General features: G+C 68.0%; 180 protein-coding genes and 3 pseudogenes. 95 read left to right on the top strand and 88 right to left on the bottom strand.

All coding sequences use genetic code 11. The annotated features are described in order from the left end of the window. Positions 1-775: 775 nt before the first annotated feature. Positions 776-1738, bottom strand: a complete 963-nt coding sequence (gene corA, locus C556_RS0102850; RefSeq protein ID WP_018746721.1) for a magnesium/cobalt transporter CorA — start codon at positions 1736-1738, stop codon at positions 776-778. A 301-nt stretch (positions 1739-2039) separates the two neighbouring features. Here corA and mgtE point away from each other — a divergent pair, with 301 nt between their 5' ends. The 3 genes from mgtE (at position 2040) to C556_RS0102835 (ending at position 6541) form a co-directional block, all read left to right on the top strand. Continuing rightward, positions 2040-3473, top strand: a complete 1434-nt coding sequence (mgtE, locus tag C556_RS0102845; RefSeq protein ID WP_018746720.1) for a magnesium transporter — start codon at positions 2040-2042, stop codon at positions 3471-3473. A gap of 683 nt (positions 3474-4156) precedes the next feature. Next, entirely contained in the window at positions 4157-5119 is a 963-nt protein-coding gene (locus C556_RS0102840) for a TauD/TfdA dioxygenase family protein (protein ID WP_018746719.1), read from the top strand. Between the two features lie 330 nt (positions 5120-5449). Next, entirely contained in the window at positions 5450-6541 is a 1092-nt protein-coding gene (locus C556_RS0102835; protein ID WP_018746718.1) for an alpha/beta hydrolase, read from the top strand. A gap of 63 nt (positions 6542-6604) precedes the next feature. Here the strand turns inward: C556_RS0102835 and C556_RS0102830 are convergent, their stop codons facing one another. Beyond that, positions 6605-7510 (bottom strand): LysR family transcriptional regulator, encoded by a 906-nt coding sequence (locus C556_RS0102830; protein ID WP_018746717.1) that lies wholly within the window; start codon positions 7508-7510, stop codon positions 6605-6607. A gap of 214 nt (positions 7511-7724) precedes the next feature. On the opposite strand from C556_RS0102830, the gene C556_RS0102825 reads away from it, so the two are divergent. After that, complete coding sequence (locus tag C556_RS0102825) at positions 7725-8735, top strand: zinc-dependent alcohol dehydrogenase family protein (protein WP_018746716.1); 1011 nt, start codon at positions 7725-7727, stop codon at positions 8733-8735. Between the two features lie 158 nt (positions 8736-8893). Here the strand turns inward: C556_RS0102825 and C556_RS22720 are convergent, their stop codons facing one another. The 7 genes from C556_RS22720 to C556_RS19045 all read right to left on the bottom strand — a co-directional run bounded on the left by C556_RS22720 (position 8894) and on the right by C556_RS19045 (position 26621). Further along, the gene (locus C556_RS22720) at positions 8894-9334 is read right to left on the bottom strand and encodes a pyridoxamine 5'-phosphate oxidase family protein (RefSeq protein ID WP_018746715.1); all 441 of its coding nucleotides are present in this window, start codon (positions 9332-9334) and stop codon (positions 8894-8896) included. Positions 9335-9712: 378 nt separating this feature from the next. Continuing rightward, positions 9713-11815 carry a site-2 protease family protein gene (locus C556_RS0102815; RefSeq protein ID WP_018746714.1) on the bottom strand — a complete coding sequence of 701 codons (2103 nt, stop codon included), beginning with the start codon at positions 11813-11815 and terminating at the stop codon, positions 9713-9715. An 820-nt stretch (positions 11816-12635) separates the two neighbouring features. After that, positions 12636-13985 carry an efflux RND transporter periplasmic adaptor subunit gene (locus C556_RS0102810; RefSeq protein WP_018746713.1) on the bottom strand — a complete coding sequence of 450 codons (1350 nt, stop codon included), beginning with the start codon at positions 13983-13985 and terminating at the stop codon, positions 12636-12638. 195 nt (positions 13986-14180) lie between these two features. Then, the gene (locus C556_RS0102805; protein WP_018746712.1) at positions 14181-14996 is read right to left on the bottom strand and encodes an efflux RND transporter periplasmic adaptor subunit; all 816 of its coding nucleotides are present in this window, start codon (positions 14994-14996) and stop codon (positions 14181-14183) included. Positions 14997-15186: 190 nt separating this feature from the next. Then, complete coding sequence (locus C556_RS0102800; protein WP_018746711.1) at positions 15187-16686, bottom strand: TolC family protein; 1500 nt, start codon at positions 16684-16686, stop codon at positions 15187-15189. 1059 nt (positions 16687-17745) lie between these two features. Continuing rightward, positions 17746-25446, bottom strand: a complete 7701-nt coding sequence (locus C556_RS0102795) for a DUF4347 domain-containing protein (RefSeq protein WP_018746710.1) — start codon at positions 25444-25446, stop codon at positions 17746-17748. Positions 25447-25760: 314 nt separating this feature from the next. Further along, positions 25761-26621, bottom strand: a complete 861-nt coding sequence (locus C556_RS19045) for a sulfotransferase family protein (RefSeq protein WP_051083203.1) — start codon at positions 26619-26621, stop codon at positions 25761-25763. A gap of 209 nt (positions 26622-26830) precedes the next feature. Between C556_RS19045 and C556_RS0102785 the strand changes: the two genes are divergently transcribed. From C556_RS0102785 to C556_RS0102775, 3 genes are all read left to right on the top strand, one after another. After that, the gene (locus C556_RS0102785; RefSeq protein WP_018746708.1) at positions 26831-27427 is read left to right on the top strand and encodes a phage tail protein; all 597 of its coding nucleotides are present in this window, start codon (positions 26831-26833) and stop codon (positions 27425-27427) included. A gap of 83 nt (positions 27428-27510) precedes the next feature. Continuing rightward, the gene (locus C556_RS0102780) at positions 27511-27819 is read left to right on the top strand and encodes a DUF6916 family protein (protein WP_018746707.1); all 309 of its coding nucleotides are present in this window, start codon (positions 27511-27513) and stop codon (positions 27817-27819) included. Positions 27820-27906: 87 nt separating this feature from the next. Continuing rightward, positions 27907-28386, top strand: a complete 480-nt coding sequence (locus tag C556_RS0102775) for a hypothetical protein (RefSeq protein ID WP_018746706.1) — start codon at positions 27907-27909, stop codon at positions 28384-28386. A 7-nt stretch (positions 28387-28393) separates the two neighbouring features. On the opposite strand, the gene C556_RS0102770 is transcribed toward C556_RS0102775, so the two are convergent. From C556_RS0102770 to metK, 3 genes are all read right to left on the bottom strand, one after another. Then, entirely contained in the window at positions 28394-28894 is a 501-nt protein-coding gene (locus C556_RS0102770) for a GNAT family N-acetyltransferase (RefSeq protein WP_018746705.1), read from the bottom strand. A gap of 650 nt (positions 28895-29544) precedes the next feature. Beyond that, a complete protein-coding gene (locus tag C556_RS0102765; RefSeq protein ID WP_026262750.1) occupies positions 29545-29868 on the bottom strand; it encodes a rhodanese-like domain-containing protein in 324 nt (107 codons plus the stop codon). Positions 29869-30039: 171 nt separating this feature from the next. Further along, positions 30040-31206, bottom strand: a complete 1167-nt coding sequence (gene metK, locus C556_RS0102760; protein ID WP_018746703.1) for a methionine adenosyltransferase — start codon at positions 31204-31206, stop codon at positions 30040-30042. 161 nt (positions 31207-31367) lie between these two features. Between metK and C556_RS19040 the strand changes: the two genes are divergently transcribed. The 3 genes from C556_RS19040 to C556_RS0102745 all read left to right on the top strand — a co-directional run bounded on the left by C556_RS19040 (position 31368) and on the right by C556_RS0102745 (position 34400). Beyond that, the gene (locus tag C556_RS19040) at positions 31368-32240 is read left to right on the top strand and encodes a lysophospholipid acyltransferase family protein (protein WP_040430209.1); all 873 of its coding nucleotides are present in this window, start codon (positions 31368-31370) and stop codon (positions 32238-32240) included. Beyond that, on the top strand, positions 32233-33150 hold the full coding sequence (locus C556_RS0102750) for an LpxL/LpxP family acyltransferase (RefSeq protein WP_018746701.1): 918 nt from the start codon (positions 32233-32235) through the stop codon (positions 33148-33150). The genes C556_RS19040 and C556_RS0102750 overlap by 8 nt, the downstream gene beginning before the upstream one ends. Before the next feature lie 134 nt (positions 33151-33284). Beyond that, a complete protein-coding gene (locus tag C556_RS0102745; RefSeq protein WP_018746700.1) occupies positions 33285-34400 on the top strand; it encodes a patatin-like phospholipase family protein in 1116 nt (371 codons plus the stop codon). A gap of 239 nt (positions 34401-34639) precedes the next feature. Here the strand turns inward: C556_RS0102745 and C556_RS0102740 are convergent, their stop codons facing one another. The 9 genes and pseudogenes from C556_RS0102740 to gshA form a co-directional block, all read right to left on the bottom strand. After that, entirely contained in the window at positions 34640-35305 is a 666-nt protein-coding gene (locus C556_RS0102740) for a class I SAM-dependent methyltransferase (protein WP_018746699.1), read from the bottom strand. Beyond that, positions 35302-36396, bottom strand: coding sequence for a tetratricopeptide repeat protein (locus tag C556_RS0102735; protein WP_018746698.1), 1095 nt, complete (start codon positions 36394-36396; stop codon positions 35302-35304). Before C556_RS0102735 ends, C556_RS0102740 begins: the two co-directional genes overlap by 4 nt. Next, the gene (locus C556_RS0102730) at positions 36393-38021 is read right to left on the bottom strand and encodes a GGDEF domain-containing protein (RefSeq protein WP_018746697.1); all 1629 of its coding nucleotides are present in this window, start codon (positions 38019-38021) and stop codon (positions 36393-36395) included. The genes C556_RS0102735 and C556_RS0102730 overlap by 4 nt, the downstream gene beginning before the upstream one ends. A 34-nt stretch (positions 38022-38055) precedes the next feature. Then, positions 38056-39775: pseudogene (gene ptsP / locus C556_RS24240) on the bottom strand (phosphoenolpyruvate--protein phosphotransferase). A gap of 22 nt (positions 39776-39797) precedes the next feature. Continuing rightward, positions 39798-40070 carry an HPr family phosphocarrier protein gene (locus C556_RS0102720; protein WP_018746694.1) on the bottom strand — a complete coding sequence of 91 codons (273 nt, stop codon included), beginning with the start codon at positions 40068-40070 and terminating at the stop codon, positions 39798-39800. A gap of 18 nt (positions 40071-40088) precedes the next feature. Further along, positions 40089-40484: a PTS sugar transporter subunit IIA gene (locus C556_RS0102715; RefSeq protein WP_018746693.1), complete on the bottom strand. Its 396-nt coding sequence runs from the start codon at positions 40482-40484 to the stop codon at positions 40089-40091. A gap of 172 nt (positions 40485-40656) precedes the next feature. Further along, a complete protein-coding gene (locus C556_RS0102710) occupies positions 40657-41589 on the bottom strand; it encodes an FAD:protein FMN transferase (protein ID WP_018746692.1) in 933 nt (310 codons plus the stop codon). A 256-nt stretch (positions 41590-41845) separates the two neighbouring features. After that, on the bottom strand, positions 41846-42823 hold the full coding sequence (gshB, locus tag C556_RS0102705; RefSeq protein ID WP_018746691.1) for a glutathione synthase: 978 nt from the start codon (positions 42821-42823) through the stop codon (positions 41846-41848). A 1-nt stretch (position 42824) separates the two neighbouring features. Beyond that, complete coding sequence (gene gshA, locus C556_RS0102700) at positions 42825-44117, bottom strand: glutamate--cysteine ligase (RefSeq protein WP_018746690.1); 1293 nt, start codon at positions 44115-44117, stop codon at positions 42825-42827. 305 nt (positions 44118-44422) lie between these two features. On the opposite strand from gshA, the gene C556_RS19030 reads away from it, so the two are divergent. Beyond that, positions 44423-44950 (top strand): hemerythrin domain-containing protein, encoded by a 528-nt coding sequence (locus C556_RS19030; protein ID WP_018746689.1) that lies wholly within the window; start codon positions 44423-44425, stop codon positions 44948-44950. A gap of 7 nt (positions 44951-44957) precedes the next feature. Here C556_RS19030 and C556_RS21380 read toward each other — a convergent pair whose 3' ends face one another. Both C556_RS21380 and asd read right to left on the bottom strand, forming a co-directional pair. Next, a complete protein-coding gene (locus C556_RS21380; protein WP_018746688.1) occupies positions 44958-45353 on the bottom strand; it encodes a hypothetical protein in 396 nt (131 codons plus the stop codon). Between the two features lie 115 nt (positions 45354-45468). Continuing rightward, positions 45469-46575, bottom strand: a complete 1107-nt coding sequence (gene asd, locus C556_RS0102685; RefSeq protein ID WP_018746687.1) for an aspartate-semialdehyde dehydrogenase — start codon at positions 46573-46575, stop codon at positions 45469-45471. Between the two features lie 324 nt (positions 46576-46899). On the opposite strand from asd, the gene dtd reads away from it, so the two are divergent. From dtd to C556_RS0102670, 3 genes are all read left to right on the top strand, one after another. Continuing rightward, positions 46900-47352, top strand: coding sequence for a D-aminoacyl-tRNA deacylase (dtd, locus tag C556_RS0102680; RefSeq protein ID WP_018746686.1), 453 nt, complete (start codon positions 46900-46902; stop codon positions 47350-47352). A gap of 345 nt (positions 47353-47697) precedes the next feature. Further along, entirely contained in the window at positions 47698-48015 is a 318-nt protein-coding gene (locus tag C556_RS22715) for a hypothetical protein (protein WP_157235753.1), read from the top strand. After that, positions 47958-49334 (top strand): MATE family efflux transporter, encoded by a 1377-nt coding sequence (locus C556_RS0102670; RefSeq protein ID WP_018746684.1) that lies wholly within the window; start codon positions 47958-47960, stop codon positions 49332-49334. The genes C556_RS22715 and C556_RS0102670 overlap by 58 nt, the downstream gene beginning before the upstream one ends. 169 nt (positions 49335-49503) lie before the next feature. On the opposite strand, the gene C556_RS0102665 is transcribed toward C556_RS0102670, so the two are convergent. The 13 genes from C556_RS0102665 to C556_RS0102605 all read right to left on the bottom strand — a co-directional run bounded on the left by C556_RS0102665 (position 49504) and on the right by C556_RS0102605 (position 58707). Then, positions 49504-50103, bottom strand: coding sequence for a flavin prenyltransferase UbiX (locus C556_RS0102665; protein WP_018746683.1), 600 nt, complete (start codon positions 50101-50103; stop codon positions 49504-49506). Then, positions 50100-50618, bottom strand: coding sequence for a Gx transporter family protein (locus C556_RS0102660; RefSeq protein ID WP_018746682.1), 519 nt, complete (start codon positions 50616-50618; stop codon positions 50100-50102). The genes C556_RS0102665 and C556_RS0102660 overlap by 4 nt, the downstream gene beginning before the upstream one ends. Then, positions 50602-50970 (bottom strand): NusG domain II-containing protein, encoded by a 369-nt coding sequence (locus C556_RS0102655; protein ID WP_018746681.1) that lies wholly within the window; start codon positions 50968-50970, stop codon positions 50602-50604. The genes C556_RS0102660 and C556_RS0102655 overlap by 17 nt, the downstream gene beginning before the upstream one ends. After that, entirely contained in the window at positions 50967-51842 is an 876-nt protein-coding gene (gene rapZ / locus C556_RS0102650; protein WP_018746680.1) for an RNase adapter RapZ, read from the bottom strand. The genes C556_RS0102655 and rapZ overlap by 4 nt, the downstream gene beginning before the upstream one ends. Next, entirely contained in the window at positions 51839-52783 is a 945-nt protein-coding gene (gene hprK / locus C556_RS0102645; protein ID WP_018746679.1) for an HPr(Ser) kinase/phosphatase, read from the bottom strand. Before hprK ends, rapZ begins: the two co-directional genes overlap by 4 nt. A 125-nt stretch (positions 52784-52908) precedes the next feature. After that, complete coding sequence (ptsN, locus tag C556_RS0102640; protein WP_026262747.1) at positions 52909-53376, bottom strand: PTS IIA-like nitrogen regulatory protein PtsN; 468 nt, start codon at positions 53374-53376, stop codon at positions 52909-52911. 102 nt (positions 53377-53478) lie between these two features. Beyond that, positions 53479-53802, bottom strand: a complete 324-nt coding sequence (hpf, locus tag C556_RS0102635) for a ribosome hibernation-promoting factor, HPF/YfiA family (protein WP_018746676.1) — start codon at positions 53800-53802, stop codon at positions 53479-53481. A gap of 63 nt (positions 53803-53865) precedes the next feature. After that, positions 53866-55281, bottom strand: coding sequence for an RNA polymerase factor sigma-54 (locus tag C556_RS0102630; RefSeq protein ID WP_018746675.1), 1416 nt, complete (start codon positions 55279-55281; stop codon positions 53866-53868). 39 nt (positions 55282-55320) lie between these two features. Beyond that, a complete protein-coding gene (gene lptB / locus C556_RS0102625; RefSeq protein ID WP_018746674.1) occupies positions 55321-56052 on the bottom strand; it encodes an LPS export ABC transporter ATP-binding protein in 732 nt (243 codons plus the stop codon). Continuing rightward, entirely contained in the window at positions 56049-56555 is a 507-nt protein-coding gene (lptA, locus tag C556_RS0102620; protein WP_018746673.1) for a lipopolysaccharide transport periplasmic protein LptA, read from the bottom strand. Before lptA ends, lptB begins: the two co-directional genes overlap by 4 nt. Next, positions 56536-57105, bottom strand: coding sequence for an LPS export ABC transporter periplasmic protein LptC (lptC, locus tag C556_RS0102615; RefSeq protein ID WP_018746672.1), 570 nt, complete (start codon positions 57103-57105; stop codon positions 56536-56538). The genes lptA and lptC overlap by 20 nt, the downstream gene beginning before the upstream one ends. Before the next feature lie 9 nt (positions 57106-57114). After that, a complete protein-coding gene (locus tag C556_RS0102610; RefSeq protein WP_018746671.1) occupies positions 57115-57630 on the bottom strand; it encodes a KdsC family phosphatase in 516 nt (171 codons plus the stop codon). Between the two features lie 99 nt (positions 57631-57729). Next, complete coding sequence (locus C556_RS0102605) at positions 57730-58707, bottom strand: KpsF/GutQ family sugar-phosphate isomerase (protein ID WP_026262746.1); 978 nt, start codon at positions 58705-58707, stop codon at positions 57730-57732. A 174-nt stretch (positions 58708-58881) separates the two neighbouring features. Here C556_RS0102605 and C556_RS0102600 point away from each other — a divergent pair, with 174 nt between their 5' ends. Next, a complete protein-coding gene (locus tag C556_RS0102600) occupies positions 58882-60852 on the top strand; it encodes a monovalent cation:proton antiporter family protein (RefSeq protein ID WP_018746669.1) in 1971 nt (656 codons plus the stop codon). Between the two features lie 67 nt (positions 60853-60919). On the opposite strand, the gene C556_RS0102595 is transcribed toward C556_RS0102600, so the two are convergent. After that, positions 60920-62011, bottom strand: a complete 1092-nt coding sequence (locus C556_RS0102595; protein ID WP_245559208.1) for a Do family serine endopeptidase — start codon at positions 62009-62011, stop codon at positions 60920-60922. Positions 62012-62087: 76 nt separating this feature from the next. Here C556_RS0102595 and C556_RS0102590 point away from each other — a divergent pair, with 76 nt between their 5' ends. The 7 genes from C556_RS0102590 (at position 62088) to C556_RS0102560 (ending at position 67712) form a co-directional block, all read left to right on the top strand. Beyond that, a complete protein-coding gene (locus C556_RS0102590) occupies positions 62088-62840 on the top strand; it encodes a Nif3-like dinuclear metal center hexameric protein (RefSeq protein ID WP_040430206.1) in 753 nt (250 codons plus the stop codon). After that, positions 62837-63352 carry a hypothetical protein gene (locus C556_RS0102585; RefSeq protein WP_018746666.1) on the top strand — a complete coding sequence of 172 codons (516 nt, stop codon included), beginning with the start codon at positions 62837-62839 and terminating at the stop codon, positions 63350-63352. Before C556_RS0102590 ends, C556_RS0102585 begins: the two co-directional genes overlap by 4 nt. A 204-nt stretch (positions 63353-63556) precedes the next feature. Continuing rightward, a complete protein-coding gene (gene petA, locus C556_RS0102580) occupies positions 63557-64147 on the top strand; it encodes a ubiquinol-cytochrome c reductase iron-sulfur subunit (protein WP_018746665.1) in 591 nt (196 codons plus the stop codon). Positions 64148-64158: 11 nt separating this feature from the next. Next, the gene (locus tag C556_RS0102575; RefSeq protein ID WP_018746664.1) at positions 64159-65511 is read left to right on the top strand and encodes a cytochrome b; all 1353 of its coding nucleotides are present in this window, start codon (positions 64159-64161) and stop codon (positions 65509-65511) included. A gap of 11 nt (positions 65512-65522) precedes the next feature. After that, on the top strand, positions 65523-66305 hold the full coding sequence (locus C556_RS0102570) for a cytochrome c1 (protein WP_018746663.1): 783 nt from the start codon (positions 65523-65525) through the stop codon (positions 66303-66305). Between the two features lie 176 nt (positions 66306-66481). Then, entirely contained in the window at positions 66482-67087 is a 606-nt protein-coding gene (locus C556_RS0102565; protein ID WP_018746662.1) for a glutathione S-transferase N-terminal domain-containing protein, read from the top strand. A gap of 184 nt (positions 67088-67271) precedes the next feature. Further along, positions 67272-67712, top strand: a complete 441-nt coding sequence (locus tag C556_RS0102560; RefSeq protein ID WP_018746661.1) for a ClpXP protease specificity-enhancing factor — start codon at positions 67272-67274, stop codon at positions 67710-67712. 63 nt (positions 67713-67775) lie between these two features. Here C556_RS0102560 and C556_RS0102555 read toward each other — a convergent pair whose 3' ends face one another. The 4 genes from C556_RS0102555 to purM all read right to left on the bottom strand — a co-directional run bounded on the left by C556_RS0102555 (position 67776) and on the right by purM (position 72049). After that, entirely contained in the window at positions 67776-69038 is a 1263-nt protein-coding gene (locus C556_RS0102555) for an RsmB/NOP family class I SAM-dependent RNA methyltransferase (protein ID WP_018746660.1), read from the bottom strand. A 45-nt stretch (positions 69039-69083) separates the two neighbouring features. Further along, on the bottom strand, positions 69084-70283 hold the full coding sequence (locus C556_RS22710) for a DUF3108 domain-containing protein (RefSeq protein ID WP_018746659.1): 1200 nt from the start codon (positions 70281-70283) through the stop codon (positions 69084-69086). Positions 70284-70291: 8 nt separating this feature from the next. Then, on the bottom strand, positions 70292-70891 hold the full coding sequence (gene purN, locus C556_RS0102545) for a phosphoribosylglycinamide formyltransferase (protein WP_018746658.1): 600 nt from the start codon (positions 70889-70891) through the stop codon (positions 70292-70294). Between the two features lie 120 nt (positions 70892-71011). Continuing rightward, positions 71012-72049 carry a phosphoribosylformylglycinamidine cyclo-ligase gene (gene purM, locus C556_RS0102540; protein WP_018746657.1) on the bottom strand — a complete coding sequence of 346 codons (1038 nt, stop codon included), beginning with the start codon at positions 72047-72049 and terminating at the stop codon, positions 71012-71014. A 197-nt stretch (positions 72050-72246) separates the two neighbouring features. Between purM and hda the strand changes: the two genes are divergently transcribed. Continuing rightward, entirely contained in the window at positions 72247-72963 is a 717-nt protein-coding gene (gene hda / locus C556_RS19020) for a DnaA regulatory inactivator Hda (protein WP_018746656.1), read from the top strand. 126 nt (positions 72964-73089) lie between these two features. On the opposite strand, the gene C556_RS21375 is transcribed toward hda, so the two are convergent. The 9 genes from C556_RS21375 to C556_RS19005 form a co-directional block, all read right to left on the bottom strand. Continuing rightward, positions 73090-73716, bottom strand: a complete 627-nt coding sequence (locus tag C556_RS21375; RefSeq protein WP_018746655.1) for a type II secretion system protein — start codon at positions 73714-73716, stop codon at positions 73090-73092. Between the two features lie 27 nt (positions 73717-73743). Next, the gene (locus C556_RS0102525) at positions 73744-74472 is read right to left on the bottom strand and encodes a type II secretion system protein (RefSeq protein WP_018746654.1); all 729 of its coding nucleotides are present in this window, start codon (positions 74470-74472) and stop codon (positions 73744-73746) included. Beyond that, the gene (locus tag C556_RS23545; protein WP_018746653.1) at positions 74457-75179 is read right to left on the bottom strand and encodes a hypothetical protein; all 723 of its coding nucleotides are present in this window, start codon (positions 75177-75179) and stop codon (positions 74457-74459) included. Before C556_RS23545 ends, C556_RS0102525 begins: the two co-directional genes overlap by 16 nt. Further along, entirely contained in the window at positions 75176-75406 is a 231-nt protein-coding gene (locus C556_RS0102515) for a hypothetical protein (RefSeq protein ID WP_018746652.1), read from the bottom strand. The genes C556_RS23545 and C556_RS0102515 overlap by 4 nt, the downstream gene beginning before the upstream one ends. Continuing rightward, entirely contained in the window at positions 75403-75933 is a 531-nt protein-coding gene (locus C556_RS0102510; RefSeq protein ID WP_018746651.1) for a hypothetical protein, read from the bottom strand. The genes C556_RS0102515 and C556_RS0102510 overlap by 4 nt, the downstream gene beginning before the upstream one ends. Continuing rightward, positions 75930-77252 (bottom strand): hypothetical protein, encoded by a 1323-nt coding sequence (locus C556_RS0102505; protein WP_018746650.1) that lies wholly within the window; start codon positions 77250-77252, stop codon positions 75930-75932. Before C556_RS0102505 ends, C556_RS0102510 begins: the two co-directional genes overlap by 4 nt. Then, on the bottom strand, positions 77249-78436 hold the full coding sequence (locus tag C556_RS0102500) for a type II secretion system F family protein (protein ID WP_018746649.1): 1188 nt from the start codon (positions 78434-78436) through the stop codon (positions 77249-77251). The genes C556_RS0102505 and C556_RS0102500 overlap by 4 nt, the downstream gene beginning before the upstream one ends. Then, positions 78436-80118 (bottom strand): GspE/PulE family protein, encoded by a 1683-nt coding sequence (locus C556_RS0102495; protein ID WP_018746648.1) that lies wholly within the window; start codon positions 80116-80118, stop codon positions 78436-78438. The genes C556_RS0102500 and C556_RS0102495 overlap by 1 nt, the downstream gene beginning before the upstream one ends. Before the next feature lie 424 nt (positions 80119-80542). Beyond that, positions 80543-82222 carry a pilus (MSHA type) biogenesis protein MshL gene (locus C556_RS19005; RefSeq protein WP_169338584.1) on the bottom strand — a complete coding sequence of 560 codons (1680 nt, stop codon included), beginning with the start codon at positions 82220-82222 and terminating at the stop codon, positions 80543-80545. Positions 82223-82443: 221 nt separating this feature from the next. Between C556_RS19005 and C556_RS0102485 the strand changes: the two genes are divergently transcribed. From C556_RS0102485 to hisD, 17 genes are all read left to right on the top strand, one after another. Further along, complete coding sequence (locus C556_RS0102485) at positions 82444-83253, top strand: ABC transporter ATP-binding protein (protein WP_040430203.1); 810 nt, start codon at positions 82444-82446, stop codon at positions 83251-83253. Beyond that, positions 83246-84043 carry a lipid asymmetry maintenance ABC transporter permease subunit MlaE gene (gene mlaE / locus C556_RS0102480; RefSeq protein WP_018746645.1) on the top strand — a complete coding sequence of 266 codons (798 nt, stop codon included), beginning with the start codon at positions 83246-83248 and terminating at the stop codon, positions 84041-84043. The genes C556_RS0102485 and mlaE overlap by 8 nt, the downstream gene beginning before the upstream one ends. A 91-nt stretch (positions 84044-84134) precedes the next feature. After that, entirely contained in the window at positions 84135-84623 is a 489-nt protein-coding gene (gene mlaD / locus C556_RS0102475) for an outer membrane lipid asymmetry maintenance protein MlaD (RefSeq protein WP_026262741.1), read from the top strand. Then, entirely contained in the window at positions 84620-85240 is a 621-nt protein-coding gene (locus C556_RS0102470) for an MlaC/ttg2D family ABC transporter substrate-binding protein (protein WP_018746643.1), read from the top strand. Before mlaD ends, C556_RS0102470 begins: the two co-directional genes overlap by 4 nt. Beyond that, positions 85237-85509, top strand: a complete 273-nt coding sequence (locus C556_RS0102465) for an STAS domain-containing protein (RefSeq protein WP_018746642.1) — start codon at positions 85237-85239, stop codon at positions 85507-85509. Before C556_RS0102470 ends, C556_RS0102465 begins: the two co-directional genes overlap by 4 nt. Further along, positions 85506-86354: an MlaA family lipoprotein gene (locus tag C556_RS19000; RefSeq protein ID WP_018746641.1), complete on the top strand. Its 849-nt coding sequence runs from the start codon at positions 85506-85508 to the stop codon at positions 86352-86354. The genes C556_RS0102465 and C556_RS19000 overlap by 4 nt, the downstream gene beginning before the upstream one ends. Beyond that, complete coding sequence (locus tag C556_RS0102455; RefSeq protein ID WP_018746640.1) at positions 86351-87259, top strand: ABC transporter ATP-binding protein; 909 nt, start codon at positions 86351-86353, stop codon at positions 87257-87259. The genes C556_RS19000 and C556_RS0102455 overlap by 4 nt, the downstream gene beginning before the upstream one ends. Before the next feature lies 1 nt (position 87260). Further along, positions 87261-87719, top strand: a complete 459-nt coding sequence (locus C556_RS18995) for a GNAT family N-acetyltransferase (protein WP_018746639.1) — start codon at positions 87261-87263, stop codon at positions 87717-87719. 41 nt (positions 87720-87760) lie between these two features. Next, positions 87761-88516, top strand: coding sequence for an ABC transporter permease (locus tag C556_RS0102445; RefSeq protein ID WP_018746638.1), 756 nt, complete (start codon positions 87761-87763; stop codon positions 88514-88516). Between the two features lie 6 nt (positions 88517-88522). Beyond that, the gene (locus C556_RS0102440; RefSeq protein WP_018746637.1) at positions 88523-88759 is read left to right on the top strand and encodes a BolA family protein; all 237 of its coding nucleotides are present in this window, start codon (positions 88523-88525) and stop codon (positions 88757-88759) included. Beyond that, positions 88756-88935 carry a hypothetical protein gene (locus C556_RS0102435; RefSeq protein WP_018746636.1) on the top strand — a complete coding sequence of 60 codons (180 nt, stop codon included), beginning with the start codon at positions 88756-88758 and terminating at the stop codon, positions 88933-88935. The genes C556_RS0102440 and C556_RS0102435 overlap by 4 nt, the downstream gene beginning before the upstream one ends. A gap of 252 nt (positions 88936-89187) precedes the next feature. Then, the gene (murA, locus tag C556_RS0102430; RefSeq protein WP_018746635.1) at positions 89188-90438 is read left to right on the top strand and encodes a UDP-N-acetylglucosamine 1-carboxyvinyltransferase; all 1251 of its coding nucleotides are present in this window, start codon (positions 89188-89190) and stop codon (positions 90436-90438) included. A gap of 10 nt (positions 90439-90448) precedes the next feature. Next, positions 90449-90853 carry a DUF4870 domain-containing protein gene (locus C556_RS0102425; protein ID WP_018746634.1) on the top strand — a complete coding sequence of 135 codons (405 nt, stop codon included), beginning with the start codon at positions 90449-90451 and terminating at the stop codon, positions 90851-90853. 4 nt (positions 90854-90857) lie between these two features. Next, a complete protein-coding gene (gene hisG, locus C556_RS0102420; RefSeq protein ID WP_018746633.1) occupies positions 90858-91496 on the top strand; it encodes an ATP phosphoribosyltransferase in 639 nt (212 codons plus the stop codon). Positions 91497-91695: 199 nt separating this feature from the next. After that, positions 91696-92829, top strand: coding sequence for a DUF805 domain-containing protein (locus tag C556_RS0102415; RefSeq protein ID WP_018746632.1), 1134 nt, complete (start codon positions 91696-91698; stop codon positions 92827-92829). A 21-nt stretch (positions 92830-92850) separates the two neighbouring features. Further along, positions 92851-93462, top strand: coding sequence for a LysE family transporter (locus tag C556_RS0102410; RefSeq protein WP_018746631.1), 612 nt, complete (start codon positions 92851-92853; stop codon positions 93460-93462). A 118-nt stretch (positions 93463-93580) separates the two neighbouring features. Continuing rightward, positions 93581-94873, top strand: coding sequence for a histidinol dehydrogenase (gene hisD, locus C556_RS0102405; RefSeq protein ID WP_018746630.1), 1293 nt, complete (start codon positions 93581-93583; stop codon positions 94871-94873). Positions 94874-94925: 52 nt separating this feature from the next. Here hisD and C556_RS0102400 read toward each other — a convergent pair whose 3' ends face one another. After that, a complete protein-coding gene (locus tag C556_RS0102400; protein ID WP_018746629.1) occupies positions 94926-95540 on the bottom strand; it encodes a cysteine hydrolase family protein in 615 nt (204 codons plus the stop codon). Between the two features lie 141 nt (positions 95541-95681). On the opposite strand from C556_RS0102400, the gene C556_RS0102395 reads away from it, so the two are divergent. The 21 genes from C556_RS0102395 (at position 95682) to C556_RS0102295 (ending at position 112977) form a co-directional block, all read left to right on the top strand. Continuing rightward, a complete protein-coding gene (locus C556_RS0102395) occupies positions 95682-96614 on the top strand; it encodes a GlxA family transcriptional regulator (RefSeq protein WP_018746628.1) in 933 nt (310 codons plus the stop codon). Between the two features lie 140 nt (positions 96615-96754). Continuing rightward, positions 96755-97285 (top strand): RDD family protein, encoded by a 531-nt coding sequence (locus C556_RS0102390; protein ID WP_018746627.1) that lies wholly within the window; start codon positions 96755-96757, stop codon positions 97283-97285. After that, positions 97282-97797, top strand: coding sequence for an RDD family protein (locus tag C556_RS21365; protein WP_018746626.1), 516 nt, complete (start codon positions 97282-97284; stop codon positions 97795-97797). The genes C556_RS0102390 and C556_RS21365 overlap by 4 nt, the downstream gene beginning before the upstream one ends. A gap of 149 nt (positions 97798-97946) precedes the next feature. Continuing rightward, complete coding sequence (locus C556_RS0102380) at positions 97947-98636, top strand: RDD family protein (protein WP_018746625.1); 690 nt, start codon at positions 97947-97949, stop codon at positions 98634-98636. Beyond that, positions 98633-99580 (top strand): stage II sporulation protein M, encoded by a 948-nt coding sequence (locus tag C556_RS0102375; protein ID WP_018746624.1) that lies wholly within the window; start codon positions 98633-98635, stop codon positions 99578-99580. The genes C556_RS0102380 and C556_RS0102375 overlap by 4 nt, the downstream gene beginning before the upstream one ends. After that, positions 99570-101135 (top strand): hypothetical protein, encoded by a 1566-nt coding sequence (locus tag C556_RS0102370; protein ID WP_157235738.1) that lies wholly within the window; start codon positions 99570-99572, stop codon positions 101133-101135. Before C556_RS0102375 ends, C556_RS0102370 begins: the two co-directional genes overlap by 11 nt. Next, positions 101132-102316 carry a DUF4350 domain-containing protein gene (locus C556_RS0102365; protein ID WP_018746622.1) on the top strand — a complete coding sequence of 395 codons (1185 nt, stop codon included), beginning with the start codon at positions 101132-101134 and terminating at the stop codon, positions 102314-102316. Before C556_RS0102370 ends, C556_RS0102365 begins: the two co-directional genes overlap by 4 nt. Next, positions 102313-103281: an AAA family ATPase gene (locus C556_RS0102360; RefSeq protein ID WP_018746621.1), complete on the top strand. Its 969-nt coding sequence runs from the start codon at positions 102313-102315 to the stop codon at positions 103279-103281. The genes C556_RS0102365 and C556_RS0102360 overlap by 4 nt, the downstream gene beginning before the upstream one ends. A gap of 2 nt (positions 103282-103283) precedes the next feature. Beyond that, positions 103284-104591 carry a DUF58 domain-containing protein gene (locus C556_RS0102355; RefSeq protein WP_018746620.1) on the top strand — a complete coding sequence of 436 codons (1308 nt, stop codon included), beginning with the start codon at positions 103284-103286 and terminating at the stop codon, positions 104589-104591. Positions 104592-104783: 192 nt separating this feature from the next. Then, the gene (gene hisB, locus C556_RS0102350; protein WP_018746619.1) at positions 104784-105377 is read left to right on the top strand and encodes an imidazoleglycerol-phosphate dehydratase HisB; all 594 of its coding nucleotides are present in this window, start codon (positions 104784-104786) and stop codon (positions 105375-105377) included. Between the two features lies 1 nt (position 105378). Beyond that, the gene (hisH, locus tag C556_RS0102345; RefSeq protein ID WP_018746618.1) at positions 105379-106023 is read left to right on the top strand and encodes an imidazole glycerol phosphate synthase subunit HisH; all 645 of its coding nucleotides are present in this window, start codon (positions 105379-105381) and stop codon (positions 106021-106023) included. A 142-nt stretch (positions 106024-106165) separates the two neighbouring features. After that, positions 106166-106909: a 1-(5-phosphoribosyl)-5-[(5-phosphoribosylamino)methylideneamino]imidazole-4-carboxamide isomerase gene (gene hisA / locus C556_RS0102340; protein WP_018746617.1), complete on the top strand. Its 744-nt coding sequence runs from the start codon at positions 106166-106168 to the stop codon at positions 106907-106909. A 92-nt stretch (positions 106910-107001) separates the two neighbouring features. Further along, positions 107002-107769, top strand: a complete 768-nt coding sequence (gene hisF / locus C556_RS0102335) for an imidazole glycerol phosphate synthase subunit HisF (protein ID WP_018746616.1) — start codon at positions 107002-107004, stop codon at positions 107767-107769. Between the two features lie 169 nt (positions 107770-107938). Beyond that, positions 107939-108280 carry a hypothetical protein gene (locus C556_RS0102330; protein ID WP_018746615.1) on the top strand — a complete coding sequence of 114 codons (342 nt, stop codon included), beginning with the start codon at positions 107939-107941 and terminating at the stop codon, positions 108278-108280. 110 nt (positions 108281-108390) lie between these two features. Beyond that, complete coding sequence (hisI, locus tag C556_RS0102325; protein ID WP_018746614.1) at positions 108391-108777, top strand: phosphoribosyl-AMP cyclohydrolase; 387 nt, start codon at positions 108391-108393, stop codon at positions 108775-108777. A gap of 114 nt (positions 108778-108891) precedes the next feature. Next, positions 108892-109218, top strand: a complete 327-nt coding sequence (locus C556_RS0102320; protein ID WP_018746613.1) for a phosphoribosyl-ATP diphosphatase — start codon at positions 108892-108894, stop codon at positions 109216-109218. Between the two features lie 3 nt (positions 109219-109221). Continuing rightward, entirely contained in the window at positions 109222-109578 is a 357-nt protein-coding gene (locus C556_RS0102315; protein ID WP_018746612.1) for a histidine triad nucleotide-binding protein, read from the top strand. Positions 109579-109599: 21 nt separating this feature from the next. Continuing rightward, a complete protein-coding gene (tatA, locus tag C556_RS0102310; protein WP_018746611.1) occupies positions 109600-109806 on the top strand; it encodes a Sec-independent protein translocase subunit TatA in 207 nt (68 codons plus the stop codon). Between the two features lie 90 nt (positions 109807-109896). Beyond that, a complete protein-coding gene (gene tatB / locus C556_RS21360) occupies positions 109897-110394 on the top strand; it encodes a Sec-independent protein translocase protein TatB (RefSeq protein ID WP_018746610.1) in 498 nt (165 codons plus the stop codon). Continuing rightward, the gene (tatC, locus tag C556_RS0102300) at positions 110391-111125 is read left to right on the top strand and encodes a twin-arginine translocase subunit TatC (protein ID WP_018746609.1); all 735 of its coding nucleotides are present in this window, start codon (positions 110391-110393) and stop codon (positions 111123-111125) included. Before tatB ends, tatC begins: the two co-directional genes overlap by 4 nt. A gap of 112 nt (positions 111126-111237) precedes the next feature. After that, complete coding sequence (locus tag C556_RS0102295; RefSeq protein WP_018746608.1) at positions 111238-112977, top strand: PglL family O-oligosaccharyltransferase; 1740 nt, start codon at positions 111238-111240, stop codon at positions 112975-112977. A 223-nt stretch (positions 112978-113200) separates the two neighbouring features. Here C556_RS0102295 and C556_RS0102290 read toward each other — a convergent pair whose 3' ends face one another. The 13 genes and pseudogenes from C556_RS0102290 to C556_RS0102235 all read right to left on the bottom strand — a co-directional run bounded on the left by C556_RS0102290 (position 113201) and on the right by C556_RS0102235 (position 126328). Then, on the bottom strand, positions 113201-113941 hold the full coding sequence (locus C556_RS0102290; protein ID WP_018746607.1) for a TlyA family RNA methyltransferase: 741 nt from the start codon (positions 113939-113941) through the stop codon (positions 113201-113203). Positions 113942-114039: 98 nt separating this feature from the next. After that, positions 114040-114771, bottom strand: a complete 732-nt coding sequence (locus C556_RS0102285; RefSeq protein ID WP_026262736.1) for a pseudouridine synthase — start codon at positions 114769-114771, stop codon at positions 114040-114042. Between the two features lie 94 nt (positions 114772-114865). Beyond that, complete coding sequence (gene moaC, locus C556_RS23540) at positions 114866-115354, bottom strand: cyclic pyranopterin monophosphate synthase MoaC (RefSeq protein ID WP_026262735.1); 489 nt, start codon at positions 115352-115354, stop codon at positions 114866-114868. Positions 115355-115384: 30 nt separating this feature from the next. Then, a pseudogene (gene mobA / locus C556_RS23720) lies at positions 115385-115942 on the bottom strand (molybdenum cofactor guanylyltransferase MobA); the annotation flags it as partial. A 282-nt stretch (positions 115943-116224) separates the two neighbouring features. Next, entirely contained in the window at positions 116225-117415 is a 1191-nt protein-coding gene (locus C556_RS0102275) for a molybdopterin molybdotransferase MoeA (RefSeq protein WP_018746604.1), read from the bottom strand. A 54-nt stretch (positions 117416-117469) separates the two neighbouring features. Further along, on the bottom strand, positions 117470-118471 hold the full coding sequence (gene moaA / locus C556_RS0102270) for a GTP 3',8-cyclase MoaA (RefSeq protein ID WP_018746603.1): 1002 nt from the start codon (positions 118469-118471) through the stop codon (positions 117470-117472). 210 nt (positions 118472-118681) lie between these two features. After that, positions 118682-119365 (bottom strand): GTP cyclohydrolase II, encoded by a 684-nt coding sequence (ribA, locus tag C556_RS0102265; RefSeq protein WP_018746602.1) that lies wholly within the window; start codon positions 119363-119365, stop codon positions 118682-118684. 187 nt (positions 119366-119552) lie between these two features. After that, entirely contained in the window at positions 119553-120281 is a 729-nt protein-coding gene (locus C556_RS0102260) for a peptidylprolyl isomerase (RefSeq protein WP_018746601.1), read from the bottom strand. 133 nt (positions 120282-120414) lie between these two features. Next, positions 120415-121683, bottom strand: coding sequence for an ABC transporter substrate-binding protein (locus C556_RS0102255; protein ID WP_018746600.1), 1269 nt, complete (start codon positions 121681-121683; stop codon positions 120415-120417). A 240-nt stretch (positions 121684-121923) separates the two neighbouring features. Then, on the bottom strand, positions 121924-123018 hold the full coding sequence (locus tag C556_RS0102250) for an ABC transporter ATP-binding protein (RefSeq protein WP_018746599.1): 1095 nt from the start codon (positions 123016-123018) through the stop codon (positions 121924-121926). A gap of 145 nt (positions 123019-123163) precedes the next feature. After that, the gene (locus tag C556_RS0102245; RefSeq protein ID WP_018746598.1) at positions 123164-123985 is read right to left on the bottom strand and encodes a carbohydrate ABC transporter permease; all 822 of its coding nucleotides are present in this window, start codon (positions 123983-123985) and stop codon (positions 123164-123166) included. 33 nt (positions 123986-124018) lie between these two features. Beyond that, complete coding sequence (locus tag C556_RS0102240) at positions 124019-124897, bottom strand: carbohydrate ABC transporter permease (protein WP_018746597.1); 879 nt, start codon at positions 124895-124897, stop codon at positions 124019-124021. Positions 124898-125068: 171 nt separating this feature from the next. After that, positions 125069-126328: an extracellular solute-binding protein gene (locus C556_RS0102235; RefSeq protein ID WP_018746596.1), complete on the bottom strand. Its 1260-nt coding sequence runs from the start codon at positions 126326-126328 to the stop codon at positions 125069-125071. Positions 126329-126963: 635 nt separating this feature from the next. On the opposite strand from C556_RS0102235, the gene C556_RS18980 reads away from it, so the two are divergent. The 3 genes from C556_RS18980 (at position 126964) to C556_RS0102220 (ending at position 129856) form a co-directional block, all read left to right on the top strand. Further along, a complete protein-coding gene (locus tag C556_RS18980) occupies positions 126964-128019 on the top strand; it encodes a LysR family transcriptional regulator (protein WP_018746595.1) in 1056 nt (351 codons plus the stop codon). A gap of 23 nt (positions 128020-128042) precedes the next feature. Further along, positions 128043-128324 carry a hypothetical protein gene (locus tag C556_RS0102225; protein ID WP_040430200.1) on the top strand — a complete coding sequence of 94 codons (282 nt, stop codon included), beginning with the start codon at positions 128043-128045 and terminating at the stop codon, positions 128322-128324. Positions 128325-128590: 266 nt separating this feature from the next. Continuing rightward, complete coding sequence (locus tag C556_RS0102220) at positions 128591-129856, top strand: EAL and HDOD domain-containing protein (protein WP_018746593.1); 1266 nt, start codon at positions 128591-128593, stop codon at positions 129854-129856. A 60-nt stretch (positions 129857-129916) separates the two neighbouring features. Here C556_RS0102220 and wrbA read toward each other — a convergent pair whose 3' ends face one another. From wrbA to C556_RS0102175, 9 genes are all read right to left on the bottom strand, one after another. Then, positions 129917-130534, bottom strand: a complete 618-nt coding sequence (gene wrbA / locus C556_RS0102215) for an NAD(P)H:quinone oxidoreductase (RefSeq protein WP_018746592.1) — start codon at positions 130532-130534, stop codon at positions 129917-129919. Between the two features lie 165 nt (positions 130535-130699). Further along, positions 130700-131458, bottom strand: a complete 759-nt coding sequence (yaaA, locus tag C556_RS0102210; RefSeq protein WP_018746591.1) for a peroxide stress protein YaaA — start codon at positions 131456-131458, stop codon at positions 130700-130702. A 61-nt stretch (positions 131459-131519) separates the two neighbouring features. After that, positions 131520-131885 (bottom strand): hypothetical protein, encoded by a 366-nt coding sequence (locus tag C556_RS0102205; protein WP_157235735.1) that lies wholly within the window; start codon positions 131883-131885, stop codon positions 131520-131522. A gap of 70 nt (positions 131886-131955) precedes the next feature. Continuing rightward, positions 131956-132573, bottom strand: coding sequence for a response regulator transcription factor (locus tag C556_RS0102200; RefSeq protein ID WP_018746589.1), 618 nt, complete (start codon positions 132571-132573; stop codon positions 131956-131958). Continuing rightward, the gene (locus C556_RS18975) at positions 132563-134797 is read right to left on the bottom strand and encodes a PAS domain-containing sensor histidine kinase (RefSeq protein WP_018746588.1); all 2235 of its coding nucleotides are present in this window, start codon (positions 134795-134797) and stop codon (positions 132563-132565) included. Before C556_RS18975 ends, C556_RS0102200 begins: the two co-directional genes overlap by 11 nt. 148 nt (positions 134798-134945) lie before the next feature. Then, positions 134946-135938 (bottom strand): 2-hydroxyacid dehydrogenase, encoded by a 993-nt coding sequence (locus tag C556_RS0102190; protein WP_018746587.1) that lies wholly within the window; start codon positions 135936-135938, stop codon positions 134946-134948. 182 nt (positions 135939-136120) lie between these two features. Then, entirely contained in the window at positions 136121-136372 is a 252-nt protein-coding gene (locus C556_RS0102185) for an RNA recognition motif domain-containing protein (protein ID WP_018746586.1), read from the bottom strand. Between the two features lie 156 nt (positions 136373-136528). Then, positions 136529-137488 (bottom strand): complex I NDUFA9 subunit family protein, encoded by a 960-nt coding sequence (locus tag C556_RS0102180; RefSeq protein ID WP_018746585.1) that lies wholly within the window; start codon positions 137486-137488, stop codon positions 136529-136531. 123 nt (positions 137489-137611) lie between these two features. Further along, entirely contained in the window at positions 137612-139513 is a 1902-nt protein-coding gene (locus tag C556_RS0102175) for a lytic transglycosylase domain-containing protein (protein WP_018746584.1), read from the bottom strand. Positions 139514-139847: 334 nt separating this feature from the next. Between C556_RS0102175 and glyQ the strand changes: the two genes are divergently transcribed. From glyQ to C556_RS0102135, 8 genes are all read left to right on the top strand, one after another. Further along, a complete protein-coding gene (gene glyQ / locus C556_RS0102170; protein WP_018746583.1) occupies positions 139848-140744 on the top strand; it encodes a glycine--tRNA ligase subunit alpha in 897 nt (298 codons plus the stop codon). A gap of 13 nt (positions 140745-140757) precedes the next feature. Beyond that, positions 140758-141243 carry a surface-adhesin E family protein gene (locus tag C556_RS0102165; RefSeq protein WP_018746582.1) on the top strand — a complete coding sequence of 162 codons (486 nt, stop codon included), beginning with the start codon at positions 140758-140760 and terminating at the stop codon, positions 141241-141243. A gap of 4 nt (positions 141244-141247) precedes the next feature. Next, positions 141248-143308 carry a glycine--tRNA ligase subunit beta gene (gene glyS, locus C556_RS0102160; protein WP_018746581.1) on the top strand — a complete coding sequence of 687 codons (2061 nt, stop codon included), beginning with the start codon at positions 141248-141250 and terminating at the stop codon, positions 143306-143308. Between the two features lie 5 nt (positions 143309-143313). After that, entirely contained in the window at positions 143314-143775 is a 462-nt protein-coding gene (locus C556_RS0102155; protein WP_018746580.1) for a hypothetical protein, read from the top strand. Next, positions 143772-144356: a D-glycero-beta-D-manno-heptose 1,7-bisphosphate 7-phosphatase gene (gene gmhB, locus C556_RS0102150; RefSeq protein WP_018746579.1), complete on the top strand. Its 585-nt coding sequence runs from the start codon at positions 143772-143774 to the stop codon at positions 144354-144356. The genes C556_RS0102155 and gmhB overlap by 4 nt, the downstream gene beginning before the upstream one ends. Positions 144357-144439: 83 nt before the next feature. Next, complete coding sequence (locus C556_RS0102145) at positions 144440-145174, top strand: lysophospholipid acyltransferase family protein (RefSeq protein ID WP_040430197.1); 735 nt, start codon at positions 144440-144442, stop codon at positions 145172-145174. Between the two features lie 17 nt (positions 145175-145191). Then, positions 145192-145884, top strand: a complete 693-nt coding sequence (locus C556_RS18970) for a M48 family metallopeptidase (protein WP_018746577.1) — start codon at positions 145192-145194, stop codon at positions 145882-145884. A 59-nt stretch (positions 145885-145943) separates the two neighbouring features. Further along, on the top strand, positions 145944-146669 hold the full coding sequence (locus tag C556_RS0102135; protein ID WP_018746576.1) for a S4 domain-containing protein: 726 nt from the start codon (positions 145944-145946) through the stop codon (positions 146667-146669). A 3-nt stretch (positions 146670-146672) separates the two neighbouring features. On the opposite strand, the gene C556_RS0102130 is transcribed toward C556_RS0102135, so the two are convergent. Further along, the gene (locus C556_RS0102130) at positions 146673-147026 is read right to left on the bottom strand and encodes a hypothetical protein (RefSeq protein WP_018746575.1); all 354 of its coding nucleotides are present in this window, start codon (positions 147024-147026) and stop codon (positions 146673-146675) included. Positions 147027-147069: 43 nt separating this feature from the next. Next, entirely contained in the window at positions 147070-148392 is a 1323-nt protein-coding gene (locus C556_RS0102125; protein WP_018746574.1) for a deoxyguanosinetriphosphate triphosphohydrolase, read from the bottom strand. 123 nt (positions 148393-148515) lie between these two features. Between C556_RS0102125 and C556_RS0102120 the strand changes: the two genes are divergently transcribed. The 7 genes from C556_RS0102120 (at position 148516) to C556_RS18965 (ending at position 156603) form a co-directional block, all read left to right on the top strand. Further along, on the top strand, positions 148516-149913 hold the full coding sequence (locus C556_RS0102120; RefSeq protein WP_018746573.1) for a hypothetical protein: 1398 nt from the start codon (positions 148516-148518) through the stop codon (positions 149911-149913). 198 nt (positions 149914-150111) lie between these two features. Next, a complete protein-coding gene (locus tag C556_RS0102115) occupies positions 150112-151200 on the top strand; it encodes an ABC transporter ATP-binding protein (protein ID WP_018746572.1) in 1089 nt (362 codons plus the stop codon). 12 nt (positions 151201-151212) lie between these two features. Further along, positions 151213-152136 carry an ABC transporter permease gene (locus C556_RS0102110; protein WP_018746571.1) on the top strand — a complete coding sequence of 308 codons (924 nt, stop codon included), beginning with the start codon at positions 151213-151215 and terminating at the stop codon, positions 152134-152136. Further along, a complete protein-coding gene (locus tag C556_RS0102105; protein ID WP_018746570.1) occupies positions 152133-152912 on the top strand; it encodes an ABC transporter permease in 780 nt (259 codons plus the stop codon). The genes C556_RS0102110 and C556_RS0102105 overlap by 4 nt, the downstream gene beginning before the upstream one ends. 200 nt (positions 152913-153112) lie before the next feature. After that, complete coding sequence (locus C556_RS0102100; protein ID WP_018746569.1) at positions 153113-154171, top strand: polyamine ABC transporter substrate-binding protein; 1059 nt, start codon at positions 153113-153115, stop codon at positions 154169-154171. A gap of 173 nt (positions 154172-154344) precedes the next feature. Further along, positions 154345-155403 carry a polyamine ABC transporter substrate-binding protein gene (locus C556_RS0102095; RefSeq protein ID WP_018746568.1) on the top strand — a complete coding sequence of 353 codons (1059 nt, stop codon included), beginning with the start codon at positions 154345-154347 and terminating at the stop codon, positions 155401-155403. 102 nt (positions 155404-155505) lie between these two features. Beyond that, positions 155506-156603: a VanZ family protein gene (locus C556_RS18965; protein WP_157235732.1), complete on the top strand. Its 1098-nt coding sequence runs from the start codon at positions 155506-155508 to the stop codon at positions 156601-156603. A gap of 80 nt (positions 156604-156683) precedes the next feature. Here the strand turns inward: C556_RS18965 and C556_RS0102085 are convergent, their stop codons facing one another. Continuing rightward, positions 156684-157286, bottom strand: coding sequence for a 6-pyruvoyl trahydropterin synthase family protein (locus tag C556_RS0102085; protein WP_018746566.1), 603 nt, complete (start codon positions 157284-157286; stop codon positions 156684-156686). 636 nt (positions 157287-157922) lie between these two features. On the opposite strand from C556_RS0102085, the pseudogene C556_RS24325 reads away from it, so the two are divergent. The 3 genes and pseudogenes from C556_RS24325 to C556_RS0102070 form a co-directional block, all read left to right on the top strand. Further along, positions 157923-158612, top strand: a pseudogene (locus tag C556_RS24325) (carbohydrate-binding protein); the annotation flags it as partial. Beyond that, positions 158586-160712 carry a chitinase C-terminal domain-containing protein gene (locus tag C556_RS24320; RefSeq protein ID WP_444541999.1) on the top strand — a complete coding sequence of 709 codons (2127 nt, stop codon included), beginning with the start codon at positions 158586-158588 and terminating at the stop codon, positions 160710-160712. The pseudogene C556_RS24325 and the gene C556_RS24320, both read left to right, overlap by 27 nt. A 308-nt stretch (positions 160713-161020) precedes the next feature. Further along, complete coding sequence (locus tag C556_RS0102070) at positions 161021-161527, top strand: carbohydrate-binding protein (RefSeq protein WP_026262731.1); 507 nt, start codon at positions 161021-161023, stop codon at positions 161525-161527. Between the two features lie 67 nt (positions 161528-161594). Here the strand turns inward: C556_RS0102070 and C556_RS0102065 are convergent, their stop codons facing one another. Continuing rightward, entirely contained in the window at positions 161595-164369 is a 2775-nt protein-coding gene (locus C556_RS0102065) for a valine--tRNA ligase (protein ID WP_018746563.1), read from the bottom strand. Between the two features lie 227 nt (positions 164370-164596). Here C556_RS0102065 and C556_RS24165 point away from each other — a divergent pair, with 227 nt between their 5' ends. The 3 genes from C556_RS24165 (at position 164597) to C556_RS0102050 (ending at position 165717) form a co-directional block, all read left to right on the top strand. Beyond that, positions 164597-164908: an ElaB/YgaM/YqjD family protein gene (locus C556_RS24165; protein WP_018746562.1), complete on the top strand. Its 312-nt coding sequence runs from the start codon at positions 164597-164599 to the stop codon at positions 164906-164908. A 126-nt stretch (positions 164909-165034) separates the two neighbouring features. Beyond that, on the top strand, positions 165035-165406 hold the full coding sequence (locus C556_RS0102055) for a phage holin family protein (protein ID WP_083930275.1): 372 nt from the start codon (positions 165035-165037) through the stop codon (positions 165404-165406). Between the two features lie 8 nt (positions 165407-165414). Next, the gene (locus C556_RS0102050) at positions 165415-165717 is read left to right on the top strand and encodes a hypothetical protein (protein ID WP_211214654.1); all 303 of its coding nucleotides are present in this window, start codon (positions 165415-165417) and stop codon (positions 165715-165717) included. Positions 165718-165778: 61 nt separating this feature from the next. On the opposite strand, the gene C556_RS0102045 is transcribed toward C556_RS0102050, so the two are convergent. The 3 genes from C556_RS0102045 to C556_RS0102035 are packed head-to-tail and all read right to left on the bottom strand — an operon-like array spanning position 165779 to position 169025. Further along, positions 165779-167086 (bottom strand): hypothetical protein, encoded by a 1308-nt coding sequence (locus tag C556_RS0102045; protein ID WP_018746559.1) that lies wholly within the window; start codon positions 167084-167086, stop codon positions 165779-165781. Next, a complete protein-coding gene (locus tag C556_RS18955) occupies positions 167083-167529 on the bottom strand; it encodes a DNA polymerase III subunit chi (RefSeq protein ID WP_018746558.1) in 447 nt (148 codons plus the stop codon). The genes C556_RS0102045 and C556_RS18955 overlap by 4 nt, the downstream gene beginning before the upstream one ends. Before the next feature lie 5 nt (positions 167530-167534). Further along, complete coding sequence (locus C556_RS0102035; RefSeq protein ID WP_026262729.1) at positions 167535-169025, bottom strand: leucyl aminopeptidase; 1491 nt, start codon at positions 169023-169025, stop codon at positions 167535-167537. Positions 169026-169291: 266 nt separating this feature from the next. Here C556_RS0102035 and lptF point away from each other — a divergent pair, with 266 nt between their 5' ends. The 9 genes from lptF to C556_RS0101990 all read left to right on the top strand — a co-directional run bounded on the left by lptF (position 169292) and on the right by C556_RS0101990 (position 179870). Then, positions 169292-170356 carry an LPS export ABC transporter permease LptF gene (lptF, locus tag C556_RS18950; RefSeq protein ID WP_040430192.1) on the top strand — a complete coding sequence of 355 codons (1065 nt, stop codon included), beginning with the start codon at positions 169292-169294 and terminating at the stop codon, positions 170354-170356. After that, complete coding sequence (gene lptG / locus C556_RS0102025) at positions 170353-171432, top strand: LPS export ABC transporter permease LptG (RefSeq protein WP_018746555.1); 1080 nt, start codon at positions 170353-170355, stop codon at positions 171430-171432. Before lptF ends, lptG begins: the two co-directional genes overlap by 4 nt. A 66-nt stretch (positions 171433-171498) precedes the next feature. Next, complete coding sequence (gene galE, locus C556_RS0102020; RefSeq protein ID WP_018746554.1) at positions 171499-172518, top strand: UDP-glucose 4-epimerase GalE; 1020 nt, start codon at positions 171499-171501, stop codon at positions 172516-172518. Between the two features lie 124 nt (positions 172519-172642). Next, complete coding sequence (argA, locus tag C556_RS0102015) at positions 172643-173959, top strand: amino-acid N-acetyltransferase (protein ID WP_018746553.1); 1317 nt, start codon at positions 172643-172645, stop codon at positions 173957-173959. A 109-nt stretch (positions 173960-174068) separates the two neighbouring features. Further along, entirely contained in the window at positions 174069-176885 is a 2817-nt protein-coding gene (locus C556_RS18945) for an EAL domain-containing protein (RefSeq protein WP_018746552.1), read from the top strand. Between the two features lies 1 nt (position 176886). Further along, positions 176887-177300 (top strand): CoA-binding protein, encoded by a 414-nt coding sequence (locus tag C556_RS0102005; protein ID WP_018746551.1) that lies wholly within the window; start codon positions 176887-176889, stop codon positions 177298-177300. An 86-nt stretch (positions 177301-177386) separates the two neighbouring features. Then, on the top strand, positions 177387-178217 hold the full coding sequence (gene dapF, locus C556_RS0102000) for a diaminopimelate epimerase (protein ID WP_018746550.1): 831 nt from the start codon (positions 177387-177389) through the stop codon (positions 178215-178217). 49 nt (positions 178218-178266) lie between these two features. Further along, positions 178267-178983 (top strand): DUF484 family protein, encoded by a 717-nt coding sequence (locus tag C556_RS18940; RefSeq protein WP_018746549.1) that lies wholly within the window; start codon positions 178267-178269, stop codon positions 178981-178983. Positions 178984-178985: 2 nt separating this feature from the next. Beyond that, positions 178986-179870: a tyrosine-type recombinase/integrase gene (locus C556_RS0101990; RefSeq protein ID WP_018746548.1), complete on the top strand. Its 885-nt coding sequence runs from the start codon at positions 178986-178988 to the stop codon at positions 179868-179870. Between the two features lie 719 nt (positions 179871-180589). Here the strand turns inward: C556_RS0101990 and C556_RS21355 are convergent. From C556_RS21355 to C556_RS0101950, 8 genes are all read right to left on the bottom strand, one after another. After that, complete coding sequence (locus C556_RS21355) at positions 180590-181153, bottom strand: PAAR domain-containing protein (protein ID WP_018746547.1); 564 nt, start codon at positions 181151-181153, stop codon at positions 180590-180592. Between the two features lie 115 nt (positions 181154-181268). Beyond that, positions 181269-182480 (bottom strand): MFS transporter, encoded by a 1212-nt coding sequence (locus C556_RS0101980; RefSeq protein WP_018746546.1) that lies wholly within the window; start codon positions 182478-182480, stop codon positions 181269-181271. 108 nt (positions 182481-182588) lie between these two features. After that, entirely contained in the window at positions 182589-183653 is a 1065-nt protein-coding gene (gene ada, locus C556_RS0101975) for a bifunctional DNA-binding transcriptional regulator/O6-methylguanine-DNA methyltransferase Ada (RefSeq protein ID WP_018746545.1), read from the bottom strand. A gap of 281 nt (positions 183654-183934) precedes the next feature. After that, positions 183935-184777, bottom strand: a complete 843-nt coding sequence (locus C556_RS0101970; protein ID WP_018746544.1) for a transporter substrate-binding domain-containing protein — start codon at positions 184775-184777, stop codon at positions 183935-183937. A gap of 77 nt (positions 184778-184854) precedes the next feature. Next, positions 184855-185976 (bottom strand): ABC transporter ATP-binding protein, encoded by a 1122-nt coding sequence (locus C556_RS0101965; protein ID WP_018746543.1) that lies wholly within the window; start codon positions 185974-185976, stop codon positions 184855-184857. A gap of 203 nt (positions 185977-186179) precedes the next feature. After that, on the bottom strand, positions 186180-187019 hold the full coding sequence (locus C556_RS0101960; RefSeq protein ID WP_018746542.1) for a carbohydrate ABC transporter permease: 840 nt from the start codon (positions 187017-187019) through the stop codon (positions 186180-186182). Between the two features lie 13 nt (positions 187020-187032). Then, positions 187033-187947 (bottom strand): carbohydrate ABC transporter permease, encoded by a 915-nt coding sequence (locus tag C556_RS0101955; RefSeq protein WP_018746541.1) that lies wholly within the window; start codon positions 187945-187947, stop codon positions 187033-187035. Between the two features lie 443 nt (positions 187948-188390). Then, positions 188391-189635 carry an ABC transporter substrate-binding protein gene (locus tag C556_RS0101950; RefSeq protein ID WP_018746540.1) on the bottom strand — a complete coding sequence of 415 codons (1245 nt, stop codon included), beginning with the start codon at positions 189633-189635 and terminating at the stop codon, positions 188391-188393. Positions 189636-190028: 393 nt separating this feature from the next. On the opposite strand from C556_RS0101950, the gene C556_RS18930 reads away from it, so the two are divergent. After that, on the top strand, positions 190029-191291 hold the full coding sequence (locus C556_RS18930) for an ABC transporter substrate-binding protein (RefSeq protein WP_211214652.1): 1263 nt from the start codon (positions 190029-190031) through the stop codon (positions 191289-191291). Positions 191292-191414: the final 123 nt, after the last annotated feature.

Genomic DNA, 191414 nt, shown 5'->3' with positions numbered 1-191414 from the left:
ACTGCAACTGCAACTGCAACTGCAACTGCAACTGCAACTGCAACTGCAACTGCAACTGCAAAGGCGTTTAACCGCCTAGCGCCTGCGGCGCGGTGATTGACGCCCTCTGCCGCCGTGCGGGCGGGTTCATTTCTTTTGCGCGGCCAAAAGAAACGAACCAAAGAAAAGGCCGCCCCGCATACGCGTCCCGGCGTTGCCGGGATTCCCTCGCGCCGGACAATCGGGTCGGCGGCTGCGAAACTCGCGCGCAAGCGCGCTCAGACAGTCCTCGCCTCCATCCCGTCAAGCCGGGACACCGCGTCGCTAGGCGGCAAGCCGCCAAGCTTTGGCGTTGCCCCGCCCCGCTTGTCCTCTGCTCGGCGCTGCTGAGGGGCCCCGGGCAGACCATCCACTCCCCCGGCCCCTCGCCTTGAAGGCGAGAGGTGACGTGTGCCAGTGCCTGCGGGTGAATCAGCATCCTTTGCTGACCCAAAAGTACAAGCCGGCGTTTGTTTTTTCCCACTTCCCGCCGCACCCAACGGGGGTTCCTCCCGTTACGTGGCGCCGAGGAGTGGAGCGAGACCCTAGGCTCGCGACCGACGTAGGGCACCCCGGAGGGGCGCAGACGCGGGGCTCCTTTTCTTTGGTTCGTTTCTTTTGGAGAAGCAAAAGAAATGAACCGGCCCGCCCGGTCGCGAAGGGCATCAATCAACCGCGCCGCAGGCGCTAGGCGGTTAAAAGCCTTTGCAGTTGCCGTTGCAGTCGCAGCAGTTGCAACCCCAACCACCCACCCCTCCTACAACCACCCCTTCCGCTTGAAGAACCAATAAGGCGCAATCCCCGAAATCACCATCAGCGCAATGGCGAACGGATAACCGATCTGCCATTGCAGCTCCGGCATCACATCGAAGTTCATGCCGTAGATACTGGCGATCATGGTCGGCGGCAGGAACACCACCGACGCGATGGAGAAGATCTTGATGATCTTGTTCTGCGCCAGATTGATCAGACCCATCATCGCGTCCATCAGGAAGTTGATCTTCTCGAACAGGAAGCCGGTGTGGTTGTTCAGCGATTCCAGGTCGCGCAGGATCTCGCGCAGGTCGCTCTCCTGCTCGCGGTTCAGCACCCGGCTGCGCAACAGGAACGACAGCGCGCGGCGGGTATCCATCAGGTCCAGCCGCACCTTGCCGTTCACGTCCTCCTGCTGCGCGATCAAGGCCAGCGTCTCGCCCATCTTCTCGTCGCTGATCTCGTCCGAGCGCTTGAGCACGCCCTGGCTCACGCGCTCCAGCGAGGTGTAGATGCCTTCGAGCACGTCGGCGTCGTATTCCACCGAGATCGCGTAGATCGACAGCAGGATGTCCTCGGCGGTGCTGACGAAACCGTTCTGCACCCGCGCCCGCAGGCGGAACAGCCGGAACACCGCCAGTTCTTCCTGGCGCATGGTCAGCAGGCGGCCGCGGTTGAGGTGGAACGCCACGGTCACGTTGTCGGCGCCGTCGCTGTCCTGGTGCAGGAAGTACGAGTTGAGGTGGACGCCGGCGTGGTCGATGTAGCTGCGCGCGGATTCCTCGATGTCCTCGAGGTCTTCGTCCTCGGGCAGTTCCACCCGGAACACGGCCTGCACGAAGTCGCGCTCGGCGTCGGTGGGATCGACCAGATCCACCCAGACCACTTCGGGTTGCGCGAGGTCGGCGGCCGTTTCCACCTGGATCTGGCGCAGACGGCCATCGGCGAGGACGAAAGCGGAGAGCATGGGGCACCTCGGGCGTCTGGGTTGGGTGGGCGGGCGCGATTATAAGGGAACTCTGGTCCCTTGCCGTGTAAGCGCCTGTCGCGGGACGTTTTTCGCGGTATCCGGTGTGGATTGCGCGGGGCGCATGGTACGCCGATGGCGCGGCGGCGGCGCAACCTGAACGCCTTTTAAGACACGGTTCAGGATGGGTGGCGGTGCAAACCACTGGGTGGCGCCCACAACAAGACACGGTCATCGCCATGCGCTAGGCTGCCAACGCCCACGGGCGCCGTGCCGGCGTCCGTTGTCGAAAGGACATCGCATGACCGTCGTCAGCCGCAAGACCCAGGAGAGTTTCCAGGACACGCTGGTCCAGGTGCAACGCCTGCTGGCGCGCCACAAGCTGGTGGAGGGCATGGTCCACCGCCAGGACATGCCACGCCACGAACTGGTGGAAAAGCTGGTGCACAAGCAGCACCTGGCCGAGTTGTCGGTGAAGCTGGAGCGGCTGCACGCCGCCGACATCGCCAAGATCCTGGAGGCGCTGCCGCAGCCCGAGCGGCTGACGGTGTGGGAGCTGGTGCGCGCCGAGCGCGACGGCGACATCCTGCTCGAAGTGTCCGACGCGGTGCGCGAATCGCTGCTGGAGCACATGGACAGCCACGAGATCGTCGCCGCCGCCGGCCGGCTGGACGCCGACGAGCTGGCCGACCTGGCGCCGGACCTGCCCGAGCACGTGCTGTCCGAGGTGATGAGCGGGCTGGACGAGGACGAGCGCGCTCAGGTGCAGAGCGCGCTGTCGTACCGCGAGCACGAAGTGGGCGCGCTGATGGATTTCGACATGGTCACCATCCGCGACGACGTGACCCTGGCGGCGGTGCTGCGCTATCTGCGGCGCTTCCAGAACCTGCCCAAGAACACCGACAAACTGTTCGTGGTCGATCGGCAACGGGCGCTCAAGGGCGTGCTGTCGCTCAAGCGGCTGATCCTCAGCACGCCGGAAGCGCGGGTGGGCGAGGTGATGGCGCGCGACGTGGTCACCTTCAGCGCCGACGATCACGTGGACGATGCGGCCAACGCCTTCGAGCGCTACGACCTGGTATCGGCGCCGGTGCTCGACAGCAACCACCGGGTGATCGGCCGCCTCACCGTGGACGACATGGTCGACGTGATCCGCGACGAATCGGACGCGCTGACGCTGGCCGGGCTGCGCAAGGGCGAGGATCTGTTCTCCAGCATCTGGAAATCGGCCAAGAACCGCGGCCCGTGGCTGGCGCTGAACATCTGCACCGCCTTTCTCGCCAGCCGGGTGATCGGCGCCTTCGAGGCCACCATCGCCCACCTGGTGGCGCTGGCCACGCTGATGCCCATCGTCTCGGGCATCGGCGGCAATACCGGCACCCAGACCATGACGCTGATCATCCGTGGCATCGCGCTGGGCCAGATCACCGGCGCCAATGCCAAGCGGCTGATTCTCAAAGAGCTGGGCATCGCGCTGCTCAACGGCCTGCTGTGGGGCGCCGTGCTCGGCCTGATCGCCTGGCTGCTGTACAGCCAGCAATCGCTGGGGCTGGTGATGATGGGGGCGATGGTACTCAACCTCCAGGTGGCCGCGCTGGTGGGCATCCTGGTGCCGCTGACCATGCAGAAGCTGGGGCGCGATCCGGCCTATGGCTCGTCGGTGCTGCTGACTGCCTCGACCGACAGCATGGGCTTCTTCATCTTCCTGGGGCTGGCGACGGTTTTCCTCACCTGAGTGCCTTGCGTTCTTGCCGTTTCCGGCATCGACGCCACGGTCTGCAAGCCCCCGGCCAAGCCGGGTGCATACCTTGATCGGTACGCCAGCAACGGCACTTGCTGATCGACTCCACTCCCCCCGCCCTCGCCGCAAGGGCCTTGAGGACTTGCGGGTATCGGCGGGCGTCAATCGATAACATGCTCCCGGCCAAGCCGGGCGCTTCGCGTCGGTGGGACGCGCACATCGGCCCCCTTTGATCGATTCCACTCCCCCCGCCCTCGCCGCAAGGGCCTTGAGGACTTGCGGGTATCGGCGGGCGTCAATCGATAACATGCTCCCGGCCAAGCCGGGCGCTTCGCGTCGGTGGGACGCGCGCATCGGCCCCCTTTGATCGATTCCACTCCCCCCGCCCTCGCCGCCGCGAGGGAGCCGGCGCGAGCGCTGTAGCGCTGGCCGCAGCCATTTCCAGTTCCGCGCGCCAGCCGGTGCTGTTGCGTTCGCAACCAACTGCTGCGCCGCGCTGCTTCGAACCGTGCAATGGCTGCGGGTACAGCACCAATATTCCTGCAAACGCTTAGGTCTTTATCTGGCACGACGGTTGCTTATAAAGCGGCTTGCCCGCCACGGCGGGCCTGTGGCGCGATCGCTCGCGCTGTCCCGCACTCCGCGCCCGCGCGCGGCACCAGACCAGGAGTTCCCAGATGAGCCAGACCGAATCCATCGCGCTGCCCGCCGGCGTCACCATCCATCCCGTCGCCGGGCGCATCGGCGCCGAGATCCGTGGCGTGAAGCTGTCGCACGATCTGCCCGCCGAGGTGCGCGACGCCATCCGCCAGGCGTGGCTGAAGTACAAGGTGATCTTCTTCCGCGGCCAGACCCACCTGGACGACGCCAGCCAGGAGCAACTGGTCACCCTGTTCGGCGAGAAGGCCGTGCAGCACCCCACCGCCCACACCAAGCAGGGCACCAGCTACATCCTGGAACTCGATTCGCAGCTGGGCGGGCGCGCCAACAGCTGGCACACCGACGTGACCTTCGTCGATGCCTATCCGCTGGCGTCGATCCTGCGCGGCGTCACCATTCCCGAGGCCGGCGGCGACACGGTGTGGGCCAACACCCATGCCGCCTACCAGGATCTGTCGCCCGAGCTGCGCGAGCTGGCCGACAAGCTGTGGGCGGTGCACAGCAACGAATACGACTACGCCGCGCGCAAACCGAACGCCTCGGCCGAGGCGCTCAAGCGCTACCACGAGGTGTTCACCTCCACCGTCTACGAGACCGAGCACCCGGTGGTGCACGTGCACCCGGAAACCGGCGAGCGCCACCTGCTGCTGGGCCACTTCGTCAAGCGCATCCTCGGCGTGGGCACCCGCGACAGTCAGCACCTGTTCGACCTGCTGCAAAGCCACGTCACCCGCCTGGAGAACACCGTGCGCTGGCGCTGGCAGCCGGGCGACGTGGCGATCTGGGACAACCGCGCCACCCAGCACTACGCGGTGGACGATTACGGCGACGCGCACCGCGTGGTGCGCCGGGTGACGGTGGACGGCACCGTGCCGGTGGCGGTGGACGGCCGCCGCAGCATCACCCGCAGCAAGGTCGCGCGCCAGGAGCAGGGCGCCGCCAACGAAGCCGCGCCGGCCACCGAGAGCGCCGCGGCCTGAGCGTCGCTTCGCGGTCCGGTCGCAGTCGTGGCCGGCCCGTGAACGGTTCGTGAGCCTCAACCGCCCCGACCGGCTCGCCCGGCGCCGACCAACCCGGCGCCGCCGCGCCCGACGGGCGTTTTTCTCCTCGTTGCACTGTCATGCCGGTGACCGATCCCCGTGGGGGCGGGGTGGTCGCCGGCTTTTTTTTTATTTGCTCGAATTGTCTCGTTGACGCCAAAGGCAAGCCCGGAAAATTTACGATTTATGCCGATTGATTGAGGTCAATAAGGTATTGCACTTAGAAGCCAAAGCTGATCGCACGGGGGAACCGTCTTAAGGAGTCGAGGGATGAAAACGAGCAAATTGGTTTTGGCATTCATGCTGTCGCTGGGGCTGCATGGCACCGCCCAGGCGGCGGAGAGCAAGGCCGCGTCCAAGCCGCGCGTCGCCTACACCGAACTGAAGGTGCCGGCGCCCTCGCTGCGCGGCAACCTGCTGGGCATCGCGGACCAGCAGGGCATCACCGTCTACCTGCCGCCGGGCTACGCCAAGGACACCGCCAAGCGCTACCCGGTGGTGTACTTCCTGCCGGGCTATGGCGACAGCCAGCTGGGTTATGGCATGGCGTTGGCCGACGCCATGGAGGCGTTGCTGGCCGAAGGCAAGACCCAGGAGATGATCGCGGTCAGTCTCGAAGGCAACTACCGCTACGGCGGCTCGTTCTATGTCAATTCGCCGGTCAGCGGCAACTGGCAGGACTTCGTGACCAAGGATGTGGTCGGCTATGTCGACAAGCACTACCGCACCATTCCCCGCGCCTATGCGCGCGGCCTGGGCGGGCACTCGATGGGCGGCTTCGGCGTGTTGCACCTCGGGCTGAACACCAGCGGCGTCTTCGGCGCGCTGTATTCGATGAGCCCCGGCGTCTACAAGCCGGGCGACCTCGACCGCACGCCGCTGTCGTTCTCCACCACCCGCTACGCCGAGGACTTCTACGGCAAGCTCAAGCCCGCCGATTACCTGGAGCGTATCAGCGGCATCTCGTGGCCGGGCAACTTCAGCTACGTCTATGCCTTCGCCTTCGCCTACCGCAACGACGGCAAGCCGCCGTTCTTCCACACCCCCGCCGAGAACAAGGACGGCGAGGTGCGGCGCGACGCCATCTGGCAACGCTACGACGCCGGCTATGGTGGCTGGGAGGCCAAGCTGGATCAGCACGGCGCCAACCTGAAGGCGCTCAAGGGCTTCGTCATCGACTACGGCAATCACGATGAATTCGCCTGGATCGTCGACGGCAGCAAGTACCTGTCGGCCGAACTGAAGCAGCGCGGCATCCGCCACCAGTTGGTGGAGTACGACGGCGATCACCAATCCAAGGTGTACGGCCGACTGAAGAGCGACGTGCTGCCGTTCTTCTCCAGAACGCTCGCCGCCGAGTAACCCACCCATCCCCCGATCAGGCCGGCGGCGGAGTCCGCCGGCTTTTTTCGTGCCGCCGCGCCGTCACTTGCCCAGCTGCGCCGGCAGCCCGGCCGCCAGCGCGTCGATCGCCACGCGGGTGCGTGGCGGCAGGTAGGGCGTGGCCGGCCAGATGGCGTGGATGTCGTGGCCGACCACCCGCTCGGCATCCATCACCAGCACCAGCTCGCCGCGCTGCACGTAGGGCGTGACCAGCCAGCACGGCAGCCAGGCCAGCCCGGCGCCGGCCACCGCGGCGTCGACGATGGCCTGCAGATCGTCCAGCCGCAGCCGGATGTTGCGCTCCACCTCGCGCACCAGGCCGTCGCCGTCGCGAACCCGCCACACGCTGTCGCGCCCGCCGTGGCTGTAGACGATGCCGGCGTGCCCGGCCATCTGCGCCACGCTGGCCGGCGTGCCGCGCTCGGCCAGGTAGGCCGGCGCCGCGCAGATCGCCATGTGCTGGCTGCCCAGCCGCCGCGCCGCCAGGTTGGGGGTATCGGCCAGCGGCCCGATGCGGATCGCCAGATCGAAGCCTTCGGCCACCAGGTCCACCGGCCGGTCGTTGAACGACAGATCGATGCCCAGCCGTGGCCACGCGTGCAGCAGCGGCGTGAGCAACGGCGCCACGCACTGGCGGCCGAACAGCACCGGCGCGCTGACCCGCAGCCGGCCCGACGGCTCGCGCTGGCCGGCGTCCAGCATCGCCGCGCCGGCATCCAGCTCCGCCAGCGCGCGCACGCAGCGCTCGTAGTAGGCGTGGCCGGCGTCGGTCAGGCTTTGCCGGCGCGTGGTGCGCTGGAACAGCCGCACGCCCAGCCGCTGCTCCAGGCGGGCGATGGTCTTGCCCACCGCCGAGCGGGACAGGTGCATGCGCTCGGCCGCCAGCGCGAAGCTGCCGGCCTCCACCGCGTGGACAAAGGTGACCACGCCATTCAGGCGATCGCTCATCGATGGGTGCTCATTGATTGGTGCTTGCGGGGCTACAGATTGACGAAAACATGCCGGCACTGGCGATGTGCCGGAGCCAGTATCGTAACGGTTCCCACTGCGGCGCGACATCCGGGCGCCGGCCGGCGCGCCGCGCGTCGGGCCGGGCGCAGGGCGTCGCCCGCCGCGTCCATACCGGATCGATATCCGTCCGTTCTCGCAAAGGAGTTCCCGCATGCAGGTCTATCGCCTTCAACCCGGCAGCGACATCGCCGGACTTCAACTTCGCGACGAAGCCGCGCCGTCGCTCGCGCCACACCAAGTGCGGGTGCGGGTGCGCGCAGTGTCGCTCAACTTCCGCGACCTGATGGTGGCGCGCGGCACCTATCTGGCATCGGGCGGACAGGCGCTGATTCCCGGCTCCGACGCCGCCGGCGAGGTGGTCGAGATCGGCGCCGCGGTCACCCGCTGGCGCGTCGGCGACCGCGTCGCCAGCACCTTCTTCCCGTACTGGCAGGACGGCGCACCGACGGCGGCCAGAACCCGCGCCGCGCCCGGCGCCGGGGCCGACGGCGTGCTGGCGGAACAGATCGTCTGGGGCGAGGACCAACTGGTCGGCGTGCCCGCGCATCTGGACTGGCACGAGGCCGCCACGCTGACCTGCGCCGGCGTCACCGCGTGGAACGCGCTGTTCGTCGAGGGCCGTCTCAAGCCCGGCGCCAGCGTGCTGCTGCTGGGCACCGGCGGGGTGTCGATCTGGGGGCTGCAACTGGCGCACGCCGCCGGGCTGCGCGCCATCGTCACCTCGTCCAGCGACGCCAAGCTGGAACGCGCGCGGCAACTGGGCGCCAGCGCCACCATCAACTACCGCGCCACGCCGGAATGGCAGGAGGAAGTGCTGCGCCTGACCGACGGCGCCGGGGTGGACGCCGTGCTGGAAGTGGGCGGGCAGGGCACGCTGAAGCGCTCGGTGGCGTCCACCGGCATGGGCGGCACCGTCGCCATCATCGGCGGCGTCAGCGGCTTCGGCGGCGAGCTGGAACCCTTCGCCCTGATCGGCGGCGCGCGGCGCCTGTCGGGCATCTTCGTCGGCTCGCACGCCATGCACCACGATCTGAACCGGCTGGTGACCCAGGCCGCCATCCGCCCGGTGATCGACCGCGTGTTCGCCTTCGACCAGGCCCGCGACGCGTACGAACACCTGGCGTCGGGCGCGCACTTCGGCAAGGTGGTGATTGGGGTGTGAGGAGTGAGGAGTGAGGTGTGAGGTGTGAGGAGTGAGGAGTGAGGGGTAACGTCAAAAGCAACGGCGCCCGGTTTTGACGTTGCCTTTGCACCTCACCCCTCACACCTCACTCCTCACCCGCGAAGCGCCACCTCACGCCTCACTCGCGAAGCGCCTCCTCACACAGAAAAATCCTCGTTCTCCAGGCCCTCGTAGTAGTTTCCGCGCTCGGCGGTGAACTGGACGACGACGTAGTCGGGATCGAGCGGCCCTTGCGGGTAGTAGATCGTCATGAAGTCCTGCCACAGCGAGCGCCGCAGGTCGTCGTCCCACGACAACTCGGCTGTGCCCGACAGCATCACGCCGCGACATACCAGCGGCTGGGCGTCGGGCGCGTACTCGTAGGCGTAGAGACAGGCGCGGTGGTCGTGCTGGAGCGCCTGCGCCCGGCGGGTGGACGTGTTGCTACAGAACCAGAACCGGCGCAGCCCGTCGCCGCGCATCTTGACCATCGCCTTGATCTGCGGCGCGCCGCCGCCATCGACGGTGCCCATCATCATCACGATGGAAGGCTTTTCCACCAGCACCAGCGCCCGTTGTTTCGCTTCGCTGCTTTCCATGACCGATCTCCTTGTTCCAGTACCCGACCAAGCGATGCCCACCCCGCCCGGCGGCGCGATACATCGACTTGTCCTGCCTGGAACCATAGTGCGCCCCTGCCGTGGCGGGGGAAGGAGGGCACCACTTAAGACGTTGAAACCCCAAATCTTTTTAAACCCTACATCTTGAAACACAGAGGGCACAGAGAACACGGAGTTCCACGGAGAAAACCAGAGAAAGAGCGAGAAGGTGGCAGGTCGAGCGGCAGCGGATTCACTCCACCAACGGCGCCTGCTCTTCATGCTGTGCTTTCCTTTCGGTTTTCTCTGTGAATCTCTGTGTTCTCTGTGCCCTCTGTGTTTCAAGATGTGGGGTTTCGCTTTCAGGTTTTCAGGTCTTCACAACCCCCGTTCCCGCTGGAACCACCCCAGCAGGGTGGTCCAGGCGTCGCCGGCCAGGCTGTGGCGCTGGCGTTGCAGCAGCACCACGCCAGGCAGTTCGCTGGTCAGCGGGCGGGCGTCGCATTGCGACAGCCGCACCCGGTAGGTGGTCTCGACGGGGACCAGGTCGTGGCGGGCGGTGCGCAGCACCGGCACCCGGCCGCCGTGCACGCTGGCCAGGGCGGGCTGCTGGTTGAGCGCGGCGATGTTCACTTCGTCGGCCTGGGCGCGGCGGCAGCGCAGCGCGCCGAACTCCGGCTGGTCGGCGACGAACACGCCGCCCTGCACGGCGGCCAGCGCCGCGTGGTCCTTCTCGCCGACGAAGGCTTCGGCCTTCAGCTCGCCGCCGTCGCCCAGCACCTGGTACAGCTTCTCGCCGCGCGCCAGCCAGGCGCCCTCGACCACGAACGGATTGGCCTCGACCACCCGCCCGGCGAACGGCGCGCGCACCTGTAGCCGCTGGATCTGCGCCTGCAACCCCGCCACCTCCTCGCGCGCGGCGGCCCAGCGTCGGCGCAGCACGTCGCCTTCCTCCTGCAACTTGCTGGCGAACGGCTGCTGCTCGACTTCCCAGCGCATCTGCTGCTCGTGCGCCTGGGCGGCGCGCAGGCGGAAATCCAGCTCGGGCGCATCGAGCTGCGCCAGCAGTTCGCCGGCCTGCACCCGCTGGCCTTCGCGCGCGGCGGCGCCGCGCACCCGGGCCGCCTCCACCGCGTACAGCGCCTGGCTCTGCGCCGCGCCCAGCATGGCCGGCGCGCGCACTTCGCCGCGCCACGGCACCAGCAGCACGATCAGCAGCGCCAGCAGCAGCAACGCGCTGCGCCGGGTGGCGCGGTTCCAGCCGATGGCGTGGCGCTGGCGCCACCACGTGGTCAGCTCGCGCAGCACCGGCATCACGATGAACCAGCCGAGTTCGATCGCCATCAGCAGCAGGCCCAGCGCCTTGAAGAACAGGTGGTAGACGGTGAGCGCGATGCCGAAGAACAGCACCAGCCGGTACAACCAGGTGGCGAAGGCGAAGGCGATCAGGAAGCGGCGGCGGCCGGGGGCGAATGGTTCCGGCGGCGGCTCGCCCAGGCCGAACAGCGCCTCGCGCAGCCACCAGCGCCCCTGGGCGAAGGCGCGGTCGTGCAGGTTGGGCAGGTTCAGCCAGTCGGACAACAGGAAGTAGCCGTCGAAGCGCATGAACGGGCTGGCGTTGATCGCCAGCGTCAGCAGCCAGGTGCTGGTGGCCAGCAGGAACACTCCGCCGCGCAGCGGGCCGTCGGGCAGGAAGTTCCACGCCAGCGTGGCGGCGGCGGCCAGCGCCAGCTCGGCCGCCATGCCGGCGGCGCCGATCTTCAGGCGCTGGTCGCGCCGCATCAGCTTCCACGCTTCGTTGGTATCGGTGTACAGCACCGGCCACATCACCAGGAAGGCCACGCCCATGGTCGGCACGCGGCAGCCGTAGCGGTAGGCGGTGAGCGCGTGGCCGAACTCGTGCAGCACCTTGGCGCAACTGAGCGCGATGCCCACGCCCAGCAGCCCTTGCAGTCCGGCGTAGGCGGAGAAGGTGTGGGTGAATTCGTCCCAGCGCCGCGACACCAGGTACAGCCCCAGCAGCGCCACGCCGGCCATGCTCCACCAGAACGCCGGGGTGTACGCCCAGCGGGTGTATGGCGCCAGGCGACGCAGCAGCGGCATCGGCCGCAGCAGCGGCAGGCGGAAGAACAGGTAGTGCTTGAGCAGCCACATGGCCTTGGACATGCGCTGCGCCGCGGCGGCCTGGCCGAGCCGCGCGCTGTCGTCGGCGCGCCAGGCGACCAGCAGGTGGTGGCGGGTCAGCAGCAGGTACAGCGCGTCGAAGTCGTCGGCGCCGACTTGCAGGGTGGTTTCGCGCGCGACGGCGTCGAGAATGGCGTCGCGCTCGCCCAGCCGCCAGCGCGACAGCAGTTCGAACGCCGGCCAGGTCAATTGGTAGAAGCGGTTGGCGGCCGGGTCGTGCAGCGTCCAGGTGGGCGCGCCGGCGTGATCGGCCGGGCCGGGGTGGAGGGTGAGTTCCTGGCGGAGGGGGGGGAGCATCAGGCTTGCTCCTGGGAGGCGGGGTTTTTAGCTGCTGTTGCAGCTGCGACTTTAACTTCAACAGCAACTGCAACGTCTGAAACGCCTGGCGCCTGCGGCGCGGGTTGTTTGATGCCCTCAACGGCCGGGCGGGCCTGTACAACCACCCCATTAAACGCCGAGCGCCTGCGGCGCGGGTTGTTTGATGCCCTTCGCGACCGGGCGGGCCGGTTCATTTCTTTTGCTTCTCCAAAAGAAACGAACCAAAGAAAAGGAGCCCCGCGTCTGCGCCCCTCCGGGGTTCCCTCAGTCGGTCGGGAGCCTAGGGTCTCCCTCCGCTCCCTCGGCGCCACGTAACGGGAGGAACCCCCGTTGGGTGCGGCGGGGAGTTTGGAAAAAACAAACACTGGTTTGCGCTTTTGGGTCAGCAAAAGGCGCGCGCTCGCCTGGTGGCCGTTGCACGCGTCACCCCTTCCCTTCAAGGGGAGGGGCCGGGGAAGAGGATGGTCTACCCGGGGCCCCTCAGCAGCGCCGAGCAGAGGACAAGCGGGGCGGGGTTTCGGCGAGGACTGTCTGAGCGCGCTTGCGCGCGAGTTTCGCAGCCGCCGCCCCGATTGTCCGGCGCGAGGGAACCCGAAGGGCGCGTATGCGGGGCGGCCTTTTCTTTGGTTCGTTTCTTTTGGCCGTGCAAAAGAAATGAACCGGCCCGCCCGGCCGTTGAGGGCGTCAAGTAACCGCGCCGCAGGCGCTAGGCGGTTCAAAGCCGTTGCTGTGGCCGTTGCCGTTGCCGTTGTAGTGGCAGCAGCGGCAGTTGCAACCGCTCTTGCAACCCCAACCACCCTCACCACCCCAACCATTGCCGCGCCAAGGTAAACGGCCGCCGCAGGGCGTAATAGACGAACGGCACCCAGCCGCCGGGCAGGCGGGCGGTGCCGCGCAGGCCGAGGCGGGGGTGTTCGCCGTCCTGGAATTGCGCGCGCACGCGGTAGGCCAGCACGCCTTCGTCGGTCTCGGCGGCGGCGTAGGCCACGCTGACGATGCGCGCGGCGTAGGATTCGGTCGGGCTGGCGTTGGGGTAGAGGGTGATGGTGTCGCCCACCTTCAGGTGGATCTGCTCGGCCACGGGCATCTGCGCCAGCAGTTCCACCTTGGCGGGGTCGGCCAGCAGCATCACCTTCTCGCCGATGGTCACGGCCTTGCCCTGCCAGTCGTTCACGTCGCCGAACACGGCCACGCCGGCGCGCTCGGCCTTTACCTGCACCCGGTCCAGCTGTTCGGCGGTGTATTCCAGTTCCAGCGCGCGCTGGTCCAGCTCGCCGCGGCTTTGCGCCATCTTCAGCCGGCCGTCGTCCTCGGTGACGGCCAGTTGCGCCGACTGGCGGTATTCCTCCAGCGCGGTGTCGTAGGCGCGTTGCGCCACGGCGCGGCGGCTTTGCAAGGTGGTGGTGTCCAGGCTGAACAACGGCGCGCCGGCGGCGACGGGCTGGCTGGGGGCGACGAAGATGCGCTCGATCACGCCGTCCAGCGGCGCGCGTACCAGGAACGGCTCGCGCGGGGCGACCTCGGCCGGCGCCAGTACGGTCAGCCGCACGGGGATCAGGCACACCACGGCCAGCCCGATCAGCAGGCGCTTTTGCAGCTTGCCGGGGCGCAGGGCGCGCTTCAGCTTTTGCAGCGGCGACGCGCCGGGACGGAACGCGGCCAGCGCGTGGCCGTAGGCGTGGGCCAGCTCCAGCAGCACCGCTCGCTCGTGCTCGCTGAACGGGGTGTCGCGGGCGAACAGCAGGCCGCCTTCGGGCTGACCGGCGCGGTCGGTCAGCGGCAGCCACAGCGCCTGCGCCGGCAGCCAGTCGGCCCAGTCCTCGCCCAGGTCGCCGGGGGCGCTGGCGGCCTCCAGCGGCGCGGGCGCGCTGTGCTGCTTTTGCAAGGCGCGGCACAGCGGGGCCAGCCATTGCAGGTAGGGCGCGTTGGGATCGGTCTGCGGCAGGCCCGACACCGCCGCCACGTGGCCCAGCCCGGCGCTGGACCAGTACACGGCCTGGCGATACGGCACCAGCGACAGCGTCTCGTTGACCATGACGAAGCCCAGCGCCTCGGCACTGGCCGCCTCGCGCGCACGGCGCGCCAGTTGCACCAGGGTCAGCAGCGCGCCGACGGCGGGCGCGGGCGGTTGCGGCGGTTGCAGGTTCATGGGAAGGCGAATTGCGGTTGTTCAGCAAGCGTTACAGGAAACCACCCCGAGCGCAGCGAGGCTCCCTCGCGGCGGCGAGGGCGGGGGGAGGAGGAGTGGAACAAGAGTGAGCCCATGTTGGCATGTCCGATACATCGAGCGCCCGGCTTTGCCGGGGGCCCGATGTGGTGCCATGGGCAGCGAGTGTTCATCGTTTCACTGGGCGAACGCCCCCGCCCAACCGCTCATGCCCGGCAACAGATCCGGATGGTTGCCGGTGATGCGCCCGGTGATGGAAATCGTCTGGCTCACCGGGTCGATGCGTGCGCCGATGCGCAGCACCTGCGCCGGATACGACTGGTTCAGCTCGTCCACCTGCACGGTGAACGGGGTGCCCACCTTGATCCGCGCCAGCCACTTGGACGGCACGATCATCTGCAATTCCAGCGCGCCGGTGTCGACGATCTCCAGCAGCGGCTTGCCGGAGGTGACGAACTCGTACGACGACGCCACCCGCTTGGCGACGCGGCCGTTGAACGGCGCGGGAATGGTGCATTTGCCCACCGTGGTGCGCATGTAGGCGGTCTCGGCGGCGGCCTCCTTGACCTTGGCTTCGGCCTGTTCCACCTCCAGCTTGCCCACCGAGTTCAGCTCGGCCAGGCGGCGGTTGGTGTCCAGCAGCTTGCGCGCGGCCTCGTGGGTGGCTTCGGCCTTGCGCAGCTGCGCCTGGAACAGCGAGCAGTCGAAGGTCACCAGCGCCTGCCCGGCGCGGAAGCTGTCGCCTTCCTTCCACGGCAGGCGGGCGATCTTGGCGTTGATCTCGCTGGAGATCACCACCGATTCGCGTGCCACCAACTGGGTGCGGATGCGGCCGTCCTTGTCGGCGCCGGCGAAGTTGCCGGGTGCGGCGGGCGCGACGGTCGGTTTGGCGGCCGGCTTGGCGGGGACGGCGGTGGGGGCGGCCTGCACGGAGGCTGCCAGGATGGCTGCCAGAAGCGCGCCCACCGGGCGCGCGTACAACATGTCGATCATCGATTGATGCCTGCTAAGCGCTTGAAAAAGCTGATCCAACCAACATTACCGAAGTCTCCCCCGAGCACAGCGAGGCTCCCTCGCGGCGGAGAGGGCGGGGGGAGTGGAATGAAGTAAGAGGGAGCCGTTGCCGGCATTCCGCAGCCGGCGCGCGCCCGGCTTTGCCGGGGGCTTGAAACTGATCGGTTGATCACTGAGGCTTCGCTTGAACCACCGGCTCCCGCTCACGCTGGGCAATCGCGCTGCGCAGTGTGGCCAGATCGTGCGCGCGCACTTCCTCGGGCAGCGGGTCGACGCCCAGCGTGGCCAGCATCTGGCCGTAGGCGTTCTGCATCGCGCCGAAGCTCTGGTACAGCCGCAGCTCGGACATCACCGCGCTGGCCTGGGCGCGGATCTCGGACAGCTTGCCCTGGGCGTCGGCGCGCGCGGCGTTGCGGGTGTGGGTGAGGATGCGCTGGTCGACGTCGTTCATCTCGTCGGACAACTCGAACTGGCGCTTGCGGCCCTGGTAGTCGCGGTAGGCGACGTGCACCTGAGTCAGCACGGCCATGTTCAGCGCCAGGTGCTGCTGCCGCGCCACTTCGTATTGCGCCTGGGCGGTGCCGCGGATGTTCTTGTAGTTGAGCAGGTTCATCAGGTTCCAGCTCACGCGCAGGCCCAGGTCGCGCCAGCTCTGGTTCACCAGGTAGCTGTCGCTGTCGTAGTTGCTGCCGAATTCGATGTTCAGGCCCGGCAACAGCTTGGCCATCGCCTTCTTGGTCTCCAGCAGGCCGATGCGCTCGTTGTAGCCGGCCTCGACCAGCTCGGGCCGATGCAGCAGCGCGGTTTCTTCCATCTGCTCGGGCTGCACCGGCAGCACCGGGGTGGCGAAGTCCGACGGCACCGACAGTTGCAACGGCGTGCCCGGCGCCACGTTCATGATCGACGCCAGGCGCGGCTTGGCCTGCGCCAGTTCGTCGCGCACCGATTCCAGCTGGCGCAGGATGTCCAGCAGCTGGCGCTGGTAGTTGAGGGTGTCCAGCGGCGGCTGGAGCTTTTCCTTCTCGATCTTGCGCGAATCGTCCAGCGCCTGCTGCGCCAGCTTGAGGATGGGCTCGACCTTGTTGTCGAGCTGCTGCGCGCCCAGCGCCTGCCAATAGGCCTGGCGCACCTGCTGCATCATCAGGTGCACCACCTTGCGGCGGCGCTCGCCCATCACCAGCACGCGGTCGGCCTGCTGTTGCGCGGTGTAGTAGCTGACGCCGAAGTCCAGCACGTTCCACGACAGGGTGAGGTCGGCGGTGTCGTGGATGCGGTCGGACGAGGTGGACGGCACCAGCGATTGTTCGCCGGTGACGTAGTCCTTGGACGACGACGCCAGTTCGTTGTTGCGCCAGAAGTAGCCGGCGTCGGCGGTCAGCTTGGGCAGCATGTCCCAGCGCGCCAGGTCGAGCTGGCGCTGCGCCAGGGCTTCTTCCATCAGCTTGAGCCGATGGTCGAGGTTGTACTTGAGGGCGCGCGCCATGGCGTCTTCCAGGGTGACTTCGCCCTGGATCGGTTCCTGGTCGGCGAACATGTCGCTGCGCTGGCGGGCGAGGTCGGCCTGGCGTTCTTCCAGCGGGATGGGGGTGGGGCTGACGGCGCAGCCGGCGAGCAGGGCGGCGGATACCAGGGCCGCGAGCGTGACGCGGCGGAAGCGGGGCTGCTGCAAGGTGATGTCCTTTCTGGTGTGGGGTGAGGGGGCGGTGACGCCCCGAGCGTGTTCTTGGTTTTTTTGTTGCTGTTTGTGGTGTTCGTGGTCGATGGCTGTCAGGTGCTGGAGGGCGGGGGTTGGGCTGATATGTTGCTGCCGGCTTCGGACCCAATATCCGGAACACCCAGCGCTTGCGGTGTGGCTTTCTTTATGTTCCTGGCGGCCGGGCGGGCTTTAACCCCAACCTCTAAACGCCGAGCGTCTGCTGCGCGGGTTGTTTGGTGCCCTTCGTGGCTGGGCAGACTGCACGGCAACTTCAACTTCTGAAACGCCGAGCGCCTGCGGCGCGGTTGATTGACGCCCTTCGCGACCGGGCGGGCCTGAACCCCAACCCCTAAACGCCTAGCGCCTGCGGCGCGGTGTTTGACGCCCTCTGCCGCCGTGCGGGCGGGTTCATTTCTTTTGCGCGGCCAAAAGAAACGAACCAAAGAAAAGGCCGCCCCGCATACGCGTCCCGGCGTTGCCGGGATTCCCTCGCGCCGGACAATCGGGTCGGCGGCTGCGAAACTCGGGCGCTGCGCGCCCTCAGACAGTCCTCGCCGAAACCCCGCCCCGCTTGTCCTCTGCTCGGCGCTGCTGAGGGGCCCCGGGCAGACCATCCTCACCCCCGGCCCCTCCCCTTGAAGGGAAGGGGGGACGTGTGCGACGGCCAGCAGACGCGCGCGCGCCTTTTGCCGACCCAAAAGTACAAGCGGGTGTTTGCTTTTTCCAACTTCCCGCCGCACCCAACGGGGGTTCCTCCCGTTACGTAGCGCCGAGGAGTGGAGCGAGACCTTAGGCTCGCGACCGACGCAGGGAACCCCGGAGGGGCGCAGACGCGGGGCTCCTTTTCTTTGGTTCGTTTCTTTTGGAGAAGCAAAAGAAATGAACCCGCCCGCACGGCGGTAGAGGGCGTCAATCAACCGCGCCGCAGGCGCTAGGCGGTTAAAAGCCTTTGCAGTTGCAGTCGCAGTTGCAGTTGCAACCCCAACCCCAACCCCAACCCCAACCAAGCCGCCCAAGGCTTGCCTCCCCCCCTCACGCATCCACCACCTCCCGACTGTGTTGCAGGTGATGCAACAGCGCATCGGCGGCGGCCTGGCGGGCCGGGCGGCCGAACTGGTCGAACTGCTGCGCCAGCGCCTGCTTGCCGGCCGGGGCCTCGCCGCCGGCCAGGGCCGCCCAGTGGGCGGCGTCCACGCTGGCCACCTGCACCGGCGCGTGGCCCGCGTCGGCGCCGCGCTGGGCGTCGCTCTTCACCGTCAGGTCGAGGTGGCTGCTGGCGCGGTTGCCTTTGTTGTCGCGGGCGATCACTTCGATCACCAGTTTCTGGTTCAGGCCCTTGGGCGGCTGGCCGCTCAGGGTGCCGGTCACCGGGTCGAACTTCAGCCAGTTGGGTAGCGGGCGGCCGTCGGCCAGGCGCACTTCGACGCTGATCTCCACGCCCTTTTCGCTGTGGGTGAAGGTCGAGGCCGGCAGGGCGATGCTGACGCGCTCGCCGGCCTGCACCGAGAATTCGCCGATGTCGGGCATGGCTTGCAGGCCGGTGCCGCTGCCACCGCCCAGCTCGATGAAGCCGCTACGCGATTCGCTCGGGGCGAAGGTGGTGTTGCCGCTGCCCAGCGGGTCCACTACGAACGGGTTGCCGGTCAGCGCCACCAGGCTCAGCCCGGCGCCGCCGCCGGTGGGGTTGAGGGTGGGGGCGTCCACCAGCATGCCGCTGCCGTCGATGGGGTTGAGGGTGACCGGCGGGGCGGTGGGGACGAAGTAGGTCGGCACGTAGGGCGCGGGCACCGGGGCCGGGGCCGGCACGGGGGCCGGGGTGGGCACCAGGTTCTGCGTCAACTCGTAGCTGTCGCCCTGGGCGTTGCCGGCGAGGTTGTTGCCGGCGCGGTCGGAGATGCCGCTGCCGCTGGCGTTCAGCGTCAGTCCCAGCTGGCCGGAGCCGCCCAGGTTGCCGATGGTGACGGTCCAGGTGGTGGCGTCCACCTGGGTGACCGATTGCACCTGGCCCTTGGCGCTGCCGGTGGTGGTGACGCTGAAGTCGCCGGCATCCAGGCCGTATACCGACTCGGAGAAGGTGACGGTGTAGTGCACGGTGCTGCCGGTCACCGGCGAGGCGTCCACCCGCACGATGCCGGTGGCGGCGGGCGGGGTGGTGTCGATGACGATGCCGCTAGTATTGCCGACGCCGGACACGGCGGTGTCGAGCGCGTTGCCGGCGGTGTCGTGCAGGCTGCCGCCGTTGGTGTCGAGTGCCACCACGGTGGGACCGTCGGCGTCGTTCTGCCCGGCGCCGACCACGTAGCGGAACAGCAGCGCGGTGCCGCCGCTGCCCGACACGTAGTCGGCGTAGGCGGTCTGGCCGCCCACGTCGAGCACCAGGCGCGGAGTGCCGCCGGCGGTTTCGACCACGGTGGCCTCGGAGACGTTGACAGTGAAGGTGAGCACGTCGCCGGCGTTGTAGGCGCCGTTGTTGGGCACGGTCACGTCGAGGATGGCGGGCGCGGTGCCGTCCACCGCGTAGCGCTGGCCGGTCAGGCCGCCGGCCAGGGCGTTGCCGGCGAGGTCGGCGATGCCGGTGCCGCTGGCCTTGAGGTTCAGGCCGAGCGTGCCGTCGCCGGCGATGCCGTCCACCTGCACCACGTAGGTGTGGGCGTCCAGCTGGGTGACGGCGCCGATGGTGCCGCTGGCGCTGCCGGTGGCGGCCAGCGAGAAGTCGGCCGCGTCCACGCCGCCGACGTCCTCGGAGAAGGTCACGGTGAAGCGCACGCTGCCGTTGCCCACCGGCGACGGGTCGGCGCGCACGATGGCGGTGGCGCCCGGCGCCACGGCGTCGACGCGCACCGCGCTGGTGTTGGGCAGGCCGTTCAGCCCCGGCACGTGGGCATTGCCGGCCAGGTCGCGCACCAGGCCGCCGTTGGCGGTGACGCTGCCGCCCAGCGCCACGCCGTTGGTGTCGGACTGTCCGGCGCCGACCACCAGGCGGAAGGTGAGCGCGCTGGAGCCCGAGCCGGACAGGTATTCGGCGTAGACGGTGCCGCTGTCCAGGGTGATGGCGATGCGCGGGGTGCCGCCGCTGGTGTCGACCACCACCGCTTCGCTGTAATTGACCACGAAGTCCAGCGGCTGGCCGGCGATGTAGGTGCCGGCCGGCGGCGCGGTCACGCTGACCACGGTGGGGGCCACGCCGTCGATCACCAGGGCGGCATTGGCGCCCAGGCTGTCCACCGCGCCGGGCGCCGGCAAGGTGGTGAAGGCGGGGTTGCCCAGGCTGACGCTGGCGATGCTGGCGCCGTTCAGCGACAGCGCGGCGGAGCCGACGTAGTCGAGATCGCTGCTCCGGTCGCCGGCCTGGACCACGTAGGCGAAGGTCAGGGTGTCGGTGCCGCTGCCGCTCACGTAGACCGCGCTGCGGTCGATGGCGCCGGTTTCCAGCAGCAGGGTGGGCACGCCGCCGGATACGGTCACCGCCTGGTCGTAGGTGATGGTGATGTGGACGGTGTCGCCCACCTTGTAGGTGCCGTCCGGGCTGCCGCCGGCCACGCCGGTGATCGACGGGTTGGGCTGGGCGACGTTGATCAGGATGGTGTCGGTATCGGTCTGACCGCCGCCGCTGCCCGATTGGCCGAGGTCGTCGGTGGTGATCTGCACCGAGGCGGGGCCGTAGTAGCCGCCGGTGGGGGCGAACGACAGCCCGGCCAGGGCGTTGTTGATGGCGCTGAGGGTGCCTTCGAACACCATGGTGCCGTCGCCGGTGCCGTTGCCGACCAGGAAGCTCACGCCGCTGAGACTGCCCAGGGTGAGCAGGCCGTTGCTGGCGGTGAGGGTGACGCGCATGGTGCCGCCGCCGACGTCCACGTCGGCGATCGACAGCGCGTTGCCGTTGCCGGTGCTGAACACCAGGGTGCCGTCCTGCAACACGCTCTGGGTGCCCGGCACGCTGTTGACCGGGGCGTCGTTGACGGCGGTGACGGTGAGGGTGACGGTGGTGTGATCGGTCTGGTTGCCGCCGCTGCCGGTATTGCCGCTGTCGTCGATGGTCACGTCGAGCACCACGTTGCCGGTGGCGTTGGCGGCGGTGGTGTAGCTGACGGCGCCGCCGGTGACGAAGGCGTTGATGTCGGACAGCGTGCCGCTGAGGCTGAGCGTGCCGGTGCCCGAGCCGAGCACGGTGACGCCGGACGCGCCGATGGCGCTGAGGGTGCCGCTGCCCGGCGCGACGCTGAACTGCACGCTCACCGTGCCCGGGCCGGCGTCGACGTCGCTGAAGCTGATGCCGCTCAGCGCGGTGGTCACATCCTCGGTGACGGCGATGGACGGGGGCGCGCTGATGTGCGGCGCATCGTTGACCGCGGTGATGGCGATGGTGACGGTGCCGCTGCCGGTCTGCGCCGCGCCGCCGGAGTTGCCGCCGTCGTCGATGCCGGCGGTGAGGGTGACGCTGGCGGTGCTGTTGGCCGCGCCCAGGAACTGCACGGCGCCGCCGGCGATGAAGGTGTTGATGTTGGCGATCGAGCCCGACAGCGTCAGCGCGCTGGCGGTGCCGCCGATGGTGACGCCGCCGCCGCTGGTGGCGGACAGCGTGCCGCTGCCGACCGACAGGGTGACGGTGACGCTGGCGCTGCCGGCGTCCGCGTCGGCGAAGCTGATGCCGGTGATGGCGGTGGCGGTGTCCTCGGCCGCGGTCAGGCTGGCCGGCATCGACACGGTCGGCGCGTCGTTGGTGGCGGCGACGGTGACGGTGCGGTTGGCGCCGCTGCTGTCGCTGTTGCCGTCGTTGACCTTGAAGGTGATGGTGCGGTCGAGGCTGGACGGCGTATCCGAGCTGTTGCTGTAGGTGACGCTGCGCAGCGCGGCCTGCCATTGCGCGGCGGAGGCGCCGGCGGCGGAGGTCAGCGTCAGGATACCGGTGCCGCTGTCGTAGCTGGCGACGATGTCGCCCATGGTGGCCGGATTGTTGGTGAAGGCCAGCACGTCCTGGCTGCCCAGGAAGTTGCCGCTGATCGCCACCGTGGCGCTGGAAAGCAGCGGCGAATCGCTGTCGGTCACGGTGAGGCCGCTGTCGATCACCACCGGGGTCGAGGTGACGTTGTTGCCCTCGACGAAGGCGGCGGCGCCGCCGCTGGCGGTGACCACCGGCGCGTCGTCGATGGCGGTGACGTGCAGGGTGGCGGTATCGCTGGCGGCCGAGAACGGATTGGCGCCGCCGGTGGCGCTGGCGTCGACCTTGGTGCCCTGCTGGCCGGCGGTGGCGCCGCTCTGGTCCCACGCGTGGTAGGTCAGGCTGACGTCGCCGCCGTTGACGCCGTCGGGCACGAAGCGCACCCGGTCGCCGCTGCGCAGCAGCAGTGCCGAGGCGTCGGAGACCGCGCCGACGTTCTGCCAGCTGGCGCCGCCGTTGGTGCTGTATTGCCAGGTGCCGGTGCCGGAGGTCAGGCCAGTGAGGGCGATGCCCTGCACCGCGCCGGTGTCCGCATCGGTGACATGGCCGGTCAGGAAGCTGGACACCGCCACGCCGGGGTTGTTGGTGTCGGAATCGGTCAGGCCGGTCAGCGTCGGGCCGACCGGGGTCAGCACCGGGGCGTCGTTGACGCTGCTGACGGTGAGCGAGGCCTGCGCGGTGCCGGTGGAATACGCGGCGCTGCCGCCGTTGGTGCTGGTGTCGGCGGTATTGCGCGTGCCGTTGGTGGACGCGGTGCCGGCGCTCTGGTCCCAGGCGCGGAAGGTGAGGCCGGCTGCGCTGCCGTTGGCGCCGTCCGGCACGAAGCGCAACTGGGTGGTACTGGACAGCAGCAGCGCGGCGCTGTTGGAGACGGCGCCGACGCCGGTCCAGTTGACGCCGTCGGTGGAGTATTCCCAGGCGCCGCCGCCGCTGCTGCCGGTGATGGCGATGCCGCTGCCGGGGCCGTCCGGGTCGGCGTGGGTGGTGCTGCCCAGCAGGGTGGCGACGGTGACGGCGGACGAGGTGGTGTCTTCGTTGGTGCCGGCCCAGGTGTAGGGGCCGCCGGACAGCGTGGGCGCGTCGTTGACGCCGGTGACGGCCACTTGCGCGGTGACCGCGGTGGAGGTCGCACCGCCGCTGTCGGTGACGGTGAAGTTGATCTGGCGGGTGGTGTCGCTGCCGCCGGCGGTGGGGTCGTCCGAGGTCGAGGAATAGGTGATCGAGCGCAGCGCGGCCTGCAACGCGGCCTGCGAGCCGCCGCCGCTCAGGGTCAGCACGCCGGTGCCGCTGTCGTAGCTGACGGTGAAGCCGTTGGGCGCGCCGACCGACAGCACGTCGCCGGTGCGGAAGTCGCTGACGGTGACGGTGGCGCCCTGGAAGGTGGTGCTGTCCACATCGGCCAGCGTCAGGCTGCCGCTGAGCACGGCGGCGCTGCCGCCCTCGGTGTAGCTGGCGTTGCTGTTGGCCGGGCTGAGCGTGGGCGCGTCGTTCACCGCCACCACGTTGACGGTGACGGTGTTGGTGGTGGTGGTGTAGCTGTCGCCGTCGTAGACGGTGACGCTCAGGGTGCGCGCCGACGCGGTGGGGTTGTCGACGTTGCTGTTGTCGTACACCAGGTTGTGCAGCAGGGCTTCGACCGCGGCCGGCGTAGCCGAAGCGGAGTTGAAGGTGATCACCAGATCGTTGCTGCCGCTGCCGCCGGTGAAGGTGCCGATGGCGACGCCGCCATAGGTGATGGTGCTGCCGCTGACGCCGATCTGCCCGGCGCCGGTGCCCTGGTTGCGGATCGACAGCAGGTCTTCGGCGGTGACGCGGTTGGTGGTGATCGACACCCGCACGCTGCCGCCGTTGAAGTCGGCCGAATCGCCGTCCGACACCGTGGCATTGCTGCCCAGGTCGATCAGCCGGGCGCTGTCGCCCTCGGTGAAGGTGACGCTGTCGCCTTGCAGGCCGCCCAGCACGGGCGGCGCGTTGGGCACGTAGCTGGTGTTGAGCGCGCCGCCGTCGTTGTAGATGCCGGTGACCGCGGCGGGGCTGGGGCCCGGCGAGCCGGTGCCCAGTTCCTGGCCGCCGGCGCCGCTGCCGGCGCCGTTGCCGGTCATGGCCGCGTTGTTGGCGGCGGTGATGTTGAAGGTGCCCTTGTTCCACACCGCGCCGACGCCGCGCCCGCCGGCGCCGCCGTTCTGGTTGCCCAGCGAGCCGCCGGCGCCGCCCCCGCCGCCGCCGCCGCCGGCGCCGAGGTTGTTGCTGATGATCGAGTTGCCGATGACGTTGATGGTGCCGCCGACCGCGTTGTAGATGCCGCCCGCCGCCGAGCCGCCGGCGCCGCCGGTGGCGTCGGTGCCCAGGCCGCCGCCGCCGCCGCCGATGCTGATGCTGCCGTTGGTGGCGGTGCCGCCAGTGCCGCCGGTGGAATAGCCCAGGTAGCTGCCGCCGGCGCCGCCGACGCCGGTACCGCCCTGGCCGCCCATGCCGGGGAAGGCGCTATCGGCGCCGCCACGACCGCCCTGGTTGGCGCTGCCGCTGCCGCCCAGATTGTGGGAGACGCCCGATTCGCCGCCGCGACCGCCGATGCCGCCGCCCAACGCGCCGCCGCCGCCGCCGCCGCCGCCGTCGTAGGCGAAGTTGCCGCCGCCGCCGCCGCCGCCGGCCGCCGCGTTGGCGGTGACCGAGGTGTTGAGCAGGGTGAGCGTGCCGGCGTTCCAGATGCCGCCGCCGAAGGCGCCGGCGGCGGCCAGGCCGTTGCCGGCGTCGCCGCCGTTGCCGGAGACCAGGCCGCGGGTGATCACCAGGCCGTCGAGCATCACGTTGCTGCCGGCCTGTACCTGGAGCACGCGGCTGCGGTAGTTGGCGTCCAGCGTCACGTCGGCGACGCCGTCGTTGTTGATGTCGCCGTCGATGGTCAGGTTCTTGGTGATGACCAGCTCGCCGGTGGTGAGGCTGACCGTCATGCCGCTGCTGAAGGTGATGGTGTCGCCGGTGATGGCGCTAGCAATGGCGTTGCGCAGGGTGCCGACGCCGCTGTCGGCGCTGCTGGTGACGGTGATGGTGGCCAGGTTGTACTGGTAGCCGTGTTCGGCTTGGGCCGACAGCACCGAGGTGCTTTCGATGCTGCCGCGGGTGACTTCCAGCACCCAGTCGCTGCCGGCGCCGGTGCGGTTGCTGGACGCGGCGATGTCGCGCCCGGTGCCGGCGGCCAGCGCATCGACGAAGGCCGATCCGCGCGCGCCGTCGGCGGTGTTGCAGGCGTAGATCAGGATGTCGCCGCCCTGCGCCATGTTCTGGCCGAGCCGCGCCAGGCTGTCGGAATAGGTATTGAGGTTTTCGGCGGAGAGGTAGCTGCTGCCCAGCCACAGGTCGCCGCTGTAGCCGTGGGCCAGGATCTGCACCGACTGGGCGCCGGGATGGCCGGCGAGGTAGGTGTTCATCTGCGTCAGGCCGTCCTGGTCGGCGCGCAGGTAGACCACCTCGGTATTCGGCTTGAGATCGGCCAGCAGCTTGTCCGCGTCCTTGACCCGCGCATCGACGAACAACACGTTGCGCCCGGCCGGCTCGGCCTGCGGCGGCAGCACCGCGGCGGGCGCCACAGCGCTGTGGTCGGCGCCATCGCCGGTGGATGCGGGATCGGAGCGTGTGTCGTGGGTAGGCGCTTCATGCGGCCGGTCGATGGCGGTGGCGACGGCGGCGCCGTCGAACATGATGCGCGGCTCCAGCGCCAGGATCAGCGAGGACCCGGTCGTGGGGCGGCGTTGGCCGGTCGTGTCTTGCGTCGAATTGCGCTTGGTCCACCACATGGCATGCTCCTTGTGCGGCCGTGGGGTGGTGGTTGGGGGTGTCGCTGAACCCCAAATCTTGAACCACAGAGAACACGAAGAACACGGAGGATCACAGAGAAACCCAAATCCCGCGCCAGTCCAACCAGACCCGAGTTGAGTTTTGTTTTTCTCCGTGAATCTCTGTGTTCTCTGTGTTCTCTGTGGTTCAAGATTTGGGGTTTAGCGCTTCCACCCAAACCACCACGCGACAGCCGATCTCCAGTGTTGCCGCCGGATTCGACCCGGGCGGCATGACAGTTCTATTGTTGTGGTCTTGCTGTGTTGCGTTACTGCTACGGTGCCGCCGCCGGTGCTGGCGCCGGCGTGGGTTCCGGCCGCAGGCGGATCACGTTGGCGGCGCTGGCGGCGCCGTCCTCCCAGAACGACAGCCGCGCGTATTGCTCGAACAGATCCGGCGGCAGCACGGTGCGCCGCGCCTGCGGCGCCACGCGCGGCTTCACCCGGTGCAGCCCGCCGACGCCCAGCGCCTGGTCGAATTCGGGCGCGTCGTAGCGCACGTTGTCGAAATCATGGGCAAACCATGGTTCGCCGATGAAGTCGTAGACCAGCCGCAGCACCTGCTCCGGCGCGTGGGTGAGCAGTTCGTAATCCACCAGCAGCAGCGAATCGGCGTGCTCGCCGTAATACGCTTCCTTCAGCGCGGCCCAGGCAAAACCTACCAGCCGGTTGCGCTGCGCCAGGGTATCCACGCGGCTGTAGACGGTGTTGCGCTCGGTATCGTCCACGAACAGCTTGGTGTTCTCGTACGGATTGGCGCGGTACAGCCGCTCGATGCTGTCCATCACCCACGCCACGTTGCGCACGCAGGCGATCACCTTGGCCTGCGGGAACAGGTCGCGCAGCGCAGGCAGGCGGGCGCACCACTGGCGGTTGGTGTCGAACACCACCGGCCGTGGGCAATCGGCGTAGTAGTTGTCGAACAAGCCCTTCAACAGCCGGCGCCGCTGCGCCAGCTCGATCACCGGGCCGAATTCGCTGCCGGCGCTGCATTGCGCCAGCACCGCGCCGAACAACGTGCCGACAGGGCTGGTCATGCCGGCCTGGAAACGCGGGTTCTGCAACAGCAAAGCTGACAGCAATGTGGAGCCGGAGCGCGGTAAACCGGAGATGAAGTGGTAGTGGGCTGTGGACACGCTTACGCTTCGCGGATCAATTAGTGAATACTATTCTATGTCACCGGCTTGCGACATAGGCGGGGCGGATCAACTACGGATCAGTCACCAAAATGACGCTGTCTTTCGTCGGAAAATGCTTTATATCTCGCAAGACGCTGCGTGTACCACCGCCACGGGGGCGGCGGCAGGGCAGCGCGACCCATCAGAAAAATATCTGGAGATGAAAGATGGAAGTTTTCATCGGCACCATTCAGCCGTTTGCTTTCCCTTATGCGCCGTCCGGCTGGGCGCTCTGTAATGGCCAATTGCTGGCGGTTTCGCAGTTCAGCGCGCTGTTCGCGCTGGTCGGCACCACCTACGGCGGCGACGGCGTATCCACCTTCGGCCTGCCCAACCTGCAAGGCCGCATGCCGATGGGCCAGGGCTCCGGCACCGGCCTGAGCAATCGTCCGATCGGTCAGGTGGGCGGCGTGGAAAGCATCACGCTGACCTCCAACAACATGCCGATGCACACCCATGCCATCACCAGCTCGCTGACGGTGGCCACCAACGTGCAACTGGCCGCCGCGGCCAGCAACCCGGTCAACGCGCCGACGGCGACCAACTCCTACATCGGCGCATCGGGCACCGGCCCGGGCAGTGCCACCATCTACTCCGACGCGCTGGGCACCGGGCCGATCACGCTGCAAGGCGTGAGCAGCAACCTGGGCGGCACCGTGGCCGCCGCGGCGGCCGGCGGCAGCCAGCCGTTCGGGCTGATGAACCCGTTCCTGGCGGTGAACTTCAGCGTGGCGCTGAACGGCATCTTTCCGTCGCGCAACTGATCCGCCGCATACGCGGATCGAAGCGACGCTCGCACGTCGCATCGCAGGCCGGGCCCCCGGCCTGCGTTTTCTTTGGAGCACCGATGCTGCACCGGATCGAAGCCAGTCATTTCCAGCCCCTGGTGGGCACCACCTGTACGCTGGCGCTGCCCGACGGCCGCGCGCTGGCGGTGCGGGTCGAGCAGGTGGACCTCAAGCCGCTGTCGCAGATGCCGGGCAGCCGCATGCCGTTCGCGGTGGCGCTGACCGCGCCGGACGGCACCGATTTCGTCCACGGCCCGTGCGCGCTGGACCTGCCGGCGCTGGGGCGGCTGGAAGGCATGTTCGTGTCGCGCGTGCCGGCGCTGGGCCGCGACGAGCGCGCGGCGTATTTCCAGGTGGTGTTCAACTGAGCGCGCCCGCCGCTTGCGCCGACACGCGCAGCGGCCGACACTGCCGTGGTTTCGCCCCGAGCGTGGGGCGCATCACCCGGTGAGACCATGGAACAAGACAACCCCTACGCCGCCCCCGGCGTCGATCTGACCCAGGCCGACACGAGCCCCGGCTCGCCGGTGAAGGCGGTGCTGTATGCCTTTCTGCTGGACTTCGTCGGCTCCAACTTGCTGGCCCTGATACTGGGCATCGCCTACGGTGCCTTGCTGACGCTGGGCGGCATGCCGCCGGATCAGCTCGAAGCGCACATGGGATCGCTGGCATGGTACTCGCCGTACATGCTGATCGTGACGATACTCGGCACGATGATCTCGGTGCTGGCGGGCTTCGTCTGCGCCCGCATCGCCAAGCGCCACGAGTACCGCTGCGCGCTGATCGCGGCCACACTGACCTGCGGTCTGATGGTCTGGATGAGCTGGCCGCGATTCACCACCACGACGCTGTGCCTGACGCTGCTGGGCTACGCCGCTTCGCTGCTCGGCGCCCATTGGGGCCGCAGGGCCAATCGCAAGGCGCGGGCCGGCTGATCGGCGCTCAGGCCGCTGTCGGGTACCACACCAGTCGTTCGGCGGTATCCCCCGCCTCTTCCACCTGGAATCCCAGCGCGATGTAGTGCTGCCGTGCGCGCGGGTTGCTGCGCCATACCACGGCGGCCACCGGGCAGCGCACCTGCCGCGCCGCCTGCTGCACGCCTTGCAGCACGGTACGGCCAAAGCCCAGGCCGCGCGCGTTGGGGATGAATGCCAGGTAGATCACCCGCACTTCGTTGGGCCCGAAATCGACCACCAGCGCGCCGATGTTGGCGGCGGTCTTTTCGATCACGTAGTGCATGGCGTTGGGGTAGGCGGTGCCGGCGCCGGTCTGCAAGGTCTGGTACTGCTGCGCGACCACGCTTTCGATCAGCTCGGGGTCGGCGTCGATCAGTTGCAGGTCGGGCCGGGCGCTCTGGTAGAGCGCGGCCAGGAACGGTTCGTCGCTGGAACGGGCGGGGCGGATGGTCAGGCCATCGGCCAGGGCATTGGCGCTGTCGAGCATGGTGGGTTCTTCACCGATTGTGGATTGAGCCGACCGCCCGACAAGCCGGGATGGGACCACGCGTGCGAGCGAAGCGAGGCCCCCTCGCGGCGGCGAGGGCGGGGGGAGTGGTGTCGAAAAAGGGAGGGTCGGTACTGGCGCCCTCCGAACGATGCGCGCCCGGCTTGGCCGGGGGCTTGCCGCAGATCGAGCGGGACCGGCATGTAGCAAGTACTCCGGCCCTCGCGGCGAGGGCGGGGGGATTGGAATCGAGCAGGAAGCGCGGTTGTTGGCATGCCGCGAACGACGTGCGCCCGGCTTGGCCGGGAGCTTGATGCACTTTCACCATGGCAATCCGCCAGCAGGATGCAACAGCGCGAGCGAAGCGAGGCCCCCTCGCGGCGGAGGGCGGGGGGAGTGGAATCGAGCAGGAAGCGCGGTTGTTGGCATACCGCGAACGGCGTGCGCCCGGCTTGGCCGGGAGCTTGATGCACTTTCACCATGGCAATCCGCCAGCAGGATGCAACAGCGCGAGCGAAGCGAGGCCCCCTCGCGGCGGCGAGGGCGGGGGGAGTCGGAATGGAACAGGTTGGAGCCGCTACTCGCATACCGAGCATGGTGCGCACCCGGCTTGGCCGGGGGCTGGCGTTCCGGTCGCGTACCACTGCCATTCAATAGCGCGGAAAGGCGGAATCCACCTCGTCCGCCCAGCCGGCAACCCCCCCGGTCAGGTTGATCATCTGCTCGAAGCCGTTGCGCTCCAGGAACATCGCCACCTGGAAGCTGCGCATGCCATGGTGGCAGATCACCACCGTCGGTACGTCCGGGTCCAGCTCCTGCTGGCGGGCCGGGATCTCGTTCATGGGGATATGGACGATGCCGGGCAGCGCGCAGTGCGCGACCTCCCAGCCTTCGCGCACGTCGAGCAGCACCGGGCGCGGGCGCTCGGCGTCGGCCAGCCAGTCGGCCAGCGCTTGGGGTTGCAGGTGTTGCATGGTGTCGGTTCCAGGGTTGTCCGCCGCGGGCGGGGCGCCGTGCTCTTTCGGCCCGGTCGCGAAGCGGCGATGTTGCGATGGGGCGCCGGCGTCGTCAATGCCGCGCGCATCGGCGGCGGGCATGAAAAACGGGATGGCTGGGCCATCCCGTTGTCGCGGCGGTGCCTGGGTTTACAGGCCGGCGTCGGCGCGCAGCGCGGCGGCCTTGTCGGTGCGTTCCCAGGTGAAATCCGGCTCTTCGCGGCCGAAGTGGCCGTAGGCGGCGCTGCGGGTGTACACCGGGCGCAGCAGGTCCAGCATCTGCACGATGCCCTTGGGGCGCAGGTCGAAGTGCTTTTCGATCAGCTTGACGATCTCTTCGTTGCTCAGCTTGGAGGTGCCCCAGGTATCGACCATGATCGACACCGGCTTGGAGATGCCGATGGCGTAGCTCACCTGCACCAGGCACTGCTTGGCGATGCCGGCGGCGACGATGTTCTTGGCCACGTAGCGGCCGGCGTAGGCGGCCGAGCGGTCCACCTTGGACGGGTCCTTGCCGGAGAACGCGCCACCGCCGTGCGGCGCGGCGCCGCCGTAGGTGTCGACGATGATCTTGCGGCCGGTCAGGCCGCAGTCGCCCATCGGGCCGCCGATGACGAAACGGCCGGTCGGGTTGACCAGGTACTTGGGGTTCTTCAGCCATTCGGCCGGCAGCACCGGCTTGATGATCTCCTCGATCACTGCCTCGGACAGCTGGGCGTGGCTGATGTCGGGATGGTGCTGGGTGGAGAGCACGATGGTGTCCACTTCCAGCACGCTGCCACTGTCGGCGTCGTAGCGCAGGGTGACCTGGCTCTTGGCGTCCGGGCGCAGCCACGGCAGGCGGCCGTCCTTGCGCAGTTCGGACTGGCGCTGCATCAGGCGGTGCGCGTAGTAGATGGCGGCCGGCATCAGCTGCGGGGTTTCGTCGCAGGCGTAGCCGAACATCAGGCCCTGGTCGCCCGCGCCCTGGTCCAGGTCGAGGCCGGCGCCTTCGTTCACGCCCTGGGCGATGTCGGGGCTCTGCTTGTCGTAGGCCACCAGCACGGCGCAGGTCTTGTAGTCGAAGCCGATGTCGCTGTGGTCGTAGCCGATGCGCTTGATGGTGTCGCGCGCGATCTGGATGTAGTCGATGTTGGCGGCGGTGGTGATCTCGCCGGCCAGCACCACCAGGCCGGTGTTCACCAGCGTTTCGGCGGCGACGCGCGCGTGTTTGTCCTGGGTGAGGATGGCGTCGAGGATGGAGTCGGAGATCTGGTCCGCGACCTTGTCGGGATGGCCTTCCGATACCGATTCGGAGGTAAAGAGGAATTCTTTCATGCGTTGATCGATCCTTCGGCGGGTTCTGGCTGCTTGGTGCCGCCATGCTGCGCGCTGCGGGCCGTTTTCCGGTCCGCCCGGGGCGATGACGGGCGCTTTGGGGGTGTAGGCGGGGGGCAAAGCCGCTAAAATCCGGGACTTCCCCCGCGTATTGCCATTCGATGCTCGTTGCACTGCTCAAACCACTGGCCCGATTGCCGCTCCCGTTCTTTCACGCGGTGGGCTGGCTGCTGGGCTGGCTGACCTGGTGGGGGTCGCCGACCTATCGGCGGCGAATGGCGGACAACCTGCGCCGTTCGGGGCTGGCGGCGAGCGACGCCGATTATAGCCGATTGATCCGGTCAAGTATTGCCGCGCATGGCATGGGCGCGCTGGAGCTGATCCCGGCCTGGCTGCGGCCGCTGCCGAGCGTGGCTGCGCTGGTGGTCGAGCGCGATGGCTGGCAGGCGGTGGACGACGCGGTGGCGCGCCAGGCGCCGATCATCTTCGTCTCGCCGCACCTGGGTTCGATCGAGGTCTGCGGCGCCTATCTGGCGGCCAGCCAGCCGCGCCTGCTGACCGCGCTGTATCGCCCGCCTCGCATCGCGGCGCTGGAGCCGCTGATGCTGGCCTCGCGCACCCGGGGCGGGGCGCAGGCGGCGCCGGCCAATGCCCAGGGGGTGCGCCAGCTGCTGCGCACGCTCAAGCAGGGCCAGTCGGTGTACATGCTGCCGGACCAGGCGCCCGGCGCCGGCGAAGGTGCATGGGCGCCGTTCTTCGGCCGGCCGGCCTACACCATGACGCTGTTGGCGCGGCTGGCGCGCAGCACCGACGCCAGCGTGCTGTTCTGCTTCGCCGAGCGCCTGTCGTGGGGCCGCGGCTTCCGTATCCATGTGCGACCGTTGCAGGGCGCGTTCAGCGGCGACGCGCAGGCCGACGCCGCGCTGGTCAACGCCAACGTCGAGGGGCTGATCCGCATCGCCCCGGCGCAGTACCTGTGGAGCTACAACCGCTACAAGCGCCCGTCGGGCGCGCCGGAGCCGACGCATGGCTGAAGACGGCAACAAGGCGCTCACCTGGGATGACCTGCCCTGGCAGGCTAGGCTGCTGGCCGTGCCGTTCTGGCTGCTGCGCTTTCTGCCGTTCCCGCTGTTGCGCTGGCTGGGTGTGGCGCTGGGCGAGCTGCTGTACCTGGTGCCCAATCGCCGCCGGGTGGGGCTGCGCAACCTGGAGCTGTGCTTCCCCGAGCGCACGCTGGCCGATCGGCGACGCCTGCTGCGCGGGCACTACCACGCGTTCGGCGCCTGCCTGCTCAGCTACGGCATCCTGTGGTTCTCCCGCCCGGCCCGGCTGGAGCGGCTGGTGGTGCGCGAGGGCTACGAGCATTACCTGGCGATCCAGGGGCGGCCGATCATCGCGCTGGCGCCGCACTTCGTGGGGCTGGATTTCGGCGGCATCCGCCACACGCTCGACCACTGGGGCGCCAGCATCTACACCTCCACCCGCGACAACCCGTTCGACCTGTTGCTGCGCTTCGGCCGCAGCCGCTTCGGGCCGCCGCTGCTGTTCCGGCGCACCGACGGCATCCGCCAGGTGGTGCGCGCCATGCGCAAGGGCGCATCGCTGTACTACCTGCCCGACCAGGACCTGGGGCCGTCCGAATCGATCTTCGTGCCGTTCTTCGGGGTGTCGACCGCCACGGTGCCGGCGCTGTCGCGGCTGGCGCAGCTGAGCAACGCGGCGGTGGTGCCGATGGTGACCACGCTGGAGGGCAACCGCTTCGTCACGCGCTTCTACCCGGCGTGGGAGCAGTTCCCCTCGGACGATGCCGAGGCGGACACCCGGCGCATGAATGCCTTCATCGAGGCGCGGGTGCTGGAGTGCACGCCGCAGTATTTCTGGCTGCACCGCCGCTTCAAGACCCGCCCGCCCGGCGAGCCGGATCGCTACGGCCGCAAGGGCTGAGCGTCGTAGCACGGCGAAACGCTCGTTTTTCTCCATAGTTTGCTTTGATTGACCGGACTGCCTTGGCGGCGGTGCCGCGCCTGCCATAATGCCTGGGTGTTCCTATTTCGCTGCATTGCAACAAAGGAGTCCTCATGCCCCAGCCCAAGACGGCGCTGATCGTCGGCGGTGGCGCGCCCAACATGCCGCTGATGGCGGGTGCCTTGTCGGCGATGATCCGCCAGAAAGTGCGCTTCGACGTGATCTCCACCTCGGGCGCGGGCGCGCTGGTGGGCCTGCTGTATGCCGCGCCCAAGTCGGGCAATCCGATCGCCGCGCTGGCGTCGATGGTGCAGATGGGGGTGTCGGATCCGATCTACCGGCTGATGCCGGTGAACTACAAGGTATTCAGCAAGCCGGGGGTGCTGGCCGAGCAGTTCCGTGCCGAGCTGGCGCGCTCGCCGTTCGCGGCGATGGTGGACCAGTTGTCGCAGCAGAGTCCGGCCTGGCGCGCCTGGGCCGACTGGGTACGGCTGATGTGGGCGGTGGCGACGCCGACCGATCTGACGCTGCGCAGCCTGGGCTTGTGCGCCCACGTGCCGTTCATCGAGGAAGTGGTCGATTTCTCGCGGTTGGCCGAGTCGACCACGCCGATCTACCTCAACGCCTACAACCTGAACCGGCACGAGATGGTGCAATGGCGGGGCGGCGAGATCACCGTGGAACGCTTCCGCGCCGCGCTGTCGTTCCCGTTCCTCTATCCGCCCACGGTATTGCCCGGCGCCGACGGCAAGCCGGAGCACTATATCGAGGGCGCGGCGCTGGATACGCTGAACTTCAAGGCGTTGGTGGGCCCGGACGGCGTGCAGCCCGACATCGGCGCGCTGGTGGTGTTCGACGTGCTGGGCGCCGACGCGCTGCTGCGCCCGCCGCGCGATCTGTACGACGCCTGGGTGATGTCGATCATCACGCCGCTGGTGGAGATCGCCAAGGACGACCTGAAGCTGTTCGATCTGGTCTACAACCGCAACCCGGACGGCAGCGCCAAGCGCCAGTTGCTGCGGGTGTCGCTGCTGTCGGACGAATTCCCGGCCGACCGCTGGGCCGAGATGTTCGACTGGTCGTATTCCAACATGCACGACCTGTACCGCGCCGGCTTCGACATCGGACTCGCCTTCTGCCGCGAGCACGCCGCCACCCTGGGCATCACCTACGACGAATCGGTCGCCCCATTGCCCGAGGACTGGGTGCTGGCGGATGCGACGGGGTGAGGTGGGGGAGGGGTTGCTAGACCCCAAATCTTGAACCACAGAGGGCACAGAGAACACGGAGATTCACAGAGAAAGGCGAGAAGAGAATGGGTGTTTCACGCAGGCCGGCGTCGTATCTGAATTCACGACTTCGGCAGGCAGAACCCCACTCCCTTCTAAGGTTTTCCTCTGTGATGCTCTGTGTTCTCTGTGCCCTCTGTGTTTCAAGATTTGGAATTCAACCCAGGCTTCCCCACCAGCTACCGCTTGCGCAGCAGCGTCATGCCGTCGCCCAGCGGCAGCAGGAAGGGTTCGACGCGCTGGTCGTCGAGCAGCGAGGCGTTGAGGGCGCGCACCACGGCGACGCCGGGTGGTTCGTTGTCCTGGCGGGCCAGTACGCGGCCGCCCAGCAGCATGTTGTCGAGTACGATCAGCCCGCCCTGGCGCACCAGTTGCAGCGCGCGTTCGTAGTAGGCGGGATAGCTGGGCTTGTCGGCGTCGATCAGCACGCAGTCGAAGCTGCCGGCGGCACCATCGGCGAGCAGCGCATTCAATGTCAGCAGCGCGGGCTGGATCACCAGTTCGATGCGCCCGGCCACGCCGGCGTCTTCCCAGTGACGGCGGGCGATGCGGGTGAAGGTGTCGCTGACGTCGCAGGCGGTCACCCGGCCTGATTCGCCCATCGCCAGCGCCGCGGTCAGCGCGCTGTAGCCGGTGAAGGTGCCCACTTCCAGGTAGCGCGTAGCGCCGATCAGGCGCAGCAGCAACGCCAGCAGTGCGCCCTGCTGCGGCGCCAGTTGCATGTGACCCAGGCGGTGGCCGGCGGTTTCGGCGCGCAGCGCGGCCAGGGCCAGCGGTTCGCGCCAGCCGACGCGGGCCAGGTAATCCGCCAGCGTGGCGTCGTGGTGCACGGTGTCGAGGCTCATGCCCGGGCGATGCCGATGCCGCAACGGATGCGGATGCGTTCGAGGTCGAGCTGGTGTTCCAGCTCCTTGAGGCGGTTGGCGGTGGTCTTGGACAGGCGTACCGGGCTGCCCTGGCTGCGGTTGAGCCGTGCGAGCACTTCGTGCAGGCGCTTGTGGTGGATCAGCGCCTCGCGGTAACGGCCGGTTTCCAGGTAGGTCTGCGACAGCAGCTCCTCGGTCTGCAGCATCAGCGGCGACAGGTTGGCCAGTTGCGCCAGCCGGTCGGCGTTGAGCAGGTATTCCAGCGCTTCTTCGGTGCGGCCCAGCTTGCGGTAGGTGCGGCCCAGGTTGAGCAGCACCTGCGTCTCGCCCCAGCGGTTGCCGTGCGAGCGGTAGATCTGGTGCGCCTGGTTCAGGTAGTGCTCGGCCTGTTGGTATTCGCCGCGCTCGAAGTACACCAGGCCGTAGTAGGACACCACCTCGGCCTGCCAGATGTCGGTTTCCATATCGAGCTGCTCCATGCACTCGCTGGCGCTGTTCAACGCCTCCAGTGCGCGGTCGTAGTCGTGCAGCTTGTAGGCCACGCTGGCCAGGTTGATCTGGATCTGGCACACCTGCCGCCGGTTGCCCTGCTTTTCGGCCAGTTGCAGCGCCACGCCGTGGAAGTAACGCGCGGTGGAGTAGTCGTTGAGCGCGTCGTAGACCTTGCCGACGCCGATATAGGCACGCGCGCACCAGTAGGTATCGTTCTGCTCGCTGGCGTATTCCAGGCACTTGAGCCAGGCATCGAGCGCGCGCAGGTATTCGGCCATGTCGTAGCAGTACATGGCCAGCCGGTCCTGGGCCTGAGCCCTGAGCGCGTCGAGGTGGTTGGCGGCGATGTAGCGCTGCGCTTCGCGCGCGCTTTCCAGCGCCTGCTGGCGCGAGCCGTTCTCGAACATGGCGCTGGCGCGCTCCAGCAGCATCTGCCCGACCAGGGCGGGCTGGCCGAGCGCGCGGGCTTCGTTGAGCAGCGCGTTGGCGCGCGTCACCACCTCGGGTTCCAGCGCGTAGTTGAGCTGGATGAAGGTGGCGATGCGCTGTTCCAGCGGGGCTTCGTCGGGGCTGCTCATGCTTCCTCGCTTTGCATGAAGACACGGTTGCGGCCGCCCTGCTTGGCCTGGTACAGCGCCGCGTCGGCACGGCCGACGATGTCCTCCACCTGGTCGTCGTCGCTCAGCATGGCGACGCCGACGCTGATGGTGACCGACAGGCCGGCGACGATGCTGTCCCAGTCGTGTTCCGCCACCCGCGACCTTACCCGCTCGGCCACATGCAGCGCGCCGATGGCGTTCGTGTGCGGCAGCACCAGCACGAATTCCTCGCCGCCGTAGCGGTACAGCAGGTCGCCGTCGCGCAACGTTTCCTGCGCCCGCGCCACGCCGGCCTGCAACACCTTGTCGCCGATCAGGTGCGAGAAACGGTCGTTCACGTGCTTGAAATGATCGAAGTCGAGCACCGCCACCGACAGCGGGTAGCCCTGCTCGTGCGCTTCCTGGATCTCCAGCGGCAGGCGCTCGTCGAGTGCGCGGCGGTTGAGCACGCCGGTCAGCGCGTCGCGGTAGGCGGCGGCTTCCAGTTGCTTCATGCGCGAGGCGCGCTCGCTGGTCTGCTGGCGCAGCTGGCTCAGTTCGATCTCGGACGACAGCAGCTTGAGGCGGATCTCGGCCGCGGCCAGCCGGCGCGAGGCCAGGCTGTTCAGGCGCGCCGACAGATCGTTCTTCATGATCAGCATGTAGTGGTCGTGGTAGCCGACGTGGTGCATCAGCGCGCGCACGAAGTCGCCGCGCGCCTCGTACAGCTGCGACAGCTCCAGGTGGATCTGCTGCACCAGGTTGGGCGATTCGAACTTGGCGACCACCTCGGTGGCGCGCAGCAGGTATTGCTCGGCCTGGACGTCGTCGCCCTGGGCGCGCGCCAGTTGCCCCAGCCCGAGCAGGTTGACGGTCTGTCCCCACAGGAAGCCGGCGTCCAGGTTGATGGCGTAGGCGCGTTCGAGGAAATCCCGCGCTTGCTCCACGTGGCGCTGGCGCATGTGGATGGCACCCAGGTAGTTGTAGATCTCCGCCTGCCAGTCGCGGCGCAGCGGCAGGATCAATTCGGCCTCGGCGGTGTGCAGCACGTGCTCGGCCAGGGCGTGGCGTTCCAGCTTGACCAGGATCGACGCCAGATGGATGTTGCTCTTGGCGCGCAGGTCGCGGTCGCGCTGGGCGCTGGCGAACTCGGTAGCGATGGCGTGGTAGTGCAGCGCGGAATTCAGGTCGTCGTGCAGCAGGTAGAGATTGCCGATGCCCAGGTAGACCTCGGCGTACAGGTCGACGGCGTCGATCTGCAACGCCAGTTCCAGGCTCTTCAGCCAGTTCTGCAAGGCGGCGGGGGTGTTGCTGCCGACGTGGCATTGCGCCAGCGACAGGTGCACGTCGGCCAGCAGGCGCTTGTCGTCCAGCTCCAGCGCCAGTCGCAGCGCGCGCCGCAGCACCGGCAGGGCGGGCGCGGCGCCCATCATCACCAGCAGCGAGCGGCCCCACCACAGCCGCGCCTCGGCTTCGGCGCGCACGTTGCCGTGGCGGGCGGCCAGCGTGGCGACCTGGGTCGCCAGCGTCAGGCATTCCTCGCACTTGGGCGCGAACATCGCCTTGGCTTCGGCCAGCCGCTGGGCGATGTCGGCGTCGATGTCCTGCTCGTCCGGGTCGGTCAAGATGACCCCCTCTGGGTCGGCGTATCGTCGCCCACTACAAATCGGCCAGCAGGGCGCGGACGGCGTTGGCGTCCTCGGCCTGCAACAGTTCGGGAACGGCGCGCTGCAACTTGCCCATGTCGGCGTCGAGGATGCGGCGCTTCACCTTGAGCAGTTGGGCCGGCAGCATCGAGAAGCGGCGCAGGCCCAACGCCAGCAGCAAGGTGGTCAGTTGCGGGTCGCCGGCCATTTCGCCGCACATCGACACCGGCTTGCCGATGCGGTCGGCGGTGCTGATCACGTGGTGCAGCAGCTGGATCACCGCCGGGTGCAGCGGGTCGTGCAGGTAGGACACCGCGTCGTCGTTGCGGTCCACCGCCAGCGTGTACTGGATCAGGTCGTTGGTGCCGATGGAGACGAAGTCGAGCTGCTTGAGGAAGGCGCCCACCGTCAGCGCGGCCGCCGGCACTTCGATCATCCCGCCCAGCTCGATGCCGGCGTCGAACGGAATGCCGTCGGCGGCGAGCTGTTCCTTGATCTCTTCCAGGTGGCGGCGGGTCTGCCGCACTTCGTTCAGATTGGACAGCATCGGCACCAGCAGCTTGATCTTGCCGTAGGCCGAGGCGCGCAGCAGCGCGCGCAACTGGGTGCGGAACAACTGCGTCTCGGCCATGCACAGGCGGATGCCGGTCAGCGCCCAGCGCGGGGTTGGGCGAATCGCTTTCCTCCTGCCACTTGGGGATCTTGTCCTTGCCCAGGTCGATGGTGCGGATCACCACCGGGTGGCCCTGCATCGATTCGGCCACCTGGCGGTAGGCCTCGAACTGTTCGTCCTCGGTGGGCAGGTCGTCCTCGTCGCGCAGGAACAGGAACTCGGAGCGGAACAGGCCGACGCCGCTGGCGCCCTGGGCGAGCGCCTGCGCGGTGTCGGCGGGCAGCTCGATATTGGCCAGCAGCTCGATCTCCTCGCCGTCGCGCGTCACCGGCTGGGCGTAGCGGATGTCCTGCAATGCGCGCTGGCTGGCCTGCCAGTCGCTCTGGCGGGCGCGGTATTCCACCAGCACCTGCTCGTCGGGGTCGACGATGACCACGCCGTTGATGCCATCGACGATGATCAGCTCGTCCTCGCGGATCAGCGCCTGGGCATGGCGCAGCGCCAGCACCGCCGGCAGGTCGAGGCTGCGCGCCAGGATGGCGGTGTGCGAGGTGGGGCCGCCGACGTCGGTGATGAAGGCGTGGTATTCGGTGTCCTTGAACAGCACCATGTCGGCGGGCGACAGGTCGTGCGCCACCAGGATGCTGTCCGGGCGCGCCGGCGCCGGGGGCTGGCTGTGGTGTCCGGCCAGCGCCTTGAAGATGCGGTCGGTCACCTGGATCACGTCGGCGCGGCGCTCGCGCAGGTATTCCTCTTCGATCTCGTCGAACTGCGCCAGCAGGATGTCGAGCTGCTGCTTGAGTGCCCATTCGGCGTTGCAGTGCTGGGCCTCGATGATGAGGTGCGGCTCGGCGGTCAGCGTGTGGTCGTTCAGCAGCATGATGTGCAGGCTGAGGAAGGCGCCCAGCTCGGCGGGGGCATGCTCGGGAATACTGCCCCACAGCGTTTCCAGCTCCTGTCGCGCCAGGCGGATGGCGCCGTCGAAGCGGGCGATTTCCTGGGGAACGTCCTGCTCGGCGATGGTGTAGTGCGCGATCTCGATCTCGTTGTGCGAGATCACGTGGGCGTGCCCGATGGCGACGCCTCCGCCGATGCCGATGCCGTGCAGCGTGATGCCCATCCGCCTCTCCTCGCCCGCTGGTTTACTCGCCCTCGCCGAAGCGGTCCGCCACCAACGCGACCAGCGCGTCCATGGCTTCCCGCTCATCCGGGCCGTTGTCGGTTTCGATGATGATGCTGCTGCCCTTGCCCGCGGCCAGCATCATCACGCCCATGATCGATTTGGCGTTGACGCGCCGCTGGTTGCGGGTGATCCATACTTCGCACCTGAACTGGCTGGCCAGTTGGGTGAACTTGCTCGACGCCCGGGCATGCAGGCCGAGCTTGTTGACGATTTCGACTTCCTGTTGCGTCATGGGTGACTTCCGATTGCATTACTCGAGCGGCGGCAGCATGTAGAGCACGCCTTCCAGGCCGCCGGTGATCGCCTTGCTGACGACCACTTCCAGCGACTGATGACTATAGGTGAGCGCCCGGACCAGCATCGGCAGGTTGACGCCGGCCACGGCCTCGACCCGGTTCGGCTCGATCAGGCGGTTGGCGACGTTGGACGGGGTGCCGCCGTAGATGTCGGTCAGCAGCAGCACGCCCGAGCCGTCGTCGAGCGACTGCACCAGCTCGCGGGCGCGGCGTACCACGTCGTCCGGGTCGTCGGCCTTGCTGACGGCCAGTTGCGCCAGATTGTCGAGCGGACGACCCATGATGTGCTGGGCACACGAAATCAGCGCTTCACCGAGGCTGACATGGGTAACGATGACGATTCCGACCATGCGGGCAGCTTTCCTGAATGTGCGGTTTTCTGACGTTATAACTGAAAACCCCGCAGGGGTGCACTCAGGGATATTGTCCTGGATCGTGGCAACTCGATTCTGCGTCCACGCTGCCTGGTGGCGGGGCGGATCGGGCTCATCCGATGCTTACCTGCGGGTATCGCCATGGCGCTCAGCGCAGCCGGTAGAGGTGCGGTGGCGGCACCAGCCATTGCAGGCGCGGCTGCATGCTGGCGCTGACGAACACGCTGCCATCGTTGGCCACCAGCAGCACGTCGCCGACGCCGAAGCGGCCGGCGTAGTCGAGCGCATGTTCGCGCCCGCCGATGAAGATCGGTTTGGTCGCGGCGTCCGAGACGGCGCCGGCCTCCAGCGACGGCGGCGCGATCACCGTGGCCGACTGCATGGTGCGGGCCGGCTGCCCGGTGCGGGGATCGAGCAGGTGGCTGTAGCGCCGGCCGCCGACTTCGAAGTAACGCTGGTAGTCGCCCGAAGTGCCGATGGCTTCGCCGTCGCGCAGCGCGATCACCGCCATCGCGCGCGGCTGGCGCGGGTGTTGCAGCCCCACCTTCCACGGTTCCTCGCCCTTGCGTCCCAGCGCCAGCACGTTGCCGCCGATATTGATCAGCGCGTTGTAGACGCGGTGGCGGCGCAGGTAGTTGGCGCTGCGGTCGAGCGCCCAGCCCTTGGCGAAGCCGCCGAAGTCGAGCTGGACCGCCGGATTGGTGCTGCCGATGCTGGACCCGACGATTTGCAGATCGTCCAGGGTGGGATGCGCGGCCACCTGCGCCGCGACGCGTGCCGGATCGGGCAGGCGTGCCGCGTACTGGTCGGCATGAAAGCCCCACAGCCCGATCAGGCCGCCGATGGCGGGGTTGAACAACTGGTCGCTGCGCCGGGCGTAGCCGCGCGCCTGTTCGATCAGCCCGACCAGCTCGGCGTCGGCGTTGCCGGCCTCGCCGCGCGCCAGGGCGGCGTTGAGCTGGGTGAGCGGCGACGGTTGCCAGGGATGCAGGCGGGCGTGCAGGCGGTCCAGCTCGGCCAGCACCGCGGCGGCATGCCTGGCGGCCACCGGCTCGGGCAGGCCCCAGATGGCGATGTCCACCTTGGTGCCGAATACGAAGCCGGTCTGCTGGTAGAGCGGGGGTTGGCCGCAGCCGGCCAGCGCCAGCGCGAGCAGAGGGGCGAGCCAGCGTTTGGTGGGAAGGATGTGGGAGGGAAGAGGGAAGGGGGAAGAGGGAAGGGTGGGCCGGTGGTTGTGCCAGGTGTTGTTGATTGTCGAACGGACACTGCGCCACGCGGACCACCAAGCTGCCTTGACCCTTCCCCCTTCCCTCTTCCCCCTTCCCAGCATTACTACCTCAACCCTCTTGCCGGTGCGACGCGGCGGCGACCTTGCGCTCCAGCGCGTCGATGAACAAGGCCGGTACGTCGATGCCCGCTTGCTGGGTGATCTCCTGGAAGCAGGTCGGGCTGGTGACGTTGATCTCGGTGACGTAGTCGCCGATTACGTCCAGCCCCACCAGCAGCAGGCCATCCGCCGCCAGCCTGGGGCCGAGCGATTCGGCGATCTCGCGATCGCGCGGGCTGAGCGGGCGGGCGTAGCCGGTGCCGCCGGCGGCAAGGTTGCCGCGCGTCTCGCCGGCCAGCGGCACCCGCGCCAGGCACCAGTCCACCGGCTTGCCGTCGATCAGCAGGATGCGCTTGTCGCCGTCGACGATGGCCGGAATGTAGCGCTGCGCCATCACGGTGCGCGTTTCGTCGGCGGTGAGGGTCTCGATGATGGAGCCGATGTTCGGGTCCTGCCGCGTCAGGCGGAAGATGCCGCTGCCGCCCATGCCGTCGAGCGGCTTGAGGATGATGTCGCCGTGCTCGGACAGGAATTCGCGCAAGTCGGCGCCGCGCTGGCTGACCAGGGTGGGGGCGATCACCTCGGGGAAGCGCAGGATGGACAGCTTCTCGTTGTAGTCGCGCAGCGCCTGGCCCGGATTGAACACCCGCGCGCCCTGGCGTTCGGCCAGCGTGAACAGGTGGGTGGCGTACAGGTATTGCTGGTCGAACGGCGGATCGGTGCGCATCAGCACCGCGTCGAAGTCGCGCAGCGCCTGGGTCTCGGCGCCGCCCAATTCGAACCAGCGCTGGTATTCCTGGGTGTCGGTGAAGGCCAGCGGCCGCGCGCGGGCCTCGACCACGCCTTCGCGCACGCGCAGGTCGGCGGTTTCGCAGATCCACAGCGCCCAGCCGCGCCGCGCGGCCTCGCGCAGCATGACGTAGGTGGAATCCTTGTGGATCTTGAAGCCGCGGGGGGCGTCGGCGACGACCAGCAGTCGTGTCGTCATGTCAGACCGCCAGGGCGACTTCCTGCGTCGCCGGCTCCAGTTCGTGGGCGGCGGCCAGCAGGGCCAGGCGGGCGACCACGCCATAGGCGTAGAAGCGGTTCGGCTCGCTGTCGGGCGCGCCGTCGCAGTCGGGCGTGGTACACGGTGTGGCGAAGGCCAGCGGCGCGAAGTGCATGCCCGGCGCGTTGAGGTTCTCTTCCGGGCCGCGGCCGGTGTGCACGCGGTAGAAGCCGCCGATCACGAAGCGGTCCAGCATGTAGACCACCGGCTCGGCGACGGCGTCGTCGATGTGCTCGAAGGTGGGCACGCCTTCCTGCACGATCACGTCGTGCACTTCCAGGCCCTCCTTGACCACCGACATCTTGTTGCGCTGCTTGCGGTTGAGGCCGCGCACCTCGTCCGCCGACTTCACACTCATCACGCCCATGCCGTAGGTGCCGGCGTTGGCTTTGACGATGACGAAGGGCTCGTGGTCGATGCCGTGCTCGGCGTACTTGCGGCGGATGCGCGCCAGCATGGCGTCCACCGACGCGGCCAGCCGGTCCTCGCCGTCGCGCTGGTGGAAGTCCAGGCCGTCCACGTGGTCGAAGTACGGGTTGATCACCCACGGATCGATGCCGATCAGGCGGGCGAAGTCGCCGGCGACATGATCGTAGGCGGCGAAGTGGTTGGTCTTGCGGCGGGTGGACCAGCCGGCGCGCAGCGGCGGCAGCACCTGTTGTTCCAGGTTCTGCAGGATGGACGGAATGCCGCCGGACAGGTCGTTGTTCAGCAGCACCACGCAGGGATCGAAGCCGGGCAGGGTCAGGCGGTCGCCGTGGCGTTCCAGCGGTTCGAGCACCAGCTTCTGGCCATCGGGCAGGTCGAGCGTGGTCGGCTCGATGATGTCGGGGTTGAGGCTGCCCAGCCGCACCGCCAGCCCGGCCTGGCGCAGGATGCGCACCAGCGCGGCGACGTTCTGCAGGTAGAAGGTGTTGCGGGTGTGGTTCTCGGGCACCAGCAGCAGGCGGCGCGCGCTGGGACAGAGATTTTCCAGCGCGCCCATCGCGGCCTGCACCGCCAGCGGGTGGAAATCGGGATTCAGGTTGTTGAAGCCGCCGGGGAACAGGTTCATGTCCACCGGCGCCAGCTTGTAGCCGGCATTGCGCAGATCGACCGAGCCGTAGAACGGCGGCGTCAGTTCCTGCCATTGATTGCGGAACCAGTGTTCGATCTCCGGCTGGGCGGCGAGGATCTTGCGTTCCAGGTCGAGGATCGGGCCCGAAAGGGCGGTGACGAGATGCGGTACGCTCATGGAGGAGGTCCTTTTTTGCCACGGCCGGAAACAAGCCGTCGAAAACCGGCCACGCGAACCGGAGCGGTCGGGGCGGGCGTTGTCATGGTTGGTCTTCAGTGCAGGCGCTGGCGGCTCGGGGCCCACCCGCGTTTGAAGATCGATTCGCCCTAATATGAGGCTGGCCGATCCAGAATCAAGAAGGTGCCACAACCTGGGTGATGCCGCGACCACGGCGGAGGCCGGGTGTCGGGTCTGATCCTGCGCAGGAGCGGGCGATACGGCGGGGTTATCATTGAGTTTCGACGATCCGACGGGCCTTTTTCATGCGCAACCCTTTCGAAACCGAAGCCGTGGGCTTCGACGATCCGCTGGCCATGCTGCACGCCTGCCACGAACGGGTGCGCCATTACGCGGCGCTGCTGCCCAGGCTGGCCGCGCACCTCGCGCAGCACGGCGCCGATGCCCAGGCGGCGGAGGCGGCGCGCGCCATCCTGCGCTACTTCGACGTGGCGGCGCCGTTGCACCATGCCGACGAGGACGACGATCTGTTCGCGCTGTTGGGCGGCCGGCTCAGCGGCGAGCCGTTGCAGACCCTGCGCGCGTTGCAGGCCGAGCACGACGTGCTCGGTGCGCAATGGCGGGTGTGGCGCGAGCAGTTGGCGCAGGTGGTACAAGGCGTGGCGGTGGCGCTGGACGAGGCGCGGGCCGAACGCTTCGCCGCGCAATACATCGCGCACGCCGACCGGGAGGAAACCTACGTCTACCCGTGGGCGGAGACCTTGCTGCGGCCGGAGGAACTGGCCCGCATGGGTGAGCGGATGGCGGCGCGTCGCCGGCCGGGCGAGGGCTGAGGCCGCTTCAGCTGTCGGCGCCGACGCCGCGCAGCGGCCGGTCGCGTCGCTCGCCGATGCCCTGGCGGATGTTCAGCGCGTGATAACGCGCCAGGGTCTGCCGCTGCTCGCGCGGCAGCGATTCGTCGTGATAGGCGGCCTGGATCAGCTCTTTCTGCACGAAGGCGAGCTGGCGTGCCAGCAGCGCGCAGTCGGGCATGGCGACGCCGCGGTTCATGTCGGCGACGATGGCCAGCGCGTCGCGCTTGATGCGGTACAGCAGCGAATGATTGAGCGGGTGGCTGGCCTTGGCCTCCTGCCGCTCGCGGGTGGCCGGCAGCAACTGAGTCGGCGCCAGCAGCGGGCTTTCCTCCTGTTCGCGCGTCGGTGCGCGCCCCAGGCGTTTCAGCATGGTCCACAACATGTCGTTCGGTCTCCAGGCAAAAGAAACGGGACGCGAGGCGTCCCGTCCTTTTTGGTGGCCTTGGAACAGGCTCTTACTGCGCGGCGCGGCCCCGGCTGGGGCCGCCTGGGGCGGATCAGTCTTCCAGCAGGATGCGCAGCATGCGGCGCAGCGGCTCGGCGGCACCCCACAGCAACTGGTCGCCGATGACGAAGGCAGACACGTAGTCCGGGCCCATGTTCAGCTTGCGCACGCGGCCCACGCCCACTTCCAGACCGCCGGTGATGCTGGCGGGGGTGAGTTCCTTGACCGTGACTTCGCGGTCGTTCGGCACCCACTTCACCCACTGGTTGCCCGACTTGATGATCGATTCGATCTCGGCCAGCGGCAGGTTCTTGTTCAGCTTCAGCGTCAGCGCCAGGCTGTGGCAGCGCATGGCGCCGATGCGCACGCACAGGCCATCGACCGGGATCGGGGTGGCGTTGCCGAGGATCTTGTTCACCTCGGCCTGGCCCTTCCATTCCTCCTTGGACTGGCCGTTTTCCAGCTGCTTGTCGATCCAGGGGATCAGGCCGCCGGCGAGCGGGGCGCCGAAGTATTCGGTCGGCACGTCGCTGCGGATGGTCTGGGCCACCTTGCGGTCGATGTCGAGGATGGCGGAAGCCGGCGTCGCCAGTTCGTCGGCCACCGAGCCATAGACCACGCCCATGCCCTTGAGCAGTTCGCGCATGTGGTTGGCGCCGCCGCCGGATGCGGCCTGATAGGTCATGGAGCTGACCCAGTCGACCAGCCCTTCGCGGAACAGCGCGCCCACGCCCATCAGCAGGATCGAGTTGGTACAGTTGCCGCCGATGTAGTTCTTCACGCCACGAGCCAGCGCCGCGTCGATCACGCCGCGGTTCACCGGATCCAGGATGATGACGGCGTCGTCTTCCATGCGCAGGGTGGAGGCAGCGTCGATCCAGTAGCCGTTCCAGCCGGCGGCGCGCAGCTTGCCGAAGATCTCGGTGGTGTAGTCGCCGCCCTGGCAGGAAATGATGATGTCCATCGCCTTGAGGTCGTCGATGGATTTGGCGTCCTTCAGCGTGCCGGTCGCGCCACCGATGGCCGGGGCGGGCTGGCCGGCCTGCGAGGTGGTGAAGAACACCGGCTCGATCAGGTCGAAGTCCTTTTCTTCCTGCATGCGCTGCATCAGCACCGAGCCGACCATGCCGCGCCAGCCGACGAGGCCAACTTTCTTCATCATCATTTCCTTTGGATAGAGCGTTGAACGTAAGCCCCTGATGTTAGTGAAAAACGCCGTGCCGCGCCAGCCGGTGGCGCAGTGCAGCAAGGGGCCGGACGGCGGAATGGGGCGATGGCCGGTGGTGGGCAAGTATTTGAATCGACGGCCGAATCGGGCGCAGCGGACCGACGGGATTCATGCTTCCGGCATCCGCTCGGCGCGGATATCCGTGTGCCGATGCGCCGCCCCGCATGGCGACCGGGCGCGCGTCCCGCCCGCTTCGCGATTCCACTGGCGCGGTGCCGCCTCGTAGACTGCGGGCTTTGGATCGGAGGAACGGCGATGCGGGTGCTGGTGCAGCGGGTAAGCCAGGCGGCGGTGCGGGTGGGCGAGGCCACGGTGGCGCAGATCGGGCCGGGGCTGTTGCTGCTGGTGGGGATGGAGGGCAGCGACAGCGACGACGATCTGGCGTGGATGGTCGGCAAGCTGGCGCGGTTGCGCATCTTCGCCGACGAGGCGGGGGTGATGAACCGCAGCGTGCTGGACGCGGGCGGCGACGTGCTGGCGGTGTCGCAGTTCACCCTGTTCGCCAGTTGCCGCAAGGGCAACCGGCCGTCGTGGAGTCGCGCGGCGCCCGGCGAGGTGTCCGGGCCGATGTTCGAGCGCTTCGTGGCGCAGTTGTCGCAGGCGCTGGGACGATCGGTGCCGACGGGGGTATTTGGCGCCGACATGCAGGTGGCGCTGGTCAACGACGGGCCGGTGACGCTGCTGCTCGATTCGCGCAATCCCGAATAGCGCGCACTCGCGCGCCGGGCGCAACATCGCGCTTGACGCCTGCGGGCCGGCGGGCGTAAAAACCAACGACACAGCGCCGATTTGACTGCCAGCTTGCGGGCGCTTCAACAAATACAGCTAAAGCGTGCCGACCAACCCGCGGCCACGCGGGTTTTTTGTTTTGCCGGTACGCCGTGCGTTTTGCGCGGCTTGCCGTCATCGCCGCGATGGCGATGGCCGGAATCGATGTGTGTTGTACGCGCCGAGTTAATCGACAACTTGCGGAGCGCGGCCCGGACGGGCGAATCCGCTAAAGCGTCGGCCGCGCAGGGCGGCCGACTGTTGCTGTCGCTTCAGGAGGTCGCCATGTACGATTGCTTCTACCCCGATGACGTTCCCGCGCGCCAACCGGTGCCGTCCCTCCATCGCCGCTGCCTGCGCCTGAGCGCGTGCCGCGGTGCCGAATCCCAGGTGCCTCGTGCCGAAAGCGCCTTGCGCGCACTGGGCTTTGCCGTCGAACGCCGCCAGGACGGCAGTCTGCTGGTGTTCGACCTGTCGGTGCATACCGCGCTTTCGTTGCAACAACGCTGGCCCGAGCTGATCGGGCAATTCGAGATTCCCCCGCTATGCCGCAGTCACCCCAACATCATTTCAAGGACGAACTCGCCAGCCTCTGGACACTGAGCTGGCCCATCATGGTCGGCCAGCTGGCCAGCACCGGCACGGCCTTCGTCGATGCGGTGATGGCGGGGCACGTGTCGGCGGGCGACCTGGCGGCGGTGTCGGTGGGCGCGTCGATCTGGGTGATGATGATCGTGACCCTGATCGGCCTGACCCTGGCCGCCAGCCCGTTGATCGCGCACGCGGTGGGCGGCCAGCGCCGCGCCGAGATTCCCGGCGTGGCGCAGCAGGCGCTGTACCAGGGGCTGGTGTGGGGCCTGATCGCCTGGGGCGTGGCCTGGCTGGCGCAGCCGCTGCTGGGACACCTGGGGCTGGAGCCACTGGTGGAGGCCAAGGCGCGCGGTTTCGTGCGCGCGGTGACCTGGGCGCTGCCGGGCTTCGCGTTGTTCCGCGTGTTGTACGGCTACAGCGCCAGCCTGAACGCGACCAAGCCGATGATGGTGATCGCGCTGTCGGGGCTGGCGTTGAACGTGCCGCTGAACTGGGTGCTGATCTACGGCCACTTCGGCATGCCGGCGCTGGGCGCGGTGGGTTGCGGCTGGGCCACGGCGATGTGCACCTGGTTCACGCTGGTGCTGATGGTCGTCTGGATCAAGATCTCGCCGGTGTACCGCGATACCGATCCGCTGAAGCACTGGCGCGGCATCGACTGGGGTCTGCAATGGCAGTTGCTCAAGCTGGGGCTGCCGGTGGGGGCGATGTTCTTCGTCGAGGTCAGCGCGTTCTCGGGTGTGGCGCTGCTGATGGCGCGGCTGGGCACGGTGTCGGTGGCGGCGCACCAGGTGGCGCTGAACATGGCATCGCTTACCTTCATGATCCCGTCGGCGCTGGGCACGGCGATGACGGTGCGGGTGGGACAGGCGCTGGGCGCGGGCGATCCGGCCTATGCGCGCTTCGTCGGCTGGACCGGGATCCGCATCGGCCTGGCGGTGGCCAGCTGTACGGCGCTGCTGATGATCGTCGGCAACCACGTTGTCGCCAGCTGGTATACGCGCGACGCGGCGGTGCTGGCGCTGGCGGGCAGCCTGCTGATCTTCGCCGGGGTGTTCCAATTGGCCGACGCCACCCAGGTGGTCGCGGCCGGGGTGCTGCGCGGTTACAAGGTGACGCGCCAGCCGATGGTGGTGCACGTGACCGCGTTCTGGGCGATCGGGCTGCCGCTGGGCTATCTGCTGGCGTTCGGCGGCTTCGGCTGGGCGGGTTGGGGCGCCCGTGGCTACTGGCTGGCGCTGGTGGTGGCGCTGTCGTTCGCGGCGATCGCGCTGGTGCTGCTGTTCCGCCGGGTGTCCCGGTTGCGGCTGGCGCCGAGCCGAGCGGCATAAAGCACTGATAAAAATCTATCGGCGCCGCCGCGCCGGACTCCGGAGCGGCTGACAAAACCCAGCGTAGCGGTCCTGGCACGAAGCGCGAAACGCAGACAGTGCAAGGCGTACGGCAAGTGAGGCTCGGCGTCCCCGCGCGACACAGCCAGGAGGGTTTTGCTAGCCGCGCTTACTCGCCCCAGCGCCGTTGCAACTGGTGCGGCACGCCAAGCTGGTCGAGGATGCGCGCCACCACGAAGTCGACCAGGTCGGCGATGCTTTGCGGCTGGTGGTAGAAGCCGGGGTTGGGCGGCAGTACCACCACGCCCAGGCGCGCCAGCTTGAGCATGTTCTCCAGGTGCAATGCCGAGAACGGCGCTTCGCGCGGCACCACGATCAGCGTCTTGCGTTCCTTGATCATCACGTCGGCGGCGCGCTCCAGCAGGTTGTCCGAGTTGCCGTGCGCGATGGCGGCCAGCGCGCCCATGGTGCACGGCACCACCACCATGCCGTCACCCGGGTTGGAGCCGGACGCCATCGGTGCGAACCATTCCTGTTGTCCCCACACCTTGAGGCGGGCGGCGTCCACCTGGAACTGCTCGCGCAGCAGCTCGCCCAGCGCTTCGGCGCGGCCGGGCCAGGTGACGCCCAATTCCTCGCGCGCGACGATCTGCGCAGCCTGGGTGTACAGCACGTGCACGGTGCAGCCGGCGGCCAGCAGGCATTCCAGGGTACGCAGTCCGTAGACCAGACCGGAGGCGCCGGTAAAGGCGACGGTGATGGTTTTCATGGGGATTCCTTTTTCAACAACCGCGCCACGATCAGGCCGTTGACCAGCCCGAACAGCAACGCGGCGACGGCGAACAACGGCGCCAGCCGCCATAGTCCTTCGTGCGGGATCAGCCACCAGCGGGCCAGCAGCAGCTGGCCGGCGATATGGGCAAAGGCGGCCAGCACCGAGATGCCGACCGGGCCGAACCAGCGTCGCGGCAGGTGTCGGGCCAGCACCAGCATGCCGAGGCTGGCAAGGCCGCCAGCTACGCTGAGGGCGAAGCCCGGCGAGAACAGTCCGCCCAGCGCCAGCGAGGCGCCGAAGATGCGCAGCAGGGCGACCCAGGCGGCCTCCGCCCAGCCGTGGCGCCACAGCACCAGCAGTACCACGATGTTGGCCAGGCCGGGCTTGATGCCGGGTACCGGCGTCGGGATCGCGGCCTCCATCACCGACAGTGCGATGGCGATGGCGGCGTAGCCGGCGATGCGCCGGTCGGCGGCGTCGATCGGCGGCGGTTCAGTAGCCGAGTGCATCGTAGGCGTCGGTGCGCCCGACCAGGGCGATGGCGGTGTGGTTGGGCAGGCAGATGGCGCTCTCGCCGGCGCGGGCCAGCCAGCCGCTTTGCACGCAGTACTGGCGCGGGCCGGGGTCGGCGGCGACCCTGGCGCGGCCGCGGTCGATCTCGACGCGGGTGATGCCGAGCGGGCCGGGCACGTCGAGCCGACGGTGGGCCGCGAGGTCGATCTCGGCGTAGATCCGGCCATTGCTGTAGACGCGTACCCGCGTCGCGGCGGGCTGCTGCCAGTTCCACCAGAACAGCCATCCGGCCAGCAGCGCGCCCAGGCCCAGGATCAGCCAGTCGCCGGGCCGTACCGCCTCGATCATCGATGCGGCGGTGTGGCCAGTTCGGGCCGCTCGCGGTGGCGGACCAGCACCTGGCGGTTGACGGCGAAATGGCGCGCCAGCTGCTCCGCCAGGTAGACCGAGCGATGCTGGCCGCCGGTGCAGCCGATGGCCACGGTGACGTAGCTGCGGTGGTCGCGCTCGAATTCGGGCAGCCAGCGTTCCAGGAAGCCCAGCACGTGGGTCAGGTATTTGCCGACCATCTCCTCGCGCTCCAGGAAGGTGATCACGGGCTGGTCGCGGCCGGTGAGCGGGCGCAGTTCGGGGTCGTAGTGCGGGTTGGGCAGGCAGCGCGCGTCGAACACGAAGTCGGCGTCGAGCGGGATGCCCTGCTTGAAGCCGAACGATTCGAAGATCAGCGTCAGCCGCGAGCGGTCGAGCGCGACGAAGTCGCGCAGCCACGAGCGCAACTGCGAGGCGGACAGGTCGGTGGTGTCGATGCGGTGCGCCAGCGACGAGAAGTATTCGAGCATCTCGCGTTCCAGCGCGATGGCTTCGAACACGGTCAACTCGCCCGAGGCCAGCGGATGGCTGCGGCGGGTTTCCGAGAAGCGCTTCACCAGCGTTTCGGTCTTGGCTTCCAGGAACAGCAGCCGCACGTCCAGGTTCAGCTCGAACAGCGCGTCCAGATGCTCGGGGAACGAGACGAAACTGTGGGCGCTGCGCACGTCGATACCGATGGCGACGCGCGGATAGCCGTCCTCGTCGAGCAGCGCCACGCTTTGCGGCAGCAGCGGCGAGGGCAGGTTGTCGATGCAGAAGTAGCCCAGGTCCTCCAGCGCCTTGAGCGCCACGCTCTTGCCGGCGCCGGACAGACCGGAAAGCAGGACGACCTGTTGGCGTTTGTGCGTCATTCGCCCATTTCCATGAAACGTTGGTGGCGTTCGATGAACTCGCGGGTGGAGTCGATGCCGCGCAGTTGCAGGATGTAGTTGCGCACGGCGGCCTCGACCAGCACGGCGAGGTTGCGGCCGGCGGCCACGGGGATCACCAGCTTGCGGATCGGCACGCCGAGGATTTCCTGGGTGGCGGCCTGCATCTGCAGGCGGTCGATCGGCGCCAGGGTTTCGCCGCTGGCCTTGGCCAGGTGGATGATCAGCTTGAGGGTTTTCTTCGGCCGCACCGCCGTTTCGCCGAAGATGGTGCGGATGTTCAGCACGCCGATCCCGCGCACTTCGAGGAAGTCGCGCAGCATCGGTGGGCAGCGGCCTTCCAGGGTTTCGGGGTTGGTGCGGTAGACCTCGACCACGTCGTCGGCTACCAGGCCGTGGCCGCGCGAGATCAGTTCCAGCGCCAGTTCGCTCTTGCCCATTGATGACTCGCCGGTCAGCAGCACGCCCACTTCCAGCACGTCGAGGAATACCCCGTGCAGGTGGGTGGAGACCGCCAGCGCTTTCGACAGGTAGTAGCGCAGCACGTCCATCAGGTACGGCGACTGCTCCGGCGAGGTGAGCAGCGGAACGTGGTAGCGCTCGGCGGCTTCCTTGAGCGCGTCGGGCACCGGCTGGCTGTTGGCGACGATCATCGCCGCCATCTCGTTGGCGAACAGGCGCTCGACCGACTCCTTCTGCGCGTCGGCCGACAGGCCCTGGAAGTAATTGACCTCGGCGATGCCCAGGACCTGCACCCGGTTGGGGTGGATGAAGTTCAGGTGACCGACCAGCGCGAGCTTGGGCTTCTGCTCGCTGGCGTCGTTGGTGAGCAGGCTGTTGGCGCCCGATTGCCCGGCGACCCAGGTGAGCCGGAGTTTCTCGGCGTTGTCGATGAAGAGCTGGCGTACGGTGATCTGCGGCATCGCGTGTAGTCGGAACCTGTTCGAGGGCCGGCGTCATCGCCGGGTGGCGTGTGCTGAACGGTACCACACTTGCCGGGACAGCCCGCGGCGCCTGCGCCCCTGGCCTGGGCGCGGGCCGGGCTCGCTCACAGCGCCGAGTACGGCTCCCAGCTGGTGATGAGCTTCCAGGTGGCCGCCGTGTCTTCGCTGGCGGCGAGTTGGTCGCGTATGGTTTTGTCCGAGAACAGTTGGGCCAGTTCGGACAGGATCTGCAAATGCAGGTCGGTGGCGTTGGCGGGCACCAGCAGCACGAAGATCAACGAGACCGGCTTGCCGTCGGGCGCGTCGAACGGAATGGGGGTTTTCAGCCGCACGAAGGCGCCGGTGGCTTCCTTCAGGCCCTTGATCCGGCCGTGCGGGATCGCCACGCCCTGGCCCAGACCGGTGGAACCGAGCTTTTCGCGGGCGAACAGGCTGTCGAAGATCACGCTGCGCGCGATGCCGTGGCTGTTCTCGAACAGGATGCCCACCTGCTCGAAAACGCGCTTCTTGCTGCCGACGTCCATCTCCAGGAAAACGTTCGAACTGGGCAAGATCTTGGATATCAGGCTCATTCTGGTGGAGGCCCTCGAAATGACGCGGCTATTGTAGCCCTGTGGGCGGGCAAACGAAAAACGGGAACCCTCCGGTTCCCGTTTCTGTGCACAGCGAGCGGGTTATTCCGCGACAGCCTGGTGCTTGATGCTTTCGCCACGATGATCCATCAGCTTTTCCTTGTGCTTGACGATCTGGCGATCCAGCTTGTCGCTGAGCAGGTCGATGGCGGCGTACATATCCTCGTCGATGGCTTCGACATGGATGTCACGACCGCGTACATGCACGGTAGCCTCAATTTTATGCTGCAGCTTCTCCACCGAGAGGATCACGCCTACGTCGATCACGGAATCGAAGTGGCGTGTAATACGTTCCACCTTGTTGGTGACGTATTCGCGAATTGCCGGGGTTATTTCCAGGTGATGTCCGCTGAGTTTGAGGTTCATAAGTCTGCTCCTTCTGCGTTGATCCCCGCGTGACGTGGTGCCGCCGAGGAAGCGACGCCCACCCTACAGGGTTTTGCGCTGATTGACGGGGGCGATCTGCATCGCTTCCCGGTACTTGGCAACGGTTCGCCGCGCAACCACGATCCCTTGCCTCGACAGCGTCTCGGCGAGCGCGCTGTCTGAAAGCGGCTTGTTCTTGTCCTCGTTCTGGATCAGCTGTTTGATGATGGCCTTGATCGCCGTCGCCGAGCATTCACCGCCGGCTTCGGTTTCGACGTGGCTGCCGAAGAAGTACTTGAATTCGAAGAGTCCCCTTGGACTATGCAGATACTTTTGGCTCGTTACCCGCGAAATCGTCGATTCGTGCAGTTCGAGCTCTTCGGCGATGTCGCGCAGCACCATCGGCCGCATCGCCACCTCGCCGTGTTCAAAGAACGCATGTTGCCGCGCCACGATCGCCTCGGCGACTCGCAGGATGGTGTCGAAACGCTGTTGCACGCTCTTCACCAGCCAGCGGGCCTCCTGTAGTTCCCGCGCCAGCACCCCACCTTCGCTACGTTGCAGGATATCGGCGTACATCCGGTTCACCCTGAAACGCGGTCGTGCCGCTTCGTTCAACCTTGCCCGCCACTTGCCCCGCGCCTTGTAGACGATCACATCGGGGATCACGTAGCGGGGTGTCAGCGCCGCCCATCTGGCCGCCGGCCGGGGGTTCAATCCCACGATCAGCGTGTTGGCCGCCTTGAGCTGCGCGTCGTCGCACTTGAGTGCTTTCTTGAGCCTAGTGTAGTCACGCGCCGCGAGTAAATCGAGATGCCCCTCGACCAATTGCAGCGCCAGTTGACGGATGTCATCCGCCGGCAGCTGGCGCAGTTGCATTGCCAGTGCCTCGGCCATATCTCGCGCTCCGACACCTATCGGTTCGAACTGCTTGATCCGGGCCAGCGCCACCGACAGGTCCTCCAGTTCGAGGCCGGTCTCGGCGATGAGTTCCTCGGGCAGCTGCGCGAAGATCTCTTCCAGCGGTTGGGTGAGGAAGCCGTCGTCGTCGAGGGCGTCGATCAGCAGGCCCAGCACCGCGCGGTCCAGCGCGGGCAGCGGCAGCAGTCCGGCCTGTTCCAGCAGGTGTTCGCGCAGCGTCAGCTCGCGGGCGGTATTGGAGGCCGGGTCGAAATCGTCGTCGTCGCCTTGCCCGCCACTGCCACCGCCGGAACCGTTGCCCCAGTTCCAGTCGTCGCCTTCGGCGCCGTATTCGCTGCCGCTGTCGTCGCCGGTCGATTCGGCTGGGGCGTCACCCTCGCCGTCGCCTGGGCCTTCGCCGCGATCCTCGCCGGGTTCCAGCAAGGGGTTTTCGATCAGGTAGCGTTCGATCTCCTGGCGGAATTCGAGTGTGGAGAGTTGCAGCAGCTTGATCGACTGCTGCAATTGCGGGGTGAGGTTGAGCTGCTGCGACAGCTTGAGCTGAAGAGACTGCTTCATCGCGCGCGGAAGGGGAGGAGGGGTCGGGAGCGCATCAGGTCACATGCGGAAGTGTTCGCCCAGGTAGACCTTGCGGACCTGTTCGTTGCTGATGATCTCGGAGGGGTGGCCGGACGCCATCACCGCGCCGTCGGAGATGATGTACGCGCGGTCGCAGATGCCCAGGGTCTCCCGCACGTTGTGATCGGTGATCAACACGCCGATGCCGCGCTCCTTGAGGAAGGCGATGATGCGCTGGATGTCCATCACCGCGATCGGATCGACCCCGGCGAACGGTTCGTCGAGCAGGATGAAGCGCGGGTCGGCGGCCAGCGCCCGGGCGATCTCGGCGCGACGCCGCTCGCCGCCGGACAGCGACATCGCGCCGCTGTCGCGCAGGTGGGCGATGTGCAGCTCGTGCAGCAGTTCCTCCAGCCGCGCGTTGCGTTTTTCCTCGTTGCGCTCGTGCAGTTCCAGCACGGCCATGATGTTCTGGGCCACGGTCATCTTGCGGAAGATCGACGCTTCCTGCGGCAGGTAGCCCAGGCCCAGTTGCGCGCGCTGGTGCATCGGCATCTGGCCGATGTCGCGCTCGTCCAGCGAGATGGCGCCGCCGTCCTTGGCGACCAGGCCGACGATCATGTAGAAGCTGGTGGTCTTGCCTGCGCCATTGGGGCCGAGCAGGCCGACCACTTCGCCGGCTTCGACTTCCAGCGATACGTCGCGCACCACGGTGCGCTTCTTGTATCGCTTCATCAGTCCGGTGGCGGAAAGCCGGCTGGTCTGGCTCATTGGGCTTCCTTCTTCTTCGGCTGGATGGTGATGTTGACGCGGCCGGGCTTGCCGCCGCTGGTGCCGCCCTGCGCCTCGTAGGTTTCGGTGTTGAGGTTGTAGATGATCACGTCGCCGATCACTTCGTCGCCGGTATCGCGGCGCACCCACGCCTTGTCCATCAGCTTGAGGATGCCCGCCTTGCCGTCGTAGTCGAAGCGCTGCGACTTGGCCATCACCCATTCGCCGGCGTCCATGCGCTGCTTGAAGTCGACCGGGTTGCCGTTGCCGGTGGCGAACTGGTTGCCTTCCGGGTCCTGGCGCACGGTCAGGTAGGCGGATTTCAGGGTCATGGTGCCCTGGGTGACGATCACGTTGCCGGTATAGGTGCCGAGCGATTGCTTCTGGTCGTAGGTGGCACGGTCCGCCTCGATGTTCATCGGCTTTTCCCGGTCGGCCGTCTCGGCCTGAGCGGTGCCGGCGATCAGGCCGAGGACGGTGAGGCTAAGGGCGAGGCGGTACATAGGTCGTGCTCACTTTGGATTTCAACAGGAGAGTGCCGGCGTTCATGTCGGCTTCGAAGCCCACGCCGCTGCCGCGGTAGGGCCCCATGGTGGCGGTGACGGGCGCGTCGGACCAGGCGCGACGGGTGTCGGTGGTCATCCAGACTTCCTTGCCGTGCACCACGAGTTCGGATTGATCGCCCACCGGGTCGCGGGTGACGGTGACTTCGCGGGGGAACCAGACGCGCTTGGTGTTCTGCAAACCCTGCGCCAGGGTGGTCACGGCGCGCATGGTCGGTTGATCCGCCTCGGTGTAGGTGAGGTGCGGGTTGTCGAACCAGGTGCTGTTGTCGTTGGGATAGTGGCGGCTGCGCTCGGCTTCCACCTTGAGCAGCGGCTGGCCGGTTTCGCTGAAGCGCATCGCGTCGATGTCTTCCAGCACCAGATCCGGCTCGCCCGAGCGCAGGTGCGGCGGCAGGTCGGGCAGGCGGGCGGCTTCGTTCAGCAGCCACACCAGCATGCCGAGCACGATCAGCAGGGCGAACGGCAGGAATTTGGAAGACCAGCGCATCCCGGTTCCTCAGCGCAGGTAGGGGGCCATTGCGGCGTCCCAGGTGCCCTGGACCCGCATGATGGCTTCGCACACTTCGCGCACCGCGCCGTGGCCGCCGGCGCGGGTCGGCACGTAGTGCGAGTGGTCCAGCACGATCTGCGGCGCCTCGGGCACGCTGGCGGCGAAGGCCACGCGGCGCATCACCGGCAGGTCCACCACGTCGTCGCCCATGTAGCCGCAATCGGCGGCGGTGACGCCGGCGGCGGTGAGCAGCGCTTCGAAGGTGGCCAGCTTGTCGTGCGCGCCCTGGTACAGGTAGTCGATGCCGAGGTTGGCGGCGCGATGTTCCAGCAGGCGCGAGGTGCGGCCGGTGATGATGGCCAGCTTCACGCCGGTGCCCTGCAACATCTTCAGGCCGTGTCCGTCCAGCGAATGGAAGGCTTTCAGTTCCTCGCCGCTGTCGGTGTAGTAGAGGCCGCCGTCGGTCATGACGCCGTCCACGTCGAAAATCATCAGGCGCACGGCGCGCGCGTGGTCAATCATCGGGATTCCTTGGTGTGGGGTGGATTCATCGCCTTGCTTCGCTCAGTGGTCGGTCTGTTGTAGTTGGGGTCGAAGGGATGATCCGATCGGTGCAACCTTTTACACCACGCGGGCGCGCAGCAGGTCGTGCATGTTCACTGCGCCGACCAGCCGGCCTTGCCGGGTGACCAGCAGGCCGTTGCAGCGGCGCTTCTCCATCAGTGCGACGGCTTCCACCGCCAGTTGGTCGGCGTCGATCGTGGCCGGGGAATGGGTCATGACATCGCCCACGCGGGTGGCGTGGACATCGATGCCGCGGTCGAGCGCGCGGCGCAGGTCGCCGTCGGTGAAGATGCCGGCCAGCGCGCCGTCCTGGTCGAGCACGGCGGTCATGCCCAGGCCCTTGCGACTGATCTCCAGCAGCGCGTCGCGCAGCGACACGTCGGCATCCACCGCCGGCACCTGGTCGTCGGCATGCATCAGGTCGCTCACCCGCACCAGCAGGCGGCGCCCCAGGCTGCCGCCCGGATGCGACAGCGCGAAATCCTCGGCCTTGAAGCCGCGCGCGTCCAGCAGCGCCACGGCCAGCGCGTCGCCCAGCGCCAACGCGGCGGTGGTGCTGGCGGTGGGGGCCAGGTTCAAGGGGCAGGCTTCCTGCTCGACGCTGCCGTCGAGCCAGACGTCGGCCTCGCGGGCCAGGGTGGAGTTGCCGTTGCCGGTGATGGCGATCAGCGGCACGCCCAGGCGCTTCAGGCTGGGCAGCAGCGCCACCAGCTCGTCGCTTTCGCCCGAATACGACAGCGCCAGCACCACGTCGTTGCCGGTGATCATGCCCAGGTCGCCGTGCGCGGCTTCGGCAGGGTGGACGAACAGGGCGGGGGTGCCGGTCGAGGCGAAGGTGGCGGCGATCTTGCGGGCGACGTGGCCCGACTTGCCCATACCCGACACGGCGACGCGGCCGCTGGCGGCCAGGATCAGGGCGCAGGCGCGATCGAAACGCTGGTCCAGTTGCCCGGCCAGCCGCGCGATCGCCTTCGATTCGATATCGAGCACGTGGCGGGCGCGCGCCACGGCCTTGGAGTGATCTGGATTTGCCATAGCCGGCAAGTATAAGAGAGCGGCGCGCGCGGCCGCTAGCAAGAACCGATCCTGCGGTAGTAAACCCGCCCGCTTCGCCACGCCGGCAATGCGGTGTCGCGGTGCTTGAGGCCGGTCAGCCGGGGCCGGGGGCGTTCCCTTATAATCGAAGCGCTCCCACGCCACGGCCCTTCCATGTCCGATCCTCTTTCCTCGCTGTTGCTGCTGCTCACCGCGGCGGTCCTGATGGTGGTGATCTGTCGTAGCGCCAAGCTGCCGGCGATGTTCGGCTATCTGCTGGTCGGCATGCTGATCGGGCCGCACGCGCTGGCGCTGATCGCCTCGTCGGACGAGGCCACCCACCTCGCGGAGTTCGGCGTGGTGTTCCTGATGTTCACCCTGGGGCTGGAATTCAATCTCGCCAAGCTCAACGCGATGCGCCGCATCGTGTTCGGGCTGGGTGCCAGCCAGGTGGTCACCACTGCCTTGCTGGTTTGCGCCGGCGCGCTGCTCGGGGGCTACGACTGGAAGGTGGGGCTGGCGCTGGGCGGCGCGTTGGCGATGTCGTCCACCGCCATGGTGTCCAAGCTGCTGACCGAGCGCGCCGAGCTGAACGCGCCGCATGGCCAGAACGCCATCGGCATCCTGTTGTTCCAGGATCTGGCGGTGGTGCCGCTGCTGATCATGCTGCCGGTGCTGGGCCGGCCCGGCGAAGAGATGCTGTGGGCGCTGGGGCTGGCGGCGGTCAAGATCATCTGTGTGCTGGTGCTGCTGCTCAATCTGGGGCAGCGGCTGATGCGCCCCTGGTTCAACCTGGTGGCCAAGCAGCGCTCCAGCGAGCTGTTCATGCTGAACGTGCTGCTGGTGACGCTGGGCATCGCCTGGCTGACCGAGCTGGCCGGGCTGTCGCTGGCGCTGGGGGCGTTCCTGGCCGGCATGCTGATCGCCGAGACGGAGTACCGCTATCAGGTGGAGGACGACATCCGCCCGTTCCGCGATCTGCTGCTGGGGCTGTTCTTCGTCACCGTCGGCATGAACCTCGACTTTTCCACGCTGGCCAGCCAATGGTGGCTGGTGCTGCTGACGTTGCTGTTCCTGCTGCCGGGCAAGGTGCTGCTGATCGCCCTGCTGGCGCGCCTGTTCGGCAACCAGCCCGGCCCGGCGCTGCGCACCGGCTTCGCGCTGGGGCAGGGCGGCGAGTTCGCCTTCGTGCTGCTGGCGCTGGTGTCCGGCGCCGGCCTGATGCCGGCCGGGCTCAACCAGGTGATGATCGCCAGCGTGGTGCTGTCGATGCTGGCGACGCCGTTCGTGTTGCAGTACTCCGACAAGCTGGTGCTGCGCTTCGTCGCGTCGGAGTGGATGAGCATGGCGGCCAGCCTGCACCAGATCGCCGTGCGCACCATGGAAAGCCAGGGGCACGTGGTGCTGTGCGGCTACGGCCGCAGCGGCCAGAGCCTGGCGCGCCTGCTCAATCAGGAGGACATCCCGTTCTTCGCGCTGGACCTGGATCCGGAGAAGGTGCGCGAGGCCGGCGCGGCGGGTGAATCGGTGGTGTTCGGCGATGCCGCCAAGCGCGAGGTGCTGATGGCCGCCGGCCTGATGCGGGCCCGGGCGCTGGTGGTGACCTACGCCGATACCCATTCCGCGTTGAAGATCCTGGATCTGGTGCACAAGCTGCGCCCCGAACTGCCGGTGATCGTGCGCACCCACGACGACACCGACATCGACACCCTCAAGGCCGCCGGTGCGGCCGAGGTGGTGGCGGAAATCCTGGAAGGCAGCCTGATGCTGGCGTCGCACACGCTGATGATGCTGGGCGTGCCGCTCAATCGCGTGCTCAAGCGCATCCGCAGCGTGCGCGAGGCGCGCTACCAGATGTTCCGCGGCTTCTTCCGCGGTACGGTGGAGGATCAGGACGACAGCGACCGCCCGCTGCCGCGGCTGCATACCGTGCTGCTGGTGAGCGGCTCGGCAGCCATCGACAAGCCGATCGAGGCGCTGGATCTGGCCGGGCTGCATGTCGAAGTGAAGAGCCTGCGCCGCAAGAACATGCGGCCGATGCAGCCCGCCGCCGATTTCGTGCTGAACGAGGGCGACGTGCTGGTATTGCTGGGCGAGCCGGAAGGGCTGGCCGCCGCCGAGATGCTGCTGCTCCAGGGCAACTGAGGCACCGTCGCCTCACACATGAAAAAGCCCCGTCGCGACGGGGCTTTTTCAATGGCTGCTGCGCGGCTCAGGGCTGGCGGAAGGTCGGTCGCTTGCCGATCTTCACCGGCAGGGTCAGTTCGCGGCCATCGCGGAACAGGCGGATATCCACCTGCTGGTCCGGCTTGAGCGCGGCGATCAGGTTGAGCATCGCCAGTGTGTCGCCGACCTCCTGGCCGCCGATGGCCAGGACGATGTCGCCCGGCTTGAGGCCGGCGGTGTCGGCCGGGCTGCCGCGTACCACGCCCGCCACCAGGGCGCCGCGCGCCTGCTTCAGCTTGAACGAGCTGGCCAGTTCCTCGGTGACGTCCTGCGGCTCGACGCCCAGCCAGCCGCGCACCACGCTGCCTTCCTTGATCAGCGCTTCCATCACCTGCTTCACCGAGCTGGCCGGAATGGCGAAGCCGATGCCCAGCGAGCCGCCGGTACGCGAGTAGATGGCGGTGTTGATGCCCAGCAGGTCGCCGTGGGCGTCGATCAGCGCGCCGCCGGAGTTGCCGGGGTTGATCGCTGCATCGGTCTGGATGAAGTTCTCGAAGGTGTTGATGCCGAGCTGGGTGCGCTTGGTGGCCGAGATGATGCCCATGGTCACCGTCTGGCCGACGCCGAACGGGTTGCCGATCGCCAGCACCACGTCGCCGATCTCGGCGCGGCTGTCGTCGGCGAACGCCACCGTCGGCAGGTTGGGCAGTTCGATACGGATCACCGCCAGATCGGTTTCGGGATCGGTGCCGATCAGCCTGGCCTCGGCGGTGCGGCCATCGGCCAGCGCCACTTGGATCTCGTCGGCCGATTCGACCACGTGGTTGTTGGTGACGATATAACCGTCGTGCGACACGATCACGCCCGAACCCAGGCTGGAGGTGCGTTGCGCCTCGTCGCCGTCCAGGCGGTCGTCGAAGAAGCGGCGGAACGCCGGATCGTTCAGCAACGGGTGGCTGAGCTTGGTTTCCTTGGCGGTATAGATGTTTACCACCGCCGGCATCGCGCGGTGCGCCGCGCCGCGGTACGACGCCATGCCGCTGGCGGACGCGCTCTGGGGTTCGCTGCTCTTGACGGTGACCACTTCCTGCGGCGGCGCGGTGCGGCCGGGCAGCCAGTCGGGATGGAGTAAAGCCACCAGAAACCATACGGCAAGCCCGACCGTGGTGGTTTGTGCGAAAATCAACCAGAGTTTTTTCATGTGGTCGAAAGCAATGGCCGTAGCCAGAGAGCAACTAACCGATTATATCGGACAACTTCTACAGATAGACCGCTTCAAGGACTACTGCCCCAACGGCCTGCAAGTCGAGGGCCGGCGCGAGATCACCCGCCTGGCAACCGCCGTGACCGCCAGCCTGGCGGCGGTGGAAGGCGCGGTGGCCGCCGGCGCCGATGCGCTGCTGGTTCACCATGGTTACTTCTGGAAGAACGAAAGCGCGCCGGTGGTCGGCACCAAGAAGGCGCGCATCGGCACTTTGCTGGCCCATGACATCAACCTGCTGGCCTACCACCTGCCGCTCGATGCGCACGAAACGCTGGGCAACAACGCCCAGTTGGCGCAGCGCCTGGATCTGGTGGCCGACGGCCGTTGCGGCGACCAGGATCTGGTCTGGCTCGGCGCGCCGGCCGCGCCGCTGACGCTGGGCGAATTCGCCGCCCATGCCGCCGAGGCGCTCGAACGACAACCATTGGTGATCGGTGACACTGGGCGGACGCTGCGCCGTGTGGCATGGTGCACGGGCGGCGCGCAGGGCTATTTCCACGAGTTGGCGACCCACGACATCGATTGCTTCGTCACCGGCGAGGCATCGGAATTCGTCACCCATCTGGCGCGCGAATCCGGCGTGGCCTTCGTCGCCGCCGGCCACCATGCCACCGAACGCTACGGCGTGCGGGCGCTGGGCGCGCATCTTGCCGAGCGTTTCGCGCTCGATCTCGTTCACCTGGACATCGACAACCCCGTATGACGACAGCCTACAAGCTCATGACGGTCGCGCTGGCCGGCATCCTGCTATCCGCCTGCGGCACGGTGCCGCCTTCGTCCGGCAAGCCGGCGCCGGCCGGCCCCACCGGCAGCGCGCCGGCCACGCCCGGCGACACCACCGAACCGCCACTGGCGGAAACCGAGATCCAGCAGCTCAAGACCGTGCCGACGGTATTGATCGAGGGGCGCACCGCCGAGGCCATCCTCGACGACATCGAGCAATACCGCACCTCGCGCGGGATGACCGTCGCGGCGCGCAGCAAGACCCGCATCGAGTTCGTCGCCGGCATCGTCAAGGCCAAGCGCCCCACGCAGGCGCGCATCCGCTATGTGTTGGTGCCGGTCAAGAACGGCTTCAACCTGTCGGCGCGGGTGTTCCAGGTGAGTTATCCGGGCACCGGGCGCGAGAAGGTGGCCGACATCACCGCCGAAGTGGCCGACCGCCTGGGCACTGAGCTGACGCGTTATACCCAGTCCGGCGGCGCCTGGCGCTGACTGTTTCCTTCGGGGGCCGCGATGCGGCCCTTTTGCTGGGTAGCGTGCGGCCTGATGCAACCTTGACGAAACGGCTACTCCAGCCCGAAGTGCTCGTGTTAGGGGGCCGTAGCGCGAGACATAGCGTCCGGCTTTCAGTTCCCCGCATGCTCGGTTAGAATTCGCCAGTTTTAGCCAGAACTTCCATCTTCAGGGATTGGATCAATGAGTGACCAGCAGGTTGATAACAGCAAACGGCGCTTCTTGCTCGTTGCGGCGAGCGGCGCGGGTGCCGTGGCCGTGGCCGGCGTGGCGACGCCGTTCATTGCAAGCTTCTTCCCTTCCGAGCGCGCCAAGGCCGCCGGTGCCCCGGCCGAAGTGAACATCAGTAAGCTCGAGCCCGGCCAGAAAATCGACGTCGAGTGGCGCGGCAAACCGGTATGGGTGGTCAAACGCACCCCCGAGATGGTCGCCAACCTGCCGAAGAACGACCCCAAGCTGGTCGATCCGCAATCGAAGTCCAGCGACCAGCCCGCCTACTGCCAGAACGAAGGCCGCTCCCGCAAGCCGGACATCTGGGTTGCCGTCGGCGTCTGTACCCACTTGGGCTGTTCGCCGACCTTCCGTCCCGAACTGGCCCCGGCCGACCTGGGCCCGGAATGGCTGGGCGGCTTCTATTGCCCCTGTCATGGCTCGAAGTTCGATCTGGCTGGTCGCGTGTTCTCCGGCGTGCCCGCGCCGACCAACCTCGTCATCCCGCCGCACAAGTTCTTCGGCGATGGCGATTCCATGCTGCTGATCGGCGAAGACCAGTAAGAGGCTGAACCATGAGCAAACTACAAAATGTCGGCCAACAGGTTCTCGACTGGGTCGATGACCGTTTCCCGCTGACCGCCACCTGGAAGGCACACGTCTCCGAATACTACGCACCGAAGAACTTCAACTTCTGGTACTTCTTCGGTTCGCTGGCCTTGCTGGTGCTGGTGATCCAGATCGTCACCGGCATCTTCCTGACGATGAACTACAAGCCGGACGGCTCGCTGATCCCGGGCACCAATGTCTCGGTCGCGTTCGCCTCGGTCGAGTACATCATGCGCGACGTGGCGGGCGGCTGGATCATCCGCTACATGCACTCCACCGGCGCCTCGATGTTCTTCGTCGTGGTCTACCTGCACATGTTCCGCGGCCTGATCTACGGCTCGTACCAGAAGCCGCGCGAGCTGGTGTGGGTGTTCGGCACGCTGGTGTTCCTGATCCTGATGGCCGAAGCCTTCCTGGGCTACCTGCTGCCGTGGGGCCAGATGTCGTTCTGGGGCGCCCAGGTGATCGTGAACCTGTTCGCGTCGATCCCGGTGATCGGCCCGGATCTGTCGGTGTTCATCCGCGGCGACTTCGTCGTATCCGACGCCACGCTGAACCGCTTCTTCGCGCTGCACGTGATCGCCGTGCCGCTGGTGCTGCTGGCCCTGGTGGTCGCCCACCTGGTGGCGCTGCACGAAGTGGGTTCCAACAACCCGGACGGCGTCGAGATCAAGAAGCTTAAAGATCCGAAGACCGGCATCCCGCTCGACGGCATCCCGTTCCACCCGTACTACACGGTGAAGGACATCCTGGGCGTGGCCGTCTTCCTGGTGGTGTTCTCGCTGGTGGTGTTCTTCTTCCCCAATGTGTTCGGCTACTTCCTCGAAGACAACAACTTCATCCCGGCCGATCCGCTGAAGACCCCGCCGCACATTGCGCCGGTGTGGTACTTCACGCCGTTCTACGCCATCCTGCGCGCCGTGCCGTCGTTCCTCGGCACCCAGGTGTGGGGGGTGTTGGCGATGGGCGCCGCCGTGGTGGTGATCGCCTTCCTGCCGTGGCTGGATCGCAGCCCGGTCAAGTCGATCCGCTATCGCGGTCCGATCTACAAGACCGCGCTGGTGCTGTTCATCATCGCCTTCATCGGCCTGGGCATCCTGGGCGCGCTGCCGCCGACCAACCTGCGCACTATCGTGTCGCAGATCCTGTCGGTGGTGTACTTCGCGTTCTTCTTCGGCATGCCCTGGTACAGCAAGATGGACAAGACGCTGCCGGTGCCCGAGCGCGTGACCGATTCCACGCTGGGGCGCCAGATGCGCTTCCTCGCCCTGTTCGCGCTGACGCTGGTGTTGTCCGCCGTGTTCGCCTGGGTGATCTGAGAGGGAATGGCATGAAATCCAATATCAAGAAATGGCTGGCGGCCGCCTCGCTCGCCCTCGCACCGCTGGCAGCCCTGGCCTCCGAAGGCGGCGTGCACCTGGACCGCGCACCCAACCTGCTGCGCGACCCGGTGTCGCTGCAACGCGGCGCCCAGACCTTCGCCAACTACTGCCTGTCCTGTCACGGTGCGCTGTCGATGCGCTACAACCGCCTGCAGGACCTGGGCCTGAGCGAAGCGCAGATCAAGGCCAACCTGATGTTCGCCGCCGACAAGATCGGCGAGCCCATGCGCGTGTCGATGGCCGCCGCCGACGGCAAGGCCTGGTTCGGCGCCACGCCGCCCGACCTGTCGGTGATCGCCCGCGCCCGTGGCGCGGACTGGCTCTACACCTACCTGCGCACCTTCTACCGCGATGATTCCCGCCCCACCGGCTGGAACAACCTGGTGTTCGACAAGGTGGGCATGCCGCACGTGCTGTGGGAGCTGCAAGGCCAGCAGGTGCCGGTCTACGAGACGGTGAAGAACCACGAGACTGGCAAGGAAGAGCAGCATCTGACGTCGCTCAAGCTGGAAAAGCCCGGCCTGCTGACCCGCGTCGCCGACGATGGCGGTTTCGACCAGACCGAGTACAACACCCGCGTCGCCGAGCTGGTCAACTACCTGGTCTACATGGGCGAACCGGCCAAGGTGAAGCGCGAACAGATCGGCTACGCCGTGCTGTTGTTCCTGCTGTTCATCCTGGTGCCGATCAGCTACTTCCTGAAGAAGGAATACTGGCGCGACGTGCACTGAGCACGCGAGGGCAAGGCAAAAAGGGCGCGACAGCGCCCTTTTTGCTTGTCGGCTTGATGGTTGTTTTTCTTTTTAAAATCATTGACTTGTGGTGCTTTTTCTGGCCTGAGGCACCCCGCGGCTGGTAGAATCGCGGCCATCGCAATTCCCGAGTTTGACAACGGAGACCGTCACCCATGATGAAACTGTATTCCGGCACTTCCTGCCCGTTCAGCCATCGCTGCCGCATCGTACTGTTCGAAAAGGGCATGGATTTCGAGATCATCGATGTCGACGTGCACAGCAAGCCCGAAGACCTGGCGGTGATGAACCCGTACAACGAAGTGCCGGTACTGGTGGAGCGCGATCTGCAACTGTACGAGTCGAACATCATCAACGAGTACATCGACGAGCGCTTCCCGCACCCGCAACTGATGCCGGCCGACCCGGTGATGCGGGCCCGCGCGCGCCTGATGCTGTTCAACTTCGAGCGCGAGCTGTTCGTGCACATGCGCACGCTGGAGGACAGCAGCGCCAACAAGAAGGCGCTGGAAGCCGCGCGCACCACCATCCGCGACAACCTGACCCAGCTCGCCCCGCTGTTCGCCAAGCAGAAGTACATGCTGGGCGAGGAGTTCTCGATGCTGGACGTCGCCATCGCCCCGTTGCTGTGGCGCTTCGACCACTACGGCATCGAAGTGACCAAGGCGCTGGCGCCGGTGATGAAGTACGGCGAGCGCCTGTTCAGCCGCCAGGCCTTCATCGATTCGCTGACCCCGAACGAAAAGGCCATGCGCAAGTAAGCGCCGCGGCAAGACCCATCCGGCCCGCGTCCGGCCCATTTGCCGGGCCGAACGCGCCGTCCGCGTTTCGCGGGCGTGGCCGGCGTGCTTCACTGGGTCTTGCCGGCGACTTCCTGCGGCCGGAAAGATCGCGGGCGCGCCCGGCGCCGCCCGTTTCTTTCCTCAGTCTTCTCGGAGGAAACCCATGCAGTCCGTCTCGACCAAGCCTTATCTGATCCGGGCCATCCACGAGTGGTGCTCCGATCACGGCTTCACGCCTTATCTGGTGGTGGCCGTGCGCGGCAAGATGCAAGTGCCGATGGAATACGTGAAGAACGGCGAGATCGTTCTCAACATCAGCTACAACGCCACCCGCAGCCTGACACTGGGCAACGACTACATCACCTTCTCGGCGCGCTTCAACGGCGTGTCGCGCGAGATCGCCATCCCCGTCGGCGCGGTGGTGTCGATCTTCTCCCGCGAGAACGGCGAGGGCATGGGCTTCGAATACGAAGGCGTGCCCGACGAGCTGGTGGACAACGCGCCGGTGGCGGCGGACGAACCCAGCGCCGCGGCCTCCGACAAGGGGCCGGACGACGAGCCGCCGCGTCCCAGCGGGCGACCGCAACTGCGCGTGGTGAAGTAGCCCGCGCGGCCCCGACAAAAAACCCGCGACAGGTCGCGGGTTTTTTGTTGTCGCTGGCCGGGATCAGGCGCGGCGCTTCATCACCGCCGCGAAGAACCCGTCGGTGTTGTGGCGCGCCGGGTCCAGCTGCAGATAGGGGCCGTCGAGCGGCAGTTCGATCTTTTCCGCCGCCAGCACCTCGCGCGCGTCGAGCAGTTCGAAGTCGGGATGCGCGGCGAGGAACGCCTCGACGATCTGCTGGTTCTCGCTCGCCAGCACGCTGCACGTGGCGTAGACCAGCCGGCCGTTCGCCTTGGTCAGCCGTGCCGCCGACGCCAGGATGCTGGCCTGCTTGGCGTTCAACTCGGCCACGCTGGCGGCGCTCTGGCGGTATTTAAGATCCGGATTGCGCCGCAGCGTGCCCAGGCCGGAACACGGCGCATCGACCAGCACCGCATCCATCTTGCCCGCCAGGCGCTTGATCTTCTGGTCGTGCTCGCTGGCGATCAGCTGCGGCTGCACGTTGGACAGCCCCGAGCGCGCCAGGCGCGGCTTGAGGTTGGCCAGGCGCTTTTCCGAGATGTCGAAGGCGTACAGGCGCCCGGTGGAATTCATCATCGCGCCCAGCGCCAGCGTCTTGCCGCCCGCGCCGGCGCAGAAGTCCGCGATCATCTGGCCGCGGCGCGCCCCGGTCAGCAGCGCCAGCAACTGGCTGCCCTCGTCCTGCACCTCGAAACCGCCGGACAGGAACAGCGGATGACGATTGAGCGCCGGCTTGCCGGCCACGCGCACGCCCCACGGCGAGTACGGCGTCGGCGTCACCGCGAACTCGCCGCCGCTCAGTGCTTCCAGCAGCGCGTCGCGGCGGGTCTTGAGGGTGTTGGCGCGCAGGTCGAGCGGCGCCGCCTGCAGCATGGCCGTGCCCAGCGCCAGGATCTCGTCGTCGCTGCGGCCTTCGGCCGTCAGCGCGGTCGCCACCCATTCCGGCAGGCCGGCGCGCACGTGCAGCGGCGCTTCCGACCAGTCGGTGGCCTTCCACTTGCGTGCCAGTTCCAGCTGTTCCTCGTTGAACAGGCTGGCCAGTTCCTTCAGGTTGCGCTTCTCGATCGCGGCCAGGTAGCAGATCAGCCACAGCCGTGCGCCGGCGTAGGGGCCGGCGACCCATTCCAGGCGCGGCAGGTGGCGCAGCAGGCCGAACACCGTCTCGGCGATCACCGCGCGGTCGCGCGCGCCCAGCTTGCGTTCCTCGCGGAACAGCCGCGACAGGCAGACGTCGGCCGGCGCGGTGAAGGGAAGGATCTGTTCGAGCGCATCGAGGATGCCGTGGTACTGGGTGGGTGTGATCATGATTAACCGTTCAATGACTGTGCCGGGCGGCGCCCGGCGGGGAACTCAATGGGGCCCGCGGTCCTGCTGGCCGGACAACGCCGGCCGCAGCACGACCGTGTCCTCCAGCCGCATGCTGCTGGCCCAGATATCGTAGCTGGTGCCGTCGTTGCCCAGGCGGGCCTGCATCCGCACCGGCATGTTGTGCCACTTGGGCGCCAGCCAGAAGTCGAACTCCCGATCCTGGAAGGTGCCGCGCAGCAGCAGCACGTCCACCTGCTGGTCGCCCACCCGCAGCGTGCTCTCGCCGCGGATCGAGAACTGCACGTCCGGGTAGGACTTGCGGCCGCTGAACAGGGTGAAGGTCGGATTCTGCAACCGCGAACCCTGCATCGCCAACTGGAACGCGGCGGAGAACAAATCCTGGTCGCCCGGCCGGAGCGGCACTTCCTTCTGCTCGCCCTTGTCGTTGAGCGTGGCGACCGGCTTATCCCAATCGAAGGTGGCCTCGCTGCGCATCTTGCCGTCGCGCAATTCGGTATAGCGATCCGGGCGCAGTCCGTCGCGGGTGACATGGCCGACGCTGCGCAGCTCGCGGGTGCGGCCCAGCAGCGAGCCCTTCAGGCTGACCTCGTAGCGGCCATGCTCCACGTGCCAGGTCAGCGTGGCCGGCACCGGGCCGTACATGTAGACGATTTCCGCGTTGCGCGGGAAGCCCTTGGCCAGCTTGGCGCCGTCCTGCGGGGCGGACGCGGGGCGTGCGGTCGGTGTGGGCGACGGGGCGGTTGCTTGCGCGATGGCCTGCGATGCGGCCAGCGCGGCCGGTGCCGACGCCAGCTGCGTCGCCGGTGCGGAGGCGGCCGGGGTCGCAGGAGTCGGCATTGGCGTCGGGATCGGCGTAGGCCGTGGCGTGGCGCTCGGTGCCGGCGTGGTCATGGGTGTTGGCGCCGGTGTCGGCTGCGCAGTCGGCGTGGGCGCCTGCGCGACGTTACGCTTGGGCGGCGGCGGCAGGCCCAGCGATACCACCAGCTGCTCGGCGGGCTTCACGCCTTCCAGCTCGGGCGGCAGCAACAGATCGTCGAACGAGGTTTCGGCCAGGTGCTGCGTCGCCTTGCGCAGCGGCGTGCTTTCGCCGCGCGTGGTGCTATTGCTGGCCAGCAGGTAGAGGGTGTCGCCGAGGATGCCGAACAGATGCACCAGCACCGACAGCAGCAGCGCCACCCAGAGCCAACGGCGAACCGCGAGGCGAGCACGCCAGTCGGTCATCGGGCGGGTCAGCCCTGCGCCACGCGGACGCGGCCCTGGTCGATGCTGAGGCGGCCCTGCGCGAACAGCCGCACCGCTTCAGGGTACAGCCGGTGTTCTTCCTTGAGCACCCGTGCCGCCAGCGTGTCGGCGCTGTCGTCCTCCAGCACCGGCACCACCGCCTGGGCGATGATCGGACCGTGGTCCAGCTCGGCGGTGACGAAATGCACGGTGCAGCCGGCGAACTTCACGCCTTCGGCCAGTGCGCGCTCGTGGGTGTGCAGGCCGGTGAAGGCCGGCAGCAGCGACGGATGGATGTTCACCAGCCGCCCGGCGTAGTGGTTGACGAAGCCGGGGGTGAGGATGCGCATGAAGCCGGCCAGCACCACCAGATCGGGTGCGTAACCGTCGATCAGCTGCGCCAGCGCGGCGTCGAACGCCTCGCGGCCGTCGAATGCCTTGTGGTCGAGCACGGCGGTGGCGATGCCGCGCTCCGCCGCCCAGGCGAGCCCGCCGGCGTCGGCGCGATTGGCGATCACCGCCGCGATGCGCGCCTCGGGAATCGCCGCTTCGACGATGGCCTGCATGTTGCTGCCGCGGCCGGAGATCAGGATGACGATATTTTTCATGGGAAAACCGGGAAGGGAGAAGAGGGAAGGGGGAAGAGTGACGACCGAAGCGCCGGTCGTTGTGTCGGGAGCGATGCTTTACACTCTTCCCTCTTCTCCCTTCTCCCTTCCCCAGGAGCTTTACGCGATCTGCGTCTGGTGTTCGTCGCCGTTGCGTTCGCGCACCGCGCCCAGGCGGTAGACGGTCTCGCCCTCGGCGGCGAGCAGCGCGGTGGCGCGCTCGGCGTGCTCGGCGGCGACGATCAGCACCATGCCCACGCCACAGTTGAAGGTGCGGTGCATCTCGGCGGTGGCGACGTTGCCTTCCCTTTGCAGCCACTGGAACAGCTTGGGGAAGGTCCAGCTGTTGGCGTCGATCTGCGCCACCACGTTGTCCGGCAGCACGCGCGGCACGTTCTCGGTGATGCCGCCGCCGGTGATGTGGGCCATGCCCTTGACCGGCAGTTCGGCCATCAGCTTCAGCAGCGGCTTCACGTAGATGCGGGTGGGCGCCATCACCACGTCGGCCAGCGAGCGGCCGCCGTCGAATTCGGCGGAGTAATCGGCATCGGTCAGATGCAGGATCTTGCGCACCAGGCTGTAGCCGTTGGAGTGCGCGCCGTTCGAGGCCAGGCCCAGCACCGCGTCGCCCGGGCGGATGTCGGCGCCGGTGATCACCTGGCTCTTTTCCACCACGCCGACGGCGAAGCCGGCCAGATCGTATTCGCCCTGCGGGTACATGCCCGGCATCTCGGCGGTTTCGCCGCCGATCAGCGCGCAGCCCGCCAGCTCACAGCCGTGGGCGATGCCGCGGATCACTTCGGTGGCGGTGTCCACGTCGAGCTTGCCGCAGGCGAAGTAGTCGAGGAAGAACAGCGGCTCGGCGCCCTGCACCAGAATGTCGTTCACGCTCATCGCCACCAGATCCTGGCCTACCGTGTCGTGGCGGTTCAGCTCGAACGCCAGCTTGAGCTTGGTGCCGACGCCGTCGGTGCCGGAGACCAGGACCGGCTCCTTGAACTTCTTCGAGATCTCGATCAGACCGCCAAAACCCCCGATGCCGGACAGCACTTCCGGACGCATGGTGCGCTTGGCGAACGGCTTGATGTTTTCGACGAGTTGATCGCCCGCGTCGATGTCGACGCCGGCATCGCGGTAGCTCAGGCTGGTGGGGGTCATGAAGGCCTCGTGGAGTGATGCGTGGCCCGGCGTGGCCGCCGCTGCGTGGCGTGGGCAACTGCTTTGCCGCTAGAATGGCCGGCCGGAATTCACTGAAAGCGCAGTAGTTTACCCGATCCCTCCATGAAACGCCTGATCGCCCGTCGCGCGCGCGTGCGCCGTCCTGCCCGAGCGGCCAGCACCCCGGCGCCGCACCGATGCCCCCGCTGATGCAGCAACTGGTCCTCGACCTGCAACTGCCCGCGCCGCCCAGCTTCGAGGGCTTCGTGCGCGGCGACAACGCCGAGCCGCTGTTCATGCTGGGCGAGTGGCTGGCTGGCGCCGAGGACGTGCGCTTCCTCTACCTGTGGGGCGAGGCCGGCGTCGGCAAGTCGTACCTGCTGGCCGCGGCGGCGGCGCGTTGCGGCGGCACGGTGATCCAGCCGCCCGCCGCGTTGCCGGACACGCTCTCGGGCGACGAGGCGCTGATCGTCGATGGCGTCGATACCCTCGGCGCCGAGCAGCAGATCCGCCTGTTCGACCACTACAACACCCTGCGCGAAGGCCGCGGTCGCCTGCTGGCGAGCGGCCGCCTGCCGCCGATGCTGCTGCCGCTGCGCGACGACCTGACCACCCGCCTGGGCTGGGGCCTGGTCTACCAGCTGAAGGCGCTGTCCGACGCCGACAAGGTGGCCGCGCTGAAACAGCGTGCCGTGGCTTTGGGCTTCGATTTGTCCGACGACGCGGCGGAATACCTGCTGCGCCACGCCACCCGCGACCTGCCCGCGCTCAACGCCGTCCTGGAACGCGCCAACGTGCACGCTTTGTCGCTGCGCCGCCCGGTGACGGTGCCGTTGCTGCGGGAGGTGCTTGGGGTGGGGCGGGAAGAGGGAAAGGCTGGTCGGGAAGAGGGAAGGGGGAAGAGGGAAGGGTAACTGCAACGGCAACTGCAACTACAACGGCTTGGTGGTTTTAGCTTTTGCCCTTCCCCCTTCCCCCTTCCCCCTTCCCCCGAGCCGTAGCCTCGTCACCCTTCCCTGGGGCGCCATGCGCCCCATCCCTCACGGCAGCAACCTCACATTCAGCGCCTGCATCCCCTGCTTGGCGCTCCAGCAATCGTCGCCGCGCTGGTAACGTCCGGCATCGCCGCCGGGCGATACGTTGCTACGCAACTGGCCGCCGGCGGGGTCGCCGTCGTCGTACTGCGCATCCAGCGCGCAGATATAGCGCAGGTCCACACTGTGGCTGTCCACCCCGCCCACCGTCAGGTACAGCGCGTGGGCCTCGGTGTTGTCGGCGCCGCTGCCGGGCGCGGCGCTCCAGTCGCCACCGAACGGCGTGCGCGCGTCGGCGGCGGACAGCATGCCGGTGCGGATCAGCAATGGCACGAAGGCCGCGGCTTCGGCCGGGGTGTAGCGGTTGTCGGCGATGCCGCCGCAATCGGCGGGCGTCACCTGCTCCGGCGGCACGTTGCCGCTGCAGCCGTCGCCGGGATAGCGGCCGTAGCGTTCGAAATAGATATGCATCGCCGCCAGCACCTTGCTGGCGCTGGCCTGGGCGCTCTTGACCCGCGCGCCATCGATCAGGTCGCGCCCCTTGAACGCCAGGCCCAGGATCAGGCCGACGATGACCATCACCGTGGCCAGCTCGACCAGGGTGAAGCCGCGTTGCGAAACGGTTTGTCTCATGATTGCTCCGTCGGGAAGGGAATGGGGTCACGGCAGGCGCCGTGCGCGCAGCAGCGCTTCGTGCAATGGAAAGGGCGACAGCCAGACCAACTGGTCGTCGAAGCCATCGCCGAGCGCCCGGCCGGCGACGAAGCGCTGGTCACCATCGGTGTTGGCGGCTTCCGCGCCCTGGGCCGGCACGCCCGGGCGACCGTGCCGGTCGTGGCCGCCGGCGCCGTTCAGGCCATGCGACAGCACCACCGCCACCACGTGGCGCGCCAGCGGCGTGCCGTCGGCCGCGTCGTCGATCTCCAGCGCGCCACGGGCGCACCAGTTGAAGCTGGCGTTGCCGCTGGCCGGCGGTGCGACGCAGCCGGCGATGGCGCGAGGCGTGGCCGGATCGTCGTCGGCGAAGCCGGGACTGACCGCGTAGCGCAGCACGCGGCCCCAGGCGTCGTCGGCTGGCAGGCCCAGCGTGGCCCACGGCAGCGCGCCGTCGTCGCGCTGGCAGGCGCCACCGATGCGGGCCTCGATCCCGGCCGCGGCGCCGGTCGCGTCGAGGCGTGCCGGACACGGCAGGCGACCGTGCTGGAGCGCGTGGCCCAGCAGGGCGGCACGCGCCGTGGCCAGCAGCGCGTCGGTCTCGCGCCATTGGCGGGCGCGCCACTGTGCCTGAAGCGGTGTCAGCGCGCTGCCCAGCAGCAGCCCCATCACCACCAGCGCGACGGCCAGTTCCAGCAGGGAGAAGCCGCGTTGCCGCATCAGGGCGCGCTGCATGGCTGGGCCAGTCCGGATTGCGCCAGTTCGCGCCAGCTGAGTGCGACCAGCCGGTCGTTGACCTGGATGGCGTCACCGGCAGGCCACGGCCCGGCGAGGAACGGCCCCTGGCGCGCGGCGTTGTCGAAGCGTCGTCCGTCGACCACGGCGCTTTCCAGATAGGCACTCGCGTCGGCGGCTTCGTCGCGTTGCTGTCCCGGCCGCGGCGCGCCGGGCGCCAGCACCACGGCGATCACGCAATCGCCGGCAACCGGCGGCGCGGGGCTGACCACGAGGCCGTCGGTACAGGGCTCCGCCAGCGAGCCGGTGCCGTTGTCGCGATACCGATCCGCCACCGCGTACCACAGCGGTTCGCCGCTGGCGTCGCGGAGCGGCGGCAGGCCGAGGGTGCGCCACGGCAGCCGCCCCAGCGACGCGCCGTTGGCGTCCTGCACCCCGAAACCCGGATGCCCCGGCCCGTGACGATCCGGTACCGGCAGTTCGCCACTGCGCACGCGCGCCGCTTCGGCCGCATCGTCGATCGCCGCGCAATGCAGTGCGGCCCAGGCCAGCAGTGCGGACTTGGCCTGCGCCAGCACGGCGCTGTCGTGTTCGATGGCCCGCTGTGCCGCATGGCTGCGCAACGGGCCATGCAACCACAGCGTGGTCGTTGCCAGCAGCAGGGCCATCAGCAATAGCAGCAAGGCCGCGCCGCGCAGCCGGCTCATTGCGGCACCGCTGGCGGGGCCGGCGTGACGGGGTGTTCTTCCCGCCACACCGTGCGCGGCCCATCGCGCCAGAGTACGGCGCGGATCCGTAGCGTCGGCATGGGGTCGGAACGTTGCGCGTCGAGGCGCGTGCGTTCCGCCGGGGTGGTGAACAGCGTGCCCCAGTCGTCCTGCGCCGGCAGCGGGCTGGGCAACAGCAGCAGCCACAACCAGGGTGCGCGTTTCATGGCGTTTGCTCCGTCAGGCCAAGGCGCACCAGACGGCAGCGCGCCAGCAGGCCGACGCTGGCGCGCGTCACTTCGCAGTGCTGCGCGGTGGGGCGACCCGGCAGTTGCTCGATGGCGTGCAGCATCGCCGCCAAGGCGGGCTCGTGGCGCGCGCTGAATTCGATGTCGACCGGCAGCGCCTGCGCCAGTCCGTCGAAACCGGCCACGGGCCCGGCGGGCTCGACGCGGTAGCGCAGGCCGGCTTCGGGTATGGCTTCGGCCAGCCGGCTCAGCGCCACGGCCAGGCCCGGGGCGTCGGCCGTTGTCAGCAGGCCGGCGGCGCGCAGCGTTGCCAGGCGCGGCGCGTAATGCGTGGCCTCGGCCAGGCGTTCGGCCTGCTTTCGCAGTCGCAGACTGTCCTGCTCGGCCAGTTCATGCGCGTGCCGGGCGGTGGCGAGGGCGGTGTGGGCGGACCAGGCCAGCCCCAGCGCGGCGAGCCACCACCCCAGCGCCTGGACGAGCTGTCGTCGCAACGGCGCGGGCATCATGGCCGGGGCCTCGGGATGGTCAGGCGCAGCTGGAACGACCGATCATCGCCGGAGACGGTCGCGCTGGCATCGAGCGCCCGGGTCAGGCTCGCCACGTCGGCCGGCGTTGGCGCCGCGACCGCCGTGCCGGCCAGTTCCAGCGCCACGCTGCGGCCGTCGGCCGTGATCTGCCAGGCGTGGCGAGACAGGATTGCCGACGCCGCCAGCGGCCACGCCAGGCTGAGGCGTTGGGTCAGTTCCAGCGGGTCGGGCCGGTCGGCGAGATGGGCCCGATCGAGTTGGCGGAGACGGGCCAGTTGCGGTTCCGCCAGCGCGGCGCGGACTTCGGCGGACGGTTGCTGCGCGGCCAGCCATTGTTCGACGGCAACGCCTCGGGCCCGGTGCAGCGCGGTGTCCGAGTCCAGCGATTGCGCCGTGGCCAGCGCGTGGCTGGCGTAGACCGTGGCGCCGAGCAGCAGCCCGAGACCCAGTCGTCTGGCGAGGTGCAGGCGACGCAGCCAGCAACCGCGCTTCAGCTGGCGGCGCGTGCCGTAGTGATGGGGCGGCGCATCGGCTTCGAGCCGGCGCGCCCAGTAGCTGGCCAGCGTATGGCCCGCCGGCAGCGGCAGCGCGGTGATGCACAGTTCATCGATGGCGCGTGCGCGCACGTCGTCGGCGATCCGTGAGGCCGACCCGTGCGGCGCCAGGATCTGCACGGCCAGGCTGTCCGCGCGGTGGCCGTGTCCCGCCAGATGACGCAGCGCCAGTTGCGCCTGGTGTGCGATGGCATCGGCCAGTCGCTCGGCCGCGGGGCTTGACGGGTGCGAGTCATCCAGCCGGCACAACTGCAATTGACCGGCGACGAACAGCGCCTGACGCAGTGCGCCGTCCGGGCCGGGCCACAGCAGCAGGCGATGGGCATCGCTCACGTCGGCCAGCGACAGCGCGAGCCGGGGCAGGGACCAGGCGCCGAGCATCACCGCCCCGGCGTCTGCCAGCGCATCGAGTACGGCGTCGAGCGGTGTCGTGGCGGGCAGGGCGCTGTAGAGCGCCGCGCCCTGGAACAGGCCGGCGTGGCGATGCGCGGCGGCCGGGTCGTGCTGCGCCAGCCGGCGTTGCAGCAGCGCCTGCCGGTCGCGCCGGCCCAGGCGGGGCAAGGGCTCGGCGATCAGGGTTTCGTCGCGGACGTCGATCAGCAGGCGCAGCGGTAGTCCGGCGCGCGCCGTGACGCGGGCGAACTGCGCCAGCGCGTGCGGGTCGGCCGGATCGATGCGACGCCACGGCTGATCGACATGGGCCAGGCCGCCGTCGCTCAGCAGCAGGGTGAGGGTTCGCGTCATCGCATGGACCCCACCGCGTCGAAGATCGGCCCCAGTACCGCCAGCATCACCCAGCACAGCAGCCCGCCGAGCAGGACGGTCAGCGCCGGGGCGATCAGCGCCTGGGCGCGCTCGATGGTGGCGCCGACGCGGCGGCGATACCACTCGGCGACGTGCGACAGCGCCTGATCGAGTTGCCCGGTCTGTTCGCCGAGGCGCAGCAGGCGCACCACCCACGGCGGGAACAGACGCTCGCCGCCGAGACTGTCGGCCAGACCCTGCCCGGCGGCCAGCCGTTCGCCACCGCGCTGCAATGCCGCGCCCAGGGTCGGGTTGCCGGCGGCGGCGCCGGCCAGGTCGAGCGCGGACAGGATGGGCACGCCGGCCCGGTACAGCGTGGCGAGACACTGGGCGAAGCGCGCCATGGCCAGCCCGTGCAGCAGCGGGCCGTACCAGGGCAGGCGCAGCCGCAGCGCCTCCCAGATTTGCCGCAGGCCGGCGTGGCGGCTCGCCAGCGGCAGCGACAGCACGGCGGCCGCCAGCGCGCCGAGCAGGGCGAGGCCGTGCGCGCCCAGCCAGTCCGATAGCGCGATCAGCGCGCGGGTGGACCAGGGCAGGCGTCCGCCCAGGTCGCGCAGGAAATCCGCCATCTGCGGCACCAGGTAGCCGACCAGGAACGCGCTGGCGCCGCCGACGGCCACGGCGACGATGGCGGGGTAGAGCAGCAGGGTGCGGGTATGCGCGGCGACTTCGTCCTGCCAGCGCAACATGGCGCCCAGTCGCGCCAGCATCTCGGGCAGATTGCCGCTGTGTTCGCCGGCGCGGATCAGCGCCACGTAGGTCGCGTCGAAGGACGATCCCTGTTCCGCCAGCGCGGCGGATAGCGTGCTGCCGCCCTCGATGCGGTCGTGCAACTGGCCGGCCAGCGCGGCCAGGTGCGGGGACTCGGCCTGCTCGCGCAGGTCGGCCAGGGCTTCGAGCAGCGGCAGTCCGGCCGCCAGCATCTGTTCCAGGTGGAAGGTGAAGGCCAGGCGCTCGCGGCGGTTGCCGACCCGGGCGGCAGGCAGCAGATCGCGTCGGGCGCGCAACAGCGTCAACGCGCGCCGCGCCAATTGCCGCTCCAGGTCGGCGAGATCGGTCGCGGGCAGCCGGCCCAGCCGCAGCGTGCCGTCGCGTTCGAGGGCGCGGTAACGATAGCCGGGCATCACCGCCGCTCACCGAAATCGACCACGCGCAGCGCTTCCGCCAGCGTGGTCTTGCCGTCGAGCACCAGGCGGCAGGCGTCGTCGAGCAGCGGTACGAAGCCTTGCGCGCGAGCCGCGGTGGCCAGCGCCTCGCGGCCGGCGCCCTCGGCGATCAGGTCGGCCAGTGCGGTGTCGCAGCGCAATACTTCGGCGACGCAGGTCCGCCCACGATAGCCCTGGTGGTGGCACGCCGGGCAGCCGACCGCGCGATGCAGCACCGGGGCGGGCGCGTCGTCGGGCAGGCCGAGCAGCGCGCGTTCGGGCCGATCCGCCGGATACGGTTCGGCGCAGTGCGGGCATAGCGTGCGCAGCAGGCGCTGGGCGACGATGCCGCTCAGGCAGTCGGCCAGCAGGGCGGGCGGCGCGCCGAGCTCGCGCAGCCGGGGCAGCGCGGCCAGTGCCGAGTTGGCATGCAGGGTGGCGTAGACCCGGTGTCCGGTCATCGCGGCGCGCAGCGCCATGGCGGCGGTGTCGGCGTCGCGGATTTCGCCGACCAGCAGGATGTCCGGGTCCTGGCGCAGCAGCGAACGCACGCCGCCGGCGAAATCCAGTTTCGCCGCCTCGTTGAGCGAGGTCTGGCGCATCAGCGGCATGGCGTATTCCACCGGGTCTTCCAGCGTCATCAGGTTGACCTGCTCGCTGTTGAGCCCGTCCAGCAGCGCGTACAGCGTGGTGGTCTTGCCCGAGCCGGTGGGGCCGACCACCAGGATCAGCCCCTCCGGCCGTGCCGCGAGTTGCCCCAGCCGTGCCAGGTTGTCGGCCGAGTAGCCCAGGCGCGGCAGCGGCACCAGGCCGCTGCGCCGGTCGAGGATGCGCAGCACCAGGTTTTCGCCCCAGGTGGTGGGATGGGTGGCGGCGCGGAAGTCGATGCGGCGGCCGGCCACGTGCCGGCTCAGGCGGCCGTCCTGCGGCGCGCGGTTTTCGGCGATGTTCATCCCGGCCATCAGCTTCAGCCGCACCGTCATCGCCGGCCAGTAGCTGTGGTGCAGCGCGCGGATCTGCCGCAGCACGCCGTCGACGCGGTAGCGGATGCGCACGAAGCCGGCCTCGGGCTCGAAATGGATGTCGGATGCACGGTGCGCCACGGCATCGGCCAGCACGGCGTCGACCAGCCGGACCACCGGCTGCGCATGGTCGCCCTGGCCTTCGGGCGCGGCGCCGGTCTCGATCTCGTCCAGGATGTCGTCGATGGCCAGTGCGAAGCCGTAGCAGCGTTCGATGGCGTCGAGGATGTCGGCGGCGGACGCCAGCCGCGTCGCCAGTTCGCCGCCCGGCACTTGCTGGCGTAGCGCGTCCAATGCGACCAGGTCGGCGGGGTTGGCCATCGCCACCGTCAGCGTCTGGCGTTCGGCGTCCCAGGCCAGTGGCAACAGGGTGTGGCGTTGCGCCAGCCAGCGCGGCACCCGTGCCAGGGCGGTGGCGTCGGCGATCAGCTCGGGCAGTGCGACGGCCTGGATGCCCAGGCGCTCGGCCATGGCTTCGCGCAGCACCGCGTCGCTCACGAAGCCCAGGCCCAGCAGGTGCTGCTCCAGGCGGCCGCCGTTGCGGCGCTGCTCGCGCAGGGCGATGTGCAATTGGTCGTCGCTCAGGCAGCCGCGCGCGATCAACGCTTCGCCCAGCGGTAATGGGGAAAGGCCGTTCATGGTCGAGATCCTTGTTCCAGAGCGGGATGGGCCGAGGCCGCGAACGGCGCCGGGGAAAGCGGGAAGTCGGCGTCGTCGGCCGCCTCGAAGCCGAGGTAGGCCGGGTCGGGGGGCCGGCCGGGCATGACGGCGAACACGGCGGTGTCGTCGCGTTGCGGCGGGCAGGCAGTCGGTGCCGCAACGGCGCGGCTCGCGGGGGCGCTGGCGAGGGTGGGGCAGGCCGGAGCCGGCCAGGTCGGTAACGGCGCGGTGGCGGCCACGGCATGGGGTTCGGGCGCCAGCCAGGGCGCGCTGGCCAGCCCGATGACGAGTCCGATGCCACAGCCACCCAGCGCCGCCGGCCAGCGCCGCGCTATGGGCCACGATGGTGTGGCAGTGGGGTGGGGGCCGGTTGCGGCATGCCGCAGCCAAGGCCAGTGCCACTTCATGGCGCCACCCGCGCGGTCCGGCCGGCCTGCCAGGCCGACAGCGTGTCGTCGTCGGCGTGCCGGAAGAAATCCTCGTCCGGCAACAACGGGCGGGATGCCGCCAGATCGGCGGCGACGTCGCCGGTGCCGAGTACCCGCGGGCGCAGGAACACCACCAGCTCGTTCTTGCCGACGCGGTTGTCGCGGTAGCCGAACAGCTCGCCCAGCCAGCCCAGCGAACGCGTGCCGGGCAGGCCGTCGCGGCGGGTGTCCTGGGTGTCCTGGATCAGGCCTCCCAGCACGGTGACCTGGCCGTCGCCACTGCGCAGGGTGGAATCGAATTCGCGCACCTGGAGCACCGGCACCAGGCTTTTCACCGGCAGCTTCTCGGTGGCGGCGATCAGGCCGACGGCAGGGTCTTCGACATAGCCGCTGATGCGGGTGACCGTGGGACGGATGTTGAGCAGGATCTCGCCGGGGGCGGAGATCTGGGGGATCACCTGGAGCACCAGTCCCACCGGCACGGTATGCAGGGTGCTGGCGTAGGAGCGGCCGACGATCTCGCCGTCGGTGTTCTTGTCCTCGTCGATGTCCAGGGTGAAGTAGACCTGCTCCTCCACCACCTTCATCAGCGCCGCCTGGTTGTTGAGCGCGACGATGCGCGGGCTGGACAGCACCCGGGTGCGGCCGAACTGTTCCAGCAGGCGCAGCGTCAGGTCGAAGGTGCCGCCGAGCAGGCCGCCCTCGTCGTGGTAGCTGAGCACGCTGTACGGCGGTTGCGCCAAGGTGGCGGGCAGCACGACGCTGCCCAGGCTCAGACCATCGACGCCGGCGGCCAGCCGGCTCCAGTCCACGCCGCCCTGGTAGCGGTCGGACAGCGCCACTTCGACGATGGTGGCCTCGATCATCACCTGGCGGCGCGCTCCGGCCTGCACCTGTGCCAGGTAGCCGGCGACGTTGCGTTGCAGGCGTTGCGGGGCGCGTACGCTGACCGTGCCCGACTCGGGCTGGATCAGTACCAGATTACCGCCCGGCGAGCCGCCGCTTGCCGGAGCGTCCAGCAGCCGTTCCAGGTTGCTCTGGATGCGTTGCCAGAAGCGGTTCTCCGACACGCTGTCGATACGCGTGGCCGAACTATTGCCGCTGTTGCCCTTTGTGGGCGTCTGGCCGCTGCCGGTGCTCGATACCGAGTTGGCGAGCATGACGTTGGCCTTGAGATCGCGGCTGAGATTGGGGTAGTCGAGCTGATAGCTGTGGACGAACGGCGTGTCAGGTTGGATGCGCAACACGCCGTGGCGAAATGCCCAGCGCAACGGTGTCTGGGCGGAAATCCTTTCAAGCAATTGCACCAGCGTCTGGTCGATGGCGTTGAGCGTGACCTCGCCTTCCACACCGGGATGCAGGTCGAGCTGCACCCCCGCATCGTGCGCCAGGGCGAACAGCAGCGTGGCCACCGGCTGGCGCTCCGCCACCAGGCTGTAGCGTGGCAATGGGGGTCGAGGGCTTGTCGGTGCTGGCTTTGCGGCAGGTCTGGTCATGGCCTGGGGCGGCTCGGCCGGCAGCGCGTCGCGGGTGATATGGCGATCCGCCAGCGGCGACGCCACCGGGTCGGCAGCGCAGCCGGACAAGCCGAGAGCCAGGGTCAGGATCAGCCGCGCTGCGATCTGCCCAGGGGCTTTATGAGTGGGTAGGGTCATTTTCAATGAGTGCGTTCTTGCGCACATATAAGGATAAAATTTTTTGGTTGGTAAGTTTTAGGGTGGCTTGGGTATAGGTCGGAACTTGGCGGCAAAGGAACGGCGAGGCGACGAACGGTCGGGGCTGGCAGGTGTTGTCGCGAGTGCACGGCGTGCTGCGCCGCACTAGCCGCGAGGTCGCCAAGACTCTAAAATGCCGGTTTGTACTGACCAGTCTAAACATGGCTATCCCCTTGGTCCGCTTTGAAGGAGTCCGCTTCGCCTACGGCGAAAACGACATCCTGCGCGACGTGACGCTCAGTGTGGCGGCGGGGCAGGTGGTCGCCATCATGGGGGGCTCCGGCTCCGGCAAGACCACGCTGCTGCGCCTGATAGGCGGTCAGCTCAAGGCCAACGCCGGACGGGTGGAGGTCGATGGCGAGGACATCGGCGCGCTGTCCGAATCGGCCTTGTACGAGCGGCGCAAGAAGCTGGGCATGCTGTTCCAGTTCGGCGCGCTGTTCACCGATCTGTCGGTGTTCGACAACGTGGCCTTTCCGCTGCGCGAGCGCACTCAACTTCCCGAATCGATGATCCGCGACCTGGTGCTGATGAAGCTCCAGGCGGTGGGCCTGCGCGGCGCGGCGCAACTGATGCCGGCCGAGCTGTCGGGCGGCATGGCGCGGCGGGTGGCTCTGGCGCGGGCCATCGCCCTCGACCCGCGGGTGATGTTGTACGACGAGCCGTTCACCGGGCTGGACCCGATCTCGCTGACCACCATCGGTTCGCTGATCCGCGAGTTGAACGACGCACTGGGCGCTGCGTCCATCGTGGTGACCCACGATGTGGCCGAATCGCTGGCCATCGTCGATTACGTCTACTTCGTGGCCGAAGGCGGGGTGATCGCAGAGGGAACACCCGAGGCGGTGCGCGAATCGTCGCACCCGTTCGTGCGCCAGTTCATCGCCGGGCAGAAGGATGGCCCGTTGCCGTTCCACAAGCCGGCCGGCGCCTACGCCGCCGACCTGGGCCTGGAGGTGGGGCGTGAATAACAACGGACTGGTCAAGCTCTTTGCCCGCCTCGGCGCGCCGCTGACCGATCGCCTGATCAAGCTCGGGTTCGCCTGCCGCTTTTTCGTCTCCATCCTGCGGCATTCGCCCACCTCGCTGCTGCGCTTTCAGCTGACGATGCGCGAGATCTGGTTCGCCGGCGTGCTGTCGGTGCTGATCATTGCCGTATCCGGCTTGTTCGTCGGCATGGTGCTGGCGTTGCAGGGCTACGAAACGCTGGTGCGTTTCGGTTCGTCCAGCGCGCTGGGCATCCTGGTGTCGCTGTCGCTGGTGCGCGAGCTGGGGCCGGTGGTCGGCGCGTTGCTGTTCGCCAGTCGCGCCGGCAGTGCCATCACCGCCGAGATCGGGTTGATGAAGGCCACCGAGCAGCTGGCGGCGATGGAGATGATGGCGGTCAACCCGATTGCGCGGGTGGTCGCGCCCAAGTTCTGGGGCGGCGTGCTGTCGATGCCGCTGCTGGCGGCGATGTTCAGCGCGATGGGCATCTTCGGCGGCTACCTGATCGGCGTGCAGTTGCTGGGGCTGGACCCCGGCAGCTTCTGGTCGCAGATGCAGTCGTCGGTGGATTTTCGCGGCGACGTGCTCAACGGTGTGATCAAGAGCGTGTTCTTCGGCGTGGCGATCAGCCTGATCGCGGTGTTCGAGGGTTACGACGCGCCACCGACGGCGGAAGGTGTGTCGCGTGCCACCACCCGTACCGTGGTGACCAGCGCGCTGGTCGTACTGGCATTGGATTTTGTCCTGACCGCCTTCATGTTCACGGGAATGTGAGCGGGCCACGTTGCGGGCCTGCGCGGTTCGCGGCGAAGGCAACGCGGCACCGTGGGGCTGTCGGGATCGGCGCTTACTTAGGATAATGAGAATGAAACGTGGAATGATCGACTTCTGGGTCGGCCTGTTTGCGGTGGCCGGGGCCGTCGCGCTGCTGTTCCTGGCGATCAAGGTGAGCAGCCAGAGCACGCTGCCGGCGGCTAGCACCTACAGCGTCAGCGCCAACTTCGAGAATATCGGCGGCCTGAAGGTGCGCGCGCCGGTGAAGAGCGCCGGCGTGGTGGTCGGCCGCGTGACCGGCATCGAGCTGGACCCGAACCTGTACGTGGCCAAGGTCACCCTGGCGCTGGATTCGCGCTATCACTTCAGCCGCGACAGCAGCGCGCAGATCCTGACTTCCGGCCTGCTGGGCGAGCAGTACATCGGCCTGGAGCCGGGCGCCGACGACAAGAACCTGGAGCCGGGCGGGCGGATCGCCATCACCTCGTCGGCGGTCGTACTCGAACAACTGATCAGCCGCTTCCTGTTTTCCAAGGCAGAGACGGCTGGAGAACAAACACCTACGGAGCATGCTCAATGAAGCGATGGATTGCCGGTCTGGTGATCGGACTGATGCCGTTGTTCGCGCTGGCCGCGAACGAAACCCCCGAGCAGCTCACCCGCAAGGTGAGCGACGACGTGCTCGCCATCATCAAGTCCAACGAGAAGGACCCGATCAAGGTCCGTGATCTGGTGGACGCCCGCGTGGCGCCGCTGGCCGACTACACCCGCATGACCGCGCTCGCCGTGGGCCGCTACTGGCGCACCGCCACGCCCGAGCAGCAGCAGGCGCTGACCCGCGAGTTCCGCACCATGCTGGTCCGCACCTACCTGTCGGCGCTGACCGTCTACAAGAATGCCGAGGTCGAGGTGAAGGGCGCCCGCCCCGGCGCCGGGGACGACGAACAGACCGTGCGTACCGAGGTGTCGCTGCCCGGCCAGAAGCCGATCCCGGTCGATTTCAGCTTCGAGCGCGCGCGCCAGGGCTGGAAGGTGTTCGACATCTCGGTCGACGGCATCAGCTTCATCGTCAACAACCGCAACCAGTTCGCCGCGGTGATCCGCAAGGACGGCCTGGATGGCCTGATCAAGCAACTGTCCGACCGCAACAATGCCCTGCGGAACGGCGTGCAGGCCAACGGAGCGTCCGCCAAGTGACCGTGTGTGCGCTCAGCGGCGAGCTGACGCTGGAAACAGCCGCCCGCCGGCTCGACGAGCCCGCCATCGCCGGCGAGGCGGTGACGCTGGATCTGTCCGGCGTCGGTCGCGCCGACTCGGCGGCGCTCGGCCTGCTGCTGGCCTGGCAGCGCCGCGCCCAGGCCGCGGGCACCCGGCTGAGCATCGTCGGCGCGCCCGAAGGCTTGCTGCAACTGGCGCGGGTCTACGGCGTGGACCAACTGCTGCCGTTTGCCGGAGCGGCGGCATGAAGCGTCTGTTGCCTGCGCTGCTGGCCGGCGCGTTGCTGACCGGCTGTGCCACGCCGCGAAACAACTACGACCCGCTCGAACCCATCAACCGCGAGACCTACGCGCTCAACCGCGCGCTCGATCGCGCCGTGCTCAAGCCGACGGCGACCGCCTATGCCAAGCACGTGCCGCAGCCGGTGCAGAAGGGCGTGAGTAATTTCTTCGGCAACATCGACGATCTCTTCTCCACGCTGGCCGCGCTGTTGCAGTTCAAGGGCACCGCCGCGGCGCACAGCGGCAGCCGGGTGCTGGTCAACACCACCGTCGGCATCGGCGGCCTGATCGACTGGGGCACTGGCCTGGGCATGCGCAAGGGCGAAGAGGATTTCGGCCAGGTGCTGGGCTTCTACGGCGTGCCGACCGGCCCCTACCTGATGCTGCCGCTATACGGCCCGCTGACCCTGCGCGATTCGGTCGAGCCGATCGGTCGCTACTTCGCAGGGCCGCTCGATTTCATCGAAAGCGATGCCTGGAGCGTCGGCTACTACGCGATGTATCTGGTCGATAGCCGCGTCAGGTTGTTGCCGCTCGACACGCTGCTGGAAAGCCAGCCCGACGAGTACGCGTATATCCGCGACGCCTATCTGCAACGCCGCTGGGCGGCGGTGCACGACGGGCATCCGCCGCACCCGCTGCCGCTGGGCGAACTCGACGACGACGACCAGCTGGACGATTTCGATCCCGGCCCCACCGACGGGCCCATCGCGCACGACGCCTCCGCGGTCGAGCCGGCGGACACCGCCGTCCCGGATACGGGCTCCGCCAGCGAACCGGCCGCCGAGGCGGCCAGCGGCAGCGCACCGTGAGCGCCATCGCCTTCGACGGCGTCGTCAAGCGCTACGGCGACTTCGCCGCGCTGGACGGGGTGAGCTTCACGGTGGAGCAGGGCGATTTCTTCGCGCTGCTCGGCCCCAACGGCGCAGGCAAGACCACGCTGATCTCGATCCTGGGCGGGCTGGCCCGTGCCACCGCCGGCCGGGTCGCCGTGATGGGGCACGACGTCGAGCGCGACTATCGCGCCGCGCGCCGCGCCGTCGGCATCGTGCCGCAGGAACTGGTGTTCGACCCGTTCTTCACCGTGCGCGAGACCCTTGCTTTCCAGTCCGGCTATTTCGGCCTGAAGCGCAACGACGACTGGATCGACGAAATCCTCGCCAGCCTGGGCCTGACCAACAAGGCGCACAGCAACATGCGCGCGCTGTCCGGCGGCATGAAGCGCCGGGTGATGGTGGCGCAGGCGCTGGTGCACCGGCCGCAGGTGATCGTGCTGGACGAACCCACCGCCGGGGTCGATGTCGAGCTGCGGCAGACGCTGTGGTCGTTCATCCGCCGCCTCAACGCCGACGGCCACACCATCGTGCTGACCACGCACTACCTCGAAGAAGCCGAGGAGCTGTGCAACCGCATCGCCATGCTCAAGCAGGGGCGGCTGATCGCGCTGGAGGACAAGCACACGCTGATGAAGCGCGACAAGGCGCGCAGCCTGTTCCTGCGGCTGACGCCCTCGCGCCTGCCCGATGCGCTGCGGCCGCTGCTGACCGCCGAGCGCGACGACGGCTTCGCGCTCAAGCTGCCCGACGCCTCGGCACTGGCCGGCGTGCTCGCCGCGTTGCAGGCCGAGCAGATCAGCGTGCGCGACATCGAAGTGGACAAGCCCGACCTGGAAGACATCTTCGTCGGCATGATGCGCGACCCCGCCCGGGAAGGCTGACATGCCGGCCATCCGCCCCGCCGTCGTCGCCGACGCCGCGCAGATCGCCGAGCTGCTGGTGCAGCTGGGCTACCCGAGCACGCCGGAAGCGGTGCAGGTGCGGCTGGCCAACCTGGAGCGCGCCGGCGGCTACGCCTGTTTCGTCGCCGACTGGCAGGGGCGCGTCGCCGGCCTGATCGCCCTGGCGCGCGATTGGTATATCGAGAAGGACGGCGCCTACGTGCGCATCGTCGCGCTGGTGGTGGACGAAGCCGCACGGGGGCAGGGATTGGGGCGGGCATTGCTGGCCCAGGCCGAGTGCTGGGCGCGCGACAACGACGCCGGCTCGGTACTGCTCAACAGCGGCGACCATCGCGGCGAGGCGCACGCGTTCTACCGCCATCACGGCTATCGCAGCACCGGGCTGCGTTTCGTCAAGCCGCTCGACCCGGCCACCGATACCCCGGCAAGTCATTCCTAGGCGACGCCCCCGCGCGCCGCAACGACCCTCACAGGCATCCCATGACCGGCTTCTACACGCTCTTCTACAAGGAACTGCTGCGCTTCTGGAAAGTGGCGTTCCAGACCGTCGCCGCGCCGGTGCTTACCGGGCTGCTCTACCTGCTGATCTTCGCCCATGTGCTCGACGCGCACGTGCAGCCGTATCCGGGCGTGCGCTACACCGCGTTCCTGATTCCGGGGCTGGCGATGATGAGCATGTTGCAGAACGCGTTCTCCAACACCAGCTCCAGCCTGATCCAGTCCAAGATCACCGGCAACCTGGTGTTCATCCTGCTGCCGCCGCTGTCGCACTTCGAATTCTTCGCCGCCTACGTGCTGGCCGCGGTGGTGCGCGGGCTGGTGGTCGGCGCGGGCGTGCTGGCGGTCACCGTGTGGTTCGCCATGCCGGCGATCACCCACCCGTTGTGGATCCTGGCGTTCGCGTTGCTGGGCTGCGGCGTGATGGCGGTGCTGGGGCTGGTGGCCGGCATCTGGGCCGAGAAGTTCGACCAGCTGGCGGCGTTCCAGAACTTCCTGATCATGCCGCTGACCTTTTTGTCCGGCGTGTTCTATTCCATCCACAGCCTGCCGCCGTTCTGGCAATCGGTCTCGCACTGGAACCCGGTGTTCTACATGATCGACGGTTTCCGCTACGGCTTCTTCGGCATGGCCGACGTGTCGCCGTGGTTCTCGCTGGCGGTGGTGTCGGGATTCTTTCTGTTACTCGCCGGCTGGGCCTACTGGCTGATAAGATCCGGCTTCAAGATAAGGCACTGATTTTTCATGCATCCCAACGAAGTCAAGGCGCTGATCGAAGCAGCGCTGCCCTGTACCGCGGTCGAGGTGGAGGGCGACGGCCACCACTTCTACGCCACCATCGTCTCCCCCGCGTTCGAGGGCCTCAAGTTGCTCGACCGTCACCGGCTGGTGAAGGATCGGCTCAAGGCCAAGCTCGATTCGGGCGAATTGCACGCGCTGTCGCTGCGCGCCACCCGCACCCCGGCGGAAGCCGCGCCATGAGCGAGCCGTCGCGCTTCGGCCTGGACGGCGTCACCGGCGAGCGCGCCCGGATCGAAGCGGCCAAGGCCGCCGCGCGCAGCCCCGAGAACCGCCGCAGCGTCGCGCGCCTGACTGCGCTCGCCAACCTGCCGTGGGTGATCGCGCTGGTGATCTGGCTGGTTGCCAAGTACTTGTGAAATGCAGGGAAGGGAGAAGGGGGAAGAGGGAAGGGTAACGTCAAAGGCAACTGCGGCGTGGTGCCAGGTTTTTGACTTGAGGCGCGCAATGCGTGCCGCACCCTTCGCCCTTCCCTCTTCCCCCTTCACTGGTTTCAAGCGCCGTGACATCCCGCAACACGAAACACCCAACAAGCGCCATAATTGCGCCCCAGGCACCCCGCCCGCGCCGATCCCCGACGCGGGCCTTTTCGTTTTCAAGAAAGAACCCCGATGGACAAGCTCAAGATCAACGGCGGTGCGCCGCTCGACGGTGAGATCACCATTTCCGGCGCCAAGAACGCGGCGCTGCCCATCCTCTGTGCCGGCCTGCTGACGGCGGACACGCTGCGCCTGACCAACGTGCCGCAACTGCGCGACGTGCTCACCACGCAGAAGCTGTTGCAGGGCATGGGCGTGCGGGTGATGACCGACAACGTGCACGAGTTCGAACTGACCGCCAACCAGGTCAGCAGCCTGGTGGCGCCCTACGAGCTGGTGAAGACCATGCGCGCGTCCATCCTGGTGCTGGGCCCGACGCTGGCGCGCTTCGGCGAGGCCCAGGTGTCGCTGCCGGGCGGCTGCGCCATCGGCGCCCGGCCGGTGGACCAGCACATCAAGGGCCTGCAGGCGATGGGCGCCGAGATCGTCATCGAGCACGGCTACGTGAAGGCGCGCGGCAAGCTGCGCGGCGCGCGCATCGTCACCGACATGGTGACGGTGACCGGCACCGAGAACCTGATGATGGCGGCGGTGCTGGCCGACGGCGTCACCACCATCGAGAACGCCGCGCGCGAGCCTGAAGTATTCGATCTGGCCGAATGCCTGAACAAAATGGGCGCCCGCATCAGCGGCCACGGCACCGACACCATCACCATCGAGGGCGTGAAGAGCCTGCACGGCGCCACCCATGCCATCGTCCCCGACCGCATCGAGACCGGCACCTTCCTGTGCGCCGCCGCGGCCGCGCAGGGCCGCGTGGTGTTGCGCAACACCCGCGCCGGCATCATGGAAGCGGTGCTGGACAAGCTGCGCGAGGCCGGCGCCTACATCGAGGCCGGCGACGACTGGATCTCGCTGGACATGAAACGCCGCCCCAAGGCGGTGAACCTCCGCACCCTGCCGTACCCGGCGTTCCCCACCGACATGCAGGCGCAGTTCATGACGCTGAACACCGTGGCCGAGGGCACCGGCGTCATCACCGAAACCATCTTCGAGAACCGCTTCATGCACGCGCCGGAACTGGCGCGCATGGGCGCCGACATCGCCACCGAGGGCAATACCGCGGTGGTGCGCGGCGTGGAGAAGCTGTCCGGCGCCACCGTGATGGCCACCGACCTGCGTGCGTCGGCCTCGCTGGTGATCGCCGGCCTGGTGGCCGAGGGCGAGACGGTGATCGACCGCATCTACCACCTCGACCGCGGCTACGAGCACATCGAGCGCAAGCTGTCGGGCATCGGCGCCAACATCGAACGTATTTCCTGAGGAAGCCGCCGTGCTGACGTTCAACCCCAAGCCCGCCGGCGAAGACAACGACGGCAAGCCACGCCCGCCCACCCAACTGGAGAAGGGCTTCGCCGCGCTGGCGCACCTGGCCGGCATCCTGTGGATTCCTTACGTGCCGATCCCCGGCATGGCGCTGGTGGTGCCGTTCCTGGTGCTGCAATTCGCGCGGGTGCAGTCGGAGTTCGTCGAGCAGCACGCCGTCCAGGCGTGCAACTTCCAGTTGCTGATGGGCTGCTTCTACGTGGCGGCGCTGGTCCTGGCCGGCGTGATGCACTCGGCCTTCCCGATCTGGTGGGTGGTGCTGGGTTCGACCATGTTCGGCCTGTGGGAAGGCGCCAAGGCCATCAACGGCTGGCCGTCGAAGTACCCCGTGTCCCTGAAACTATTCAAGTAACGCCATGATCACGATCGCGCTGTCCAAGGGACGCATCTTCGAGGAAACCCTGCCGCTGCTGGCCGCCGCCGGCGTGGTGCCGGCCGAGGCGCCGGAATCCTCCCGCAAGCTCATCATCGGCACCAACCGCGACGACGTGCGCCTGATCATCGTGCGCGCCTCGGACGTGCCCACCTACGTGCAGTACGGCGCCGCCGACCTGGGCGTGGCGGGGCGCGACGTATTGATCGAGCACGGCGGCGCCGGCCTCTACCAGCCGCTGGACCTGGAGATCGCCAAGTGCCGGCTGATGGTGGCGGTGCAGAACGGCTTCGATTACCAAGGCGCGGTGCAGCAGGGCGCGCGGCTGCGCGTGGCCACCAAGTACACCGATCAGGCGCGCGAGCACTTCGCCGCCAAGGGCGTGCACGTCGACCTGATCAAGCTCTACGGCTCGATGGAACTGGCGCCGCTGGTCGGTCTCGCCGACGCCATCGTCGACCTGGTGTCCACCGGCGGCACGCTCAAGGCCAACGATCTGGTTGCGGTCGAGCACATCCGCGACATCTCCAGCCGGCTGATCGTCAACCAGGCCGCGCTCAAGCTCAAGGAAGAGCAGATCCAGCCGATGATCGACGCCTTCGCCGGCGCCATCGGCCACTGATCGTCGACGCTGGGGCGGGCGGGGCATATCCGCCCTTCGCCCCGGTGTTTTGCGGGGCGATCCGCCGTCGCGGTCTGATACAGGGCAAGACGGGCGAATTTGATGGCGTCTGGAAGCGCTTTCGAGCCCCTTTCCCGGCTTGCCGGATGGAATGGCTTGCACTAGTTTTCGGCAGGCATCCCTCGTCCATGACACAAGAATGAGCAATACCGTCCGCCTGCTGCTGACCGGCGCCATCCTGCCGGGCCATACCCGAGAATCCCTGCTGCATCAGCTTGGCGGCCTGCTCAAGCTGGAGCGCGAGCGCGTCGCCGAACTGATCGACAACGCGCCGACCATCATCAAGCAGCAACTGCCGGTCGAGCATCTCGACGCCTACCTGCCGTTGCTGGCGCGCACCGGCGCGGTGGTGCGGGTGGAGCACCTGGACGGCCGGCCCTACCAGCCGCGCCGCGTGGCGGCGCCGGATGCGTTTCCGACATTGCTGCTGGACGATGCGCCCGAATCGGCCATGCCCGCGACCCAGGTCCAGGCAGCGCCACGTCCGGCCGAATCACTTGCCGTTCCGGCTCGATCAGACGAACCAGCCGCCCAGCCCGAAGCCCGCCCCGCACCTGCGGTGGAAACCATGAATTGCCCGGCGTGTGGCCATGGCCAGCCCCGACGCACCTTGTGCGTCGCTTGCGGCGTGGACATGCCGCGTCTGGCCGCCGCCAAGGCACAGGCCGAGCGCGAGGCACGGGCCGAAGCGCTAGCCTCTCGGCATGACACGCCCCGGCCCGTCGTCGAAGGGGTGCTGTCGGCGGATTATTACGAAACGCCGCAGGCGGTCGGCCTGCGTCTGGATGGCCGGCTGGGACGGATGCGCTATCTCGCGTATGCGCTCGCCATGCTGGTGGCGCTGCTACCAGGGGTCATGCTCGCTTCGCACTCGCTGATGCTGGTACAAAGTGTCGGCGTGCCGTTCCTGGTAGCCTGGGCTGCGTTGTACGGTCGGCTGACCGTGTTCCGCCTGCACGATCTGGGCATGTCCTCCTGGTGGATGGCCTGGGCTGCCGTCGGTCCGGCGGCACTGCTGCTGATCGATGTTCGCGTCGGCACCTTCGCCATCATGCTGCTTGCGCTGACACTGCTGGGGTTGGCGGCGGTGCCCGGCCCCGAGAACGACAACGAATTCGGGCCACCGGCCGAGCCGTCCACCACGCCGATCAACGTCGCCGCCGCCGTTTGCCTGGCGATGGTCCTGCTCGGATTGCCTCGCTTGCTGCCGTGGGACACCTGGGTGAACCCGGAAGGCTATTTTGTGCTGGAAGAGACCGAAGAATCTGTCTGAAGTCTTGCTGCGGAGCTGCCCATGTTCGACACCACCTTGCTCGTCACCACCATCGCCCTGCTGGCCATGCTGTCGCCGGGGCCGGATTTCTTCCTGATGATGAAGAACGCGGCACGCTATTCGCGCGGCGCCGCGCTGGCCACTGCCGCCGGGATCAACCTGGGCATCGCCGTCCACATGAGCTATTGCGTGGCCGGGCTGGCGGTCATCATCGCCACCACGCCCTGGCTGTTCAACGTGTTGAAGTACGCCGGCGCGGCCTATCTGGTGTGGATCGGCATCCAGGCGCTGCGCGCCCGGGGCGGGGCCGCGATGGACCCGGACGCCGGCCACGAGCGCATCAGCCTGCGCGCGGCCTTTATACAGGGGCTGCTGTGCAACCTGCTCAACCCCAAGGCCACGCTGTTCTTCCTGTCGGTGTTCACCCAGATTCTCAGCGTCGATACCTCGCTGGTGGCCAAGGTCTGGTACGCCTTCATCATCTGGATCCTGGGCGTGATCTGGTGGCCGCTGCTGGTGTTCATCGTGCAGAGCCGCGCGGTGCGGGTCACGCTGGCGCGGGCGCAGCGCCTGATCGACAAGGTGCTCGGCGGCGTGCTGGTGGCGCTGGGGGTGAAGGTCGCGTTGTCCTAGGGCGAATCGACGGCCCGGCGGGATTTGATCCAATACGCATCGTTGCCAAGCCGGCGGGGTCAGCCGCTGCACGCTTGGGTATAATCGACGGTCCTGCTTCGTCACCCCGGTTCGCCTCATGATCCGCCGCTTCGATTCCGCCTCGCCCCAGTTCCAGGACCAGCTCAAGGCCCTGCTCGCTTTCGAAACCTCGCAAGACCCGCAGGTCGACGCGCGCGTGGCCGATATCCTGCATCGGGTGAAGACCGAAGGCGACGCGGCGGTGGTCGAATACACCAACCGCTTCGACGGTACCAGCGCCGCCGGCATGGCCGACCTGGAACTGACCCAGGACGAACTGAAGGCCGCCTTCGAGCGCCTGCCCGCCGCGCGTCGCGATGCGCTCACCGCCGCCGCCGCCCGCGTGCGCAGCTACCACGAACGCCAGAAAATGACCTCGTGGAGCTACCGCGACGAAGACGGCACCCTGCTGGGCCAGCAGGTCACCGCGCTCGATCGCGTCGGCATCTACGTGCCGGGCGGCAAGGCCGCGTATCCGTCGTCGGTGCTGATGAACGCGCTGCCGGCGCACGTGGCCGGCGTGCCCGAGATCATCATGGTGGTGCCCACCCCGCGCGGCGAGCGCAACGATCTGGTGCTGGCCGCCGCCTACGTGGCCGGCGTCAGCCGTGCCTTCACCATCGGTGGCGCGCAGGCCGTGGGCGCACTGGCCTACGGCACCGCCACCATCCCGCAGGTGGACAAGATCACCGGCCCCGGCAACGCTTATGTCGCCGCCGCCAAACGCGCGGTATTCGGCGTGGTCGGCATCGACATGGTGGCCGGCCCGTCGGAGATCCTGGTGATCTGCGACGGCGGCACCGACCCGGATTGGGTGGCGATGGACCTGTTCAGCCAGGCCGAGCACGACGAGATCGCCCAGGCCATCCTGCTGTGTCCGGACGCCGCCTTCATCGAGCGCGTCGAGGCCAGCATCGCCAGGCTGCTGCCGACCATGCCGCGCCGCGAGATCATCGAAGCGTCGCTGGGCAACCGCGGCGCGCTGATCAAGGTGGCCGACCTGGCCGAAGCCTGCGAGATCGCCAACTACATCGCGCCGGAGCACCTGGAGCTGTCGGTGGCCGACCCGGACGCTTGGCTACCCAGCCTGCGCCACGCCGGCGCCATCTTCATGGGCCGCTTCACCAGCGAATCGCTAGGCGACTATTGCGCCGGCCCCAACCACGTGCTGCCCACCGCGCGCACCGCGCGCTTCGCCAGCCCGCTCGGCGTCTACGACTTCCAGAAGCGCACCAGCCTGATCAACGTATCGGAGGACGGCGCGCAGAAGCTGGGCCGCATCGCCAGCGAACTGGCGCACGGCGAGGGCCTGACCGCGCATGCGCGCGCGGCGGAGTTGCGCTTGAAGTAAGGGCTTCGCCCTTGCCAAAACAAAAAGACCGGCCTTGGCCGGTCTTTTTCGTTCAGGCGAGTCCGTGCGCGCGACGGTACGAAACCAGGATGTTGTCGCGCTCCGGCGCCACGCCGCTGTTCACCGCGGCGATCCATTCCCCGGTGGTCAGCACCGCGGCGAAGTTTGACTGCATCACCACCATGGTCACCCGATGGACTTCCTCGGCGCTGGCATGGCCGGCGCGGTTGGCCAGGGCCAGCGCGCCGCTGGCGTCCGACAGGAACTCCACCGCGAAGCCTTCGTGCGCCGCCTGCTTCACCGTCGAATCGTCGCAGTTCTGCGTCATGTAGCCGACGATGGTCAGCGTGTCGATGCCATGCTGGCGTAGCCAGTCGGCCAGGCCGGTGCCGGCGAGCACGCTGGCCTGGTGCTTCTCTACGTGGTGGTCGCGTGGCCGCCGGGCCACGGCTTCATGCAACTGCCAGCCATGGCTGCCCACGGCGAACACCGGCGCATCCGCCGGCTCCGAGTGCTGGATCACCACCACCGGGATGCCGGCCGCGTGCGCGGCGTCCATCGCTTCGCCGACACGGGCCAGGGTCTGGGCGAAAGGCGGGTACTCGATCTTCAGGCCGCCCGTTTCGTATTCGTTCTGCACATCGATGACGATCAGCGCGCGTTGCATGACGTTCTCCGGTAAGTGGGCCGCGAAAGTCGCGGGGTGAGGTCATGATGCGCGGCCGATCGTCCGCCGACGATTGACCCGAATGCCATTCATCGATGGAATCGGGCCATTCTGCATCGTGCCAACCAGCCGGAGGCCGCCATGATCCGCATCGCCGTCGTCGCGTTCGACCACGTCAGCCCGTTCCATTTGTCGGTGCCCTGCATTGTGTTCCAAGCGGCAGGATGCAGCGTGCGCGTCTGTGCCGAGCAGCCGGGCGTGCTTGCCGCCAGCGCGGGTTTTGGCATCGCCGTCGACGACGGCCTGGCCGCGCTGGACGAGGCCGACCTGATCGTGGTGCCCAGCTGGCGCGGTGTCGACGAAGTGCCGTCGCCGGTGCTGCTCGACGCCTTGCGACGCGCCCACGCGCGTGGCGCCAGGCTGGTCGGGCTGTGCCTGGGTGCATTCGTGCTGGCCCACGCCGGATTGCTGGACGGCCGCCCGGCGACCACCCATTGGGGATGCTCGAACGAATTCGCCGCCGCCTTTCCGCAGGTGCGCATGCAGCCGGCGGTGCTGTATGTGGACGATGGCTCCGTCGTCACCTCGGCGGGCACCGCCGCCGGCATCGATTGCTGCCTGCATCTGCTGCGCGGCCTGGTCGGCGCCGAAAGGACCAACCAGGTGGCGCGCTTCCTGGTGGTGCCGCCGTACCGCCAGGGCGGGCAGGCGCAATACATCGAGTGGCCGCTGCCGGCGTCGCGCGCGGGCGATCGCCTGGGCGAGACGCTGCAATGGGCACTGGCCCGGCTGGATCAGCCGCTCAGGCTCGACGACCTGGCGGCCCACGCCGCGATGAGCCGCCGCACCTTCACCCGGCGGTTTCGCGCGTTGACCGGCTCCACCGTCGGCGCGTGGCTGCTGCACCAGCGGCTGGGTCAGGCGCAGCGCCTGCTGGAGCAGAGCGACGCCCCGATCGAGCAGGTGGCCGAGGCGGCGGGATTCGGCAGTGCGATTTCGCTACGGCAGCATTTCGCCGCCACCCTGGGCGTTTCGCCATCGGCCTACCGCCGGACCTTCCGCGGGCAGTCCTGATGTGCCGCCGTTGCTGAAAAGCCAAAAAGAATTCACAAATAACCAATTTGTATTGCTTGGCGTTAGAATCGTTAACGCTGTCTTTCTAAGGCAGTAAAAAAGATGGTCGAGATGAGCTTCCAAAAACAGGGGATTTCCACATGAACGCAGAAACTGTCGTTGCCGTCGAAACGAATCCGTATGCCGCCACCACCGTCGATCTGCAACAGAGCGCCGACGACCAGTTCGTACTGGCCGAGCGCGGCACCCGCCTCGGCGCGGTGCTGCTGGACGGGGTGTTCGGCCTGATCGCGGGTATTCCGATGATCGCCGTCGCGATCGCCGCGCCCGCCTTGCTCCAGGGGGGCATTTCACCGGGGGCGGGCTTGCTGGCGGGCATCGTGATCGGTGGCCTGCTGCTGCTGGCGTTCGTCATCTACAACTTCGTGCTGGTCCATCGCAATGGCCAGACCCTCGGCAAGAAGGTGCTGGGCATCAAGATCATCCGCCAGGACGGCAGCCGTTGCGGCCTGCGTCGCTATGTCTTCATCCGCTACCTGCCGGTTGCGCTGCTGTCCATGATCCCGTTCGTGGGCGTCATCGTCAGCCTGCTCGATCCACTGCTGATCTTCCGCCAGTCGCGCCGCTGCCTGCATGACGACATCGCCGGCACCATCGTGATCCGGGTATGAGCGGAGCACGGTCCGAGGAAGCGGGGGTCACGCCGTTCGAGGCCAATCCCTATGCGGCGACCACGGTCGAGCTGGCGCAGGAAACCGCGCCGCAACAGCTGGAGCTGGCCAGCCGCTGGTCCCGGCTGGCGGCCGTGGTCGTCAATGGGGTGCTGGTACTGCTGAGTGCCATGCCCTGGTTGCTGGGGTCGCAATTGGTGGGCGACGGCGCGTTGGCCAATGCGCTGTATCTGCTGGTCGCGTTCGGCGTGCCGCTCGGCTTCGTCTACTACAACTGCCTGTTGCTGGAGCAAAGCGGTCAGACCGTGGCGAAGAGGCTGCTCGGCATCAGGGTGGTGCGGCGGGACGGTACGTATTGCGGCGCATGGCATTACGTCGTGGCTCGCTTCTTCCCGGCGATCCTGCTGTCCTTCGTACCGTTGGGCAGTCTGCTCGATGCCTCGATGATCTTCCGCGAAAGTCGCCGCTGCCTGCACGACGACTGGGCCGGTACCAGGGTCGTCAAAGCCTGACGCCGGCAATCGCCCCGGTCCGCTGCCGGGGCGATTCATGCTTTGCCCAGCATCCCGTCATGCAGCGATAAGGCGCCGCCTGTAAACTGCGTTTTTTTTCCAACCGCCTGCTCCTCGCGCAGAACGAGGCCGGGTCCCGATTCCCTTCCATGCTCGACGGCAAGCTGCACCTTTCCACTCCCGAAGGCGTCTCGCTGGTGTTCACGCCGGCCGGCCCGGCCCGTCGCGGCTATGCCTGGCTGATCGACTGGCTGCTGCGCGCGCTGATCGGGCTGGTGCTGTATATCCCCCTCTTGGTGACGCTGGGTCGCGCCGGCATGGGTCTGGGGCTGGTGGCGTTCTTCCTGCTGCAATGGGCCTACGGCGTGCTGTTCGAGGTGCTGGGCGACGGCCGCACCCCGGGCAAGCGCATGCTCGGGTTGCAGGTGCTGCGCGAGGACGGCCTGCCGGTGGGCTGGCGCGAATCGGTGCTGCGTAACGTGCTGCGCGCCATCGACTTCATGCCGTTGTGCTACGGCATCGGCCTGGGTGCGATGCTGCTCGACGCGCGCTTTCGCCGCATCGGCGATCTGGTGGCCGGCACCATCGTGGTCTACCGCGAGCAGCCGACGCCGTTGCCCAAGGCGCTCGACGTCGCCCCGGTGGCCCTGCCGTTCCCGCTGACGCCGGACGAACAGCGCACGCTGGTCGATCTGGTGGAACGGGTGCACGCCGTGCCGCCGCAGCGCCAGCTGGAATTGGGCGACCTGGCGCAGCCGCTCACCGGCCTGCGCGGCCAGGCATCGCTGGACCGGCTGTACGGCTACGTCGCCGGCCTGACCGGCAAGGATGCCGCGTGAAACAACGCCAATTCGAAGCGCGCCACGCCGCACTGTGGGACGACATCGCGCAGGATCTGAAAAGCAAACTGCCTTCGCTCGACCTGCCGGCGCGCTACCGCGCGCTGTGCCACACCCTGGCGGTGGCGCGCCAGCGCGGCTATTCGCCGTCGCTGGTGGCGCGGCTGGACAGTCTGGCCATCGCGGCGCACCGCCGCCTCTACCGCAGTAGCGCCAACCAGGAAATGGTGTTCGTGCGCTGGCTGCGCCTGGATTTCCCCCTGCTGGTCCGCGCCGAATGGCGAGTGGTGTTGCTGGCGCTGCTCGCCTTCCTGCTGCCGCTGCTGCTGTGCGTCGGCCTGATCAACTGGCGGCCCGAGCTGGCCTACACCGTGATCGATCCGGGCCAGCTCGCCGAATACGAATCGATGTACCGCATGGCCGCGCAGCGCCTGGGGCGCAAGGGCCCCGAGGACGACGTGCTGATGTTCGGCGTGTACGTGTGGAACAACATCTCCATCGACCTGCGCACCTTCGCCGGTGGTCTGGTCGCCGGACTGGGCGCGCTGGTGTCCACCGCCTACAACGGCATGCACATGGGCGTGATCGGCACCTGGCTCACCCGCGAGCCGGCCACGCGCGAGGCGTTTCTTTCCTTCGTGGTCACCCATAGCTCGTTCGAGGTCGTCGGCCTGCTGCTGGCCTGCGCCGCCGGCCTCAAGCTGGGCGGCGCGCTGCTGTTGCCCGGCCGGCTGACGCGGATGGCCGCGCTGCGGCAGGCCGGGCAGCGCATCCTGCCGATGCTGGGCGGCGCGGTGCTGCTGACCTTGCTGGCCGCCTTCGTCGAAGCCTTCTGGTCGGCGCGCACCGACGTGCCGGCGCTGGTGAAGTACATCGTCGGCGGCCTGACCTGGCTGGCGCTGATCGCGTATTTCTGCCTGATGGGGCGGCGCCGTGCGGCTTGAACACCTGGAAATCGACGCCCGCCCGCGTCCGCACTGGATGGCGGTCGATCTCGGCCACGCCTTGCTGCGCCGTCACTGGCGCACCACCTACCTGGCATGGTGGGGACCGTGGCTGCTGGCCTCGATCCTGCTGTGGCTATGTATGCCGCAGGGCTGGATGTGGGTCGCGTCGCTGGTGCTGTGGTGGCTGCGGCCGATCTTCGAGCGGCTGCCGTTGTTCATCCTGTCGCGCGCGGTGTTCGGCGAGCGCGTCACGGTGCGGCAGGCTTGGCGCGCCTGGCCGCGTCAGCTGGGCGGCTGGTTCCGCTCGCTCACCTGGTGGCGTCCGGTGATGGTGGGCCGCGGCCTGTACGCGCCGATCTGGCAACTGGAGAACGCCCGCGGCACTTTCGCCGCGCAACGGCGCAAGGTGTTGGGCGCGCGCGGCGCCTACGGCGTCGCCGCGTGGTTCGGCGTTGCCTGCGCCCACTTCGAAATGGCATTGCAGTTCGCCGTCTACGGCGCGCTGGGGCTGGTGCTGGCCCAGCCGGAATCGGCCAACCCCTTCGCCTTCCTCGCCGGGCATTACCAGGATTCGGCGTTGCTCGAATCGGCCGGCTTCCTTTGCTACGTGCTCACCGCAGGCGTGATCGGGCCGGTGTATACCGCCGGCTGCTTCGGCCTGTACCTGTGCCGCCGCGCCGAACTGGAAGGATGGGATATCGAACTGTCGCTGCGGCGACTGGCGGCGCGGCGCAACGGCGTGGCGCCGCGCGGTGCCGGCATGCTGGCGGCACTGCTGCTCGGCGTGGCGCTGTGGTGGGGCGCGCCGGCGCCGGCCTACGCGCTGGAGTGCCCGCCGCCCGACGAGGTGGTTGCCATGCGCCAGGGGCGCGGTCCGGCCATCGACGCCCGGCAGGCCGAACTGCGTCGGCAACTGGACGACGTGCTGGCGCGCGAGCCGCTGCGCAACTGGACCTGCATCGAAACCTGGGTGCCCGAAGCCAGGAAGAACGACGACAACAACTGGCTGGCCGACTGGCTGCGCAAGCACCTGAAGGGCGGCCGTGGCGACGGCATCAGCGCCAATGTGCTGAAGATCGCCCTGATCGTGCTGCTGGTGGTGATCCTGGCGTGGCTGCTGTGGCGCTATCGCGGCCCGCTGGTCAGCGCGCTCCAGTTGCAGACCCGCCGCACCGCCGCACCGCCCACCGAGGTCTGCGGCCTGGACATCCGCCCGGAAACCCTGCCCGAGGATGTGCCGGACACCGTGATGCGTACCTGGCGCGAGGGGCGGCAACGCGAAGCGCTGGCCCTGCTTTACCGTGCCACCGTGTCGCGGCTGGCGCACGACCACGGCATCGAGCTGGTGGCCGGCGCCACCGAGGGCGACGTGCTTGCCGCCTGCCGCCGCAGCCGTCTGGCCGGCAGCCTGCCCGAGGCCGCCGAACGCGGCTGCACCGGCGTGACCGAAGTCTGGCGCAACGCCGCCTATGCGCAACGCTGGCCGGCCGAGGCGCAACTGGCGCCGCTGCTGGCGCAATGGCGCGTCGCCTTCGACGGAGCCCGCGCATGAGCAAGGCCGCGCGCTGGATCATCACCCTGGTGCTGCTGTGGGGCGTGGGCTACGCCGCGTGGTACGGCTATACGCACTTCAAGAAACGCGTGTTCGCCCAGGAATCGCCGCCGGGCGCCGAGGCGCTGCACAACCCCTTGCTGGCGGCGGAGCGCTTCCTGGCGCTGCGCGGCCACCGGGTGGTGGCGCGCCCGGCGCTGCACGGCGTGGCCGGCGAACTGGGCGCGCGCGACGTGCTGATCGCGCCCAGCCTGGACGAAAACCTGGCGCCGGCCGAACAGCGCGCGCTGCGCGACTGGGTGCGACGCGGCGGCGTGCTGGTGACCGCCGTCGCCGGCTGGGACAACGAGGAAACCGCAGGGGTACGCGAAGGCATCCTGCTCGGCCCGCTCGGCATCACCGTGAACGAAGAGGATTGCGGCTGCGACGACGAGGAAGAGGAGGGCGTCAGCACCGAAGCGGCCACGCCGGGGGTGTCCACACCGCCGCCGTTGAGCGTGCGCCCGCCGGGCTCGCCCTACGACTTGCAGATTTCCGCCGGCTACACCGCGTTGCAGGCATCGCCGACGGTGCCGCCCGCGTGGCAGGACAACCAGCATCGGCGACTGCTGGCCTATCGCGTCGGCCAGGGCTGGATCGTGGTCGGCGGCAGCGAGGTCCTGTTCCACAACAACAACCTGGGCCGGCTCGACCATGCCGAACTGCTGTGGCGGCTGGCGCGGCTCAACCCGGGGCAGGTATGGCTGGTGCGCGCCGGCGCCCCGCAACCGTGGTACGAACAACTGGCCGAACGCTGGCCGCTGACGCTGGGGCTGCTCGCCGGCGCGCTGCTGCTGTGGCTGTGGCGCGAAGGCGCACGCTTCGGCCCGCGCCTGGCCGACGCGCCCGGCGGCCGTCGCGCGCTGCTCGAACACATCCGCGCCACCGCGTTCTGGACCTGGAAGCAGGCCGGCCAGGCCCGCCTGCTGCACGCGGCCCGGCGCGAAACGCTGCAACGGGTGGCGGCGCGCCATCCCGAATGGGCCAAGCTGCCCGTCGCCGAACTCTCCACCCGGCTGGCCGCGTTGAGCGGCCTGCCGCTTCAGGACATCGAACAGGCGCTGGAGCGCGCAGCGCCCCGGCAGCCCCACGCCTTCAATGCCTGCGTGGCGACCCTGCAAACCTTGAGGAAGATGCTATGAACCCCGAACGTTTCGCCCAGGCCATCGAAGCCCTGCGCCGGGTCCGCGAGCAGGTGCTGCACGCCGTGGTCGGCCAGGACGACACCGTCGACACCGTGCTCGCCGCGCTGCTGGCCGGCGGCCACGTGCTGCTGGAGGGCGTGCCCGGCCTGGGCAAGACCCTGCTGGTGCGCGCACTGGCCAAGACCTTCTCCGGCCAGTTCTCGCGGGTGCAGTTCACCCCCGACCTGATGCCCGCCGACGTCACCGGCCACGCGCTGTTCGACCTGAAGAACCAGGATTTCATCGTCCGCCACGGCCCGATCTTCGCCAACCTGGTGCTGGCCGACGAAATCAACCGCGCCCCGGCCAAGACCCAGGCCGCGCTGCTGGAGGCGATGCAGGAACGCCAGGTCACCATCGAGGGCGAAACCCACGCGCTGCCGGCGCCGTTCATGGTGCTGGCCACGCAGAACCCGATCGACCAGGAGGGCACCTATCCGCTGCCCGAGGCGCAGCTCGACCGCTTCCTGGTCAAGGTGCTGATCGACTACCCGGCGGCCGCCGACGAGGTGGCGCTGGTGCGGCAGGTGACCAGCGGCCAGGTGGGCGACGCGCTCGACCTGTCCACCGTCGGCACGCTGCTGCGCCCCGAAACCATCAACGCCCTGCAGCAGATCACCGCCGAAATCACCGTGGACGACCAGGTACTCGACTACGCGGTGCGCATCGTGCGCGCCACGCGCGACTGGCCAGGCCTGTCGATGGGCGCCAGTCCGCGCGGCGCCATCGGTCTGGTGCGGGTGGCGCGGGCGCTGGCGCTGCTGGGCGAACGCGATTTCGTCACCCCGGACGAGATCAAGCGCGCCGCGCTGCCGGTGCTGCGCCACCGCGTGATGCTCGCGCCCGAATCCGAGCTGGAAGGCCTGAGCGCCGACCGCCTGCTGGTCGGGCTGCTGGAACAACTGCCCGCGCCGCGCGCCTGACCATGCTCGGCTACGTACCGGGGCGCCGCCTGCCCCTGTTGCTGCTGGCGCTGGCGCTCGCCGCCTGCGTCCAGCCCTGGCTGCCGCCGGGGCCGTGGTGGCTGGTGCCGCTGGCGCTGGTCCTGCTGGCGCTGGGCGATGCGCTCCTCGGCTGGCGCCTGCCGGCGCTGGCGATGGAACGCCGCGTCGCCAAGGTGTGGGCGCGCGGACGCTGGGGCGAGGTCGCGCTCACCGTGCACCACACCGGTGGGCGCCCGCTGCGACTGGCGCTGTTCGACCACTATCCGCAGGGCTGGGAGATGAGCGGCCTGCCGCATGCCAGCCGCCTGACCGCCGGGCAGTTCGTGCAACTGACCTACCGGCTGTGCCCGCCGCTGCGTGGCGACCACCGCTTCGGCCGGCTGGAGCTGCGGGTGGAATCGCCGCTGCGGCTGTGGACCCGCCGCGTCTGGCTGGGGGAGGGCGAGGCGGTGCGGGTGTTCCCCGACTTCACCACCGTGCTCAAGCGTTCGCTGGCCGCCGCCGACCGGCACGTGCCGCAGGCCGGGGTGCTGCGCCGCCGTCGTCGCGGCGAAGGCACCGACTTCCACCAGTTGCGCGAATACCGGCGCGGCGACAGCCTGCGCGCCATCGACTGGAAAGCCACCGCCCGCCACCAGCGCCCGATCAGCCGCGAATACCAGGAAGAGCGCGACCAGCAGATCGTGTTCATGCTCGACTGCGGCCGGCGCATGCACGCGCTGGACGGCGAGACCTCGCACTTCGACCACGCGCTGAACGCCATGCTGGTGCTGGCGTGGCTGGCGCAGAAGCAGGGCGACGCCGTCGGCCTGTTCACCTTCGCCGGGCCGCAACGCTGGCTGGCGCCGACCAAGGGCCGCGCCGCGTTCGACCGCCTGCTGGCGGGCCTCTACGACCTGGAGCCGGGCGAGATCCATCCCGACTACGTACAGGCGGCGCAGGCGCTGGGCGAGCATGTGCACAAGCGCAGTCTGGTGGTGCTGCTGACCAATATCCGCGACGAGGACGGCGACACCCTGCCCGACGCATTGCGGCTGCTGACCCGCCACCACCGGGTGATGTGCGTCAGCCTGCGCGAAGTGGCGCTCGACCAGGTACTGACCCGCCCGGTGGCCGACCTGGACAGCGCCCTGCTGCATTGCGGCACCCTGGATTACCTGGAGGCGCGCCGCCTTGCGATGCAGCGCCTGCACGGCCACGCCCGCGAACTGATGGACGTGACCCCGCAGCAACTGCCGGTGGCGCTGGTCAACCGCTACCTGGATCTGAAGGAGAGCGGGGCGTTGTAGGGTTTTTGGGGTGGGAAGAGGGAAGGGGGAAGAGGGAAGGGTAACGGCAAGTCAAAAGCCGCTCCGGCCGGCGCTTCGGATTGGCTTTTCACCCTTCCCCCTTCCCCCTTCTCCCTTCCCAGCGCGGCCCGCTTTCCGCCAAGCGGGTTCTGGGCGACAATTGCTCCCTGTTCCCGCCTCTGCACAAACCCCATGCGTCAAGTCACCGTCACCCGCAACACGCTCGAAACCCAGATCACCGTCACGCTCAATCTGGATGGCAGCGGGCAATCCCGTTTCGATACCGGCGTGCCGTTCTTCGAGCACATGCTGGACCAGGTGGCGCGCCACGGCCTGTTCGATCTGGACATCGTCGCCAAGGGCGACCTGCATATCGATGCCCACCACACGGTCGAGGACGTCGGCATCGCGCTGGGCCAGGCGTTCGCCAAGGCGATCGGCGACAAGAAGGGCATCCGCCGCTACGGCCACAGCTACGTGCCGCTGGACGAAGCGCTGTCGCGCGTGGTGATCGACCTTTCCGGCCGCCCGGGCCTGGAATACCACTGCGACTACACCCGCGCGGTGATCGGCCAGTTCGACGTGGACCTGTTCGGCGAATTCTTCCGCGGCTTCGTCAATCACGCCGCCGTCACCCTGCATATCGACAACCTGCGCGGCAAGAACGCCCACCACCAGGCCGAGACCATCTTCAAGGCGCTGGGCCGCGCGCTGCGCATGGCCTGCGAGTTCGATGAACGGATGGCCGGCATCACGCCGTCCACCAAGGGCACGCTGGTAGGCTGACATGCAGAAGATCGCCATCGTCGATTACGGAATGGGCAACCTGCACTCGGTGACCAAGGCTTTCGAGCTGGTCGCCGACGGCCGGGCCCGGATCGACCTCACCCAGGATCCGGCCGTGGTCGCCGCCGCCGACAAGGTGGTGTTCCCCGGCCAGGGCGCCATGCCCGACTGCATGCGCCACCTGGACGAATCCGGCCTCAAGGCCGCCGTGCTCCAGGCCGCGCAGGATCGCCCGTTCTTCGGCATCTGCGTCGGCGCGCAGTTGCTGTTCGAGCGCAGCGAGGAAGGCCCGACCGACAGCCTGGGCGTGTTCAAGGGCCAGGTGCGGCGCTTTCCGCCGCAGCTGATGGTCGATGGCCACGGCCAGAAGCTCAAGGTGCCGCACATGGGCTGGAACGAGATGTTCATCGTCCACGACCACCCGCTGTGGTCCGGCATCGCCGACGGCGAGCGCTTCTACTTCGTGCACAGCTACCACTTCGCCCCGGACGAGGATATCGCGGTGATCGAATCGGCCTACCCGTACCGCTTCGCGGCGGCGGTGGCGCGCGACAACATCTTCGCCATCCAGTGCCACCCGGAAAAGAGTGCGCAGGCGGGTCTCAAGTTATTGAAAAATTTCGTAGACTGGGACGGTCGCGCCTGAACGCGTCCCATCGAGCCATGTCCGTTCAACCGTTGTCGCCTGCCGCCCTCTGCCTCCGATCGCCCGCCCGTGGCTGGCGGACATCGGGCGGCGCGCCGCGTTCCGGTTCATCCCGTTCAACTTCCAAGCAAACGTCTCAATCATGCTGATCATTCCCGCTATCGACCTCAAGGACGGCCAGTGCGTGCGCCTGCGCCAGGGCGAAATGGACGACGCCACGGTGTTCTCCGACGACCCGGCCAGCTTCGTCGGCCATTGGCTGGGCCAGGGCGCGCGCCGCATGCACCTGGTCGACCTGAACGGCGCCTTCGCCGGCAAGCCGCGCAACCTGGATGCGGTGAAACGCATCATCGCCGCCATCGGCGGCGAGGTGCCGGTGCAGCTGGGCGGCGGCATCCGCAGCCTGGACACCATCGAGATGTACCTCGACGCCGGCATCGACTACGTCATCATCGGCACCGCCGCGGTCAAGCAGCCCGGCTTCCTGCACGAAGCGTGCGATGCCTTCCCCGGCCACATCATCGTCGGGCTGGACGCCAAGGACGGCAAGGTCGCCACCGACGGCTGGAGCAAGATCACCGACCACGACGTGATCGACCTGGCGCAACGCTTCCAGGGCTACGGCGTGGAAAGCGTGATCTACACCGACATCGGCCGCGACGGCATGTTGTCCGGCGTGAACATCGAGGCCACGGTGCGGCTGGCGCAGGCGCTGACCATCCCGGTGATCGCCTCCGGCGGCCTGACCGACCTGAACGACGTGCGCAAGCTGGTGGAAGTGGCCGCCGAGGGCATCGAAGGCGTCATCACCGGCCGCGCCATCTACGAAGGCACCATCGACTTCAAGGCCGCCCAGGCGCTGGCCGACGAGCTGATCGCCGCCTGACCCGCGCGCGGCCCGCCGGCCGCGCCCGTATCCGACCAGGGCATGGCCGCCGGCCATGCCCGCTGATTTTGAACTCCACCCGGTTTCCCGCCATGCCGCTCGCCAAACGCATCATTCCCTGCCTCGACGTCACCGCCGGTCGCGTGGTGAAGGGGGTCAACTTCGTCGGCTTGCGCGACGCCGGCGACCCGGTGGAGATCGCCCGCAAGTACGACGCGCAGGGCGCGGACGAGATCACCTTCCTCGACATCACCGCCAGCTCCGATGCGCGCGACATCATCCTGCACGTGATCGACGCGGTGGCGAGCCAGGTGTTCATCCCGCTGACCGTCGGCGGCGGCGTGCGCCAGGTGGCCGACGTGCGGCGGCTGCTCAATGCCGGGGCCGACAAGGTCAGCATCAACACCACGGCGGTGACCAACCCCGAGGTGGTGCAGGGCGCGGCCGACCGCTTCGGCAGCCAGGCCATCGTGGTCGCCATCGACGCCAAGGCGGTCGACGCCGACAACACCCGCTGGGAGGTCTTCACCCACGGCGGGCGCAAGCCCACCGGGCTGGACGCGGTGGAGTGGGCGCGCAAGATGCAGGAATACGGCGCCGGCGAGATCCTGCTGACCAGCATGGACCGCGACGGCACCAGGATCGGCTTCAACCTGCCGCTGACCCGCGCGGTGAGCGACGCGGTGGATATCCCGGTGATCGCCTCCGGTGGCGTCGGCAACCTCAGCCACCTGGTGGACGGCGTGCTGCAAGGCCACGCCGACGCGGTGCTGGCCGCGTCGATCTTCCACTTCGGCGAATACACGGTGCGCCAGGCCAAGGAAGCCATGCGCGACGCCGGGATCGAAGTCCGGCTGTAACACCGCCGCGCTCGGCACGCCGACGCGTGCTCCGGCCTGCGTGCTTCGCTGCCGTGGCCGAGGGCCGGTCCGCATCGCCCCGGGCCGACGATCGTCCGCGCCGCACGGCAATGTGATGCGTTCGCGTTATCGTGGTGCCTTCCCTCGCCGATCAACGAGTCAGACAACCATGCGCCCCATCCTCGCCCTCGTCGCGGTGCTGTTCGCCGCCCAGGCCCTGGCCTGCGAACTGGAAGTGAGCAAGCCCGCCAAGGACCTGAGTGTTTCCGTGGACAACATGCGCCACGGCATCAAGAACGAACTCACCCTGTTCCTCACCCTGAAGAACGAAGGCAAGCAGCCGGTCAAGCTGGCGCAGGGCTTCGACGTGCTCGACGAGCAGGGCCGGCGCGTGGCGCCCGCCAAGGTGGAAGGCGCGGTCGCCGAGCTGGCGCCGGGCGCCAGCGTGCAGGTGGTCAGCTACTACCTGCCCAGCCCCGACTACACCGCCACGCTGCTCGACCTGAAGTAACGCGTCGCCCAGGCTCGGAATCCGCGGCGGCTGCGGGTAAAATCCACGGTTTCCAGCGCGCCGTCCGCCGGGCGGTGCGCGCCCATGCAGCCGAACCCAGTGGAGTACCGATGAGCGCCTGGCTCGACGAAATCAAATGGGACGACAAGGGCCTGGTGCCGGTGATCGCGCAGGATCGCGCCACCGGCCGGGTCCTGATGTTCGCCTACGCCAACCGCGAAGCGGTGGCGCTCACCGCAGAAAAGCGCACCGCCCACTACTACACCCGCAGCCGTGGCCGCCTGTGGCACAAGGGCGAGGAAAGCGGCCATTTCCAGGACGTGCACGAGATCCGGCTCGACTGCGACGGCGACGTGCTGATCTACCTGATCGACCAGCAGGGCGGCATCGCCTGCCACACCGGCCGCCAGAGCTGCTTCTTCCGCGTGTTGCAGGCGGATGGCTGGGTCACCGTGGACCCGGTGCTCAAGGATCCGCACGACATCTACAAGCATTGAACCCGGCCGCGCCGGCCCGCTCCAAGGCGAAGCCGCGATCGCGGCCTTTGCCACGTACTTGCAACGAAACGGCAATATAATCGCGTTTTGATTGCGCGCCTGGAGGCACTTCCCATGGTTTCCGCCGACATTCTCGAACGTCTTTCCGCCACGCTGGCCAGCCGGCGCGACGCCGATCCCAGCGTTTCCTACGTTGCCAAACTGTTCCACAAGGGCCAGGAAGCCATCCTGAAGAAGGTGGGCGAAGAATCGCTGGAAGTGGTGATGGCCGCCAAGGACGGCGACAAGCTGCACATCGTGCGCGAAGTGGCGGACCTGTGGTTCCACACCCTGGTGCTGCTGGCGCACGAGGGCCTCAGCCACGAGGACGTGCTGGCCGAGCTGGCGCGCCGCGAAGGGATCTCCGGCATCGACGAAAAAGCATCGCGCAAGGAGCGATAAGGCATGACCGACTGCATCTTCTGCAAGCTGGCGGCCGGCGAACTGCCGACCAACAAGGTGTACGAGGACGACGAAGTGTTCGCCTTCCACGACATCCACCCGGTGGCCCCGGTGCACTTCCTGATCATCCCCAAGCGGCACGTCGATTCGCTGGCGCATACCGACGACAGCCATCAGGCGCTGCTGGGCCGCATGCTGCTGCTGGCGCCCCGGCTGGCGGCGCAACTGGGCCTGGAACAAGGCTTCCGCACCATCATCAACACCGGGCACGGCGGCGGGCAGACCTTCTTCCACCTGCATCTGCACGTGATCGGCGGCGCGCCGCTGTCGCCCAACATCGTCGAACTTTCCACTCACTGATTCTTCGCGGAGTACGTTTTCATGGGTTCCCTCAGCATCTGGCATTGGCTGATCGTCCTGCTCATCATCGTGCTGGTGTTCGGCACCAAGAAGCTCGGCAACATCGGCAAGGACCTCGGCTCGGCCGTGCGCGGCTTCAAGGAAGGCGTGCGTGGCGACGAGGAGCAGCCCAAAGAGGTCGACGACAAGGGCCGCGTGATCGACGCGGTGGAGCGCGACAAGCGCTGATCGCCGCCCGGGCCGGCCGCATCGGCCCCGTTCCGCCCGCCGCAGCCATGCCTGCCGCGGGCTTTCCATTTCTTTTGCAGGATTGATTTCGTGTTCGACGTCGGTTTCGGCGAACTGATCGTGATCGGCGCCGTGGGCCTGGTGGTACTGGGGCCCGAACGGCTGCCCAAGGTGGCGCGCACTCTCGGCGCGCTGCTGGGGCGCGCCCAGCGCTTTGCCGCCAGCGTCAAGGCCGACCTGGACCGCGAGCTCGGCCAGACCGAGCTGGCGCGCATCGAGGCCGAACTGCGCGAGGAAGGCGATGCGCTGCGCCAGACCATCCACCAGCCGCTGGCCGATGCCCGCGACGAGGTGACCGGCCTGAACCGCGAGCTGGCCGCGCTGGAGCAGGCACCGCCATCCCCGGCGCCCGCTGTGGCCGTGCCGTCGACCGGGATAGGCGAGGTATCGCCGCCCGCGCCGACCGCCCTGCCCGCTGTCGCGCAGCCTGCCGCCGACCCGGTCCTGCCGCCCGAGCGCGACGAGCGCCAGCTCGACCTGTTCGCCGACCCGGCCCCGCCGCGCGGGCCGGAAAGGGATCGCCGATGAGCGCCGACCTGCAACCGCTGCTGGTGCACCTGCTGGAGCTGCGCACCCGGCTGGTGCGCACCGCGCTGGCGTTCCTGGCCGCCTTCTTCGTCTGCTTCTATTTTTCCGGCCAGCTCTACGACCTGCTGGTGTCGCCGCTGGCGAGCGTGCTGCCCAACCAGAAGCTGGTGTCGATCGGCATCGCCTCGCCGTTCCTGCTCCAGGTGAAGATCGCGGCGATGGCCGCCTTCGTGCTGACGCTGCCGCACACGCTGTACCAGATCTGGGCCTTCGTCGCGCCCGGCCTGTATGCGCACGAGAAGCGGCTGGTGCTGCCGCTGGTGGTATCGAGCACGCTGCTGTTCCTGCTCGGCATGGCGTTCGCCTACTTCTTCGTGTTCGGCACGGTGTTCCACTTCATCGCCGGCGTGGTGCCGGCGTCGATGCAATGGCTGCCCGATTCGGGCGAATACCTGGATTTCGTGCTCGGCATGTTCGTCGCCTTCGGCTTCACCTTCGAGGTGCCGGTGGCGGTGGTGGTGCTGGTGCACCTGGGCGTGGTCACGGTGGAAAAGCTGCGCGAATGGCGCCCCTACGTGATCGTCGGCGCCTTCGTGGTCGCCGCCGTGGTCACCCCGCCCGACGTGCTGTCGCAGTGCATGCTGGCGATCCCGCTGTGCCTGCTGTTCGAGGTGGGCTGCTTCGTCGCCAAGTGGGTGGGACGGCGCCAGCCGCTGGACAACCCGGCCTGACGCGGCCTGACCCGACCGTCCGACCGGGCCGCCCCGCCGCACTGCAAGCGGTTACAGGCAAGCCGGACGCGCGCCGCTACACTGCCCGCTTTCCCTCCACGGCGATCCGCCCATGCCGCTGCGTCTCTTCCAGGCCCTGCTGTTCCTGCTGGTCTCGGTGCCTTTCGCGATCCCTGTCCTGTACTCCCCCAACGCGGTGTTCCGTTCCGAGGCCGCCGCCTTCGGCCTCAGCGCGCTGCTGGTGCTGGCCGCGCTGGCGCTGCCGCGCGGACGCCGCGCGCCGCTGCCGTGGATGATCTGGCCGTGGCTGGGGCTGGCGGCGGTGATCGGTGTGCAGTGCCTGGTGCTCGATACGCCGTACTGGTCGCTGCGGCTGATCCCCATCGCCTATCTGGTGGTCGGCGCGCTGTCGATCCTGGCGCTGGCGCGCGCCCGCGACGCCTACGGCTGGGCGCCGCTGCTGAGCGCGCTGGCCTGGGGCCTGGTGATGGGCGCGCTGGCCAACTCCGGCTTCGCGTTGCCGCAGGTGGCGGACAAGCTGCTGTACGGCAGCGGCCGGGTGTACGGCAACATCGGCCAGGCCAACATGTATGGCCACTACCTGGCGTGGGGCCTGGCCGGCGTGGCCTGGCTGGCGGCACGGCGCGAGGTGCCGCGCTGGCTGTTCTGGGCGGCGGCCGCGTGGCTGACCGTGTCGCTGGCCTGGTGCGGCTCGCGCTCGGTGCTGCTCTACGCCGCCGCGTGGCTGGTGCTGGGCGGCCTGGCCGGATGGCGGGTGCGCGACGAGGACACTCGCCGCCTCGGGCGCTTCCTGCTCGGCGCGGCGCTGGCGATGGTGGCCGCGCAACTGCTGACCCCGTTCCTCAACGAGCTGGTCGCGCTGGTGCTCGGCAAGGGGCACGACGTGCCGACCGCGCTGGAGCGCATCAGCGCCAACGGCGCGCGACGACTGGTGGAATGGCGCAAGGCGTGGATGACCTTCCTGATGCATCCGCTGCTGGGCGTGGGCTGGTCAGGCTATCCGGCGTACAGCGTGTCGCTGCACAGCGCGCCGGAGCTGGCGCGGGCGATGGAAAGCAAACTGTTCACCCATAGCCACAATTCGCTGCTCAACCTGCTGGCCGAGACCGGCATCGTCGGCACCGCCTGCGTGCTGGCCGGGCTGGTGGCGGGCGTGGTCGGCCTGTGGCGTCGTCCCGACTCGCCGGTGGCCTGGCTGGGCGCGGCGCTGCTGTCGGTCTCGCTGCTGCACAGTCTGGTGGAATACCCGCTGTGGTACTTCCACTTCCTGGGCCCGTTCCTGCTGTTCTGCCTGGTGTTCCACGACACGGCGCCGGCGTGGCGCCTGCCCGACCTCGCCGCGCGCGCGCTGGCGATACTGGTCGGCGCGCTGGGCGTGGCGCTGACCGTGGTCGGGATGCAGACCTACATGCTGATCTGGCCGCTGATGACGCCGTCCAAGAGCCCGACCGAGAGCGTGCAGCAGATCGTGCAGCTGGAGGGCCTGCGGCGGCACCCACTGGTGGATTTCTACGCCGACTTCGCGTTGTCGAACTACGTGGTCGCCAACGAAGCGGAGATCGACTGGAAGCTGTCGGTGCTCGACCCGCTGAACCGCGTGCGCCCGTATCCCGCGCAACTGGGCAAGGCGGCGCTGCTGCACGCCCTGCGCGGCGAAGAGGCCGAAGCGCGCCGCCTGATGCGCGAGGCGGTGTATGCCTATCCGGCCAACCTGGACTGGTTCGCCCAGATGCCGCTGCCGTATTTCCAGTACCCGGCGGTGCCCGGCATGCTGGACGAAGTGGCGCAGGCGAGGGCGTTCTTCGCGGGGCTGAAGACCAAGCCGCGTTGAGTTTAGACCCTAAATCTTGAAACACAGAGGACACGGAGAACACAGAGCTTCACAGAGAAAACCAGAGGCAAAAAGAGAGCAGCAAAACCGGCGTATTCGCGGTGGCGGGCATCTGGATGGATGCGTGCATTCAACGGGCACTCTCTCTTCGCTCTTTTGCTTTTCTCCGTGGAACTCCGTGTTCTCTGTGTCCTCTGTGTTTCAAGATTTGGGGTTCGGCAATCTACCCACGCCGCCCATGGATGAAGAACTCGCGGTTGCCGTCGCCGCCGGCGATCGGGCTGTCGAAGTAGTCCAGCACGGCGAAGCCCGCCGCTTCGGCGGCGGCGCGGATGCGGGTTTCCACCTGGGGATACAGCGCGGCGTCGCGCACGATGCCGCCCTTGCCCAGGGCGTGCGGGCCGACTTCGAACTGCGGCTTGACCAGGAACAGCAGCGTGCCGCCGGCCGGCAGCAGCGCGGCCAACGCCGGCAGCACCAGGGTCAGCGAGATGAACGACACGTCGCCGACGATGGCATCGACCGGGCCGTCCAGGTGCGGCGCCAGGTCCTGCGGCTGCACGTGGCGCACGTTTACGCCTTCGAGCGTCGCCACCCGGGCGTCGTCCGCCAGCCGCGGGTGCAGCTGACCATGACCCACTTCCAGCCCCAGCACGCGTCGCGCGCCGGCTTGCAGCAGGCAATCGGTGAAGCCGCCAGTGGATTGACCGATGTCCAGCGTCAGCCAGCCGCTCGCATCCAGCCCGCAATGCGCCAGCGCGCCGGCCAGCTTCAGGCCGCCGCGCGAGACGAAGCGGTCGGCCTCGTCCGGCGCCACCTCGATGCGCATGCCCGCGTCGAGCTGCTGGCTGGGCTTGCCCACCGGGCGGCCTTCGGCGCTGACGCGCCCCGCGGCGATCATCGCCTGCGCCGCCGTGCGCGAGGCGGCCAGGCCCAGTTCGACCAGCAGGACGTCGGCACGCATCAGCGTCGGCCCCCGCTTGGGGGCGGGAAGAGGGAAGGGAGAAGGGGGAAGGGTTTGTTCGTCATCGGTGCAGCATGGCCGTGGTCATGCCGGGCGCCCTAGAATCTTTCGTCCGACCGCAAGTAGCGCCATTTGCCCTGCGGCAGATCGCCCAGGGTGATGCGACCGATGCGGATGCGCTTGAGGCCGACCACGCGCAGGCCCACCAGCTCGCACATGCGGCGGATCTGGCGCTTCTTGCCTTCCTGGAGCACGAAGCGCAGCTGGTCCTCGTTCTGCCAGCCCACCTTGGCCGGCTTGAGCGGCTCGCCGTCCAGCGACAGGCCGTGGTTCAGCAGCGCCAGCCCCTCGGGGGTGAGGCGGCCGGCGACCCGCACCAGGTATTCCTTCTCGATCTCGGAATCCTCGCCGATCAGCGCCTTGGCGACGCGGCCGTCCTGGGTCAGCACCAGCAGGCCCACCGAATCGATGTCCAGCCGCCCGGCGGGCGCCAGCCCTTGCAGGTGATCGCGCGAGAAGCGGGTGCCGCTCTTGTCGCCGGTCCAGTGGTTGTCCGGCTTGATCAGCGCCACGGCGGGCTGGTAGCCCTTTTCGGCCTGGCCGGAGACGAAGCCGACCGGCTTGTTGATCAGGATGGTGACGCGCTGCGCCTGGGCGGCCTGGGCCTGGCGTTGCAGTTCGATGCGCTGGGTGGGCAGCACCTTGCTGCCGAGCACGTCCACCACCACGCCGTCGACGCGCACCCAGCCCTTAGCAATGTATTCATCGGCTTCGCGGCGCGAGCACAGGCCCAGTTCGGCCATGCGTTTGGAGAGTCGGACGGGTTCCATGAGCGGGATAGGGATTGTTCAGGCGTGGAAGTCTACCGGCGAACGCCGGCCCGACCAAACCCGGCGGCCGGAAAGCGGGCCGCGACCCCGTCGGTCAGCGCTGCCGCGCCTGCCAGTGGCCGGAGCGGCCGCCCTGTTTTTCCAGCAGGCGCACGCCGTGCAGCGTCATGTCGCGATCCACCGCCTTGCACATGTCGTAGACGGTGAGCAGCGCCACGCCGACCGCGGTCAGTGCCTCCATCTCGACGCCGGTGCGGCCGCGCGTCTCGGCCGTGACTTCGCAGCGCACCCCGTCGTCGGTCACGTCGAAGGCCACTTCCAGCCGCGTCAGCGGCAGCGGGTGGCACAGCGGGATCAGTTCGGCGGTCTTCTTCGCCCCCATGATCGCCGCCACCCGCGCCACGCCCAGCACGTCGCCCTTCTTGTGGCCGCCGGCGCGGATCAGCGCCAGCGTCTGCGGCGCGGCGCTCAGCCAGCCCTCGGCGCGGGCCAGGCGTTGCGTCTCGTCCTTGCCGCCGACATCGACCATGTGCGCCTGCCCGGCGCTGTCGAAATGGGTGAGGCGTGGTTCGCGGTCGCCCAGGGCCCGTTCGGCCTGGTCGAGGTCCTCGGGAGTGTTGAGGTTGGCGAAGGCGGTGTCGGGGAACTCGACATAGGCGGGCGACAGCGCCGACAGCCAGTCGCCCAGGCCGCGCTGGTGATCGTTGCAGCCGCCCATGCGCTCGATCAGCGACAGCAGCACGCCGCGCCGCAGCAGGCACAGCGTGGGATGCACCCGGCCGTTCTCGCTCTGCGCCACCGCCGCCGCGGCGTTGGCCTCGGTCAGGCCGCGGTACAGGCGCTCGGCGAAGTCGGGCGGCAGGAAGGGCACGTCGCACGGCACCACCAGCAGGTATTCGGCCGGCGAGGCCAGCAGCGCGGTATGGATGCCGGCGAGCGGGCCGGGATAGTTTTCGTAGATGTCGTGCAGCACCGGCTGGCCGAAGCGGGCGTATTCGGCGAGATTGCGGTTGGCCGAGAGCAGGATGTGATCGAGCGGCAATGTCTGCCGCTGCAACGCGTCGATGGCCCACAGCACCAGCGGGCGCTCGGCCAGCCGCAGCATGCCCTTGTCCTCGCCGCCCATACGCAGACCTTTTCCGCCTGCCAGGATGACCGCATCGATCTTCATCTGCACCCCCATATCGGTTGGCGGCGTGATGCCCGCCTTGTCGCGGGCGCCATGATAAATGCATTAAATGCGGCTAACAAAACCTTCCTGGCTGCATCGCGCGGGGGGCGCCGAGCCTCACTTGCCGTACGCCTTGTCCTGTCTGCGTTGCGCGCTTCTTGCCAGGACCGCTGCGCTGGGTTTTGTTAGCCGCTCCAAATACATCGTGCGCGACTGGCGCGGGCGCTGTCGCAAAGTCGGTGCTGGGCGCCTGCACCGAGGTGCGTGGCGCGCCAGCGACGCTCAGCGTTCGAGCAACGCCAGCTGAATGATGCGCACCGGGTCGCCTTCCTCCAGCGTGCTGTGTTCGGGCACCACGGCGAAGGCGTCGGCCCAGACCACCGAGGTGAGCACGCCGGAACTCTGGTTGGCATAGGGCACGGCGTGGCCGTGCTCGATGCGCACGCGCAGGAACTCGCGGCGCGGGATCGGCTTGGGGCGCGAGAAGCCGGCCGGCAGCCACAGGTGCGGCAGCGATTCGCTCACGCCCAGCCGCGCCAGCAGGAAGGGCCGCACCAGCAGGGTGAAGGTGGCGAAGCTGGAGACCGGATTGCCGGGCAGGCCGATGAAGTCGGCGTCGCCGATGCGGCCGAAGGCGAACGGCTTGCCGGGCTTCATGGCGATCTTCCACAGCGCCAGCCACTCGTGGGTCTGCAAGGCCGCGCGCACGTGGTCCTCCTCGCCCACCGACACGCCGCCGGTGGAGATGACCACGTCGTTGCCGGCGGCGGCCTCGCCCAGCAGGCGGGTGGTCAGTTCCAGCTCGTCGGCGACGATGCCGTAGTCGGTGACGACGCAGCCCAGGTCCTCCAGCAGCGCGCGCAGCATGTAGCGGTTGCTGTTGTAGATCTTGCCGGGCGTCAGTGCGTCGCCCGGTTCGACCAGTTCGTTGCCGGTGCTGAGCAGGGCCACGCGCAACGGGCGCAGCACCGCCAGCTCGGCCACGCCGATGGCGGCGGCAAGGCCCAGTTCGGTGGCGCGCAGGCGGGTGCCGGCCGGCAGCACCACCGTGCCTTGCGCCACGTCCTCGCCGCTGCGGCGGATGTGCTGGCCTTCGCGCAACGGCCCGCTGACGCGCACCGCGCCGGCCTCGACCGTGCAGTCCTCCTGCATGGCGATGGCGTTGGCGCCAGGGGGTAGCGGTGCGCCGGTGAAGATGCGCGCGGCCTCGCCGGGGGCCAGCGGCGCGCCGACGTCGCCGGCGGCGATGCGCTGGGTCAGCGCGAACTCGGCCAGCGGCGCGGCGGCGAAGTCGGTCACGTGCAGCGCGTAGCCGTCCATGGCGCTGTTGTCGAAGGCGGGCACGTCGATGGACGAGGTCACCGCGTGGGCCAGCACCTGACCGCGCGCGGCGGTCAGCGGCACGGTCAGGCTGTCGGTCAGCGGGCGCGCCGCGGCCAGCAGTTGTTCCAGGGCCAGGTCTACGGTCAACATGGGCGATCCAGGGCGGGTTTCGAAAAAGGGTGGCGAGCGCTGTCGGACACGGGTTCAGCCCCCGGTCTGCGACATGAAGCGCACGATGCGCTCCGGCGCTTCGCGGAAATGATGGCGTTCGGGCTTGCGTTCGATGGCCAGGCGGATGGCGTCGGCCAGCTCGGCGTCGCTGGCGCCGCCGCGCAGCAGGGGGCGGAACTCGAAGCGTTCCTCCTCGCCCAGGCAGGGGTAGAGCGTGCCGTCCACCGCCAGCCGTACCCGGTTGCAACTGGCGCAGAAGTGCTGCGAGATCGGCGTGATGAAGCCGATGCGGGCGCGACCGTCGGCGCTGCGCCAGTAGCGCGCCGGGCCGCCGCCCAGCTCCTGCGCCTCGGGCACGAGGCCGAAGCGTGTCACCAGTCGTTCGCGCACGGGGCCCAGGTCGAGGTGGCGGGCATCGCGTCCGGTGCGGCCCATCGGCATGGTTTCGATCAGGCGCAGGATGAAGCCGTGCTCGAAACAGAACTCGGCCATCGGCTCGATCTCGTGATCGTTCACCCCGCGCAATGCCACCATGTTGAGCTTGATCGGCGCCAGCCCCGCGGCACGGGCGGCGCGCAGGCCGGCCATCACCGCGCCCAGCGTGTCGCGACCGGTCAGTTCGGCGATACAGGCGCGATCCAGCGAATCGAGGCTGATGTTGACGCGGTCGATGCCGGCGCGGGCGAGCGCCTCGGCGTGGCGTTCGAGCTGGGTGCCATTGGTGGACAGCGACAGGTCGTGCAGGCCGGGCAGCGCCTTGAGGCGACGTGCCAGCATGGGCAGGTCGCGCCGCAGCAGCGGCTCGCCGCCGGTGAGCCGCACCCTGCCGACGCCCAGCTGCGCGAAAGCGCCGATCAGGCGCGTCAGTTCGTCGAAGTCGAGCCAGTCGGCCGGCTCGCGGTAATCGTGGAAATCCTTGGGCAGGCAGTAGGCGCAGCGCAGGTCGCAGCGGTCGGTGACCGACACGCGCAGGTAGCTGACGCGGCGGCCGAAGCGGTCGATCAAGGCGGAAGCGGGGGCGGCGGTGTCGGGCATGGATAAGGCTCCGCGGCGGCCCGCGAAGCGGGCGACCGATACGGCATCGCGCTGGACGGCGGGGCCGGATGCAGCGCGTCGAACCCCCTTACTATAACTGCCACGACGGGTCGGGCGGCGGTTCGCGGCCTGTGCGGCGGTTTCTGCCCGGGCCGGGACGCGGGAACCGGCGATCCGGCGATCCGGCGATCCGCCGGCGGCGGGGTGTGCTCAGTCGCCGCCGCGGCGCCGCAGTTCCAGCAGGTGGCCCAGCTTCTGCCGCTTGGTGGCGAGGTAGCGGCTGTTCTCGGCGTTGGCGGCGATCTCGTGCGCTTCGCGACGCAGCACCGGCAGGCCGGCGGCTTCCAGCGCGGCGAGCTTGCGCGGGTTGTTGCTCATCAGCCGTACCGAGCGCAGCCCGAGATCGCGCAGGATGAAGGCGGCGGCCTCGTAGCTGCGCGCGTCCACCGGCAGGCCCAGCGCTTCGTTGGCCTGCACCGTGTCCAGGCCCTCGTCCTGCAAGGCGTAGGCGCGGATCTTGTGGGTGATGCCGATGCCGCGCCCTTCCTGGCCGCGCAGGTAGAGCAGCACGCCGCGCCCCTCGCGCTGGATGCGCTGCAACGCCAGCTCCAGTTGCTCGCCGCAGTCGCAGCGCAGCGAGCCGAAGATGTCGCCGGTCAGACATTCCGAATGCAGCCGCACCAATACGCCGTCCTGGCTGTCCAGTTCGCCCAGCGTCAGCGCCACGTGTTCCACGCCGTCCAGTCGCGAGCGATAGACGTGCGAGACGAATTCGCCGTGTTTGGTCGGCAGGCGCGCGCTGGCGACCCGGTCGGCCAGGATGGGGTCGGTCAGCGCGGACAGGGCATCGCGGGCAGCGGGCGCGGGCAGGGGATCGGCGGGCGAAGAGGGCATCGGGTATCCCGGAGATGTGAATTTCAGGAATAACAAATGTGGGCGATAGCGCGATTTTCAATGGCCGGAGCGATTGGGCTGCCCGTGCCACAAAGAAAAATCCCGCCGCATCGCTGCGGCGGGATTCCCGGTGGCGCGGGCGGCGGCGGCCGGACTTGGCCGGTGCGCCGCCCCACCCCATGGGGCCTCAGGCGGTCGGCAGCGTGTAGCCTTCCACCTTGGCTTCGCTCACCAGCTGGTTGAGGTAGCCGCTCAGCGCGCGGCGGTTGGCCATCTCGGCCAGGAAGCCGGTCAGGCGCTCGCGGGCTTCGTCGAAGCTGACCTTCTCGCCGCCGTGCTTGGCGCCGGCCTTGATGATGTGGAAGCCGAACTGGGTTTCCACCAGCTCCGGGCTGATTTCGCCTTCCTTCAGCGAGAAGGCGGCGGCTTCGAATTCCGGCACCATCTGGCCGCGGCCGAAGCGGCCCAGCTCGCCGCCCTGCTTGCCCGACGGGCAGGCGGATTGTTCGCGCGCCACGGCGGCGAACTTGTACGGCTCGGCCTTCACCTCCGCCAGCACGCCTTCGGCGCGGGCGCGCACCAGGCCGGCGGAGGTGGCGTCTTCCACCGCGAACAGGATGTGGGCGGCCTCGACCTGCTCACCACGCATGAAGCTCTGCGGGTTCTCGTCGTAGAAGCGGCGGCACTCTTCCTCGCTGGGGGCCTCGACCTTGATATGGCTGTCCAGCAGTTCGCCGATGGCGGCATCGGCGTCCGGGTTGGTGATGCCTTCCTTGCGCGCCTGCTGGGTCAGCACTTCGCGCAGGATCAGTTCCTGGGTGATCGCGTCACGCGCGCCGGGCGCGTCGTTGGCTTGTTCGACTGCTTCGTTGATCTCGGCTTCGTTGATTGCGACGCCGTTGACGGTGATGGCCATGCCAGCTCCTTCTCACGGAATAGAAAAGGCCGCGTTGAACTGCGGCCGTTGCCTGGATTGTACCTGTTTGCCGTCGCCGGGGGCCGGCCAATCGCACGAACGGAGGTGCGCTGCGGGCCCCGGCGACGCCGCTTCAGCGGCGGTTGCTCAGCTTGTCGTTCCAGAACGCCGCCGCGGCATCCAGCGCGGCCTTGGCGCTCTTGCGGCCGGTGACCGCCGATTCCACTTCTTCGCGCAGCTTGCGGTTCAGAGGTTCGGTGTCGTCCACGCCCAGCAGCGTCAGCGTGCGCACGTTGGCCAGGTTGCGCGCGCCGATGGCGCGGGCCTGCTCCACCGCGCCGGCGTTGGCCGGCAACTGCTGGAAGTAGGGGTCGAACGCGGCCTTGGTCACCGACGGATAGGTGCCGCCAGTGGCCTTGGAGAACGCCAGCTGGTTGGCATCGTTGGTCAGGTATTTGGCGAACTTGCCCACCTCCGGCAGGATTTTCGGGTCCACGCCCTTGGGCACCACGAAGTCGAACAGCCAGCCGCCCTTGACCACGCCGGTGGGGCCTTGCGGCGCCGGCAGCACGCGGGTCTTGGCGTAGATCGCCTTGGCGTCGTCGCGCACGCGGGTCAGGCCGGTGGGCGCGGTTTCCAGCATGGCCAGCTTGCCGGCGTTGTAGGCGGCGATGGCGGTCTGGAAGTTGTCCTCGCCGAACAGCGCGGCGCGGTCCTGGATCAGTGCCTTGCTCTTGTATGCCAGCACGTATTTTTCCAGCAGCGCGACGTGGGCCGGCGAATTGAACACGGCGCGGTTGTTCTGCACCAGCGGCAGGCCCTCGGCCATGAAGATGCGCATCGGCAGGCCCAGCTCGGGTGCGAGGCCGGCCACGCCGGTGCGCTCGGCGATCTGCTTGGCGGCGGCCAGTTGTTCGTCCAGGGTGCGGATCGGCTTAGCCGGATCCAGCCCGGCGCGGCGGAACAGGTCGGCGTTGACGGCCAGCACGCTCACGCCGTTGTACCAGGGGTAGGCCCAGGTCCGGCCGTCCCAGGTGACGTCGGCCAGCGCGCCGGGCATGTAGACGGAGCGGTCGGCGCCCATCAGCTTGTCCACCGGGATGATGGAGCGCCGCTGCGCCAGATCGTAGGCCCATTCCACGTTCAGGTTGGCGAGTGCGGGCGGTTGCGCGGCGGCGATGGCGCCGTGCAGCCGCGGCAGGATCTTGTCCCAGGGATGGTCCACCCAGACGATGTCCACGTTGGGGTTGGCGCGCTCGTAATCCTTTTCCAGCTTCTGGAAATAGTCGTCGAACTTGGGCTTGAGGCTCATTGTCCAGAATTCGATGCGGATTTTTTCTGCGTGGGCGGTGGCGCTGGCGAGCAGGGCGCCGGTGAGCAACGCCGCGAGGGCCGGTTTCATGGACAACTCCTTATAGGGGTGCAGGGCTGGGCGGGGCATGGCGAGGCCCCGGTCGCTGGCCGCTTCGTGGGGGCGGCCTGGCGAAAAGCGGCGTGGATTGTGCCATGCAACCGGCCTTCCGGCCAGCGCTTTGAGCGGCTAACTTGATGATTCGTAAGATTTTATGGAAATAGGATTTATCCCAGGTTGCCGCCATCGCTGCATTGCGCCATTCCAGCGGAGGGCCGTCCGGCTCATGTTTCAGGACTCCAGCAGCGGCAATGCATGACCGTCGGCATCGAACAGATGACAGGCGTTGGCATCGCACAGCAGGTAAACGGTGGCGCCCAGTGGCAGCTCGTGCTGGAGCTTCACCGTGACGATCTGGTCGATGCCGTCGATTTCCACGTAGCCCAGCAGCACGTCGCCCAGGTGCTCCACCAGATCGACGCGCGCGGCGATGGCGCCGGGCTGCGGGCCGGCGACCACGCTGAGGTGCTCGGGGCGGATGCCCAGCGTCAGTGCCGCGCCGGGCGCCTGGCCGGCGGCGTCGCGGCGGGTGGCGACGTGGTGGCCGACGAGGTTCACGCGAGCGCCTTGCGGCGACGACTGATCCAGCGTGCAGGGCAGCAGGTTCATGCGCGGCGAGCCGAGGAAGCCGGCGACGAACAGGTTGCGCGGCGCGTGGTACAGCGCCAGTGGAGTGCCGATCTGCTCGATGCGCCCGGCGTTGAACACGGCGATGCGGTCGCCCAGCGTCATCGCCTCCACCTGGTCGTGGGTCACGTAGATCATGGTGGTGCCCAGTTCCTGGTGCAGCTTGGCCAGCTCGACGCGCATCTGCAGCCGCAGCGCGGCGTCCAGGTTGGACAGCGGCTCGTCGAACAGGAACACCTTGGGCTCGCGCACGATGGCGCGGCCGATGGCCACGCGCTGGCGCTGGCCGCCCGACAGCGCCTTGGGCTTGCGTTGCAACAGGTGGGTGATCTGCAGGATCTGCGCGGCGCGCATGACGCGGGTGTCGATCTCCTCGGGCGAGGTCTTGGCCAGCTTCAACGCGAACGCCATGTTGTCGTACACGCTCATGTGCGGGTAGAGCGCGTAGCTCTGGAACACCATGGCGATGCCGCGGCGCGACGCGTGCACGTCGTTGGCCAGGGTGCCGGCGATGTGCAGGTCGCCTTCTGTGATGTCCTCCAGCCCGGCGATCATGCGCAGCAGCGTGGATTTGCCGCAGCCGGAGGGGCCGACGAACACCATGAATTCGCCGGGTTCGATGTCGAGGTCCAGCCCGGGGATCACATAGTGGTCGCGGGTGTAGGCCTTGCGGATGTTGCGGAGTTGTACTGCGGCCATGTTCGGCTCCTTGGGTTTATGAGCGGCCGACGAAACCCTCCTGGCGGCGTCGCGCTTACTTGCCGTACTACACGTACTGTCTGCGTTTCGCGCTTCTTGCCAGGACCGCTGCGCTGGGCTTTGTCAGCCGCTCCTGTTTGCGGGATTACTTCACCGCGCCGTCCAGGCCGCGCATGAAATAGCGCTGTGCCAGCAGGAACAGCAGCAGCACCGGCAGGATGGTCAGCACCGTGCCGGCGGCGACGACGCGGGTCTTGGCGGCGAAGGTGCCCGACAGGTAGAGCACGCCGACCGCCAACGGGAATTCGTCCGGGCTCTGCAACACCACCGCCGGCCAGATGTAGGCGTTCCAGGTGGCGACCAGGGTGAAGATGCCCAGCGCGGCCAGCGATGGCGTCGCCAGCGGCAGCGCCACGCGCAGGAACAACTGCCACTCGCTGGCGCCGTCGATGCGCGCCGCGTCCAGGATCTCCGCCGGGATCTCCTCGAACGCCTGCTTGAGCAGGAAGATGCCGAAGGCGTTGGCCAGCAGCGGCAGCACCACGCCGGCGTGGGTGTTGGTCAGCTTCATCTGGGTGACGGTGATGAAGTTGACGATGAAGTTGAGTTCGGACGGCAGGATCAGCGTGGTCAGCACCGCCAGGAACACCCACTTGCTGCCGCGGAACTTCATCACCGCCAGCGCGTAGCCGGCCAGGCTGGAGATCAGCAGCGTGCCGATCACCGTCCAGCCGGCGATCCACACCGAGTTCCAGAAGAAGCGGTCGAGCGGGATGGCGCGGCGCGCCTCGTCCAGGTGCGCCAGCGTGGGATCGGACGGCAGCAGCTGCGGCGGGAAGGCGTAGATGTTGCCGCTGTCGCCCAGCGCGGTGGAGAGTGTCCACAGGAACGGAAAGGTGGTGAACAGGCCGACCAGCGCCAGCAGGGTGTAGCGCGGCGTCCAGCTCAGCAGGATGCGTTTGAACATGGCTTGCCTCCAGGGGCGGTTAGGGCGGCGGGGTCAGCGCGCATCGGGGCGGAAGAAGCGGAAGTTGAACCAGGCCAGCACGAAGCCGATCAGCGACACCACCAGGCTGGCGGCCAGCGCGCGGCTGAAGTCGAAGGCGCGGAAACCCATGTCGTAGGCGTAGAACGCCAGGGTGTAGGTGCTGCCGATGGGGCCGCCGCCAGTCATCACCACCACTTCCTCGAACGCCTTCATCGCGGCCAGGGTGGAGAGCAGCGTGCACAGCAGGATGGTGGGGCGCAGCATCGGCACGGTGATGCGCCAGAAGCGCTGCCAGCGGTTGGCGCCGTCGAGCAGCGCGGCCTCCTCGACCTCCTGCGGCATCGCCTGAAGCCCCGCCAGGTACAGCACCATGTAGTAGCCCAGGCCGCGCCAGAAGGTGACGAACATGACCGAGAACAGTGCGAAGCGCTCGTCCGACAGCCAGCCCACCGGGGCGTCGATCAGCCGCAGCCAGGCCAGCGCCTGGTTGAGCATGCCGTCCTCGTTGTACATCCAGCCCCACATGATCCCGACCACCGACACCGAGGTGACCACCGGCACGAAGAACGCGGTACGGAACAGCCGGATCGCCGGCAACTGGCTGTTGACCAGCACCGCCAGCGCCAGCGCCGCCACCTGGATCAGCGGCACCACCAGCAGGTAGAGCAGGGTGTTGCGGATACTGCCGATGAACACCGGGTCGTCGAACAGGTTGCGGAAGTTCTCCAATCCCACCCACTGCGACGCGGTCAGGTTGAAGATGTCCACCTTGGTGAAGGCGAGCAGCGCGCCCAGCCCCACCGGCCAGAAGGAAAACAGGAACAGCACGATCAGCGCCGGTGCCAGGAACAGATAGGCGCGGGCATCGCGCAGCAGGGCGTTTTTATCCATGGGAATCTCGCTATGGCTGGGGCCTGGGGCCCCGGCGGGGCCGCCCGGTGCGATGCGCCGGGACGACCCGTGGGCAGGGCGCCGGTCGATGGTCTGGCGCGGCGGCAACCGGCCTTGCCGGGCCGGCGCCGCCCCGGACCGATCGCCGGTCCGGCAGACCATCGCCGGGTGTCACTTCTTCTTCAGTTGCGCGTTCCAGAAGGCCACGGCGGCGTCGAGCGCAGCCTTCGGATCCTTGCGGCCGGTGACGGCGGCCTCGGTCTCTTCGCGCAGGCGGCGCAGCAGCGGTGCCGGATCGTCGATGCCCAGGATCGCCAGCGTGCGCACGTTGGCCAGGTTGCGCGCGCCGATGGCGCGGGCGTTCTCCACCGCGCCGGCATCGGCCGGTACGTCCTGGAAGAACGGATCGAGCGCGGCCTGCTTCACCGACGGATAGGTGCCGCCGGTGTCCTTGGAGAACGCCAGCTGGTTGGCGTCGTTGGTCAGGAACTTGGCGAACTTGCCCACCTGCGGCAGCAGCTTCGGATCGACGCCCTTGGGCACCACGAAATCCATCAGCCAGCCGCCCTTGACCACGCCGGTGGCGCCCGGCGGCACCGGATGCGCGATGGTGGCGGCGTAGATGTCCTTGGCGTCGTCGCGCACGCGGGTCAGCGCCGGCGGCGTGGTTTCCAGGATGCCCAGGCGGCCGCCGTTGTAGGCCGCGATCGACACCTGGAAGTTGTCCTCGGCGAACAGGTTGTCCTTCAGCAGCGCGCCGGCCTTGTAGGCGACGGCGAATTCGCGCAACAGCGCCACGTGCTTGGGCGAGTTGAACACCGCCTTGCCGTTCTCCAGCACCGGCAGCCCCTCGCCGAGGAACACGCTCTCCACCCGGCCCAGGCGCGGCGCCAGCCCGGCGACGCCGGCCTTCTGCCGGATCTGTGCCGCCACCTTCAACTGCTCGGACAGGTTGGCGATGGGCTTGTTGGGGTCGAGCCCGGCCTTCTTGAAGATGTTGGCGTTCACCGCCATCACGTCGGCCGAGTTGTACCAGGGGAAGGCGTAGGTCTTGCCCTTCCAGGTCACGTCGGCCAGCGCTCCCGGCATGTACACCGCGCGGTCCTTGCCCAGCAGCGCGTCGATCGGCTGGATGGCGCCGGTCTGCGCGTAGTCGTAGGCCCATTGCACGTTCATGTTGGCCAGCGCCGGCGGCTGGCCCGCGGCCACCGCGGCGGTGAACTTGGAGCGGATCACGTCCCAGGGCAGGTCGGTCCAGACCACGTCCACGTCCGGGTTCTGCGCTTCGTAGCGCTTCACCAGATCCTGGAAGTAGTTCTCGAAGCGCGGCTTCATGCTCATGGTCCAGAACTCGATCTTGACCTTCTCGGCGTGGGCGCCGCCGCTGACCAGCAGGGCGCCGACCAGGGTGGCGATCAGGGTGTGCTTCATCGTTCCTCTCTCCTGTTGAGTGTCCGGTCGCGGCGCGGCCGGCGTGGTGGCCGCGTTGCCCGGTACGGTGCGGCCTGTTTTTCAATCTACGGGCGGCTCCCGGCGCGGCGGAACCGTCGGTGGCGCATGTCCGGCATGCGCGTCCCGCATGACGCGGCGCAAAAAAAAAGCCCCGCGCGGGGCGGGGCAACCAAGAAGATGGATGTGCCCGTTGGCGGGCAGAGCCATTTAAACGCGTCGACGGGTCGGGCCACAGCCTTGGCGGCGCATGGCGGGGATGCGCAGCAGGCATGGGCGGTGCGGGTGTAGTGCGGCGACGTGCGCTACGCGTGAGATGGGGACGACCGGCCGGGCACGTCGGGCCGGCGGCGGCTTGTTTAGCGGGCGCTCTTTTGACTCAAATTGCTTTTTTATCGCGGGGCATGCCAGCGTGCGGAGCGGTCGATCCAGCATCGGTGCGGCATGGCGCGTCGCGCACATGGCGATCATGCATGGCATGCATGACGCGCTCCTATGCCTGGTTGTCATAAAGCGTTTAATGTATTGAAAAAAGCACGACTACAAAGATAGCCGCGTATCCGCCCCGCCAGCGCTCCGTGTCGGGGAAGGGGGAAGGCAGACCGGAGGGAAGAAAGATGCTCGTCACGCACCAATTGGATCTCAACCTGCTGTTGAGCCTGCACGCGCTGCTCACCCATGGCAGCGTGACCCGCGCCGCCGAGACACTGGGGGTGACCCAGTCGGCGATGAGCCGTTCACTGGGCCGGCTGCGCGAAGCCTTCGACGACCCGCTGTTCGTGCGCGCGGCCAACAAGCTGGCGCCGACGCCGCGGGCCGAGGCGCTGCGCGAGCCGCTGACCACCATCCTGCGGCAGATCGACCAACTGGTGGTGCCCGAGGATTTCTGCCCGGCCACCGCGCGCGCGCGTTACCGCATCGCCTGTTCCGGCAGCGCCGAGCACGCCCTGCTGCCCGCGGTGCTGGGCACGCTGCTGTACGAGGCGCCCCAGTTCGAGCTGGAGATCGTGCCGTGGGAGGCGCACATCCTGGAAGCCATGTCGGACGACGGCCCCGACCTGGCGCTGGGGCTGGCGTTCGACGCTCCGGCCGATGTCTACCAGCGCGTGGTATGCCGCGACCGGGTGATGTGCGCGCTGCGCGCCAACCACCCCGCACTGCGTGACGGCGAGTTGTCGCTGGATGCGTATTGCGCGACGTCGCAGCTGCAACTGCGCCTGGGCCAGGAACTGGGCCAGATGGTCGACAACCGACTGGCGACGCTGGGGCGCGAGCGTCGGGTGAAGCTGCAACTGTCGCAATACGCGGCGGCGTTCGACCTGGTGAGCGAGAGCGACCTGCTGCTCACCGCGCCCGAATTGGTCCTGCGCGCCGCCGGCCGGCGTGGCCTGAAGGTGGTGCCGCTGCCGTTCGATCTGCCGCAGGTCACGCTGTCGCTGTACTGGCATGCCCGGCGCCATCACGACCCGGCGCACATCTGGCTGCGCAACGCGCTGTGCGATGGTCTGAAGGCCGAGTTCGAGGCGCGCCGCGACGCCTGGGCGGTGGACGACCTGTCGCGGCTGCAATCGCTGCCGCAGATGCGCCCGCTGCCGGTGGAAAAGTACGCCCGCCCGCAGGAGGAGCCGCGCTGCTATCCGCGCCTGACCAGTTTCTATCCCGTCTATCGCTGAGGTGGCGTGTGTCCAGGCAGCAGGTGCTCCATCGTTTCAGCGAAGGTGCCGCGGCCTGGCTGGTCGGCGGCGTGGCGGCCGGGGTTGCGGTGTCGCTGCATGGCGCGGTCGCCGATGTGGCGGCGGCGCTGGGCGTGGTGGCGCTCATCGCCGGTGGCTGGCGGTTCGGGCTGGGGCTGCATGTCTGGCGCCGCGCGTTGCGCAGCCACGACGGCCGTTGTGCCCGCTGCGGCGGCGCCACCGAGTTCTGCCCGACCAACTGCTACGTCCGCTATTACCGCTGCCCGCACTGCGATCTCGGCTGAGCGAGTCCCATCCCCTTGGCGGGCCGTTGCCGGGTGCGCGGGCTTGTCTGGCACCAAGGAGTGGAAACTGACAGTTTTCAGGACGCCAGCGGCGGCGCCGGGCGGGCCTGCCGGTCCGGGAAGCTGTGTTTTCTCCATCCGGCCTGCGAATGCATACATCTGTGGCACCGGACGGGCGAACACGCTCTACGGTGAATCGATCCCGGCGCTGCCGTGAAAAGATTTTGAACAGGCTCTCAGCACACTCTCCGAGCGGGGCATCAGATATGGAAGAACTGTTCTTCCTGGGGCGGCAGCCCATCATCAACCGGCAGCGCCAACTGGTGGCCTACGAACTGCTGTTCCGCGACGGTGGCCTCGATCATGCGCAGGTCACCGACGACCTGGCGGCCAGCGCGGCGGTCATCAACCACACCTTCACCGACCTCGGCCTCGCCGGCGCGCTGGAGGGACGTTCCGCCTTCATCAACGTCAACGACGAACTGCTGTTCTCCGACCTGATCGAGCTGCTGCCCGCCGACCGCGTGGTGCTGGAACTGCTGGAAACCATCGCGCTGAACGACGAGCTTTATCACCGTTGCGCCGAACTGCATGCTTTGGGTTATCGCCTGGCGCTCGACGATCTGGTCGCGCTGGAGCCCGGCCACCTGCCGCTGCTGTCGCTGATCGATGTGATCAAGGTGGATGTGATGCTGGTGCCGTTCGACGAGCTGGCGCCGCTGGTGGCCAAGTTGCGCCATGTGGCCGAGCAGATGCGCCAGCGGCCGATCCAGCTGCTGGCGGAAAAGGTGGCCAGCCCGGAGATGCAGCGGCATTGCAGCGATCTGGGCTTCGACCTGTTCCAGGGCTACTACTTCGCGCGGCCGACCATCCTGTCGGGGCGGCGCCTCAACCCGGCGCAGACGCAGTTGCTGTCGCTGCTGGGGCTGTTGCAGGATGACGCCGATATCGAGGAGCTGGAACTGGCGTTCAAGCGCGCGCCCAATCTGGCGCTGGGCCTGCTCAAGCTGGTGAACTCGGTGGCCTGCGGCCTGCCGGTGCGCATCTCCAGCGTGCGCCATGCCATCACCCTGCTCGGCCTGCGCCAGTTGTTCCGCTGGTTGCAGATCCTGATGTTTGCCCAGGGCGGCAATCCCGAAGGCGGCGACGCGCTGCTGCATACCGTCGTCTGTCGCGCCCGCTTCATGGAGCGGCTGGCGCAGACGCTGGTGCCGCGCGATCAGAAGCTGGCGGACAAGGCGTTCCTGGCGGGGCTGCTGTCGCTGCTCGACGCCTTGTTCGGCCGGCCGCTGGTGGAACTGCTGCCCGAGCTGAACCTCAACGTCGAGGTGCAGACGGCGCTGCTGGGTTCGCCGCACGCCAGCCGCATGGGCGCCTGGCTGGCGCTGACGGTGGCGGCGGAGAACGGCGACGTGCTGGCGGTGCGCCAATGGATGGCCACCGAGCCGATGCTGGAGTTGCCGACGATCAATCGTATCCAGGTGGAAGCGATGCAGTGGTCCACCGACGTGGGCAGGCAGGCGGTGGGATGATGCGGGCGCACCATGGAAAAAGGGGCCGAGCGGCCCCTTTTTCTTGACTCCGACACCCGCTCAGCGCTGTGCCAGCCTGGCGGCGATCCCGGCCACGTGCTTGCCCTGGAAACGGGCGATGGCCAGTTCGTTGTCCGACGGCTGGCGGCTGCCGTCGCCGCCGGTGATGGTGCTGGCGCCGTAGGGGCTGCCGCCGCTGATCTCGGCCAGCGTCATCTGCCGGGCCTCGGAATACGGCACGCCAACCACGACCAGCCCGTGGTGCAGCAGCGTGGTATGAAAGCTGGTGAGCGTGGTTTCCTGGCCGCCGTGCTGGGTGGCGGTGCTGGTGAACACGCTGCCCACCTTGCCGATCAGCGCGCCCTTGGCCCACAGGCCGCCGGTCTGGTCGAGGAAGTTGCGCATCTGCGCACACATGTTGCCGAAGCGGGTGGGCGCCCCGAAGATGATGGCGTCCGCCTCGGCCAACTGGTCCACCGTGGCGACCGGCACATGGGCGAAGCTGGCGCGCGCGGCGGTGGCGCCGCTCTTTTCCAGCACCTCCGGCGGCACCAGTTCCGGCACCTGCAACAACGTCACTTCGGCGCCGGCTTCGCGCGCGCCTTCGGCCACGGCCTCGGCCATGCGGTAGATGTGGCCGTACATGCTGTAGAACACCACTTGCACCTTCGTTGCCATCTCGATCTCCTTGTGAACAACCGTGGATGCTGCTCGGGCCGTGTTGAACTCCGGTTCGGGCCGAAGCACACCACCGCCCGCGAAGCGGAACGCCCTTGGTTATAGCTCAGGGCGATGACGGCGCGGTGCTTCGCGCCGGGAGGATGGGCTGGTGGCGCGGGTGTCTCAGGCGGCGCGGCGGAATACCCAGCGATCCGGCCCGCTGGCCGCGGCTTGGTAGGCGTAGCCTTCCAGGTCGAATTCCTTGAGTTGTTCCGGATCGGTGATGGCGTGCTGCGCGGCATAGCGCACCATCAGGCCCCGCGCACGCTTGGCGTGGAAGCTGATGATCTTGTACTGGCCGTTCTTGAAATCCTCGAACACCGGGGTGACCAGCCGTGCCTTGAGGCGGGCGGCGCCCACCGATTTGAAGTATTCCTCGCTGGCCAGGTTGACCACCACGCCGGGTTTCAACTTGTTCACCGCGCGCGCCAGCGTGTCGCCCCACCAGGCATAGAGATCCTTGCCGGCCGGGTTTTCCAGGCGGGTGCCCATTTCCAGCCGGTACGGCTGGATCAGGTCGAACGGCGACAGCAGGCCATACAGCCCGGACAGGATGCGCAGGTGCTGCGCCAGATAGCCCTGTTGCGCGTCGTTGAGCGCGTAGGCGTCCAGCCCCTCGTAGACGTCGCCCTTGAAGGCGAACACGGCGGCGCGGGCGTTGTCGGGCGTGAACGGCTTCTTCCACGCCTGGAAGCGACCGACATTGAGCACCGCCAGTGGGTCGGAGATCGACATCAGCTCGGCCAGTTGCGCCGGGCTGCGACGGCGCAGCAGGCCCACCAGGGTGGTGGCCTGTTTCAGGTAGGCGGGCTGGGTGTGGCGGTCGGTGGGCAGGGGAGAGGTGTAATCCAGCGTCTTGGCCGGAGAGATCAACATCAGCATTGCAATCGGAACGAAAAAGGCGCCCGAAGGCGCGGGTTGATGGGCCTGGGCCCGGATGGGGTCAGCGCAGCGCCAGGTAGAGCAGCGTGCCCAGCAGCACCACGCCGACCACCAGCAACTGGCGGTATTGGCGACGCAGCCGCAGGGTGAGCTGGGCGTTCTGCTGCGCCAGCTCCTCGATCAGCCGCACGCTTTCCTGCTGGCGCGTGTGCAGCTCGCGCAGTTCGCGGCGGTTTTCCTCGACCACCGCTTCCAGCGTGGCCAGGCGCGCTTCGGTGCCGCCCGCCGGGTTGATCACGATCTCGGCCGGCGGTGGCGGGGGCATGGCCTGGGTGCGCTTGAACAGCTTCTTGCTCGCGTCCAGGATGCGCGGCGCGTTCTCGATCAGGACCGCCCAGGGAATGGCGGCCAGCCAGTTCATTGCCATGCGGTGCTCCGGTGACGACATGCGTGGTTCGATGGCGGCGGCGCGGACTGGTTCACCGGCGTGTTGGCGGCTACTGAGCCTCCACGCCGGCATCGCGCAGCAGCGCCGCCAGCTCCATGGCGGTCTTCACGTGCATCTTTTCCAGGATGCGCGCGCGGTGCACTTCCACCGTCTTCATCGAGATCGACAGGTCGTCGGCGATCTGCTTGTTCAGGCGACCGGTGAGGATCAGCTTCATCACCTCGCGCTCGCGCGGGGTCAGCGCCGCCAGCCGGCCCTCGACCTGGCTGCGGGCGTGCCAGGCGTCGCGGTGCGTGGCGTCGTCGGCCAGCGCCTTCTCGACCAGATCGACGATGTCGTTGTCGTTGAACGGCTTCTCGACGAAATCGGCCGCGCCGCCCTTGAGCGCCGAGACGGCCATCGGCACGTCGCCGTGGCCGGTGAGGAAGATCACCGGCGGCACGTAGGTGAATTCCTTGAGCCGGGCGAACAGCTCGATGCCGCCCATGCCGGGCATGCGCACGTCCAGCAGCAGGCAACCGAAGCGATCGGGGCTGTAGTCGGCCAGCAGCGCCTCGGCGCTGGCAAAGGCCTGGGCCTCGTGATTGCGCGTGGAGAACAGCCACACCAGCGCGTCGCGCAGGGCGTCGTCGTCGTCGACGATGGCAATCCTTCGGTTAGGGTTCATGTGCGTCGGTCTCCTCGCTGAACGGTACGGTAAAGACGAAGCGGCAGCCGCCGCCGGGGTTGGCCTCGGCCCACAGCCGGCCGTGGTGGTGTTCGATGATGGAGCGGCAGATGTTCAGCCCCATGCCCATGCCGCTGTCCTTGGTGGTGAAGAAGGGCTTGAACAATTGTTCCAGTTGTTCCGGCGCGATGCCAGTGCCGCGGTCGGCGATCACCACCTTGAGCGCGCCGTTGTGGCGCGACAGCGAGATCGCCAGCTGGCGTCGCTCGGGCGGGGCGCTGTCCATCGCCTCCAGCGCGTTCTTGATCAGGTTGAACAGCACCTGCTCCAGCATCACCGCGTCGGCGTACAGCGGCGGCAATGCCTCGGACTGGGCGATGGACACATCGACCCCGCGGCGGACGATTTCGTGCCCCAGCAGGCCGAGCACGGTGTCGAGCAGAGTACCGATGTCGCAGCGCTTGCGGTGCGGCGCGCGGCGCTGCACGAACTCGCGGATGCCGCGGATGATGTGCCCGGCGCGCTTGGCCTGCTCCGCCATCTTGTCGATGGCCTGGTCCAGCTGGGTGAGATTGGGCGCCGGCGCGGCCAGGATGTTGCGGCAGCCGCTGGCGTAGCTGGCGATGGCGCCCAGCGGCTGGTTCAGTTCGTGCGCCAGGCTGGACGCCATCTCGCCCATGCTGATCAGGCGCGCGGTCTGTTGCAGCGTCTCGTTCTGCCGGCGTTCGCGCTCGGATGCGGTCTTGAGCGCGGTGATGTCGGTGGCGATCTCCAGCCACACCGCGCTGCCGTCCACCCACACGCTCTGCCGGCTTTTCACCTGGTACCAGTGCTGGCGGTAGCCGTCGTACCACTCGGTATCCACCGGCGGCTCGCTGCGGCGCGGCACGAACGGCAGTACGCAGCAGCGGCCGCGCCAGTCGGGCAGACCGAACGCGCGGTCGAACTGCTGGTTGCTCATCAGCAGCTCGCCGGTCTGCGCATCGCTCACCGCCACCGCCGCATCCAGCCCGTTCATCACGGTGACGAAGCGCTCGTGCGACGCCTGCAACGCCTCGCGTTCGCGGCGCAGCTCGGTGATGTCGTACATCGAGCCCATCCAGCCGATGTGCTCGCCCTCGCCGTCGATCAGGCGCGAGGCGTAGACCCGCACGTCGAAGCGCTCGCCGTTGCGCCGCATGAAGCGCACCGCGAAGCCGTTGGGGTCGAGCCGCCCGCCGAGGATGGATTCGAACACCGCTTCGCAGCGCTCCAGCTCTTCGGGCGGCCAGTACGGCATCGGCGGATGGTGGCCGATCAGCTCCTCGGCGCGATAGCCCACCATCTCGCAGAACGCGCGGTTCACGTAGAGGATGCGGCCCTGCTTGTCCATGGCGCGCAGGCCGGTGACCAGCGAATCCTCCATCGCCTTGCGCAGCGCGGTCTCGGCACGCAGGCGGATCTCGGCCACCTCGCGCACCCGCATCACGCGGCCCAGCGCCCAGGTGGATGCCAGCATCGCCAGCGCCAGCGCGAACAGCACCCACGGCAGCGCCAGCGTCACCGGGCGGGCACGGGTCTGGTAGACCTCGGCCTTCAGCGACAGCCCCAGCGGCGGCTCGGTCAGCGCGATGCGGCCGATTTCACCGCCCAGGTCGAGCTGGCGCTGGTACTTGGACGCCAGCGGCAGCAGGTCGGGGCCGTACAGCGTCATCTGGTAGCGCTGGGCGATCCACCACGGCACCTGTTGTTGCAGCAGGCGATCCAGCGCCAGCACCACCACCACCATGCGGCGCCGGTCCGGCGTGGCCGCGGCGTATTGCAGGCGCGGCTGGCCGTGCGACATCCACAACTCGCCCCAGCCCGGCTCGCCCCGGTACGGCAGCGCCCATTGCGACGTCTGGGTGGAATGCCATTCCACCTGGCCGCGACCGTCCTGCACCGACAGGCCGACGATCTCCGGGCTGGTCTGCAACAACGACAGCACCCGCGCCTGGAACACCGGCGAGCCGTAATCCGCGCCCAGCAGCGTGGCCGCCAGCCCCTGTACCGCGTCGCGGTCGACATTCATCTGCTGCTCGATCGCCTGCTTCTGCCACAGCAGATCCTGCTCCAGCGTCGCCGCCCGCTGTTCCGCCGCCTCGCCCCGCGCCAGCAGCAGGTAGCCGGAGAACGCCAGGGTGAACAGCGCGGCAAGCAGGCCGGGAACGAGCGGCAGCCAGCGATGGACGCGGGATGAAGTCATGACGCGGGGATGAAGGACGATGCTCGCGACTATAAGCGATTCGTGGTGGGGGTGGAGATGGCGATTTCCCTGTGCCGGGCCAAACAAAAGGCGGGCTGGGCCCGCCTCGGTAAAGCCTGGTACGCCGGCAACGTGCCGGGTCCGGTCGCTAAGGCAGTACCGCGTTGACCAGCGGTTTGCCGGCGGCGAAGTCGGCCACGTTCTGCATCACCGTCTCGGCAATCGCCGCCAGCGCCTCGTCGGTCAGGAAGCCCTGGTGTGAGGTGATGACCACGTTGGGGAAGGTGGTCAGCCGCGCCAGCACGTCGTCCTGCACCGCCGAGCCCGAGAGATCCTCGAAAAACACGCCTTCCTCGTATTCGTAGACATCCAGCCCCACGCCGCCGACCTGGCCGCTCTTGAGCGCATCGAGCAGGGCGCTGGAGTCGATCAGGCCGCCGCGGCTGGTGTTGATGATGACGGCGCCACGTTTCATGGTCGCCAGCGATTCGGCGCTGATCATGTGGCGGGTTTCGGGGAACAGCGGGGCGTGCAGGCTGACGATGTCGGCCTGTGCCAGCAATTCGGGCAGTGGCACGAAGCGGCAGCCGACGGCCTGTTCCAGTGCGGGATCGGGGGTGCGGTCATAGGCCAGCAGCTTCATGCCGAAGCCGTTGGCGATGTCGAGCGCGGCGCGGCCGATCTTGCCTGCGCCGACCACGCCGAAGGTGCGGCCGTGCAGGTTGAAGCCGACCAGCCCGTCGAGCGAGAAGTTGGCGTCGCGCACGCGGTTGAAGGCGCGATGGGTCTTGCGCACCAGCGTGAGCAGCAGCGCGAATACGTGCTCGGCCACGGCTTCGGGCGAATACGCGGGCACGCGGGTGACCACGATGCCCAGCCGTGCGGCGGCGGCGATGTCCACGCCGTTGTAGCCGGCGCTGCGCAGCGCCACGTGGCCGACGCCCAGGCGTTTCAATTCGGTGAGCGTGGCTTCGTCGACCCGGTCGTTGACGAAGGGGCAGACCACGTCGAAGCCCGCGGCAAGGGGAACGGTGCTCTTGTTGAGGCGGTCGTCGAAGAACTCCAGCTCGTGGCCGGCGTGATTGGCGTCGTTCAGCGCGATACGGTCGTATCGTTTGCTGTCGAATACGGCAATGCGCATCGTGAATCCTCGTTGGGATGGATGAAAGTCGCGGTGGCGCGAGACGGTGAGACGGGCGATGCGCCGGCCTGCCGGCTCGCCGATCGACGCAAGACGCTCACGTGTCGGCGCGGGCGTTGCATGTCACGGCCGCGCAGCCTGGGGCGATCCGGAAGACTGTCGCGCCGGCCCGTGGTTCCGGCTCAGCCCCAGCCCAGATTGGTATGGCTGGCGGTGATGTCGTTGCCTTTCCAGTGGTGGCCGTTGAGCTGGCTGCAGATGGCGCCGACGACGACGCTGCTTTCCTCGTCCAGCTTGACCAGCGCATTGAAGCGCTCGCCCAGGCCGGCCGAAACGGTGATCTCGCCCACGCCGGGCACGCCCAGCGTTTCGAGCAGTTCGCGGATGTCGTCGGTGGTGGTGTCGGGGGGCAGGTTGCCGAGCATCATTTGCATTGCGATGGAACTCCAACTGAAGGGTAGGGGGAATCGCCTGGCTGAGTATGAACCATTCTAGGGCCTGTTCACGGTCGTTTCACGACTGTGAACAGGTGCCGGGGGCGAGCGGGGAGACGTCGGGAAGCAGCCCGGCGCGCAGGGCGCGCCGGTGCGTCAGCGTTGCGCCGGGTGATGGGCTTCGTGGCGCCAGCGGTCGAGGCGCGGATCGCGCCGCAGATAGGTGGGGGCGACGACTTCGAGCGCGGCGGGCGCGAAGCCCAGTTGCGGCGGGAAGCCGGCGGGGTCGATGCTGTCCTGGCGCAGCGAATCGAGGTTGTCGCGGGTCAGCGGCGGGTTCGGCAGCAGCGCCATCAGCATGGCCTGGAGCCGCGCGACGCCGTCGGGCAGCGACACGATGGGGCGCGAATGGCCGCTCAGGCGCCCGGCCAGGCGCACCAGCTCGGCCAGCGTGTACACCTGCGGGCCGACCAGGTTCAGCGATTGTCCGATCAGGTCGGCGCGCAGCACGCCCTGCTCGAATGCCTGTGCCACGTCGCCCACCCAGACCGGCTGGAAGCGCACGTTGGCGCCGGCCAGCGGAACCAGCGGCAGGGTGCGCTGCATGGCGGCGAACAGGTTGAGGAAATGGTCGCCCTCGCCGAACACCACCGAGGGGCGGTAGATGGTCCAGTCCAGCTCGCTGGCGCGCACCCGCGCCTCGGCCTCGCCCTTGCTGCGCAGATAGTGCGACGGGCCGAACAGGTCGGCGCCGAGCGCGCTCATGTGCAGGTAGCGCATCACGCCGGTGTCGTGACAGGCGTCGAGGATGCTTTCGGTCAGCGCCAGGTGGGCGCGCTGGAACGCGGCGGGCCGGCCATTGAGAATGCCGACCAGGTTGATCACCACGTCCTGGTCGCGCATCAGCGCGCGCAATTGCGCCGGCTGGTGCACGTCGGCCACCACCACGTCGAGCTGCGGCAGCAGCAGCAGGTCGCGGGCATTGGTCTCGCGGCGGGTGGGGACGGTGACGCGGTGGCCGGCGCCGGCCAGCCGCGCCGCGAGGCGGCTGCCGATGAAGCCGCTGCCTCCGATCAGCAGAATGGCGCGTTCGCGTGGGGCAAGGCGTGCGGGCATGGCGACCTCCGGCGGGTTGGGCGTCCGGCGGCGGCGATGGCGCCCATGGCTGGTCGCGCGGGGCCGGTTACGCAAGGAGCCTTGCAGCTTAATCTCGCGGTCCGGCCGGTGGCTTGCGTTAGGTCAGGGGGCGTCCACCACGCCGCCGCGCGGCGGGATCGGCGTCAACCGTTCCTGCATGGTGGGCGCCTTGGGGAAGGCATAGCGGTAGACCTGGGCGTTCGCCAGCACTTTCTTGACGTAATCGCGCGTTTCGTCGAACGGGATCGATTCGATATAGATGGCGGCGTCCAGCGAACCGTCCTCCTGCCAGCCGCGCGCCCGGCCCGGCCCGGCGTTGTAGCCGGCGGTGGCCAGCACCGGGTGCGATTCCAGCCGATCCAGGATATAGCGTAGATAGAAGGTGCCCAGTTGCAGGTTGGATTCGGCGTGGTGCACCGCCTTGGGATCGAAGTTCCGGTCGCCCATCTTGGCCGCCACCCACTTGGCGGTGGCCGGCATCAGCTGCATCAGGCCGCCGGCGCCGACCGACGACCGCGCCTCGGTGACGAATCGGCTCTCCTGGCGGATCAGGCCGTAGACCCAGGCCGGGTCGAGGCCGTTGCTGCGCGCTTCGCGCTCGATGTCGGCGCGGAACGGCAACGGGTAGCGCAGCGACAGGTCGGAGAAGGTCTTGGCGCGCTCGGCGGCGTAGATCGAACGGTCGTAGTAGCCCTCGCGCTGCGCCAGCATGGCGGCGGCCACCAGCTCGGGCTCGCTGGCGCCGCGCAGGCCCCAGTTCCATTCGCGCACGCCCTCGGTGCGCCAGCCACCGTTGAGCAGCGCCAGTGCGCGCGTCAGGCCGGGGCGCTCGCGCATCGCGGCGATTTCCTGCTCGGTGGGGCGGTACGGCAGCGACGACGGCGCCGCCACCGGGGTCTTCAGTTCGGACAGCGCCAGCAGACCGTAGAAGTCGTCGTTGCTGGCGACGCCGGCGAGCAGCGCCTCGGCCTCGGCGTCGCGCTGCCTGGCCTTGAGCGCCTGGGCCTTCCAGTAGCGCCAGGCCGGTTCGTTGGCCTCGTCGTCGGGCATGGCCTCCACCCGCGCCAGTACGGCGTTGATGTCGCGGGCGCGCAGCGCGGCGCGGATCGACCAGGCGCGGCCCGAGGCGGTCAGCGCCGGGAAGCCGTTGGCGAACCAGGCGTTGGCCTGCGGATGGCGCGATTTGGCGGCCACTTCGGCCACTTGCAGCCAGCCGTAGCGGCGATCCTCCGCCGGCCAGCCTGCGGCGCGGTTTTCCAGCCACGCGGCGGCGGCGTCCGGGTTGGTGCGCGCCAGCCGCGACAGTGCGTACAGCGCCGCTTCGCGCGTGGCGCGGCGGTCGGCGTTGCCGTAGCCCAGCAGCGCCTTGACCGGATTGGCGGCCGCCTGCGCCAGCGAGCGGTTCTGCAATTCGGGCGGGTTGCCGACGCGCGCGGCGATCTGGCGGGCGAAATCGGTGTTGTTGCGCGAGAGCGCATCGCGGATGCGCACCCACACGTCGTCGGTGCCGAGCTGGCCGTTGGCGAACAGCCAGTCGAACACCGGGCCGCAGGCGTCCGGCTGGGCGCGGCCGATGGCCCACAGGCGCTTGACCTGCATGGCGCCGGCGTTGCGTCCGCGGGCCAGCCCGGCCTGCGCCGCGTAGCACTCGGCGTCGACCGCCGGCGAATCCAGCTTGGGGTATTCCGCCAGCACCTGGTCCCACAGGCCGCGCTTGCCCAAGGTGGCGATCCACTCGCCGCCCAGCTTGTCGGCCAGCGGCGTGCCGTCGTAGCGCGCCAGGAAGGCGCGGATCTCGTCGTCCGGCGGCACCGTCGCCAGTTGCGCGGACAACAGGTGATAGCGCGGATACATCTCCAGCGGATCGCCCACGGCATTGCTGGCCAGCGTCGACAATTGCGCCAGGCTGCGGTTGCGCACGGCCTCGCGCAGGGCATCCAGGTCGAGCGCGGCCTGGGCGGAAAGGCTGAACGAAAGGGCGGCGAGGGCGAGGAACGATTTCATGGGAGCGGGGGCGCAAGGCGAAGAGAGGATGGAGCGGTGGTGCCCGCGTTGGTTCCGGCGGGCTGTTCCATTCTACTCGAAACCTAAAGCCTGCTGACGTTGCACGTCATCAAGGACGGATGGCCGTCGCTGACGCATGATCCCCGCCACGGCAGCTGCCGCCACGCGGGCGCGGAAGGGCCGGGTTCCGGCGCGCCGCGGGCGCTCGGCAATGGCCGGCCACGGGCAAAAGCAAGTAGAATCCATCGGTTAACCAGCCGGCCCGCCTTGCGCGCCGCCGCCGGCGCATCCCACCCGCACCTCGGGGAAATCAGGGGTTGGAAACAAGAAGACGATGCTGACTTTCCAGGAAATCTTGCTCACGCTCCAGAATTACTGGGGCCGCCAGGGGTGTGCACTGTTGCAGCCCTACGACATGGAGATGGGCGCCGGCACCAGCCATACCGCCACCTTCCTGCGCGCCATCGGCCCCGAGCCGTGGAACGCCGCCTACGTACAGCCCAGCCGCCGTCCCAAGGATGGCCGCTACGGCGAGAACCCGAACCGACTCCAGCACTACTACCAGTTCCAGGTGGTGCTCAAGCCCAGCCCGGACGACATCCAGGACCTGTACCTGGGCAGTCTGCGCGAACTGGGCATCGATCCGACGGTGCACGACATCCGCTTCGTCGAGGACGACTGGGAGAACCCGACGCTGGGCGCGTGGGGCCTGGGCTGGGAAGTGTGGCTGAACGGCATGGAAGTCACCCAGTTCACGTACTTCCAGCAGGTGGGCGGCCTGGACTGCAAGCCGGTGCTGGGCGAGATCACCTACGGCACCGAGCGCCTGGCGATGTACCTGCAAGGCGTGGAAAACGTCTACGACCTGGTGTGGACGCAGTTCCCCAATGGTCAGAAGGTGACCTACGGCGACATCTACCACCAGAACGAGGTGGAGCAATCCACCTACAACTTCGAGCATTCCAACGTCGAGCTGCTGCTCAGCCTGTTCAACAGCTTCGAGGCCGAGGCGCAGAAGCTGCTGGAGGCGGGCCTGTCGCTGCCGGGCTACGAGATGATCCTGAAGGCGGCGCACACCTTCAACCTGCTCGACGCACGCGGAGCGATCTCGGTGACCGAGCGCGCCGCCTATATCGGCCGTATCCGCACCCTGGCGCGTGGCGTGGCGCAAGCCTACTTCGACAGCCGCGAACGCCTGGGCTTCCCGATGTGCCAGCCGGCGCAAGCCTGACCGGAGTCGCCCCATGAAGACCGTCCTCGTCCTGGCCCTCGCCCTGTCGCTGGGCGCCTGCAAGAAGTACGAGGAAGGCACGCGCGGCCCCGAGCCGGTGCCGTTCAAGGGCGAGTGGCGCAGCTACGGCGAGATGCCGGACTTCGAAGTGTTCGTCGACGTGAAATCGATCTCGCACAACGACCGCGCCGGCAGCGACCTGTACACCTACGTGTGGATGCGCCAGGAGTTCCGCGAGCCGCAGGTGGACGGCGTCTCCAAGGGCGTGTTCAACCGCAAGTACGCGCGCCTGGCCATCGAATGCAAGAGCGGCCGCATGGCCGAGGTCGCGGCCGAATTGCGCGACGAGAACGACGGCGACATCGCCCGTTACGACGTGCCCGGCTACCAGTGGGAATTCCAGACCCCCGAACCCAACACCTTTGGCTCGGACTTCGTCCGCCAGGTCTGCCAGATCATGGCCGCCAAGGATGCACAAAAAGACAAGGACGACGAGTAAACCCATGTCCCAGACCCTGCTGATCGAACTGTTGACCGAGGAGCTGCCGCCCAAGGCGCTGCCCAAGCTGGGCGCCGTGTTCGCCCAGAGCATCTTCGACGAACTGGCCCGCCTGGGCTTCGCCCCCAAGGATGCGCAATACCACGCCTTCGCCAGCCCGCGCCGGCTGGCGGTGACCATTCCTGGCGTGCTGGCGGTGCAGCCCGACCAGCGTGTCGAGCGCCGCGGCCCGGCGGTGTCCGCCGGCTTCAAGGACGGCGCGCCGACCCCGGCGCTGGCCGGCTTCGCCCGCAGCTGCGGGGTGGAGGTGGCCGCGCTGGAGCAGGGCTCCGACGGCAAGCAGGACGTGTTCGTGTTCCGCTCGGTGAAGCCGGGCGAAGCGTTGTCCGCCGTGCTGTCCGGCGTGGTGGATGCCGCGCTGCGCAAACTGCCGGCCCCCAAGATGATGCGCTGGGGCGACCGCGACGGGCAGTTCATCCGCCCGGTGCACGGCCTGGTGCTGCTGCACGGCGCCGACGTGGTGCCCGGCGGCGTGCTGCACCTGCAATCCGGCCGCGTCACCCGCGGGCATCGCTTCCTGTCGCAGGGCGAGATCACGCTGCCCGACGCCGACAGCTACGCCCGCACCCTGTTCGAGGCCGGCAAGGTGGTCGCCAGCTTCGACGCGCGCCGCGCGCTGATCGGCCAGAAGCTGAAGGACGAGGCCGCCCGCCTGGGCGCCACCATCGCCGCCGACGACGCACTGTTCGACGAAGTGACCGCGCTGGTGGAATGGCCGGTGGTGCTGGTGGGCGAGTTCGAGGCGGACTTCCTCAAGGTGCCGCAGGAATGCCTGATCCTCACCATGCAGCAGAACCAGAAGTACTTCCCGCTGCTGGATGCCGCCGGCAAGCTGACCAACCGCTTCCTGCTGGTCTCCAACCTGGAGACCGCCGATCCGGTGCACATCGTCGAAGGCAACGCCCGCGTGCTGCGCGCGCGCCTGTCCGACGCCAAGTTCTTCTACGAGCAGGACCAGAAGCGCCGCCTGGAGGCGCGCGTGCCCGGCCTGTACAACGTGGTGTACCACAACAAGATCGGCAGCCAGCTCGAACGCGTTGAGCGGCTGGTGAAGATCGCCGGCGAGATCGGCCCGGCGCTGGGCGCCAGCCGCGCCCACGCCGAGCGCGCCGCCTACCTGGCCAAGGCCGACCTGCTGTCCGACATGGTCGGCGAGTTCCCCGAGCTGCAAGGCGTGATGGGCACCTACTATGCCCGCCTGGACGGCGAGCCGGCCGAGGTGGCCGACGCCATCGAAGGCCACTACCACCCGCGTTTCGCCGGCGACAGCCTGCCGCAGACCCCCGTCGCCACCGCCGTGGCGCTGGCCGACAAGCTGGAAGCCATCGTCGGCATCTGGGGCATCGGCATGATCCCCACCGGCGACAAGGATCCGTTCGGCCTGCGCCGCGCCGCGCTCGGCGTGCTGCGCATGCTGCTGAACCGGCCGCTGGACCTGCGCGCGCTGCTCACCGCCGCGGTGGCGCCGTTCCCGTCCGGCGTGATCGCCGACGGCACGGTCGATGGCGTGTACGGCTTCATGCTGGAGCGTCTGAAAAACTATCTGGCCGCCGACTACCCCGGCGCCGACATCGACGCGGTGCTGGCGCTGCACCCCACCCGCCTGGACGACGTCGAACGCCGGCTGGTGGCCGTGGCCGAGTTCAAGGCGCTGCCCGAGGCCGCCGCGCTGGCCGCCGCCAACAAGCGCATCCGCAACATCCTGAAGAAGGTGGAAGGCGGCCTGCCCGCGCTGAACCCGGCGCTGTTCGCCGAGCCGGCCGAGAAATCGCTGCACGACGCCCTGCAAGCGGTAACCGGCCCGGTGGCCGATGCCCTGGCCGCGCACGACTACACCCGCGCCCTCAAGACCCTGGCCGCGCTCAAGGCGCCGGTCGATGCGTTCTTCGACGGCGTGATGGTGATGGCCGACGACGCCGCGGTACGCGGCAACCGCCTCGCCCTGCTGAACGCGCTGGCCGGCGCGATGAACCGGGTGGCGGAACTGTCGCTGTTGGCGGAGTGAATGTGATGTCCAGGTTGTTGCAGTCGTTCTGTTGGGCGATCTTTCTTATCGCGGGGCCGTTGTCCGCGGCTGAGTGCCTCAAGCCGGAGTACGAGTCCTTCAAAGGCGACGACCACGCGTATGGCAAGGCGGTGGATGCATACCTGCTCTGCGATCAGGCTGCGCCTGCGCAGACTGAAAGCATGCCCCCCGAGTTGGAAACGCCGTCGCCTATCACCCTGGCTGATTTGGATGCGATGCTCCGGGCGGACTGCAAAGAGGAGATACGTACCTGGTCGGAGCGCCTCAAGCGGGACATGATCGCCAGCTGGAGCGATCAGCGCTCTTACACCACTTGGTTGCAGGAAGGTGGGCTGACACGGCTGCGCTCGATATTGCGGGAATCCGGTGTGCTCTCCGATGCTGATGTCGAGGTGTTGATCAAGGGCTGTGATCAGGCCATCCGCGAGGAACTGAAGGCATCATGAAAGAGGCCGCCCCCAAGCTGCTGATCCTCGACCGCGACGGCGTGATCAACGAGGATCGGCCCGATTTCGTGAAGTCGCCCGAGGAATGGGTGCCGATCCCCGGCAGCCTGGAGGCGGTGAGCGAGCTGTCGCGCGCCGGCTATTTGCTGGTGCTGGCCACCAATCAGTCGGCCATCGGGCGCGGCATCATCGACATGGCCGTGCTCAATGCCATCCACGCCAAGCTGCATCGCGCGGTGGCCGAGCTGGGCGGACATATCGACGCCATCTTCTTCTGTCCGCACGCGCCCGATGCCGGCTGCGCCTGTCGCAAGCCGGCGCCGGGCATGGTGCTCGACATCGCCAAGCGCTTCCATGTGCCGCCGGCCGATTGCCTGATGGTCGGCGACAGCCTGCGCGATCTGCAGGCGGTGGCCGCCGCCGGTGGCAAGCCGCTGCTGGTGCGCACCGGCAATGGCGCCAGGACCGAGGCCAAGGGCGACCTGCCCGCCGGCACGCAGGTGTTCGACAATCTGGCGGCCGTCGCCCAATGGCTGCTGAAGCCCCGCACCCATCCCGACGCGCCCGCGCGCGACGTTTAGAGCCTGTCCAGGATCTTTTCGCTGTCGTGCAAAGATCCTGGACAGGCTCTCAGGCCCCACCGTTTAGATAGGTTTCTTCCCCCATGATCTGGATTCGTTCTGCGTTGTACTGGCTGGGCCTGATCGCGATCACGCTGCCCTACGCCATCCTGTGCCTGTTGATCCTGCCGCTGCCGCCGGTGCTGCGTTTCCGCATCATCAGCGGCTGGTGCTGGAGCCAGGTGCAGTGGGTGCGCATCACCTGCGGCGTCAAGTATCGCGTGGAAGGGCGCGAGCATATCCCGGCCGGTCCGGCGATGATTCTCTCCAAGCACCAGTCCGCCTGGGAGACGATGGCGCTGCCGATCATCTTTCCGCCCTTCGTCTACGTGCTCAAGCGCGAGCTGTTCAAGATCCCGTTCTTCGGTTGGGGGCTGAAGGCGTCGTCGCCGATCGGCATCGACCGCAGCAACCGTTCCGAATCGCAGCGGCTGGTGATGAGCCAGGGCCGCGACCGGCTGGCCAAGGGCTTCTGGATCTGCATCTTCCCCGAAGGCACGCGCGTCGCCGCCGGCAAGCGCATCAAGTACAAGCACGGCGGCGCGCGGCTGGCGATCGCGCTGGGCATCCCGGTGGTGCCGGTGGCGCTGAACGCGGGCGAATTCTGGCCGCGCAATTCCTTCCTCAAGTATCCGGGCACCATCACCGTGCGCATCGGGCCGGTGATCCCGCCCGAAGGCACGCCGAGCGAGCTGGGCGACAAGGTCGAGACGTGGATCGAGAACGAGATGGAAAAGATCTCGGGCCAGGGGCCGTGCCACCCGGCCAATCAGCGATAACGGTCGGCGATCACTGCATGAGCGCGGCCACGCATCGCCTGGCGCTGGCCGAACACACGCTGGAATACACCGTCACCCGCTCCAGCCGGCGCCGCTCCATCGGTCTGCGCATCGATGCGCGCGGTCTGGTGGTGCAATTGCCGGCCAGGGCGCCGCTGGCCGAGGCCGAGCGCGTGCTGCGACTGAAGCTGGACTGGGTGCTGCGCCATCTGGCGGCGCGGGCCGCCGCGCCGGCCGCCGTGGCGCTGGGCGACGGCGCCATCATCCACTGGCTGGGCACGCCGCGCACCCTGCGCCTGGGCGCGGCGCGCTCCCGCCTGGCCGACGATGCGTTGTGGCTGTCCGCGCCGGATGCCACCCGCCTGCCCGCCGCGCTGAGCCAGTTCCTGCAACGCAGCGCGCGCGGCTATTTCGCCGAGCGTGTCGCCGTCTGGAGCGCCCGGATGGGGCTGACGCCGCGCCGGGTCTTGCTGACCTCGGCGCGCGGGCGCTGGGGCAGTTGCTCGGCGGCCGGCGACGTGCGGCTCAACTGGCGGTTGATGCAGGCGCCGGCCGAGGTGATCGACTACGTGGTGATCCACGAGCTGGCACACCTGGCGGAGCTGAACCATTCGCCGCGCTTCTGGGCTCGGGTGGAACAGGTGTGTCCCGACTGGCGCCACTGCCGCGACTGGCTGAAGGCGCACGGCGCCGGCCTGTTCCACTTCTGAGCGCAATCCGGCCATCCGGCCGGCGTATTCTTTTTTTGAAATCACCCGGCGAGGAAGCCATGAGCCAAGAAACCCTGAGACTGTCCAAGCGCATGGTCGAGTTGGGATTGTGTTCGCGCCGCGAGGCGGACGAACTGATCGAACAGGGTCGGGTGCTGGTCGATGGCCGCGCCGTCGATACCCTGGGCAGCCGCGTCACGCCGGCGCAGCACATCGCCATCCTGCCGGCCACCGGCGTCGCCACGCCGGAGCGGGTGACGCTGCTGCTGAACAAGCCGGCCGCCCTGCGCGCCTGGAGCGACGCCGACCTGCTGGGCGTGACCGCCTTGCTGCGGCCGGAGCTGCGCCATGGCGGGCCCGATATCCGCTTCCTGAAGAAGCACGTGCAACGCCACCAGGTGGCGGTGCCGCTCGACCCCAACGCCAGCGGCCTGCTGGTGCTGACCCAGGATGCGCGGCTGGCGCAACGGCTGGCCCAGGCGCAGGACTTCGAGCAGGAATTCCTGGTGTGGCCGACCGGGCCGGTGACGACGGAGCAGGTCGCCACGCTGGCGCGGACGCGCGCCGTGGGCGAGGCGACCATCAAGCCGTTCAAGGTGACGCGGCAGAGCGAGCGGCAGTTGCGCTTCCTGCTGCGCGAACATCGGCCGGGCCTGATCCCCGCGCTGTGCGCCAGCGTGGGCCTGGGGGTCGCCAGCTACCGGCGCATCCGCGTCGGCCGGCTGGCGCTGGGCGATCTGCCCGAAGGCGGCTGGCGCTACCTGGGGCCAAACGAGCGGTTTTAGGCGCTATTCGCCAGCCAGTGGCGCGACGCTGACCTCGCTGGCCGGAGGCGTGGCGATGGCTTCGCCGGCCGGCGGCGCGGCTGCCGTGGGCGGCACGGCGGCCTGCGCGGCGGCCGGTCCGGTCGGTGGCGCCGCAGGCGGGGCGGACTTGGCGGCATCGACCGCCCAGCCGGCGACGGCGGTGCCGCCCTGCACCGTGGCCTTGCCCACGTCCCAGGCGACGCCGGCGGTGGTGGCGGCCACGTTGACCGCCGCACTGGCGGCCCCGACGGTGGCGGCGCCGACGCTGACCACGGTTCCCACCGTGCCGCAGCCGGCGAGCAGGAGGATCAGGCCGAACGGGATCAGATACTTCAAGGATGAACTCCGGTTGGTCGATTCGCCCTGGGACAGCAGGCGCTCAGCGGCCCATGCCGCCGACCTGCTGCGCCAGATAGGTGGCGTAGTTGTCGGTCATGCCGCCGATGAAGTCGAGCACGCGGCGGTAGGTTTCGTACAGCGGCCATTCGCGGCGCGGCGCGTTGTATTCCATCAGGTCCAGCACGCGCTGCATGCGGAACGGCATCTGCGGACTGACCTTCAATTGGTACGCCGCGTTGCAGAAGGCGTCGAGCAGGATGTCCAGGCAAGTGAACGAGCCCACTTCGATCTCGATCTTGCGGCGCTCGTTGAAGATGCGCTCTCGCGCCAGTTGCTTGGCCTCGGCGATGCCGTGACGCATGCTTTCCGGGCAGTCGTTGAGCAGGTCGCCCTGGTAGCTGCCTTCCATCAGCCGCGGGTATTGCCGGATGAAGGTGTGGACCACGTCGCGCACGCAGCGATCGATGGCCTTGCCGCGCAGTACCGAGATCTTGCGCCGCACCGACGGCGCGGCGGCCACTTCCAGCTTCAGCAGCTCGTGTTCGCCGCCGCAGATCTTCAACAGCACCGGTTCGACCACCTCGAACGGCAGCATGCCGATCTCGATGCCGTCCTCCAGGTCGAGGATGGCGTAGCAGATGTCGTCGGCCGCCTCCATCAGATACGACAGCGGATGGCGCGCCCAGCGCCCCGCCTCCAGTTGCGGCAGGCCCAGTTCGGTGGCCACTTCCTCCAGCAATTTTTGTTCGGACTGGTAACAGCTGAACTTGCCCTTGGCGGCGGCGTGCGCGCTGGTCCACGGATACTTGAGGGTGGAGCCCAGCGTGGCGTAGGTCAGCCGCAGGCCACCCTCGAAGCGATGGTTTTCCAGCTGGGTGATGATGCGGAACCCCTGGGCATTGCCCTCGTAGGTCATCAGGTCGCGCCGTTCCTCGGCGTGCAGGTTCTGCATCAGGTAGGCGTGCTCGGGGCGGCGGAACCAGTCGCGGATCGCGTATTCGCCGGCGTGGCCGAACGGCGGGTTGCCGATGTCGTGCGCCAGGCACGCGGCCTGGACGATGGCGCCCAGGTCGTAGGGTTCGATGTGCGGCGGCAGCCGGTCGCGCAGGCGCTCGCCGATCAGCACGCCCAGGCTGCGCCCGACGCAGGCCACCTCGATGGAATGTGTCAACCGCGTGTGCACATGATCGTTTTCCGTCATCGGATGCACCTGGGTCTTGCGGCCCATGCGCCGGAACGGCGAGCAGAACACGATGCGGTCGTGATCCTTGTGGAAATGACTGCGGCCGGATTCGGGGGAGGCATCGGGGGCGCGGGGGGCGCCCAGGCGGTCGGCTGCCAGCAGCCGGTTCCAATCCATCATGGGGGATTTCCGAAGAGATTTTGACCGCGCCGGTGGACACCGGCGTGCATGGCCCCCGATTATACGGCGCGCCCGATACCCGGCGCCGCTCCCGGCAGGCGGTTTTCAATAAGGCGAATAACAATGATCCGACGTTTCCGGTTCCACCTGTGGTGGTTGTCCCTGTGCGCATTCCTGTTGGCGGGCTGCGCCATCCAGCAGGCGACCACGGCTTTTGCCGAGGGCCGCTACCTCGACAGTGTGCGCAAGGTGGTGAGCTACCTGGACGGCCGCAACGCGCTGCCGGATGCCGAGGACAGCGCCAAGCTGTTCGGCATCGTTCGCGACGTGGTGGCCCACTACGAAACCGAGCTGGCGCAGACGCCGCCGGGCTATCGCGGCGTGCGCATCGCCAACCTGGACGCGCTGTGGCAGTTGCGTACGCTGCTCGATGGCAAGTACTACGACCAGCAGGTGGCGTTCTTCACCGGCAAGTACACCATCTCCGGGCTGGCGCAGCAGGTGGCCGAGCAGTACTACCTGAGCGCGCAGGAGATCCCCATCCGCGGCAAGGACGACTATCTGGCGCGGGCCCAGGCTTACGGCAACGCGCTGAAATACTATCCGTACAAGGACGCCGCAGCGTTGCAGGAACGCAATACGCGCGAGTACTGGCAGGCCAATGCCGAGGAGCACTACCTGCGTGGCAAGTCGGCCATCGCCAACAAGGATTACCGCATGGCGAGCGAGGAGCTGGAACAGGCGATCTCCGACTTCGCCAGCTACGGCCCGTACAAGGACAGCCAGGCGCTCTACGACAAGTATGACCGGATCTACCGCGGCGACGAATCGCGGCGCCTGTATCGTCAGGCCAGCACCGCGGCCCAGACCGCGCGGCTGCGCTACGAATACCGCGCGGTGGCGGCCGACTTCCAGCAGGCCTACGACATCCATGCCAAGTACGGCGAACTGAACGACGCCCGCAGCCAGGCCGAACAGTACCGCGCTCGCGGCATGGTCAGCGTGGCGCTGGAGATCGACGATCCGGCGCTGGAGCGCGAGGTGCGCGACTGGCTGAACCTGCCGTACCTGCGCTGGAGCGGCGCGGGCTCCGACGTGCGGCTGAGCCTGCGCTGGCAGGATCGCTACGACGAACGCCGCAACGACCGCACCGTGACCGCGATGAGCGAGAACGTGAAGTCGCGCGCGCAGCGCACCAAGCCGGACGGCGGCACCGAGTGGTACGACGCCTACACGCTGTACCGTTTCAACAAGGTGCGCGAAGCCTCGGAAAACTGGCTGGAGCTACGCCTCGACGTCGACGCCAGCGGGCAGTACCGCTATCGCAACAGCCATACCGAACGGGTGGGGTCGCGCTGGGCCGAGGAGTTCTATACCGGTGAGGTGCCGCCCAAATACCGCCGCCGCACCGAGGGCGACTGGGCATCCCGCGAGGAACTGTACGGCCGCGCCTGGGCGCAGATCCGCCCGTCGTTGCGGCGCGATATCGACGAAATCGCGGCCGGTTTGCAGCGCCTGTAGAAGGCGCCGGCCCGGCCCTGGCAGGCCCCTCCGGCCGGTGTGCGCGGCACGCTCCGGGGCCGGGGCCGCATCGGGCGCAAGCCCTTGGCACCATTGAGGGAAACGCCTGTCCCTGGGGGTGTTTTTTGGCTAGAATGGCGCCCATTTTTTGGACTATTTCCAGGTGTGCCGCCTGAGCGGCCACCCCCGGGGGACACTATGGCGCTGCTCGAGATCCGCGACGTCGTCAAAACCTTTGGCGATTTCACCGCCGTGAACCACGTGAGCCTGGCGGTCGAGGCGGGCGAGTTCTTCACCCTGCTGGGCCCGTCCGGCTGCGGCAAGACCACCTTGCTGCGCATGCTGGCCGGCTTCGAGCAGCCCGATTCGGGCGAGATCCTGCTCGACGGCAAGAACATGGCCGGCGTGCCGCCGGAAAAGCGCCCGGTGCATACCGTGTTCCAGAGTTACGCGCTGTTCCCGCACATGACGGTGGCGCAGAACATCGCCTTCCCGCTGAAGATGGCCGGGGTGGCGTCCGCCGAGATTCCCAAGCGCGTGGACGAAGTGCTGGAGGACGTGCGCCTGCAACAGTTCGCGCGCCGCTATCCGCACGAGTTGTCCGGCGGCCAGCGCCAGCGCGTGGCGATCGCCCGGGCGCTGGTGAACCGCCCGCGTCTGCTGCTGCTGGACGAGCCGTTGTCGGCGCTCGACGCCAAGCTGCGCGAGCAGATGCAGATCGAGCTGATCAACCTGCAAAAGGAAGTGGGCATCACCTTCGTCTATGTGACCCACGATCAGGGCGAGGCGCTGGCGCTGTCGCACCGCATCGCGGTGATGAGCCAGGGCCAGGTGGAACAGCTGGACGCGCCCGAGACCATCTACAGCTATCCCAAGAGCCGCTTCGTCGCCGACTTCATCGGCCAGTGCAACCTGTTGGACGCCACCATCACCGAGGTGCAGCCGGGCCGGATGAAGGTGGAGATCGAGGGGGTCGGCACCGCCGAGGCGCTGCCGGTGGCCGGCGCGCAGGTGGGGGGCAAGGGCACGCTGACGCTGCGCCCGGAGAAGATCAAGCTCGGCGCCACGCTGCCGCAGGGCAACGCCGACGAGGTGCACTTCAAGGGCCGGGTGCACGATTGCCTGTACCTGGGCGACGTGACCATCTACATCGTCGAGCTGGACAACGGCACGCTGGTCGAGACCATGCTGCCGAACTCCGGCTCGGGCAAGGCGAAGTTCTTCGATGACAACGATCTGGTCGAGCTGGCGTGGCGCTTCGACGCCGGCCATTTCGTCCTCGCCTGAGGGCCTTTGCGCATGAAATCGAAAAGCCTGGCCAAGTGGCTGATCTCCGGGCCACCGCTGCTCTACCTGCTGCTGTTCTTCGCCATCCCGTCGCTGATCATGGCGTTCGCGGCGTTCCGCTTTCCGGGCGACTACGGCGGGCTGATGCCGCTGACGACGGCCAACCCGGACACCGGCGCCACCGAACTGCTGATCAACTTCGGCAACTGGCGCGATTTTCTGACGCTGGAGAACTTCCAGCGCTTCTTCGACGAGCCGATCTACTTCGAGCTGTTCGTCAAATCGTTCTGGTACGCCGGCCTGACCACGGTGATCTGCATCGTGCTGGCCTATCCGCTGGCATGGCTGATCGCGCGCAGCCCGCGCAAGACCCGCGACCTGCTGGTGCTGCTGGTGATCCTGCCGTTCTGGAGCAACTTCCTGATCCGCGTCTACGCCTGGATGATCATCCTGGGGCCGCAGAGCTACTTCAGCCGCGCGCTGAACTCGGTGCTGGCCGTGTTCGGCGTCGAGCCGGTGTCGCTGCTGTTCTCGCAGTTCGCGGTGATCGTCGGCCTGGTGTACGTGCACCTGCCGTTCATGGTGCTGCCGCTGTACGCCAACCTGGAAAAGCACGACATGGCGCTGCTCGATGCCGCGCAGGATCTGGGCGCCAACGCGTGGCAGCGCTTCTGGAAGGTGACCTGGCCGCTGTCGCTGCCCGGGGTCTGGGCCGGCACCGCGCTGGTGTTCATTCCGGCGCTGGGCATGTTCGCCATCCCCGATCTGCTGGGGGGCACCAACAGCATGATGATCGGCAACCTGATCAAGCAGCAGTACCTGGACAGCCGTGACTGGCCGTTCGGTTCGGTGCTGTCGATCATGCTGACCTTCACCGTCTTGCTGCTGGCCGCGCTGGCGGCCTGGGCGGGCAGCCGCGGCAAGGACAAGCGATGAAAAAAGTGTCTTCCTGGGTCTGGGCGGCGGCCATCCTGGTCTACGCCTTCCTCTACCTGCCGCTGGCCATCGTGGTGGTGTTCTCGTTCAACGATTCCGCGCTGAACGCGGAATGGGTGGGCTTCACCTTCAAGTGGTACCAGATGCTGTTGCACGACGATGTGATGCTGGAGGCGGCGCTGCACACGCTGCTGATCGGCCTGGTCACCTGCGTGGTGTCCACCGTGCTGGGCACGCTGGCGGGCTTCGCCATGTACAAGTGGCGGCTGCGGCTGCTGCCGGCGCTGGTGCTCACGCCGATCGCCATCCCCGAGATCCTGATGGGCGTGTCGCTGCTGATCTTCTTCGTGATGCTGAACATGACGCTGGGGCTGGTGTCGATCACGCTGTCGCACATCGCCTTCTGCATCGGCTTCGTCGCCATCGTGGTGCGCTCGCGGCTGCAAGGCATGGACGAATCGCTGGTCGAGGCCGCGCGCGACCTGGGCGCCAGCCCGGTGACCGCGTTCCGCGCCGTCACGCTGCCGCTGATCATGCCCGGCATCATCGCTGGCGCGCTGATGGCGTTCACGCTGTCGATCGACGACTTCGTGATCTCGTTCTTCACCGCCGGTGTCGGCTCCAACACCTTGCCGCTGGAGATCTACTCGCGGGTGAAGGTGCCGATGAAGCTCAACCCCGAGGTCAATGCCATCTCCAGCTTGCTGATGTTGCTGACGCTGAGCTTGATCCTGATCGTGAGCAAAGTAGCCCCCTCCGCCCTCCGCTCAGAATGAGCGCTCGTCCGGGGCTCCCTGGCGTTGTTCCGCGACCTTGCCGTACCCAAGTACTGTCTGCGGTCGCGGGCCTAGCCAGGAAGCCCCGGACGAGCGCTCATGCCAATAGATCGGGAGAAGGCCAACGCCCAGCCAGTTGACCCCCGATCCACCCGGCCGGCGCCTGCGCCGGCCGTTGCTTTTGATGGAGATCCCCCGCCATGAAGAAACTGCTGTTGCTGCTCGCATTGCTCGCGGGCCCCGCTGTCGCCGACGATGTGTTGCACCTGTTCAACTGGAACAACGCCGTCTCGGCCGAGACCATCGAGCGCTTCGAGGCGCGCTGCAAGTGCACGGTGAAGGAAAGCTATTTCGGCTCGATGGAGGAAGCGCTGGCCAAGCTCACCGGCGGCGCGCAGGGCTTCGACGTGATCGGGCCGTCCAACTACGGCATCCCGCCGCTGGCCAAGCAGCACCTGTTGCAGCCGCTGGACAAGAAGAAGCTGCCCAACTTCAAGAACCTGGATCCGGCCTTCCTCAACACCGCGCTCGACAAGGGCAACACCTACTCGGTGCCCTACGACTTCACCGTCACGCTGGTCGGCTACAACGTCGAGCGGCTGAAGGCGCTGGGCATCAAGGCCGACAGCTGGGCCGTGGTGTTCGACCCCAAGGTGCTGGCCAAGCTCAAGGGCAAGGTCACGGTGCTGGACGATCCGCGCGAGGTGATCGCCGCTGCGCTGCGCTATCACGGCCACTCGGCCAACTCCACCGATCCGGCGCACCTGAAGCAGGCGGCCGCCACCATCCGCGCCGCGCGCCCTTATTGGGCCGCGTTCAACAGCCAGAGCTACATCAAGGAACTGACGCTGGGCAACATCTGGGTGGCGCTGGGCTACTCCAACGATTTCTACCAGGCCAGGATGGACGCCAAGGCGGCCAGGCGCCCGTTCACCATCGGCTACGAACTGCAGCGCGAGGGTAACGGCATGACCGCCGACAGCTTCGTCATCCACAAGCGCGCGCCGCGTCCCGACCTGGCGCATCGCTTCATCGACTTCATGCTGGAAGGCCGGAACGCGGCCGAGATCACCAACAACGTCGGCGCCGGCAACCCCAACGCCGCGGCGCGCCCGTTCATCGACAAGGCGCTGCTGGCCGTGCCGGCGGTCAACCCCAACGCCGCCACCGCCGCGCGGCTGGAGCAGTTGTCGGACCTGGACGCCGCCAGCCGCCGCGCCTGGAACCGTGCCTGGACCGAGATCAAAATGGGGCGCTGAGCCGTTTTGCGTCGTGCGTCGTGCACCGTGGCGGGGCGCGGCGCCAACGGTTTTGCGCGACCGCCACAATGCGGGTGGGCGTCGGGCTGACGCCCCGGGAATCCGTGGCATAATCGCGCGGGACTCGCGGCGCTCGCCGCACTTATCGATCGCTTTCCGGGGATATCACAGAGATGAAGAAGCTGCTTCTGGCGCTGTCGTTGTTCGCCGGCCTGGCCCAGGCCGAGGATGTACTGCACGTCTACAACTGGAACAACTATATCGCGCCGGAAACGGTGAAGCGCTTCGAGAAGGAGTGCAAGTGCCGCGTGGTGCAGGACTACTACGGCGCGATGGAGGAAATGCTGGCCAAGATGTCGGCCGGCGCCAAGGGCTACGACATCGTGGTGCCGACCGGCTTCGCGATCCCGCCGCTGGTGAAGCAGGGCATGGTCAGCCCGTTGGACAAATCCAAGCTGCCCAACTTCAAGAACGTCAACCCGTCGTTCCTGAACACCCAGTTCGACAAGGGCAACCAGTACTCCGTCCCCTACGCCTTCACCACCACCCTGGTCGGCTACAACGACAAGAAGATCAAGGAGCTGGGCCTGGACACCAGCTCCTGGGCCATCATCTTCGACCCGAAGATCCTCACCAAGATCAAGGGCAAGGTCACCGTGCTGGACGATAGCCGCGAGCTGTTCGCCGCCGCGCTGATGTACAACGGCTACTCCGCCAATTCGACCAACCCGGCCGAGTGGAAGAAGGCCGCCGAGACCATCAAGCAGGCCAAGCCGTACTGGGCCGCCTTCAACACCCAGAGCTACATCAAGGAACTGACCGTGGGCAACATCTGGGTGGCGCACGGCTATTCCAACGACATGTTCCAGGCCAACCAGGACGCCAAGGCCGCCAAGCGCCCGTTCGGCATCGCCTATGGTTTGCAGAAGGAAGGCAACACCCTGTCGCTGGACAACATGATGGTGCTCAAGGGCGCGCCGCGTCCCGATCTGGCCCACCGCTTCATCAACTTCATGCTGGACGGCAAGAATTCCTCCGAGCTCACCAACATGATCGGCTCGGGCAACCCGAACAGCGCCGCCGCGCAGTTCGTGCAGCCGGACATCAAGAAGATCAGCGCCGTGTTCCCGGATGCCCAGGCCATGAAGAAGCTGCAACAGCTCAACGCGCTGGAAGGCAAGCAGCTGCGTGACCTGAACCGCCTCTGGACCGAGGTGAAGACCGCCAAGTAAGCGCGGCGCCGCGCTGCCCTCGGGCGGCGCGGCCCACGCTCCGCCGGGGTGGCACCCGGCGCCGAAGCCCGGCCGCTCGCGGCCGGTTTCATTGCCCGGGCCATGCGCTCCTTTCCTCCCGTCAGCTATCTCGCCGGCCATACCCCCCAGTCGCGGGTTTCCCGCTACTTCCTCGCCTGCTACCTGCTGATCATCCTGCTGCTCAGCTTCTATCCGTTCTCCGGCTGGCGCTACAACGGCGAACCGATCTTCGCCTTCTATCGTTACCCGCTGCCGTACTACTTCACCTTCTTCGACAATTTCGCCAACGTGCTGGCCTACGTGCCGCTGGGCCTGGGGCTGGTGCAATGGCTGCGGCGGCGCTGGTATGCCTGGCCGCTGGCGGTGGCCGGCGGCGTGGCCCTGTCGGCCGGGGTGGAGTTCGTGCAGCAGTTCCTGCCGGACCGGGTGGCGTCCAACCTCGACATCCTGGCCAACGGCACCGGCGCGGTCATCGGCGCCACCCTGGCGCTGTTCGTCGGCAGCCGCCGCTGGCAGCGGCGCTGGCTGGTGTTCCGCCACAGTTACCTGGTGCCCAGTGTGATCGCCGACTGGGGCATCGTCTGGATGGGCCTGTGGTATGTCACCCAGTGCGATCCGTCGGTGCCGTTCCTTGGTGTGGTGGTGGAGGCGGTGACGCTGCCGCAGCCCTTCATCTCGCCGATGGCCGACGCCCGGCTGTTCCTCGATCTGCTGGAAAGCGCCGGCGTGGCGCTGCACCTGCTGGGGGTGGCGATGTTGGTCTCGACCTTGCTGCGCCACCAGCGGCACGTGGTGCCGGCGATGCTGGGCACGCTGATCGCCGGGCTGCTGCTGAAGCTGCTGTTCGCCGGGATGATGCTCAAGCGCACCGAGTTCTTCGCCTGGATCAACCTGAACGTGGTGGTCGGCGCGCTGGCGGGGCTGTTGCTGGTGGCGGCCTGCGCCCGGCTGAACCAGCGCCTGCGCGCGCTGGTGGGGGCGTTGTCACTGGGTGCCGCGCTGGGGGTGAGCTGGTTGTGGCCGCTGGCGCCGCAACTGGCGGCCACGCTGGCGCTGTTCCGCTGGAGCTACGGCCACTTGCAGCATTTCAGCGGCATGGCGACGCTGGTCGGCGATGTCTGGCCGTATGGCGCCATCGCCATGATGCTGGCGACCGTGTTGAGGTTGGGCGAGGAATAGTCGGCGGGGCGGGAAAGGGTGGGCAGGCCGGGGAGCCGGGCGGCTGCCGGTCGTTGGCTCGGCCTCGGCGAGCCGCCGGATCAGTCCAGCGGCACCTGCAACGGCACGGTGGGATTGACGAAGCGCTCGCCCGCCAACAGCTTGTCCATCATGGCCGGATCCTGCCACTCGGCCTTCACCTGTTCCGAGAACACGATGTCCGTCAGGCGGATCTCGCCCATGCGCGGGTTGTAGGCATCTTCCCGGAAGGCCTGGGCGTAGCCGGTATCGGTCTCGTGGGCGATGACCGAGTGCAGGCGGACGTCGTCGCTTTCGCCATTGCGCATCTGCGTCTGGCCGAGCAGGGCATCGATCGCCACGAAGAACAGGCGGGCGAACTGTTCGGCCGACGGCGAGACCGGCAGCGCGATCCAGCGTGCGGAGAACTGGCGACACAGTCGTATGTACTCCGGGTCATCCTTGTCCCAGAAGCACACCGCATGATCGAACGCATCGATCACGTCGCGGATGGTGCCTTTCATCAAGCCGAAGTCGTACACCATCTGCCCCTGATCGAGCGCGTGAGCCTCCAGCAGGACCTCCACCTTGTAGCTGTGGCCGTGGATCGAACGGCGGCAACGGTCGCTGGAACAGTTGCGCACGATGTGCGCGCTCTCGAACTTGAACAACTTGCGGATCAGCATGGGAATTTCCGAGTAGAACGCTCGGGTTTTATCAGATCGGCCCCGGTGGGGCAAGTTGGGGCATGCCCCACGACCCCGGTTCCATGCTGGCGCCTGGCTGCAAATCTGTATCTATTTAATTACTAATAAAGAATTTAATTGAAAGAATTAAGAAATAAAATTGCAGCGGCTATTGGTAGTGGCCTTGGCGCGACTCCAAAAACTTGAACCCGGTCATCGCAGACGAGTGGTGGAACTTCACCCTCCAACTACTTCCTATCGCCCCGTTTTGGTACATCAGAAGTGGCTGATTTGCGCGGGATTCCAGCTTTTTCTCCAGATTTTTCTTTTGTTTTCAATTTGCTTGGGATGCATTGCTGCGGTGCGAAAAAAGGGGGGTGAGCGCTTTTTGTAGTGCACCGATGGTATGGCTACTACATAGGCAACCAGACCACCTGTCATGCCGCCGGAGGGGTGTTGACAAGGTTGAACCTGTCATCGGTAATCGGAGGCATCGCCGAGGTCCGTCATGCGAACTCAATGCGATCCAGGGCGTTTCAGGTGGTTGCTTACTTGAAAATAACGCCCTCGCGCGGCCCAGTACCTAAGAAAAAGCGCGCGAATACAAGTTACTTAACGAGGATGGAGAACTCCCTTATGTCGTCGACTCGATTGTCACTCGCGCTGCTTCCGGCTGCGCTGGTCGCTGCGTATGCCACAGCGGCCTCGCCGGCCTGGCAGGAAGGCACCACCTACGCGGCCGGTACCACCGTCAGCTACAACGGCCACGAATACCAGGCCCTGGTGACCCACACCGCCTACGTGGGCGCCAACTGGAACCCCGCCTCCACGCCGACCCTGTGGAAGGATCTGGGTGCCGGCAGCACCACGCCGACCCCGACCCCGGTCGTGACCCCGACGCCGACGCCCGTCGTGACGCCGACCCCGACACCGGTCGTGACGCCGACCCCGACACCGGTCGTGACTCCGACTCCGACGCAAGTCGTGACCCCGACCCCGGCCGGTACCTGCTATCAGGCCTGGAATGCGAGCGGCGTCTATACCGGCGGTGCCCGCGTGACCCTCAATGGCGTGAACTACGAAGCCAAGTGGTGGACGCAAGGCGACAACCCGGCGCAATCCGGTGATTGGGGCGTCTGGAAGAACATCGGCAACTGTGGTGCCACCCCGACGCCGGTCGTGACGCCGACCCCGACCCCGGTGGTTACCCCCACCCCGACCCCGGTCGTGACGCCGACTCCGACGCCGGTCGTGACACCGACCCCGACGCCGGTGGTGACTCCCACCCCGACTCCGGTCGTGACCCCGACCCCGACGCCTGTCGTGACCCCGACTCCGACGCCGGTGGTGACTCCCACCCCGACGCCGGTCGTGACCCCGACCCCGACGCCGGTCACCGGTAACGACTGCCGCCCCGATGGCCTGGAGCCGTCCGGCGTGGCCAACGTGCCGTACTGCCAGGCCTACGATCAGGATGGCCGCGAAAAGCTGGCCAATGGCCTGAAGCGCCGCATCATCGGCTACTTCACCAACTGGCGTACCGGCAAGAACGGCCTGCCGTCCTACCTGGCGAATGACATTCCCTGGAATGACATCACCCATATCAACTACGCGTTCGCCCACATCGACAGCAGCAACAAGATCTCGGTGAACGAAACCGTGCCGGGCAACGAATCGACCGACATGGAATGGCCGGGCGTCGCTGGTGCCGAGATGGATCCGACCCTGCCGTACAAGGGCCACTTCAACCTGCTGAACAAGTACAAGAAGCTGCACCCCGGCGTGAAGACGCTGGTGTCGGTGGGCGGCTGGGCCGAAACCGGCGGCTACTTCGGCGCCGACGGCAACCGCGTGGCTTCGGGTGGCTTCTACAGCATGACCACCAACGCCAACGGCTCGATCAACACAGCCGGCATCAACGCCTTCGCCGATTCGTCGGTGGCGTTCATCCGCAAGTACGGCTTCGATGGCGTGGATATCGATTACGAATATCCGACCACCATGGCCAACGCCGGCAACCCGAAGGATTGGGCGGTTTCCGGTCCGCGTCTGGCTGGCCTGCAAGCCTCCTACCGCGAACTGATGAAGGTGCTGCGTGCCAAGCTGGATGCCGCTTCCGCTCAGGACGGCCGCTACTACATGCTGACCATCGCATCGCCGTCGTCGGGCTACCTGCTGCGCGGCATGGAAACCTACCAGTCGGTGAAGTACCTGGATTACGTCAACATGATGACGTATGACCTGCACGGCGCCTGGAACGAGTTCGTCGGTCCGAACGCAGCACTGTTCGACGACGGCAAGGATGCCGAGCTGGCCAAGTGGTCGGTGTACACCACCTCGCAATACGGTGGCATCGGTTACCTGAACACCGACTGGGCATACCGCTACTTCCGTGGCTCCCTGCCTGCCGGCCGCATCAACGCGGGTCTGCCGTTCTACACCCGTGGCTGGAAGGACGTGACCGGTGGCAACAACGGTCTGTGGGGTACCGCACCGTCGCAGAACTGCGACGTGGGCCTGACCCCGCCGTGCGGCAACGGTGCCAGCGGCATCGACAACATCTGGCATGACCTGAACGACGCCGGCAGCGAACTGGGCGCAGGTTCCAACCCGATGTGGCACGCCAAGAACCTGGAAAAGGGTATCGCCGGCGACTACCTGCCGCTGTTCGGCCTGAAGGCTTCCGATCTGGTCGGCAGCTATGCCCGCAACTACGACGCGACCCTGGTGGCTCCGTGGCTGTGGAACGCCAGCAAGAAGGTCTTCATCTCCACCGAAGACGAACAGTCCATCCAACGCAAGGCCGAGTGGATCAACACCAACGGCATCGGCGGCGCGATGTTCTGGGAAATGGCTGGCGACTATGACTGGGATGCCAACAAGACCAACCTGAACGGCACCAAGGGCCAATACGTGCCGGGTGCGACGATGACCCGACTGCTGGCGCAGAACTTCCGCGCCGCCACCCCGTACGGCAACAAGCGCGCCAAGCGTGCGATGCCGGCCGAAGTGGTCCAACTGCAGTTCGACGTGACCGACTTCAAGCTGGGTGATCAGAACTACCCGATCAATCCCAAGCTGAAGGTCACCAACAAGGGTACCGTTGCGATTCCGGGCGGCTCCAAGGTCGAGTTCAACTACCCGGTCGCTGCGCCGAACAACATGAGCGACCAATCGGGTACCGGCCTGAAGGTGACCGCGTCCGAGCACACCGGTGCCAACGTGGGCGGCTTCAAGGGTGACTTCCACACGGCAAGCTTCGTGCTGCCGAGCTGGCAAGCCATCGCCCCGGGTGCCACCATCGACGTGACCCTGAACTACTACCTGCCGATCAGCGGCCCGTCCAACTACGTTGTGACGGTCAACGGCAAGGAGTACGCGACTCAGCAGGAGTATCCGAACCTGCCGGTTGCCAAGCTCCAGTAACACCGAGCTGTAACCACTGAACGGGCAAGCCTTCGGGCTTGCCCGTTTTTCTTTGGCCGGGCGCCGCGCGGCATGGATGTGACGGATTCACGGCCCGGGTGTGACGCCGCTCCGCGTGTGCGGATGCTCACTGCCATGGCGGCCGCGCCGTGGGCAGACTGGCGCCACCACAGTGCCCCGGCGGCCGTGGACTCGATGTGACACAGACCACGTCGGGACCCGTCGCCGTCTTCCAGCGGTCAACCCGCGGCAGGGGCAGACCATTGAAGGACGGGCGCGACGTGTGCGCCGATCGAAAGGAGTGACCGATGAAAAGAACCTATCTGTTGACGGCCCTGGGTCTGGCCGCGGTATTGCTGGTGGGGCAGGCCAGCGCGGCGCCGCAGTGGCGCGAAGGACGCGAATACCGCACCGGCGAGATCGTGGTGTACCACGGCAAGCCGTACCGGGTGCTGCAAAGCCATACCGCGTGGCGCGGTGCCGGTTGGACGCCGCAGGCGGCGCCGTCGCTGTGGGAGCCGGTCGGCAAGGGCCGCTGGCGCGACGATGGCCGCCGTTACGGGCGCGATCGCGATCACGATGACGACGATTGGGATGATGACGACCGCTGGGACCGCGACGACGATCGCCCCTGGCTGCGCAAGCCTGATTGGCGCCCGGTGGTCTGGGAACGCGGCCATCACTATCGCAAGGGCGAATGGGTGTGGTACGAGGGCAATGCCTACCGCGCGCAGCGCGACGTGAACTCGGGTGTGTCGCTCAACTGGAAGCCACACGCCGCCCCCGAGGTCTGGTTGCGGGTGTCGCTGCCCTGATCGTCGGGGCGATCGCCAAAACAAAACGGGCTGCCTGGGCAGCCCGTTTTGCATGGTGCGCGCCGGATCAGGCCAGCTTGCGCAGCTGCTCCTGCAACTTGTCGAGGCGCTCGGCCAGCTCCGCCACCTGGGCGCGATCCTTCTCGACCAGATGCGCCGGCGCCTTGTCGGTGTAACCCGGCTTCTCCAGCTTGGCGCGGATCTTGGACAGACCATCCTCGGTCTTGGCGATTTCCTTGGTCAGGCGCGCGGTCTCGGCCGCCTTGTCCACTTCCACCTTGAGCATCAGGCGGATGGTGCCGGCCATGGCTACCGGGGCGTCGTCCTCGGGCAGGCGCTCCACCACGTGCACCTCGGACAGCTTGGCGAGCGGCAGCAGGTAGGCGGCGAATTGCGTCAGCGATGCCGGGCCTTCCAGGTACAGCGGCACCTTCTGCGCTGGCGACAGGCCCATCTCGCCCCGGAGGTTGCGGGCGGCGAATGCCAGCGCCTTCAATTCGTCCACCGTCGCGGTGGCCGCCGGGTCGATCTTGCTGTCGTCGGCCTGCGGCCAGCGGGCCACCACCAGCGACTCGCTGTCCTTGCGACCGGCCAGCGGCGCGACCACCTGCCACAGTTCCTCGGTGATGAAGGGCATGATCGGATGGATCAGGCGCAGGATGGTCTCCAGCACCCGGATCAGGGTGCGGCGGGTGGCGCGTTGCTGCGCCTCGCTGCCCTGCTGGGTGGATACCTTGGCCAGCTCGATGTACCAGTCGCAGTACTCGTTCCAGACGAACTCGTAAATGGCCTGCGCGGCGAGGTCGAAGCGGAAGGTGTCGAGCGCCAGCGTCACGGCCTTCTCGGCTTCCTGCAGGCGGCCGATGATCCAGCGGTCGGCGAAGCCGTAGTCCAGCTCGGCGCCGGGCTCCAGCCCGCAATCGCGGCCTTCCACGTTCATCAGCACGAAGCGCGTGGCGTTCCACAGCTTGTTGCAGAAGTTGCGATAGCCTTCGCAGCGCTTCTGGTCGAAGTTGATCGAACGGCCCAGCGAAGCCAGCGAGGCGAAGGTGAAGCGCAGCGCGTCCACGCCATAGGCGGGAATGCCTTCGGGGAATTCCTTCTGGGTCTTGGCGGCCACCTGCGGCGCCTTCTCGGGGCGGCGCAGGCCGGTGGTGCGCTTCTCCAGCAGCGGTTCCAGCGCGATGCCGTCGATCAGGTCCACCGGGTCGAGCACGTTGCCCTCGGACTTGGACATCTTCTTGCCCTCGCCGTCACGCACCAGCCCGTGCACGTAGACGTGCTTGAACGGCACCTTGCCGGTGAAGTGCGTGGTCATCATGATCATCCGGGCCACCCAGAAGAAGATGATGTCGTAGCCGGTGACCAGCACCGACGACGGCAGGAATGCCTTCAGTTCCGGGGTTTCCTGCGGCCAGCCCAGCGAGGAGAACGGCACCAGCGCCGACGAGAACCAGGTGTCGAGCACGTCCTCGTCGCGCTTGAGGGCGCGGCCGCCGGCGCGAGCCACTGCTTCGGCCTCGTCGCGCGCCACGTAGACATTGCCTTCGTCGTCGTACCACGCCGGGATCTGATGGCCCCACCACAGCTGGCGGCTGATGCACCAGTCCTGGATATTCTTCAGCCAGGCGTAGTAGGTGTTGACCCAGTCGCCGGGCACGAACTGCACCTCACCGTTCTCGACCACCTCCAGCGCCTTCTGGGTGATGCTCTTGCCGTTTTCGTCGGCCTTGCTCATCGCCACGAACCATTGGTCGGTCAGCATCGGCTCGATCACCTGGCCGGTACGCTCGCAGCGCGGCACCATCAGCTTGTGCTTCTTGATCTCGGCCAGGAAGCCGCCGGCCTCCAGGTCGGCCACGATCTGCTTGCGCGCGGCGAAGCGGTCCATGCCGCGGTAGGCGGCCGGCGCGTTGTCGTTGATCTTGGCATCCAGGGTCAGGATGGAGATCTGCGGCAGGCCGTGGCGCTGGCCGACCGCATAGTCGTTGAAATCGTGCGCCGGGGTGACCTTGACCACGCCGGTACCGAACTCGCGATCCACGTAGTCGTCGGCGATGATGGGAATCTCGCGGTCGCACAGCGGCAGCTTCACCGACTGGCCGATCAGGTGCGCATAGCGCTCGTCTTCCGGGTGCACCATCACCGCCACGTCGCCCAGCATGGTTTCGGGACGGGTGGTCGCCACGGTCAGATGGCCTTCGCCCTCGGCCAGCGGGTAATGGATATGCCACAGGTGGCCGTCCTCTTCCTCGCTGTTCACTTCCAGGTCGGACACCGCGGTGCCCAGCAGCGGATCCCAGTTGACCAGCCGCTTGCCGCGGTAGATCAGCCCCTGCTCGTACAGCCGCACGAACACCTCGGTCACCGTGCCCGACATCCTGTCGTCCATGGTGAAGTACTCGCGGCCCCAGTCCACCGACGCGCCCATGCGGCGCATCTGGCCGGTGATGGTGTCGCCCGACTGCTGCTTCCACTCCCATACTTTCTCGATGAAGGCGGGCCGCCCCATGTCGTGGCGGGAGACGCCCTGGGCGGCCAATTGGCGTTCCACCACGATCTGGGTGGCGATGCCGGCGTGGTCGGTGCCCGGCAACCACAGTGTGTTGTCGCCGCGCATGCGGTGGTAGCGCGTCAAACCGTCCATGATGGTCTGGTTGAACGCATGGCCCATATGCAGCGTGCCGGTCACATTGGGTGGCGGCAACTGGATGGCGAACGAGGGCGCGCTCGAATCCATGCTGGGGCTGAAGTAGTGCGCGGATTCCCAGCGCGGATACCAGGTGGCCTCGATGGCGGCGGGTTCGAAACTCTTGGCGAGTTGTTCCAGGGCGGTGGTCATGGGGGAAGTGGTCGGAAATTCGGTGAAAAACAGCAAATTATACCGGCAAGCGGCGGTTGCCGGGGTGGTAGCTTCGAAGCCTCCTGGCGAAGCGATGGTGCGCAGGCGCGCACTATTCACTTTGCCTGGGCTTCGCGCGTTTTTTTTCCGAAGATTAAAGGGTGCGCCGACAGGCGCGGCCCGATGGAATTCATTTCGAATCAACGGCATCGACAAGGAGAAAGACCATGAGCGACAAGCTGAAGGACGATCAGGATGTACTGCTGGACGATTTGCGCACGGTGATTTCCGACACCGAGAGCATGCTCAAGGACGTGGCCCAGGCCGGCGGCGCCGAGGCGCAGGCATTGCGCGAGAAGATCATCGCCAATCTTTCCGCCGCCAAGACCCGGCTGATCGAAGCCGAGCGGCTGGTGGCCGACAAGGCGCGCGTCGCGGCCAAGGCCACCGACGCCTACGTGCACGAGAACCCGTGGACCTCGGTGGGCATCGCCGCCGGCGTGGGTTTCCTGCTCGGGCTGCTGGTGTCGCGACGCTGAGGCCGGCCCTGCAACGGATGACGGGCGGCTCCTGCCGCCTGTTTCATTGTCCATTTCCGGCGCCTTGCCTTCCGGCGGGCGCGGGAAAGCGAAGCCGGTCGATCCACCGGACCGCGAGCGGATTCCATGACTGAACAACAAGATACTTTCCGGCCGTTCCATCGCTTGGCCGCCAGCCTGATCGGGCTGCTGCACGCGCACCTCGGCATCTTCGCCATCGAGCTGGAAGAAGCGCGCGAGCGGGTGCTGCGCACGCTGGTGCTGGGTTTCGTCGGGGCGGGCCTGCTGGTGATGTGCCTGGTGGCGCTGGCCAGCGCGCTGGTGCTGGCGTTGCCGCCCGAGTGGCGCGTCGGCGTGTTGGCCGGCGCGGGCGTGGTGTTCCTGCTGCTGGGCATCGGGCTGGTCTGGGCCGCCTGGAATGGCTTCGCGCGCGGGCCGACGCCGTTTGCGGTGACGATGGAGGAACTGCGTCGCGACAGGGAGCGCCTGCTGTCATGAGCCAAACCATGCGAAGCACCCGCGAGGCGCGCAAGCGCCTGCTGCAACTGGAGGCGGAACTGCATCGGGTCGAGCTGTCCGCCAGCCTTTACGACATCCGCGCGCCGTTTCGCGGTCCCGGCCGGGGTGGCTTCCTCGGCGGGCTGTTCCAGCCCGCCAAGCTGCTGACGCTGGCGGCCGGACTGGTGGCGGGCAACAAGCTCAACCTGATCTCGCGCCTGATCCCCATCGGCATGGGGGCCTGGAAGGCGGCGACGGTGATCCGGCAGTTCCTGGCGCGTCGTCGCGCGGCGCGTGCTGCCCGGGGATGACGCGATTTACCGACCCAGCAAAAAGCCGGCATTGCGCCGGCTTTTTGCTGGTCCGTGCCGCTCAATCCAGTAGATTGCGCCGACGCAGTTCGTCGCGGACCAGTTCGGCCACGCGCGGCGCCAGGCGTGCTTCCAGTTCATGGCCGATCTGGGTCGCCAGGGTCTGCGCGGCTTCGGCGTAAAGGGTGCTCATCAAGGTCTTGAAGTGCTGGCGCGACAGCCTGTCCACTTCCATTGCGATATCGACGGCCAGGGTGGCGGCGACGCCGGCGGTCAGCTCGGCGATAGCGGATTCGTCGAGCTTGGGCGCGGGCGGTGGAAGGGTGGGGCGCGGCGCTTCGGCTGCGGGCGTGACGACGGGTTGCGCCGTTGCCGCGGGCTCGGCCAGCGCCGACGCCATCCAGGCCGGGGCGGGGATCGCCGGTACGGCAGGGGGCTCGGCCAGATGCGGGTCGAGATCCAGTTCGATGGCCGGTTCTTCGGCCAACTCGATGCGCAGGTCCGCGGCCGAGGCCCAGTGATCCTCGGCGGGCGCTTCGATCGGCGCCGGTGCGTTCCAACTGGTTGGTGGCAGGGGGTGCGGCGGCGGTGGAACGGCCTCCGCTTCCTGGTACGGCGCGGCCTCCGGCTGGCGGATCGGCGGTTCCGGCGCAGCGACGAAAGCCGGCGCTGTCGGCGTGTCGGCGATGATCGGCGCCGGTGCTTCGGCCGTCTCCTCGACGATCTCGTCGATCAGCTCCAGTACCGTCACCTGATGCTCGGGCATCGGGTCGACGAACTCGATGGGCAGCGCGTCGTCGCCGTGCTCGATCACTTCGAATCCGGCGACCGACGGCGTGGCGGCGATCTCGTCCAGTGCTTCCGGCGCCTCGGTGGGCGTCGGTGCCGGGCCGACCGCCTCATCGTCTTCCCATTCCAGGGTGGGGTAGTCGATCTCCTCGGCGGCGGCTTCGGCGAGCGGCGCTTCGGCCGGCGGCGGCTCGCCTTGTGGCATCGCCGTGTCCTCCACCGGGCCGAATGGTGCCGGGTCGGCCAGCAGCGCATCGAGGTCGAGCAGGGGCAGGTCGAGGAACACGGACGGCGACGCGGCGGCCGGCTGGGCGACCGGCGAGGCCGGCGGCGGCGATTGCGGCTGGCGCGGCGGCGGCAGGAAGTCGTCCGGATGGAACATCAGCCCTTCGTCGGCGGGCGGCTCCGCCGGCTTGGCGGCGATCACTTCGGTCAGGACCGGGATGTCGTCGTCCAGCATCTCGGTCAGCACCGGGATGTCCTCTTCCACCGCCGTGCCGGCGCCGCTGCCGCGATGGCGCGCCATCAGCGCATCCATCTTGTTGAACAGCGGGCTGACGCTATCGTCCTGTTCCGTCATGCCTGGGCCTGCTGTCGTTGGGCGGCGAGTTCGAGCATGTCCACCGCGGTGGGCGTGATGCCCAGCGCCACGTAGGCCCGCCAGCGCTGGCGCGCGCGTTCGCGGGCCTCTTCGCTGCGGTCGACGATCTCCAGGATGCGTGCGTGGCGCTCGTGGCCTTCCGGCACGCCGTCGGTCCAGTTGAACAGCGCGGCCCGTTCGGGCAGCAGGTCGGCCCGATGGTCCACCACCACGGGGGTGACCGATGCCAGCGGGTCGTCCGCCGCGCAATGCGGCAGGAATCCGGTCTGCGGCACCTCCCACAACAGGCGGTCCAGCGCGTGCGCGTCGCGTTCGCTGGCGGCGAGCACGTTGACGCTCAGTCGCTGCGCCAGGGCCTTGCCGACCAGCTGGCACAACGCCTGTTCACGTTGCTTGACGTTGAAGTAGAAGGTGACGTCCATGCCCGTTATTTTGCTTTCTTGGCGGCGTGCCGCGCGCGCTCGGCCAGGAATTCCACCAGCAGCGGCACCGGGCGGCCGGTGGCGCCCTTGGCGGCGCCGGATTTCCACGCGGTGCCGGCGATGTCCAGGTGGGCCCAGCGGTAGTCCTTGGTGAAGCGCGCCAGGAAGCACGCGGCGGTGACCGAGCCGGCCGGCCGGCCGCCGATGTTGGCGAGGTCGGCGAAATTCGACTTCAGTTGTTCCTGGTAATCGTCCCACAGCGGCAGGCGCCATGCCTTGTCGCCGGTGTGCTCGGCGGCTTGCAGCAGCTCGGCGGCGAGCGGCTCGTCGTTGGCGTACAGGCCGGTGGCCACGTGGCCCAGCGCGATGATGCACGCGCCGGTCAGCGTGGCGATGTCGACCACGGTCTCGGGTTCGAAGCGGGCGGCGTAGGTCAGCGCGTCGCACAGGATCAGCCGGCCCTCGGCATCGGTGTTCAGCACTTCGATGCTCAGACCGGCCATGCTCTTGACGATGTCGCCCGGCTTGTTGGCGTTGCCCGCCGGCATGTTCTCGCAGGTGGCGATCACGCCGACCAGGTTGATCGGCAGCGCCAGTTGCGCGGCGGCCTGCATGGTGCCGAGCACGGTGGCGGCGCCGCACATGTCGTACTTCATCTCGTCCATGCCTTCGCCCGGCTTGAGCGAGATGCCGCCGGAATCGAAGGTGATGCCCTTGCCGACCAGCACCACGGGTTTGGCGCCCTTCTTGCCGTTGCGGTATTCCAGCACGATCAGCTTGGGCGGCTGCACCGAGCCCTTGGCCACGGCCAGGAAGGAATTCATGCCCAGCTTTTCCAGCTCGGGCTGGTCCAGCACCTGCACCTTCAGGCCCTGTTGCTTGCCCAGGCGCACGGCTTCGTCGGCCAGATAGGTGGGGGTGCAGACGTTGGCCGGCAGGTTGCCCAGCTGGCGGGTCAGGTTCATGCCGCGGCCGACCGCCGCGCCGCGCGCGACGGCGGCTTCCAGCCCGGCCACGTCCGCCTTGGGCGCGACGGCAAAATTCACCTGGGTGAGCACCGGGCGCGGCTCTGGGTTCGACTTGAAGTCGTCGAAGCGGTATTCCTCGACCACCAGCGCCTGCGCCAGCGCGGCCACGGTTTCGCTCGCATCGATGCCCTTGGGCAATGCCAGCACCACGTCGGCGTCGGCCGTTTTGCCGGCCAGCAGGGCCCGCGCGCCGGCCGCGGCGGCGCTACGCAGATCCGCGGCCTGCGGGGCTTCGCCCAGTTGCAGCAACACCACGCGCACCAGCTTACCGCCCAGCGTCACGTGCGACGCCAGTACGCTGCCCGCCTTGGCGGTCAGCTCGCCGCCCGCCAGCAGCGCACCCAGCGCGCCGGCCGTGGCCTGATCCAGCTTTTGCAGGCCCGAGGGCAGCTTGTCGCCGGCGACCGGCAGCAACAGGTGGGAGGCGGCGGCTTTTTCGGGGCTGACTGGATTTATGCTAAATTCCACGGCGAATCTCCTGGGGCTTGTTCCGGGTGTCGCAGCGCTGTCCGCCAACGCCTGGGCAGGTTGCGCGCAAAGGGCTGCGCCGATGTGGTTTTAAGGTGCGCCTGCGATCGATTTTGGATGTCGTCCAAGCCAGGGCCGGATGCCATGTGCCGAGGCCGGTGTAACGCCGGGTTCCCGCCACGCAAAGGCTGTCGCGATGCGGCTTGGACAGGTTCTTACAGGGTTCGCCCGATTATTTCCCAGCCCCCTGCATAAGTCAAAAACGCATGCTGTTTCGAAAAAGCCTGATCCATGAGATGTCATGGGTGGCGCTCGCCGTGTTCATCGTCGTGCTGTTGCTGGTCATGACGACCCAGATCGTCCGCTTCCTGGGCCAGGCGGCCGTGGGTTCGCTCGCCTCGGGCGCGGTGTGGGCGATGATGGGGTTCACGTCGATCCGCTACCTGCCCACGCTGCTGTCGCTGATGCTGTTCGCGGCGGTGCTGTCGGTGATGATGCGGCTGTGGCGCGACAACGAGATGGTGATCTGGTTTGCCAGCGGTCGATCGGTGCGCAGCTTCATCGGTCCGGTGCTGGAGTTCTCGGTGCCCATCGTGCTGCTGATCGCGCTGCTGTCGCTGTTCGTCTCGCCGTGGGCGATGAAGAAGGGCGACGAGTTCCGTCGCGATTCGCTGGCCCGCCAGGAGGTGACGCAGGTGGCGCCGGGGGTGTTCCGCGAGGCGGCCGGCTCGGATCGCGTATACTTCGTGGAGAACTTCGGCGCGGGCGCCACCGGCAGCAACGTGTTCGTGCAGGTGCGCCGCGAAAACAAGACCTCGATCATCCTGGCGCAACGCGGCGGCCTGACGCTGGGGGCGGACGGCGAGCGCTGGCTGTGGCTGGGCGATGGCCGGGCCTATTCGGGCGAGCCGGGCACCGAGGAATACGAGATCCTCAACTTCAAGAAGGCCACCCTGCTGATCGAGCAGGATTCGCGCAGCGCCACCAGCAGTTCCACCCGCGCCACCCAGAGCCATGAGCTGTGGGCCAGTTCGTCGCTGGAGCACCAGGCCGAGCTGGCGTGGCGCGCCGCGTTGCCGATCTCGGCGCTGATCCTGTCGCTGGCCGCGGTGCCGCTGGCGTTCTTCAATCCGCGGGGCGGGCGCGCCTTCAACCTGCTGTTCGCCGCCTTCCTGTACTTCTTCTATTACAACTGCATCAACCTGATGCAGGTCTGGATCGCCACCGGCAAGATCCCGGTGTGGCTCAACATGTGGCCGCTGCACGGCCTGGCGCTGGCCATCACGATCTGGATGTTCCGCTGGCGCAGCCGGCTGAGGTCCGCCAAATGAGCCTGCTGGCGCGCTACCTGTTCAAGGAGCTGACCATCTTCGTGGTGTTCACGTTGCTGGGGCTGCTCGGGCTGTACACCTTCTTCGACTTCATCGCTGAACTATCCGACCTGGGCGACGGCGGCTACCGGGTGGTCGACGCGGTGATCTTCGTGCTGCTGCGCACGCCGGGCAACGCCTACGAGCTGATGCCGATCGCGGTGCTGATCGGCGCCATCTTCGCCCTGGCCAATCTGGCCGGCAATTCCGAACTGACGGTGATGCGGGCCTCGGGCGTGTCGGTGGCGCGCCTGCTGGGCTGGCTGATCGTGGCTGGCGTGACCTACGCGGCCGCCACAGTGGCGCTGGGCGAGTTCATCGTGCCGCAGGCCGAGCGCATGGCCAACCAGCACCGGCTGTCCGCCACCAAGAAGATGCTGGTGGGTGAATTCCGCTCCGGCGTGTGGGTGAAGGACGACCGGCAGATCGTCAATATCGGCGAGATGCTGCCCGACCTGACGGTCCTGGGCGTGCGCATCTACGAGCTGGGCGAGGGCATGTCGCTCAGCCGCATCGTCGAGGGCCTGGAAGGCCACTACATCGGCAATGGCCGCTGGAGCCTGTCCGGCCCGCGCGAAACGCGCTTCGCCAAGGATCTGCAAGGCGTGCAGGTGGTGACGCCGACCAAGCTGGAATGGAAGACCTCGATCACGCCGGAGATGCTGGCCGTGCTGCTGGTCGAGCCGTCGCAGATGTCGGCGCAGTCGCTGTACCGCTATATCGACCACCTCAAGCGCAACCGGCAGCAGACCAGCCGCTACGAACTGGCGCTGTGGGGCAAGCTGTTCTACCCGCTCGCCTGTCTGTCGATGATGGTGATCGCGCTGCCGTTCGCCCAATCGCAACGTCGTTCCGCCAATGTCGGGACGCACCTGTTCGTCGGCATCCTGGCCGGGCTGGTGTTCCACTTCCTGAACCGGGTGGTGGTCTACCTGGGCCAGCTCAACGCCTGGCCGCCGCCGATCGTCGTCTCGATCCCGACGCTGCTCTTCATGGCGATTGCACTGTTGCTGCTCTGGCGGCAAGAGAAGCGCTGAAATCCGGCGCGGGCCGGGTGTCGGGACGATCCCGCCGCCCGCTCGCCGAAATATCGAGGACTCTCCATGCATATCCTGTTGACCGGCGGCGCGGGCTACATCGGCTCGCACACCTACGTCGAGCTGATCGAAGCCGGCTTCACGCCGGTGATCTTCGACAATTTCTCCAACGCCAAGCCCGAGGTGGTGGCGCGCCTGGAGCGCATCACCGGGCGCAGCGTGCCGTTCGTCGAGGGCGACATCCGCGACCGCGCCGCGCTCGACGCCGCCTTCGCGCGCTATCCGATCCATGCGGTGGTGCATTTCGCCGGCCTCAAAGCGGTGGGCGAATCGGTCGAGCAGCCGCTGGCGTATTACGACAACAACTTCGTCGGCACCGTGCGCCTGCTGGAGGCGATGAAGGCCGCCGGCGTGCGCAAGCTGGTGTTCTCGTCCTCCGCCACGGTGTACGGCGACCCGCATACCGTGCCGATCCGCGAGGAATTCCCGCTGTCGGCGACCAACCCCTACGGCCGCTCCAAGCTGATGATCGAGGACATGCTGCGCGATCTGTACCGCTCGGATGCCGGCTGGGACCTGGCCATCCTGCGCTACTTCAACCCGGTGGGCGCGCACGCGTCCGGCCTGATCGGCGAAGACCCACGCGGCATCCCCAATAACCTGCTGCCCTTCGTGGCCCAGGTGGCGGTCGGCAAGCGCGAGCAGTTGTCGGTGTTCGGTGGCGATTACGCCACCCCCGACGGCACCGGCGTGCGCGACTACATCCACGTGGTCGACCTGGCGCGCGGGCACGTCAAGGCATTGCAGAAGCTGGATACCGCTCCCGGCTGCTTCGTGGTCAACCTGGGCACCGGCCAGGGCTACTCGGTGCTGGACATGGTGCGCGCGTTCGAGGCCGCCAGCGGCCGCCCGGTGCCGTACCGCATCGTGGCGCGCCGCGCCGGCGACATCGCCAGCTGCTACGCCGATCCGGCCCAGGCCGAGCAGGTGCTGGGCTGGCGCGCGGAGCGGACGCTGGACGACATGTGCCGCGACGCCTGGCGCTGGCAGTCCGGCAACCCCGACGGCTATCCCGACCGCGCCTGAGCACGTCTGAGCGCCCCACGCCGGCCGTGGGGCCCGCCCCGGCCGGCGTCGTCCGCATCGTGGGTAAGCCGGCGCGTTTGCAAGCGGCTTCTGGGCCGTTATGCTTTGCGGCCAAGGAGAACACATGCACGCCGCCGATTTTGTCCAATGGTTCCGTCAGGCCGCCCCGTACATCCACGCCTTCCGGGGGCGCACCTTCGTCATCGCGCTGGGCGGCGAAGTGGTGCGCGATGGCCGCTTCGTCACCCTGACCCATGACATCAACCTGCTGACCAGCCTGGGGGTGCGGCTGGTAGTGGTGCACGGCGCGCGGCCGCAGATCGAGGCGCGCATGGCCGAACGCGGGCTGGAGGTGCGTTACCACCACGGCCTGCGCGTCACCGACGGCGACACGCTGGAATGCGTGATCCAGGCATCCGGCCAGGTGCGGGTGGAGATCGAATCGCTGCTGTCCATCGGTCTGGCCAACTCGCCGATGGCCAACGCCGACATCCGCGTCTCGGCCGGCAACTTCATCACCGCGCAGCCGATGGGCGTGCGCGACGGCATCGACCTGCTCTACACCGGCGAGGTGCGCAAGGTGGACACCGTCGCCATCAACCACCGGCTGGAGGACAACGAGCTGGTGCTGCTGTCCACGCTCGGTTACTCGCCCACCGGCGAGGTGTTCAACCTGCCGCTGGAGGATGTCGCCACCAGCGCCGCCATCGCGCTCAAGGCCGACAAGCTGTTGTTCCTGTTCGGCCACGATGGCGTGCTGGACGCGCAGGGCGAACTGCAGACCGAGCTGACCGCGCTGGCGGCCGAGCAACTGCTGGCCGGCCACCCCGAAACCAACGAGGACATCCGGCTCTACCTGCCGTGCGCCATCCGCGCGGTGCGGCGCGGCGTCAACCGCGCCCACCTGATCAGCCACCACGTCGACGGCGGCCTGCTGATGGAGCTGTTCACCCACGACGGCATCGGCACCATGATCTCGCGCGAGCCGCTGGAAACCCTGCGCCAGGCCGACATCGACGACGTCGGCGGCATGCTGGCGCTGATCGAGCCGCTGGAGGACCAGGGCGTGCTGGTCAAGCGCGGGCGCGAGCTGATCGAGCGCGAGATCGGGCGCTACTCGGTACTGGAACATGACGGCAAAATCATCGGATGTGTGGCCATCCATCCGTTTACCGAAGCCCGCATGGCCGAACTGGCGTGCCTGGTGATCGACCCGGATTATCGCGACGAGGATCGCGGCGCCGAACTGCTGCGGCATGTGGAACAGCAGGCGCGCAGCCTGGGCATGAACCAGTTGTTCGCGCTGACAACCCGCACCAGTCACTGGTTCGTCGAACGCGGCTTCGCGCAGGCGTCGGTGGACGAACTGCCGATGGAAAAAAAGCGCCTATACAATTACCAGAGGCGGTCCAAGGTGTTCATCAAGACGCTGAAGCGCTAGGATCGCCGGATGACGCCCGGCGCCGAGCATCGGCGTGGCGGGGCGGACGCCAAGCAGGGACGTTCGTCGCATACCCCATAACAACAGGCCACGCTGGATTCCCCGACCGATGCGCTCCCTTACCGCCCTAGGCTCGCTCCGCGCCCGGCTGATCATCGCCAGCGTGCTGGTGCAATGCACCATCCTGGCGTTCCTGCTGTTCAATACCTCCCGCATCTGGTCCGAAGCCACCAGCGAAACCACGGCCGTGCGGGTGCAGGAGCTGGCCCGGCTGCTCAACGCCGCGTTCGCCGGCCCGCTGTCCAACAACGACTTCGCCCGCGCCACCGACCTGATCGATTCGATCCGCGCCCCTGAGGGCATCGACTATCTGGTGTTGCTCGACGCCCAGAAACACGTGATCGGCGCGCGCGGCTGGGACATCGCGCAGCCGCTGCCGGCACCGACCCAGCTTGCCGGCGGCGAGATCCCGGTGCTGATCCACGCCCGCACCACCATCGAGTACGGCGGCGAAACGCTGGGCGAACTGCGCTTCGGCATCACCACCGGCATCATGCGCGAGGCCATCGAGCGCCTCACCTTGCAGAACGCCATCACCATGATCGCCGGCATCGTCGCCTCCGCCGTGCTGATGGCGTTGCTGGGGCTGTGGCTGACGCACCGGCTGTACAAGCTGATCGGCGCCGCCGAAGTGGCCGCCTCCGGCGGCAACGTCGATCTGCCCGAGCCCTCGGGCCAGGACGAGGTGGCGCAGCTGACGCGCCGCTTCAACGAGATGTCGCGCGCCATCCGCGAGCGCATCGTCGCCCTGCGCCACAACGAGGAGAAATTCCACGCCATCGCCGACTACACCTATTCCACCGAACTGTGGCTGGACCCGGAAGGGCGGCTGGTGTGGGTGAACGGCTCGGTGTCGCGGCTGGCGGGCTACTCGGTCAGCGAATGCATGCGGTTGGGCGACTTCCCGCTGTCGCTGGCCAGCCCGGACGAGCGGGTGCGTCTGACCGAGGCGCTCGACGACGCGCTGGCCGAGCGCTCGTCGGTGCAGGATTTCGAGTTCCGCGCGGTGCGGCGCGACGGCAGCCTGTTCTGGGCCGCCGCGTCGTGGCAGCCGCTTTACGACAGCCGGGGCGACTATCTCGGCCTGCGCGCCAGCATCCGCGACAACTCCGAGCTGAAGGACGACCGGCTGGCGCTGCGCAAGGCGGTGATCGAGCTGCGGCAGATCCAGGCATTGGGCCAGAGCTACCTGCAACGCGCCGAGGCCGAGCGCGCGCGCCTGACCGCGCTGCTGTCGGCGATGCGCTTCGGCGTGCTGTTCGTCGACCAGGACAACCGCGTGGTGTTCCACAACCCGGCGTTCTGCGACCTGTGGGGCCTGCCGCCGCAGGTGTCCATCATCGAGAAGCCGATCGGCCAGGTGTTGCAACAGGCCGAGAACCGCCCGGCGATCGGCGACATCGTCGCCCACTACCTCAAGGAATCGGCCCAGGTCGACGACCGCATCGACTACGGCGAACTGACCATGAACGACGGCCGGGTGCTGACCCAGCAGTGCTACCGCGTCGGCAGCGGCCAGCACGACAGCGGCCGGATGTGGATCTACGAAGACGTCACCCAGGATCGCCAGCTGGCCGAGCGCATGATCAACCTGGCCGAGCGCGACGCGCTCACCGGGCTGTACAACCGCCACCGCTTCCAGCAGGAGCTGGAGCGCATGGTGTCCGAGGCCGACCGGCGCCAGGCGTCGATGGCGCTGTTGTTCTTCGACCTGGACGAATTCAAGTACGTCAACGACACCTTCGGCCACGGCATCGGCGACGAGCTGCTCAAGGCCATCGCCCGCGAGATCGGCGCCCAGGTGCGGCGCCACGAAGTGCTGTCGCGGCTGGGCGGCGACGAATTCGCCATCCTGGTGCCCGACTGCACCGAGTTCGAAGTCAGCAAGCTGGCCGAACGCATCGTCAACAGCGTCAACCAGATCCAGTTCAAGGTGGACGGCCACGTGTTGCGGCCGTCGTCGTCGGTGGGCGTCGCGCTTTTCCCGCAGCACGCCGCCAGCCCCGGCGAACTGGTGGCGCACGCCGATTCGGCGATGTACCAGGCCAAATCCGCCGGCAAATCCACCTGGCGCATGTATCGCCAGGAGGCCGACCAGTCGCGCAACGCCTTCACCCGGCTGTCGTGGAAGGACCGGATCGTCGAGGCGCTGGAGAACGACGGCCTGGAACTGCACTACCAGGGCATCTACGGCGCCAAGGAACGCAACCTGGCGCACCTGGAGGCGCTGGTGCGCATGCGCGACACCCAGAACCCCGGCGCGCTGATCCTGCCCGGCCATTTCATCCCGCACGCTGAGAAGACCGGCAAGATCGTCGACATCGACCGCTGGGTGATCAAGCGCACCATCGAACTGCTCGCCACCCGGCCCAACATGCCGTCGGTGGCGATCAACATCTCCGGCCGCTCGTTCGACGAGCCCGAATTGCCCGAATTCATCGGCAACCTGCTGCGGGTGCACCGCGTCGACCCGCGCCGGCTGCTGGTCGAGCTGACCGAGACCGCCGCCGTGTCCGACCTGCGCGACGCCCAACGCTTCATCGACGCCCTGCGCGATACCGGCTGCACCGTATGCCTGGACGATTTCGGCAACGGCTTCGCCTCGTTCGCCTATCTGAAGCAGTTGAAGGCCGACATCCTCAAGATCGACGGCTTCTTCGTGCGCGATCTGCCGAACGACCGCGACAGCCAGGTGTTCGTGCGCGGCATGGTCGACATGGCCCACGCCATGGACAAGACCACCATCGCCGAATTCGTCGAGAACGAGACCATCTACAACATGCTGGTGGAGTTCGGCGTGGACCTGGTCCAGGGCTACTACCTGGACAAACCGCAACGCCAGCATCCCGGCATCATGGAGAACTGACATGTTCCAGAACCCCAGCGACGACGAGATCCGCGCCCTGCTCAAGCGGGTGAAACGCATTGCCGTCGTCGGGCTTTCGCCCAACCCCGAGCGCCCCAGCTATGGCGTCTCGGCCTTTTTGCAACGCGTCGGCTACCGGATCGTCCCGGTGCGGCCCAAAGTGACCGAGGTGCTGGGCGAGCCCGCCTTTGCCACCCTGGACGACGTGCCCGGCCAGATCGATCTGGTGGACGTGTTCCGCCGCGCCGAGGAGATCGACGCCGTGGTGGACGACGCCATCCGCCTCAAGCTGCCGGCGATCTGGATCCAGCTCGGCATCGTCAACGAGCCGGCCGCCGAGCGCGCCCGCGCCGCCGGCCTGACCGTGGTGATGGATCGCTGCATCAAGATCGAGTACGCCCGGCTGTGCGTGTAGGCGGCGCGCGGCGCGGGGGATTTGCCACAGCCCGTGCCGCCGATTAGCCTAGCGTTATCTTTTCCGTTCTTCGCGATCCCGCTCCCATGAAGCTGCGCTTTACCAAGATGCATGGCCTGGGCAACGACTTCGTCGTGCTCGACGGCGTGCGCCAGCAAGTCCGCCTCGACGCCGAACTGCTGCGTCGGCTGGGTCACCGCAATTTCGGCATCGGCTTCGACCAGTTGCTGCTGGTCGAGCCCAGCGACTCGGCCGGCATCGACTTCCGCTACCGCATCTTCAATTCGGACGGCGGCGAGGTCGAGCAATGCGGCAACGGCGCGCGCTGCTTCGCCCGTTTCGTCCACGACCAGGGCCTCACCGATCAGACCGAGATCGCCGTGCAGACCGCGCGCGGCGTGATCTACCCGCGCCTGGAGCAGGACGGCAACGTCACCGTGGACATGGGCGTGCCGCGCCTGTCGCCGGCCGAGATCCCGTTCCTGGCCGACGAGGAACACCTGAACTACCCGCTCGACGTGGCCGGCCACCTGTACGACATCAGCGTGGTGTCGATGGGCAACCCGCACGCGGTGCAGGTGGTGGGCGACGTGGAAAGCTTCCCGGTCGGCCGGCTCGGCCCGCTTATCGAGCATCACCCGCGCTTTCCCGAGCGGGTCAATGCCGGCTTCATGCAGATCGTCGGCCGGGGCGAGATCCGCCTGCGCGTGTTCGAGCGCGGCGCTGGCGAGACGCTGGCCTGCGGCACCGGCGCCTGCGCCGCCGTGGTGGTCGGCATCCGCCGCGGCCTGCTCGATGGCGAAGTGCTGGTGCATACCCACGGCGGCGACCTCACCATCCGCTGGCAGGGCGAAGGCCAGCCGGTGCTGATGACTGGCCCGGCCGCCACCGTATTCGAAGGCACCATCGATCTGTGACGCCTCGCGCGTCGCCCACCGCACATACATCCCCCGAGGAGTAGGCAGCATGCAGTCGCAGGACATCCTGGCGTGGCTGAAGAGCAATCCGGCTTTCTTCGATGAATACGCCGACGACGTCGCCGAAATCTACGTGCCGCACAGCCATCGCGGCCAGGCCGTCTCGCTGGCCGAACGGCAGCTGATCACCCTGCGCGAAAAGGCGCGCGCGCTGGAGGCGCGGCTGTCCGAGCTGTTGCAGTTCGGCGAGGACAACGACGTGATCTCCGACAAGCTGCACAAGCTGACGGTCGACCTGATCCAGGCCGAGGATCTGTCCGGCGTGGTGGGCACCCTGGAATACCATTTGCGCGAGCGCTTCCACGTGCCGTACGTGGCGATCCGGCTGTGGCTGCCCACCGATTCCACCCTGCGCGAATTCCAGCCGGTGGGCGAAGCGGTGCAGCGGCTGGCGCAGAACCTGGTGTCGCCGTACTGCGGCCCCTACGTCACCGACGAAGTGCTGGCCTGGTTCGACCAGGACGCCACCGAGCTGCGCTCGTTCGCCCAGTTCGCGCTGCGCACCGGCGAAGAGCCGTTCGGCATCCTGGTGCTGGCCAGCGGCGACGAGGACCGCTTCTATCCCGACATGGGCACGCTCTACCTGCAACGCCTGTCCGAGCTGGTCTCGGCCACGGTGCGCCGGCTGGTGCCGACTACCGCCCAGGTCGAGGTCGAAGAACTGCCGCACGAGGACGCCATCGACGGCGCCCGCCAGGAAGACTGACCGTGGATCAGCCGTTCGCCCATTTCGACCGTTATCTGGCGGGCGAACGGCAGGCCAGCGAACACACCCGCCGTGCTTACGGCGAGGATCTGGCGCGGCTGGCCACGCTGGCCGGCGGCCGCGATCTGGCCACCCTCACCCCCACCGACATCCGCGGCTTCGTGCGGCGCATGGCCACCAAGGGCCTGTCGCCGTCCAGCATCGGCCGCATCCTGTCCGCCTGGCGCGCCTTCTACAAGATCATGAAGCGCGACCTGGGCTGGGGCGCCAGCCCGGTCGGCGGCGTCAAGCCCCCCAAGCGCCCGCCGCGCCTGCCGGCGGCGATGACCGTCGACGGCGCCGAGGGCCTGCTCAACGCGCTGCCGGACGACGAGGACCTCGCCTGCCGCGACAAGGCGATCTTCGAACTGGCGTATTCGTCCGGCCTGCGCGTCTCCGAACTGGCCAGCCTGCGCCTGCCCGAACTCGATCTGGAGCACGCCCTGGCGCGCGTCACCGGCAAGGGCGGCAAGACCCGCGTGGTGCCGGTGGGCGCCGCCGCCATCGAAGCGTTGCGGCGCTGGCTGCTGCTGCGCCCGCAATACGCCCGCGACGCCAGCGTCACGGTATTCGTCGGCCGTGGCGGCAAGCCGCTGACCACCCGCGCGATCCACGCCCGCCTGGCGCAATGGCGCCTGCGACTGGGCATCGCCGAACCGCTGTATCCGCACAAGCTGCGCCACAGCTGCGCCACCCACCTGCTGCAAAGCTCGCACGACCTGCGCGCGGTGCAGGAGCTGCTGGGCCACGCCCACCTGGCGACCACCCAGGTCTATACCCACCTCGACTATCAGGCGCTGGCGAAGGCGTATGACGAGTTTCACCCGCGCGCGAAGCGCAAGGAGTGAGCCTGCGGTGTGGGCGCCCCCAGCGGCGTGCCGGTTGCGGCAAGCCCCCGGCCGAGCCGGGCGCGTAACGGATGGGGCATGCCGGCAACGGCTCACTCCTTGCGCTTCCTGAATTGATTCCACTCCCCCCGCCCTCGCCGCCGCGAGGGGGCCTCGCTGTGCTCGTTCGTGGCGCGAATGGGGTGGGTTGGGGTGGCCCTTTGTGGCTTTGGGTGATGGGCGCTGGGCGCTCTTCGGCGGTGGTGTGCCGGCGTTGTCGCGCTTCCTGAATTGATTCCACTCCCCCCGCCCTCGCCGCTGCGAGGGAGCCTCGCTGCGCTCGTTCGTGGTGCGATTGGGATGGATTGGGGGAGGGCTGTTGTGGCTTTGGGGGGTGGGCGGGCCGGGTGCTCTTCGGCGGTGGTGTGCCGGTGTTTTCGCGCTTCCTGCTTGAATCCACTCCCCCGCCCTCGCCGCCGCGAGGGGGTCTCGCTACGCTCGCGCTCTGTTGATCCTGCTGACGGGTTGCCCTGTTGAAAGTGCATCTGGCCCCCGGCAGAGCCGGGCGCGTCGCAATGGTGGTGCGTGGGCAACCGCGCTTCCTGATTGATTCCACTCCCCCCGCCCTCGCCGCCACGAGGGGGCCTCGCTACGCTCGTTCGTGGTGCGATTGTGGGGTGGGGGAGGGGCGAGCGGGCGATTGCGCTGTTGGGTTCCGATCCGCTCGATGCGGCCGGGGGTTAGCTTTCCGGTTGCTCGGGCGGGGCGTCGGGGTGGGGGGCGGCGAGTTCGGCGGGCTGTTCCAGCAGGTGGATGTCCACCGGTAGCGGCGAGGCGGTGGTGACGGGCTGGGTGCGGCCCAGCGGGTCGGTGATGCCGCTGACGGGGTCGCTGTCGGCGCTGACGATGCGGTAGGGCACGCCGGGTGCGGGGCTGCCGGTCTGGTTGTCGCGCAGCACGAAGTGCGAGTGGAACAACGGTTGCGGCGCGGGGGCGATCTGGGCGGGCGGCGGCAGCAGGTCGGCCTCCGATGCGTGGCCCCAGCCGAGCTGGTCGTTGTAGCGCGAGTACAGCACCGCGCCGCATTCCAGCGTGTCCAGGTGATAGGCCAGCGCCTTGCCGGGGCCCAGGGTGGGATAGCGCGTCGACACGATGTGGGTCAGCCTGCCGCAGCGCGGACAGGTGGCCAGGTCGCCCACCCGCGCCACCGGGCGGCCGTCGATGGTGCATTGCGGATCGCCGCTGATGACCACGCCGCCGTGCGAGGTCCGGTCGCCCAATACGATGAAGCCTGCGATAGCCATGGGCATGTCCTCCCTGTTCTGATGATCGATGCGACCCACTACGTTCGCTGCGATGCACCAGAAGCGGTTTGCCCAGGGTCAAGAACAGGGAAGATGGGCCGTTCGTCGGACCGGGTCAGGCCGGCATGGCGCGCAGCCGCGACAGCGGCGAAGCCAGCACGATGGCGGCCTGCAGCGTGAAGCAGGCCACCGCGGCGACCAGACAGGCGACCTCTCCGCCCAACGCGCCGACGCCTGCCGCCAGTGCCGCGCCCAGCGGACGGGCGCCGTAAGTCGCCAGGGTGTTGATCGACGACACCCGCCCCAGCAACGCGTGCGGCGTCACCGCCTGACGCAGGGTGGTGGTGGCCACGGTCCAGATCACCGAGCCGGCGCCGATCAGGAAGAAGCACAGCCCCGCCAGCCACGGCGTCGGCCACCACAGCGTGGCCAGCATCGCCAGTGCGGCGACCACCGCGCCCAGCGGTGCCACGCGCATCTGCGCGCCGGGCGACAGGTGGCGACCGACCCGCGACAGCAGCAGCGCCGACAGCACCATGCCGCCGCCGTAGGCCGCCAGCGTCATGCCGACGCCGCTGCCCGACAACCCCAGGTGGCGCACCGCGTAGGGCACGTACACCGTCTGGAGCACGAAATACGCCACGTTGAATACCGACGAGGTCAGCAGCATCGCCCTCAGCAGCGGCTGGCGGATGGCGAAATCCGCGCCTTCGCGCAGTTCGTGCGAGAAGTCGCGGCGCGGCTGGTCGGGCGGCGGCGCGCCGGTCGGCAGGCCGCGCAACGCGAACGCCGCGCCCAGCGACAGCGTCGCCGCCACGGCGAACGCCGGCCCGCCGCCGGTCCAGCCGACCAGCACCCCGCCCAGCGCCGGTCCGCCGGTCAACGCCAGGCTGCGTACCAGCTCGATGCGGCCGTTGGCCTGCACCAGTTGCTCGCGCGGCACCACCGCCGGAATCAGCGCCGGCGTCGCCACGCTGTAGGCCACCGCGCCGACGGTGGCGACGAACGACAGCAGCGCCAGCAGCCACAGGTTCAGCCCGCCCAGCCACGCCAGCAGCACGATGGCGACGAAGCAGGCGGCACGCGTCAGCTCGCCCAGCGCCATCATCCCGCGCCGCGAACTGCGGTCGGCGATCACGCCCAGCGGCACCGCCAGCAACAGGAACGGCAGCGTCTGCGCCACTTGCAGCAGGCCGGTGCCGGTCACGTCGCTGCCCAATGCCAGCACCGCCACCAGCGGCGCGGCCGCCAGCCCGAGCTGCTGCGCGCATTGCGAGGCGAGGTTGGACGCCGCCAGGCGGCGGAAGGCGGGCGGAAGCGGGTTCATGAAAACGTCACGAAGGGTGGGTCGTGGAGCGTAGCGCGAAACCGGCCACGTCGTTGGTCTTTGCTTGTCCAGCTCGGGATCGGCGGCCGATCCAGGCCCGCCACCCCGCTACGCGGCGGCGGCCTCGCGCTCCAGCAGGGTCCGCTTGCGCGCCACGCCCCAGCGGTAGCCGGACAGCGCGCCGTCCTGGCGCACCACGCGATGGCAGGGGATCGCCACCGCCAGCGTGTTGCCGGCGCAGGCGCGCGCCACCGCGCGGGCGGCGCTGGGCGCGCCGATGCGCTCGGCGATCTCGGCGTAGCTGGCGGTGCTGCCGGGCGGAATCTGGCGCAACGCCTGCCACACCCGCTGCTGGAACGCGGTGCCGCGCACGTCCAGCGGCAGCGCTACCGGCGTGGCCGGTGCTTCGATCAGCCCGATCACCGTGGCCATCCATTGCTCGAAGGTGGCGTCGCCGCCGACCAGCTCGGCGCGGGGAAAGCGATCCTGCAACGCGCGCACCAGCGGCTCGGGCTCGTCGCCCAGCTCGATGCTGCACACGCCGCGCCCGGTGGCGGCCACCAGGATCGCGCCCAGCGAGCACTGGCCGACGCCGAAGCGGATGGTCTCGCCCGCGCCGCCGGCGCGGTAGTCGCCCGGCTTCATGCCCAGCAGCGCGCCGGCCTGCTCGTAGAAGCGTCCGGACGAGCCGAAGCCGGCGTCGTAATAGGCATCGGTGACGCTGTCGCCCTGTTGCAGGCTGTCGCGCACCCGCGCTGCGCGGTGGGCGGCGGCGTAGTCGCGCGGCGTCACGCCGGTCAGTTGCTTGAACACGCGGTGGAAGTGGTAGCGGCTGAGCCCGGCGATGGCGGCCAGTTCGTCCAGCGTCGGCGGCGTGGCGGCCACCGCGATGGCGCGGCAGGCGCGCTCGATGGCGGCGGCATGCGGCGAGGCGTCGGGCTGGTCGGGGCGGCAGCGCTTGCAGGGCCGGAACCCGGCGGCCTCGGCCGCGGCGGGGCTGTCGAAGAAGCTCACGTTGGCGGGTCTGGTCGGCCGCGAGGGGCACGAGGGCCGGCAGTAGATACCGGTGCTGTGCACGCCGTACCAGAAACTGCCGTCGGCGGCGGCATCGCGGGTTTCCACCGCGCGCCAGCGGGCGGCGTCGTCGGTGGGGAAGGGGGTCGCTCGGTTCATCATGCGCTCCTGTCAGTCGCTTCAGGCCCATGATGGCGCGCCGGCAGCGGCCGCGCACTCCGGTGCTTGCGCGGCAATGTGCCGGACGCTGTCGTGAAAAGACCTTGAACAGGCGCGTGGAGCGGCTGACAAAACCCAGCGTAGCGGTTCTGGCAAGAAGCGCGAAACGTCCTGAACGGCGGTAAACCGGACTTCCTCCGGTCGCACACAGTACAAGACGTAGGGCAAGTTTCAGCCCGACGCCCCGCGCGACGCCGCCTGAAGGGTTTTGCTAGCCACCCTCAGTGCCTGGGCGGGTTGAGCAGCGTCCAGTCGTTGACCCGGGCGTTGAAGAAGCCGCCGGCCTCGTAGGCGCGGCGGATGCGGCCTTCGGTGCGCAGGCGGGCCAGTCCGGCGTTCAAGGCGCGCGTGGCGCGGTCGCCGGCGGGGGTCGAGGCGAAGATGAAATGGCGGCTGCCGCTCATCGCCACCTTCACGCCCGGCAGCGGCACCAGCTTGATGCCTTCCAGCGTGGACGACAGGTCGGGCGTGGGCTTGAACGACATCAGCGTCACCTGGGCGCGGCCGGCGTTGAGCATGCGCGCGATCATCGGGAAGGTGGGGGCGCTTTCGATATGGGCGAAGCCCAGCTGCTGCAACACCTTGTAGTCGTTGACCCAGGCGCGGTTGGTGACGGCGGTCTGCTTGAGCACCTTGGCGATGGGCATCGTCAGCACTTCGGCATTGTCGGCCACGGTATACAGCCCGACCACGTATTCGCCTTCCTCGATCACCGCGCTGGACAACTGCACCTTGCGGTCCACCGCGTCGGCAGCCCACACCGAGGTGCCGCTGCCCGCGACACGGCCGTTTTCCACTTCGTGGAAGATGCGGGCGTAGCTGTTCAGCGGGCTGAAGCGCACCGCTTCGGTGGAGCCGCCCAGGCGCAGCGCCTGTTGCAGCAGGATCATCTCCACCGTGTCGCGCCGCGCGCCGGGGCCGCTGTAGTCGGTGATGGCCTGGACATCGCGCCCGGCCACCAGGCGCTGGTAGTCCGTCAGGACGTCCTGGGGAACGGCGATCAGCAATTCGCCCCGGGCGAACATGCTGACGAGCAGGCAGAGCAGGGGCAGCAGGCGTGACATGGTGCAAGGCGAGTGGGGCAATAAACACGACGATTCTAGCGACTATGTCACAGCCGGTGTTGCTGCCCCGCCATCTTTCAGCCCTTGGAAGAGCGCAGGTTGCCCGGCTTGAGGCGGGTGAACGCCAGCCCGTCGCGGTCGAACACGTGGAACGACGCAGCCGGCGCCGATACCTTGATCGCCTGGCCCAGTGCCACTTCGCGCTCGCCGTTGCCGCGCACCACGATGTCCTGGCCGCTGGACAGCGTGACGTACAGGTAGTTGGCCTCGCCCAGGTGCTCGACCAGATTGACGGTACCCGCGAAGCGTTCGCTGCCGTCGTGGTTCTCCCACAGGTGCTCGGCGCGGATGCCGACGGTCACGCGGTCGCCCACCGCGGCGCGGGTGCCGTCCACCTCGCTGTGCAGCGTCTGGCCGCCGGCCAGGGTCACGGTCATGCCCTGGGCGCCGGTATCGCTGACCACGCCTTCGAGCAGGTTCATCCTGGGCGAGCCGATGAAGGTGGCGACGAACAGGTTGGCCGGGCGCTGGTACAGCTCCAGCGGGGTGCCGGCCTGCTGGATGTGGCCGTCGTGCATCACCACGATCTTGTCGCCCAGCGTCATCGCTTCCACCTGATCGTGGGTCACGTAGACGATGGTGGCGTTCAGGTCGCGGTGCAGTTTGGCGATCTCCAGCCGGGTCTGCACCCGCAGCGCGGCGTCCAGGTTGGACAGCGGCTCGTCGAACAGGAACAGCTTGGGTTCGCGCACGATGGCGCGGCCGATGGCCACGCGCTGGCGCTGGCCGCCCGACAGCTCGCGCGGCAGGCGGGTCAGCAGGTGGTCGATCTTGAGGATGCTGGCGGCGTGGCGGATGCGGCGGTCGATCTCGTCCTTGCCCGCGCCCTGGATCTTCAGCCCGAACGCCATGTTCTTGTACACGTTCATGTGCGGGTACAGCGCGTAGCTCTGGAACACCATGGCGATGCCGCGCTGCGCCGGCGCCAGGTCGTTGACGCGGGCATGGTCGATCTCCAGATCGCCGCCGCTGATCTCCTCCAGGCCGGACAGCATGCGCAGCAGCGTGGATTTGCCGCAGCCGGACGGCCCCACCAGCACGACGAATTCGCCGTCCTCGATCTCCAGGTTGATGCCGGCCAGCACGTCGGTCTTGCCGTCGTAGCTCTTCTTCAGGTTCTTCAGCGATACGTGGGACATGGTGTTTGCTCCATCATCAGGTGAGTGCTGCGCGTCGACGGCAGCGGCTCGAATTCGGGGGGCTGGGTGGGAAGGGGGAAGAGGGAAGGGGGAAGAGGGAAGGGGGAAGGGGGAAGGGGGAAGGGAAAAAGCCGCAGCGCCAGAGGGGGTGGCTCGTGGTTTTGACGTTACCCTTCCCTCTTCTCCCTTCCCCCTTCCCAGCGTTACTTCACAGCGCCCGCGGTGATGCCGCGGATCAACTGGCGCGAGAAGAACATGTACAGCACCAGCACCGGCAGCACGGCCAGCGAGAGCGAGGCAAGCACGGCGTTCCAGTCGGTGGCGTACTGGCCGATGAACTGCTGCACCCCCAGGGTGATGGTCTGCGTTTCTTCGCCCGGCGCCAGGATCAGCGGGAACCACAGGTCGTTCCAGATCGGCACCATGGTGAACACCGCCACCGTGGCCACGGCCGGGCGGATCAGCGGCAGGATCACCTGGAAGAAGATCTTGAATTCGCCCACGCCGTCGCAGCGCGCCGCCTCCTTCAGCTCCTTGGGGATCTGCTGCATGAATTCGGACAGGATCATGATCGCCAGCGGCAGGCCCTGCGCCACGTAGACCAGGATCAGCGCGGTCAGCGTGTTCACCAGTTCCAGCGACACCATGATCTTGAGGATGGACACGGTGCCCAGGCGGATCGGCACCATGATGCCGAAGGCGAAGAACGCCATCAGCCAGCGGTTGCCGCGGAACTTGTATTCCGACAGCGCCCAGGCGGCCATCGCGCCGAAGAACAAAATCAGCACCAGCGAGGTCACGGTGACGATGGCGCTGTTGCCGAAGAAGTTGAAGAAGTGCGCGTTCTTCATCGCCTTCTCGAAGCCGATCAGCGACCAGCTTTCCGAGTTGGGCAGCGCCAGCGGCGAATCGAAGATCGCGGCGCGGCTCTTGAAGGCGTTGATCACGATCAGCACGATCGGGAACAGTGCGAGCACGGTATAGCCGGCCAGGATCACCTGGGTGAAGGTGGAACCGGCGAAACGGGTGACCTTGTGTTGCATGGTGGGCAACCCCTTAGAACGAGAAGCGCTGCAACTTACGTTGCACGAAGAAGAAGTAGAGTCCGACGCCCACCAGGATCACCAGGAACATCATCGTTGCCACCGCGGCGCCCAGCGTCGGGCTGCCCAGCTGGCTCTGGTAGCCGAAGAAGGCGCGGTAGAAATAGGTGCCGAGGATGTCGGTGCTGTAGCCGGGGCCGGCCAGCGCGCCCTTCACCGAGTAAATCAGGTCGAAGGCGTTGAAGTTGCCGACGAAGGTCAGGATGGTGGTCAGCCCCAGCGTGGGCAGGATCAGCGGCACGCGGATGGTCCAGAAGATGCGCCAGGCGGACGCGCCCTCGACCACGGCGGCCTCGATGATCTCGTCGGGAATGGCGATCAGCGCCGCGTAGATCAGCATCATCGGGATGCCGACGAACTGCCACACCGACATCAGCGACAGCGTGAACAGCGCGGTGGATTCGTCGCCCAGCCACGGCTGGAAGTGCTCCGCCAGGCCGACGTAGCCCAGCAGCGTCTCGGCTACGCCCCACAGCGGCGACAGGATCAGTTGCCAGACGAAGCCGATGATCACCACCGACAGCAGCGTCGGCAGGAAGATCAGCGTCTGGTAGGCCTTGGCGCCGCGCACGCCGCGCATGCTCAGCAGCGCCGCCAGCAGCAGGCCGATCGGGTTCTGGATCAGCATGTGCACCAGGAAGAACTTCACGTTGTTGCGCATCGCGTTCCAGAAGCCTTCGGACCAGTGCGGATCGACCATCAGCGTGTAGTAGTTGGCCAGGCCGGAGAACAACTGCTGGTTGGTGTCGGTGGTGGTGTAGAAGCCGAGCCGCAGGGTATCGATCAGCGGAAAGGCGCTGAAGATCGCGTAGACGAGGAAGGCCGGGGCGAGGAAGACCACGATGTGCCAGGGAAACGGCTTCTTCATGGCGGGTACTCCAGGAATCCGTGGCGCCGGGGCGCCGGGCAAAAAAAGGGCCGGCGGCGAACCGCCGGCCTCCAACTAGAAAGAATGGAGAGGAAGATCCATTCGTTGCGCCTTGCACCGCGCTCCAGCGCGCGATGACGACGGGCCGAGGATGGCCGACCCGCAGGTGCTGGGGCGGCGTGGGCCGGGCGCCGGGATGAACGCGCCACCATCGGCGGTGGGGAACCGGAATCGAGGCCCCCGGCAAAGCCGGGCGCTTACCCGCAGCGACGTGCCGGTAACGGCGCTCCCCTGCTGGATTCCCACTCCCCCCGCCCTCGCCGCCGCGAGGGAGCCTCGCGTTGCTCGGTGGTGGTTCATTCCGGATGCCCGCTGCCGCTCGATGAAGCGGCCCCACGCCAGCCGGGGTGATCGGTGCGCCGGTCAGGCCGGCGCGGTGTCGATCACTTGCCCGGCTTGTACCACTTGGTCAGACCGCCCTGGATGCGCTCGGCGGCGGCCTTGGGGGTCATCTTGCCGTTCAGGACCGCGCTGTTCACCGTCCACAGTTCGGTTTCCATGTTCGGCTCGCCACGGTTCAGGATCTGCGCGTTGAGGCGGATGGTGGAACCGCAGCTCTTACGCCAGTCGATCATCGACTTGGCGACCGGATCCTTCACCGCGATCAGGTGGTTCGACAGCGAGAAGAAGCCGGTGACCTTGTTGGTGTACAGGTCGGCGAACTCCTGGCTGCCCACCCATTGCAGGAACTTGTAGGCGTCGCCCTTGTTCTTGGACTTCGGGTTCACGCCGATGCCCAGGTCGGTGTGGTCGGAGATGTAGCACTTGTCGCCGGCCTTCTGCACCGGCGGCGGGAAGGCGCCGAAATCGACGCCCTGCTGGTTGTAGTAGCCGATGTCCCACGAGCCGGCCGGCACCATCGCGGCGCGGCCGCTGGCGAACAGGTTCTGGGTGTCGCCGTAGGTCTGCGAGCTGTAGCCCTTGGCCAGATACGGGCCCCACTTGGCCATCTCTTCCCACGCGGCCACGTATTGCGGATCGGTGAACCTGGCCTTGCCGGCGATCAGCGCCTTGCGGCCTTCCTCGCCCTTCCAGTAGTTGGGGCCGATGCCGGTGAACACGATCTGGCTCGATTCCCACTGGTCGGCGGTGCCCAGCGCGATCGGGGTCTTGCCGGCCTTCTTCACCGCCTCGGCCACCTTATAGAAGTCGGCCACGGTCTTCGGCGGTTGCAGGTTCAGGTCCTTGAAAATCTTCTTGTTGTAGAAGAAGCCGTGGATCACCGACGCCATCGGCATGCAGAACGTATCCTTGCCGTCGTCGCTCTGCCACGCCACCTTGGCCGAGGCCGGGAAGTTCTGCATCCCGCCCTTGCCGTCCAGCTTCTCCAGGTAGCCCTTCTTGAACAGGTCGAGCGACTTGTCGAACGGGCGGCAGGTGATCAGGTCGCCGGCGGTGCCGCCGGTGAGGCGCGCCTGCAGCGCGGAGTCGTATTCGGTCGGCGCGGTCGGGGAGAACTTGATCTGCACGCCCGGGTTGGATTTCTGGAATGCCGGGATCAGCACGTCTTCCCACAGCGCCTTGTCGTCCACGCGCCAGGATTCGATGGTCAGGGTACCGGCCTGGGCGGCACCGGCGGCCAGCATGGCGGCGATCAGCGCGCCTTGGGTCAAGCGGATGTTCTTCATGTATCGATCTCCTCAGATCCTGATGATTGCCGGGATACGTGACAGCCCCCGACCCCGGCCACCCCGGACAGCGCTCCAGACGCCGTCTTGTTCGGGACGCTCGCACCGTACCATCGGGCTTTTCGTGACACCACGACGCGGCCATTGGCGATGTCCTATTTGCTAATCGATTGATAAAAAAGGAATATTTGCTTTGCATGCCGCTGGGGCCGCTTGCAGTTCTTTACAAAGCCGGTCGGTGGACGGCGTGCCAGCCCGCGCCCAGCCGGCATCGCACCGCAACGGTGCGCCGGTCGGCACGGCTAGAGACGGCAAGAAAATGCAAGGCTTTGTTACAAAAGTGGGAGGGCGGTTACGCTATGCTCGCCCCGATTCGCGGGGGCGCAGATGAGAATGATTTGGGGTCGAGGCGGCACGGGCGTGCGCCGCATGGTGGCGGGGACGCTGCTATGGCTGGCGGCGGCGGGTGCGCACGCCACACAGACGCTGGACGTGCTGCACTGGTGGACCTCGCTGAGCGAGCGCCAGGCCGCCAACAGCCTGGCCGGCGCCCTGGCGACCGAGCAGCTTGCCTGGCGCGACGCCGCCATCCCCGGCGGCGCCGGCGTGGGCGCATTCAAGGTGCTGAAGAGCCGCGTGCTGTCCGGCCATGCGCCGGATGTGGCGCAGTTGATCGGCCCCACCATCGGCGACTGGGCGCAACTGGGCCTGCTGCTGGAACTGGACGACGTGGCCGACGACCAGGATTGGCAGGATCGCTTCTTCCCCACCATCTGGAAGCTATCGCGCTACAGCCAGCACGTGGTGGCGGTGCCGGTCGGCATCCATCGCATCAACAACCTGTACTACCGCCCTGAAGTGTTCGCCGAATTCGGCCTGCTGCCGCCGCGCAACTGGGCCGAGTTCGAGCGCGTCGCCGCGCAGTTGCAGCGCGCCGGCATCACCCCGCTGGCGCAGAGCGGCGAACCGTGGCAGGTGGCCACACTGTTCGAGACGCTGTTGTTGTCCGAAACCGGCCCCGCGTTTTACCGCCGGTTGTTCCGCCTGCGCGATCCGGCCGACTGGCAGGACATCCGCGTGCGCCGCGCGCTGGAGCGGCTGCGCAGCCTCAAGCGCTGGATGCCGCAGCCGGTGGCGCAGCGCAGCTGGGACGAAATGGCGCGCGGCTTCGCCCGTGGCGACGCCGCCATGTGGGTGATGGGCGACTGGGCGCGCGGCGAGCTGAACAGCCTGGGCCTGGAAGTGGACCGCCACTTCGGCTGCACCACCGTGCCCGGCACCGCCGGCATGCATCTCTACAGCGTCGATACCTTTGCCATGCTGTCCGGCGGCTACGTCAAGCTGCGCCAGCAGGAAGCCTTCGCCCGGCTGGCCGCCAGCGTGCCGGTGCAACTGGCATACAACCGCATCAAGGGCTCGGTGCCGGTCCGCCGCGACATCGACCCCGCCCAGCTCGACCCCTGTTCGCGCCAGAGCTGGCAGACCTTCGGCCGCGGCGACGCGGTGCAGGCGCCCAGCATCGTTCATCGCATGGCCACCGACGAAGCGATGAAGGATGCGATCATCGCCCAGGTCTACCGCTACTTCAGCGAAGACCAGATCCCCGCCCCCGAAGTGCAGCGCCGCCTGGCGGCGATCAGTCGGGCGTTGAAATGAATTGAGGCGGGGAAGGGGGAAGGGGGAAGAGGGAAGGGTAAAAGCCGAAGCGCCAACGGAAGCGGTTTTTGGTTTTGACGTTACCCTTCCCCCTTCCCCCTTCCCCCTTCCCCCTTCCCCCTT

Source organism: Chitiniphilus shinanonensis DSM 23277 (assembly GCF_000374805.1).
In the GTDB taxonomy this organism is placed as follows: domain Bacteria; phylum Pseudomonadota; class Gammaproteobacteria; order Burkholderiales; family Chitinibacteraceae; genus Chitiniphilus; species Chitiniphilus shinanonensis.
The sequence above is the reverse complement of the archived record's forward strand: the minus strand, read 5'-3'. Positions and strand labels throughout refer to the sequence as shown.

What these genes read in the sequence shown, in the direction of transcription:
- C556_RS18955 (WP_018746558.1), bottom strand. Translation starts at nt 167,529, where the DNA reads ATGGACGTCACCTTCTACTTCAACGTCAAGCAACGTGAACAGGCGTTG.
- lptC (WP_018746672.1), bottom strand. Translation starts at nt 57,105, where the DNA reads ATGCGCTGGTCTTCCAAATTCCTGCCGTTCGCCCTGCTGATCGTGCTC.
- C556_RS22720 (WP_018746715.1), bottom strand. Translation starts at nt 9,334, where the DNA reads ATGGAAAGCAGCGAAGCGAAACAACGGGCGCTGGTGCTGGTGGAAAAG.
- C556_RS0102770 (WP_018746705.1), bottom strand. Translation starts at nt 28,894, where the DNA reads ATGCTCGACAGCGCCAATGCCCTGGCCGATGGCCTGACCATCCGCCCC.
- C556_RS0102260 (WP_018746601.1), bottom strand. Translation starts at nt 120,281, where the DNA reads ATGGCCATCACCGTCAACGGCGTCGCAATCAACGAAGCCGAGATCAAC.
- C556_RS0102590 (WP_040430206.1), top strand. Translation starts at nt 62,088, where the DNA reads ATGGCCGTAGCCAGAGAGCAACTAACCGATTATATCGGACAACTTCTA.
- C556_RS0102200 (WP_018746589.1), bottom strand. Translation starts at nt 132,573, where the DNA reads ATGAACCCTAACCGAAGGATTGCCATCGTCGACGACGACGACGCCCTG.
- C556_RS0102105 (WP_018746570.1), top strand. Translation starts at nt 152,133, where the DNA reads ATGAAAAAAGTGTCTTCCTGGGTCTGGGCGGCGGCCATCCTGGTCTAC.
- argA (WP_018746553.1), top strand. Translation starts at nt 172,643, where the DNA reads ATGCACGCCGCCGATTTTGTCCAATGGTTCCGTCAGGCCGCCCCGTAC.
- C556_RS0102205 (WP_157235735.1), bottom strand. Translation starts at nt 131,885, where the DNA reads ATGGCAATGAACTGGCTGGCCGCCATTCCCTGGGCGGTCCTGATCGAG.
- C556_RS21375 (WP_018746655.1), bottom strand. Translation starts at nt 73,716, where the DNA reads ATGAGACAAACCGTTTCGCAACGCGGCTTCACCCTGGTCGAGCTGGCC.
- C556_RS0102515 (WP_018746652.1), bottom strand. Translation starts at nt 75,406, where the DNA reads ATGAAACGCGCACCCTGGTTGTGGCTGCTGCTGTTGCCCAGCCCGCTG.
- C556_RS19000 (WP_018746641.1), top strand. Translation starts at nt 85,506, where the DNA reads ATGAAGCGTCTGTTGCCTGCGCTGCTGGCCGGCGCGTTGCTGACCGGC.
- C556_RS0102785 (WP_018746708.1), top strand. Translation starts at nt 26,831, where the DNA reads ATGGAAGTTTTCATCGGCACCATTCAGCCGTTTGCTTTCCCTTATGCG.
- C556_RS0102220 (WP_018746593.1), top strand. Translation starts at nt 128,591, where the DNA reads ATGGAAGAACTGTTCTTCCTGGGGCGGCAGCCCATCATCAACCGGCAG.
- C556_RS0102570 (WP_018746663.1), top strand. Translation starts at nt 65,523, where the DNA reads ATGAAATCCAATATCAAGAAATGGCTGGCGGCCGCCTCGCTCGCCCTC.
- C556_RS0102655 (WP_018746681.1), bottom strand. Translation starts at nt 50,970, where the DNA reads ATGATCGAGGCGGTACGGCCCGGCGACTGGCTGATCCTGGGCCTGGGC.
- C556_RS0102190 (WP_018746587.1), bottom strand. Translation starts at nt 135,938, where the DNA reads ATGCGCATTGCCGTATTCGACAGCAAACGATACGACCGTATCGCGCTG.
- C556_RS0102285 (WP_026262736.1), bottom strand. Translation starts at nt 114,771, where the DNA reads ATGGAACCCGTCCGACTCTCCAAACGCATGGCCGAACTGGGCCTGTGC.
- C556_RS24165 (WP_018746562.1), top strand. Translation starts at nt 164,597, where the DNA reads ATGAGCGACAAGCTGAAGGACGATCAGGATGTACTGCTGGACGATTTG.
- C556_RS0102510 (WP_018746651.1), bottom strand. Translation starts at nt 75,933, where the DNA reads ATGATGCCCGCGCCGTTGCGACGACAGCTCGTCCAGGCGCTGGGGTGG.
- C556_RS0102765 (WP_026262750.1), bottom strand. Translation starts at nt 29,868, where the DNA reads ATGCAACACCTGCAACCCCAAGCGCTGGCCGACTGGCTGGCCGACGCC.
- C556_RS19005 (WP_169338584.1), bottom strand. Translation starts at nt 82,222, where the DNA reads ATGACCCTACCCACTCATAAAGCCCCTGGGCAGATCGCAGCGCGGCTG.
- C556_RS0102825 (WP_018746716.1), top strand. Translation starts at nt 7,725, where the DNA reads ATGCAGGTCTATCGCCTTCAACCCGGCAGCGACATCGCCGGACTTCAA.
- C556_RS19030 (WP_018746689.1), top strand. Translation starts at nt 44,423, where the DNA reads ATGCGCAACCCTTTCGAAACCGAAGCCGTGGGCTTCGACGATCCGCTG.
- moaA (WP_018746603.1), bottom strand. Translation starts at nt 118,471, where the DNA reads ATGCCCGACACCGCCGCCCCCGCTTCCGCCTTGATCGACCGCTTCGGC.
- C556_RS0102505 (WP_018746650.1), bottom strand. Translation starts at nt 77,252, where the DNA reads ATGACGCGAACCCTCACCCTGCTGCTGAGCGACGGCGGCCTGGCCCAT.
- ada (WP_018746545.1), bottom strand. Translation starts at nt 183,653, where the DNA reads ATGAACCGAGCGACCCCCTTCCCCACCGACGACGCCGCCCGCTGGCGC.
- gshB (WP_018746691.1), bottom strand. Translation starts at nt 42,823, where the DNA reads ATGACGACACGACTGCTGGTCGTCGCCGACGCCCCCCGCGGCTTCAAG.
- mgtE (WP_018746720.1), top strand. Translation starts at nt 2,040, where the DNA reads ATGACCGTCGTCAGCCGCAAGACCCAGGAGAGTTTCCAGGACACGCTG.
- C556_RS0102085 (WP_018746566.1), bottom strand. Translation starts at nt 157,286, where the DNA reads ATGCTGATCCGCAAGTTGTTCAAGTTCGAGAGCGCGCACATCGTGCGC.
- C556_RS0102295 (WP_018746608.1), top strand. Translation starts at nt 111,238, where the DNA reads ATGCCGCTGCGTCTCTTCCAGGCCCTGCTGTTCCTGCTGGTCTCGGTG.
- galE (WP_018746554.1), top strand. Translation starts at nt 171,499, where the DNA reads ATGCATATCCTGTTGACCGGCGGCGCGGGCTACATCGGCTCGCACACC.
- C556_RS18995 (WP_018746639.1), top strand. Translation starts at nt 87,261, where the DNA reads ATGCCGGCCATCCGCCCCGCCGTCGTCGCCGACGCCGCGCAGATCGCC.
- C556_RS0102500 (WP_018746649.1), bottom strand. Translation starts at nt 78,436, where the DNA reads ATGCCCGGCTATCGTTACCGCGCCCTCGAACGCGACGGCACGCTGCGG.
- C556_RS22715 (WP_157235753.1), top strand. Translation starts at nt 47,698, where the DNA reads ATGTACGATTGCTTCTACCCCGATGACGTTCCCGCGCGCCAACCGGTG.
- C556_RS0102565 (WP_018746662.1), top strand. Translation starts at nt 66,482, where the DNA reads ATGATGAAACTGTATTCCGGCACTTCCTGCCCGTTCAGCCATCGCTGC.
- C556_RS0102735 (WP_018746698.1), bottom strand. Translation starts at nt 36,396, where the DNA reads ATGAGCAGCCCCGACGAAGCCCCGCTGGAACAGCGCATCGCCACCTTC.
- C556_RS0102630 (WP_018746675.1), bottom strand. Translation starts at nt 55,281, where the DNA reads ATGAAGCAGTCTCTTCAGCTCAAGCTGTCGCAGCAGCTCAACCTCACC.
- C556_RS0102110 (WP_018746571.1), top strand. Translation starts at nt 151,213, where the DNA reads ATGAAATCGAAAAGCCTGGCCAAGTGGCTGATCTCCGGGCCACCGCTG.
- C556_RS0102360 (WP_018746621.1), top strand. Translation starts at nt 102,313, where the DNA reads ATGAACCCCGAACGTTTCGCCCAGGCCATCGAAGCCCTGCGCCGGGTC.
- C556_RS0102830 (WP_018746717.1), bottom strand. Translation starts at nt 7,510, where the DNA reads ATGAGCGATCGCCTGAATGGCGTGGTCACCTTTGTCCACGCGGTGGAG.
- C556_RS0102575 (WP_018746664.1), top strand. Translation starts at nt 64,159, where the DNA reads ATGAGCAAACTACAAAATGTCGGCCAACAGGTTCTCGACTGGGTCGAT.
- purM (WP_018746657.1), bottom strand. Translation starts at nt 72,049, where the DNA reads ATGACCCCCACCAGCCTGAGCTACCGCGATGCCGGCGTCGACATCGAC.
- C556_RS0102600 (WP_018746669.1), top strand. Translation starts at nt 58,882, where the DNA reads ATGTCCGATCCTCTTTCCTCGCTGTTGCTGCTGCTCACCGCGGCGGTC.
- metK (WP_018746703.1), bottom strand. Translation starts at nt 31,206, where the DNA reads ATGAAAGAATTCCTCTTTACCTCCGAATCGGTATCGGAAGGCCATCCC.
- C556_RS0101965 (WP_018746543.1), bottom strand. Translation starts at nt 185,976, where the DNA reads ATGTCCCACGTATCGCTGAAGAACCTGAAGAAGAGCTACGACGGCAAG.
- petA (WP_018746665.1), top strand. Translation starts at nt 63,557, where the DNA reads ATGAGTGACCAGCAGGTTGATAACAGCAAACGGCGCTTCTTGCTCGTT.
- C556_RS0102145 (WP_040430197.1), top strand. Translation starts at nt 144,440, where the DNA reads ATGATCTGGATTCGTTCTGCGTTGTACTGGCTGGGCCTGATCGCGATC.
- gmhB (WP_018746579.1), top strand. Translation starts at nt 143,772, where the DNA reads ATGAAAGAGGCCGCCCCCAAGCTGCTGATCCTCGACCGCGACGGCGTG.
- yaaA (WP_018746591.1), bottom strand. Translation starts at nt 131,458, where the DNA reads ATGCTGATGTTGATCTCTCCGGCCAAGACGCTGGATTACACCTCTCCC.
- C556_RS0102410 (WP_018746631.1), top strand. Translation starts at nt 92,851, where the DNA reads ATGTTCGACACCACCTTGCTCGTCACCACCATCGCCCTGCTGGCCATG.
- C556_RS0102250 (WP_018746599.1), bottom strand. Translation starts at nt 123,018, where the DNA reads ATGGCCGCAGTACAACTCCGCAACATCCGCAAGGCCTACACCCGCGAC.
- gshA (WP_018746690.1), bottom strand. Translation starts at nt 44,117, where the DNA reads ATGAGCGTACCGCATCTCGTCACCGCCCTTTCGGGCCCGATCCTCGAC.
- C556_RS0102525 (WP_018746654.1), bottom strand. Translation starts at nt 74,472, where the DNA reads ATGCAGCGCGCCCTGATGCGGCAACGCGGCTTCTCCCTGCTGGAACTG.
- C556_RS0102255 (WP_018746600.1), bottom strand. Translation starts at nt 121,683, where the DNA reads ATGAAACCGGCCCTCGCGGCGTTGCTCACCGGCGCCCTGCTCGCCAGC.
- dapF (WP_018746550.1), top strand. Translation starts at nt 177,387, where the DNA reads ATGAAGCTGCGCTTTACCAAGATGCATGGCCTGGGCAACGACTTCGTC.
- C556_RS0102315 (WP_018746612.1), top strand. Translation starts at nt 109,222, where the DNA reads ATGACCGACTGCATCTTCTGCAAGCTGGCGGCCGGCGAACTGCCGACC.
- C556_RS0102440 (WP_018746637.1), top strand. Translation starts at nt 88,523, where the DNA reads ATGCATCCCAACGAAGTCAAGGCGCTGATCGAAGCAGCGCTGCCCTGT.
- C556_RS0102045 (WP_018746559.1), bottom strand. Translation starts at nt 167,086, where the DNA reads ATGACGGAACAGGACGATAGCGTCAGCCCGCTGTTCAACAAGATGGAT.
- C556_RS18970 (WP_018746577.1), top strand. Translation starts at nt 145,192, where the DNA reads ATGAGCGCGGCCACGCATCGCCTGGCGCTGGCCGAACACACGCTGGAA.
- C556_RS0102495 (WP_018746648.1), bottom strand. Translation starts at nt 80,118, where the DNA reads ATGAACGGCCTTTCCCCATTACCGCTGGGCGAAGCGTTGATCGCGCGC.
- C556_RS0102390 (WP_018746627.1), top strand. Translation starts at nt 96,755, where the DNA reads ATGAACGCAGAAACTGTCGTTGCCGTCGAAACGAATCCGTATGCCGCC.
- C556_RS0102320 (WP_018746613.1), top strand. Translation starts at nt 108,892, where the DNA reads ATGGTTTCCGCCGACATTCTCGAACGTCTTTCCGCCACGCTGGCCAGC.
- hisD (WP_018746630.1), top strand. Translation starts at nt 93,581, where the DNA reads ATGATCCGCCGCTTCGATTCCGCCTCGCCCCAGTTCCAGGACCAGCTC.
- C556_RS21355 (WP_018746547.1), bottom strand. Translation starts at nt 181,153, where the DNA reads ATGGCTATCGCAGGCTTCATCGTATTGGGCGACCGGACCTCGCACGGC.
- C556_RS0102365 (WP_018746622.1), top strand. Translation starts at nt 101,132, where the DNA reads ATGAGCAAGGCCGCGCGCTGGATCATCACCCTGGTGCTGCTGTGGGGC.
- rapZ (WP_018746680.1), bottom strand. Translation starts at nt 51,842, where the DNA reads ATGACGCACAAACGCCAACAGGTCGTCCTGCTTTCCGGTCTGTCCGGC.
- dtd (WP_018746686.1), top strand. Translation starts at nt 46,900, where the DNA reads ATGCGGGTGCTGGTGCAGCGGGTAAGCCAGGCGGCGGTGCGGGTGGGC.
- glyS (WP_018746581.1), top strand. Translation starts at nt 141,248, where the DNA reads ATGTCCCAGACCCTGCTGATCGAACTGTTGACCGAGGAGCTGCCGCCC.
- hprK (WP_018746679.1), bottom strand. Translation starts at nt 52,783, where the DNA reads ATGCCGCAGATCACCGTACGCCAGCTCTTCATCGACAACGCCGAGAAA.
- glyQ (WP_018746583.1), top strand. Translation starts at nt 139,848, where the DNA reads ATGCTGACTTTCCAGGAAATCTTGCTCACGCTCCAGAATTACTGGGGC.
- hda (WP_018746656.1), top strand. Translation starts at nt 72,247, where the DNA reads ATGCCCCCGCTGATGCAGCAACTGGTCCTCGACCTGCAACTGCCCGCG.
- C556_RS0101970 (WP_018746544.1), bottom strand. Translation starts at nt 184,777, where the DNA reads ATGTCACGCCTGCTGCCCCTGCTCTGCCTGCTCGTCAGCATGTTCGCC.
- C556_RS0102095 (WP_018746568.1), top strand. Translation starts at nt 154,345, where the DNA reads ATGAAGAAGCTGCTTCTGGCGCTGTCGTTGTTCGCCGGCCTGGCCCAG.
- corA (WP_018746721.1), bottom strand. Translation starts at nt 1,738, where the DNA reads ATGCTCTCCGCTTTCGTCCTCGCCGATGGCCGTCTGCGCCAGATCCAG.
- wrbA (WP_018746592.1), bottom strand. Translation starts at nt 130,534, where the DNA reads ATGGCAACGAAGGTGCAAGTGGTGTTCTACAGCATGTACGGCCACATC.
- C556_RS0102245 (WP_018746598.1), bottom strand. Translation starts at nt 123,985, where the DNA reads ATGTTCAAACGCATCCTGCTGAGCTGGACGCCGCGCTACACCCTGCTG.
- asd (WP_018746687.1), bottom strand. Translation starts at nt 46,575, where the DNA reads ATGAAGAAAGTTGGCCTCGTCGGCTGGCGCGGCATGGTCGGCTCGGTG.
- tatA (WP_018746611.1), top strand. Translation starts at nt 109,600, where the DNA reads ATGGGTTCCCTCAGCATCTGGCATTGGCTGATCGTCCTGCTCATCATC.
- C556_RS18980 (WP_018746595.1), top strand. Translation starts at nt 126,964, where the DNA reads ATGCTCGTCACGCACCAATTGGATCTCAACCTGCTGTTGAGCCTGCAC.
- C556_RS0102135 (WP_018746576.1), top strand. Translation starts at nt 145,944, where the DNA reads ATGAGCCAAGAAACCCTGAGACTGTCCAAGCGCATGGTCGAGTTGGGA.
- hpf (WP_018746676.1), bottom strand. Translation starts at nt 53,802, where the DNA reads ATGAACCTCAAACTCAGCGGACATCACCTGGAAATAACCCCGGCAATT.
- C556_RS0102835 (WP_018746718.1), top strand. Translation starts at nt 5,450, where the DNA reads ATGAAAACGAGCAAATTGGTTTTGGCATTCATGCTGTCGCTGGGGCTG.
- C556_RS0102470 (WP_018746643.1), top strand. Translation starts at nt 84,620, where the DNA reads ATGAAGCGATGGATTGCCGGTCTGGTGATCGGACTGATGCCGTTGTTC.
- C556_RS0102775 (WP_018746706.1), top strand. Translation starts at nt 27,907, where the DNA reads ATGGAACAAGACAACCCCTACGCCGCCCCCGGCGTCGATCTGACCCAG.
- C556_RS18945 (WP_018746552.1), top strand. Translation starts at nt 174,069, where the DNA reads ATGCGCTCCCTTACCGCCCTAGGCTCGCTCCGCGCCCGGCTGATCATC.
- C556_RS0102395 (WP_018746628.1), top strand. Translation starts at nt 95,682, where the DNA reads ATGATCCGCATCGCCGTCGTCGCGTTCGACCACGTCAGCCCGTTCCAT.
- C556_RS0102805 (WP_018746712.1), bottom strand. Translation starts at nt 14,996, where the DNA reads ATGATCGACATGTTGTACGCGCGCCCGGTGGGCGCGCTTCTGGCAGCC.
- C556_RS0102435 (WP_018746636.1), top strand. Translation starts at nt 88,756, where the DNA reads ATGAGCGAGCCGTCGCGCTTCGGCCTGGACGGCGTCACCGGCGAGCGC.
- C556_RS18930 (WP_211214652.1), top strand. Translation starts at nt 190,029, where the DNA reads ATGATTTGGGGTCGAGGCGGCACGGGCGTGCGCCGCATGGTGGCGGGG.
- C556_RS0102740 (WP_018746699.1), bottom strand. Translation starts at nt 35,305, where the DNA reads ATGAGCCTCGACACCGTGCACCACGACGCCACGCTGGCGGATTACCTG.
- mlaD (WP_026262741.1), top strand. Translation starts at nt 84,135, where the DNA reads ATGAAACGTGGAATGATCGACTTCTGGGTCGGCCTGTTTGCGGTGGCC.
- C556_RS18940 (WP_018746549.1), top strand. Translation starts at nt 178,267, where the DNA reads ATGCAGTCGCAGGACATCCTGGCGTGGCTGAAGAGCAATCCGGCTTTC.
- C556_RS0102055 (WP_083930275.1), top strand. Translation starts at nt 165,035, where the DNA reads ATGACTGAACAACAAGATACTTTCCGGCCGTTCCATCGCTTGGCCGCC.
- C556_RS0102445 (WP_018746638.1), top strand. Translation starts at nt 87,761, where the DNA reads ATGACCGGCTTCTACACGCTCTTCTACAAGGAACTGCTGCGCTTCTGG.
- hisI (WP_018746614.1), top strand. Translation starts at nt 108,391, where the DNA reads ATGAGCGCCTGGCTCGACGAAATCAAATGGGACGACAAGGGCCTGGTG.
- purN (WP_018746658.1), bottom strand. Translation starts at nt 70,891, where the DNA reads ATGAAAAATATCGTCATCCTGATCTCCGGCCGCGGCAGCAACATGCAG.
- hisF (WP_018746616.1), top strand. Translation starts at nt 107,002, where the DNA reads ATGCCGCTCGCCAAACGCATCATTCCCTGCCTCGACGTCACCGCCGGT.
- C556_RS0102155 (WP_018746580.1), top strand. Translation starts at nt 143,314, where the DNA reads ATGTCCAGGTTGTTGCAGTCGTTCTGTTGGGCGATCTTTCTTATCGCG.
- C556_RS0102670 (WP_018746684.1), top strand. Translation starts at nt 47,958, where the DNA reads ATGCCGCAGTCACCCCAACATCATTTCAAGGACGAACTCGCCAGCCTC.
- C556_RS22710 (WP_018746659.1), bottom strand. Translation starts at nt 70,283, where the DNA reads ATGACCGACTGGCGTGCTCGCCTCGCGGTTCGCCGTTGGCTCTGGGTG.
- lptF (WP_040430192.1), top strand. Translation starts at nt 169,292, where the DNA reads ATGCTGTTTCGAAAAAGCCTGATCCATGAGATGTCATGGGTGGCGCTC.
- ribA (WP_018746602.1), bottom strand. Translation starts at nt 119,365, where the DNA reads ATGCCCTCTTCGCCCGCCGATCCCCTGCCCGCGCCCGCTGCCCGCGAT.
- C556_RS21365 (WP_018746626.1), top strand. Translation starts at nt 97,282, where the DNA reads ATGAGCGGAGCACGGTCCGAGGAAGCGGGGGTCACGCCGTTCGAGGCC.
- C556_RS0102290 (WP_018746607.1), bottom strand. Translation starts at nt 113,941, where the DNA reads ATGCGTGCCGACGTCCTGCTGGTCGAACTGGGCCTGGCCGCCTCGCGC.
- C556_RS21380 (WP_018746688.1), bottom strand. Translation starts at nt 45,353, where the DNA reads ATGTTGTGGACCATGCTGAAACGCCTGGGGCGCGCACCGACGCGCGAA.
- C556_RS0101950 (WP_018746540.1), bottom strand. Translation starts at nt 189,635, where the DNA reads ATGAAGAACATCCGCTTGACCCAAGGCGCGCTGATCGCCGCCATGCTG.
- C556_RS0102585 (WP_018746666.1), top strand. Translation starts at nt 62,837, where the DNA reads ATGACGACAGCCTACAAGCTCATGACGGTCGCGCTGGCCGGCATCCTG.
- C556_RS0102780 (WP_018746707.1), top strand. Translation starts at nt 27,511, where the DNA reads ATGCTGCACCGGATCGAAGCCAGTCATTTCCAGCCCCTGGTGGGCACC.
- C556_RS0102415 (WP_018746632.1), top strand. Translation starts at nt 91,696, where the DNA reads ATGAGCAATACCGTCCGCCTGCTGCTGACCGGCGCCATCCTGCCGGGC.
- C556_RS0102185 (WP_018746586.1), bottom strand. Translation starts at nt 136,372, where the DNA reads ATGCAAATGATGCTCGGCAACCTGCCCCCCGACACCACCACCGACGAC.
- C556_RS18965 (WP_157235732.1), top strand. Translation starts at nt 155,506, where the DNA reads ATGCGCTCCTTTCCTCCCGTCAGCTATCTCGCCGGCCATACCCCCCAG.
- C556_RS18975 (WP_018746588.1), bottom strand. Translation starts at nt 134,797, where the DNA reads ATGACTTCATCCCGCGTCCATCGCTGGCTGCCGCTCGTTCCCGGCCTG.
- C556_RS0102660 (WP_018746682.1), bottom strand. Translation starts at nt 50,618, where the DNA reads ATGCACTCGGCTACTGAACCGCCGCCGATCGACGCCGCCGACCGGCGC.
- C556_RS0102840 (WP_018746719.1), top strand. Translation starts at nt 4,157, where the DNA reads ATGAGCCAGACCGAATCCATCGCGCTGCCCGCCGGCGTCACCATCCAT.
- C556_RS0102175 (WP_018746584.1), bottom strand. Translation starts at nt 139,513, where the DNA reads ATGAAATCGTTCCTCGCCCTCGCCGCCCTTTCGTTCAGCCTTTCCGCC.
- hisA (WP_018746617.1), top strand. Translation starts at nt 106,166, where the DNA reads ATGCTGATCATTCCCGCTATCGACCTCAAGGACGGCCAGTGCGTGCGC.
- C556_RS0102125 (WP_018746574.1), bottom strand. Translation starts at nt 148,392, where the DNA reads ATGATGGATTGGAACCGGCTGCTGGCAGCCGACCGCCTGGGCGCCCCC.
- C556_RS0101955 (WP_018746541.1), bottom strand. Translation starts at nt 187,947, where the DNA reads ATGAAGAAGCCGTTTCCCTGGCACATCGTGGTCTTCCTCGCCCCGGCC.
- hisH (WP_018746618.1), top strand. Translation starts at nt 105,379, where the DNA reads ATGCAGAAGATCGCCATCGTCGATTACGGAATGGGCAACCTGCACTCG.
- C556_RS0102485 (WP_040430203.1), top strand. Translation starts at nt 82,444, where the DNA reads ATGGCTATCCCCTTGGTCCGCTTTGAAGGAGTCCGCTTCGCCTACGGC.
- C556_RS0102235 (WP_018746596.1), bottom strand. Translation starts at nt 126,328, where the DNA reads ATGAAGCACACCCTGATCGCCACCCTGGTCGGCGCCCTGCTGGTCAGC.
- C556_RS19040 (WP_040430209.1), top strand. Translation starts at nt 31,368, where the DNA reads ATGCTCGTTGCACTGCTCAAACCACTGGCCCGATTGCCGCTCCCGTTC.
- C556_RS0102180 (WP_018746585.1), bottom strand. Translation starts at nt 137,488, where the DNA reads ATGCCCGCACGCCTTGCCCCACGCGAACGCGCCATTCTGCTGATCGGA.
- C556_RS0102355 (WP_018746620.1), top strand. Translation starts at nt 103,284, where the DNA reads ATGCTCGGCTACGTACCGGGGCGCCGCCTGCCCCTGTTGCTGCTGGCG.
- C556_RS0102050 (WP_211214654.1), top strand. Translation starts at nt 165,415, where the DNA reads ATGCGAAGCACCCGCGAGGCGCGCAAGCGCCTGCTGCAACTGGAGGCG.
- C556_RS0102665 (WP_018746683.1), bottom strand. Translation starts at nt 50,103, where the DNA reads ATGAAAACCATCACCGTCGCCTTTACCGGCGCCTCCGGTCTGGTCTAC.
- C556_RS0102715 (WP_018746693.1), bottom strand. Translation starts at nt 40,484, where the DNA reads ATGGTCGGAATCGTCATCGTTACCCATGTCAGCCTCGGTGAAGCGCTG.
- hisG (WP_018746633.1), top strand. Translation starts at nt 90,858, where the DNA reads ATGATCACGATCGCGCTGTCCAAGGGACGCATCTTCGAGGAAACCCTG.
- C556_RS0101960 (WP_018746542.1), bottom strand. Translation starts at nt 187,019, where the DNA reads ATGCAACACAAGGTCACCCGTTTCGCCGGTTCCACCTTCACCCAGGTG.
- C556_RS0102240 (WP_018746597.1), bottom strand. Translation starts at nt 124,897, where the DNA reads ATGGATAAAAACGCCCTGCTGCGCGATGCCCGCGCCTATCTGTTCCTG.
- C556_RS0102100 (WP_018746569.1), top strand. Translation starts at nt 153,113, where the DNA reads ATGAAGAAACTGCTGTTGCTGCTCGCATTGCTCGCGGGCCCCGCTGTC.
- C556_RS0102120 (WP_018746573.1), top strand. Translation starts at nt 148,516, where the DNA reads ATGATCCGACGTTTCCGGTTCCACCTGTGGTGGTTGTCCCTGTGCGCA.
- C556_RS0102605 (WP_026262746.1), bottom strand. Translation starts at nt 58,707, where the DNA reads ATGGCAAATCCAGATCACTCCAAGGCCGTGGCGCGCGCCCGCCACGTG.
- C556_RS0102065 (WP_018746563.1), bottom strand. Translation starts at nt 164,369, where the DNA reads ATGACCACCGCCCTGGAACAACTCGCCAAGAGTTTCGAACCCGCCGCC.
- C556_RS0102275 (WP_018746604.1), bottom strand. Translation starts at nt 117,415, where the DNA reads ATGTTGACCGTAGACCTGGCCCTGGAACAACTGCTGGCCGCGGCGCGC.
- C556_RS0102330 (WP_018746615.1), top strand. Translation starts at nt 107,939, where the DNA reads ATGCGCCCCATCCTCGCCCTCGTCGCGGTGCTGTTCGCCGCCCAGGCC.
- C556_RS0102560 (WP_018746661.1), top strand. Translation starts at nt 67,272, where the DNA reads ATGCAGTCCGTCTCGACCAAGCCTTATCTGATCCGGGCCATCCACGAG.
- C556_RS0101980 (WP_018746546.1), bottom strand. Translation starts at nt 182,480, where the DNA reads ATGAACCCGCTTCCGCCCGCCTTCCGCCGCCTGGCGGCGTCCAACCTC.
- ptsN (WP_026262747.1), bottom strand. Translation starts at nt 53,376, where the DNA reads ATGAGCCTGATATCCAAGATCTTGCCCAGTTCGAACGTTTTCCTGGAG.
- C556_RS0102720 (WP_018746694.1), bottom strand. Translation starts at nt 40,070, where the DNA reads ATGACGCAACAGGAAGTCGAAATCGTCAACAAGCTCGGCCTGCATGCC.
- C556_RS0102815 (WP_018746714.1), bottom strand. Translation starts at nt 11,815, where the DNA reads ATGCTCCCCCCCCTCCGCCAGGAACTCACCCTCCACCCCGGCCCGGCC.
- C556_RS0102070 (WP_026262731.1), top strand. Translation starts at nt 161,021, where the DNA reads ATGAAAAGAACCTATCTGTTGACGGCCCTGGGTCTGGCCGCGGTATTG.
- C556_RS0102750 (WP_018746701.1), top strand. Translation starts at nt 32,233, where the DNA reads ATGGCTGAAGACGGCAACAAGGCGCTCACCTGGGATGACCTGCCCTGG.
- lptA (WP_018746673.1), bottom strand. Translation starts at nt 56,555, where the DNA reads ATGTACCGCCTCGCCCTTAGCCTCACCGTCCTCGGCCTGATCGCCGGC.
- C556_RS0102165 (WP_018746582.1), top strand. Translation starts at nt 140,758, where the DNA reads ATGAAGACCGTCCTCGTCCTGGCCCTCGCCCTGTCGCTGGGCGCCTGC.
- hisB (WP_018746619.1), top strand. Translation starts at nt 104,784, where the DNA reads ATGCGTCAAGTCACCGTCACCCGCAACACGCTCGAAACCCAGATCACC.
- C556_RS23545 (WP_018746653.1), bottom strand. Translation starts at nt 75,179, where the DNA reads ATGAGCCGGCTGCGCGGCGCGGCCTTGCTGCTATTGCTGATGGCCCTG.
- lptG (WP_018746555.1), top strand. Translation starts at nt 170,353, where the DNA reads ATGAGCCTGCTGGCGCGCTACCTGTTCAAGGAGCTGACCATCTTCGTG.
- C556_RS0102555 (WP_018746660.1), bottom strand. Translation starts at nt 69,038, where the DNA reads ATGATCACACCCACCCAGTACCACGGCATCCTCGATGCGCTCGAACAG.
- C556_RS0102745 (WP_018746700.1), top strand. Translation starts at nt 33,285, where the DNA reads ATGCCCCAGCCCAAGACGGCGCTGATCGTCGGCGGTGGCGCGCCCAAC.
- lptB (WP_018746674.1), bottom strand. Translation starts at nt 56,052, where the DNA reads ATGAGCCAGACCAGCCGGCTTTCCGCCACCGGACTGATGAAGCGATAC.
- C556_RS0102795 (WP_018746710.1), bottom strand. Translation starts at nt 25,446, where the DNA reads ATGTGGTGGACCAAGCGCAATTCGACGCAAGACACGACCGGCCAACGC.
- C556_RS0102005 (WP_018746551.1), top strand. Translation starts at nt 176,887, where the DNA reads ATGTTCCAGAACCCCAGCGACGACGAGATCCGCGCCCTGCTCAAGCGG.
- C556_RS0102115 (WP_018746572.1), top strand. Translation starts at nt 150,112, where the DNA reads ATGGCGCTGCTCGAGATCCGCGACGTCGTCAAAACCTTTGGCGATTTC.
- C556_RS0102810 (WP_018746713.1), bottom strand. Translation starts at nt 13,985, where the DNA reads ATGAACCTGCAACCGCCGCAACCGCCCGCGCCCGCCGTCGGCGCGCTG.
- C556_RS0102380 (WP_018746625.1), top strand. Translation starts at nt 97,947, where the DNA reads ATGCTCGACGGCAAGCTGCACCTTTCCACTCCCGAAGGCGTCTCGCTG.
- murA (WP_018746635.1), top strand. Translation starts at nt 89,188, where the DNA reads ATGGACAAGCTCAAGATCAACGGCGGTGCGCCGCTCGACGGTGAGATC.
- tatC (WP_018746609.1), top strand. Translation starts at nt 110,391, where the DNA reads ATGAGCGCCGACCTGCAACCGCTGCTGGTGCACCTGCTGGAGCTGCGC.
- C556_RS0102610 (WP_018746671.1), bottom strand. Translation starts at nt 57,630, where the DNA reads ATGATTGACCACGCGCGCGCCGTGCGCCTGATGATTTTCGACGTGGAC.
- C556_RS0102400 (WP_018746629.1), bottom strand. Translation starts at nt 95,540, where the DNA reads ATGCAACGCGCGCTGATCGTCATCGATGTGCAGAACGAATACGAAACG.